Raw genomic sequence first — 202,538 nt, 5'->3', positions numbered from 1 at the left:
ATATGGGATACATCATCTGCTTGCAGCAAGCTTGAGAAATCCTCGTCTAATTGGGCGAAATTCTCTTTACTTCCACGCAACCAATAAACCAAGCATTTTGGATATTTCTGTATTAGCTCTTGAGGTCCAATGCCATTAATAAATTCATAGTCAATCGGTCGTAACTTCCAATTCAGATCTGGATAATCTAGGCTACCAATACTATCCCACCAGACATAAATTGCTAGCCTGTTTTTTAAAGTCCTCTCAGATAAATCCATCAAATCAGGGCGAAACTTAATTAAAAAATACAGCGCATTAGGCAGAGCCATGACTGCATCAGCCGATGGAATTTCGCAGTCCTCTAACCAACTAGTTACACTCATAAACGCATTTTAACGCTTATCAAACCCTAGCATACCATGCGACAGCAAAGTTCTCTGATTCGAGGGTAAGATTTGGAGAATAATAAGGGTCTTCAGAAAGACTATTGCCCCACCTATTTTTCATATAACTTACTTCACTATCAAAGCGCACCTTTTTCTCGGGGGTATCCTCATGACCTCTTGTTGCGGATTCATGATGATAGAGCTCCGCAAATGGTGTCCAGACATTGCGGTAGCCCATTTCACGAACCCGTAAGCAAAAATCAATATCATTAAATGCAATTTGCAAATTTTCATCTAAGCCACCAACTTCTTTAAAAATTGAAGCTCGTATTACAAGGCATGCTGCTGTAACCGCACTAAGAGTGTTACGTAAAATCGCCCTACTAAAGTATCCTGGTTCTGATCTAGGAAAAAATTTATGGGAATGTCCTGCTACTCCCCCAATGCCTAAAATAACCCCAGCATGCTGAAGTGTCTCATTTGGATAAAGAAGTTTCGCGCCAACCGCACCTACTTTAGGCTGCAAGGCTATTGAAACCATCTCAGTCAACCATTGAGGAGTAATCACTTCAATATCATTATTCAGTAGACAAATTAAATCAGCGCTGGTATTCAAGCCAATATTGTTATTAATTCTAGAGTAATTAAAAGGGGAGTCATCTCGGATTACGCTAACCCCATAATCGCTCTGAAGACTTTCAAAGTATTTTAGACTTTCATCCTCTACCGAGCCATTATCAATAAGGGTAATTCTGTAATTAGGGTATGTTGTATTTTCTAATATTGAATCAATACATTGCCTAACCAGATGAACAGAGTCGCGGGTCGGAATGATAATTTCAACACAGGGCTGAGGGAATTCGATCTCATAAGAAACTTGATGATAACCAGGCGCACCTTTTGGTCTGTCGATAGATGCGCGAATTGAATTTCTCTGTAAGTGATTTTTAATAGCATTTTCACCAGCATTTACGGCATAAGGCTTAGCCTCATGACTGGACGAGGTGCTCTGAGGAATTATCCGCCAGTGATAGAGAACCCTTGGTATATGTTTTATACCCTCTACTCCAACAGCATCCAAGACACGCAATGCAAGATCGTAATCTTGCGCCCCCTCTAAACCACATCTAAAACCACCAAGATCTCGAATCAGGGAGAGCCTATAGGCAGATAGATGGCAAATCATATTCTGAGAAAGAAATAAATCGTAATTAAAATCACATTTAAAGTATGGGTTTGACCTACAGCCATCCACAGATATTTTGTCTTCATCAGAGTAAAAAAGGCTGACCTCTGGAAACTCAATTACGCTTTTGGCAATATAAAATAATGCAAGTGGATGTAGCTCATCATCATGATCCAACAATGCTACAAAATCACCAGAGGCCATCCCAAGCGCTGAATTACTAGCCTCACATATGTGGCCGTTTTCATCGCGCATCAAAAATTTAATTCGATGATCCTTATTTTTATACTCATTTAAGACTTCTTTAATTTGCGGACTTTTTGAATAATCATCTGCAATACATAACTCCCAGTTCTCATAAACCTGATTGATTACCGAATCTATTGCAGCGCGAAGAAGATCAATGGGGGTTTCATATGTCGGCATTACAATACTTATCAGAGGAGAAGCGGTCAACTGATTAATCTCGTCACTCAACGCCTTGTATCTTGAGGATGGAATTTCATTTAAGTCAATCCATTTTTGATAATCAATCTCTGGAATTGATTGCTTCATATAAGCATCGACTTTTGCAGCCCTCTGATTCTCAATTAACCCTGCAATTTCTTTTGCATCATATGATAGGAAATGAATGTGCAAATCCAGCAAAGAAAACAGGCCGGATCGCGCAATAGGATCAAACCTGATTCCACATAATGAATCTGAAAAGGCGATATCCTGAGATATAAAACCCTGCTCATCAGCCTTGAGGCTAATTATGTTAGCTTCACTCATTCCAGCACCATCATCAAAATATATGACCGGCGCAGAAATTATTGGTGCATCTGACTTTATTTGCAAAGTTAATCGAACTGCCCTACCCTGTAGGGACTCCCAATTCAAAATCGAAAATTGAGGATCGTCATTTTTTGCTAGCCAAGTATAGCCATTTTTAGTTGTAGCAATTACATTTGCCAGTGGATGTAGTTCAAATTTCATTTATGTAAAAGAGATTGATAGATCGGAATTAAATCTCCTGCGATAACACCCCAGGAGTACTTATGAAATTTATCAATATTATCAGGTATTTTTTTACCCGCATTCAATATTTCAAGAATTTTATTGGCAATATCGTCGATATCCATAGGATTTAAGTACTTAGCAGATTCTGCAAAATATTCTGCCGTTGGTCCAACTTCAGTGATTGCAATTGGCACACCCACAGCATGAGCCTCCAAAGCGGCTAAGCCAGGGGTTTCAAGGGTACTTGGCAAACAAAAAATGGTGCAGGCAGAATAAGCTGACTTAAGTAAATCAGAATCATGAGGGAGTGGTCCTAAGTAAATAACCTGGTTACCACCCTCCTCTATACATAGATTTAGATAATTCTCGTCTCGTGCATGACCAATCAATACCAACTTCATATCTGGGACTAACTTCATGGCTCGTATTAGATTCAGCTGATTTTTTCTGGGTTCAATATTTCCAACATTTAGGACAAATTGAGTGCTTATATTGAAATGAATTCTAAAAAGCTCAGGAGTAACCCGCTCATAGAATTCATCGTCTACGCCATTAAGAACTGTAAAAAACTTCTCTCTGGGTAACTGAAGAACAGAGGCTAAACTATCGCACTCTAAATTGGAGTTAGCAATCACAGCATCAGCCAAGCTGAGTTGCTGAGCTATTTCAGAAATTGGGTAAAGATGTTTTGTATCCTCTGTAATCCATAAGCTAGAAGATATAACTAAAGGAAGTCCCAATTGCTTCACAAAATTACAAAAATGGACTGACCCCCCAACACAAGAGAAAAAATGGACTAAGTCAAATCTTTTAAATTGGGGATCCCACTGATTAAAGAGCTCTACGTTGACACCATGTACAGGGAGATGCTTTAAATATGCCTGAAGCTGAACCTCTCCGCCACCCGGAGTGTGAAAGGCCATTGGATATGTTGCAAATAAAATATTCATTTAAAAATATTTACTATAATAGTTAGAATAAATAAAAAACATATTACCTTCATAAATAATGATTATTTAATGCTCCATAGATCCATAAGATACATCAATTCATTCGGCACTAAAATATAATTTTGAGAAATTTGAATACCTATTTTTTTGTTCATACACCCAAAAGTGGTGGATCATCTTTTATTTCATTCATTGATTTAAATATTTTTCCTAATAGATTTATCATGCTTCATGATGCATGCGATGGATTTAATAAGGAGAAAATACTCTTATGTGACTCAGGTTTTGGGGGTGGGCATATAGGATTTGGCGCCCATCGCATGATTAAATACCCTCTAAAATATTTTACTCTGGTTCGAGACCCATTAACGCGGGCAATCTCTCACTTTAACTATGCACTTGAAGGGAAAAATTTTGCGGGCCTAGTAAGCGCCTCATTTTCAGAAACCGAATTCCTAGTTATGAGAAGAAAAATTTCACTGGATCAGTGGCTAGAGAAGTCCCTGGGAGGGAGAAATATTTTAAGCAATATGCTAACTTCAAGTGATCAAATTATTGATGGGGGAGTATATGAAGCGGCTGTCGAAAATTTAAAAAAATATTTTATATTTACAGGTCTATGTGAAGACATGAGTGCAACTATTTTAGTTTTTTGCAAAACTTTTAATATGTCTTTCCCTTTCTACATTAATACAAATAAAACACGAAATTCAATTGATAGGATCGAGCCAAGCGAAGGTGCTATTCAAAAATTTAGAGAGGACAATGCCATAGATTTTAAAATTTATGAATTTGTAAAAGATGATTTTGAAAAAAAATTAAATTAGAAGGGAATCTTTACTCTGACGCATTAAAAGATACAAAAAAAATTCAAGCCGCTTTAAATAGCATTGATTCACCTTACCTTTATTTGTCTGCTGTTGATGGTTTTAAGCCCGAGCACATTTTAGATATTAGAAACAAAGTTTCTAAATTTGACTTGACTCCTATAAATAGATACTTATCTTCAGCAGTAAAACATAATCATTCAACTATGGATTTATTTGTAGGTGTCGTTGATTCGGTTACCGAGAATAATATTTTTGGTTGGGCGATCAACCTCTCTAACCCCGCTGAAAAAGTTGAACTTATACTTGTCGTTGATAGCAAGATAGTTTCCTCAGCCACAACTGGTATATCTCGGCCAGATGTTGCATCCGCAGGTTATGCTAGTCAATATACTGGGTTTGTAATGAAGCTACCAAATCCAACCCCAAAGTCATTTGATGTAATTCTTGTCAAAACCGGGCTAAAACTTGACCGCTACCAATGGAAAAATGATTGGCACCCTACTAAATAAGTAAGCGTGGTTAATCTGTTTTACCTCCAATTTGACTAATTTTTGTGTCACAACCAATTGAAAAGTAATGGTCTTTATGCTGTCGTAAAAACTTCTACCTTTAATAGACAGTTAATATATTGTAAATCCATGCTCTTTTATTAAAGTTGCATAACTTTTATACTTTAATAAGGGTATTTAATGCAATTTACCTATTTGATTTATACGATCGATCATTTTTTCGAGTCGAGTTGCCCAAGTATTGTCACCAACAATATTTGCAGCCTCAAGTTCACTTAATTTTCCTCTATTAAGCTGCCACTCTATTCCATCCTTAAATGTCAGAGCATTATGTCCAACAACCACCCCTAAAGAACGCTCTTGTAAAAAATCTAAAGGGGTAGAAACGACAGGAAGGCCGGCGGATATATATTCGTAATATTTCATTGGAAACATCGATTTAGTGTAGGAGTTAACTAACGTGGGTAAGATCCCAACATCTATCCCTGCCAAATACATAGGCAAATCAGCATACTTAACATATCCAATAAAGTGAACATTGGGCTCAAGTTTTAATTTCTCAACAAAGGAATTTGATTGCCCCTCTCGTTCCTCACCAATAAATACAAAGCTCCAAAGAGGGGAGTGCTTAACCACTGCCAGCAACAACTCAAAATCAATTTTGAAGTCTGATAAAACGCCAACATAACCAATCCGCGGGCGAGGAATTGATTCAAGGTCTCGCGGGGAATTGGAAGGATTGGATTGTTGCGAAAAATGCTCAAAATCAACCACGTTTGGAAAGTTATATACTTTGCTATTAATAGCTTTGCATTTTTCAAACAAAGTGGTGCTGGTTGTAAAAACCATATCTACTCGCTTGAGAAAAGTCTTCTCCGCCACATTAAAAGTGTCACCATCAATTCCAGGAACCGATGATAAATCATCAACACAGTGATAAATAATCGGCCATTTACAATTTTTTGGAAGCGCATCAAGCGCGTATGGATGGTATGACCAAACAATTGGATTGCGCGCCCCACCTACTACTTGAATTCTTTTTACAAAAGCTTTAATAGCATGGCTCAATAAGAATCTGTTAAACCAACGCACCAAATGCCAGTGATGTTTAAGTGGAATAATTAAGGGCGACAAAACATAAATATTGTTATCAACCTCTTGAATTCCTCGAAAAGACCTAAATAATCTTCGGAAAATTCTTGAAATATCAATACCGCTGGTTAATTTAGGTCGACGCAAACCAATGCTTTCAATATAGAGTACTGTAATGCCTTTTAAGGCTAAATTTTTTGCGGTATGTTGCTTATTAGTCCAATAAGGAGCATCCCAATCAGCAGTTGAAAATAGAATGCAGAGATCGATTGGTGTCACCGGGAAAACTCTTCAATATTGCGATTAGCCAAAACATCAAGAATTCTTCTTGCGGCCAACCCATCACCATAAGGATTTAATGCACTTTCAAGATCTTTTTTAATTTGCGGATTATTTAAGTACTGCTTCACGGCTCCAACAATGCCCTCTCTCGTGGAGCCAGCTACTATTGCAAAGCCTTGTGCAACACCCTCGCCCCGTTCTGTGTGCTCGCGCATTACTACTACAGGAGTGCGGAAAGAGGCAGCCTCTTCTTGAATTCCACCAGAATCAGTCATGATTAAAATTGCATGGCTCTCCAAGTACAGCATGGTTGAAAAATCTACGGGCTCAATTAGAGTTATTTGGGAGTGATCACGAAGCTCCACATTAATTACCTGCTTTACATTCGGATTTAAATGAACGGGGAATATAAAATCTACACTAGGAAATTCTGCGGCTAATTCCTTGATAGCTTGACAAAGTGAATGGATGCCCTGGCCATGATTTTCACGACGATGAGCAGTTATTAGAATAAATTCTCGCTTAGGAGTAATACTTGTAACTTCTTTAAGGGCATCAACTTTTTTTTGATCACCCGCCAAAATATTAAGAGCATCTATAACTGTATTTCCTACTAGATATATTGAATTTGAATTAACGTTCTCTAGTATCAAATTGGCCTTAGCCCTGACTGTAGGAGCAAAATGCCATTTAGCAATTCGAGAAATAGTAATGCGATTAAATTCTTCAGGGAATGGACTATTTATATCGCCCGTGCGCAATCCTGCCTCAACATGAGCAACAGGAATCCCCACATAAAATGCCATCAAACTCGCTACAAATGCCGTAGTTGTGTCCCCCTGAACAACAACAATATCCGGCTGACTTTCAGCAATGCATTTTGAGATTTTGGTTGAAAGAATCGCAGTGAGGCTAGCGAGGGTTTGATTTTCCTCCATCACACCCAAATCAATGTCAGGCTTAATACCAAACACCATCAGGGCTTGGTCCAGCATTTCACGATGTTGACCCGTAGAGCAGGTAACCACCTCTATGTTAGGCTCTTGCTGAACCAACTTAATTAAAGGCGCTAATTTAATCACTTCTGGGCGAGTGCCGAATATGATCAAAAGCTTCATAAAACCATACCTTTAGAGTCCATACTATAAATATTTTCCCCATACTCAATTGCGACATTTAAGGCTTTTTTATTGGGGGCTGGAGGGGTAGATACTTTAAGGGCTCCATCCACATGCTGTATGTAAATATTAGATTTGTAGTGCATAAAATCTAGGGCATCATTTTCATTTAGGAATAAGACCCTATCAGACAATTTTCGAATATAGTCAATAAGTTGACCGTGAGCATTTATTCGCTCATCTTCATCATTCCAGCCATACTGATAGCGCTCTGAAAATGGGTGGTCCAAATATCCAAAAAAAGTTCTGGATAGAAAAGATTGCTCAAAAGCTTGTTTATAAACTGCAAGAGGATCACCCGTCTCTAGCAAACAATCCCCATGCAGCATGCATTGCTGGGTATGCCCAATGAAATCTGGCTCTGAATACGGTGGTCGCCCACCTCGAGCCATCACAAAATCTGGATCGTTTGCAATGATTCCACCAATACAGCCAGAATAAGAAGCCTGAGCCAAACCTAAACGTGCATATAGGGGAGTTTGATGAAATGGTGATACCGCATATTTTGGAATAATTTCGGTTGCTTGATTAATAATAGCCGCAGACTCAACACCTTCGCGCATTGCCTCCTCTTGACTTCCACCCCAATTAGGGGCGTGAGTAAGGGTGTGGGACAAAATGGCGCCGCCTGAAGCCATTACTTCGAGTGGTAACTGATGATGTCTGGGGTCGGCTAATACAGTAGCCTGTAAAGCCAATGAAAATGGAGCCTTCCATTCTTTATAGGCCATATATAGTGGCCGCGCAGATTCCACATCCTCATCGCAATCTAAGCGCATCGTAACTGCCCCCTCGTATCCATATGGAATTTCTGAAACTACCGGCCAAGCTGGTATTTCAGAAAAACGATACTGATAAATATAAATTTCAACTAATCGCCACTCATAAGAGTCGACCGGCCCAACTTGGCGATTAAACCAAAGCAAACTTGATTGAGGGTAATCCCAAAGCGCACAATAAGCTGACAACCGTTCATCGCAAGCGACTAGGTATGCCAAGGCATTCTCCTGCCTTACATTTGCACAGTTAGATAGCGACCAAATAGATCCATTCACAGTAATCGCGCCAAATCCCAAATTATTCCACTCGTCAGCGTAGTCATATCGACAAAGGGCACGAGAATAAGAAGAATAGTCACCTTCGCTGAGACCTTTAACATAACTTATAAAGCCCTCACTTTCAGAAAATTGATAAGTCGGCGCTGGGCTACATACTGATGCATTGATGACTGCCTCTGAAATAACGCTTACTTGCATTCCAAGAAATTGCGCAATGGACGGAGAAACCGCTCCAAAAACGATAACCTTAACTACCATTGTTTTTAGTGCAAGTATAAGTAAAGGGGCTAACTCCTCTGGAGGGTCAACCAAAACCCAAATAGTGTATTTTGAATTTGTCTGCAAATGCGCAAATTCATTTATAGCTAGTTCAGAATAAGATATGCTCCGAACACTACCTAAGCCACAGGCACGCTCAAATGCAGCGCAAACAATTTCGCGTAATTCGTCATTGCCACAGGGGCAAGCTACTTGAATCATGCTGTCACCACATGACGAAATTTAGCATGGCGCCCCACCCGAATTAAATCCTCATGCCCAATGAACTCAAGTTCAAAAGCATCCCCCCAAAACTGATTAATTTTCTGTGAAATATGATCCCTTACATCGCTAGATTCAGGGACAACTTTAAGTTTGGGTGGCGAAGTGCGCAAATCGATCTGAAACTCTTGAATACCGCCGACTCGGTGATCAAGCATATCTTGTATATGGTGAGTAGGATGATTAATGCCATTAATCGGCACTTGATCATGAATGCGCCCAACCACATTTTTTAGGAATACGCCCTCTTCATTCCTCTCAACCGTACCAAGATCACCAGTTCGATATCGAATTAAAGGCATGAGATGGTTATGAAAACCCGTAAAAATTAACTCTTCGACACGTTCAGACCCTTCACCTATGGTAGCTGATTCAGCCCACCCCTCAGATTCTAGAACCTGCAGCTTACCCTCACTTCCGCTAAGCTGGTATGCCATCACCCCCAGTTCAGCCAATCCATATCGATCAATTACCTCACAGCGTAATACCTTAGAGATTAAAGCACGCTGATGATTCTCCAACAACTCGCCACTTGATTCAAATATAGAAAATAATTTTAAGGAGCATCCTCTTGAATGAAGATAGCATGCTAATGCATACATTGTTGAAGGATGTGCATGAACCAAATAAGGTTTGCGCCGTTTTAAAAGCGCAATCACTTCCTCCAAACCGATTTCATCCAAGCGATCAAAAAAGATATTGGTGCGGTTCATTGCAAAGCATTTAAAATCTTCCCGAGTGAACCACTCCGTTACTACTGGCGAATCAGGAAAGCGACAAGCAAAATGGAGTTCAGACCGAGACTTTACTTTTCCAATTCTTTCCCTTGCGTAAAGCGTTACTGCTGCCGAGTAATCTGCTGCAGGTTGGTCATAGTAAATAACAGAAGATAAGCCAGTTGAACCCCCCGTCTTACAGACGTGGTGACGTATTTGATCTAAGGGTTTGGACAACATACGACCACTTTGTTCGCGTATGATCTCCTTTGTTAAGTAAGGAATATCGCTCAAATAGGCAATATCTTTCTTTATTTTTTGAGGGTTAATGTTGAGCTGAGAAAAAAGATCGCGATAATACGGGACCTGATGAGCTGCAAATTCAATCACATTGGCTAGTCGCTCTTTTTCAATCAAAGCACGCTGTGTTGCAGGCAATGTATAAAAACCTCGCAATTCCTTTACCTTTTGCCTCACCTGACGATTTTCTAATTTCTCGGCAATTGGGTAAGCTATGAAGGCGCTAGCTAAACCAGCCACCTTAGATAAGGGCCAAATCGACAGAGCTGATTCAATCAGTGGTGAAATGGTTGAACGCTTAAACACGGCCAATACCTCTGCGTTAGTTGACTAATTCTTTTATTACCGCTTCATCCGAAATTATTCGTCCATGCTCGAGTTGAATTTTACGATTACAAATTCTATTTATAAGCTTTTGGTCATGCGAAGCAACTACTAGGATGGATGTTTTGCCAATTAACTCCCCTAGGCGTTGAGAAGCTTTAACGCTAAAACTCTCATCACCCACACTAAGCCACTCATCCATAATTAAAATATCTGCTTCTACACTCGTAGAAATTGCAAATGCCAATCGCAACATCATGCCGCTTGAATAGGTTCTTACTGGCAAGTTTAAATACTCCCCGAGTTCAGTAAAGTCGGCGATTTCCTCAATTTTGCTACGGATGCGTGCTGGCTTCATACCATCCAATATGCCGCGCAAGTAAATATTTTCAAAACCTGTAGCATCAGGATCCAAACCCATAGACACATCCAATAAGGAGGCAATTCTTCCCCGAACAACTAGGTCACCTTTTACCGGCGCATAGATACCTGAAAGCACACGCAATAAAGTCGTTTTTCCCGACCCGTTATGCCCAAGAAGCCCAATCCTTGAACCTTCTTCAAATATAAAATTAATATCCTCAAGCGCGGCTACATATGGATGGTGGCCAACCGATTGGCCAATTCTCCCGCCCGTGGATACGTTTAAAACCACTTTTTTTAAAGACCTATGAGAGTTTTCGAATACAGGAAATTCGACCGTCACATTGTGTGCAGAAATTAATTTTTTCATCTTCTTAAAGCCAATAAGCTACACGATTTCTATATTGAGACATTAAATACTGGCCTAAGGCGAGTCCAGCTAAAACTAAGCCAATAGACCAATACCACGATTCCATGGGAATTTGCTTACCCAGTATTGGGGCTCGAACAATCTCTATCAAGTGATACAGGGGGTTATATTCTGCAATCCAGCCCCGATCTTTTAAAATTTCCGGAGACCACATAATAGGGGTAAAGAAAAAAGCAATTTGAAGAAAGTTAGAAACGATTGGAAGAACATCGCGGTAGCGAGTACATAAAATACCAAGAACCACGGTAATCCAGAGGGCATTAAATAAAAGCAAAATTAAGCCAAAAGGTAGCAAAAGAATTTCATAGGACGGCATATCCCCAAATATAATCAATGCCAAAACAACGATGGGTAAGCTGTGTAGCAAAATAATGAAGTTTCTCCACACCACTCGACAGACATGAACTGATAGAGGTAAATCAATCTGCTTAATAAGGGCACTGGACGCAATAAATACGGTACACCCTTCTAAAATTGAGCTTGATATAAATTGCCAAACAACCAAACCGGCTGCCAAAAACGGTAAATAATTAGCAATTTCTTGATTTAAAATTGAAGAGTACAGAGCTCCTAACACTCCAACCATAATGGCAGTACTCAAAGTAAACCAGAAAGGGCCTAAAACTGAACGTCGATAACGTTGTTTAATATCATGCCAGCCAAGAGTACCCCATATCCTAAATGCGTAAATCCCCTTAATAATGTCTGAGTTTGGCGTATGGTTCATACTTAATTTTAGTACATTTCAAGCCTCCACCTGCACATAAATGGCAGGCGCATCTAAAGCAATATGATTAACTATGCCAATTGATGTGATCAAACCCTATCGATACTGGTACGATCTAATACTGAGTCCAGGTCGGTTTTCTAGAAAACAATGGGAGTTTGTCTTTATTATGCAGTCCCTATATAAAAACGGGAAACTAAAACCCGGCATGAAGGGCTTGGGTTTTGGCTGTGGCAGAGAGCCCTTACCAGGTGTTTTTGCTAAATTTGGTTGCATAGTGACCGCTACGGACTTAGACCCAGAATCGGCGCATGAACAAGGTTGGGTTGAAACAATGCAACATGCAGCATCACTACAAGAGCTTTACACCTCATGTAACAGGGTTCTGCCTAAGTCTACTTTTTTGAGCGAGTATCTTTTTTGTCTGCAGATATGAATCAGATACCCAATAGCTTCTTCGATCAATATGATTTTGTCTGGTCAGCATGTGCCTTAGAGCATCTTGGCTCATTACAGCATGGGGCGGAGTTTATTAAAAACTCTTTAAAATACCTTAAGCCCGGTGGGGTCGCAGTGCGCACCACTGAATTTAACCTTTCCTCAAACGATGCTACTCTTGAAAGTCCAAGCTGCTCTATCTATCGGGAAAAAGACATTACTCAATTAGTCCAGGAATTGGAGCAAGAAGGCTACGATGTAAAGCCTCTCGACTTAAATACAGGTGGCTCATCCGTGGATAACTATATTGATACTCCCCCTTACGGATTCTCACCCCATCTAAAGCTTGAGCTTGCTAGTTTTGTTGTGACATCCATTGGTTTAATCATCTCCAAAAAGTGATTAAGTCACGATGCGAATATTACATATATACAGAACTTACTACCCCGACTCTCAAGGCGGCATTCAAGAAGCTATTCGGCAAATCTGCTTGGCTACACAAGCCCATGGCGTGCAATCGCGCATTCTTACCCTCTCCCCAAATCCAACCCCCCTTAAGCTACCATTTCCAGAAGGTGAAGTTATTCGCTCTCGATCATGGATGGCACCAGCGTCTTGCGATATGGGGGGTCTTAATAGCCTTATCGAGTACCAGAGATTAATAAAATGGGCAGATGTAATTCATTACCACTTCCCGTGGCCTTTTTTAGATATATTGCAACTATCCAACTTTTCAAAAAAGCCAAGTGTTCTAACTTATCACTCCGACATTGTTAAGCAAAGGTTTTTAAAAAGACTTTATAGTCCGCTAATGCATCACACCTTACGTGCGATGTCGATAATTATCGCCACCTCTCCAAACTATTTGGAGTCCAGTCCAGTCCTCAGAAAATACTTCTCCAAGGGAAAAGTTACAGTCATTCCGTTAGGCATATCAAGGCCCCAAGCCAATTTTGAGACTTCTAATGCATCTGATGAGGAGTATTTGAATCAGATTGGGGTTAAAAGCGGACACTATCTACTATTTCTAGGGGTTTTAAGGCACTACAAAGGAGTTCACTCCTTAGTTTCTGTAGCACAATCGGTCCAAGGAAAAATTGTCATTGCTGGCGATGGCCCTGAAATCAAAGCACTAATGCAACTCTCCAATCATTATCAACTTAAAAATGTAGTTTTTTTAGGGGAGGTGACAGAGCATCACAAGCATTTACTTTTACAACACTGCACCGCTCTTGTGTTACCCTCGCAATTACGGTCTGAAGCTTTTGGAATGGTGCTAATTGAGGCCTCAATGCATGCAAAAGCTATGATTTGCTGTGAATTGGGCTCTGGGACCTCTTATGTAAATATACATGGTCTGACAGGGCTAGTAGTCCCCCCCAAAAATCCTGCCGCATTATCTGAAGCTTGTAATCAGCTTTTAAATAATCCGACACTGGCAAAAAAAATGGGGCATGCAGCCCTTGAGCGTTATGAATCACTTTTTTCAGCTAATTCTCTTGGAAAATCCCATGTAGACGTTTACTCGCAAGTCATTGGAATTAGCCCTAAAAAACCCAGCTTTCGCTAATATGTATAGCCTCACATCAATCACTTAAGTGACAGCATGATTTTCTTAATCGCATGTTCTTTATCCACAATATTACTAGCGCTAATAACGATATCAGAATGTGATGGCTGCTCATACGGGCTTGAAATCCCTGAAAAATTAGACAACTTGCCTTCTCTTGCCTTTTTATAAAGACCTTTGGGATCGCGTTGCTCGCAAACAGCAATTGGTGTATCAACAAAGACTTCGATAAAGTTTTCTGGTCCAATCAACTTTCTAGCCATCACTAGCCCTCTTGCAAATGGCGAAATAAATGCCGTCATTACAACAGGACCTGCATCCATCATGAGCTTGGCCACCTCCGCAATGCGCCAAATATTTTCTACGCGGTCAGCCTCAGTAAACCCCAAGTCTCTATTCAGGCCCAGTCGAATATTATCGCCATCTAATAATTAGTTATGCTTTCCTTGCTTGTGTAACTCAACTTCTAAAGCATTAGCCAAAGTGGATTTTCCAGAGCCCGAGAGACCTGTAAACCAAACGACCTTTCCTTGATGCCCATGTAGTTTTTCTCGCTCAAGCTTGGTAATACTTAACGCTTGTGTATGAATGTTATCTGCGCGGCGTAAACTATGTCGAATGAGGCCAGCAGCTACTGTTGAATTAGAGAAATGATCCACTAAGATAAAGCCGCTCAACTCTTTTGAACTGGCCCACTCTTCATAGGCAATGGGTTTATTGAGTGCAATATTACAAAGCGCAATATTATTGAGATCCAATTGCGTACTAGCGTTTTTTTTCAATGTATTAACATCAATGGCTTAGTCCAATGGTAACATCGGGCGCCTTTTAACTAAGCGGTTCTCTAGCCGCAATTTGCAACTGCTATTGGGATGTATTTTGTTGCTGGTTGCTCTTAAACTCATTGCTTAGCCGCAAAACCAAGTCAATAGTCCATAAAGTCAGTCCATACTAACAATGAATACTTGAGATTGACTTCTAGGGCATTTAGAGATGATCACTAGAACCCTTCATTTACAGAACAGGATCGCTAATACCGTTTATCTCATCGCATATGCGGGCGGCAATTCAATATGCCCACTGAGATAATTTTAGAATTTATAATCAAGCAGATGATTTCCCTTTTAGCCTCCTTTTTCACCTCCTTTGTTGTCACTTTCTTGATTATTCATTATCAGAATTTGCATATGCCTCTCTCGGCTGATGAAGATATAAAAGGGATCCAAAAATTCCACGTCACTTCAGTACCCCGAATTGGGGGCATTAGTATTGTTGCCGGTATTTTTGCTGCAACTCTTTTTAACCTCAAATCCCATGCAGACACCAATTTTGCAACTACGCTACTGCTTTGTGCAGTCCCCGCTTTTGCTATCGGCTTAATGGAAGATTTGACCAAAAACGTAGGTGTCAAAAATCGACTTCTTTTAACCGCTATTTCAGCAGCAATGGCAAATATCTATTTAGACGCACAAATTATCCGACTAGATATCATTGGCGTAGATTATTTATTGGCATTGCCTGGAGTTGGACTCATTTTTACTATCTTCGCCATTACTGGTATGGCCAATGCATACAACATCATTGATGGCTTTAATGGACTCTCGAGTATGGTTGGAGTTATTACCTTAATGGGGCTTATTTATGTAAGTTATCTGCTGGGTGATCCACTCATGATGTACTTAAGCCTCATCATGGCAGGAGCCATTCTTGGATTTTTCATATGGAACTATCCAAGAGGACTGATCTTTCTGGGGGATGGCGGCGCCTATCTCATTGGTTTTTGGATTGCAGTCATTAGCGTCATGCTCGTAGCACGACAGCCTCAAGTATCGCCTTGGTTTGCATTGCTAATTAATGCCTACCCAATTTCAGAAACGCTCTTTACCATCTACAGAAGAACAATGCACCAGGGGAAAAATCCTCTCTTACCTGATGGCATTCACTTTCATACGCTCATTTTTAGGCGCATTCTGAATTCGATATCTAGAGGCCATCAAGGGGCTATCTTTACAGCCAATGCTAAGACATCACCCTATCTTTGGATGTTAACTTCAATGGCTGTCGTACCTGCTATTTTGTGGTGGAACTCCACACCTATTTTGATTACTTTCACAATCCTCTTTACGATAAGCTATATTTGGCTTTACAGTAGGATTGTGAACTTCAAGACCCCACGCTGGGCTAAACTTTTATAACTTAAAGCGTGATTAATATTGATTTCATTAAAGCATCCTATCGACTACTTATTTTGCACTCTCCAAATATCGAAAATACCAAGGTCTAAAATTTATAGCTCTTAACTACCTTTTGACTCACGGACCTCCAGCCGCTTATTTGAGCTTACAGCCGCAGCAAAGAGTGCAATCAGGAAAAAGTAGTGCTCTATGTACTCACGTTCGCTGACTTCCCCCACTATCCAAAACCCAAAAAGTCCTGCAATTAACCAGAGGGCTATGCAGGGGATGGGACTTCCCACCGCTACTACTTGCTCCGTAAAACCCGATCCCCGATCTTGATTTTGTGCTCTGATGCTTAGCCAAACTACCCCTAGAATAGAGCACCAGGTCAAGATTAGGCCAGGCAAACCTAGTCCGAGAGTAAAATCTACCCAAGCGCTGTGGGTCATCTGTACAGAGGATTGTGGATATTGAGCACGCATGTAGTAACCAAAGGCCATGTGAGAAACGCCGTTTCCTAGCGGATTTTCCCGTACAAGTCTTGTTCCCTTGATAAACCAGGAGACCCTCTCGTAGGTGCTTCCGTTAATGTGGCGCCCTTTATCATCCACAGGAAGTGTGGATGCCCCACCATCTTTTACCCAAGCCTGGTTTTGGTCTATTTGACTAGAGATGCGGATATCCCCAATTAGATTTGCTAATTTACCCTCTTGTTGACGATCATAAGTCCAAAATAGAAATAGCCCTGAACCCAAGATAGTCAAGGCTAACAATGCTACAGCTCCCAATTGAAGGTGTTTTTTGAGTGATCTCTTTTGCCCTTCTACATTGAGGCTTGAGTAAAGTAGAACAAGAATACACAGCAATAATGCTAATGTAGACACAATGATACCGTTTAAGGCCCTTGCAGCTATAAAATCAACGATGCCGCTGAACACTAAAATGGTGCCAAAAAGGAGTGGCAATAGCCTTGCTTTTTGCAAGCCATTTAGCGCAAAGTAAATGAAACCAAAACCAATCAATACCTGACATAGCACGAAGTAAACAGCAGAAAACTTGCCCTTATAGAAACCGTAAAACATGCCGCTAGGCAATATCCAGTGATGCTGGAGATGCACTTGATAAAGGTACTGAATAAAGGTAATCGTCGGCAGCAAGATCATTGCAAGAATGACCCACCAAACCATTTTGGGACGCCTATTGAGAATAAGACCGGTCGTCGACCCCAATAACAATGCTGCAAGCACTCTTAGCCACGTACTTTTGAGCTCTTGCCATTGCTGATCTTTCAGCTCAGATAAAAAATACCAGTGCAACATAACCCACAGCGGCACCAAAAGCAAACAAATAATTGGCCATAAAGCCTTCCAATTTAAGGAAGGTTTTGTAATCCATACCCATCCAAAGGCAGCAATCAATCCAGTGAAAAGCGCAATATTTCTGGCTGCAATGGTGTGCGGCAATGCCCAAACCACGAGCAATACTACTGTCGCCAGGAAAATCCAGCCACAAAAGAATTGCTCTAGCAGGCGAAGAAAAGAATATTTAGTCAAATTATCAAAAAGGGTGACCATTTAGTGATTTAGCCACTATAAATAGGTACTTTTATTATTTAATGCGAATAGCTTCCATTATCACTCAAACATGACCTAAATAATCAGCGCCGCCCGCTAACTGAAATCACCCCAAAGCTTAAAAAGGTCCCCCAAAATCTGGTTTATTCAAACGTCCTCTCAGAGACATGTCGATCTAATTTGCCGTAGACGCCATCATTTATTCTCACGTAAAAAAGACGATATATTTTGGAAGGGGATATGTGATCTTCCCGCGAGAGAGTGAGCAGCTAAGAGTTGGACATATTTGGATGACATATAAATCTCTCATATATGCTCAGAACACCATAATTATCCCCATATAAGAATTATTTCAATCATCCGAGACTATGAAGAATTGCCGATTTAAGCCCGCGATTAGAATGACGAAATTTTATTTTCACATATTGGCAAGCAATTGCTGACGATAATACTCAAGGGTTAGCATTTTTCGGTCAAAGTTACTGGTAGATCTTCGGACATAAGCTTCTTCCCAATTTAACTGCAAAAGATCCTCCCAAGCATCTATAAGTAAGATGGGCAAATTGGAGTAAGCCGAAGTCCAGTCTTGCTTCAGCAAGACTGGAATCGTATCAACATACTGGGCCTCCCAAAAACGATGGGTATCAATGCCGTTCCCCCTAGGGCACAAGCAAAAACGATGTTCGGCTACTTGAGCAATGTATTGTTCGAAACCCACTGATGATCCAACGGTGACTCCTGGGATATTGGATACAAGATCAATAATCGATTGCCGCCCGGGGTGAGTGCTTGCACTAAAGTTAACATAAAGGTTTTTTGTTTTTTGATACATATGTCCAGCATCAAAAACATCAGCCACGCGCGTTAGGCCCCATTGGCTATTTGCCAAACCAATTGGCAACGCATTCAACTTTGCATGGCTAGTTTCACAATTTTGTGCAAACCATGCGATCAAGGATGGATGATTCATTAAATCTAAATCCTCAAGACTCACGCTATGATCTGAATTATGCGTCAACAGCACATATGGCTCATGCAGCCGTGGGGCTATAAAGCTCTTAAAGTAAGGCAATAAATGGGTATAGACAAAAATAATCTTGGCACCCTGACAAACTCTCAAGAAATCCAAATTAGGGGGGAGTTCAAAGCGTTTTTTCTTAAACCACTTATTTTCTTCTTTTTCGGGAATTTCTAAAACGATAGGTGTCTGAATCTTTTCTCGCCCATGAAAAGCGGTAACTCCAGGAGAGCTAATCGTCAAATCAGCAAGCGCCTGAATTCTTTCCCCAGTCAATATCGAATCAGCATTGCTCGGAACCCCAGAATTAAAGGGGGATACTCCCAACAAGTCCTTGGAGTGTGCATGTAAGGCTAATACCTTAGTGCATGCTCCATGGAAACTGATGAATGGAGATCTATGAAATCCCTCATATTCCCAAGAAAAACGACAGTCTCTTAAATGAAAGTCACTGCTTTCATTTTCAAAAAATCTCGTATCAGAAGGATCATTCATCCAGTGGACGCCACCAACATATTGACCAATTGCCGCGCCATCAAAAATTCCACCAAATAAATCAATGCCCTGACAGTACCTAGCAAGATCTAGAGTATTTAACTTTGCGTATTCCAAAGGTATCGTGGGGAGCGGCTTCGCACCTAAATCACTTCGCATCGCAAAAGCGCCTAAAGAATCCATATCATTCGCATCAGAACGATCCGCAATAAATTGCACTAGCTCAGATGCAATCGATGCATCTTTTAACCAAACAATCCCGGGGATCGCCCTACCCCTATCCACTGGAACTGCAAACTTGGCAAAGCTGCTAAATTGTTCTATCTTTTCAGCGGGATCAAAATACAAGACAACATCATTTTCAAGATGAATGCAGTTCTCCAACCCCTTGAGTTGAATAAAGTCAGCCAATACAAAAAAACGGTATGAGGTAGAAAACCAGAATCCATTTCTAAAGCTACGGTCTAGGGTGGCATTTTTAGCGAAATGTTTAGTTACATCGCTTTGCGGAATATCCTCAATTGCCACAAAAGCAATATTTCCCAGGAGATCGTCGGGGCCCCCAAAATTACCCTGTAGACCTTTCTCCAAATCTCCAATATGAGATTTATTAACCAACACATAAACCTGGGATTGTGGAGCGACTTTTGCTGCAATCACAATCGCATTTGTTAAATATTCTGGAGGCGCACTCTCGCCTGAATGGACAAAAATAATGGAGGTATATTTTTTCTGCATGACTAAATTAGAAGCTTATCTTTGTTTTTTTGATTTAAACAATGAGGGCAGGTATACCCTAAAGAAATACGGAATTGCTACCCGCCGATAGTACGGCTTAGCCCGATCCCACTTTTCAAAGCTAACATAATCATAGCTGCTCAATTGTTCATCTATCACGCGATCATTTAAGAAAGCAATATGCCCCAATGTTGAATTACCCAATCTTAGCCATTTATTTTCAGAATAAGTGATTTGATCGGGATAGTGATGTGAAATGAAGGTGCCTAAAGTCTCATACTCAGAAAAACCATTCCCCTGTTCAAAATCAATGCTATCCAACAAGGCATTGAGCCAGCTAGTTTGATGTTTTTCCTCTATTGAATGACAAAAAGCATCAAACCAAGACGCCCTTAGAACAAAACACTGGGCAATGAAGGAAAAATCAACCTTTTTTCCTAAACCCAATAAGCGGGTAATCGTTTCAAAATAAGGGGGGTGATATTCATCGCTTTTGTAATAAACCAACTTACCTTGAGCATCAATAAAAGTTAAAGTGCGGATCGGCACTGTATCAGCATCCCAAATCAGAACAAGCTCATTTGGCTTGCAAGCACTAACTGCATACAGCTTGATCAACTGCTGTAAATACCATCCAAACTGATTTGCAATCCTAGCGGGCAATCGTCGTTTAATCTCTGCTGAAAAATGCTGGGTAAAAATAGACTCACCCAACACCTCAAAAACGCCAGGGGTAATTGATTTAAAAAAATCTACCTCACTGTCTGGTACATATACCTTATACCGTTTAGCTGAAATGAAGCGAGCGATATAGTGAGAGGCTACCCTCCAAGTTTGCGCATCACGTTTACAACATACGCAAACCAATTCATCCACCAAGGCTGGCGATAGATCGCTCACAGTCTATATACCAACAAAATCTCGATAGGCAATGGCAAGTCCATCTGCCAGACTCACTTGCGCAGTCCAACCCAGTTTATTTAAACGCTCAGAACTCATCCACTTTCTTGGCGATCCATCAGGTTTACTAGGATCAAAGCTAATCTTGCCTTGGTATCCTATTGCACTGGCTACTGCATGGGCTAATTCATTTATGGTCACATCACTGCCAAAGCCCACATTAATATGACTTTGCATGGGTTGGGTGTGCTGATCATAGATAGCTTTATCCAAGTCCATTACAAAAACCGAGGCAGCAGCCATATCATCAACATAGAGAAACTCACGCCTAGGTGTACCAGTTCCCCAGATGACTACCTCGGGTGCATTGGCGATCTTGGCCTCATGAAATCTTCTAATGAGGGCGGGGATCACATGGCTGTTCTCAGGATGGTAATTATCGCCAGGGCCGTAGAGGTTAGTCGGCATCACTGAGCGGTAATCCACTCCATGGCTTTGACCATATTGACGGTTGTAGCTCTCGCACATCTTGATACCAGCAATCTTGGCTACTGCGTAGGGCTCGTTAGTCGACTCTAACTTGCCTGTGAGTAAGGCATCCTCACTCATCGGCTGTGGAGCAAGCTTAGGATAAATACAGCTAGAACCTAAGAACAATAGCTTTTTAACCCCGGACAAAAAGGCCTGATGAATGACATTGTTTTGCACCATCAAATTGTCATAAATAAATTCAGCTGGAAAGGTATTGTTAGCATAAATACCGCCTACTCTAGCTGCCGCTAAATAGACTTGAACAGGCCTTTCAAGTTCAAAGAAAGATTGGACTGCAGCTTGATTAGTGAGGTCAAGCTCTGCATGAGTGCGGGTAACGATATTACTAAAACCCTTGGCCTGCAAATTTCGCAAAATGGCAGAGCCCACCATACCTCTGTGGCCTGCCACATAAATCTTTTGATTGAGATCTTTACTCATGCGGATACTTTTTATCTTATTTTATTTTTTAGTTTTCTTTGCCCACTGCCACTGAGTAGCCATGCTTAGTCAATAAGGCATGCTGTTTCGCCTTTTCTAAATCATTTGCCACCATCTCAACGATCATTTCATCGAGTGTGATTTCTGGAACCCAGCCCAGCTTTTCTTTTGCTTTCGTAGGATCACCCAAGAGGGTCTCTACTTCAGTAGGACGGTAGTAGCGTGGGTCGATTTGCATAATCACATCACCGACTTTTAAGGCTGGCGCTTTGTCACCCTCAATATTTTCTACAATGGCTTTTTCATTTTCAGCGGTGCCTTCAAACTTAAGGGTGATACCCAGTTGCTTAGCACTGCGAATGATAAATTCACGCACAGTGAACTGCACACCCGTAGCAATCACAAAGTCTTCTGGCTTATCTTGCTGCAGCATCAACCACTGCATGCGTACATAGTCTTTAGCATGACCCCAGTCACGCAAAGCATCGATATTACCCATGAATAAACACTTCTCCAGACCTTGAGCAATATTCGCTAAACCACGAGTGACTTTTCTTGTAACAAAAGTTTCGCCACGACGCTTGGATTCGTGGTTAAAGAGGATGCCATTACAGGCATACATGCCATAAGCCTCACGGTAGTTCACAGTAATCCAATAGGCATACATCTTGGCTACAGCATAAGGACTTCTGGGATAAAACGGTGTGGTCTCTTTTTGAGGAATCTCTTGCACTAAGCCGTAAAGCTCTGAAGTAGATGCTTGATAAAAGCGGGTCTTTTTCTCCAGACCCAAAATCCGAATCGCTTCAAGCATACGCAATGGACCCATGGCATCTACATCTGCCGTGTACTCTGGTGACTCAAACGAGACAGCCACATGAGACTGCGCGCCCAAGTTATAAATTTCATCAGGCTGACACTCTTTAATAATCCGAACCAAGTTACTAGTATCAGTTAAGTCACCATAGTGAAGAATCAGATCTGGATGGTTCACATGCGGATCTTGATAAATATGATCAATCCGCTCGGTATTAAATGAGGATGCGCGGCGTTTAATACCGTGAACAATATAGCCTTTTTCTAATAGGAACTCAGCTAGGTAAGAGCCATCCTGGCCAGTGATACCGGTGATGAGGGCGACCTTCTTATTGGCTATATTGCTAGAATTTGTCATATTGATGATATTTCTATTAAGTTCAACTAATGGACTGATACATTTCTTTTACCACCTCAACACCTTGGGTTGAAGCCTTCCAAGCCAGCGCCTGATTTGCTTTGTTCGGATCAGCCCGCCCAATTTCTAAATCTGTCGGGCGAAAAAGAGCAGCATCTTGAACTACAAAGTCTTTCCAATTAAGGTTTGCTTGCTCAAAGGCAGTCTTTACAAACTCTTCTAAAGTAATCGTCGTTCCCGTGGCAATCACAAAATCTTCTGGCTGATCTTGTTGCAACATTAACCACATTGCCTCTACATATTCAGGGGCCCAACCCCAGTCCCTGGCAATATCCAAGCGGCCTAGCTTTAACTGCTCTTTGCTACCCTCAGCAATCCGTTTTACTGCTCGGATGATTTTCTGGGTCACAAAGCGTTCAGGACGTAGAGGAGACTCATGATTAAACAAGATACCGGTGCAAGCAAATAAACCATAGGCATCACGATAGTTGTTTACCAACCAATAGGCGGAACTCTTAGCAACTGCATAAGGACTCATTGGGTAGAAGGGAGTTTTTTCATTGGCTGGCTCGCCTTTGGTGTCACCAAAGCACTCACCAGAACCGGCGTGATAAATCTTGATCGTTTTATCTGCCGTTTCTATCATGCGACAACCCTCTAAGATGTTGAGGGTGCCCAAGGTAATACTTTGAATGGTTTCAGCAGGCTGCTCAAAAGATAAGCCTACCGAAGATTGGCCAGCCAAGTAATAGATCTCATCGGGATTACTTTTGCGTAGTGCCACCAACACACTCCGAAAATCTTCGGGGACCATGGAGATATAACTGACTTGGCCTTCAACCCCCAGCTTTTTCAGGTTAGTAAAAGAAGAGCCTTGTGCATCACGTGAAGTACCAAAAACGGTATAGCCTTTTTGCAAAAGTAATTGTGCGAGGTAGCTGCCATCTTGGCCACTTACCCCACAAATTAAAGCCGTGCGCTTTTTTATACTATTGCTCATGATTTTGAGCGTCCATAGTTATCTTCAAATCGCACAATATCGTCCTCACCAAGATAACTACCCGATTGCACCTCAATAATCTCCAGAGCAGTTTTACCGGGATTAGCCAAGCGATGCGTTTGACCTTGGGGGATGTAGGTACTTTGGTTCTCAGTCAAGATGATGACCTTCTCGCCATTAGTAATCTCTGCAGTCCCCTTGACCACAATCCAATGCTCAGCGCGATGATGGTGCATTTGCAAAGACAAGCTCGCTCCAGGCTTTACCTGAATACGCTTTACCTTAAAGCGCTCACCCTCATCCACACTGTCATACCAGCCCCAAGGCCTTGCAACCTTACGATGGAGGTTTTTCTCTTCCCGCTGTTGCTGCTCTAGCTGATTGACGATACTTTTAACATCTTGACTATTCGCACGATCGGCAACCAAGACGGCATCAGCAGTTTCAATAATCACGAGATTATCAACGCCTACCGTGCTCACCAAGCGACTGCTAGCATGCACTATGGAGTTATTGGTATTACTTAGCAAAGTATCACCACTTGTGACATTGCCACGTTCATCTTTTTTACCCACTTGCCAGACTGCATCCCAAGCACCCAAATCATTCCATCCGGCATTAAGCTCAACCATCTTGATCTGGTATTGACTACCAGGGCATTTTTCAATCACAGCATAGTCAATCGATTCACTCGGAATGGATTGAAAGATTTCTTTTGCTGGGCGTATGAACTGGGCATCGGCAGATTGATCAATTGCTCTAGCAACCCATGCGGTCTCAGTGGCGCCAAATATATCAGGACGAAATTCTTTTAGGGCAGCCAGCCAAGTACTTGCACGCAAAACAAACATGCCGCTATTCCAGAAATAATGACCATTGTCTATGTAAGATTGGGCAGTCTTTGCATCGGGCTTTTCTACAAAGCGCTCAACAGTAAACTCACCATGAGCTCCTTGAGTGCCGCCCTTCTGAATGTAGCCATAACCAGTCTCTGGTGCGGTTGGCGTAATACCTAAAATGGCAATCGTTTTTTTATCTTTGTCAGATGCAACTACATTGATGCAATCTTGTAAGGCCTTGGTAAAAGCTGCGCCATTCTGAATAGTTTGATCTGCTGGTGTAATCACCAAAATAGGATCTACCGATGCGGAATTACTTTCAGCATCTTGCTCGCTGGCATACAGCGCAGCCAAGGTTAGTGCTGGCGCAGTATTACGACCAATAGGCTCAAGCAATAAGCTTGCTTTTACTTTAGGCAACTCGCGCAATTGATCTGTTACTAAAAAGCGATGCTCTTCATTAGTCACAATCAGCGTTTTACCAATGGCGATGGAAGAGTGAGAATTTTCGGTGTTTCCGGCGCTTCCATCAGCAAGGGTATTTAATCGCTCTACTGCCTGCTGAAAAAGACTCTTTGCTGAATCATCGCCCGACAACACCAAAAACTGCTTTGGAAAGCCCGAGCGAGACAAAGGCCACAGGCGAGTTCCAGAGCCACCACACAGAATGACGGGAATGGCCAGTAAAGCAGGAATATCAGAAATTGCTTTGGTCATGAGCTGTGTGACTAAGCCTTTATGCTTTTTGTAAATAAAACCTGATTTTATAGGCTTTATGGGTGCAAACTCAGCTTATTGGGATTTACACAATTTTTATGAATTTATTAGAATTTCACTAGCGGTCAAAAGTGTGCAAACATCGCATCTTTAGACCCAAAACCAATTAAAAACCACAGGAGTCAGATATGTCTACAGGCAACATCCCTAAAATCAACGTACGTAATTCTGTTATTGAATGCGCCCAATCCCTGAAAAAGGAAAATGCAGGCAAATATCACAACTATGGCATTAAAGACTGCATCGCCTCGATTGCTGCTACTAAGCGCAACTAAGCAGAATTTAGCGAAATTCATCGCAAGCTATTGTTTTTAAAGAATTAATTTGGTCTATTGGGGGAGTGTTTACCGGCCAGTATGCTGTAAACCACCCCAAGCAAGGCCAATAAAAAAGCTGCCGAAGCAGCTCTTTTATTACTTATTAAGCTAAATAAAGCATTAAGCCTTCTTAGCGTATGCAGAGCACCAGCCTGGACCAGCAACTTGCTTACCAGCAAACAATGAGCAACCACCAGCAGCAGAACCAGCCTTACCTTGGTACAAAGCACAGTTATCGCACTTTTGGCCAGCAGCATATTTAGGAAACTTTGCTTTATCTACCTTAGAGGCATCCGCTTTGTAACCCAAAGCAGAAGCTTGTGGATCAGTTTCAGCAACCATCGCTTGAGCTTGAACTGTACCGTTCAAAGCTAAAGTGCAAGCACCAGCAGCAGACAAAATCATAAATTGGCGACGACTATTTTTCATATGAACTCCAAAGGGTGAAATAGAACAAAAACTGCGTTGGAACGATCATAGAACAGAAGGAAATGCTCGACTACAGTCAACGTAAGCAATTGATTTTATTGGTTTATTTATTGAGAATTGTTCTCAATAAATAAAAAAGATTCAGGGTTAGCGCCAACCCTTGAGGTTCATGCAAGAAATCCGTTGCTTCACATGCGCACCAGAACCTGTCTCAGGATAGGACTTGGCACAATCTAATGCATCACGCTGAAAAGTGGCCTTATTGTTTTTGGCGGGGTCACTGTTCACATCAGGATACAAAGAACATCCAAATAGGAAAGCTCCCGCAATACATCCAAGAGTAATCCTAAATAAATATCTAAAATATCTATTGATTCCGAGAGTTGAAACACACATTCTGATATTTATCTCTTATCCAGTAAGGATAAAAATTCTCTGCGCAAATTGGAGTCTTTGAGAAAGGCGCCACGCATCACGCTATTGACCATCTTCGAGTCACGATCTTTTACCCCGCGCCATTGCATGCAGAAATGATCGGCATCCATCACGATGGCAACACCAACTGGCTTAATTTTTTTCTCGAGCATGTCTGCCAACTCAACCACAGCCTCTTCTTGAATCTGCGGACGACACATGACCCACTCAGTAAGACGTGAGTACTTTGACAGACCAATCAAAGCAGACTCTTTACTTGGTAGCACGCCAATCCAAATACGGCCCATGATCGGGCAAAGATGATGAGAGCAGGCACTGCGCACAGTGATGGGGCCAATAATCATCAACTCATTAAGGCGACTTACATTCGGAAATTTCGTTAGCGTAGGCTGCTCAACATAGCGCCCGTTGAAAACTTCTTTAACAAACATCTTGGCTACACGTTGACTCGTATTTTTAGTGTTGTGATCACTCTCGGTATCAATCACCAAACTCTCTAATACCGCCTGCATCTTTTCCGCAACCTCATCCACCAAGCCCTCTAGCTCACCGGGCTGAATAAATTGAGCGATATTGTCATTGGCATGAAAGCGTGCCTTTTGCGCCAAAATACGCCGACGAATCACTACTGATAAAGGTGTTCCGCTATCACTCTTTTTAGGGGCAGCTTTCTTTGCCGGCGTGACACTGGTCGATTTTTTGCTAGGGGCTTTGCTAGCTGTCTTAGTAGGAATTTTCTTAGTAGGCATAAATATGGGTTCGTTGAATTTTTTATAAACTAAATTTGGAAGAAAATGGCTACGACACAAGCTAAGCCAGCAAGCCACACGATAGATCGAGTAGTCGGCCAGTTAGCTACGTAGCAAACCAGGTAAGCAATTCGGGCAGCCACAAAGCCAAGAGCCAAAAGATCGATACGCTCTTGTGGCGCATTTGCAATAGTGGCAATGATCACTGCCGCAAAAAAGAAAGGGAGGGATTCAAAGAGGTTGGCTTGCGCAGCATTCGCTCGCGCCCGAAAGCCCGTCTGTTTGGCAAGCCACTCACGTGGCATACCATTGTCATAACCCTCAAATCCTTTTTTAGCAATGCCAGCCGCTACGATCGGAAATAATCCCATGAACAAAACACACCAATAGGCAATGGTCATAACTGGCCTTGTGAATTTAAAGTATCTGCAGGTTTGGCTTTTTTCTTTGAGCCAATACGAGACTCAGTGCCATTCATGAGATTGGTGATGTTAGTGCGATGACGCCAAATTAATAATAAGCACACCACCAAGAGTGCAATAGCCATCGGTTGCAAACCAAACAAGAAAACAAAATAGATTGGGCCAAATACTGCGGCTGCTAAAGCAGCTAAAGAGGAGTACCGCATGAACATCGCCACGATGATCCAGGTTGCCAAAGTAGCTGCACCCAAGATCCAATTAATGCCGAACAAAATTCCGCAAGCAGTAGCAACGCCTTTGCCACCTTTAAAGCCATGAAACACGGGAAACAAGTGGCCCAAGAAAACAGCAACTACAACCCCGCACAACAACCAAGAATTGAGCGTTGACGTTAAAGATGTATCACCTAGCAAAATTCGTCCGAGCATGACCGCCAAATACCCCTTCAGCGCATCGCCAATCAATGTGAGAACGGCTGCCAGCTTGTTACCTGTTCGCAGAACATTAGTGGCGCCTGGGTTACCTGATCCATAGGAATGGGGGTCAGGTAAACGCATGCACTTACTGACCACTACCGCAAATGAGATTGAACCAATCAAGTAGGCGGCCGGTATGAGCAAAAGATCTAAGGTTAAATTCATGACCCTATCTTAAACACTTCCCCGAACAAAGGTTTCTAACTGGTCAGGATGAAGTCTTTGCTATATACTATTGCTATATACATGAGGAGACACTATGGCAATTTCGATTACAACTGTGTTCACCAACAATAGAACCCAGGCAGTCAGACTGCCTGCAGAAGCCCGTTTGCCTGATGAAGTAAAAAAGGTCATTGTGCGCATTCGCGGTCGCGAGCGAATCATTAGCCCCCTTGAAAATACTTGGGATAACTTTTTCCTAAGCGGCCCGGTCGTATCCGACGACTTTATGAATGAGCGGGGGGAACAAAAACCTGTTGAGCGAGAAAGTCTGTAATGCTCAAGTATTTACTTGATACAAATATTGTCATTTACGTACTCAAACGCAGACCCATTGAAGTGTTGAAAATTTTCAACACTAACGCTAGTCGAATGGCGATTTCAAGCATCACACTCTCAGAATTAATCTATGGAGCTGAGAAAAGCGCAAATATAGATAAAAATTTAGAGGCGATTGAAGAATTCATTAGTCATCTTGAGGTACTTCCTTACGACGCGAAGGCATCACAACACTATGGACAAATTAAAGCGTCATTAGAGAAGAGGGGTGAAATCATTGGTGAAAATGATATTCATATTGCAGCTCATGCAATCAGCCAAGGGCTTATCTTAGTGACGAATAATGTGCGCGAATTTCAAAGAGTCTCAAACCTTGCTCTAGAGAATTGGATAGACTCTTAACTTTCCGAAAAAGCCAACCTTTACTGGGATGTAGAGGAATTAATGATCTCCGGCTATAGCTCATGCCGCCTGCAGCACATCAGAGACCCAAGCATTAATACTTTTTCCAGACGCCTGCGCAACTCTTGCCACTTTTGCATGAATTTCCGGTGTAATGCGCAACATCAACTTCCCAGAATATGGTTTTTGTGGCTTCACACCATGTGCCGCAGACATTGCGATGTAACCATCCACAGCCAATTCGAATGCATTAATTAACTCTGAAACAGACTCTCCATGAAACGAGACGATGTCAGTAATGCCAGTCAAGTGGCCAACAAAAATACGGTCATCACCATCAAATTCAATATTGGCGGAATAATTTTTATAACTTAGCGGTTTGTTCATGGCTTAACTCCTATTAGAACCAAAAAACTTTGAACATCTTTTACCTGATACCTCTTTGCTTCTTTGCCGGGATGGGGCCTATGTAAATCCAATCGATGATTATTCATTAAAAAACTTACCCTAGAACCCTCACCCTCGACGCATTGACTGCCGACTGCCAGTAACAATAATTCAATCCTTCTCCACTCTATTGTTGCTGAAGTGGGTTTGGCAAACACGGCTTGTAAGGTTTTTTGGTGTTTGCTATTCATAGATTAAATGATATCATAAAATGATACCATTTAGCAAGCTTAGCCCCTAGGATGATGCTGCTGATGAATCGACTTCAGACGCTCTCTAGCCACGTGGGTGTAGATCTGGGTTGTAGAGATGTCAGCATGGCCCAAAAGCAGTTGCACTACCCTTAAATCTGCCCCGTGGTTGAGCAAATGGGTGGCAAAAGCATGGCGCAAAGTGTGTGGCGATAATGCAACCGGAATGTTGGCAATCGTGGCATATCGCTTAATCAGCGCCCAAAAGGCCTGACGAGTGAGACCTGTGCCAGTGTGGCGCCCGACGAACACAGCATCCGTAGTCTTACCCTCAAGTAGTGGTGTTCTACCCTCCGTCAAATAACGTCGCAACCACTCCCCCGCTTCCCCACCAAATGGCACTAGACGTTCTTTGCCACCTTTACCGTTCACGATTCTGACAACGCCCTCGTTTAAGCCAAGTGCCACCGTCTTTAAAGAAACGATTTCTGAAACCCGCAAGCCGCTGGCATACATTAATTCCAGCATGGTGCGATCGCGCAAACCTAGTGATGTCTCTACATCTGGGGCATTCAGCAACGCAGTGACATGATCTTCACTCAGGGTCTTAGGAAAACGTAAAGCTTGTTTAGCAGCACGTAAGCCAATGCAAGGATCGCTCTTGACTAAATTGATTCGTAAAGCGTGACGGTAAAAACGCTTAAATACCGTCAGCCTACGATTGGCAGTAGTGGCCTTATCAGCGCGACGATGCGCGATATAGGCAGTCAAATCTTTTTCAGTAACACCGTAGAGATCGATTCCAGAATCTTTTTGAAGCCACTGAGCTAAGAGCAATAGATCTCGGCGATAAGCAGACAAACTATTTTTTGCCAAACCATCTTCCAACCAACAAGCATCACAGAAGCGCTCGATGGCTTCTTGGCTTGCTGGTGAAATCGATGGGGTTGTGTCTATTTCAGTCTTCATGGCGCTTTAAGTCGCGATAGAAATTCTCATGCGGACCAAAGGTCAGGAGCTTCACACTCTCTTCATCTAAGATCCGATACGCAAGCAAACATTGCTGCTGAGAAAGTCGAAACTTAAAAACTCGCACCCCAAAAAAATCTCCAACCTTAGCTTCGCCAATAGAGGGGTCTGAGCTAAGGACCCTAAGCGCATTATCTAAGTCGGTTTTTTGTAGTGGGTGTAATTTTTTGATTGCCCTAACAAACGAGGCGGTAAGGAGTAAACGCATTAACTAAAAACGTACTCACCAACAATCGGCTCTTGATCCGCAATCAAAATCTTACGGATCATTGAAAATGGTAGGTCTGGATTTTCCTGAGCAACTTTACCGATCTGAGACCAGTACTCGATCTGCTTGGGCACTGAACGATGCTCAATCTGCCCATAGGCCTTGGCCTGCTCCACTAAATTTTCAGATAACTTCACGTTTATAGACATACTCACCTCCTCAGAATTGGTCCATTATAATCCATTAGGTTCCATAATGGAACTTTTTAGGGTTATATAGATGGGTATTGAGCCAATACCCACCCACACTGAGAATGAGTTAGTCGCGGAAGTTGTTAAAGCCCAAAGGAGCCTCAGTAACTTCTTTCTTGAGCAAAGCCATGGTTTCTTGTAAGTCATCACGCTTAGCGCCAGTCACGCGCACTGCGTCACCTTGGATACTGGCCTGCACTTTAATCTTGCTATCTTTAATGATGCGGACTACTTTCTTAGAGAGCTCAGAAGTAATGCCCTTCTGAATTTTCATGGTTTGCTTACGCTTATCGCCACCAATCGTTTCAGTTTTGTCATCCTTGAGATAACGCACGTCTACGTTGCGCTTTGCCATCTTGCTAATTAAGACATCGCGCACTTGGCCTAATTTGAAATCATCATCGCCAAATAGAATGAGAGTCTCATCTTTTTGCTCTACACGGCTATCAGAGCCTTTGAAGTCAAAGCGATTGGTAATCTCTTTGTTGGATTGCTCGACTGCGTTTTTCAACTCAATCATGTCTGGTTCGCAAACTACGTCAAATGTTGGCATATCTACTCCTTAGGTCATATCTTGGTAATTTGGTTGGGCACTTTGCCTTGGCAAATGCGATTGCGAATAAGATTGTGGCATGAACTCCGCACAAAATGCGCCTCTCTTGCCAAAATTGACGTCCAATATGGGGCTTAAGCACCGCAATACCTTTGGCTTTGAGGCTTATGCAGAGCTCGCTTATGAGATTACTGCCGCAGAACAACTCCCCACTGTAGTTGCAGATATTCAGAGACAAAACTTATCTTGGCGAGTTCTGGGCGGGGGTAGCAACGTCATCCTCCCAAGCGCTCTACCTGGAGTAACTCTGCTGATGAATATCCCTGGGCAGGAAATCCTCGGCTCCGATGAGGGGAATACCTTTATTGCCGTTGGTGCAGGGATTAATTGGCATGAATTCGTAGCATGGACATTGGAACAAAATCTGCCTGGCCTAGAAAACTTAGCACTTATTCCAGGTACGGTAGGCGCAGCACCCATACAAAACATTGGAGCTTATGGCGTAGAAATTGCTGACTATATCGATAGCATTGAAGCTTTCGATACTGGAACTCATGCCTTTGTCACCCTGCCCAAAGAAGCATGCCGCTTTGCCTATCGCGATAGCTACTTTAAGCAACATCCCCAACAATATATCGTGACAAAGGTCGTTTTTAAAATCCCTAAAACTTGGGTGCCACGTATTCACTATGCCGATCTAGCAAAACAATTTATCGATAGTAAAGATAAACAAAATGTCAGCGCTCAGGATATCTTCAAAGCCGTCTGCGCCATTCGGACGCATAAATTACCAGACCCCAAAGTCATTGGTAATGCAGGAAGCTTTTTCCAAAACCCGGTAGTGGCTAATACCAAGTTTGAAGCGCTACGAGAACAGTTTCCAGAAATTGTTTCTTATCCAGACCGTGAAGGTATGCGTAAGCTTGCTGCCGGCTGGCTAATTGATCAGTGTGGGTTCAAAGGTAAAACTGTAGGGCCTGTCGGGGTCTATCAAAAACAAGCCTTAGTACTAGTCAATCATGGCGGTGGCACAGCCAAAGATATTTTGGCTCTGGCCCAATCTATTCAAGACAAAGTACTAAATGTATTTGGTGTTGAACTGGAGATTGAGCCCAATATTCTCTAAACTGTTGATTTAGAGAAATATCTTGTACCGTCTAGTGGTATTTCTGCAGTTTGAAAGACAGCTCTGCTATATCAAGGCTGTGTTGACCCACAAAGACTATGACAAAGATGGGTGGAAAAAATGAACTTAAATGACCTACAAAAAGCTTGGGAAGCGTTATCAAAAACCGTTGATCTCAGCCCCATTCACTCTGAAAAGCAATACCAAAAAATGGTTGGGTTTGCAGACATGTTGACCGATGTTATTGGCGGCTCAAAGAAGCACCCTCTATTAGACTTGCTGGAGATTGCTAGCGAATTAATACGAGCCTATGACTTGGAGCATTACGATGTTCCAGATGTACAACCTCAAGCCTTGCTATCTTTTTTAATGGAAGAACATAAGCTTAAGCAATCTGATTTACCTGAAGTAGGTAATCAAAGCGTTGTTTCTCAAATTCTTTCTGGAACGCGGCAGCTTAATGTGCGACAAATTAATTCTTTAGCAAAACGCTTCAAGATTCCAGCTGGAGTATTTTTTGAACGCGCTTATTAAGTAGAGTAATTAATCAATCTCAAGTTTAGAAAACTCCACCTCCACCTGACCTTCTGCCAAGCGCACCTGGAAAGCGTCTTTAGTATTGAGCTCATTGGGGTTGCGCACGGCTTGCATTGCCCCAGCTTCTTTACTCAAAATCACTGCATAGCCACGCTCTAGCGTTCTTTGCGGGTTGAGCATTTCTAGCTGCGATTGGTAATGTCCTTGATTGCGCCTCCAGTTTTCCATTCTGACAGTCCAAGCCTGATTGAGTCTTTGATGCCAACTATTTATTTGCTCGCGCATGCGATCAGGATTGGGTAAGGCATGACTTAATCTCAGCGCCAATTGATCTAAGGTTTGTGCTTCACGCTCAATTCGTTGATTCACTCTTTGTAAGAGTGCTTGCATGATGGCATCTAACTCTTGCAGCATTTGATCGCGACGTGGCGCAGCCAACTCTGCTGCTCCAGTAGGAGTGGGTGCACGCAAGTCAGCAACAAAGTCTGCAATCGTCACATCCGTCTCATGACCAACACCACTCACAATGGGGATTGGCGATTGTGAGATAGCGTATGCCAACTGCTCGTCATTGAACGCCCAAAGATCCTCAATACTTCCTCCGCCCCGAACCAGCAAAATGACATCGACTGCATTTTCTTTTTCAGCGGCTTTGAGAGCGGCGATGATTCCAGCAGGAGCTTCGGGTCCCTGCACTAGTGTTGGGTAAAGCACAATCGGAATATGCGGCGCTCTTCTCGCAAGGGTACTAAGCACATCTTTCAAAGCTGCAGCTTGAGGTGATGTAATGATGCCAATCGCTCTAGGATGGCTTGGGATCTCATGCTTACGATCCGAATCAAAGAGACCTTCTTTTGTTAGCTTGGCTTTTAACTTGAGAAAGGCCTCATAAAGACCACCCATGCCGGCACGGCGCATACTTTGTACCGTTAGCTGAATATCACCACGGGGTATATAAAACCCCAGATTGGCAGCAAGCTCCACCAAATCCCCGGATTGCGGCATAAATCCAACTTGGCCATTACGACCACGGAACATCACGCAGCGGATCTGACCTTCTTCATCCTTTAATGAGAAGTACCAGTGCCCACTGTCATAAGCCTTGAAATTGGAAATCTCCCCGCTAACCCAAACGGTATCGAAGCGCTCCTCCAGGGAGCTCGCAATGGCGCGGTTTAGGTCGCCAACAGTGAGGATTTCTCTTGATATTTCCGACATTTTTTCTCTTTTTATACGCACGCATCAGGTCTGGCGGTCAATAAATATCCACAGAAGCCTATTCGCTCTAGGTCTAAGCCCTTCAAGTAAGTAATTACTGACCCAGTACGTCTCATAAAACCAACAGGTAATTCCTATCTAATTGATTTATAACACAAATTATTGCAATCCATTTTGAGAGAATTCATCCAAAATGAATAGGTCTCACCATCAATCAAGGACTTACAAAGCATTTTCTAAAAAGTTTTGCACAGAGTTATCCACAGGCTCATTTTCAGAAACTCAATTATTAATTCAGCTAAAGTACTGAGCATATGTATTCAATCTTACTGTCTGCCGGCTGGCCCATTTGGCCCCTTCTCATCATCTCTATTATTGGACTTGCCATTCTGATTGAGCGGGCCTGGTATTTGCGCCAAATTCACCTATTTCCTAAGGACAGCCTTGAAAAGGTGTTTGGAGCGGCAAATGCCATTTCTGAGCAAAAAGCGGTTTCTGAGGCAGAAATTAGCGCTATTAGCCAATTTTCTCCAGTAGCCCCCCTCTTTGCGTGCATCCTTCGCGAAAAAATTGCAGGTAGCACTGCTGATTCCGCACTTGAAGAGCTACAAGCCAGCGCTCAATCGACTTGGTTAAAGCTAGATCGCTACTTGGGGGCTCTAGCCACGATAGCAACTGTTGCCCCCTTGCTTGGGCTCTTTGGCACTGTTGTTGGCATGATTGAAATCTTTGGCAGTCAGGGTGCTATTAACGGTGGCGCAGGCAGCCCACAGCAACTTGCCCATGGAATCTCAGTTGCTTTGTATAACACTGCCTTTGGATTACTGATTGCGATTCCTGCTTTAGCTGCATGGCGTGGTCTACGTGCCATGGCCAATCAACGCCAGCATGAGTGCGAAGAATTTACCCGTCAATTATTTAAAAAACTCTATCCGAACTCCGTAAATAGCAAATGAGTTGGCTAAATAATCAGCTTAGGCAGCGCAGGCAATTTTCACTGGGGGTGCACTCATCTCCAGTTGAGCCTGAGATCAATCTCATTCCCTTTATTGATGTGCTGCTAGTCGTATTGATTTTCTTAATGATCTCCACGACCTTTACCCGCTATCAAGAGCTGGCAATCACACTACCCACCGCCAATGGCGCAGCGAGCCAAGCAGAAGTAAAACAAATTCACATCGCAGTAAGCCGTGATGGACGCTTTGCCGTTAATGGCAAAGTGACTGATCGCAATCAGCTTAGTAATACACTGAACTTGCTCAATCAAAATAGTGCGAATAAAGACACTGGCGTACAAATTAATATTGATGCCGATGCTAGAGCGCCACACCAAGCGGTCATGAGCGCACTTGAAGCGGCACGTGATGCCAATTTATCGAATATCGTATTTAGTAGCCAGACGAAAAAGTAAGTCATAGGCAAACACGCATCCACAAAAAATTACTTTTGATGACATCCGCCAAAACCAATACCGCCTTTAAAAAAGCACCCAAATTTTGGGAGAGGCGTGGTCCGACTAGCCTTCTGCTTTGGCCGCTATCTAAGGTATATGACTGGATTAACAAGGCACTTGATCTCATTCATGAGCTTGGCTTAGGTGGTGGCAAGGCACAAAGAGTGCCCATCATTATTGTTGGTAATATTCGTGTGGGCGGGACTGGCAAGACGCCGATCGTCATTGCATTGGCGGAACGTCTTGCGGCGATGGGTTGGAGACCGGGGATTATTAGCCGAGGCTACGGCGCTTCTTCACTGAGCAGTCCATTACAAGTGAATAGTGATTCGAATCCTGCCGAAGTTGGGGATGAGCCAGTGTTGATTGCTAAACGTACACAGAATCAATTTCCAATTTGGGTACACCCCAAGCGCGTGAAAAGTATTCAATCCCTATTAAAAGATGACTCTTCTGTGAATGTCATCATTAGTGATGATGGTCTACAACATCGAGCATTAGTGCGTTGGCCAGCCCGTGAAGGTGGCCGCGATATTGAATTCGTAGTGAGAGATACACGTGCAGAAGGCAATGGTTTCTTGCTACCTGCAGGACCTCTTCGTGAACCGGCTACCCGTGAACGCGATGCCACTTTAATGACGGGTTCGAGCACATCCCCTGCTCACATCGATGAATATTTTCTTGGGCGTCGTGCTTTCACCTTAGACACTCAATTAGGCATGCCTTATCAGCTTATTGATCCTAGCAATACGCAATCTTTGGAAGCCATCGCAGACACTTACCTCCCAAATAAGATCACCGCTGTTGCAGCCATTGGCAATCCACAGCGTTTTTTTGACGATTTACTAAAACAAGGAATTGCTGGTAAATCCATTGGTTTAGGAGATCACGCCACATACACTCCAGCATTTTTCTCTGCAATTCATGCTGAATGCATTCTGATTACGGAAAAGGATGCCGTAAAATGCAGTGAAATACAGGATGAACGCATTTGGGTGGTTCCAATGACTTTAGAAATTCCCAATGCATTAGCTGACTGGTTGCAATCGATTTTGCAAAGACCCGATCCCAATCGATACACTTTATAAAAAATAGCAAAGATCAAAAATGGATAAGCGCTTACTAGAGATTTTGGTGTGTCCTTTATGCAAAAGTACTCTGCATTTGGATGCCGAAAAACAGGAGCTTATTTGCAAAGCGGATCGCCTAGCCTATCCGATTCGTAATGACATCCCCGTCATGCTAGTGGATGAAGCTCGCAATCTTTCTGCTGACGAGTGCAGCTAATTCGATCGACCTCGATTGAATTTCACTACACATGAGCAATAAACCTCCGGAGTTTTTAGTTGTTATACCTGCAAGACTAGGCTCCACTCGCTTGCCTCGTAAACCCCTTGCCGACATCGGTGGCAAGCCCATGGTCATTCGTGTAGCTGAGCGCGCCCAACAGTCATTGGCTCAAAGCGTTGTGGTGGCAACGGATTCACCAGAAGTCCAAGCCGCTTGTGACGAACACCGCATTGAATGTTTATTAACTAGTTCAGATCATCCTACTGGAACTGATCGTATTGCTGAGGTTGCGCAACTCCTAAAGCTTTCGGCGGATACCTTAGTAGTCAATGTCCAGGGAGATGAGCCCCTGATTCCACCTGAGTTGATCAATCAAGTTGCGCAAACTTTAGCTGACAATGCTGCATGTGCGATTTCAACTGTTGCAGTGCCCATTGTGGATGCTGCAGAAATTAGCAATCCTAATGTCGTTAAAGTAGTCCTCAATCGCTCTAACGAGGCACTCTACTTTTCCAGATCTGTCATCCCCTTTGTACGCGACGCTCAATTAGAGGTGCCTGCAACGCACTTGCGACATCTGGGCATTTACGCCTATCGAGCGGACTTTTTACAGGCCTATACCCGCCTTGAACCAGCCCCGCCGGAGCTTGCCGAGGCTCTAGAGCAACTTCGCGCCCTCTGGAATGGCTACCGAATTGCAGTGCACACTGCCAATAAAGCCCCGCCAGCAGGGGTTGACACGATCGAAGACCTCGAACGAGTCCGTCGCATCATGGCCAACTAGCCAAGAATCCAGTTTTTCCAAGGTTCTCGGGGATAATCCTAGGGATTAGTCACAAAGGATCCCGAGAAAATACGAGACAATAGGGGTCTTCTAAGGGGAAAACAATGCGGTTAATTCTGCTGGGTGCACCAGGTGCTGGCAAAGGAACTCAGGCTCAGTTCATTTGCGAAAAGTTTGCAATTCCACAAATCTCTACTGGCGATATGTTGCGCGCTGCGGTGAAAGCGGGAACCGAACTGGGCATTGCCGCCAAAAAAATTATGGATGCTGGTGGCCTGGTTTCTGATGACATCATTATCGGTTTAGTTAAAGACCGCTTAACCCAAGCAGATTGCAACAAGGGTTATTTGTTTGATGGCTTCCCAAGAACGATTCCACAAGCACAAGCCATGAAAGATGCTGGTGTACCAATCGATTATGTTTTAGAAATCGATGTACCGTTTGATGCCATCATTGATCGCATGAGCGGTCGTCGTGTTCACCCCGCCTCAGGTCGTACCTATCACGTGACTTTCAACCCACCAAAAGTTGAAGGTAAAGATGATGTGACTGGTGATGCCCTGATCCAGCGCGATGATGACAAGGAAGAAACTGTTCGTAAGCGCCTACAAGTCTATAACGATCAAACTCGTCCGCTAGTGGAGTACTACTCTAGCTGGGCAACCCAAACCAATACAACTGACAAAGTAAAAGCTCCAGCCTATCGCAAGGTAAGCGGTACTGGTAATGTTGATGACATCACTGCTTCTATTTTTGCAGCATTGAAATAAGCAAGTTAAACGCTAAGTTTTCTCAACTGGCGAATATTAAAAGGGACTGCAATGCAGTCCCTTTTTTATTAGGCATGAACACTCAATTTCATCCCCAAAGCATGTATCACTCTTGTAACAGTCTCAAATCGTGGGCGAGCCTCAATTTTCAAAGCTCTATACAGCGACTCTCTAGTAACCCCACTCTTTTTAGCAATCTCACTCATTCCTTTTGCTCTCGCAATATCACCAATTGCGGCAACAAATAAAGCAGGATCACCATCCTCCAAGACTGCCGTTAAATATCCGGCAATATCTTCTTCAGTCTTCAAGTAATCTACGACATCAAACCTTGGTAGCTCACTTATTTTTATCTTTTTCATTTTCGTCATTTAATCCTCCATTGTCAGGAGCAACTTTTTAACTCTCTTAATATCAGCCGCCTGAGTTGATTTACAACCACCACCCAACATTACGATAATTACTTTTCTGCGCTGAATGTAATACATCCTCCATCCGGCGCCAAAATGCTCTCGCATTTCAGATACACCTTCGGATATTGGTGCAACATCACCTAAATTACCTAAAGCCACTCTGCGAAGCCGTGCTATTAATCGACCTCGAGTTAAAGGATCGCGAATAGTGTTGAGCCACGTCTCAAATTCAGCTGTTTTATTGATTTCATACATACCTAAATTGTAATCAATCGGTTACAGTATACACAAAGACCATCCAAAGGAAATTGATATTTACTTGACTTAAGAGAGTGGCTTTTTCGATGCTAAATTTGCGCCATGGCAAACAAAAAATCAACCAGCAGAATAATTCATGAAATGAATCAAACTATGCGCGGACTTGATCGCTGTGAAGCACTAATAACAAGCAAGATGGGGAAATTTAAAAGGGGTGTTAAAGATGAAACTCGAGAGACCAAGAACGTCGATGACATCACACCTGAAAAATGCCACACCTCAAAATAACTATTTCAACTCTTTCAACGCACTCTCAAATGATTCGATATCCGCAAAGCTTCTGTATACGGATGCAAAGCGGATGTAGGCTACTTTATCCAAACGCTTGAGCTCTCGCATCACTAACTCACCCACGCGCTCACTCGGAATTTCTTTTTCACCCAGGCTGAGCAACTTCTCCTCAATTCGGGCAATAGCTTCATCAACAGAATCAGAGGAGACTGGGCGCTTGCGCAATGCGAGCTTAACTGAGCCGACTAACTTATCGTGGCTGTATTCAACACGGCTGCCGTTCTTCTTTACGATTGCTGGTAAGACTAGCTCTACACGTTCATAGGTAGTAAATCGTTTATCGCATTTGGCACAACGACGACGACGACGAATAGTATCGCCTTCATCCGATACCCGGGTATCCAAAACCTGGGTATCGTCGTTATGGCAAAAAGGGCAGCGCAATGAAGTTCTTCTCTCGTGTTAGCTGAGTGTTTACTTAACCGTAAACTGGGAAGCGCTTAGTCAACTCGGAAACTTGGGCACGAACCTTAGCGATATTGTCGGCATCATTTGGATTATCCAAAACATCCGCGATGAAATTGCCGACTTGACGCGCTTCAGCTTCTTTAAAGCCACGGGTTGTCATTGCAGGTGAGCCCAAACGAATACCACTAGTGACCATTGGTTTTTCTGGGTCATTCGGGATGCCGTTTTTGTTACAAGTAATATGCGCCTCGCCCAATACGCGCTCAGCCTCTTTACCAGTCATTTTCTTCGCACGCAAATCAACCAACATCACATGAGAGTCCGTACCGCCAGAAACAATGCGCAGGCCTCGAGAAATCAATGTCTCTGCCAAGGCTTTTGCGTTAGCAATTACTTGCTTTTGATAATCGATAAAAGCAGGCTCTTGCGCCTCTTTAAATGCCGTCGCCTTAGCGGCGATTACATGCATCAAAGGACCGCCTTGTAAGCCAGGAAATACCGCAGAGTTGATTGCCTTCTCATGCTCAGCCTTCATCAAGATGATGCCACCACGTGGACCGCGCAAACTCTTGTGCGTAGTAGAAGTAACAATGTCAGCATGAGGAACTGGGTTTGGATATACGCCAGCAGCAATCAGGCCAGAGTAATGGGCCATGTCCACCATAAAAATGGCGCCAACTTCTTTAGCTAATTTACCAATTCGCTCCCAATCGATCACCAAAGAATATGCAGATGCGCCAGCAATAATCAACTTTGGCTTGTGCTCACGAGCTAAACGCTCCATCTGCTCGTAATCGATCGCCTCGTTTTTATCGAGGCCATAGGAAATCGGGTTGAACCACTTACCACTCATATTCAAAGCCATGCCATGGGTCAAATGACCGCCCTCAGCCAAGCTCATCCCCATAAAGGTGTCGCCTGGCTTAAGAAATGCTAAAAATACCGCCTGGTTAGCAGATGCGCCGCAATGGGGCTGAACGTTCGCTGCTTCAGCGCCATATAAAGCCTTCACTCGGTCAATGGCCAGTTGCTCAGCCACATCGACAAACTCGCAACCACCGTAATAACGCTTACCAGGATAGCCTTCAGCGTACTTATTGGTTAACTGAGAGCCCTGTGCTTGCATCACTGCCGGGGAAGCATAGTTCTCAGAAGCGATGAGCTCAATATGGTCTTCCTGACGCTTATTCTCATTCTGAATTGCAGCCCACAGCTCTGGGTCGGTTTTGGTTAAGGTATTTTGGCGGTCAAACATGGTGATAATCCTGATGAAGTTGTATTGCTGAGTTAATTAACTTAGTAAAATCAACCTACATCATACAAAATCCACCATGACCACCACACAAGACCTCTCATTCCTCTCCCTAGTCCTGAATGCCAGCCTATTAGTACAGCTAGTAATGTTGTTATTACTGAGCATGTCGGTTGCCTCTTGGACCATCATTTTTAAGAAAACTGCCATTCTGCGAGGCGTAAGACGAGATACCGAGCGTTTTGAGCGGGACTTTTGGTCTGGCGGCGACCTCAATACCCTTTTGGATGCTGCACAGCGCAACACCCGTAGTGACGCCGTTTTAGAGCATATTTTTGAAGCCGGGATGCAGGAATTCATGAAGGTGCGTGAGATCGATGCCGCTCGCCGTGCCATGAAAGCGACCTACCAGCGCGAAATGGACATGCTAGAGGCCAACCTACCCTTCCTAGCATCCGTCGGCTCAGTCTCCCCTTATATCGGCCTCTTTGGCACCGTTTGGGGCATCATGCATGCCTTCCGAGGCTTAGCTAACGTACAAAATGCCACCTTAGCTGCAGTAGCCCCAGGTATTGCCGAGGCACTAGTTGCAACGGCGATCGGTCTATTTGCCGCGATTCCTGCGGTAGTGGCCTATAACCGGGCAGCTACAGATGTAGACCGCCTAGCGATTCGTTTTGAAACCTTCATTGAAGAATTCACCAACATCTTGCAACGTCAAGGTTCAGGCAAGTAAGCATGGCAGGCTCACTCCGAAAATCCTCTAAACGTCGGGCTATGGCCGACATCAATGTAGTGCCTTACATTGATGTGATGTTGGTATTGCTCGTCATCTTTATGGTGACAGCGCCAATGGTCAATCCAGGCGTTGTCAATTTACCCACAGTAGGCGGTGCAAAAGTTCAATCTTTGCCACCGGTCTTTTTGACAATTGATGCCAATGAAAATGTCATTGTTCGCAAAGATGGTGATCCAGTTCAAACTTTAAATAAATTTGAACTTGGGGCATTTGCTAGATCGCAAGCGGAGAAGTCCGCTGAGCAACCTGTAGTTCTTGCTGCAGATAAATCGATTAAATATGAAGTGGTGATGGAAGTCATGTCCAAGCTAAAAGAGAATGGCGTGAAACGGGTCGGTCTTGCAGTGAAGAGCCAATAAGCCTTTTTGTATTGCACACATGAATAGCGCGCAAACATTTCATTCCAGCTTCTCACGAGGCCGCCCTAGCAAAAACGAAAGCACTAAACGTGCTTTTAGTTTTTCACTTGCCGTGCATTTAGGATTAATTGCATTTTTGGTAATTGGCATCAGTTGGAATAACTCCACACCCTCGGGAGTGGAAGTGGAGTTGTGGGATGCTACCCCACAAGTAGAAGCCCCCCTAGTGCCTGAATTAAAAACAGAAATAAAAGAAGAGGCGGCTGATATTGCAATCAAGAAAAAGCAGGTCGTGAAAGAGCCGCCTAAAAAAGAAGTTATTAAAGAAATACCTAAACCCGTTAAGCCAACTCCTCCGAAAGAAAAGAAAAAGGAGGAGACCAAAAAGCCTGAGCCAGCGAAGAAAGTGGAAACTCCAAAACCGGCTGCATTGACTCCCGCCCAAATGAAAGCCAATGCAGAGTCCGATAAAAGGCGTGAAGCCAATATCGCCAGTCTGCGAGGATTGGCAGCAACGGATGGTGGGACTGGCGGCTCAGTGGGCAGTGGTGTTGGCGGTGGAGGCAATGCGCCGCCTGGCTGGAGCGATAAAGTGATTAAGAAGGTGCGCGCTAACATTACCTTTAATGCAGATTCCTTTAAGGGCAACAAACAAACCATTATTCAGGTTAAGCTTGCTCCAGATGGAGCCATCCTCAGCAGAGTAATGACTTCAAGCAGTGGTGATAACGCTTGGGATCAAGCGGTCTTAAGCGCAATTGATGCTACCCAGAGCCTACCAAAAGACGACAATGGTCAATTTCCAACTCTGACACCTGAACTTAAACTCAAACCCAAGTAAATTACTAGACATGATCAAAAACATCGCACGCTCTTTTATCAAGATCCTTTTGTGGATTTTGGCTCTCGGCTTTGGCGTAATCAGCCTTCCTAGTCATGCGCAGATGAGTATTGAAATTACTGGTGTGGGCCAATCTCTTTACCCAATCGCGGTAATGCGATTTAAAGATGAAAACAAATTGCCGATCAGCATTACCGACATTATTCGTCAAGACTTAGCTCGTAGCGGTTACTTTAAAAATACTGAAAATGGCAATGCCAGCGAAAGTGATGAAGGAACGCCAAACTACCCATCTTGGGCTGCCCGCGGTGCGGACGCTCTGGTGCTGGGTTCGGTAGTGCAGACTAGCGCAGGTCAGTTTGAGATTCGCTATAAACTTTTTGATGTTCGTAAATCTGAAGGTCTTGGCGGCTTGAATATCAATTCCAGCGCTGATAATTTACGCGCTGCAGCCCATAAAATTGCTGATGACATCATCTTTAAATTGCTAGGCGAGCGGGGCATCTTCTCTACGCGCCTCTCCTATGTCATTAAGGAGGGTAAACGCTATCGCTTAGTTATCTCCGATGCGGATGGTCAAAATATTCGCAATGCCATGAATAGTGGTGAGCCTATTATTTCTCCATCATGGTCACCCGATGGCAAAAAAGTGGCTTACGTTTCTTTTGAAGATCGCAAGCCAGTGATTTATGTTCATGAGCTAGCTACAGGTCGTCGCATTCCCCTTTCCAATCAAAAGGGTAATAACAGCGCCCCAGCCTGGTCTCCAGATGGCAAAAAATTAGCAATCTCCCTCTCCAAAGATGGTAATACTCAAATCTACAGCATCAATGCCGATGGTAGTAACTTACAGCGCCTGACTCGTGGTCGTACGATTGATACCGAACCGCAATATTCTGCGGATGGTCGCTACATTTACTTCACCAGCGATCGTGGCGGCAATCCACAGATTTACCGTATGAGTGCTGAGGGCGAACAGGCTGAGAGCGCAAAGCGCGTTACCTTCAAGCAAGGCTTCGTGACCTCTCCACGCATCTCGCCAGATGGAAAGTATTTAGCCTATATCGCCAATCTTGGCGGGGCTTTTCGTCTGCATATCCTTAATTTAGCCACTGGAGATTCCCAGGCACTAACGGATGGATCTAGCGATGAATCTCCCTCATTTGCAGCGAATGGTCGTTATGTTCTCTACTCCACTAAAGTGGGCGGCAAACGGGTTTTGGCGGCAGTGTCCGTTAGTGGTAATTCCAAGCAAATCTTGACTATTCCGGGGTCTGATGTACGTCAGCCATCCTGGGGTCCTTTTATGGACTAAAGCGAATCGCTTAAGGCAAACTCACCAGGCGTGGGTCATAAGAAAATTTCTCAATTTTCTTAGCCTTAATCAACTTGACATCCGGATGCAGGGGATTGATCAATACATTACTTGCTTGCGGAATGACAACTGAAGGCACTAACAATACAGCACTTGCATTCGATTGCAGCCATCTCTGACCTCTTTCAATGCTAGCGGTTCCCGCTGGCAATGCATCCCAAGCAATGCCGGCTGTTTTCGCATTAAACCTTTTAGCCAGGTCCCATACTTTTGTTGGAATATCAATCCGCACCAGATAGCGAGTTAGGGGTAGTCCTTGCGCATTAAGATGCACCAAAGTCTCCAGACAAGCAAGGGCAATCGACTCAGAGGTGTATACAACCGGAGTCCCTTTCTTATTCCACCTTCCGCCAGATTTTTTTGCGCCCTCCCCACCAAGGTCATCAGCTTTAAACGTGGGGGTATCAAGTGCAATTCTCCAAACAGCTTGAACACTCATGCGTATGCCCCAGTTTGAATTTTTGCCAAGAGATCTGAAATCATCTCCTGACCAGAGACTGTATCCAAATACGCGGATGGTTTCTCACCACCCAATGCTGGGGATGGTTTTTCAAGCCAACTAGCGACCCACTTAGCAGCGTCAAAGCCATCTGGATTGCCCGACTCGGAAACAATAGTCTCCACTTGCCCCACAAGTTTAGCCATACCAATCAATCGCTCACCCTGCTCGATAGGTAGCATTTGATTTGCGACAGATTTTTTATCAATAGTCGACTTTGGTAAATTCAAGAACTTGAATAATGTTTCTTTAGTAATACCCATGGAATCAGAAATAACATTGATATATCTGGCGGGCACACCGTTTCGGATCAACTTAATACGATCTATGGGCTCAACTCGGTAAATGGTGGAAAAAGATAAGTCCAGTTGGGGTTTATGAAGCACTTTTGTCGCAGCCTTTTTTGGGATCATGCTGGGCATATTAAATTCCTCATTTGAGGATTTATTTTATCTCAATTGAGGAAAAAAGGAAATAAGCGAAGTGTATATATGCGGCATTTCAATGCAATTTCCATTCAAATTTAGCAATCTTGGGGGCATAATATTAACTATTAGCTTATTTATTTACCTTGTTTGTAGAAAAAAGGATTGATCATGACAACTTCTATCGCACGCCGTGCCGCAACTCTCACCCTCGTTGGACTCACCACATTATTTTTAGCGGCTTGCTCAAGCGTTAAGCTGGATGACGTTAATAGCGCCAATAGTGGTAGCGGTACCGGTGGTGGTAGTAACTTTAGTTCACAGCCTTGGAATGATCCTAGCAGCCCCCTCTTCCAGCGCAGCGTGTATTTTGATCTCAATGAATACACTGTTCAAACTAAATATCAAAAACAGTTATCTGCACATGCTAGCTTCTTAAAAGCGAATCCCAAGCAGAAAGTCATCATTCAAGGCAATACCGATGAGCGTGGTACTGCAGAGTACAACTTGGCGTTGGGCCAACGCCGTTCGGATGCAGTTCGTCAATCCCTTAACTTGATGGGCGTTTCTGATGGTCAAATGGAAGCAGTCAGCTTTGGTAAAGAAAAGCCAAAAGCTGAGGGTGATAACGAAGCAGCTTGGGCAGAAAATCGTCGTGCTGACATCGTCTATATTACAAACTGATGCGCAGCCTGCCACACTCTTTTAAACAAACGCTCTCACGAGCGTTTTGTTTAAGTATCGCCACTCTTTTCTTGAGTGCCCCTAACAGTGCGTGGGCACTCTTTGCCGATGATGATGCACGTAAGGCGATCTTAGACTTACGCAAAACTCTAGCAACTACACAGCTTGAATTACAGAGTCAGATCGATAGGCTGAAAGTAGAAAATACTGAGCTCAGGGGCAAGATAGAGGTACTTCAGAAGCAGGGTGACGACATTGGCGCCAGCCAAAAAACCTATTACCAAGATCTCGATACTCGCATAGGTAACCTTGAACCTCGTACAGCCACTATTGAGGGCGTGAGCGGCACTGTCCAACCTGGCGAGAAACAAGCTTACGATGATGCATTAAAGACCTTCCAAGCTGGCAATCTAAAAAAGGCGGATAGCGACTTCTCTGCTTTTATTAAGAAGTATTCCGATAGCCCCTATACGCCATTAGCACTCTTTTGGAGTGGTAATAGCAAATATGCCACCAAAGACTATTCTGGCGCGATTGCCCAGCTACAAAGCTTAATTAAACGCTATCCAAGTCATCCGCGCATTCCATCAGCCATGTTGACCTTAGGTAACGCGCAGTTAGAGACTGGTAATAAAGCAGCTGCCAAGAAGACCTTTAGCGAAATTGTGAGCAAATATCCTGATACTGAAGCAGCCAAAGATGCGCAAAAACTACTTACTGCAACAAAGTAAGTGGTCGAGCAAAGTCTATTTACGTCATGTCTAAGCTATCAGCGGCATTTCAGAATATCGCGCCCCGTGAACCAAATGCACCTGCTGTCATTTTGTTTTCAGGCGGACTAGACTCCAGTACGATTCTCGCTCTAGCAAAAGATCTTGGTTATGCGCCTTATGTTCTATCTGTTGGCTATGGTCAACGTCACTCATCCGAACTGGCGGCTGCAAAACACATCGCCAAGAAGATGGGTGTCATTCGGCATGAGGTAGTCAATCTAGATCTCACGCGTTTTGGTGGTTCAGCTTTGACCGACTCCTCCATTGATATCCCAATTACTCCAGGTAAAGATCAAGAGATCCCCGTCACGTATGTGCCGGCTCGTAATACTATCCTGCTCTCGCTTGCATTAGGCTGGGCTGAATCATTGGGTGGACTGGATATTTTTTATGGCGCCAATGCTGTTGACTACTCAGGCTACCCTGACTGTCGCCCTGAATATGTTGCCTCATTTGAAGTAATGGCTAACTTAGCTACCAAGGCTGGTGTAGAAGCACTCAATAATGAAAATCGCTTTCGGGTTCATGCCCCCATCATCAACCTGAGCAAAGCAGAGATCATCCAACTTGGCACCACTCTCGGCGTTGATTACTCACAAACCGTTTCTTGCTATCAAGCAAATGATTTAGGTGAGGCTTGTGGAGAATGTGAATCTTGCCGCTTGAGGCAAGCAGGCTTTAAGCAAGCCAATTTGAGTGATCCTACGCGCTACCGCAGAAGTTAATCCAAAGCCGAGTTAACCCATGCCCAGAAAAAGGTTTGAATTTTTATAAAAAACACATAATAACGCACTAAATTATGGGCATTTTATTATGACAATCACACAAACCATTCATGCTAAAACTGGCGACAATAGACTATAGACTGGTTGATGAAGTTATAGACTACAGACTTGTCGTTCTCATTATTGCAATTGGCAAGCGAAATCAATCGGCTGTTTATAAAGAAGCTAGTAAAAGAAAATAGTTACTGTGGATGAACTTCCATCATCCGCGCTACATAACGTGCAATTAAATCCACTTCCAGATTAACCGCATCACCCTGCTTTAGCGTTCCTAGGGTTGTGTTCTCCAGCGTATGGGGAATGATGTTGATGTCTACTAGGCAAGCATCTTTAGTATCTTGCGTTTTGTTTACCGTTAATGAAACGCCATTAACCACAATGGATCCTTTGTAGGCCAAAAATTGTGCTAAGTTTTTTGGAGCCTCGATCTGTAATAGCCAGGAGCCATAAGCATCTTGTGCCACGGCTGCAAAGTACGACACCTTGCCAACCCCATCAACGTGCCCACTCACTAAGTGCCCACCTAAGCGATCATTTAATCGCAAAGCTTTTTCTAAATTCACCGGGCCAACTTTGTCCAAACCCATCGTCTTGTTTAAGGACTCACGGGAAATGTCTAAAGCAAAAGTATTGCTAGTCAATTCAGTGGCGGTCATACAGGCCCCCTGAATAGCAATACTGTCACCCAACACAACATCATCCAGATAGCCAGAAGGTACTTCGACTACTAAGTACATGCCATCACCCTTAGCTTGGGCGCTTTTGATTTGACCAACTGCAGTAATGATTCCAGTAAACATAGTGAGATCTTTAAAAGGTATTTTGTAATTTGATGAATTGTTACTTCTACTGCGTTATTTCTTACTCAGACGCAACCGCAGATCTGAACCAAACAGAGCTTGATCGATGATTTGCCAATCTTGACGTAGATCCAAAGCTGTCAATGGCGAGATGTTGGCCATACCAATGCCCTCACCCACAAAGAAAGGTGCGTAATAGAGTAATAACTCATCTACGCAATCCTCTCTCAGCAAGGACCCATTCAATTTAAATCCCGCCTCAACATGGATTTCATTCATATGCCGCTCTTGCGCTAAATAGGCAAAGAGTTTTGGTAAATCTACTTTGCTATTTGCATTGGCCATTGCAATGACTTCAACACCAAGAGCTTCAAATGCTTTTGCCTTGTCTTGGCTCTCACGAGAATCTAATGAAGCGCAAACTAAAATCACGCCGGATGCCTGGGGATTACTCAATACCTTAGCCTTAAGCGGCGTCTCTAGCTTGGAATCCACAACAATTCTCCAGGGCTGCCTGTCAGTCTTGACATCTCGGACATTCAGACTGGGATCATCCTCTTTAACGGTACCCACCCCACTCAATATCGCGCAGGCTTGAGCGCGCCAGTGATGACCATCTGCCCTAGCTAAAGGACCAGTGATCCATTGACTCTGGCCATTGGGCAAAGCTGTCTTGCCATCTAAGCTAGCAGCGATCTTGATGCGAACCCAGGGCAAGCCTCGAGTCATCCTTGAAATAAATCCTCGATTGAGTGCTTGAGCTTCAGACTCCAATAAGCCACACTGCACCTCAATCCCTGCGGCCTTTAATCGCTCAAGCCCCTTACCACCCACCAAGGGATTGGGATCTGACATCGCCACAATCACCGTGGCTGGCTTAGCCGCAATTAAGGCATCGACACAAGGCGGCGTTCTACCAGTGTGATTACAGGGCTCTAAGGTGACATATACCGTTGATCCAGTAGGATCAAAACCATGAGCCCTCGCATCCGCCAAGGCCTGCACCTCAGCATGAGGACCGCCCACCCGTTGAGTGCATCCGCGCCCAATAAGTGCTCCATTTTTAACAATGACACATCCCACCCGTGGATTGGGGTTGGATAAGTAAAGGGAATTTTGAGCCTCGGCGATTGCCTGGCCCATAAATTGATGGTCAGCTGCGGTGTACATGGGTCTATTAAAACCGATTGTGGCCAGATGCAGCAAATTTACGCAGACTACTTACAGGCTTTTGGGTCCTTACTAGGGTCACAAATTCTCCAGCGACCCCCGCTGCCCAATATCAGCTGCCTCTCAAGCCGAGAATCTCGGTCGTGACCCAAAATCAGGCGATTAGCCACAAAACCACCATATGTTGTTTTTGCAGCCCCAGCCGCATTAAACAAAATCCCCCTCTGAGATGTATGGGGGTCAATGAACTGTTTACCCCCACCCCTGAAGTACACCCTGCCAAGATCACCCTGAGAAATCCACTGTCGCTCAATGCAGTGAAAGTTTGCTTGAGCATCATTACAAACGCTTTGAACTACCCAACCCTCTTCCCACAGACCCCCATGCAATGGAGTAATACGCACAGGTATACCCAGACTAAATGCTTGAGCCCTAGCAAACTGAGCATGCGCAATAAAGCGTCTAGCAATAATGTCAATTTCTCGTGCGGCCATTTGCTCATGCAATAGAGGTAATGTAGATATTGCAATCATGGCGATGATAAGCACCACAGCCATTAACTCCAATAAGCTATAGCCTTCATCTTGCTTATTCAAATTTCTGCCGCCAATTAATTCGATAAGGGCTCTGTATTTTTTCATCCATGAACACCAAAATCTCTAAGCTAGGTTTTGAAGTGCTCGATATTAGCCAAAGATTTTTTCCAGCAGACTGTATATGGCAAGTAGAATTTGATAAGACTGCAGTATTTGAAAGATGTTTCTCGCACGCAAGAATTTCTTTTTCAGCCGTCATAAATCCTTGGTGAGATTGCGCGATAGTATTGACGCTTAATAGCTCAAGCGCAACTAAGCGCTCCAATTGAACGGCTAGCATGGAGAGTAGTGTCAGTAGGGATAAGACCCAAGCAATAATCACAATAGATTACGAGTGACAAAGGTGCGCTCAAACTCTCGATGAATGAATCCGCCATCAGTCATCACCAGCTTAATCCTGAAAGCCTTGCCAATACTTGCTGGGAGAGCCTCAAAGGAGAGATGATTAACGCCATTCATCAAGGTAGTGTTTTGAATGCGCCCTTGCCGATCAAGTGATTGACAGATTAACGAACCGCCATTGACCTTCATACCTTTTGATGCCGATGCTTGTCGTTCAACTAAAAATCCTTGATGGGCTAAATTATTTTTAGTTCGCTCCTTTGACAAAGCATTACCAATGCAATCAAAGTCCACTCCTCGAGAAATTTCATGTTTCACTAGAAGTGAATCTGATCCTTGATATCCACGGTGTCTCTCAATCTGAATATATTCATTTGCAGAGTAATCTTTTTTTGCAGACTTATTAAAAGATTGGGCATTTCGATAGCCCGCCATACGAATAGCACGTCCCATTAATTCTAGTGCACGATCTGCTTCAACAGAAAGCGATTGAGATTTCTCCTGCTGAATTTGCTTACTGATCAATTCACCACTATTTTTTATGAGTGGTGCGACTAACATCAGGGACAGGGCGAGTCCGACGAGACATTCCAGTAGGTTCATCTGCTAACTTTCGAGATATTTGGTTTGAATGACTTAACTGCGTAGCAGTCAATATCGCTAGCTCATGCTGATCCATGACCTTTCTTAACGCTACCCCTCTCTCCGCTACTTGACCTAAGCGCAAAATCATTCCCTGGTAGGTATTGCTCAAGACCATCCAACCGCTTGCGATCAGACCCATCGCCACCAAAACCTCCAATAAAATGAATCCATTCGCTTGCTTACTGAAATTAAATTCGCTGAGGGATTGTTGAGTTGAGGAAGGCACAGCTCATTTTCTCGAGATTAGTGACCTAAAAATAGGCCCTTCGTAGATGCTCCTCGTCAGAAAAGCTGGATATTGCACCAATATTTTCGGCAAGATCTGAGACCAAAGCCTAAAATCCCCTCCTCAGCTTAAAATAGAAGGCTATGCAAAATACCCTGGCCTCCACAGAAGAAATCGTTGCTGAGCTAAAAGCTGGCAACATGGTCATCCTGGTCGATGAAGAAGATCGTGAGAATGAAGGTGACTTGGTCCTAGCTGCCGACCATGTCACTGCTGAGGCTGTCAATTTCATGGCCAAGCATGGTCGCGGCTTAATTTGCCTTACCTTGACTCGTGAACGCTGCCAACAAATTAATCTACCTCTAATGGTCAGGGATAACGGTACCTCGATGGGTACTAATTTCACCGTCTCTATCGAGGCAGCAAGTGGCGTTACTACCGGGATCTCAGCAGCAGATCGTGCACACACTATCAAGACGGCAGTTGCCGCAAATGCAAAACCAAATGATCTAGTTCAGCCGGGTCACATCTTTCCATTGATGGCTCAGCCTGGTGGCGTCTTGATCCGCTCTGGCCATACAGAGGCTGGATGTGATTTAGCAGCTATGGCTGGTTGCTCACCCACTGCCGTGATTTGCGAAATCATGAAAGATGATGGCAGCATGGCACGATTGCCTGATTTACTAGAGTTTGCAAAAGAACATCAATTAAAAATTGGTAGCATCGCCGACCTCATTCAATACCGCAGCCAACATGAAAGCATTGTGGTTCGGGAGGGCGAACGTAAATTCAATACGCCATGGGGTCAGTTCCACGGGATCATCTACCGCGATACCCCTAGCTCCTGCATGCACTTAGCGCTGGTTCACGGCAAGCCTTTAGAGGCAGAAGAAACTCTCGTGCGCGTTCATGAGCCCGTGACAGTATTAGATTTCTTAGACGCTGATGTCAGCACGCATTCTTGGCCCTTAGCGCAAGCTTTGCAAAAGCTAGCCGCTGCGCCTTCTGGAGTAGCAGTACTTCTGAATGCATCTGGGATTGCTGCCCCAAATGATGCGGATTGGTTGGCACAGTTTCATAAATTGAATGGCACGCCTACTAAGACAGCAGAAAAACCATTAGCACGCAAAACTGATTTCCGAAGCTACGGTATTGGCGCACAAATTCTAAAAGATATCGGTGTTGGCAAAATGCGTTTGCTTGCCAACCCGAGTCCAGTTCCAAGCCTTTCGGGATATAAGCTTGAAGTAACTGGCTATACCCCATTCGAATCCAAGCAATAAGTAAGCTCAAAAAATATCATGAATACAAGCAATGAAGAATCTGCAGTAGGCGTTCTCGCAACCGATCTCAACGGACAAGATCTGCGCGTAGGTATTGTGCAGGCGCGCTTTAATGAAGAGCATTGCGTTGCCCTGACTACCGCCTGCATTGAGGAATTAATCAAACTTGGCGTATCTCAAGCAGACATTAAATTAGTTACCGTACCCGGCGCATTAGAGATTCCATTCGCACTGCAAAAACTTGCTGAAACGGGTGAATTTGATGGTCTGGTTGCACTGGGCGCCATTATTCGTGGTGAAACATATCACTTTGAATTGGTCTCTAATGAATCAGCTGCTGGGATCAACCGCATCTGCCTCGAATCTGGTTTACCTATCGCCAACGGTGTCCTCACCTGCGAAACGGATGAGCAAGCCCAAGTGCGAGCTCAGGTCAAAGGTGCCGATTGTGCAAGAGCAGTTGTTGAAATGGCCAATCTCGCTTTAGCGCTTACTCCCGATATTGATTTTGAAATCAAGTCTTCAGAAGAGTAATTCACCAAATGAATAAAAATACTCCCAGTGCTCAGGCAGCGCAAAATCCGCCGAGCCCACCAAAGCGCTCACTCACGCCACGTCGTCGCGCACGTGAATATGCTTTACAGGGGGTCTACCAAAGCCTAGTGATGCGTCGTGCTGGCAGTCTTCCTAACGCTGCAGCAATTGCTAAACAGCTTGCTGAAGACCCCGGGTTTCGTCGTTGCCAGCATGATTTATTCCAAGGTATTTTTACAGGCGTATTAGAGCGCACCGATGAATTAGAGGGCATTATCACTCCAGCCCTAGATCGCCCCATTAATGAACTCTCTCCAGTAGAGCATGCCGCTCTTCTGATTGGCACCTACGAACTTGCCATTGATTTAGCTGTTCCGTACAAGGTGGCTATCAATGAGGCCGTCGAATTAGCCAAAACCTTTGGTGGCACCGATGGGCATAAATATGTCAATGGCGTATTGGACCTCCTAGCTCAACAATTGCGAAGTACTGAGGTGCAGGCCGGCTAAAAGCCAAAACCACTAGCAAGTCTATAAATAGCTCAACTCGTAAATAAAGCCGCTTAAAGCGGCTTTATTTATATCCTATTTCTTCTTATAGACTAAATCCCATACCCCGTGACCCAGCTTCAGTCCCCGGTTCTCAAATTTAGTGATTGGCCTGTAAGCTGGTCTCTCTACATATGCTGGATGCTGGGTACTTAACTGCTCCAATGTTGGCCTAAATTCTTTTGACTCATTTGCATCTTTTAACTCTTGTGGGCTTGATGCATCTTCAATTGCAAAAGTAGTAAGCTCAATATGCTCAGTAGAGGTGTTGCTTAGTGCCGACTCTGCATTGAGTACCAAGAGCATTTGCTCTGCATAGTTGTGCCAATCTGTTGCAAGGTGCAAATAAGCCCCAGACTTTAAACGAGAAGCTAATAAATTTACGAACTGCGCCTGAATCAAGCGACGCTTATGATGACGCTTCTTATGCCAAGGATCCGCAAAATAAATATGAATACCATCCAAGGAATTGGGGGCAATCATCTTCTCCAATACCTCAACTGCATCATGACGAATTAATCGTAAATTGGTGAGGTTATTCTCGCCAATCAGCTTCAGTAAGGCACCCACGCCGGGCGGATGGACTTCAATCGCCAAGAAATCATCTGCGGAACGAAATGCAGCGATTTTGGCCGTAGTCTCTCCCATACCAAAACCAATTTCTAATATCTTGGGGTGTGATGAGCCATTGAATGCTTGCTGCAAATCTAAAACAGTTTCTTGAAATGGCAGTAAAAACTGAGGACCCAAATCATCGATAGCACGCTGCTGCCCAGCGGTTGTTCTACCAGCCCTTAAAACAAAAGAGCGAATACGATGAAAATGCTTTTCAGATTTATCTTGCATTAACCTAAGAAACCAATTCTCTAAAATAAGCAATAGTCTCTTTTAGGCCATCCTCAAGATTTACCTTTGGCTCCCAGCCAAGCTTAGCTTTTGCTAGCTCAATATTGGGTTGACGTTGCTTAGGATCATCTGAAGGTAAGGCTTCATAAATGATCTTTGATTGACTGCCCGAAAGCCTCAGAACAGTTTCGGCCAACTCGAGCATGGTGAACTCACCTGGGTTACCAATATTCACAGGACCAGTAAAACCTTGCTCTGAGTTCATCATCTTCACCATGACATCAATTAAGTCATCCACATAGCAAAAGCTTCGGGTCTGCTGCCCATCGCCATAAATGGTGATGTCTTTACCTTGCAATGCCTGGACAATGAAGTTGCTGACTACTCGCCCGTCATTCGGATGCATGCGAGGTCCGTAGGTATTAAAGATACGGACAACTTTAATATCTAAATGATGCTGACGGTGATAATCAAAAAAAAGTGTTTCCGCACAACGCTTGCCTTCGTCATAGCAGGAACGAATACCAATCGGGTTGACTCTGCCCCAATATTCCTCTGGTTGAGGGTGCACTTCCGGATCACCATATACCTCGCTGGTAGATGCTTGCAAAATACGAGCTCTGGTTCTTTTAGCAAGTCCGAGCATATTGATGGCGCCATGTACGCTCGTCTTAGTTGTTTGAACTGGATCGTATTGATAATGCACGGGTGAAGCGGGGCATGCTAAGTTATATATCTGATTCGTTTCCACATACAGCGGAAAAGTCACATCATGACGCATGACTTCTAAATGGGGATTACCCAAAAGATGGGCTAAGTTTTGCTTAGTACCAGTAAAAAAGTTATCAACCACTAAGACCTCATTATCCTCTTTAAGAAGTTTTTCAGTCAGATGTGACCCCAGGAAACCAGCGCCACCGGTAATGAGGATTTTTTTACGACGGTTATAGTTTTGCATATTTTTACTTTAGAAAAGGTGTATTCCAGCCCGCTGAACGGTAAGCGTATACCACCTCAGTTAGCACGATAGAGAGTGAAGTCATAAACGATATCAAGCCCAATACAAAAGTCCAAATGACATAGGTAGCCTGTAAGGATCGAACTGCACCAGCCTGAAAGAAAAATAATTCCAGCACTGTTAAGGAGATAAATACGCCGCTGAGTACGTCAAAGAAAATAGCGGCAGTACAAAGACGGCCCCTGATCTTTGCCTCATTCGCCTCTTTCATCATATACATTAGCACGCCTTGATTCTGAATACCGCCCTCCTGAATACGATGCTGAATAGCACGCATACGATCCACTGATCTTGCTAGACGGGCGGAGATTGCATTAATCAAAGTAGCGACTGCAGTTAATAAAAATACCGGGGCTAGCGCTAATTGAATATTGTTTGTTATTGCATCAATGGATACGTCCATACTCATTCTCAGTCAAATTTTTAGAAGGGGGCTTAGTGAGACCATGCTACTAAGCCGCTATAGGCACTCACCAAGACCAGGAGGCCAAAGACGATGCGATACCAGGCAAATGGAATGAAGTTATGGCCAGCAACATACTGAATTAGCCAGCGAACGCAAATAAAGGCAGAGATAAAGGCAGAGATAAACCCAATCACAATCGCCCAAGTAAAGTCGCCTGATAAAGATACGGGGCTTTTCCAAAGCTTGAGGATCTCGTATGCTGTTGCACCACCGATGACAGGTATCGCCAAGAAGAAAGAAAACTCGGTAGCGACTGTGCGGGGTAAGCCAAATAACATACCGCCAATAATGGTTGCACCCGAACGCGATGTCCCTGGAATCAGAGCAGCGCACTGTGCTAAGCCAACCTTTAAGGCATCTATAGACGTAAGGTCATCTACCGACTGAATATACGATTTACTCCCAGAGTGAGCTAATTTGGATTGCCGACTTTCAGCCCAAAAAATAATCAAGGCACCCACGATAAAAGCGCTGGCAACGGGAATAGGCGCAAAGAGTACAGCCTTAATATATTTTCCAAAGATGAAAGCTAGGCCCATAGCGGGAATGGACGCAATCAATAGATTCAGAATGAAACGTCGCGAGATTGCACTGGTTCGAACGGTAGAGGCAACCTTCCAAAGCTTTTCCCGAAATTCCCAACAAACCGCCAAAATTGCGCCAAACTGAATGATGACCTCAAAAGCTTTGCCACGCTCGTCATTAAAATCCAGCAAATCCCCGACCAAAATGAGATGCCCCGTACTAGAAATTGGCAAAAACTCGGTTAAGCCCTCGACTACCCCCAGTATTACCGCCTTGCCTAGCAAAATTAGATCCATGGGCACAATTTTATAGATAGATCAGGGAATCTGCGATATTTGGCACAATAAAGCCTAAATCGAGCACTTTGTACAAATAAGCCTTAAACTTCATCCCACATTGAACTGTATCCGAATGAGATGACCCCAACACGCTTTCGCCTCTCTCAGATCGCCATTTTTGGCTTAACCCTGAGTCAGGCCCTTGGTTTTTCAGCAATCGCACCCAGCGCCTTTGCGCAAAGTGCCGTTGGCGCAAAACCCTCACTCCCAACACCAGTGAGCGCTCAGTCTCTTATCGGGCTGGATATGCCTCCACAGATGGTCATTGCCCAAAAACAGGCAATATCCACGACTATTGCCCCCTCTTATCTCAATACCAACAACGGGGCCAATGTCGGGCAAGCGTCCGATCTCATTCGTCTTTATCAAGAAGCCGCCTTTAGCGACCCAGTATTAAATGCTGCACGCTTTAACTACCAGGCTAGCAAAGAACTATTTTGGCAAGGTTTATCACTGTTACTACCGCAGGCAACCGCTGTTCCAGGTGGCACACGTTACTTCCAACATACAGCAGGCAATCAGCCAGCAAGCTCCTACACTGGCTCTCGGGTGTATGACCAAAAAAACTATACGGTTACGCTTACTCAACCTGTTTTTAATATGGCAGCATTTGAGGCATTTAAACAAGGTGATTTAAATACCAAAATTGCGGACATGCGCTTTTTCTTAGCGCAGCAAGATCTCATCATTCGGGTTTCACAAGCTTACTTTGATACGCTTACTAGCCAAGATAATGTTGAACTGTATCGCAATAAAAAAGCATTAATCAAACAACAACTAGAAGTTGCTCAAGCTAAGTTTGATGCTGGCTTAGCAACCATTGTTGATGTCAATACCGCTCAAGCTGCATTCGATCTTGCCAATTCTCAAGAAATTGCCGCTCAAGCCGACCTCATCGTAAAACGGGGTGTCCTAGAACAATTAACGGGTCGCCCTGTAGGTAGCTTAAAGCCGCTAATTAAAGAGGCTAAGATCGATGGCGTACTTAAGGATCCCCGCTCTAAGTTTAAAGATGGCAATGTCATTCCAATTACTGACAGCGTAAATCCACAACTCCCTAAAGGTCAAACCTTGGATGACTGGATTCATCAGGCAGAGACAGCCAACTTTAATGTTTTAGCAGGTCAACTGTCAGTCAATTTGGCAGAAAGCACTTATCGGGCATCACAAGCATTGAACTACCCCTCACTCAATTTTGTCGGCACGGCAGGCTACAACACCTCGAACGGGACGGCTAATAGTCTTACCCCATCACAAACTAATATTTACAACAACACCATTGCATTACAAATGAATATACCTTTAGTCTCAGGGGGATATGCAAGTTCTGTGATTCGTCAAAATGCTGCTTTATTAGATGTGGCTAAATCTAACTATGACAATGCCCGCCGTACCGCTGCGCAAAACACCCGCGCTGCCTTTACCGGCTTCTACGGTGGACTAGCTAGCGTTAAAGCTTACGAGGCAGCAGAGCGCTCATCCACCTCAGCACTAGAGTCAAGCAAGCTTGGATTTCAGGTGGGAACTTTAATTAATCTTGATGTCTTAATTGCTCTCGATACCGTGATTACTACTCGCTCACAATTACAGCAGGCTCGTTACAACACTATTCTGAATGCAATTAAGTTAAAAGCGCATGTAGCAGCACTAACAGATGAAGATCTGATTTCAATCAACACCCTGCTTCGCTAAAAATAAAGAATTAATTTTGTAAAAGCTTGAGAGATGCTTCAAGAACTTCTTGAGCACTTGGTGGATTTTGTATATCACCCACATTAGCAATCTTCTGAGACCAATAGCCTTCGGTTTTCCATCTTGGCGAGTCGCAATATAGCTCTACAGTCGGTCTATCAAGCACTGCTGCCAAATGTGTCAGCCCTGTATCTACGCCTACCGTTAAAGCTGCCCCAGAAATTACTGAGAAAGCCTCTTCAATCGAAAATGCTGGGGGAACAAATGCTCCCGGAATCTGTCCTGCAAGAGCCATGCTGACAGTCTTTTCGGCAGGGTTACCCCAAGGGAAAATCACTTGATAGCCACGAGTAGCAAGGTCTTTACCCAAATTGATCCAATTCTCATTAGCCCAGCGCTTCGCTTCTCTAGCAGTTGAATGAAAGCATAAAACATAAGGGGTATTGAGACCCTCAAGAGAACTCTTTGGAATGCGCCGAATAAAGTCTGGCGGATAAAAATGAAGCGGCTTGGATCTGTCAATCAAAGACCAATCCAATGCAGAGGACATGACCCAGCGTGATCGATCTACTGCATGACACTGCGTAGGCACCTGTACTGATTGATTATAGAAAGATCGTACTAAGGGCTCGTAACCAGAAAATTCGGTAGCATTAGCAAGTCCAGCAATAACAACATTTGAACTTTTCTTTGCCATAGAGCAAACCATGGCGGATTTGATTAAACCCTGAGTTTCTATCAAGACATCATAAGTAGTAGATCGAAGCATTTTTCTGAATGCAAAAAATTCTTTCCAAGTGACCAAACTCAAGAGATTTCTTTTCCAGCGGCGTAAGGCAAAAGGAATGATCCGATCAATACCCTGAAAACCTTCTCGTGACAATAAGGGCTCTAGCAAATGTACATAAGCCTCTTCAACCACCCAATCCACTTGAGCATTTGGTAAGCGTGCACGTAAGTCCCACACGATTGGTAAGTTATGCAACACATCGCCAAGCGATGAGAGTTTCACCAATAGGATTTTGGGACTGACAACCGAGGAGGAATGGTTGAGGATATTGCTCATGTGAGCATTATCTTATCTTTTGAAAACCAAGCTAGATCTAGTTAAAACTTAGGTGCAGCATCCCAAGATAAACCACCCGCATCTTTAGCATTCATATTGGGCGCAATCCCTGAGGGTAATGGCCAATCGATACCAATAGTTGGGTCATTCCAAGCTAAACATGCTTCACTTTGAGGGTGATAGTAATCTGTAGTTTTATAGAGGAACTCAGCAGTTTCCGATAGCACCAAGAAACCATGTGCTAATCCTTCAGGAACCCATAGCTGCTTGTGATTTTGGGCGCTCAACTCAACACCTACCCACTTTCCATAGGTAGGCGAATCCTTGCGAATATCTACGGCCACATCAAATACACTGCCCGCAACTACTCGTACTAACTTTCCTTGGGTTTGCTCTAACTGATAATGCAAGCCCCGCAAAGTCCATTGCCGAGAAAAAGAATGGTTGTCTTGAACAAATTCAACCTCTAAGCCAGTAGCAAGTGCAAAGTCCTGGGCATTAAAAGATTCGGTGAACCAGCCTCTCTCATCACCAAAGACTTTTGGCTCCACCACAAGCACATCATGAATTGCTGTTGGTGTTACTTGCAACTTTGAGGAGCTATTCATCCAACAACCTTCTTATGAGAAAGAGAGACTGGCTGAGCTGAGGTATTGAGTTCATTCAAAATCTTGCTTAAGTATTGGCCATAACTATTCTTACTTAACTGGAAAGCCACCTTCTGAACGGTCTCCGCACTAATCCAACCTTGACGATAAGCAATCTCTTCAGGACAAGCTACCATCAATCCCTGGCGCTTTTGGAGGGTAGCAATAAAACCTGCTGCGTCTAGTAAAGAATCATGAGTCCCGGTATCTAGCCAAGCAAAACCGCGGCCCATGATCTCGACGCTCAATTCATTCTTTTCAAGGTAAACACGATTCACATCAGTAATCTCAAGCTCACCACGAGCGCTTGGCTTAATCGACGAGGCAATATCGCATACTTGATTGTCATAGAAATATAGGCCTGTTACAGCATAACTACTTCTCGGCTTGAGTGGCTTCTCTTCAATGGAGAGCGCTTTGTAGTCTTTATCAAACTCCACTACGCCATAGCGCTCAGGATCATTGACGTGATAAGCAAATACCGTTGCACCATCACTGCGAGCATTAGCACTATCGAGCTGATCAACTAACTCGTGACCATAAAAAATATTATCGCCCAGCACTAGCGCACTCGGATTGTTACCAACAAAGTTTTTGCCTAGAGTAAAAGCTTGCGCCAATCCATCTGGTGAAGGCTGAACACAATACTCAATATTTAAACCCCATTGAGAACCATCTCCGAGCAAGTCAGCAAAGCGCGGCGTGTCATGCGGTGTGGAGATTAATAAAATGTCGCGAATACCGGCGAGCATTAAAGTCGTTAATGGGTAATAGACCATCGGCTTGTCATAGACAGGCATGAGCTGTTTAGAAACGGCTTGAGTGACTGGATATAAACGAGTGCCAGAGCCTCCCGCCAAAATGATGCCTTTACGATTAGTCGCCATTGCAGTCCAAATATATTTAAATCAATTGATCGTGAGCCAGCCTAGATACATATTCCCGCACCATGCTTTCCCAAGCTGGAAACTCGAGAATTCCATCCACATCATTATAAGAGTTAGAATTGTTTGGGCCTCTCTGAGTCAAAGCAAAACGCAGCCTATCGGTAGACATCCTTGAATTCATAGGTCTGGGGGCAGGTAACGGATATTCAACGGCTAATATTGGCTTGATAGCCTCTGGCCTTGCCTTAATGGTAACGCCAGCATCTAGAGCTGCCTTCACGGCTAAACACGCCAGGCCATGCCAAGTTGTTTCTCCAGCAGGAACAGCGTGATAGATACCAGATAGAAATTGTCTAGGCTTTAAATTGTCATCCATCGCCAAATCTAGACTGACTTGTGCCAGCCACTGCGCACTCGTAGGTACGCCATATTGATCATTGATGATTTTGAGCTCTTCACGGTCTTTAGCCAAACGTAGAATGGTGCGAATGAAATTGCCACCATCACCATAAACCCAACTTGTTCTAAAGATGGCATATTGACCAGTACGCTTGCCGCTCAAAAAAGCCTTGGCGATTGCCTCTTCTCCTGCAGCTTTACTCTTGCCATAGACACCCAAAGGCTTACGTAGATCATCCTCTAAATAAAAACCATATTTCTCACCATCAAAGACATAGTCTGTTGAGTAATGTAAAAAAGTGGCGCTATGATTTGCGGCGTATTGCGCCATGATCTCGGGAGCCTTAGCATTAATTGCAAAAGCCAGATCTACTTCTGTCTCAGCCTTATCAACTGCAGTATAGGCAGAAGCATTGATGATTAAATCGGGTGAGAACTGATTTAAGAGAGAGTCTAATGCAGCACTATTAGAAAGATCGCACTCATGCCGACCCACACAAAGAATGGTAGGCTTCTCATCCAAAGCAGCCAATTGCGAAGCTAGCAAAGCCTGAAAAGCTTTACCCAGTTGACCATCTTTACCAAAGACGAGGATATTCATGTTGGCTTACTTAAATCGCTAACTAGCAAATCAGTTGTACTGCTTTGAAAGCCAGTCACGGTAAGAGCCGCTCACTACACCTTCAATCCAAACCGGGTTATCCAAATACCACTGCACCGTCTTGCGGATACCAGTATCAAAAGTCTCAGCAGGTCGCCAACCCAGTTCACGCTCAACCTTGCTCGCATCAATTGCATAACGACGATCATGACCGGGGCGATCTGTAACGTAAGTAATTTGCTCTACATAGGACTTGCCATCAGCACGGGGTTTTAACTCATCCAAAATAGCGCAGATAGTTTTCACAACATCGATATTGGCTTTTTCATTCCAACCACCGATGTTATAAGTTTCACCCAAGCGACCACCCGCCAATACCTCCCTAATTGCAGAACAATGATCGCCAACATACAGCCAATCCCGAATCTGCTGACCATCACCATAAATTGGCAATGGCTTGCTATTGAGTGCATTGAGAATCACTAATGGAATCAGCTTTTCTGGAAAGTGATACGGGCCATAGTTATTAGAACAATTGGTGGTGACGACCGGGAAGCCATAGGTATGGAACCAGGCACGCACTAAATGGTCGGAGGCAGCTTTAGAGGCGGAGTATGGGCTATTAGGCTCATAGGAATTGGTTTCTGTAAATGCAGGGTCAGTAGCAGAAAGTGATCCATAGACTTCATCAGTTGAAACATGATGGAAGCGAAACGCTTTCTTCGCAGCTTCATCCAAACCATTCCAGTACTCGCGGGCACACTCCAGTAAATTAAATGTACCAACGATATTAGTTGTGACGAACTCAGCGGGACCATGAATGGATCGGTCAACATGACTTTCAGCAGCAAAATTCACAATGGCACGGGGCTGATGTTCTTTCAGCAAGCGTGCGACCAACGCTTGATCACCAATATCTCCATGAACAAAAAGATGACGAGAATCTTCTTTCAAAGATACAAGAGTGGCTAAGTTACCCGCATAGGTCAGTTTATCCAGATTAATAACGCCCTCATTACCTGGTACTTTTAGCCAGTCGAGCACGAAATTACCACCAATAAAGCCAGCACCCCCAGTTACTAGTATCACAGCTAATCCAATATAAATTAAAGGTCAATTATAAAGAAATCCGCCAGTAACCACTTCTGGAAATGCGTGATAATTCACTTCAAAAAATAATTGCTGACAAACTTAAACCATCAATATTTGGTCGATAAGTATTGGATTAGGTGTGAATGAGGTCATTCTTGAATAGCCAAGATAACCTCATATTCCGTTGAAAGATTGCAGATAACAGCAATTTCAATGCTATATGCATTAGCTCACCCCTCAAATGCCGCTAATGCAATGCCATTCTCTAGACAGTGTTAGCTAACTAAGAGGATCGCCTACATTTGTGAAATATATCAAAGCTAGTTATTACAATGGGTATCTAATGTCAGCTTCCATAGGGTAGGGTTATGACCGTAATCAAAGTTTCTACAATAGGCGCCCCAGGGGACTATCAATCCAGTCTGATACCTGCTATTTGGAGAAGCTTGGGCCATCAAATCGAATGGGTAAAACCAAACCAGTGCGATCTTTTAATTCTTGGCCCATTTGAAAATTTCAGTAAAAAGAAATTGGGTTGGTGCCCAAAGCCCCTCAGGCCACTTGTCAGTAATTTTCAGCAAACACTAGAATCACAGCTCGGTCAAAGAAGCCTTCGCCCCCTAAGCCTATTTCAAACAGGCGAAAATGTACGCCCCGATCATGTTGAAGCTGACTATTCAATCACATTTGATCTTGGGATTTCAGATTCCAAGCACTTTCGAGCCCCCTACTGGATGGAGATGGTTGACTGGTCTGGAGAAGGGGTCATAGGTAATCAAAATCCCCGGTATGGTCGACTTTTAGACCTTGATCGACTCATGCAGCCTTTGGGAGATGACTTCCTAAAACGCCCTCAGATAGGGGCAATCTTTGCATCCCACCTACGTGAGCCCAGAGGAACTCTTCTCAAGGCCGTCAAAGAGCAAATTGAAGTCAAGGAGTTTGGGATGTCATTCAACCCCAATATTAAGAATCATCTAGAAAGTGGAATCATCAAATACGATGAGCTGCAGAATTTTGCATTCAATCTTTGTCCAGAAAATGGCATGTTTCCAGGCTATTACACTGAAAAAATTCCAGAGGCATTTATGGCTGGCTGTCTACCCATCACTTGGGCTGATGACAATGTACGAGTAGATTTCAACCCAAACGCTTTTATCAACCTAGCCCCCATGTCGGCCAATGGGTTTTCAGAGCTAGGCAATCTTTTACATTCAAAAGATGCTCTCTCCAGGTTCTCCAGTGAGGCGCTACTTACCAAACGTCCCACCCTGGAACCTCTAAAACATTTCCTTCAAAATCTCATTAAGACAGCCTTGAGTTAATGCTTAGGAAACCATGGGCTAGTGCTAAAGCACCTATCCAATGTCCGAGAAATTGATCTTACTAACTTGGTATAACCTTTTACTGGGGTGCGCTCAGGCCTGTCATCAATAGTCGATTGAACGCGCGTGATGTCTACTGGGTAGGGTCTTACAGCCAAGAAATCTAAACCATGTTTTTGATAATGCTCTAAGAAGTGGTCGACTGGCTCATAAATATCTGATGAAGCCTCTATCAAGGTCTGAGCCACCTCAGGTTTTAGTAAATAAGCGGTTGCTCCTACAGCATCGCCAATGTTTCTAACCAATTGGATGTTATTCAGAGTCTCTATTGGCCGAAATGGCACTTCATATAAGCCCTGAAGTCTTACAAATGACCATGCAGATGGAAAGTTCAGCAGCGCGGCAAGAGCGCTCTCGAAATCAGGACTTAGAATAAAATCATCCTCTAAAACTAAGGTTGGAATATTTTCTTTTACACAACGCTTCCATGCTTCTTTATGAGAAAGATAGCAACCAATTTCATTCGGAGTTAAAAAATATCCTTGCAGTCTTTTAACTTTTTTTGCCTTATATTCAACTGGCGGCTGCTTAAGACTCGATCCATCAATAGCATCTAAAAACTCCCAAGGTATGGATATTTTTTTCATCTCTTGTTGAACTTTGACTCGACGATCAAGCGAACGGGCAAGTGAAATCACTAGAATCTGAATGAGCGGTCGGGGAGAATTCATATGAAAAAATTATAAGCAACAAATTGATTAAAAATAGCTCTGTATAAAACGTCCTAAACGCTTTATCTTTTTCAATGCACGAGATAAAAACGATTTAGTTGAGCCGCCGTGATCCATACTTAAATCCCAGCTAGATTGATAAATTACCCCCAAATAATTTGCCGCTAACTTTTTGATTGTTTCACCATTTCGTCGTAATAAGAAATAGTGCCAATCGTAGTAATAAATCCGGAACAACTGCTCAATAGGGTGCAAGGGGATTGCCTTAAAGTTCAGTAAAGCCTCAAGATAGAGCAGTGTTTCTGGATGTTGAGCTGTATTGATATCCCATAAAGTCATCCCTTTGGATTTTAAAAACTCATCATCCAAAGATCTCCATACCTTGCTAGACCAAATAAAGGGTGGGCATGGGCAATAGTAGTTTGGCCCAGACCGCCCAAAAATAGCTTTAACGGTATCTGCTTCAAGGCTGAGTTCATTAAGCACTTTGGCCTGACCCCGATTAATCGCAAGCTGGTAATAGTCTTTATTTTGATACATGACCGTATATGGATTTCCATCACCCGCCATAAAGTCTGACACATGAAAATCTTTGATAAAAATACAGTCTGAATCTAAGCAAACATAATTTTCAGTCAAGCCTAAGCGCCAGAATTCCGACTTAATTGTTTGTTGCGATAGTCCACCAGATCGATTCTTTTCAATCCCAGCAGGCACGCGAGGATTTGAGGCAATAATTGATTCGTCTGATACCCATTCATATCCATCAATACCATCCAATATGGCAAGCATTTCTGGCTTCTGCTCATCTGGAGTAGAGATATAAAACGGTATTCCATCAACATTATGCCGATGAATTGACTCTACTAATTTTTTGAGCCGTAAAAAATCTTTTCGGTAAGATTTACAGTAAAGGGCAATTTGGTTCAAATGGTTTCCTCTTTGCAGCTCAATTAAGCATGACGTTTCTGCACTTCAGTGAGTATCGTATTGACTGCCTGATCGACTCCAATCGGATTCCATGCAGGCTCTATTAATTTCTGAGCCTTCCAATCCAGCCAAATTCTTTCTAGGCTTAGCTCAATTGCCTCAGGATCAAGTTGAGGGCTGAGATAAGCGCCACGATCAAGCAGCATCTGGTCTAGCTGCGGATTGCGGTGGGTAATCCCCCAAATCGGGCGACCAGTCCATAGGTAATCGTAAAACTTAGAGGGGATATATTCAGCACACCATTCGTCATTGCCATGCAATAAGATCAAAATATCAGCAGCTTGCATTTTTTCAGACACCCGTTCTCGACCAGATTTTCCGGTAAGGGGATCTCGCTCTAAACGACCATGTGCCAGTAAAACATCCTCAAAACCCAATTGCTTGATTGCATCTAGTGAAAGTGAATCTAGAGGAGCGCCATAAGCATGAACACGAATCTGTTCACGTGCTTCTGGGTATTTTTTTAACAATGGCACCAAGGCCTTGAGAATGGTGGCTAGTGAACGATCGTTTGCCAAAGAACCAAAATGACATAAATTAAGTTGCTCTGTATATTGGTGTGACTGATTGGCATCTAGACTTCCAGGCGGCTTGGCTCCCGGAGTCACCACAAACCCATGTGCATTATTAAGAGTATTTAGATTTGAATTACGCACCTTTGCATAATGCAAGGCGCCATCGGTAAACCACCATACCTTGTCAGAGAACCGAGTTAGTTGATTTTCTAAATAGTGCCGAAAACGCGCATCACGATTTTTAGGTCTATCAAAGCCCTGATCTTTGGGGCTCTTACGAATCACCAAAGGATCATGCACTTCGGATATCAACTCAATGCCAGTTACCTTTTTTAGCCACACTCCAGCCAAATGCGCAGACCATGCGCTTCCTACCGAGAAGACGACATCCACTTTCCCGGCACGTATTAAACGCCACCCATGAAAGAAAGCGGGTAATGCCCAAGACCACTGACTTGAGTAACCAAGTAATAACTTCTCAATTGCAATCAACGGGGAAAGTAATAATGAAACTGTTCTTGTGGAGAATTTATAAATTAAACCTCGACCATACTTATTCGCTACCCAGTGCCTAAAATCAAAACGGAATCCCGATGGGCCCCAAGCAATAAACTGATAGTGCGGAAAACGTTGATCTTGAATTCCGGTAATCGCGCTAAATACAATTGGCTCGACACCAGCCTCTAGTAGATAAGGAATCTTGTCGGTAATAGTCAGACTCGCAGCACGTCCATCCATATTGAAGGCATGGGTCAAAATAAGCCAACGCTTTTTATCATTCACAGTAACTAGTGGAATCGCGCTTTGAGTACTCAAGAATATACCCAGTCTAACTAGTTATTACCAGCAACAATGGACATCACAGCCATGCGCACCGCAATACCAAAGGTCACTTGATTGAGAATGACTGACTGAGGGCCATCTGCTACAGCGGAATCAATTTCTACGCCGCGATTCATAGGGCCTGGATGCATCACGATTGCATCGGGCTTAGCCAAGGCTAAACGTGTGGGAGTGAGGCCATACTGCTTAAAAAACGCATCGCCCTCAGGAACTTGACCTACCTCCATGCGCTCTTTTTGAATACGCAAAGTCATTACAACATCAACACCCTTTAGGCCCTCTTCAATACTATGGAATACCTTTACCCCGAGCATATCCAGGTCATTTGGCAAGAGGCTCTCGGGACCAATTACATGAATATCAGTACAGCCCAATGTTCTTAGTGCGCAAATATTTGATTTAGCAACTCGGCTGTGCACAATATCACCGATGATGGCAACCTTGAGACTACTGAAGTCTTTCTTGAAATGGCGTATCGTATACATATCCAACAGACCTTGGGTTGGATGCTGATGACTACCATCCCCCGCATTCACCACATGAACGTGGGCGGGAACATGTTGAGCAATTTCAATAGGCGCTCTGGAAACACCATGCCGCACAACAAATATATCCGCCTGCATTGCTACTAAATTATCAATCGTATCTAATAGACTTTCACCTTTCGCTGTTGAAGAGGTAGAAATATCTAAGTTAATGACATCAGCAGATAAACGCTTTGCAGCGATTTCAAAAGTAGTGCGTGTACGCGTGGAGTTTTCAAAAAACAGATTAAATACACTCTTACCTCGAAGTAGTGGAACTTTTTTTACTTCTCGCGCAGGATCCGTAATGCTGACAAACTGTTGTGCGGTATCGAGGATATGAATGATTTGCTCTTTTGGTAAGCCATCCAAAGTCAGTAGATGGGTTAACTCCCCAGCAGCATTAAATTGATTGACTCGGGCATTTTCTGAGGAATTCACTGAATTGTTTACTCCACTCATTCCGCACGCTCCTCTATCTGGAAGCTGAACTTACCAGCACCATCTTTTTCTAAAACCAAAATTTGATTATCGGGGATGCTCAGTTGCTCCCCTACAAAATCTGCTGAGATTGGTAATTCACGATTATCACGATTTGCTAAAACCATTAATTCCACTTGTGCCGGTCTACCAAAATCGAATAACTCATTGAGTGCTGCGCGCACTGTACGACCGGTCAGCAAAACATCATCAATCAAAATGATATTTGCACCATTCACCTCAAAAGGTAGGCTAGTAGGCATCGTGCTAGCGGTACGAAGGGCCGTCATACCCTTCTCAGCATAGTCGTCGCGATGAAAAGCTACATTAATTACACCAAAGTGAACTAGCTGTAAATCTGCAGCTAAACGCTCTGTAATCCAGGCGCCACCCATTGCAAGACCAGCTAACTCAAATGAATCACCTGCCTTTTTGCGCTGACTTAAAGTCTCTAATAATTTCAGATAGGACTGCTCTGCATTCATCTCAAATAATCCAATTCTTCTCAAGAAAATACTGCTCCAAAATCAAGACCGCAGACCTGGCATCCAAATTGTCTCGCATGTCTGGATTGGCCTCCAAAACTGCTGAGGTATATCGCTCATCCACCCACTCTACCGGCAACTGAAAGCGTCCATGCAGCTGGTTGCCAAAGCGACGGGCTTTAGCAGTCATTGCATGCTCAGTACCATCTGGATGACAAGGTAAGCCCACTACTAAGCGGTTTGGCTGCCACTCCTTCAAAAGACCTTCAATTACCTTGAAAACAGCATCACCAGAAGCTTCTGCAATGGTCTTAATTGGCTGTCCCATGCGGGTAAGCGTATTACCGACAGCCACACCAATACGCCGAGTGCCATAGTCAAAGGCCATAACCGTTAATTGTGTGTCTGGCTTGATGTCCTCAGGCATGGCCTGCCTCACCTGATAAATGAGAAGGATCAAATCCCAAATGATTCATAGTCCGCTCATATCGCTGGCTATAGGGAGTGTTAAAGATAATATCAATCATCTGCTCTTGAGATAGGGGAACATTCATCCAATCATTGAGGGTAATTTCCTCTTCTAACTGTCCGGCACTCCAACCCGCATAACCCAAGGTCATCAGAAATTGATTGGGGCCAGCTCCCACAGCAACTGCCTCCAAGATATCTTTGGAGGTAGTCATAGTTAAACCACCGGGAACGGCAAGGGAGGAGCTATACAGCACTTCGGCTGTGGGTTTATGCAAAACAAACCCTCGCTCTATTTGGACTGGACCGCCAAAATAGACTGGTTGACTAGAGATGGGCGCAGCCTCTAATTTGACCTCAATCTTTTCAAATAAAGCCCCCATATCCAGCTCGGTGGGTCTATTAATTACCAAGCCCATAGCACCACGCTCAGTATGCTCAAACAGATAGATGACTGAGCCAGCAAAATTAGGGTCAGCCAAGCCGGGCATAGCAATTAAGAACTGGTTGGCCAGATGATCGGCAGAATATGAAATTGAGGACCCAGTCGCAGAAGACTGTGAATTCTGGGTGGGTGCTGCATCTTGACCCACAGGGGCTTTTTTAGCCGATTTCATGTACGTCTATTTTACCGAATTTCTGCCCTAGCTAGATCTTTCTGGTAATCCAGTAGGCCAGAAGACCAATACCTTCATGCATCAATTTATTCCAATTTTGCATGCCATCCTCCAGATCAAATTTACCCCAACTCAAACTGTGACTAGTTTGATAGTCGACAGGGGCTGGGATCACTGCAATACCTTGTTTCTGGAAAATCTTCAACGATCTATACATATGCGATGCTGAAGTAATTAGTAGCCACGGTTTCAGAGCTTCATTAGCCCCCAATTCCAAGATCATTGGCTTCATCAATAAAACGTTCTCATAAGTATTGCGTGACTGCTTCTCATAGTGGGCGTTTTTCTCTGGCAAACCTTGCTCTTTAATCAACTGCTTAAATGCATCAGCCTCAGATATCCCTTTGGGGGAGAGGCGCCCAGAGAAACCGCTAAATATAAAAGGAAGATCTGGGTATTTGCGAATGAGTTCAAACGCTTTAGTAACCCGCTCAGCAGAAGAATAAATCGACACTTCGCCACGATCTATAGCAATTACCCCGCCCTCAATCGCACCCCCCAAAATAATAATGCCGCCAAAGTCCCTTTCCGACATCTGTGCAAGACTCACTTTAGGAACCGAATCTTCAAGAGCCCTTAAGAAGATCTCCGAAGTTGGCAACCATCCGACTATTAATAAATCGGTCAAAGCTAGCAGCAGGAATCGCTTACATAGCTGGGGTTTTCTGAGACTCATAAATAACAGACTCAGACATACAAAGACAATCACCCAATTTAAGGGCTCAATACAAAACTGCGCAAGCTTAGAAAAAACAAAAAATATAGTGTCCATACATTAGCAATCTATTAATTAGTAGGATATTACTAGGATGCCAAGCAAGTGAGCCCAATTAGCCCTAATATAGGGGCTATGCAAAAAGCGCTGGTTTGGCTCCGTCGTGACTTACGGCTTTATGACAATGCCGCGCTTCATCACGCCCTTAAAAATAATAAGCAGGTTTGGTTGGTATTTATTTTCGATACCGATATTTTGGATCCCCTAAAAACTGAAGATCTAAATGCAAACGGCCTTAAGCATGATCGCCGTGTAGACTTCATATGGCAAGGCCTTAAGCAAATCGACGAGCAGTTACGCAACCAAGGTGGTGGACTCATTGTGCAATTCGGTAGGCCTAGTATTTGCATTCCGAAGATAGCGGAGACCTTGGATGTTAATACCGTATACGCCAATCACGATTATGAACCGTCAGCAATTGCGCGTGATACTCAAGTTGATAGCTCATTGGAAAAGTTAGGTATTCAATTTGAGACTTTTAAAGATCAAGTCATTTTTGAGAAGAAAGAAATTCTCACCAATTCCAATACCGTGTTCTCAATTTTTACGCCTTATAAAAATAATTGGCTCAAGACTTTACAAGAAAAAGATATTGCTGCTTATGAATGCTCCCTCACCCAGGGTCAGCTAGCAGCCATTCCTAAGACCTTAAAGGCACCCTTCCCCCCGTTAGAGTCGATGGGTTTTTGCCCAACTGGCATTGAAACCTATCTTCCTCCAGGATCAGAAGGTGGCCAGAGTTTCCTGGAAGACTTTCTACACAGAATCGATCAGTATCAAATCGGTAGAGATTTTCCAGCCATCAAAGGTGTGAGCTATTTATCTACGCACCTTCGCTTTGGAATGCTTTCGATTCGAGGTTTAGTACGTGAAGCACATCGTCGCATGCTTGCTGGGAGTATGGGTGCCACGATTTGGTTAAGCGAACTCATCTGGCGTGATTTTTATTTCATGATTTTGGCCAATCATCCACGACTAGCTAAAGGCGAGGCCTTCAAGCCCGATTATGACAATATTGAATGGGAAAGTGGCTTGACTGCCAAAAAGCTATTTAAAGCATGGTGTGACGGCAAGACTGGCTACCCACTAGTTGATGCTGCCATGTGCCAACTCAACCAAAGTGGATATATGCATAACCGCCTTCGTATGGTGGTTGCCAGCTTTCTTACTAAAGATCTCGGGATTGATTGGCGCTGGGGTGAAAGTTATTTTGCAAAACATCTCAATGACTTTGAGCTGTCTTCTAATAATGGTGGCTGGCAATGGGCTTCCTCTTCGGGATGCGATGCACAACCGTATTTTAGGATCTTTAACCCCATCACCCAATCCCAGAAGTTTGATCCTGAGGGCAAGTTCATTAAACGGTATCTACCCCAGCTAGACAAACTTTCCAAAAAATCCATTCATGCACCTTGGGAGGCTGGTCATATTGAACTAGAGGCGGCAGGCCTCCTTCTGGGGCGAGACTACCCTATGCCGGTCGTTAACCATGACGAAGCTCGCAAGAAGACCTTAGTTCGCTATAGCGTAGTAAAAAAAGTTACTCCAGAGTCTTAGGCTGATTAATTTATTGAAGACTCTGATACTTTCGGATTTAAAATAGAGCATGAGCAAGATCTACGCCATTGGCGATATTCAGGGATGTGCACCTTCCTTAAAAACGCTCGTCAAAAAAATTCCAGCGAAGTCGAAGATGATTTTCTTAGGCGATCTTGTTAATCGAGGTCCTGACTCCTTGGGTACGCTGCGCTACCTGAAACGATTACAAGAAGAAAAGCGTATTGAGTGCATTCTTGGTAATCACGACCTACATCTTCTTGCAGTAGATGCTGGGATACGTAAAACCAAAGGCTTGGATACTGTTCAACCCATCCTAAATGCGCCCGATAAGGAAGAACTCATCGACTGGTTACGCCATCGACCAATGGCCCTCAGCAATGGAAGGGTGCTCACTGTTCATGCAGGCGTTCTACCGCAATGGGATCTGCAACAAGCAATTGAATGTGCGCAAGAAGTAGAAAAGGCGCTACGCAAAAAAAGCTATAAAGATTTTTTAGCGAATATGTATGGCAATACTCCAAAAAAATGGAGCAACTCCCTAAAGGGATATGAACGCTTACGTGTGATTACCAATGCACTAACCCGTATCCGCTTCTGCACACCAGCAGGAACAATGGAGTTTGATAGCAAAGAAGGTTTTGAAGAGGGCCCAAAGGGCTACATCCCTTGGTTTAAGACTCCCAAAAGAAAAACTCAAGATACCTTGATTTACTTTGGGCACTGGTCAACCCTTGGGCTCATGCGACATAAGAATGTGATTGGCCTTGATACTGGCTGTGTTTGGGGTGGCAAGCTGACTGCCATGGAAATTCCAGAATCCGGCAAGCCCAGCAAGGCACTTGAAATCATTCAAGTGGATGGGTATGACCATCCACTCAGAATGTAATTACTTTTCTCTCGACAACTTGAATCTATAACTGCTTGAATGAGGTTTTTGCTGCAGAAATAATCTCCTCTAAAACAGCATTGTCATGAGTAATTGAAGTAAATCCAGCCTCGTAAGCCGAGGGTGCTAGATACACCCCCTGATCTAACATCAAGTGAAAGAATTTCTTAAATGCCTCAATATCGGTTTTAGTCACGGCCTCGAAAGAGTTTGGCACTTCATTAGCAAAGTAAAAACCAAACATACCGCCAACACTATCAACCGTAAAGGGGATGCCAACTTCGTCTGCAGCAAGTTTTAATCCTGCCATCAGTTTTTCGGTCTGCCCAGTTAAACACTCATAGAAACCCTCGCGAGCAATAATCTCCAATGTTTTTAATCCTGCAGCCACTGCTACTGGGTTACCAGATAAAGTACCGGCTTGATAGACATTGCCCAGCGGGGCCAACTTAGACATGATTTCTTTTTTACCGCCAAAGGCAGCCATCGGCATACCGCCGCCCATGACTTTTCCAAGGCAGGTCAGATCTGGAGTGATGCCTTGCAAGGATTGCGCGCCACCCAGTGCAACCCTAAAGCCTGTCATGACTTCATCGTAGATTAATACGCTACCATACTGGCTAGTAAACTGACGCAGCGTTGTCAGAAATGCTTTTGATGGCTTAATCAGATTCATATTTCCAGCAAACGGCTCAATAATCACCGCGGCAACCTGATCACCCTGCTTCTCAAACACTTCCTTCAGAGCTGCCACATCGTTATATGGCAACACTAGGGTGTGTTTTACTAAATCATGTGGTACGCCCCCAGAAGAAGGTGCATTTTGAGTTGAGTCTGCAAAGGTTAATAGTCCGGAGCCTGCTTTAACTAAGAGGCTATCAGCATGCCCGTGATAGCAACCTTCAAATTTAATAATCAGGTCGCGACCGGTATAGCCACGAGCAAGGCGAAGTGCACTCATCGTAGCCTCGGTACCACTGGACACCATGCGTACTTGCTCAATACTGGGAACCAATTGGCAAATTCGTTCAGCTAATTCAATCTCGCCTTCAGTAGGCGCTCCATAACTAAAGCTTGTTTCAGCAGCCCGTTTTACCGCTTCAACTACCTCGGGGTTTGCATGGCCCGCAATCATCGGCCCCCAAGACATAATTAAATCGATATAACGTTTGCCTTCAGCATCCCAGAAATAAGGGCCCTTAGCCTTAGCTACGAAACGGGGTGTGCCCCCTACTTGCCTAAAAGCACGTACAGGCGAGTTTACGCCCCCAGGAATAGTCTTTTGCGCCCGCTCAAATAAGATGTCATTTTGTCCCAAAATGGTGCCCTGCCTTTGCTAAAGTATTTTTAGTAAATAGTTTTCTGAACGACTAGATCGCCATCATTTCAAAGTCTTCCTTACGCGCACCGCACTCAGGACAAGTCCAATTCATGGGCACATCTTTCCAAAGTGTGCCAGCTGCAATACCCTCTTCAGGCAAACCAGCAGCTTCGTCATAGACCCAACCGCAAATTAAACACATATAGGTTTTAAATTCCATTGCTGACTTTCTTATATATATTCTTTATTTTAAATCTGCTGGCACAGCGCGCTTTTCATGCATCTCAAATTTAAACAGTCTACATTCCAACGGACCATTAAATAAAGGGGTCCGCTTAGACTCCTTAATGCGTAACTGACCTGGCAATGCCATATCTGCCGTTAGTACAAAAACGTTCCAACCCCCAAAAGCATCCTTGAGGTGCTGGCCGAACTGTCTTAGGAACTCCACAAATTTCGGATCCTGTTGTTCTTGGGCTTGTAGCTTTTTAAGAGATTCACGGCTAGAACGCTTAGCGCTCTGACGCCCAGTCTCTAGATTAAAAGCAAAGCGATCTTCTGGCTCCTCATTTTGCTCATATGAGCCCTGCTCCGTGTCCCCGCCTGCAGAACGATCCTGGCCTCGTCCACCCTTGATTACTAGGCGCTCGCCATAGGGTGGGTTTAATAGCATCACACCATCCTTGGTATTTACTGGCGGCTTACTAGCCAAAGCATCAATTTGACGAGTTACTGGTAAGTCCGGCAATTGAGCACGCTGCCAATTGCCTTTAAACATTGCTACCAAGCGCTCATTAATATCGCCGCCACTAATGCCCAAAGATTCTGAGTCTGGGAATTGTTTTCGCTTCTCCATCATCTCAGTCTGTGCAGCCTCTTTTAGGGAAGTCCAGCGCTTTTGCTCTGCAGTCTCATTAAAAGGTTTCAGTCTTTGAAACCCAAATCCATGAGCAGAAGTTACTAATGGACGATAGGCCAAGCGATTAGGCTTTGCATCATCTCCATACATTCCCGCTCGGATCGCTCCTGGCGGAATAGCCAAAGCTATTTGTGCAGCCTCAATCAAAAAGGTTCCACTGCCGCACATGGGATCAAATAAGGTTTGCGAAGGACGCCACCCGGTAATTGACAAGATACCTGCCGCAAGATTTTCTTTTAAAGGTGCGTCACCTTTTTCATCTCGCCAACCACGTTTAAACAATGCTTCGCCTGAGGTATCTAAATAAATCGTAACATGTGTCGCAGTCAGATGAGCTTGGACACGCACGTCCGGAAAAGCAGTATCAATACTAGGACGATCGCCAGTGACATCACGCAAGCGATCAACAATTGCATCCTTAATCTTGAGAGTCGCAAAATTCAAACTCTTCAATGGTGAGCGATGTGCAGTTACATCAACCCGCAAGGTCTGTTTAGATGAAAACCACTCTTCCCACGCTAAGCCACTGGCTAATTTATAGAGGTCCTCTTCTTGGCGGTATGGTGATTCAGCCATCTGGAGTAAAACTCGACTTGCAATTCGTGAATGTAGGTTCAAAGCCATTGCAGCAGAAAGCGGGGCTGCTAAGCCTATTCCACCTGTAGGACTGGTAGGTGTGGGATCAAGCACCCAAGCACCCAATGCCTTACAGTCTGGGCGCTGCGCAATACTTGCTAGCTCTTTTGCAAGAGGCACTTCTAGTCCGCCTGGACAAACAACAAAAAATCTCATGAGGCTAGCAATCTAAAAAGATGAAATAAAAACATTAAATGAGGAAAAGCATTAGGGCTTGATCACCACTAAAGTAGTTACGATGAATAGAAGAAGGACGGGTGCCTCATTAAACCAGCGGTACCAAACCCCTGAATGAGTATTGACAGATTTACGAAATTTCTTCAGCAGACCCCAACAAGCATGGTGATAACCAATTACCAAAAGGACAAAGAACACTTTGGCATGCATCCAGCCCTCACCGGCGCCAATCTTAAAATGTAGCCACAGGGCCAAGCCCAGCAATACGGCGGGTATCGCCAATATTGTCATAAATCTAAATAAGCGATTGGCCATACCCAGCAGACGGGCATATGCTTCAGGATTTTTTTCATCAGCCAAGTTCACAAAAATTCGGGGAAGATAGAATAAGCCCGCGAACCAAGAGGCAATTAAGACAATATGAAGTGTCTTAGTCCATAAATATGCATTACCCATAATGAATTATTTCCGTTTTGTGCTTATTTGATTGAGTTAAATAGATTAAGTACGTATCTCGCCATGGCCCATGACGATATATTTAAGAGAAGTAAGCCCATCTAAACCGACAGGGCCACGAGCATGTAATTTGTCATTGGAGATACCAATCTCAGCGCCGAGGCCATATTCAAAGCCATCAGCAAAACGGGTGCTAGCATTGACCATCACACTCGCGCTATCGACTTCTCGCAAAAAACGATTTGCCTGCGCTTGATTGTTGGTAATGATGGCATCGGTATGCTTGCTACCGTACTGCTCGATATGACCCATTGCTTCGTCGATATCTGTAACAGTCTTAATTGACAAAATCGGTGCCAAATATTCTGTTTTCCAATCCTCCTCGGTCGCCATCACCAGACCCTGAAATCCAACAGCCTCTAAAGTCTTCCGGGTGATGGGATCGACACGTAATTCAACACCCTTATCTTGGTATATTTTGCAGAGAGCTGGCAATATTTGCGGGGCAATGTCTTTGTTGACCAAGAGGGTTTCCATCGCATTACAAGGTGCATAGCGTTGGGTTTTAGCGTTATCACATACCTTAATTGCCATTGCTATATCAGCATCCGCATCAATATAGGTATGACAAATGCCATCCAAATGCTTAATCATCGGTACGCGTGCCTCTGCCATCAAGCGGGCAATCAAACTTTTACCACCACGAGGCACAATCACATCGATATATTCAGTCATAGTGATCATTTCACCAACAGCAGTACGGTCGGTAGTAGTTACAACCTGAACTGCATCCTTAGGCAAATTCGCTGCGTCAAGCCCCTCCTGAATCCATTGCGCCAATAAAGAATTTGAATCAATTGCTTCTGATCCACCACGCAAAATAACGGCATTACCAGATTTGAGGCATAGTGCCGCAGCATCAATCGTCACATTAGGACGAGACTCATAAATAATACCAATCACACCTAACGGGACTCGCATCTGACCAAGCTCAATACCAGAAGCTTGTTTTTGTAGTGCTGTCATCTTTCCAATCGGATCCTCTAGGGAAACGATTTGTTCTAAGCCCAACGCCATTGACTCAATCGTCTTTGGGGTCATCGTCAGGCGATCAATAAATGCAGCATCTTGACCATTGGTTTTGGCGCGAGCAACATCGAATGCATTGACCCGCTGAATTTCATCAGAACGCTCACGAACTAACTTCGCAATATGTAATAGCGCTTGATTTTTCTGCTCACCAGATGCTCTCGCCATTGCACGCGAGGCCTGACGAGCACGTTGGCCAATATCTTGCATCATCTGCTGAATGGTATTCGTTGAATTACTCATATCTTGACTATGTCTAATGAAAATTGTTAACTAATATCTACTTCAAATATCCAAAAAACTTTTAACGCAATAGATTGCCTACTAAACGCAAACCATCCCAAGGATCTGCCGGCAACTCCGCTGCATGCAGTCCCTTGGCTTGACGATCCAAACCTGCAGCTACTTGCATAGCTCTACGCAACTTTAAAGGCTGCACCCGTTTTAGAGCCATAGGATATAAGCGCTCCTTATTCCCCCAGATACGATTGGCACGCATTAAGTTTTGCACAGACTCACCCGCATCACTTGCTGCCTTTAGTTTCGATAGTATCCGAAGCTCTTCAGTTACGCTCCACAGAATCAAGACCAAAGGCTCACCCTCGCCTTTGAGGCCATCCAACATCCGATTCAGACGAGCTAGATCGCCAGCCAGCATTGCCTCAGTCAATTCAAAGACGTTATAGCGCGCCACTTTCAGGATGGCAGACCGAATTTGCTCTTCCGTCAAAACACCAGCAGGATGTAATAGGCCCAACTTCTGGATCTCTTGGTGAGCAGCGATCAGATTTCCCTCTACCTGCTCAGCAATAAAGGCTAATGCTCTTTGTCCATCAGGGCCTGGCTGTACCTCTTGACCCTGCTTTTTTAGGCGCCCGGCAATCCATTGTGGCAATTGAGTGCGATCCAAGGAATCCAACTGAATTGCCATACCTGCCTCGTCAAGAGCGCTGAACCAAGCAGAGGCTTTGGTCTTGCCATCTAACTTGGGCAAGATAATGCAAAAAATCGTATCTGGCCCTTCTGAGCCGACTACCTGAGATTCGATTTGAGTAGAGAACTGCTTCAGCGCGTCAGCACCATCACGCCCAGGCTTGCCTGTTGGTATGCGCAACTCTACCCAGCGCTTATCTCCAAATAAGGACATGGTTTGACCGGCACTTAAGAGCGAGCTCCAATCAAAACCGCGCTCTTGCAATAAAACTTCTCGATCGGTGTAACCGAATTTTTTAGCAGTAGCACGCAGCTGATCCATTGCCTCCATCATTAAGAGAGGTTCATCACCACTAAATAAATAAAGGGGCTTTAATGAAGACGCTGAACTAAGCGACTTCAAATGAATCTGCAGGGCATCGCTCTTAACCATGCAATTTGACCATCATTCTTTAAAAGCCTCGGACCTGTGGGGCACGTGTAGAAGCGGAAACACGACGCAAGATCTGTATGGCAAGATCTTTACGCATTAAAGTCAAAAATTGTTGCACTTGAACATCGGTAGCCAAAACGGTGGATACCGAGAAGTCCATATCACGCGTCATGTAGATCTCAGCTTCAGGCAGCACATCTGCTCCAGCATTGTCATAAGCTCTAAATCCAACACGGATATTTAAACGGTAGGCGGATACTTGACCGCTCGAGTTATAGGCCAAAATTTCACGACCATTGATATCGCTAGTGATTTCCAATATGAGATCCGCATCCTTGGGATTGATGGCCACCTTCGCATCAGTGCCAGTAAGAATAGCCATTTGTATATCAGCACGTAAAGGCGGCGATGGGCTGCCAGTAATCGCAATGACTTTATATGGTAAATCAACCATCCCGCGTAAACGATAGCCACAGGCTATCAAACCACTGACAGGGGCCATGGCTAGAATGCCCAGCATGGTACGTCGAAGGTGATTTACGCTCATGTATTTAATTTCTATTCAAAATAATTCGCTGATGATCTAAGCAACAATATTAATTAAACGACCAGGCACCACAATCACTTTTTTAGGCGCACCCCCGTTTAATGCCTTCACTGCAGGCTCACTCTGCAAAGCCAAAGCTTCAATTTGCTCTTTAGTAGCATCTGCGGGAACTCGGATATCCCCACGTAACTTGCCGTTAATTTGCAGCATGATGGTCAGCTCAGTCTGAATGAGAGCGGCTTCATCAACTACAGGCCATGATGCATCCAATAGAGTGCCAAAAGATTGATCGCAACCCAATTCATACCAGAGAGCATGAGTCAAGTGAGGCACCACTGGGTAAAGTACGCGAATCAAAATACTCAAACACTCCCGTAATACGGCAGGCCTTACTGTAGTCTTGTCACCTAATTTCACAGGCTCTAAAACATTCAGCATTTTCATTGCCGCAGAAACTACAGTGTTGTATTGACGACGCTGATAATCAAAATTAGCCTGCTTCAAAATCGTATGCACTTCACGACGTAATTCTTTTTCAGCAGCATTTAAATCGCTTGGCAAGACCTCGCTGGCGGCACGAATAGGCTCAGCCTGACTACTGGCATACATCCACACGCGGCGTAAGAAGCGTGAAGCACCCTCTACACCAGCGCTAGACCATTCAAGTTGTTGCTCTGGAGGAGCTGCAAACATCACAAAGAGGCGCGCAGTATCAGCACCATATTGATCAATTAGGGCTTGAGGATCAACACCATTATTTTTGCTCTTAGACATCTTCTCAACGCCACCAATAATGACTGGTGCGCCAGAGGTATCGCCTTTCAATCTAGCGCTTTGAGGACGACCCTTATCATCCAACTCAAGCTCAACATCCAAAGGGTTCAACCAAGTCTTTTTACCAGAAGCCTCTTCAGAATAATAGGTCTCATTGAGTACCATTCCTTGCGTTAGCAAGTTTTGGAATGGCTCATCGAATTGAATGAGCTTGAGATCGCGCATAACCTTAGTCCAGAAGCGCGCATAAAGTAAATGCAAAATCGCATGCTCAATGCCGCCAATGTACTGGTCCATCGGCATCCAGTACTCATTACGCTCATCAACCATTGTCTTCGCATCTGAACCGGTATAGCGCATGAAGTACCAAGAAGAATCCACAAAGGTATCCATGGTATCGGTCTCACGGCGCGCAGGCTTACCGCATTTAGGACATTTCACATTTAGGAAGTCGACGCGCTTATTCAGTGGATTGCCGCTACCATCTGGCACGCAATCTTCAGGCAAGACAACTGGTAAATCTGCTTCAGGTACTGGTACCGCTCCACAGCCGGGAGTGTGCTCATCACCACAATGAATGATCGGAATCGGTGTACCCCAATAGCGCTGACGAGAAATACCCCAATCACGCAAACGGTATGTTGTCTTGATTTCACCAATACCCATTTGCTCTAAATCTTTGGCTACTGCATCAACCGCCTCTGCATGAGATAGGCCATCGTACTTACCGCTATTTAGACAGACAACATCATCCTTCTGGGCGTACCAATCTTGCCAATGACTAGTGTTGAACATATCTGATGTGGTAGATAAAGCAATCACCTGCTTAATCGGCAAGTCATATTTGAGGGCAAATGCAAAATCGCGCTCATCATGAGCAGGAACACCCATAACAGCGCCATCACCATAAGACATCAATACGTAATTACCAACCCAAACAGGTATCGGCTCATTAGTAAGCGGGTGTGTAACATACAAACCCGTGAACATGCCTTCTTTTTCTTGCGTGGCCAAATCTGCTTCAATCACACTACCTGTTTTGCATTTCTCAATAAAGGCAGCTAACTCTGGATGATTCGCAGCCGCCAAAGTTGCTAATGGATGTTCGGCCGCTACCGCGCAAAATGTAACGCCCATAATAGTGTCAGCACGCGTTGTAAATACATACAACTGACCATCCTGAACAAAATTACCATGTGCATCTTGAATCTCGTGCTTGAATGCAAAACGTACACCGCGGCTCTTCCCAATCCAATTTTGCTGCATCGTCTTGACGCGCTCAGGCCAACCTAAACTATCCAAGCCAGAAAGCAATTGCTCTGCATAAGCGGTGATATTAAAGTAGTATCCTGGTATCTCGCGTTTTTCAACCAAAGCACCAGAGCGCCAGCCCCGCCCATCAATCACCTGCTCATTTGCCAATACCGTTTGATCAATTGGATCCCAGTTGACCACTTGGGTCTTACGATAAGCAATACCTTTTTCAAGCATCTTTAAAAAAAGCCATTGGTTCCAGCGGTAGTAGTCAGGACTGCATGTGGCTATTTCACGCGACCAGTCAATTGCTAGACCCATAGCCGCCATTTGCTTTTTCATATAAGCAATATTGTCGTAAGTCCATTTAGCTGGCGGTACTTTGTTCTGAATCGCCGCATTTTCAGCAGGCATACCAAACGCATCCCAGCCCATTGGCATCAATACGTTATAGCCCTGCATGCGCAACTGTCTCGCCATCACATCATTGATGGTGTAGTTACGAACGTGACCCATATGTAACTTACCTGATGGATAAGGCAACATGGAGCAGGCATAATATTTTGGTCTTGGCTTACCTGAAGCGTCTGCTGCGTTCTCAGTTACCTTATAAGCTTGCGCAATTTCCCAGTCAGCGCGTGCTGCAGCTTCAATACTGCGGTGATCGTAATCCTTGCTCATTCAATACAACTCTTTTCTTCTATTCTGATTTACTAAACTGATTTACTTCGATTACCTGCGTAGGCCAAGAACATCTTGCATGTCATACAAACCGGAATTCTGACCTTGCAAAAAGCGTGCGGCACGCAAAGAACCTTGTGCGTATGACTGACGGCTAGAAGATTTATGGCTAATCTCAATACGCTCACCTTCACCCGCGAATAAAACGGTGTGGTCGCCAACAATATCTCCACCGCGAATAGTGGCGAAACCGATGGATCCCGCTTTGCGCTCGCCGGTATGACCCTCTCGGGCATATACCGCAACATCATCTAATTTTTCACCAAGGGCATCCGCTATTACTTCACCCATTCTGAGTGCAGTACCGGATGGGGCATCCACTTTGTGACGATGGTGAGCTTCGATAATTTCGATGTCGTAACCCTCATTCAACATCTTTGCAGCAATCTCTAGCAATTTAAATGTTGCGTTAACACCCACGCTCATATTTGGTGCAAATACGATGGCTAAACTTATGGAAGCTTTCTTCAGGCTATCAATTTGCTCTGGGCTCAAACCAGTGGTACCGATAATCATTTTGCTACCGGTCTTTTGCGCCACGGCCAAATGAGCCATAGTACCTTCTGGGCGAGTGAAATCGATTAAAAACTCAGCACTGCTCAAAGCCTTCTCAATATCCGATGTAATGGCCACACCTGTTTTTTTACCTAGGAAGGCGCCAGCATCCTCCCCAAGTAAAGGACAAGAGTTATGTTCGAGCGCGCCCACTAGCTCAGTATCTGAGCAATTAAGTACAGCCTCAATCAACATTTTTCCCATGCGGCCTGTAGCGCCAGCAATCGCAATTTTCATCATTTGATTCATCACTTCTTATAAAAACAATTTAGAAATTCATTTAACTTTTTGGGACAGCAACCAGAACCTCACCTCAAATACGCTATTTATTTGATGCTGACAGGCGTAGCAGCAGGTAAATTATTAGTTGGACTAGGGACTAGTAACTCGGGTTGCTGTAAAGGTGGCGTTACTGGAGGCTTATTAGATCCGGTCATCACATCCCAAAACGAGCGCTTTGATTTTGCATAGCCATCGATCTCAGCAACTAGTTCAACCTCAGTAGGCAGGGCATCACCTTGAAATTTAACCAATTTATCGCCATCAAAAAATACGGTTACGCGACGTTCCTTACTCATTTGCTGGCCAGCGCGCTTAAACTCAAAAACATAGTCCCAGCGATTGGCATGGAAATAACTCGCAAGCAATGGTGTGCCTAAAATTTGGCGAACTTGTTCGCGACTTTGGCCAAGTTGTAATTTGGTATATTGCTCGCTAGAAATAAAGTTTCCCTGAACAACATCTGGGACATAAGGCTGAAAGACTTTATTCATCCAAGCGCGCTGAGTATCATCTACAGCACTGGTGCAGCCGGCTGTAATCATGAAGACGCCGACAATAGCAATGATTAGACCCGAACAAAGAGGGCGAAGAACCTCAAAAATAGGGTTCAATAGACGGGTAAACAGTTGAAGGCAATTTTGCATGGCAGGCCGTATCATTAAGACATTGATTTTAGCTCCCAAACCCATGAATATGAACCAAAATCCGACACCAGCAGATTTACGCGACATTGGCCTCAAGGCGACCGGACCGCGCATGAAAATCTTGGACTTTTTTCATCAAAATGGTGGCACCCACTTTAGTGCCGAAGATGTCTTTATGGCCCTAGCAAAGGATGATAAGGAGATCGGCTTGGCCACGGTTTATAGGGTTTTAACCCAGTTTGAACAAGCGGGTTTATTGCTCCGTAGCCATTTTGAATCTAGCAAGGGTGATGGTAGAGCCATTTATGAACTCAATGAGGGCCAACACCATGATCACCTGGTATGCCTAGATTGCGGCCATGTTGAAGAGTTTGTTGATGAAGCGATTGAGAAAAGGCAGCGCGATATTGCCAAAAACCTAGGTTTTAAGCTTCAAGAGCATTCTTTAGCCATGTATGGCCACTGTCAAAAGAAGAATTGCCGCAATAAACCAAAGCCCTAATTTCAGAAAGATAGGCACAGTTAATGAAAAAAGACCTCAATTGAGGTCTTTTTTACATGTAAAACAAGAATTTAAGGGACTTAGCACTCAAACCCGATAATTCATTACCTTACAGCCATCAAGGCTTCAGCAGCATTGAGCATCTGGACTGAATAACCCCACTCATTGTCATACCAAGCCAAAACTTTGACCAACTTACCATCAGCCGACACTCGAGTCTGAGAAGCATCGTAAATACTTGGACGCGGGTCGTGATTGAAGTCGATGGAAACTAAGGGCAAAGTATTGAAACCCAGAATACCCTTCAACTCACCCTCGCTTGCTGTTTTGAGAATGGAATTTACCTCATCCACACTAGTAGCACGGCTGGCGGCAAAAGTTAAATCTACGACAGAAACGTTAATTACTGGCACACGCATTGCAAAACCGTCAAAGCGTCCCGCTAAAGCTGGCAACACTAAACCAACCGCTTTTGCAGCGCCTGTCTTGGTAGGGATCATGCTGGTCACAGCAGAGCGTGCTCGACGCATATCCTTGTGATAAACGTCAGTCAAAACCTGATCATTTGTAAAGGCATGGATCGTCGTCATCAAACCAGAATCGATACCAATCTTATCTAGCAAGGGTTTAACTAATGGAGCTAAACAGTTTGTTGTGCAACTTGCATTCGAAACTACTATGTCACTTGCCTTGAGTACTTGCTGGTTCACACCGTAAACGATTGTGGCATCCACATCTTTTTCACCCGGAGCGGAAATTAGGACTTTCTTCGCACCCTGAGAAATATGCACCATAGCTTTTTCTTTTGAAGTGAATTTACCTGAGCACTCAAGCACTAAATCGACACCCAATTCACCCCAAGGAGTTTCCAAAGGATTGCGGGTAGAAAACATCTTGATACGATCGCCGTTCACCACCATACAGTCACCATCTACTTTGACTTCAGCAGGAAAACGACCATGTGCAGAATCATATTGCGTCAGGTGTGCATTGATATCAATATCACCCATTGCGTTAATTGCAACAATTTTGATATCCCGCCTAGGCTTGCCGTTGACTTGATCTTCATACAAGGCGCGTAAGACCATGCGGCCAATACGACCATAACCGTTAATTGCGACACGAATTGTCATTCCATTCCCCTTGCTAATATTAAATTCTTAAAGAAAGATTCGGCTTCTTATCTTTTCTGTTTCTTTGCAATACATTGACTAACTGTTTTAGAAATTTGATTAACAGTCAAACCGAAATACTCATAAAGAGCTGGTGCAGGAGCTGATTCACCAAAGGTATCAACACCATGAACGGCTGCGCAACCATACTTCCACCAAAAATCAGTCACACCTGCCTCAACAGCAATACGCGGAATATCCGCAGGCAGTACTTTTGCTTTGTAAGTGGAATCCTGCTGGTCGAACACTGTAGTCGAAGGCATCGATACCACACGAATACCAAAACCTTCAGCCTCTAAACGCTCTGCTGTTTGCAATGCCAAAGCAATCTCGGAGCCAGTAGCAATAATGACTGCATCAATTTTGGATTGCTTGGGGTCACGCAACACATATCCCCCTCGAGCAATATCTTTAATTTGCTGACCATTACGTGGAACAAATGGGCAATTTTGACGACTAAAGATGAGGGCGCTAGGGCCGTTCTTACGCTGAATCGCAGAGCCCCAAGCCACTGCACTTTCAGTGGTATCGCATGGACGCCAAACCATCAAATTAGGTATCAAGCGTAAGCTGGCAATATGTTCAACGGATTGATGTGTGGGGCCATCCTCACCCAAACCAATAGAGTCATGCGTAAACACAAAGATGGTGCGCAGCTTCATCAATGCGGCCATACGCAATGCGTTGCGACTGTAATCAGAAAAGGTTAAGAACGTACCGCCAAATGGAATATATCCGCCATGCAAAGCAATGCCATTCATGATGGCGCTCATACCAAATTCACGAACACCATAATTAATATGATTACCCCATTGATTCGAACGTACAGCTTGACATGTCGACCAATTGGTCAAGTTGGAACCGGTTAAGTCTGCAGAGCCCCCCATAAACTCCGGCAAAGCAGGCGCTAATGCCTCAATCGCATTTTGACTAGCCTTACGAGTAGCAATGATTTCAGCTTTTGTTTGGCAGACCTTGAGATAGGATTCTAAGGTGGATGAAAAATCCTTAGACAAGTCACCTTGCATACGACGTTGTAATTCTGAAGCCAACTCTGGATATTTATTTCGATAAGCTTGAAATTTTTTATTCCATTCATGCTCAGCAGCTTGGCCGCGCTTCTTGAAGTCCCATGCTTCGTAGATATCTTTCGGAATTTCAAACGGTGCATATGGCCAGTTCATTGCTACCCGTGTTTCAGCTATTTCAGTCGCACCCAATGGGGAGCCATGCACCTTATCGCTACCAGCCATGTTTGGTGAGCCTTTACCAATCGCAGTCTCACAGCAAATCAATGTCGGCTTATCACTTTTCTTGGCTTTAGTAATGGCGTTTGATATCGCCTCCGCATCATGACCATCGACATCACGAATCACATTCCAACCATACGCCTCAAAACGCTTGGGCGTATCTTCATTAAACCAAGCAACTACTTTGCCATCAATTGAGATACCGTTGTCATCCCAAAGTGCAATTAACTTATTTAACTTCAGCGTGCCGGCCAATGAACAGACTTCATGGCTAATACCTTCCATCAAACAGCCATCACCTAAAAATACATAGGTGTAGTGATCAACAATGTCATGTCCAGGACGATTAAATTCTTCTGCTAATAATTTTTCTGCAAGCGCCATTCCAACCGCGTTTGAAATACCCTGACCGAGAGGGCCGGTAGTTGTTTCTACTCCAGGAGTAATTCCATACTCAGGATGTCCAGGAGTTTTACTATGTAATTGACGGAAATTTTTTAACTCACTTATTGGTAGGTCATATCCCGTGAGATGCAAAAGTGAATACAACAACATCGATCCATGGCCATTCGATAAAACAAAACGATCTCGATTCATCCAATGCGGATCAGTTGGGTTATGTTGCAAATGCTCATTCCAAAGACCGACAGCAATATCAGCCATGCCCATAGGCATTCCAGGGTGTCCAGAATTGGCTTGTTGAACTGCATCCATGGATAAAGCACGAATGGCGTTTGCCATACGAATTTGAAGGTTTGACATCGTAAATTAGGTCTCTAGGAAATTAATTAGCTATATTTCAGTAATGCCTCAATTTTATCTTCCCGGGCCATGGGAAAACCAAAAGCCAAATGCCCTCACCCCAGAGCTCGCCCATCATTTGCGCGTCCGTCGCATTCAGGTTGGCGAATTTTTCCCCATCTTTGATGGTAAGGGCCAAGTTGCCCAAGCAAAACTGCTTTCCCTGAGCAATAAATCTGGGGAAGCCTTGCTAAGTGACATTCGCCAAGATACCCATCGTGAGAGCCCCTATGCCATCACCCTGGCCCAAGGACTTGCTGGGGGAGATAAGATGGATTGGGTGATTGAAAAGGCCATAGAGACTGGTGCTCAGGTTATTGCCCCACTGCAATGTGAACGCTCAGTCATTAAATTGACGCGCTCCAGCGATGCTGAGCGGGCTCAAAAACGCCTTTTGCATTGGGAAGGGATTGTTCAGGCCGCATGTGAGCAATGTGATCGTACCGTCTTAGCGACAGTTGAGCCCATACAAAGTTTTGAAAGTTATCTACAGAAGCCACAAAAAGCCACACTTAAATTACTTTTAAGCCCAGATACCGATAAAAGCTTGTATTCAGTACTTATTAATACCCCGCCTCAAGATGTCGTCTTGATGATTGGACCTGAAGGTGGTCACTCCCCAGAAGAAGAGGCGCAGGCTCAAGCAACTGGCTATCAACTTGTTTCTTTGGGTGATCGTGTATTGCGTACCGAGACAGCTGGAATTGTGGCAATCACCGCTGTTCACAGCATTTGGGGCCCAGAAATGCAAAATCGCCTCAAATAGAGGCGATTTATACTGCTTTAAGTCTTTACCAGTTACTGCTAATTAGGCAAAAGAATAGAAGACGCGGTACGGGGTGCGACGCTCAGACCAGAAATCTACTGCATCTCGGAATACATCAAGCAGCGTCTCACGAGCTTCCTTGTCAAACTTCTGTGTGCAAGGCAAACCTTCAAGCACCACTACAAAACCTGGCTGAGGGCCAGACTTATCTACTGTTGTTGTCAAAGCATCCAGCAAAGGATCAAAATTCTTTGCCTGCTGCTTAGTAAATGTATAGGCAATTGCAATCGCCTCCAAAACTTCGCCTTTGGTCATTGCATTTGCACAATTAGCGTAAATGAAATGCTGGCCAAGCTCAGTAGCAGCTTCCTGGAGGTCAGGAGTGCGGAAAGCACGAATAGATTGAACAATATTAGGGCGCACACTGCGCAACATTGCCGGCGGTCCGGCATCACGAACGGCCAAAGCGGCGCGCCAAGAAGCTGTCACTTTTTTCCCCGAAACTTGATTTGCTGCATAGGTTTGTAAACGAGATAAACCACCCTCGGCATAGATATTGGCAGCAGATGACTCAGTTTCAAGTCGATCGTTGCTATCCCAACTTTCAGCTCGACTGTGTTCTTCAAAGCCTACTGTAGTGCCGTTTTCAGAGCGATTATTCATGATGGGTGCTAGGTTACCCTTAACACGCCATCAAATCAAGCCCAATTACAGCACATTTTATATAAACCATTGATTTATATAATAATTATTTATGTTAGTAATTACGAACTAACATAAAAAAGTCTAATTTACCTCTTAAGCCACGCCCCTGGCATTACTTGCTGCCTCAACTACCGCCAAAGTAGTCACATTAACAATACGACGCACGGTAGCTGCCGGCGTCAGAATATGAATAGGCTTAGCAACACCTAAGAGCAAAGGTCCGATTGCGATTCCATTTCCAGCAGCAGTCTTTAACAAGTTATAAGAGATATTAGCGGCGTCAATATTTGGCAGAACCAATAAATTGGCATCGCCTTTCAATGGGGACGAAGTCACTGCGCCAGCACGAATGCTTGCATCCAAAGCGCTATCACCATGCATCTCACCATCCACCTCTAATTCAGGATCAGCTTTTTGAATCAAAGCCAATACTTCACGCATTTTGACTGCAGATGGAGCGCTGCTTGAACCAAAGTTGGAATGGGACAGAAGTGCAACCTTAGGCTCTAAACCTAATTTACGCATCTCGCTCGCTGCCATCAATGTCAACTCAGCTAACTGTTCTGCAGTTGGATCGATGTTGACATGAGTATCCACTAAAAATACTTGGCGACCCGGCAAAATCAAACCAGACATTGCCCCGTAGACATTGGCACCAGGCTCGTGACCAATCACCTCATCAATATATTTCAAATGTGTTGCAGAGTTGCCGACCGTTCCACAGATCATGCCATCAGCCATGCCTTTGCTAATCATGACCGATCCAATCAAGGTATTGCGGCGACGCATTTCTAACTTGGCAAAAGAGGCAGTAACACCCTTACGCTCAGTCAGCGCTAAATAGGTTTGCCAGAAGTCTCGAAAGCGTGAATCACTCTCTGGATTCACGATCTCAAAGTCTTCACCAGCTTTAATACGCAAGCCAAATTTGCCAATACGATGCTCAATTACCGCCGGCCTACCAATTAAAATGGGTGAAGCTAGATGCTCATCAATAATAATTTGTACTGCACGTAATACGCGCTCATCTTCACCCTCAGCAAATACAATGCGTTTTTGAGCTGCAGGCACACGTTTAGCAATGCTAAATAGTGGCTTCATCAAAGTGCCAGAGTGGTACACAAACTGTTGTAATTGATTGCGGTAAGCATCAAAGTCTTTAATCGGACGCAGTGCAACACCATCATCCATCGCCGCCTTAGCAACCGCAGGTGCGACTACGGTAATCAAGCGTGGATCAAATGGTTTCGGAATTAAATAATCTGGGCCAAAAGAAAGGTTCTCAATACCATAAACAGAGGTGACTACTTCGCTCTGCTCGGCTTGCGCTAACTCCGCTACAGCTCTAACTGCTGCGACTTCCATGCCACGGGTAATAGTTGTGGCGCCGACGTCTAAAGCCCCACGAAAGATGAATGGGAAACACAGTACGTTGTTGACTTGGTTTGGATAATCAGTCCGACCTGTAGCCATCACAGCATCCGGTCGTACTTCTTTGACATCCTCAGGAAGAATCTCAGGTGTTGGATTTGCTAAGGCATAAACCAATGGCTTAGGCGCCATCTTCATCACCATGCTTTGCTTCAATACACCACCAGCAGAAAGACCTAAGAAAATATCTGCGCCTTCAATTGCTTGATCGAGCGTACGTAATTCTGTCTCCTGGCAGAATGGCTCCTTCTCAGGATCCATCAGTTCCTTGCGGCCTTTGTAAGCAACACCAGCCAGGTCGGTAACCCAAATATTTTTACGAGGAATGCCGAGGTCGACTAACAGGTCTAAGCAAGCTAGAGCAGCTGCACCAGCGCCTGAAGTAACTAGCTTCACATTCGCAACATCTTTGCCAACTACTTTCAAGCCATTAAGAATCGCAGCGGCAACCACAATCGCTGTTCCATGTTGATCATCATGAAAGACAGGAATTTTCATGCGCGCTTGTAGCTTACGCTCAACAACAAAACAATCTGGCGCTTTAATATCCTCTAAATTGATACCGCCAAAGGTTGGCTCCAGCGCAGCAATAATTTCCACTAATTTTTCTGGGTCGTTTTCATTGACTTCAATATCGAAAACATCGATGCCAGCAAATTTCTTAAAGAGAACTGCTTTACCCTCCATCACTGGCTTACTTGCCAATGGTCCAATATTTCCCAAACCTAATACTGCGGTACCGTTAGTAATCACACCGACTAAATTACCTCGCGCTGTATAACGGAATGCATTTGCAGGATCTTTTACGATTTCTTCACAAGCCGCTGCAACACCAGGGGTGTAGGCAAGCGCCAAGTCTCGCTGATTAGTCAACTGCTTTGTTGGAGCAATTTCAATTTTTCCTGGCACAGGAAATTCGTGATAGTGAAGGGCAGCCGCTCTTAAGTCCGCTATTTGTTGCTCTTTGCTGCTATTGCTTGGTTTGCTCATCGGTTCACTCATCAATCAGACGTATTCAAGCTTCTAATTCTATTCCTTCCGCATGAAAGATCCTAAGAGCCATAAAATGGGGTATGCAATCTCAAACTACCCCACTTGGCGAATTTGACCTGATCCAACGTTTCTTCAAAACGCAGTCAGAACTCATGCTTGCCAACAATCCAGGCGCAGTGAATTTGGGGATAGGCGATGACTGCGCCTTACTAGAATCTGGCCGCACTGAAGAAATTGCCGTTACGAGCGACATGTTGGTCTGCGGGCGGCACTTTTTTGCTGATGCCAACCCAGAGTGGCTGGGCTGGAAAGCGCTAGCCGTAAACCTCTCTGACCTAGCAGCCATGGGCGCCAAACCGATAGGTTTTACCCTGGCACTAGCGCTACCAGAGTCAAATCCACAATGGTTAGCAGCTTTTAGTAAGGGCTTATTTGCAATCGCACATGAATATGGCTGCCCTCTAATTGGCGGCGATACCACTGCCGGCCCTCTCAATATTTGTATCACCGCTTTGGGAGATATCCCGAAAGAAAAAGCCATTCGTAGATCAGGGGCATTGGCAGGAGATGATATTTGGGTTTCAGGAACGGTTGGTGATGCGAGACTTACTCTTGCTGCGCTGCGTCATGAAATTACCTTATCAAATGATGAGCTCGAGCATATTCAAGTTCGTATGCACCAACCCACGCCTAGAGTAAATTTAGGCATTGCCTTAAGGGGTGTTGCCAACTCCGCCTTGGACATCTCCGATGGTCTGTTAGGCGACTTGAGGCATATCCTTAAACAATCAGGAAAAGATGCTGAAATCTTTTTAGATCGGATTCCTAAATCAGCCACCCTAGCCAAGCAATCGCAAGCAATTCAAAGTCAATATGCAGCGAGTGGCGGGGATGATTATGAACTTTGCTTTACAGCATCAACTAGTAAGCGAGATGTGATTGCCAAAATTAGTGCAAGTTTGAATCTTCCGCTCACGAAAATTGGTAGCATCAAACCCATGCAATACCTTGCCCCTGAAATCCTCATTATTAATAGTGCAGGAAAGACTTTAAATACAGATGAGGCACATCAGCTGCTGAAATCTTTTGATCACTTTGCATGAACACTAAATCCAATAACCCATCTAAGGAAGCGAACCTTCCTAACTTTAGTTGGGTTTTTAAAAAACCGACCCGCGCCCTGGCCTTCGGCTTAGGCAGTGGTTTAGTGCCATTTGCTCCCGGTACCGCAGGAACATTATGGGCTTGGGCTGCATTCTTATTAGGCGATTATTTTCTACCCACCGAAGCATGGCTATGGATCATTGGCGTAGGAATCCCAATGGGTTGCTGGATCTGTGGACAAGTCAGCGAAGAGTTAGGGAAAAAAGATTTTGGCGGAATTGTGTGGGATGAGGTGATCGCCTTCTGGCTCGTGCTGGTTTTTATCATGCCAAGCAACTTATGGGTACAGATTTTGGCATTTGCGCTATTCCGATTTTTTGATGCCATAAAACCGGGGCCTATAGGAATGATTGATAGGCACTTTAAACATTTAGAAGGTGGTGAGGATGCCTCTCCATCAAGTAAGGGCTTAATATTCTGGCGTGGTTTCGGAATCATTGCCGATGATTTGGCTGCCGCATTTTTTACGCTTCTCACAATCGCACTTGTACAAATTGGACTGAGATATTTCTCATGAAAAATAATACTGATCCTCAACATGAAATCGCGAGGGCTGTTGCACAGACTCTGATGAACCGAGGCTGGAAAATTGCCTTGGCTGAATCCTGCACTGGTGGCCTTGTCTGTGCAACCCTGACGGACTTGGCAGGCTCAAGTAATTGGCTAGAGCGAGGCTATATTACCTATAGCAATGCGGCAAAATCGGAATGCTTAAACGTTCCAGCAGAAACAATCGAATCTTTTGGCGCAGTAAGCGAGCAAGTTGCCAAAGCAATGGCTGAGGGGGCGCTACGCAATGCCAATGTCAATGTCGCTATTTCTATAACTGGTATTGCTGGTCCAACAGGTGGTTCACCAGAAAAACCGGTTGGAACTGTCTGCTTCGGTTGGGCAGTTAAAGAGAGTGTTGGAGATGATATTGTTAATATTGTCACGCTAACAAAACACTTCAACGGTAACCGTCAAATAGTGCGGAATCAAGCGCGTGATTTTGCGCTCTCTCAATTTTTGGAATTGCTTAAACCCAAAAACACCTAGTGAATTAGCGGGAGCTTAACCAACCTTTGTGGCGGAAGTAGCCCAATGGAATCATTGCAGAAATCACCATGGAGATGATGGCAACTGGATAACCCCAAGTTTGCTCTAACTCCGGCATGTAGCGGAAGTTCATGCCCCATACGCTCGCCAACAAAGTTGGCGGCATTAAGGCAACCGATACCACCGAGAAGATCTTGATGATCTTACTTTGGTTCAAGTTAATAAAACCAACTGTCGCATCCATCAAGAAGTTGATCTTATCGAACAAGAAAGCGGTATGGTTTTCTAGTGAATCAATATCTCGCAAAATCTGACGAGCTTCTTCTTGCTGCTCATCAGACAATAATTTGCTACGCATTAGGAAAGACAATGCACGGCGGGTATCCATCACATTACGACGAATACGTCCGTTCGTATCTTCTTCCTTAGCAATTGTTTCGAGCACTTCTTCTGCATCGTTATCGGTAATTTCATCTTGCAAGACGCGCTTACCTGCTAGCTCGAGATTTTCATAAACCTCTTCCAAAGCATCTGCAGAATATTCAGCGTCGGTGGAATACAAGTCGAGTAAAACGTCTTTGGCGTTACTCACTGAGCCAGGGCGCAAACGGGCACGCAAACGTACCAAGCGGAACACCGGTAAATCCTCATCATGAATCGAGAATAAAACTTGCTTAGTCATCACGAAAGCGACTCGCACGTTACGAGAGGTTTCTTCTTCATCCAACAAGAAATCAGTACGAATATGCAGATGGCCGTCATCAGCCTCGAAATAACGGGCAGAAGCCTCTAAGTCGCCCAAATCATCCAATTCGGGCAAAAGTACGCCAAAGGCCTCTTTAATCCAGATAAGCTCTTCCTCTTCAGGGTCAACTACGTCGATCCAGATAGGGTTAGAGTATTGCAACAATTCATTGCGATCTTCCACTTGCTCTTGAGAGAGGCGGCCATTTTGCAGGACGAACAAGTTGATCATGGTGAACTCCTAAAGAATGGTTGCTAGTTTATCCTATGGCTCATGACAGTTTCACTAAAATAAGCTTAATCCCAATGAACCCCAGCCCAAACACCTTTACCCAGCAACTCCAGTCTGCATGGGCTTCCCAAGGCAGCATGTTGTGTGTGGGTTTTGATCCAGATCCGAAGCGCTTGCCCGCCGTATTTCAGGGCAAACCTGAGGGAATTTTTGAGTTCTGCCGTGAGATCGCTGATGCAACTGCGGATACGGCCTGCGCCTTTAAACCCCAGTTCGCCTACTTTGCCTCCCAACGAGCAGAAGCTCAGCTAGAAAAGCTCACTAGTTACCTTAAAGATAAATACCCTCATGTTCCCGTCATCTTAGACTCGAAGCGTGGGGATATCGGCAGTACGGCTGACCACTACGCCCTAGAGGCTTTTGAGCGTTATGGTGCAGATGCAGTGACTGTGAACCCCTATATGGGCTTTGACACTATCGAACCCTTCTTAAAGCATCCTGGCAAAGGTGTGATTGTTTTATGCCGCACCTCTAATCCAGGAGGCTCTGATCTTCAGTTTTTGAATGTATCGCCCAATGGCGAGCCACTTTACCTGCATCTCGCCAGGCTGGCAGCAGAACAGTGGAATTCCTCTGGACAGATCAGTCTAGTAGTCGGGGCAACCTTCCCAGAGGAAATTACTAAGGTAAGAGCAATTGTGGGCGAGATGCCATTGCTTATCCCAGGCATTGGCGCTCAAGGTGGCGATATTGATACAACCGTAAAAGCAGGGAGCATTCCAAATGAGCCCGGCAGAGGAATGGTGATTAACTCCTCTAGAGCAATCCTATACGCCAGCTCTGGTAATGATTTTGCTGAGGCAGCTAGAAAAGTAGCGATCGCCACTAGAGATGCATTAAGAGCTGCGGCAGATAAACAAAACTAACGGATTTTGGGTTTTGGGTCGGGTGCCAAAGCCACTCTATCCATATTTCCCAAAATAAAATCTTGTCGCGTAGGGAAATGAATATTAGCCTTACGGCAATACTTCACTTTATCGAAGCACTTCGGCGCTGGCAATGCTGAGGCTAGTGAAGCAGCCTGCTCTCGATTCAGCAATGCCGGCTTAACTCCATAGTAATGCTGAGAGGCAGCACCAATACCAAAGATGCCTTCTCCCCACTCTACTGAATTTAGATAAATCTCATAAAGACGCTGCTTGGATAACATCATCTCAAGTAGGCCAGTAATGATGAGCTCCTGAGCTTTTCGAAAATAATTTTGCTCAGAAGAAAGAAAAAGGTTTTTTGCTAACTGCTGCGTAATCGTAGAGCCGCCACGCAAAGCAGTTTTGGATTTAGCGCTACCCTGTTGCATGATTTGGGCGTTTTTAGTCCAAGCTTTCTTCATATCTTGAACCCGGACACCCATATGCTGAAAAAAGATGTCATCTTCACTTACCAAAACAGCACGCTTGAGATTGACCGAGATTTTGTCATACGGAACCCAGGATGATTGCACTGGACATGACCAATTTAAGCCACACAATCTCCAACGTTCAGCCCGCTGAAATGCAGTGCTGCTTGGATCAAGCGCTACCCACAATCCTATCTGAATAACAAAGTAAATTTGCATAGCAACAAAACCGCCTAGCAAACATTTCAGAAGGTAATAAAGCCAGCGCATCAAAGCTAAGCTAGAGACTAGAAATTACGAAGTTCTGCCAATACCGCGCGAGAATCAATCGTATCGGCAAGCTCACTGCCACGCCAAATAAGAAATGCATCTGCAGCTTGCTCTACCAACATACCTAAGCCATCACTTACCCGTGCGCCGCGATGTAAGGCTTGTTGCATGAATGGAGTAGCTTTGCCATAGACCATGTCATAAGCGAAAGATTTTGGAATAAAGATATTACTTGCTGCCACATCGCTAATCGGTGATACATCTGATAGGCCGGCAGCAGTAGCGTTAATAATGAGGTCAAAAGGGGATGTAGTCTTGACGACATCTTCCAGGTCGCCCAAAGTAAGTGCCTGTAGTGCAACATCAAGTGAAACAGCCAAGTCACTAAATAATTGAACTAATTCATCGGCCTTAGCATTAGATCGATTGGCGATGATTATTTCTTTAGGCGATTGCTCTAGCAAAGGCCCAAGCACTCCACGAGAAGCGCCACCCGCTCCCAGCAATAAAATTCGGGAGCCTTGAATCTGAATACCCTGTGCTAGTAGATCCCTGACTAAGCCAGCGCCGTCTGTGTTGTCACCAAAGATTTTTCCATCCTCAATGCGTAAAGTATTTACCGCGCCAGCAATTTTTGCACGGGGGGTCAATACATCTGCAAGAGCTTGAGCATCCAACTTAAATGGCACAGTGATGTTCATACCTTTTCCACCAGCAGCAAAGAAAGCTTGCGCAGCGATCTTGAATTCACCAAGTGCAGGCTGAAGACGTCCGTAGTACATTTTCTGATCAGATTGCGCAGCAAATCGCTTATGAATAGTAGGCGATTTACTATGTGAGATTGGATTGCCGGCAACCACATAGACATCTACACCAGAAAATTGAGTAGGATCGGTATGTAAATCAGGAGGTGTGACTTGGTTCATAGTGTCTACAGGATAAGCGAAATTTCGTAATACTTGTCTGAATTAAGGACGTAAATCCAATCGGTCAGATCCTTCTCGTGTGAAATCAAAAGTGGAAACCCAATCCAAGATATCAATCTGATTTCGCATCTCTGCTGGAAAGGCCCCAAAGGGGGCGGAGGCACGGACAATGGCGAGAGCCTGTCGATCTAATTCAGGATTACCAGAGCTGCGTCCAACACTCAAACCATCCTTACCTTGAGCATTATTAGCAATACGTCCTTGAGCATCTACGCTCACCACAATGACCAAACTGCCATACAAAGGCCTACCATTGGCGCGCGGGAAAAATGTGCTTCCATAGGCCTCTATCTTTTGACGCATGGCATCGTAATACTGCGCAAATACGACGGCCTTCGTGCTCGCTCCAGTCAAGACCTTACGGCGAGGCTCGCGTCCGTTTATCTGCAAACGTTTCGCTAACTCAGCCTCCAGAGAATTCAGTTGAGATATTGTATTTTTCTCATCCCCGCTTTTACGACCACCTGATAGCGCTCGATCTTCCTCAAGCTTTGCGAGCATTTGCTTTTGCTGCTTCTCTAATATCTCCAGTCGGGCATCTGAACCAAGTCTTGCCCGATGGAGTGCGCTAGCGTCTTGATTAGAGGTATTGCCACCTCCATTTAAATCTGCCTGCGCCAATTTATTCGCCTGCTTAGGTGCCACCGAATTACTGGCGTTGACCAAGACAACACTGAGAGGCGTATTTAAGCGGCGATTCTGAATTTCTCCAATCCCCCAGCGAAACGATAAGAAAATGAGGTGAGCCAGAATAGAGAGGCACAGCGCATAGCTAAATGGATGGCAGCGCCAAGCACTATCCAGGCGCTGGGCCAACTGAGTCAACTTAGGAGGGACTGGCATCACTCTCAGGAGCTTCTGGAGTTTCTATATGAACAACTCGAACTGCCGCGGTGAGTTGCAAGAGGTCCACTTCAGCAATATTCACTTCAGCTCGAGTCATACGCGGATGGGAAGCTAATTCAGGTATCGGCAAATGCAATGGGACAGGCTCTACTCTGGACATGCCTTCCTTGAGATGTCTCACAAAGACTTGTTTGGGGGTTGCATCTTGATTGATCCATCTCAAGCACCAATACTTTTCAAGACGATCTTGGTATTCGCCATAAGCTGAATAGCAAGCTTCAAAGTCAGCAGCGACCCCCATCAATGCAGCATCTCGTGGTGGAAATGGTGCCACCATTTTTGCGGTGATGCCATGCTTTGCTATGGCAATCAACTGCCATTGATTGACTAAATCGGAATAGCGACGCAAAGGCGAAGTACACCAAGCGTAATAATCTAAGCCTAAGCCCTCGTGAGGTCCTGGCGTTGTCTGCATACGTGTGCGCAATGGGCCCCAACCTTTTTGCGTACGAAATAGCCCGGGCAAACCATGGTCAGCCAACAAACGGCCTGAAGCACTATTGCAATAAATCATCCACTCAGCAACGATGGTATCGAGAATTGAGCCTCGTTGGCGAGGTGAAATCTCAACTCGCTGTTCGCCATCAACTGCTTTGATTTGAAAATGAAAATCTCTCGCCAAGGCATTCGGATCTAAGACCCCTAATTGCTCAGCACGCAATCCATTAGCTATGCGCTGTTCTTGACGACCTGCATGCAATAACTTCGCTGCAGCCCATAAAACACTGAGCTCTTGACGATAAGCATAGTCAGCAGATGCATCGGCCAAACTTTCTTCCGTTACTAAATGCTCTACATTTTCTAAGCGAAGATTTGCTACCATCGGAACCATTTCGGTGCGCAACTGGAGCGACTCTTTATCCACAACTCCAGTTGAATCAATATCCACATAAATCGATAGAGCTGGGCGAGCAGCACCTTCATCCAAGGAGAACTGCGCAATCACCGTATCAGGCAACATGGTAATTTTGTCACCAGGGAAATACACGGTGGACATGCGAGTGCGCGCGACCTTATCTAAGGCGTCATCCTTAGCGATCACCAGACCAGGCGCTGCGATATGGATACCAATACGGTGCCCACCTCCCTCAAGCGCAGTGACTGATAAAGCATCATCAATTTCAGTGGTACCTGAATCATCAATCGAAAATGCACTGACTTCAGCTAAAGGTAACTCCAAAATGGCGGCATCTAATGCAGATTGCTCAACCACCAAACTCTGATCATGTGCAGCACCGTGAGGAAAGTAGGATTTTAAGAACATGCCTTGGTGATACTGCAAAGGTGAATCAATTGCGCCACAGCGAATCATCAATTGCGCAGGTGACTCTCCAGACTGGGTACAAGCTGCGATCAATGCTTTATAGGCCAAGGTGTTTTTATCGGGAGAAAACAAGAGTTGATTTGCTTGAGACTTGAGCACTTCTGGAAATATGCCAGCCACCAACTCTTCCTGCCATCTAGCTTGCTGCTCTAATTCCTTTTGCTTGCGTTCCAGCGCTGCCAAACCAGCCTGTAACTGTTCTAGTGGCGCACGTTGGAAACGCCCCCGTCCCTTGCGGCGGAAAAATACTGGCGCCCCCTGCAAGGCAATCGCTAATGCAGTCTGTTGCGGGATACTTGCTTGTGCGCCAAAGTACTCTTTGGCAACATCCAGCAAACTAAATTCTTCATCAGGCGCGCAATCCCATAAGAATTGCAAATCAATCTCTTTAGATAAATTATTTGCTTCATCCATCAATGCATGCGGTTCTGGTTTTTCAAAACGAAGCCAGACTTCTTTTGCCTTTAACTTAATCTTCTTACCTGATAGGCTAGTCGCCTGCCATGACTCGGCTTCTCCAGCGCCCGAGGTAGACTGGACCGTAGCGACCTTAATGTCGCCACCCTCTTCATATAAAAGGTGCATTGTTAGAGAGAGATCCCGCCGCTAGCCTCAAGAGCAACGCCATTCACATAGCTCGCTTCATCGCTTGCTAAGAATAAGTAGACATTCGCCATTTCATCGGGAGTACCTAAGCGACCCAACCAACTCCGCCTTTCAATATCCTTCAATATATTTTCTGGCATGGCTTTAACCATCTCAGTGGCAATAAAGCCTGGGCATACTGCATTCACCCGAATACCTTTTGGACCCAATTCACGCGCCCAGGTTTTAGTGAAACCAATCACGCCAAATTTTGTGGCCGAATAATTTGTTTGGCCAAAGTTTCCATAAATTCCAACAACACTTGAGGCATTGACAACAGCGCCCTTACCGGCTTCTAGCATATGTGGCACTACAAGTTGAGTGCAATTAAAAACGCCCTTTAAGTTGACATCAATAACCGTATCAAATTGTGCCTCTGTCATTTTAACTAGGCGGGCATCTTGAGTAATGCCGGCGTTATTTATCAAGATGTCAATGCGCCCATGGCGTTGCATGATTTGATCAACAGCTGCTTCAACACTCGCACGATCAGTCACATTCATGAGATAGGCCTCTGAGCCTGGAATGAGGTCTGTAGCAGCTTTCACGGCCTCGGGATTCACATCGGTAATCATGACCTTCGCACCTTCTTGCGCAAAACGTTTTGCAGTTGCAAAACCGATGCCTTTTGCAGCACCAGTAATAATAGCTACTTTATCTTTTAGTCTCATAGTCATTACTTTGCCTTCTCTTTTATTGCAGTCAATATTTTTTGGTGTACTCCACCAAATCCGCCATTACTCATCACCAAAATATGATCTCCAGGTTTAGCCTCTTTTGCCACCGCATTGACTAAAGCACTTAAGTCATCAAAAGCCCAGGCACGCTCTTTTTCCTTAGTATTTAAGGGTGCCAAGACTTCGTTTAAATCCCAACCCAAAGAATCTTTGCCAGCACTAGCGCCATAAGCAAAAATCTTGTCGGCTGCTTCGAGGCTAGTTGGTAGTTGGGCCTTCATAACGCCGAGTTTCATCGTATTGGAACGAGGCTCTAGCACCGCCAGAATTCGCGACCGCCCTACCCTGCGACGCAAGCCGTCAAGTGTAGTAATAATCGCAGTGGGGTGGTGGGCAAAGTCATCATAAACCGTCACCTCATTTTCAACGCCAATGGTTTCTAAACGCCGTTTCACATTTTTGAACTCAGCTAAAGCACGTGCGGCATTAGTTGGTGAAATACCAATGTGATTTGCCGAAGCAATCGCGGCTAATGCATTGAGTTGATTATGACGACCCATGACACCTGAGTCTGGTGCCCAAGTCACTGTAGCGACCTCTTTACCATCTTGCAAAACAGTAAAGCCATCTGCTGCCTGAGAAATCAATGACCAGGCATTGCTTTTATCTTGCCCAAACTTTTCAACAGGTGCCCAAGCACCTCTTGCGATGACTCTTTCTAAAGCAGGCTCCTCACCATTTACGACTAACAAACCTTTGCCAGGCACCGTACGAACTAAATGATGAAACTGCGTTTCGATTGCAGCAAGATCAGTAAAAATATCAGCGTGATCAAACTCGAGATTATTTAACAAAGCAGTGCGTGGACGATAGTGAACAAACTTACTGCGTTTATCAAAAAACGCAGTGTCGTATTCATCCGCCTCAATCACAAAATATTTACTCTCGCCTAAGTGGGCTGATACCGTGAAATTTAATGGCACTCCACCAATTAAATAACCCGGCTTGTAATCGTTGAACTCTAAAATCCAAGCCAACATGGCAGAAGTGCTTGTTTTACCGTGCGTACCGGCAACAGCCAATACATGTCTTCCAAAAAGTACTTGTTCACCTAGCCATTGGGGGCCAGAGGTATAGGGGAGTCCTTGATTAAGAATGGCCTCCATCAATGGATTACCACGCGAGACAACATTGCCGATGACAAATAAATCTGGCATCGTCTCAAACTGTAATAATTGATCAGGCGAAAATCCCTCGATGAGCTCTATGCCCTGCGCTTCAAGCTGAGTGCTCATTGGTGGATACACGTTGGCATCACAGCCAGTTACACGATGTCCGGCTTGCCGAGCGATTGCGGCAATGCCGCCCATGAAAGTACCGCAAATGCCCAAGATATGAATATGCATTGGGGAATTTTAGCTAAGGAGTAGCAATGAACCGAAGACAGTGGATTAGCATCATTGGATTTAACCTCGTAGCCCTTGCTGCGGGAGTGCTGACTTCGCAATGGATCTTCAAAACAGAGCTAGCTGACGATCCCGCAATCAAAGCCTTTTTTGCCAATCCATGGCAAACACCCGATGGAAAATCGGTCGATACCAAAGAATGGCAGGGGAAAGTCTTGGTTGTGAACTTTTGGGCCTCCTGGTGCCCTCCCTGCGTTGAAGAAATGCCTACTTTGGATCAATTACAGACAGAGTTCAAGAGTCAAAATGTATTATTTGTCGGCATCGGCATCGATTCACCCTCTAATATTCGTGAATTCCTTGCAAATACCCCAGTTTCCTACCCCATTGTGATTGGTGGGCTTGAGGGTAGTAGTATTTCTAAGCAGATGGGCAACTCTCAAGGCGCACTCCCCTACACCATCATTATTGATGCCAAGGGGAAGTCGACTAGCAGCAAATTAGGCAAGATAAACGAAGAAGAACTCAGAAAAGCTATTAAATTAGCTTTATAGGCTATTTTAAGTACTATTAAAGATTTTTATTCTGACAAGAAATGCTTATTTTTAGCCAGAATTTTGCAATACCCCCTTTTAAATCAAAAAAATGGCGAATTTAACGCCTATTTTCCAGGCTTTCCATCGGGTTCTGGGGGTATACTTCCCGGTACCTAGTGAAGACTGCTCTTCACAAAGTAAGCAGTTTTAGAGAAAAGCTCTTTTAACGTAATTAAACCTAACTGCCTCTAAAAATATCGATCTATGTCGAAAAATACTTCAATTCTCGTTATCCAAGGTCCCAACCTCAATCTGTTGGGCACCCGTGAGCCAGAGGTTTATGGCAAAACTACCCTAGAAGATATTCATACAAAGCTTGGTGTGATCGCCAAGTCTCACTCAGTCGATTTATCCACTTTCCAAAGCAATCATGAAGGCGAGCTGATTGATCGAGTTCAAAAAGCTAAGCAAGACGGGGTTGATTTCATCATTATTAATCCGGGTGCCTTTACCCATACAAGCGTTGCCTTGAGAGATGCCTTGGCTGGAGTTGCCATACCGTTTACTGAAATACACCTGTCTAACATTCACCAACGTGAAGAGTTCCGCAAACACTCCTACCTGTCGGATATTGCTACTGGAGTGATCTGTGGATTAGGTGCGATTGGTTATGAATTAGCACTGCAAGCAGCAATTGCACGTTTACAAAAATAAAAATTAATTAAGAATTACAAGAGAGGAAGCCTTTCCATGGACTTGAGAAAACTAAAAACCCTGATTGACCTTGTTTCTGAATCAGGAATTTCTGAATTAGAGGTCAATGAAGGTGAAGATCGCGTTCGAATTGTGAATGCTGGATCTTCAGTACCTGCCGGTCAAGTGGTTTACACCAATCCAGCGCCAGCTCAAGCAATACAAGTCGCTCCTGCTGCTGCACCAACTGCCGCTCCAGTTGCCGAAGAAGCACCTGCCGAAACTGGCTTTATTGCTCGCTCGCCAATGGTCGGCACCTTTTATCGAGCTCCAAATCCAGAGTCCCCGGATTTCGTGAAGGTTGGCGATACGGTCACGGTTGGTCAAACACTCTGCATTATTGAAGCGATGAAGCTCCTCAACGAGATTGAATCGGAGCAAGCTGGTGTCATTAAGCAAATTCTGTGCCAAAACGGCCAAGGTGTTGAATTTGACCAGCCGCTATTCATCATCGCTTAATTCCACCCTCTTAGATCTATCCCAATCCACCGTTACTTAACTCAGAGCCGACATGTTCGATAAGATTCTGATTGCCAATCGCGGAGAAATTGCTCTCCGTATCCAGCGCGCATGTCGCGAGTTGGGAATAAAAACTGTGGTGGTCTACTCGACCGCAGATAAAGAGGCTAAATATGTGAAGCTTGCAGACGAAGCAGTCTGCATTGGGCCTGCCCCATCACCACTGAGCTATCTCAATATGCCAGCCATCATTTCAGCGGCGGAAGTGACCGATGCTGAAGCGATTCATCCAGGCTATGGCTTTCTCTCTGAGAATGCAGACTTTGCCGAGCGCGTAGAAAAATCTGGTTTTGCATTTATTGGACCTACTGCAGCTTCTATTCGTCTAATGGGCGACAAGGTTTCAGCTAAACGCGCCATGATTAAAGCGGGAGTTCCTTGCGTCCCTGGCTCTGAAGGCGCATTACCAGACAACCCAAAAGAAATTATTGCTACCGCAAAAAAGGTGGGGTATCCGGTCATCATCAAAGCAGCCGGTGGTGGTGGTGGTCGTGGCATGCGCGTAGTACATACCGAAGCAGCCCTTCTTAATGCAGTCAACATGACTAAAGAGGAAGCTGGTCGCGCTTTTGGTAATCCAGAAGTCTATATGGAGAAGTTTCTAGAGAAACCTCGACACGTAGAGATACAGATTTTGGCCGATACCCATGGCAGCGCCATTTGGCTGGGTGAGCGCGATTGCTCGATGCAACGTCGGCACCAAAAAGTCATTGAAGAAGCTCCAGCGCCTGGCATTGATCGTCGTTTGATCGCCAAGATTGGTGAGCGTTGCGCAGAAGCCTGCAGAAAAATTGGTTATCGTGGCGCTGGTACTTTCGAGTTTCTTTATGAAGGCGGCGAATTCTTCTTCATCGAGATGAATACCCGAGTTCAAGTAGAGCACCCAGTTACCGAAATGATTACTGGTGTCGATATTGTTCAAGAGCAAATTCGGATTGCAGCTGGCTTAAAACTGAGCTATCGCCAAAAAGATATCGTTTTCCGTGGTCACGCCATCGAATGCCGTCTTAATGCGGAAGATCCGTTTAAGTTCACCCCTAGCCCAGGCAAAATTGGCTCATTCCACATGCCGGGCGGCCCCGGCATACGCGTTGACTCTCATGCATACAGCGGTTATGTAGTGCCATCCAATTACGACTCAATGATTGGCAAACTCATTTCTTATGGCAATACTCGCGAACAAGCGATACGCCGCATGCAAATTGCACTCTCCGAGATAGTGATTGATGGCATTACAACTAATGTGCCGCTCCATCGTGAACTCATGCTCGATCCGAACTTCATGGAAGGTGGAACTAGCATTCACTACCTAGAGCACCGCCTCGAAGAACAAGCCGCTAGCCGCGGCAACCCGAAGTCTTAGGTTCATTGATGCTAATTTGGAGTAAGCATGTCCTATCGTGAACTCATTTTCACGGTACCAGCAGAAATCGCTGAGCCTTTAGGCGATGTATTGCTTGAATTAGGTGCACTCTCCGTTACCGTTGAGGATGCCGCCGCAGGTGGTTACGATGAAAACCCACTGTATGGCGAACCGGGGCTCTCGCCCGAAGTTCAAGCTTGGGATCGCTCTTCTGTAACCGCTTTATTTAATCCAGAAATGGATGATTCAGATGCGGTGAATTTCATCCCTGAGCTTCTTGCATCTCTGAAGGAAGCAGGATTTAATCTCCCAGCTCCACAAGAAAAGATTGTTGAAGAACAGGATTGGGTTCGCCTAACCCAAAGTCAATTTGCTCCGATTCAGATTGGTGAGCGTATTTGGGTGGTTCCCTCCTGGCATGAGGCACCTTCAGACCCCAATGCGATTTGCTTGGCGGTAGATCCAGGCCTAGCATTTGGTACTGGCAGTCATCCCACCACACACCTTTGCCTACTTTGGCTTGAAAAAAATACACCTCTCGCGAATCAAAGTTTGCTCGATTACGGTTGTGGATCTGGGATTTTGGCGATTGCAGCTGCAAAACTAGGATGTAATCCGGTCGTTGGTACCGATATTGATCCACAAGCCATGGTAGCAGCACGTAGCAATGCAGAAATCAATAACACGACCATTTGTTTTGTTCTGCCCAATGAAAATGCGCCAGAACTCGCAGCAGAATCCAAATACGACATCGTGATGGCCAATATTTTGGCCAATCCACTACAAGTTTTGGCGCCAGCCTTGGTAAACAAAATACGCCCAGGTGGAAAAATTGTTCTATCAGGTGTGCTTGCTCGCCAAGTCGAGGAAGTAATTGCAACCTATAGCCAATGGCTAACCCTTTCCGTCTGGAGAGAAAGTGAAGGCTGGGTCTGCTTGCACGGCACCCTCCCCGAAAAGGGCGGCAAAGCAAGTTTGATTGGTAAAACGATAGGCACTGCGGCACCGGCTCAAAAAAAAAGTCTTAAATTAATTCTTCTCAGTCTTTTTTTCATCCTGATCATCATTGTTGGCGAGCACCTCTCTAGAAATTCTTTACTGCCGACATTAGCAACACGTGTTGACGGTAGCTCCTCTGTGATTGCAACAAACAGTTTTTCTCTTTTGCAGAAGTTTGATGAACAATTGTGTCGTGCACTAGGGTGTGTAAATCGATCTGTGAGCGATTTTGCTGCTTGGAAAATAACCTCTGTCACCCTGTCACCTGAAAACGCGCGAGAGGGCCTTAAAAACCCTTCAAATCAATCTGTGTTGCAAGTTGAAATACAAAATCGTCTCGCCATTCCAGTTTTATTCCCCAATTTAGAAATTTCCCTTACCGATGCAGAAGAATCTGATATCAAAACAATTCGGTTTACTCCGCAAGAATGGCTACCAACATCTTGGCAAGGGTCACATCCTGAATTTTTACGTCAAGGCGCCCCTTCTGGTGAAATTTTTCATTCGGAATTGTCAATCTCTCTTCCGCAAAATGCTGCCGGCTATCGTGTCAGAATTTTTTATCCTGAAAAATAGGCCACAAACTCTATTTCATACTCAATCCAATCGATTTTTATTAGAAGGTAATCTTATTTATGGCTAGCTTAATCTGCGGTTCTATCGCTTACGACACCATCATGAACTTTGAAGGCAAATTTGCCGATCAAATCCTACCAGAGCAGATTCATATCCTCAATGTGGCTTTCTTAGTCCCTACGATGCGTCGTGAATTCGGTGGTTGTGCAGGCAATATTGCATACAACCTCAAGTTGCTTGGCGGCGACCCAATCATCATGGCAACGGTAGGTGGCGATGCCACCCCTTATCTTGACCGCCTTAATCAACTCCAAATTGATCCAACGCATATCCGTCAGATTGAGCATGCATTCACCGCTCAAGCGATGATCACCACCGATCAAGCTAACAATCAAATTACCGCCTTTCACCCTGGCGCAATGGGTGAATCTCATCTAAACCAAGTTTCCGCAGTCATTGCGGAGCGAAGCAAAAACACTAAAGCTAGCGCCAAGTTCGGAATTGTTGCTCCAGATGGCCGTCAAGGAATGTGGGAACACTGCCATCAGCTAGCTGAATCAGGTATTCCGTTTGTATTTGATCCAGGCCAAGGTTTGCCGATGTTCAACGGCCCAGAACTACTCGAGTTGGTAGATATTGCCAGTTATGTAGCTGTTAATGACTACGAAGGCGAAATGCTCTCTCAAAGAACTGGCCTAAGTCTAGATAAAGTAGCGCAAAGAGTAAAAGCTTTGATCGTAACCAAGGGGGCTGAGGGTGCAGATATCTACTTTGAGGGTAAATGTATTGCGATTCCGCCAGTACCAGCAGCTAAAGTAGTTGATCCAACTGGATGTGGTGACTCATTCCGAGCTGGCTTGCTGTTTGGATTGGAAAGCGGCATGGACTGGGAAACTACCGGTCGATTGGCCAGCTTGATGGGTTCAATCAAAATCACGCATCAAGGACCACAAAATCACCAAATGAGTAAAGATGAGATTGCTGCTCAGTTCAAATCTGCGTTTGGGTTTGCAATCTAAAGAGGATTATTCTCGAGCGCAGCAATAAAAAAGGGATCTCGTGAGAGATCCCTTTGAACTTCACATGCCTACAAGCAGAGCTTATGGGCGTGCGCCAGTTGGGAAGGGCCAAGCAGCAGCTGGATTCAACGGAGTTGAAGCGGCAGCTTTTTTAGCCACGGGCTTTTTTACAGCTTTGCCCGCTTTCTTCGCAGCAGGCTTACTTACTTTTTTTTTGCTACTTTGCGAGCTACTTTTTTAGCAGCAGGCTTTTTAGCAGCAGGACGCTTCTTAGCAGCAGCTTTTTTAGCAGCAGGCTTCTTAGCAGCAGCTTTTTTAGCAGCAGGACGCTTCTTAGCAGCTACTTTTTTAGCAGCAGGCTTCTTAGCAGCAGCTTTTTTAGCAGCAGGACGCTTCTTAGCAGCTACTTTTTTAGCAGCAGGCTTTTTAGCAGCAGCTTTTTTAGCAGCTGGTTTCTTTGCAGCAACTTTCTTCTTGGCGATTGCCATAGTAATGCTCCTTCACGTGAGGATTAGTACAAACTACCGATTAAGAAGACCCGACCATTCATTTCCGCCCGGTTTTGCAACCGATTGGAGCCGACGAGCGAGCCATTCATCGGCGCGCGGCTTGATACTAAGTGCTGCACGCTAATGAATCCTGGAAAAAAAGCCGCAGTCCCAAAGGACAACGGCTTCTTAAATTTGCTAGAAAAAATAGAGAGAGTAATCCAGATACCCTTAGATAAGGGTTTTCGGATTTGAGTCTGGTTTTGCTGACTTTTAAAACTATCCAACCGTCTAATCTCCTATTTAGCCGGCTATGCGCTTTCTAATTAATCACTTATTCCCAACTTAGCGCACCGCCAGTTTGATACTCAATAACGCGTGTCTCAAAAAAGTTTCTCTCTTTTTTCAGATCAATCATTTCTGACATCCATGGGAATGGATTCTCTTCATTTGGGAACATCGCGTCAAGTCCTATTTGCAAACATCTGCGATTACAGATATATCTTAGGTAACCTTTGAACATCGGCGCATTCAATCCAAGCACTCCGCGAGGCATCGTATCCTCTGCATAACGGTACTCTAATTCAACTGCTTTTTCGAAGATCGCTTTGATCTCATCTTTGAACGCAGAAGTCCATAACTGCGGGTTCTCCAGCTTGATTTGATTAATTAAATCAATGCCAAAATTGCAGTGCATAGACTCATCGCGAAGGATGTATTGATACTGCTCAGCAGCACCCGTCATTTTGTTTTGACGACCCATTGCAAGTATTTGCGTAAAACCAACATAAAAGAATAAACCTTCCATGACGCAGGCAAAAACGATCAAGGATTTGAGCAACATTTGATCGGTCTCTAACGTCCCGGTTTTGAAATTAGGGTCAGTTAATACATCGATAAATGGAATTAAGAACTGGTCCTTAGCGCGAATCGACTCAATCTCGTTATACGCATTAAAGATTTCGCTCTGATCTAAACCCAAAGATTCGACAATATATTGGTAAGCGTGAGTATGAATTGCCTCCTCAAACGCTTGGCGCAATAGATATTGACGGCATTCTGGGGCAGTAATATGGCGATAAGTACCCAAAACAATGTTGTTTGCCGCCAAAGAATCTGCTGTCGTAAAGAAACCTAGATTGCGCTTAATGATGCGGCGTTCATCTTCAGTTAAGCCGTTAGGATCCTTCCAAAGCGCGATATCGCGATTCATATTGATCTCTTGTGGCATCCAATGATTTGCACAACCAGCTAAATACTTTTCCCAAGCCCACTTATATTTGAATGGAACCAACTGATTCACGTCAGTCTTGGCATTAATGACGCGCTTATCAGCAGCATTGACACGCAAAGCTGCACCACTAGTTGCTGCAGGCGCCGCAACTTGAGGGGCAATCGCGACCTCATCTGCTTGTGGGCGCTGCGGCTCAGCCACAACTGGTTGCTGTGCAAGGCTAGCTTTCGCTAGCGCAGGAGCAACTTCTTCTTCCCAATTCAACATAACAATCTCCTAAATTCTCTTATAGATCAGTAAGAAATACTTACTGACAAGCTTCACATTCTTCAAATCCAGCATCGCCTGGGCGCATTGTGCATGCAGGACCATCTAACTCCTGCGCTGATGCCGCATCCGTACCATTCACACCACCGCCACTAGATACCGCATTTAACTGGCCGCTTGTAACCGTTGACTTCTCAACGTGCGTTGCAGCCATTGTGCGGAGGTAGTAAGTAGTTTTAAGGCCACGCAACCAAGCTAACTTGTACGTATCATCCAATTTCTTGCCTGATGCGCCAGCCATGTAGATATTGAGTGACTGTGCCTGGTCAATCCACTTCTGACGACGTGAAGCGGCTTCAACCAACCAGCTTGGCTCAACTTCAAATGCAGTGGCGTACAAATCACGCAAATCTTGTGGAACACGATCAATCTTGGATAAAGTGCCGTCAAAGTACTTCAAGTCAGCAATCATTACTTCATCCCAAAGACCACGATCCTTCAAGTCGCGTACCAAGTATTCGTTTACTACAGTGAACTCGCCCGATAGGTTAGATTTCACGAACAAGTTCTGGAATGTAGGCTCTATACAAGCAGACACACCAATGATGTTAGAAATTGTTGCCGTTGGTGCAATGGCTATGCAGTTGGAGTTGCGCATACCAAATTGCTTAATACGTGCACGTAAGCTGTCCCAATTCATAGTGGAAGAACCATCTACTTCAAGGTAACCGCCACGCTCTTGAGCCAACAACGCTACTGAGTCTTGTGGAAGAATGCCGCGATCCCACAAAGATCCTTTGTAAGTACTGTAAACGCCGCGCTCTTCAGCTAGCTCATTTGATGCTTGATAGGCGTAGTAACAAACCGCTTCCATTGAAGAATCTGCAAACTTCACCGCCTCATCACTAGCGTAAGGAATGCGCTGCATATGCAAACAATCCTGGAAGCCCATAATGCCCATGCCAACTGGGCGATGCTTCAGGTTAGAGTTACGTGCTTTAGCAACTGCGTAGTAATTGATGTCAATTACGTTGTCTAGCATGCGCATTGCGGTGCGAACTGTTTTCTGAAGTTTCTCGTGATCCAAAATCATCTTGCCAGATGCATCAGTAGTCATATGCGCTGTCAAATTCACAGAACCCAAGTTACATACTGCAATTTCGCTCTCGTTTGTATTGAGAGTGATTTCAGTGCACAAGTTAGAGGAGTGAACTACGCCAATGTGCTGTTGTGGGCTACGAATGTTGCAAGGATCTTTAAAGGTGATCCATGGGTGACCCGTTTCAAATAACATACCCAACATCTTGCGCCACAATTGTTGTGCAGGAATGCGGCGGAAGGGTTTTAATTCACCAGCATCTGCTTTTTTCTCGTAGGCAACATAGGCTTCTTCAAAAGCCTTGCCAAATTTGTCATGCAAGTCAGGCGTATTTGAAGGTGAGAATAATGTCCACTCACCACCCTCCATCACGCGCTTCATGAACAAGTCTGGAATCCAGTTAGAAGTATTCATATCATGTGTACGGCGACGATCATCACCTGTGTTCTTACGCAACTCAAGAAACTCTTCAATATCTAAGTGCCATGTTTCTAGGTAAGCACAAACTGCACCCTTACGCTTACCGCCTTGGTTCACAGCAACCGCTGTGTCGTTCACCACTTTTAAGAATGGCACTACACCCTGTGACTTACCGTTAGTACCTTTGATATGACTTCCCAAAGCGCGAACATTTGTCCAGTCATTACCTAGGCCTCCGGCAAACTTAGACAAGAGTGCATTTTCTTTCAAGGCTTCGTAGATACCATCCAGATCATCATCCACGGTTGTTAAGTAGCAGCTAGATAATTGAGGACGTGTTGTCGCTGAGTTAAATAAAGTTGGCGTACTGGACATGAAATCAAATGTAGAAAGGATTTCATAAAATTCAATTGCACGGCGCTCACGATCCAACTCGTTCAAAGACAAGCCCATTGCAACGCGCATAAAGAAAGCCTGCGGCATTTCAATACGACGGTCTTCAATGTGCAAGAAATAGCGGTCATATAAAGTTTGCAAGCCGAGATAATTGAACTGTAAGTCACGACTTGCATTTAAGGCGGCGGCCAATCTTGGTAGATCAAACTCACGCATGCGTGGATCCAACAATTCAGCAGAAATACCTTCGTTAATGTACTTGGCAAAATAGGTGCCGTACTCAGCCTGCATATCGCCTTGCAATACTTCACGCCCCAGGATTTCCTTGCGAATCACGTGCATCAAAATACGTGCAGTCACTTGACTGTATGCAGGATCTTTTTCAATCAGAGTGCGTGATGCCAAAATTGCAGAGTCATACACTTGCGCCATCGGCACACCATCGTACAAATTCTTGATAGTCTCAGTGATGATCGGGCTCGCATCAATATTGTTACCAAGGCCTTCGCATGCGGCCTCAATAATGGTACGCAAAGCAGCCATATCGAGCCACTTCTCTTGGCCATTGTCGGTAACCTTAAGACCGGATTCGCCCGCTTGAGTAGCTGCTTGAGTTTCTTGAGCGATACCCTGTTGTGTTGCACGCTCTTGGTTGCGCTTTTCACGATATAGAACATAAGCGCGAGCGACATTGTGCTCTCCACTACGCATCAAGGCCAACTCTACTTGGTCTTGAATATCTTCAATATGGAAAGTTCCCCCATTTGGACGACTACGCAACAAGGCGCGTACTACTGCATGAGTTAATTGCTCTACTTGTTCACGAACGCGTGCGGAAGCGGCGCCCTGGCCACCATTCACCGCTAAAAATGCTTTGGTAACCGCAATAGCAATTTTTGAAGGCTCAAATGCCACCACTGAGCCATTTCGGCGAATGATTTTGTAGTCAGACAATTGGGTTGTTTGGCCACCACCTACTCCACCAGCCACGAAGCCAGCAGATGGGGCTTGATTCATAGCTTCCGAAGGGTTCATCCCTGGATTATTTGTGCCAGCAGTCTGTCCTACTGTCTGGGGGTTGGCATATGTCATATTTTTCCTGCTTATATATAGTTATTTGGATAAAAATCGTTTGAAAACAATAGGGTATTGCTGTATTCAAACACTACATCTAGTGTCTTGAAGTGCATTTGGTACTAAGTATAGGGAAATATTCGGAATTTAGTAAGATATTTCTGGCGAATATTTATAAGTATTTTTCCCTATATTTTCAATAAATTAGGGCTCATTTTGGTGCAGTTTTTGTAGCCCTTTTTAGCCAAAGGGCAAGAAAGTGAGCGTGTGCTCACATACTAATTTAGAGACCTATCGCTGATCTAAACCAAAGGGGAATTTCTCAACAGGAATGTTGTTTTTACTCTGAAACTTTTTCCAATCAAACTGCATGCCTGGATCAAGCTTTCTTCCTGGAGCAATATCACTATGCCCGGCAAACTGAAGTTTGGGGTAAATCGCGTTTAGTTGGGCACTTAATTTAGTAAGTGTCGAATATTGAATATCTTCAAAAGGATGGTCGCTATCACCCTCTAACTCAATCCCGATCGAGAAATCATTACATTTTTCACGACCCAAGAAGGAGGAAACGCCTGCATGCCAAGCTTTGTTATGGGTAGAGACAAACTGAAAAACCTCACCACGACGAGAAATTAAGAAATGGCTAGAGACTTTCTGGTTGGCAATCTCTTCAAAATAAGGATGCAGCGAAGCATCTAGCTTATTTTGGAAAAAATCCACAATAAATTGAGTGGAGACACGATCTACAAAACCGCTAGGAGGTAGGCTGATGTGATGAATGACTACCAAATCTGGCACAAGGGCTGATGGTCGAATATCCTGATTGGGTGAGAGGCGCCAAGCAGCGGAGCCCAGCCAACCCTGATTATCAAGATTATCGCGATGCTCTTGGGAGCAATAGAAGCGATTCTCTTGCGTAAGTGCTTCAGATTGCGGGAGGTGCAAGGAACAATGATGGCATTGAACAATCACCTCTGGCTCAACAGCTTTAGTTCGCTCTGCTTTTATCTTGGCAGCTTCACTCGTATTGAGCTTAGTTTGTTTTTTGCCTTTTATCCAAAGGTACAAAGCACCTGCGCCAACAAATAATAGCAACCACTTAATCAAAATATCATGCTCTCTGAAGAATGACTTCCAAAACAAATCGGCTGCCAACATAGGCTAGGAGCAAGGCGATATATGCACTCAAAACCCAGCGGACAGCTACGCGCCCACGTAAGCCTACACGCCAACGCGCTATTAAGAGCCCAGTAAATAAGACCCAGGAGATCAAGGCAAAGATAGTCTTATGATCAAAAACAAGTGGCTTACCAAACAAGGTTTGAGAAAAGAGGAGTCCGGAAAATACAGTCAAACTCAGAAGCGCAACACCCACATAGAGCAAGTTAAACAGGAGGCTTTCCATAGTCATTAATGGAGGCAAATCCTCAAGCCAATGGGCTAAGCGGCTATTTGGAGTGATGACCAACTGACGATGTAGCGCACGATCTTGAATACTCATTAACGTAGCGTGAATCGCTGCTAGACTCAGCAAGCCAACTGAGATAGTCGCCACAATAAAGTGTCCTTTAAACCAAGGATCAGACACTGCTTTTGGAGAAATCAGGGTGCCAGAGAAAATTGCCGGTAGAACTGAGCAAACCAGTGCAAAACACAAAATGAGCCAGCGCAAACTCGAGATTGGCAAAAACCAAGACTGAAACCAATAAAAAGCGAGGCCTACCCAAGCGATCAGCGATAGATCCTGAGCGAAACCAAATACAAATCCCTCTGGCGTAAAGACTGAGTCATGTAACTGAATTCCATGTACTAGCAAAATCACCAAGATCAGCGCCTGAATTAAGCCCGCAAAAGCCGAGGACTCCACCTTTCCCTTGGGCCGAGAGCCCAAAAAGACCAAAAGAAGTAAATAAAGTACGGATGGGAGCCATCCCGAGCCTGAGTAACCTAAAATATCCATCTAGAAAGTCTAATCGATAAATGCTAGAGAATCTCACCGATCGCCTATCTCGTGTTGTTAAAACAATGCGGGGGCAGGCTCGCCTTACTGAGGCGAATACCGCAGAAATGCTTCGGGAGATCCGTCTGGCCTTGTTGGAGGCAGACGTCGCGCTTCCCGTTGTTAAATCTTTACTAGAGCAAATTAAATTTAAAGCCCTTGGTGAAGAAGTAGTCGGCAGTCTCAGCCCGGGCCAAGCGCTAGTAGGTGTTGTACAGCGTGAACTGGCTCAAGTCATGCGTGGCGACACCTCACAAAGTGGTGAGCTCAATCTGGCTACCCAACCCCCAGCAGTAATCCTCATGGCTGGCTTACAGGGTGCAGGTAAAACTACCTCCGTTGGTAAGCTAGCTAAATTTCTGCAAGAGAAGAAGAAAAAGAAAGTGCTGACTGTTTCTTGCGACGTATATCGTCCAGCTGCCATAGAGCAACTAGAAACCGTCAGTAAACAAGTTGGCGCTGAATTTTTCCCAAGCAATAGCAATCAAAAACCTAGTGAAATCGCCGCCGCAGCCCTAGATTGGGCGCGCCGTCATTATTTTGATGTGCTGCTAGTGGATACAGCTGGTCGTCTCGGTATAGATGAAGCGCTCATGCAAGAAATTAAAACTTTGCATGCTAATCTCAATCCAATTGAAACCTTATTCGTAGTCGATGCCATGCTGGGTCAGGATGCTGTCAATACAGCTAAAGCATTCCATGAGGCACTCCCACTCACTGGTGTCATACTCACTAAGTTAGATGGTGATTCACGTGGTGGTGCTGCGCTTTCAGTACGCCAAATCACTGGGGTACCGCTCAAGTTCATTGGTATTGCTGAGAAGATGGACGGTCTCGAAGCTTTTGATGCTGAGAGGATGGCGAGCCGTATTTTGGGTATGGGCGACATTCTTGCCTTGGTTGAACAAGCTCAACAAAACGTCGACGTTGCCAAAGCAGAAAAGCTCGCCAGCAAAATCTCAAAGGGTGGATTTGATCTAAGTGACTTCCGAGATCAACTCGCACAGATGCAACAAATGGGTGGCATGGCTAGCTTGATGGATAAGTTACCAAGTCATATGGCGCAAGCAGCCTCTAAAACGAATATGAGCGCTGCAGATAAACAAACAAAACGGATGCGCGGCATCATTGACAGCATGACACCAAAAGAGCGTGCCAAACCTGAGTTACTAAAAGCTACTCGCAAACGTCGTATTGCAGCCGGTGCGGGTGTCGAGGTTCAAGAAGTAAATCGTCTATTAGCGCAGTTTGAGCAAATGCAAACCATGATGAAGCAATTCAAGGGTGGCAAGATGGCACGCACCATGGCATCCATGGCTGCAAAAGGAGCCGCCAAGGGTATTGGCGGACTCTTTAAAAAATAATCGTTAGAAAAAATTTCTATCTTAAGAAACTAATTTCTTAGCTGCCTCGATTGCAGAAATTACTTTTGCTGTAATTTCTGGCAGCGGAATATTGATTGATTCAGCATCAGTACGGCCCTTGAACTCTACCTGAGTATCTGCTAAACCACGATCACCAATCACGACTCGGAATGGCACACCGATTAGCTCCCAATCAGCAAACATTGCCCCGGGTCTCTCGCCGCGATCATCAAGTACCACATCCACCTGAGCAGCAAGCAACTCATCATGCAATTGATCGGCAGCAGCTTTCACTGCTTCAGATTTATCATAGCCCATTGGGCAGATCACCACCTCAAATGGTGCCATCGAAATCGGCCAGATAATTCCACGCTCATCATTACCCTGCTCAATTGCTGCGCCCAATAAACGTGTTACGCCAATGCCATAACAACCCATTACCATCGGCTGTGCTTTGCCTTGCTGATCTAAGTAAGTGCAGCCCATTGCTTCAGAGTACCGCGTACCCAATTGGAATACATGGCCTACCTCAATACCTCGACAAATATCGACAACACCTTTACCGTCAGGGGACGGATCTCCCGCAACTGCATTGCGCAGATCCATTACCAAAGGCTCTGGCAAATCACGGCCCCAATTCACTCCGGTTAAGTGATAGCCTGCTTCATTAGCACCACATACAAAGTCTGCCATATTAGCAACAGTGCGATCTGCCACTATGGTTACAGCAGCATCAATTCCAACTGGGCCTAAATAGCCTGCTGGTGCATTACATGCTTGCTTGATCTCAGCCTCACTAGCAAAGCGTGACTCAGCCATACCGGGAATCTTGCTCGCTTTAATTTCATTGAGCTCATGATCGCCACGTACTAGCACCATAAATAGCTTAGTCGGACCTTCTCCTTGATCAGCAGCAAACAATAATGATTTCACGGTTTGCTCTAGTGGCAACTTTAAAAACTTCGCTACGTCAGCGCAATTAGTTTGGTTTGGTGTAGCAACTTTAGTCATTGCCTGAGTTTCAGGACTTCGTGACACAATCAAGGACACTGACTCAGCAGCCTCTAGATTGGCAGCGTAATCAGAGTTCGGACAATACACAATCGCATCTTCACCAGTATCAGCTATCACATGAAACTCTTGACTACCTGATCCACCAATGGCGCCGTTGTCTGCCGTTACCGCACGAAATTTCAAACCCATGCGTTTGAAAATTCGGGTGTAAGCATCGAACATGATTTGATAAGATTTTTTCAATCCATCGGCATCACGATCAAAGGAGTATGCATCCTTCATACTGAACTCGCGCCCACGCATGATCCCAAAACGAGGGCGACGCTCATCACGGAACTTAGTCTGAATTTGATAAAAATTCACTGGGAGCTGCTTGTAACTCTTAATTTCATTACGCGCTAAATCTGTCACAACCTCTTCAGATGTTGGTTGAATTAAAAAGTCGCGGTCATGGCGATCTTTAATGCGGAGTAACTCAGGCCCCATCTTCTCCCAACGACTCGTCTCTTGCCACAACTCTGCAGGCTGAATCATTGGCATTAGTAACTCGATTGCGCCTGCGCGATTCATTTCCTCGCGGATGATGTTCTCAACCTTGCGAATAGACTTCAAACCCAAGGGTAAATAGTTGTAAATACCTGCGCTGAGCTTACGAATTAAACCGGCACGCACCATGAGTTTGTGCGAAACCACCTCAGCGTCGGAAGGGGCTTCTTTTAACGTGGCTAGAAATGACTGAGAGGCTTTCATGTATGGATATAATCAAATCATTGATTTTAAAGGATTTGAGGCACGATCTCATGCTTGACCGTGAAGGGTATCGACCCAATGTCGGCATAGTCCTCCTCAATAGCCATAACGAGGTTTTCTGGGGAAAGCGCGTTGGGCAGCATTCGTGGCAGTTTCCACAGGGTGGGATTCAGCATGGCGAGAGCCCAGAGCAGGCCATGTACCGCGAATTGCATGAGGAAGTTGGCTTGCTGCCGGAACATGTCCAAATTATTGGACGGACCAGGGACTGGCTTCGTTATGACGTCCCTGAGGAGTTCTTGCGCCGCCAACATCCCTCCAAAACCCATAGAGCCAGCTATCGCGGTCAAAAACAAATTTGGTTTTTACTGCGTTTAGTTGGTCTGGACAGCGATATTCACCTTCGCGCCTCGGAGCACCCTGAATTTGATGCTTGGCGCTGGGTTCCATTTTGGATTCAACTAGATTCAGTGATTGATTTCAAGCGCGAAGTCTATCAGCTAGCCCTTTCTGAACTGGCACGCTACCTATCCCGCGGCATCCGTATGCAGCAACTTGCCTGGGGATCTCCTCTCGATTTACTTCAATCCCTCTATGGGGGCGAAGAAGATGAGCCTATAGAAGTAAAACCCACTGACAAGCCATGATGAAAACCTCCACTTGTATTCTGCGACCCTCAATCCTTGGTTTAGCGATCAGCTTGGCTCTAGCTGGATGTGCGGGCGATCCTCTAGAGAGTGGGGTCGATCCATTTGCACCGATGGTATTTAAGGAGGGCACTACGGCAATGCCACTAAACCCCCCCAATAAGACAGCTATTCAGCCTTTTTATGTGTCACAACAGACTATCTTTAAGTTTGCGGTTGACATTGACTCCATTTTGATTGGCAACGATGGTGTTACTAGATACACCGTTATTATTACTAGTCCCAATGCTAACAACCAAGTTCAATACGAAGGTATTCGTTGCGACTCTTTCCAATGGCGCTTATATGGTACTTTTGAGAGTGGAACATGGAGAGAAAACCCACTTTCCAGCTGGAACATGATTAAGGATAATGTTCCAAATCGCTACCAAGCTGCTTTAGCTCAAGGTGCTCTTTGCAATTTCACTTCCCAAGAAAAAAACATCAAGACTATTATTCAATCACTCAATCCAAATGGATTCATAGGCGGCATCAAACCCACCAACTCTTATGGAGTGATGGATTAAACCAAGATGCAGTTAAATCTTAGTGCTTGGTGATAGATAAGTACCCAGTTTTTCACCCTTGATTAGGCGCGTAAGCACATCTGACTCACGCCCACAAGCAATGATAGTAGAGGCTCCACTTTGGGCTGCAACCTTAGCAGCAAGTACCTTGGTTAGCATGCCTCCCTTGCTGAGCTCGCTTGCAGCTCCTCCAGCCATTTTTTCTAAAGCAGGATCACCAGCGATAACATCACTTAAAAGAGTGGCAGAAGCATCTTGACGTGGATCAGCGGTATACAAGCCACCCTGATCAGTCAGAATTACCAACAAATCTGCATGAACTAAATTAGTGACTAATGCGGCTAAGCTGTCGTTATCACCAAATTTAATTTCATCAGTAACAACAGTGTCGTTTTCATTGATGATTGGGATAACACCCAGTTTCAGCAAGGTATCTAAAGTCGCCTTAGCGTTAGCGTTACGCTCTGCATGCGCTAGATCAGCATTAGTTAATAATACTTGCGCGCTTCGTAAATTAAATCGCGCAAAACAACTTTCATAAACCTGAACCAATCCCATTTGACCAACGGCAGCTGCAGCTTGTAGTTGATGAATTTCTTTTGGGCGCTTAGCCCAACCAAGACGCTGCATGCCTTCAGCAATCGCACCGGAACTTACCATCAATACCTCATTGCCAGCGGCCAATAAGGCGGCCATTTGTTCGGCCCACATACCAATTGCAGCACGATCTAAGCCTTCACCATTGTTGGTGACTAGACTTGAGCCTACCTTAACTACGATGCGCTTCGCTTTTTGAGTGTTCATATCAATGACAACTGCTTAATCTGGAGTTTTATCTTCTGGCTGAGATTGCTCTTGGTAGCGGGGATCAGCAGCACGTTCATCTTCATCATCTCGATCCTTGCGAATAGAGTCTAAATAATCTTGCAATGAGTAGCACAGCTTATCGCAACCCAAGCCTGTTAAAGCAGAGATCTCAAACACAGGGCCCTTCCACTTAAACCGCTTAATAAAGTCCGCAACTACTTGCTTGCGATCTTCCTCGGGAATCATATCGACTTTGTTCAGCACCAACCAACGCGGCTTTTCAACTAGCGCTTCATCGTACTTACGCAATTCATTCACAATGGCTACAGCATCTGCAACCGGATCAATATTTTCATCAAATGGTGCAACATCGACTAAATGCAAAAGCACACCGGTACGCTGTAAATGCCTTAAGAAGCGATGGCCCAAGCCAGCACCCTCTGCCGCACCCTCAATCAAACCTGGAATATCAGCAATCACAAAGCTACGCTCAGCACCTACACGCACCACACCTAAATTGGGGTGTAGCGTAGTAAATGGATAGTCTGCAATCTTTGGACGGGCGTTAGATACAGCGGTAATCAAAGTGGATTTACCGGCATTCGGCATACCCAACAAACCCACATCAGCCAATACTTTTAACTCGAGCTTGAGCTTGCGACGCTCACCCTCTTTACCATTTGTCTTTTGTCGAGGAGCACGGTTAGTACTACTCTTAAAGTGAATATTTCCCCAGCCACCAACACCACCTTGCGCCAAACAAAGACGCTCGCCGTGGGTAGTTAAGTCAGCAATTGGCTCACCAGTTTCATAATCAGAAATGATGGTGCCAACTGGCATACGTAACTCAATATCGTCGCCTGCGCGACCATAGCAATCAGCACCACGGCCCGGCTCACCATTTTTTGCGGTATGCGTTTTAGCATAGCGATAGTCAATCAAGGTATTAATATTGCGATCCGCAGTAGCCCAAACACTTCCGCCTTTACCACCATCGCCACCATCGGGCCCACCGAATTCAATAAACTTTTCGCGGCGCATGGAGGCACTCCCGGCACCACCTTGGCCAGCTATGACTTCAATACGAGCTTCGTCAATAAATTTCATGAATAAAAAAGGCCTCGCTTAGCGAGGCCTGTTCCTAAGAGTTAAATTCGGAATAAATCTGAATCAAACGTGTCTCAGTCAGGCGCCTTATGAACGCGGAAGAACTGAAACCTGGGCCTTCTTCAAAGCACCCTTAACGCCAAATTCCACTTGTCCGTCGACCAGAGCAAACAAAGTGTGATCCTTACCAATGCCAACGTTCATGCCCGGATGAACTCGTGTACCACGTTGACGAATAATGATGCTGCCGGCGTTGATTTGCTCGCCGCCAAAAACCTTAACGCCTAAGCGTTTCGATTCTGAGTCGCGGCCATTTCGTGTCGAGCCGCCGCCTTTTTTCTGTGCCATATCTTTCTCCTGCTATTTAGCCGTTAGCCTTAATTAGGCTTTGATCGTGTTAATCAGAATTTCTGTGTAATTCTGACGATGGCCTTGGTGCTTTTGATAATGCTTGCGACGGCGCATCTTAAAGATTGTCACTTTATCGTGACGTCCCTGGGAGACGACAGTGGCCATCACAGCTGCACCATTAACCAATGGATCACCCAATTTGAGTGAAGCGCCTTCGCCTACGGCTAAGACTTGGTCAAGAGTGATTTCGCTGCCGATTTCCGCTGGTATCTGTTCTATTTTCAATTTTTCGCCTGCAGCAACTTTATACTGTTTGCCACCGGTTTTTATGACCGCGTACATGGTTTGAAACCTCAATTAATATCTACATTTAAGCTAATCCACCCTGGATGAGCTAAGCCCATTATTATATCTTGCATGTCGAGCACTGTCAAAACCAATCAATTAAGCCAAATTTTGGCCCCAATTGCCTTAGATTTCAAGGCCTTAGATGAAGTAATTCGTTTGCGACTAGCCTCAAAAGTCGCCTTAATCGACCAAATCTCGACTTATATCATCCAGGCGGGTGGAAAACGGGTTAGACCAGCTCTTTTACTTTTAGTCAGCAAGGCCTTGGCCAATGGTGAAGATGCACCCCATGCTTTGGAACTGGCAGCTGTGGTGGAATTTATTCATACCGCCACCCTATTACACGATGATGTTGTCGATGAATCTACCCTAAGAAGAGGTCGCGAGACTGCCAATGCCGCTTTTGGCAATGCGGCAAGCGTGTTAGTAGGCGATTTTCTCTATTCCAGAGCCTTTCAAATGATGGTGGGCCCAAATGACCTGCGGGTGATGGAAATCCTGTCTGATGCAACGAATACGATTGCCGAAGGTGAGGTTTTACAGCTCCTCAATATGAATGACCCTGAGGTGGATGAAGAAAGCTATTTACGGGTGATTCGCTATAAAACCGCTAAATTATTTGAAGCCTCCACAGAACTCGGAGCAATTCTAGCCGGCGCAAATGTAAAGCAAAGAGAGCAATCGGCTGCTTTTGGTCGCCACATCGGTACTGCCTTCCAATTAATGGATGATCTTTTAGATTACACCGCTGACGCAAGTCAAATGGGTAAAAATGCTGGGGACGATTTAAGAGAAGGTAAGCCCACCCTCCCACTTATTCATCTTCTTGAAAATGGCAATACTGAAGAGCGCTTACTGGTTCGCGCAGCAATCGAACAAAATCAAGACTTACCTGATGATGTCTTTCAGCAGATTCTAGATGCGGTTCAGAATTCTGGCGCCTTGGATTACACCCAATCTGCCGCAAAGCGAGAAGTTGATCTCGCACTTGAATGCCTCACAGACTTCCCTGAAAATGAGGCTACGAGAGCGCTGCATGCTCTGTGCAAATACTCATTGTCTAGGCAGACCTAAGCACCAAGACTTTTTACTCTGATGTCACGCGCAGTAATGCGCACCCTTTCAGCCTCCTCACGCAAACGCGATACCTCCTCTGGAGATAGTCGGTCAAGATTGGAATAGTCTAATTTCCAAGCAGGGTCTAAAGCCCAAACCAATGGAGACTGCACGGTTGTTCGAGCCCCTGGAGCGCCCTCTAGCAAGCGAAGTGCTAATTCAAAATTAGAGTCTTGCGATTCAGGATGATTGGGCAATGCTGCAGCATTGCCAAGCGGAAAGTCACTGAAGAGTAGGCGAGGCACTCCGCAATACTCCACAATATCTTTTGCCGCACCCATGATGACAGTAGGAATCCCAGCAGCCTCCAAATACCTTGCCAATAAACTTTGGCTTTGATGGCAAATAGGACAATTCGGAATCAGCACGGCCACATCAACATGATCATCGCGTAGCTTATTCAGTATCAAGGGCGCATCAATCTCTATAGTATGGCGTTGACTACGATTGGTCGGCAAGCCGTAAAAATGTTTTGATAAAGACTGAATACGTCTATTTGTAGCAGCTCGTTTTGCTGCGGCTAATGGAAACCAGCAATTACTGTCCTGCATATTCGCGTTCTGTCTATCAATGCCAACATGTGCAATACGTAAGTCGGCATCCTCATCAATCGAGCGGAAATAGGGGGCATAAAACTTAGCGGCGGCATTGTACGGTGCAGCAGGCCCTTGAGGGCCTTTGCTAGCATCAAAGGGCACAGCAGTGGTCACCAAACCCAGGATCGATTGATTGAGGGGCTTTTGCAGCGGCGTAAAAGGCACATCAATGTAATGCGCCCAAACATAGGGCGTTTCATATCCCAGGCCGAGATAATAACTACGGGTACGCTCAATATAGCGAACTGGCTGTTCCCATTCGGACGCAAATTGCAATTCAGAATACTTAGTCATCAATCTATCCCTGTAAGATATTGCTTATTAAATGTTCACTATCAGGAAAATTCATTATGGCTCAATGGCTTAGATTTCAGCATCAAGGAAAAACCGGTTTAGGACAAGTACAAGGTGATCAGATTGCCGTGTATAGCGGTGATTTATTTAGCAATCCTCAAGCAACCGGGGAGACATTAAAGCTATCCGATGTCACCATCGATATTCCATGCACGCCATCCAAAATGGTCGCCATGGTTGATAACTTTCATGCGCTGGTTACCAAACTGGAGCATGCAGTTCCAGCAGAGCCTCTATATTTTCTGAAAGGCAACAATTCTTTCTTGGCAGCCAATCAAGTGATTCGCACACCAAAGTCTTATTCCGGAAAAGTGGTATACGAAGGAGAGCTCGGGATTGTTATCGGAAAAGCCTGTCATGAAGCAGATGAGATGCAAGCAGCCAGCGCTATTTTTGGATACACCTGCATTAACGATGTCACTGCAATTGAGATTTTGAATCGTGATCCTGGATATGCCCAGTGGACACGCTCTAAGAGCTTTAATACTTTTGGCGTCTTCGGCCCTTACATTGCTACTGACATAGATCCCAGCAAACTCAGTATTAAAACGATCTTAAATGATCAAGAGCGTCAGAACTACCCAATCGCTGACATGATTTTCCCTCCAGCAAAACTGGTCAGCTTGATTTCTCAAGATGTCCCACTGCAAGCTGGCGATATTATTGCCTGCGGTACTTCTGTTGGGGTTGGCTCTATGAAGCCTGGCAGCAATGTCAGCATCATCATTGAAGGTGTTGGGCGCTTAGATAATCGCTTCGAATAATTCATCAAGACTACAGCCCCAAAAAAACCCTCATCATGTTTAGTGGTGAGGGTTTTTTAATACTCAAGTACTTTAAAAAGTTTTAGTAACCAGAAACAGAGGGTAATGCCAAACTACCTTTCGAGGCTTGAACATTCTCATCCAGATACTTCGTTAATGCAAAGACCGTATTGAGGCAAGGTGTTGGTGTTTCAGTAATCTTGCCAAGCTCAATCACCGATCCTAATAAAGCATCAATCTCCAAGCTACGGCCAGCCTCTAAATCTTGCAACATCGATGTTTTATGTTTACCGACTTTTTCTGCACCAGCAATACGGCGCTCAATATCAACACGGAAAGTAACGCCCAGCTTCTCAGCAATGGTTTGCGCTTCAGCCATCATGCTACGAGCCAACTCTTTGGTGAGCGGGTATTGGCAAATGCCTTCCAAGGTTCCATGAGTCAGAGAGCTGATTGGATTGAAAGTCATATTGCCCCATAACTTCAGCCAAATTTCAGAACGAATGTCTTCTAGGATCGGTGACTTAAATCCAGCAGCAGACATCATTTCAGACATCTTCTGAATACGCTCAGTCTGCTGGCCATCTAACTCACCCAATGGGAAGCGATTGCCTTCAACGTGACGAATCACGCCAGGAGCTTGAGTAAAGGTGGCTGGATATACAACGCAACCAATAATATTATTTGGATTGATTGCATTTTTCGCAACACCGCCAGCATCCACCGTTTCAACGGAGTGATCCTGGTAGTCGCCTCCCAACTTCTGGAAGTACCACCATGGAATTCCGTTTTGCATTGGGATCAATATGGTTTCTGGGCCCATGATTGCGGCAAGATCCTCAATGATGGGCTCCACTTGGTGGGCTTTTACTGCCAAAATCACAACGTCTGGAGTCTCAGCATCCCGAATTTTTTCAACTGCTTTGACCTGCGCCACGAGAGGCTCGGGCTGGTCATCCATGATTAATGCAAGGCCGCGCTCTTTAATTGCAGCCAATGTAGCGCCACGCGCAACAACCGTCACATCATTGCCAGCTCGAGCCAACATAACAGCAAGGTAGCCACCAATTGCGCCTCCTCCACCGATCACACAGATTTTCATAAGAACCCCATAAAGATAAAGAATGTCAAATTACTGTCATATTAGATTATATTGCAGTGCAACAAAATATTTTCGCACTAACTAGCCTTTACCTTTAAATAGGATTCAGGCACCAAGCCACCCAAAAGCATGCCTACGATACTAGCCAAAAGACCGGCTAATTGAGGAGGGAGAATAGCTGTAGGGACTAGAATTTCACAACCAATCCAAACAATCAGTCCGCCCAGCACAGCCAATAAACCACCAAGAGAATTGGCTTTAGGCCAATACACGCCAAAAGCTAATGGTACAAAAGCTGCAACCAAGGTCACTTTATAGGCATTCTCAACCATCTTAAAAATAGATAAATTGGAGTTAATAGCAAAGAAGGTCACTGCCACTGCAAAACAGAGTACGGTGATACGCATGACTTTTAGCGAATCCTGGTCGGATAACTGCTTAAGGAAGCCTTTCAGAATATTCTCAGTAAAGGTCACGGAAGGCGCCAGCAATGTTGCGCTAGCGCAACTCTTAATAGCCGAAAGCAATGCGCCAAAAAACATCACCTGCGCAATCAATGGCGCATGATTCAAAATCAGTTTCGGCAAAATCATTTGCGGATCTGTATGTAAGTACTGTTTCACCATATCCGGATCAATGATAGTTGCAGAGTAAGCTAAAAAAAGTGGGACAAAAGCAAATATGAAATACAAGACGCCTCCTAATAGGGCGGCTTGTACTGCGATGTTTACGTTCTTAGAGGATGTAATTCGCTGAAAGACATCTTGCTGTGGAATAGAGCCCAACATCATGGTGCACAGGGCAGCCAAAAAGCCCAATATGGATGCGAGATTCATATCTGGCCAGAAGTTTGAGAACTGGCCAGCAGCAGCAGCATGCTCAAACACTACGCTAACACCGCCAGTTTGGGCTGACATCTCACCACCAATGTAAAGCATACCCACCACAATAATGATCATCTGAATGAAGTCAGTAATTGCAACTGACCACATGCCGCCAAATAGTGTGTAAATTAGCACGCTACCCGCACCAATTAGCATGCCGCCTGTCTGCGAAATGCCACCATCAGATACGACGTTAAAGACAAGGCCTAAGGCCTTAATCTGTGCTGCAACCCAACCCAAGTAAGAAACCACAATACAGAGTGTCACCAAAACCTCTACGGTACGACCATACTTTTCTCTAAAGAAATCACCAATGGTTAGCATGCGGCGGTTGTAGAGGTGGCGGGCAAAAAAGAGTCCAACCAAAATCAGGCACATAGAGGACCCGAAAGGATCAGAAACGATTCCGCCAAGACCCTCTTTTAAGAAGGTGGCAGGGATACCTAATACTGTTTCCGAGCCAAACCAAGTAGCAAATACTGTGGCAGTAACAATAGGCAAAGGGAGGCTATGGCCCGCTGCGGCAAAGTCAGCAGTGTTTTTGACCCGTAGGGCAGCCCAAAGGCCTATCCCTACGGATATCACCCAATAGATGATGACAAACCAAAGCAACATCGCCTAATTTCTCCTTCAGGAATTTGGTCAAATTATATGGCCTTGTTACTTATGTTAATTAAACAATGAGGTCCAAATATGGGCCAGCAGGTCTGACATAATTCATGGGTGAATCCTGCCATGCACCCTAAAGAGAACCCCAATAGCGATCTGGCCTATCAAAAAGCGATTTTGGGTTCTGTATCACGTACTTTTGCGCTTACCATTCCCCTCCTTCCTCCAGCGATTGAGGTAGTGGTTAGCAACACTTACTTACTTTGTCGCATAGTCGATACCATCGAGGATGCAGCAGAACTGAGTCCACCAAATAAACAGTACTTATCTAAAGTATTTTTAGATGCAGTTCTCGGAGTTATTCCTGTAGATGCATTTGTAATTCCCTGCTTAGATGCACTGAAAGATTATTCCAATGCCGATGAACTAGATTTAATCGAGCACACCCCTACCGTTCTTCGAATTCTGCGCACCTTTCCCGATCGGGATCGGGCAGCTATTAGTCGTTGCGTTTCAATCATGTCGGATGGTATGTCTCATTTTCACGGCCGACAAACTCAAGATGGGCTAAAGGACCTTGCAGAATTTGAGGAGTATTGCTATGTGGTCGCTGGTGTAGTTGGAGAATTACTAACAACCATCTTTAGCAACTACTCCCCTGAGTTTGCAAGGCGAATTGAAGGGCATCAGCAACTAGCGATTGCCTTTGGTCAGGCACTGCAAATGACTAATATATTGAAAGACTCACCAGAGGATCGTTCTCGCGGGGTTTCCTGGAAACCAGCATCCATGAGTCAAGCCGAGCTTCTCAAGCTTGCCTATGAAAAACTGCAAGACTCTATGAACTACATTCTTCTAATTCCAGAAAATGAAATAGGTATTAGGCGCTTTTGCTTTCTGGCATTTGGGCTTGCAGTTATGACACTTGAAAAGATTGCTACCAGGAAAGAATTTAGCAAGCAATCGGGCTTGAAGCTATCTAGAAATACTGTTTGGATTTTTTACGCATTCACAAAGATAGCTACTAGTAGCAAACTGCTAATGACGTCCTTCTTTTACGCTGCGTCCAGCCAACTCAGAAAACTATCAACAAAGAATTCTTAAAGTACGCCCTCATGCTTTAGAAGCCAAACCTTGATCTGGCGATAAAAACCAGGGGTATCTTCTTTCATAAAACCACCAAGACCTTGTGCTGAAACTACTCTATGACATGGAGTCACCAAGGGATAAGGATTTGCACCGCAAGCGGTACCGACTGCACGAGGACCACTTTTAATCTTGCTTGCAATCTCACCATAGGTGCTTGTCTTTCCCACCTCAATATCTAGTGCGGCATTCCATACTTTTTGCTGATGAACTGTTCCTGCGGGCTTCAGTGGGACTTCAAATCTAAATGAAGCATCATTAAAGTATTGAGAGCACTGTTTTGAAAATGCTTTAGCCAAGGCATTTTTCGGGGAGATTAATGCGGTACTGAGAGGCAAATAATCGATTTTTGAGATCATCAAACTGCCATCCACCAACTCCGTTTGCACACCTAGGCACCCAAAAGGGGCGGATATCACGCAATACTCAGTTGATATAAGTGTGGTCATGCCGAAGATTCTGACACATATTGAAGTATAAATTTGGTCAGTATTCCGAAACAACTATAGCTAGTGAAATAGCACTTTGCTATATTGGTTGTTCCCTATTCTTTGCAGGCATAACTGATGGACACTTTTTTTGATGATTGGCCCTTTATTGGCCAAGTTGCATTAGTCCTATTTTTACTCGCACTATCCGGCTTCTTTTCCATGGCTGAGACAAGCATGCTTTCCTCTAATCGTCATCGCCTACGTGCAATGGCAAATGGTGGGAATGCTGGGGCTGCGCTTGCTGAAAAATTATTAAAGCGGATTGATTCACTACTTTCAGTGCTGCTGATCTCTAACAACCTCATCAACACCATTCTTCCAATTTTAGTTACCGGGATTGCCTTACATATTTTTGGCGATAGCGGCCTGGTGTTATCAATTGCTACATTGGTTGTTGCACTACTCATCATTATTTTTAGTGAGATCACGCCAAAAGTGATTGGCACAGCTTTTCCTGAAAAGATTGCCAGTAATGTTGGCTGGTTCATTCTCCCCCTTACCTTCATACTCAAGCCCTTGCTCTGGTTCATTAATAGCTTTGTATCTGGATTAATGAAGATCTTCGGATTACAAGCATCAACTGATAGCAGGGTGATGAGTAAAGAAGAATTGCGCAGCTTAGTTCTCGAATCGAATCGCTTTGTTTCTGCCCATCATCGCAATATTCTGCTCAACCTTTTTAATCTTGAAAATATCTTGGTTGATGATGTGATGACGCCCCGCTCAAAGATTGAAGTTTTAGATCTCTCAAGACCTATTAACGAGGTCATTGAGCAACTAGAGACTTGCTATCACAATAAGCTTCCCGTATGCGATGGTGACTCTGAGCGGATCGTTGGCATTCTTTCTGTAAAAAAAGTACTCTCATTGCTGGGTGATACAGAGCTTCATCACCAAGACTTTAGGTCTTTACTTAGTGAACCTTATTTCATACCTAGCGGGACACCTGTTTTGCAGCAGATGCAATTTTTCCAAGATAACCAACAACGCTTAAGCTTAGTGGTAAACGAATATGGGGAAGTGCTTGGTCTAGTCACTTTTGAGGACATCGTCGAAGAGCTCATCGGCGAGTTCACTACATCATTCTCTAATTTATCAAACGAACCGCATTGGCTTGCTGATGGCACTTACCTAGCCAGCGGAAGTACATCATTGCGGGACTTAAACCGTCTCTTAAAACTAGACCTTCCACTGGATGGGCCGCGCACCTTAAATGGCCTCATCCTTGAAAAGCTTGAGGCCATTCCTGATTACGATGTCAGCATTCGGATTTCTGACGTTGTTATGGAAATCGTTCAGTTTGATGAGCACGCCGTAAAAACAGTCAAGTTATACCGGCCCCTTACTCAGCTAAATCAGGATTGAGCGAGCTACTGCATGACTCTCACATTATCCGGACCTGGCATGACATCACTGTTGATGCATTAAATAATCGGGCTACGGATATTCATATTGAGGCAAGATCTCAAGAAACAGTGGTACGTATCAGAATAGATGGTCGCCTCACCTTACATCAGCAATACACCATTGATTTACATGAGCGCTTAATTACTCGTATCAAAATATTGGCGCGTCTCGATATCGCAGAAAAGCGTTTGCCTCAAGATGGGCGTCTGGTGATTGGACGCGACTTTAGCCACCCCAATATTGATTGCCGAGTATCTATTCTTCCCACTTTGCATGGTGAAAAAGCTGTTGTGCGTATCCTGCCAAGTCGCCTCGAGGAATTGGCTCTTAATCAAATTGGCCTGTTACCTGAGCAACTAGGAATATTTCAAGAAGCTATTAGGCAAACTAATGGATTGATTCTGGTTACAGGTCCAACTGGAAGCGGAAAGACGCGAACTTTGTACAGCTGCTTGAGTGCCCTTAACCAAGTACAGCGCAATATTTGCTCCGTCGAAGACCCTATTGAAATCCGACTTCCCGGAGTAAATCAAGTGGCCTACCACCCAAAAGCAGGGTTAGATTTTCCAACCATTATTCGTGCACTCCTACGTCAAGATCCGGATGTCATTATGATTGGTGAAATACGTGATACCGATAGCGCGCAGCTTGCCATTCAAGCGGCACAAACAGGGCATTTAGTTCTGAGTACTCTTCATACGCGCAATGCCATTGGTGCCTTAAGCCGACTCAAAAGTCTAGGCATAGATCAAGAGTCCATCGAATCTTGCCTGAGATGTGTAAGCTCTCAAAGATTGATTCGCAAGCTTTGCAAACAATGCACTCTAACTGCAAATAAAAACCCTTGCGAACTTTGTAAGGGGTCAGGCTATTTTGGTCGAGTGGGCGTCCATGAGGTCTTGGGGGGTAAGCAGTTATTTGCAGCACATCAAACCTTGGATATTTACTCGGCGGGCATGGAATTGCTGAGATCAGGATTAATAGATCAGATATCGCTAGATTCTGAGCTTGGTGCATGGCATTAGTCTGAATGCTTTTTAATAGAAAGCTCAGCAAGTCTGAGCAACTCCATTTTGCACAGCAAATGCTCACCCTTCTTCAGGCTGGACTTCCCCTACTGAATGCAATACAGCTATTGATTCAGTCTGCGCCAAAGCCTTGGCAAGCTTGGTTAGAGGATATTCGAGTTCAACTTCAAATGGGTAATAGTTTTTCTTTTTGCTTAAGCGCGCAAGATGGAAAATTTTCCCAGGAGTTTTCTAACCTAATTAGAGTCAGCGAGAGAACTGGTGATCTCAGTTTGGCACTGTGCACCATTTCACAGCAACTGGAAGCCCAAATTGAGTTACGAAGAAAAGTACAGCAGTCGCTAACCTATCCTGCAATTACCTTAGCCACCTCTTGCCTACTTATTCTGGTGATGATGATTTGGGTTGTACCTGTTTTTAAAGAGGTCTTTGGGCATTTTCAGGCAGAACTGCCGGCACCAACCAAAATTCTCATCTCCATCTCAACAGTTATCCAAAATTACTTTCTGGAAATAATGCTAAGTGCGCTCATGATGGTCGCTAGTTTTGTTTACTTATGGATCAAATCAAGCGCATTCCAAAAATACTGTGATTCACTCTTATTACGTATTCCATTTTTTGGCAATCTATTCAGACTGGCAACACTCTGTCATTGGTGCCGAACCTTGGGACACCTACTAGAAACCGGCTTACCCTTACCGGATGCCCTAAGAGTTACTGCACAATCCTCAAATCACTGGGTGAGTCACAACTTTAGTGCCGAAATTTTTAAACACATTACTCGCGGCTGGGCTTTGGGAGATTCTCTCAAAAGAGCGGATCCTTACTCATACCTGCTGGATGTTGAAACACTTTTACTGCTTCATATTGCTGCTGAAAGTGGATCATTGGCTGAGATGTTAAATAAACGGGCCAGCACCCTAGGATTTCAGTTGAGCAGTCAACTTAATACACTGAGTCAAAGCTTGGAGCCAGCACTAATTCTTTTGGTTGGCGCCATTATTGGCAGCTTAGTGATAATCCTCTATCTACCCATCTTTAATTTAGGACAAATCGTTTAGTGAACACCAACGAAAGTATCTGGATAGTTAAAGTACTTCTGATATTGGCTTTGATTTATTTAGCCTATATCGATTGGCGCACTTTTCGACTACCGAACACCATCACGCTTCCCATGATTTTTCTGGGCATTGCTTTTAATATCCTCTCGGACGCACCCTTTACCAACCTAAGCTCTGCGCTACTTGGGGCATGCCTTGGATTTGGGGCGCTGTGGATATTAAACTATGGCTATCGCCTCCTAAAAGGCCATAATGGTATTGGCATGGGTGATGCTAAGCTCTTGGCGGCGCTGGGCGCCTGGTTGGGCTGGAGCGCCCTACCCAGCGTCCTACTCATTGCCTCTTTGACCGGCCTAGTGGGAGGCATTATCTGGCTTAAATGGCGTAACTTTCAATTACAGCAAGCTTTCCCTTTTGGACCCTTTATAGTGATTGCTGGCATCATTGAGTTGCTATGGCCTCAATTCATTCCAACCTTAATCCTACCCAAGCTGATCTAGCGGCCCTGAAGGAGCAGATCCCTTTAATTGGCTTAACAGGCGGCATTGGGTCCGGGAAAACAGCAGTAAGCAAGCTACTTGGTGAGTTTGGGGCCGGGGTGATTGATACAGACCTGATTTCCCATCAAATTACCGCCCCCGGAGGAAAAGCAATTCCCCTGATTGCCAGCGCATTTGGGGATGACTTCATCAATCCTGAAGGCGCCCTCAACAGACCCAAAATGCGGACTTTAGTATTTAAGGATTCTGGGGCTCGTCAAATCCTAGAACAGATTACCCACCCCCTGATTCAACAGGAAACCATCAAGCAAGCCTGTGAATTGGCGAAATCTAAAGTACCCTACCTTGTTTTTGTGGTCCCATTGCTGATTGAGTCTGGAAGGTGGCTAAAGCTAATTGACTACCTAGCGGTGGTAGATTGCCCAGAAGAAACCCAAATCCTAAGAGTGATGCGCCGCAACAATATGACGCGCCCAGAAGTTGAAAATATACTCAAAGCACAAACTAAGCGAAACACTCGTCTAGCAGCAGCAAATGCCGTGATTGAAAATCAGGGTAGCTTAGAGGATCTCAAATTAGAGGTTTTAAAGCTCCATCAAGATTTACTGAAAATTTAGAGCTTCCCCTGAGTTCGTCATAGAATATAGACTTGTGATTGTCTACGAATACCCCTTCAATGAATTAGTTCGAAGCATGCTTCGGCTGGAGTATTTATTCGCCCGCTTTAATCACTTTGCAAGATCTGACGATCCCGAGCTGCACCATAATGCTATTGCAATGCTATTTGACTTAGGTGATATTGGCTCACGAGGTGATATCAAATCCCTACTGCTCAAAGAATTTGAGCGTCAAAAATATGCCTTAAATGGTTTAAAGTCTTCTCAAAAAGTAGATCAAGAGGCGCTCACAAAAACGCTATCTGAAATTGATAAGGCTGCTCTGAATATTAATCAGTCTATGGGCAAACCAAATTCTGCCATCACTGAGAGTGAATGGCTTAATGCTATTCGTACACGATTAAATATTCCAGGCGGAACAAGCCCGATTGATTTGCCGAGTTATCACGCCTGGAAAAATACTCCCTCAACTCAACGTAGGGAGTTACTTGAAAAATACGTTGCACCATTGCTACCATGGCATGAAGCTTGCCAAATTTTCCTGAGATTACTTCGCCAATCCGGTGAAGCCAAAGATGTCGTTGCGCACCAAGGTTCTTATCAGCAGGCTCCATCGGGCAAGGTTTATCAACTCATGCGAATTGCAGTGGAGGATGACACCCTCTTCTCTGAAATTAGTGCAAATAAATATTTACTATCTATTCGATTTTTAAGGGCAAGTGGGGATAAAAAACCCCAGATCATGAATGAAGATGTGCCATTTAGACTCACCCTCTGCCAACTTTAAGTCTTAAGTAACTTCAGTTTTTCTAGCATTGGCCATGCCGCTGGCAGTAAAGGCTCCACAGTTGGAAGTGCATCACCAAGCAATTGCCAAGATAGCGCTTGCCCCTCACATCCTTTTGGTGTTCCAGTCCATTTTCTAATAATGCTGACATGCAAACGAACATAAGCATGTGGATAGTCATGCTCTAAAACGACCAACTTTTCACTGGATTCAATGTCAATTCCAAGCTCTTCTTGCAATTCACGTTTTAGTGCTGCAAACACAGATTCACCACGCTCAATTTTTCCGCCAGGAATCTCCCAATAACCAGCATAGGGCTTGCCCTCTGGGCGCTGACCTAAAAGATAGTACCCCTCTGCATCCAACAAGATTCCGGCCGCAACTTCCGTGACAGGACGATTAGGGTCACTCATAAGCGATCAGCAATTAAACGGCATGTGATCCAGCCCAGTGCTTAGCAAACTGCCAAGCTACACGGCCAGATCGTGAACCACGCTCTAAGGCCCAAACTAATGCTTCGGCCCTAGCGCTCTCAACCTGCTCATCACTCAAACCAAAATGACGCAACCAATGCGTAACCATCTCCAGGTACTCATCTTGTTTTGGTGGGTAGAAAGAGAGCCACAAACCAAAACGTTCTGAAAGAGAGATTTTTTCCTCAACCACTTCACCTGGATGAATTTCTCCAACATCGCCATGTACATAGCCTTCGTTGTCCTTCATATACTCAGGTAAGAGATGGCGTCGGTTAGAAGTGGCATAAATCAAAATATTGTCGACCTGAGCTGATACTGAGCCATCCAATGCTGACTTCATGGCTTTATATCCAGATTCACCCTCTTCAAATGAAAGATCATCACAAAAAATAATGAAGCGCTCTGGCCGATCAGCCAATACATCAGTGATATCAGCCAAGTCAGCTAAATGCTCTTTTTCTACCTCAATTAAACGCAAACCCTGACCAGCGAACTCGTGCAAGCTTGCTTTTATAAGCGAAGACTTTCCAGTACCACGCGCACCCGTCAATAAAATATTATTGGCAGGCCTCTTATGAATAAAGTTTTTTGTATTGTCACGAATGGCATCACGCTGATGATCGATGTTTTTTAAGTCTTCAAAAGTAATATCTGCAACATGTTTGACTGGCTGTAAAAATCCAATACTCCCAAAAATACTGTCGCGACGTCGCCACCTAAAAGCAGTCGAAGATTTCCATTGCTCTTCAGTTAACTGCTTTGGTAAAAAAGTTTCAAGATGATTGAGTAATTGCTCTAATTTTTCATTCATATAACAAATTCCTATGAGCGATAATCTGCATTAATCGAAACGTAGTCATGCGATAAGTCACAAGTCCACATCTTCTGCCGTGCTGATCCGCGACCCAAGTCGATTTTGACTGTAATTTCTGAGGCTTGCATCACCCTTTGACCATCAGCCTCCTGATAATCAGGATTACGACCACCATTTTTAGCTACCCACACATCTCCAAGCCACATTTGTACTTGGTTTACGTCAAGGTCCATGATTCCAGCATAGCCAATTGCTGCGAGGATGCGGCCTAAATTAGGATCACTAGCGAAGAAAGCGGTTTTTACTAAAGGCGAATGGGCGATTGCCTCTGCGACTAAGCGACACTCATCTTCACTCTTACCACCCTGTACATCAATCGTAATAAATTTAGTCGCCCCTTCACCGTCTCTCACAATCATTTGAGCAAGCTTGCATGCGAGATCAATCAATGCGGTTCGAACTAAAGCATAGCCAGCATCATCGGCTGATTGAATATGTAGTGCTGACTGCCCCGTCGCCATAATGATGAATGAGTCATTAGTTGATGTATCACCATCAATCGTAATGGCATTAAATGAAAGATCAGCAACCTCACGAGTCAAGTGCCCCAGTAAACCTGGCGCAAAACCAGCATCGGTTGCAATGAAACCCAACATAGTTGCCATGTTTGGATGAATCATGCCTGCGCCCTTACAAATACCCGTCATGGTCACTGGACCGGCTGGAGTCTGCACTATCATCGACGTAGCCTTAGGCTGAGTATCAGTTGTCATGATGGCTTCTGCAGCTTCAAACCAATGATCTTCGCCTAAATTGGCAACCGCTTTAGGTAAAGCAGAAATCAATTTATCAATCGGGAGCGGTTCGAGAATCACGCCAGTTGAAAACGGCAGAATTTGCTCTGGGTTGAGCCTAAGTTCTTTAGCCAACTCAGCACATGTTGCTAAGGCATCTTTCATACCCCTCTCGCCAGTTCCAGCATTCGCGTTTCCAGTATTGACTACCAAAGCACGGATCTCGCCTTTGGCCCCGTCTAGGGCTAAATGCTCTTGGCAAATCTGAACTGGGGCAGCACAGAAGCGGTTCAAGGTAAAAACACCGGCAACCTGTGAATTGGGAGTCAAGGTCATCACCAATAAATCCTTGCGGTTGGCTTTTTTGATTCCAGCTTCTGCGATGCCCATCTGAAAACCTTTAACAGACTTCAGTTGATCTTTTTGGGGGAGTGGTAAGTTAACTGTCATGATCTGACAATTGTAGATGAGGCCTTACAGAGCTGCCAGATCTGACAGCTCTTTTTAAATCTAGTCGACTTAGCTCAATGCACCGCAGCAGTTCTTATACTTCTTACCACTGCCACAGGTGCACGGATCATTACGACCGACTTTAGGGCCGGAGCGCATAGGTGCAGGAACTGCTTCAATTGCTGCATCACGATTCACAACAGATCTAGCCATCTCGATATCCGCATCTGCATGCTGATATTGCACATCTGAAAGTTTGGCCAAATCCTCATTCATTGTCTCGGATACTTCATTTAGCTCATCTGCACTACGAATCTTTACCGTCATGATACTTTTGACGACATCATTTTTGATGACGTTGAGCAACTCGCCATACAGCTCAAATGCTTCGCGACGGTACTCTTGTTTAGGATCCTTCTGAGCATAGCCACGCAAATGAATACCTTGGCGCAAATGATCTAAAGCAGCTAAATGCTCCCGCCAATGGGTATCTAGGCTAAAAAGTAAAACAGAGCGCTCAAACCCAGCAAAGGATGGGCGTCCAGAAAGCTCTACTTTTGCATCATAAGTTTCTTTGGCTGCCTCCAGTACGCGGTCGACAATTTGCTCATCGTCCATGGATTCAGCATTTTCCACCCAATTTTTAAGATCAACCGTTAAACCCCAGTCGCTTAGCAATACATTCTCTAGACCAACTAAGTCCCATTGCTCTTCCATTGACTCTAAAGGAATATAAGGGGCACAAATGCCACGCAATACATCTTCACGCAAGTTGGCAATTAAATCTCCAACATCACTACTTTCCAATACTTCATTTCTGAGACGATAAGTCTCTTTACGCTGATCATTGGCAACATCGTCATACTCTAGCAATTGCTTGCGAATATCAAAGTTGCGGCCCTCAACCTTACGCTGAGCAGACTCAATTGAACGAGTGACCATGCCGGCTTCGATTGGCTCACCATCTGGCATTTTGAGGCGATCCATGACCGCACGCAAACGATCTCCAGCAAAAATGCGCAAGAGCGAATCATCCAAGGAAAGGTAAAAACGGGAAGAACCAGGATCGCCCTGACGACCAGCGCGACCACGAAGCTGATTATCAATACGGCGGCTTTCATGGCGCTCTGTACCAATAATATGTAAACCACCAGCAGCTAATACTTGATCATGCAAGCTTTGCCACTCGTCCTGCAAGATCTTAATCTTGGCTGTTTTTTCTGCATCAGAAAAGCTGGAATCCGCCTCAATCAAGGAAGATTGCTTACCAACATTACCACCCAAAACAATGTCTGTTCCACGACCTGCCATATTGGTGGCAATGGTGATCATCTTCGGTCTACCGGCTTGAGCAATAATCTCCGCTTCGCGAGCATGCTGCTTCGCATTCAGGACTTGATGAGGCAGTTGACACTTATCTAGCAAGCCTGCAATTAACTCTGAATTCTCGATCGAGGTTGTACCAACCAAGACAGGTTGGCCACGTTTGTAGCAGTCCTCAATATCTTTAATTACAGCATCGTAGCGCTCACGTGACGTCTTATAAATCTGATCTTGGCGATCTTTTCTTTGGCTGATACGATTTGGTGGGATGACTACGGTCTCAAGGTTATAAATTTCCTTGAACTCATACGCTTCAGTATCAGCAGTCCCGGTCATACCAGACAACTTGCCGTACATGCGGAAGTAATTCTGGAATGTAATTGTGGCTAAGGTTTGATTCTCATTCTGAATCTGTACACCCTCTTTTGCCTCAACAGCTTGATGTAAACCATCAGACCAACGACGGCCCTGCATTAGACGACCTGTGAACTCATCAACAATAATGACTTCATTATTTTGAACGACGTAATGCTGGTCTCGGTTGTATAGAGTGTGTGCACGCAATGCTGCGTAAACGTGGTGCATCAAAGTAATATTTTGTGGAGCATACAAAGAGTCACCATCATTTAAAGCACCAAGCTCTACTAAGACCGTCTCAGCCTTATCATGACCGCGCTCTGTTAAATAGACTTGCTGCGACTTTTCATCCACCCAGTAATCACCTGGCTTTTCAACGCCAGTGCCATCCGATTTCTCTTCGCCGATTTGACGTTCTAGATAAGCAGGCAATGCATTAAGCTTGATATACAAATCAGTATGGTCTTCAGCCTGCCCAGAAATAATCAATGGGGTGCGAGCTTCATCAATCAAGATGGAATCGACCTCGTCAACAATCGCATAGGCAAGGCCGCGCTGAACACGCTGACCCAAGTCTTGAACCATGTTATCGCGCAGATAATCAAAACCAAACTCATTATTAGTGCCGTATGTAATATCCGCAGCGTAAGCTTCTTGCTTGGTCGTGTGATCCATCTGAGAAAGATTCACGCCAACCTTCATGCCTAAAAAGGTATAAAGCGTTGACATCCACTCAGCATCTCGCTGAGCTAAGTAATCATTGACGGTAATGACGTGAACACCCTTACCAGTAAGTGCATTTAAATACACAGGAAGAGTAGCAGTTAGAGTTTTACCTTCACCCGTTCCCATTTCAGCAATCTTGCCTTGATGCAATGCAAGACCACCCATCATCTGCGCATCAAAATGGCGCATCTTCATGACCCGTGAGCTCGCCTCACGAACTACTGCAAAAGCCTCTGGAGTAATATCATCTAATGACTCACCGGCAGCCAAACGCGACCTAAACTCAGCAGTTTTTGCTTGCAGTGCGGCATCATCCAAAGCTTGCAGGCTAGGCTCTAAAGCGCTAACTTTAGCAACCAGTTTGCGATACTGTTTTAAGAGGCGGTCGTTACGACTACCGACCAGAGTTTTGAGAAGACCGATTACCATGGGATATTGAAGTAAATTAAGACCTTGAGTTTATCACCCGTACTTTTTCAACATGAACTTTGCCCCCAAACCTATCCGTACTAAAGCTGCTCATGAGTGGTTGGAGTATTTGCGCGACTCTCAGGGCTTGGGCGGAATTCTGGCTAAAACAGAAGATCTTGCCAAACTTAAAATTGCTCTCAAAGCAGCCCTTTTTAAGCTGGATTTGGATAATTTAGCGCCTAAAATTGAGATTGGGTGGCGTTCTGGCAGCCAGAATGAGCTATTTTTATTAGTGAATGGGGCAAGCGTTGCCAGTCGTCTTCAACAAGTTTTACCCAGTTTAATCAATGAGTTAACTAAAAAAGGGGTAATTTGCACCAGCATCAAGGTGCGCCTAAAGCCAGCGCCAACCACCTGGGAAATTAAACCCCGCGAGGGGCTCCAGGCTAGCCAAAAGCCAGTGGGTTTTAATGCCGTTGCCAGAGCTTCTTGGGAATCTTTATTGGAGAAGCTAGCGCCGGATTCTGACCTTCATAAGGCGGTTGAACGGCTACTGCAGAGTAAGTCTAAATAAACCTAGAAAAATAGGGGCTGACTCTCTTTGGAATAGGCTGAAGGAGCCTTATTTTCTAGAAAACTAGCAATTTCGTAGGAGCTTGGATCCTCTAAAAGTTTACGCAGGAGTGCGTTATTTAACGCATGTCCGGATTTTTCAGCAACATAAGAACCCACAATTGGATGTCCAACTAAATATAGGTCGCCAATAGCATCCAAGATTTTATGACGGACAAACTCATCTTCATAGCGCAACTCTTCGTTATTCAGGATTCGATGCTCATCAAGCACAATCGCGTTATCTAAACTTCCGCCACGCGCCAATCCCATTTCGCGCAATGCTTCCACTTCATGAGCAAAACCAAAAGTGCGAGCACGGCCAATCTCACTTCGATAAGCATGCTCTGCAAAGTCGACTATAAAGCGCTGACCAGTCTTGTCTACTGCTGGATGCTTAAAATCAATTGTGAAATCTAACTTAAAACCAAAGAAAGGCTCTAGGCGCGCAAGCTTGTCGCCCTCATTTACTTCTACGGATTTTTTAATGATCACAAACTGTCTGGGAGCTGCTTGCTCAGCAATGCCAGCTGATTCCATTAAAAATAAAAAGGAGGCGGCACTACCATCCATGATGGGCACTTCTTCACCATCAAGTTCTATCAACAGATTATCGAGTCCAAGGCCCGCACAAGCTGAGAGCAGATGCTCTACGGTAGAAACACGTACTCCATCCTTTTGAATCACCGAGGCCAAGCGGGTATCGCAGACCGCCAGAGCAGTAGCGGGTACAACCGATTGCTCTGGGGTATCTATACGTACAAATAAGATTCCTGAATTTATCGGGGCAGGCTTAATAGACAAGGTCACCTTACGCCCAGAGTGCAAGCCAATCCCCACGGTTTTAATTGGGGTAGCGATTGTGCGTTGCTTAAGCATGGTTATATCTAAACTCAGGAATAATTTTTTAAAGCTTCTTCAAAATTGAAGCAGCATCGCTTACTTCAAATTTCCCAGGCGCTTCACGGTCTAAAGTTTTTACAACTCCGTCTTCAATAATCATGGCGTAACGGTCAGAACGAACACCGAAACCACGGGTAGTTAGATCTAACTCCAAACCAAGCTTCTTGGTGAACTCAGCACTACCATCGCCCAACATACGAATCTTTTTACCAACTTTTTGATCTCGACCCCAGGCTCCCATTACAAATGGATCGTTTACAGAAATACACCAAATCTCATCAACACCCTTTGCTTTGATTGCATCAAAGTGTTCAACATAACTAGGAACATGCTTTGCTGAACAGGTCGGTGTAAATGCACCAGGCAATGCAAAGATCACTATCTTTTTACCAGCAGTAAGTTTTTCAACCTCAAATGCGTTTGGTCCAATTGCGCAACCTTCACTTGCCTCATCTAAAAACTCATAAAGAGTAGCGTTTGGTAACTTTTGTCCGATTGCAATCATAAAATCTCCAATTAAATAGTTGTCATGAGTATGCCAACGCTAGCGCGGGATTCGTCGTCCGGAGGGGCGCCGCGCTGGCATTCTGCAAAACCTATTGTATTGAGCAGTGATTTAATCTGCTTGCTTACGTAAAAAAGCTGGGATTTCGTAATAATCAGCCCCTTTGTCCAACATGGTTTTTGCCTGCGGTGAGCTATCAGCCCCCAGTGTAGGAGCTGGTGAGGCATCCCGCGAACTACGGAATACACGTGGCAAATCATATTGACTGTAATCAACACCGTTGTTAGCTGGTTGAGAAGCTACAGAAGGTACGGCACCTGAACCCGTCATCGCCAAACCAGCGCTTGTGCCCAAAGCTGAATCAATACTTACTTTGCTCATTGCCGCAGAAGCACTTGCTGGTGCAAAGCTATTTAAGTCAGCCATTGTTGGCATTGCATCATGTGTACCTGTAGCCTGCCTCCAAACCACCTCTGGTTGATGGCTTTGACGTGCTTGTGGATTATTCAAGCCTGTAGCCACGACAGTAACGCGCAAGGCATCACCCAAACTCTCGTCATACACAGTTCCGAAGATCACAGTAGCATCATCTGCAGCATAGCCACGAATTGCAGCCATTACTTCGCGAGTCTCGGATAATTTCAATGAACGGCTTGCAGTAATGTTGACCAAGACGCCACGTGCACCAGAAAGATCTACACCTTCGAGCAATGGTGAAGCAACTGCAGCTTCAGCAGCTAAGCGAGCACGATCCATGCCAGAAACTGTTGCAGTTCCCATCATGGCCTTACCTTGTTCGCCCATCACTGTTTTCACGTCCTCAAAGTCGACGTTGATCAAACCCTGTACGTTAATAATTTCTGCGATACCTGAAACGGCATTATGAAGAACATCATCAGCACATGCGAATGCCTTATCAAACTCGGCATCTTCACCCATCACTTCAAAGAGCTTCTCATTGAGAACTACAATCAACGAATCCACATAAGACTCGAGTTCGGCTGCGCCATTCTCAGCAACCTTGAGGCGCTTAACACCCTCAAAGTCAAATGGCTTACTAATAACACCAACAGTCAAAATACCCATCTCTTTGGCAACTTGAGCAACAACTGGCGCTGCACCAGTACCGGTTCCACCACCCATACCGGCAGTGATGAACACCATGTGCGCACCTTGCAATGCGTCTGCAATAAGTGCACGCGCTTCTTCAGCAGAAGCTGCACCGATTTCAGGTTTTGCACCAGCACCGAGTCCGCTAGAGCCTAGTTGCAAATTCACAGATGCCTCAGAGCGCTGTAAAGCGCCAGCATCGGTGTTCATGCAAATAAACTCTACGCCGTTAACACCGCGACGAATCATGTGCTGAACTGCATTACCACCTGCACCACCAACTCCAACCACTTTAATAATGGTTTTGCCAGCTGTTTCTTGATCTAACATTTCAAATTCCATATACCCTCCTAGGTAATAAGTACTACATTGACGACGACGAAAAACTTAAAAATTTCCTGCGAACCATTCCTTCATGCGAGAAATCACACTTTGCAATGCTCCTGATTGTGAAACTCGACGGCCACGCAATAATTGCGCCTGGCCTTCCATCAATAAACCAATGCTGGTTGCAAAACGTGGACTACGCAAAACTTCATGCAGATGGCCGCGATACTCAGGCGTACCAATACGTGCTGGACGTAAGAACACCTGCTCAGCAAGCTCAACCATTCCCGGCATTAAAGTAGTGCCGCCAGTCAGCACAATTCCCGAAGAAACCATATCTTCGTAGCCAGAATCACGCACAACTCCTCGAACCAATGTAAATAACTCTTCAACCCGTGGTTCAATCACGGCAGCTAATGCTTGTTTTGACATTGGGCGTGGTTCACGATCACCAACTCCGGGTACATCAATCATCGTGGTTGGATCAGCCATATCTTGGCGAGCGATACCATATTGAATTTTTAAATCTTCCGCATCAATAGTCGGCGTGCGTAATGCCATTGCAATGTCATTGGTAATTTGATCACCAGCAATTGGAATTACAGCAGTGTGTCGAATAGAGCCCTGACAATAAATAGCAATATCAGTTGTGCCACCGCCAATATCAACCAAGACGACACCTAATTCTTTTTCATCTTCAGTCAGTACGGCTAAACTCGAAGCCAAGGGTTGCAAAATTAAATCATTCACTTCAAGGCCACAACGACGTACACACTTCACAATATTTTGTGCGGCACTAACAGCACCAGTAACGATGTGCACCTTCACTTCTAAACGTAAACCACTCATACCAATTGGCTCGCGCACATCTTCCTGTCCATCAATAATGAATTCTTGAACGAGGATGTGAAGAATTTGCTGATCTGTTGGAATATTGATTGCCTTAGCAGTTTCTAGGACGCGCTCAACATCTCCAGCACTCACTTCTTTGTCGCGAATAGCCACCATACCGCTTGAGTTAAAGCTCACAATGTGATTTCCAGCAATACCAGTAAAGACCTGCACGATCTGGCGATCCGCCATCACCTCAGCTTCTTCAAGTGCCTTTTGAATAGACTGGACAGTAGCTTCAATATTGACAACCACCCCTTTCTTCAAGCCTTTAGAAGCAGTTTGACCGACACCGACCACATTAAATTGGCCATCAACCCCCAATTCAGCTACCAAAGCAACCACCTTGGAGGTTCCAATATCTAATCCGACCAATAAATCGCGGTTATCTTTACTCATTCTGATTCCTCATTGCTTCTGCTCGCTTTTTTTGCCATCTGCTTCATTTTTTTTCAAACTTGCCGTAGCAAGATGAACTGCAAAACCATTTGCATAACGTAGATCAATTGCATCGACACGATTTGCCAACTTTTCCTGAACCTGTGGCCAATACTTAAAGAGACGCGCCACACGATCCTCGGTTAATGTTTTGTCCGAATTTTCTTCATCTCTACCAAACTCCACCTTCATACCGTTAGATAACTTCACATGCCATGCATAGCGCTCCGAGAGGGTTAAGCTTTTCACTTCTGCACTCCAAGGCTTAAACCACGTATTGGCTTTCTCATACAAGCGCATCACTTCTTTGCTGGCATCTGCTGGTCCAGAGAAATCAATCAACTGAATACCATCTCCCACATCAGAAACACGACCAGCAAAGAGTTCACCATAGGCATTCATTAAGGTATGACTATCAGCTCCACCCCATGTTCCAAAAGGCTTTTGCTCTTCAATACTCACAATCAATCCGTTAGGCCAGACCCTGCGAACGTTGGCATGACGTACCCAAGGCATCGACTCAAAGCCACGCTTCACGTCCTCCAATCTCACACTAAAGAAATTTCCTTGGACTGTTTCTAAGACCTGCTGCTTCACGATAGGCTTATTAATATGTTTGAGCGTTTGTCCAGCCACTGGCTCAATGACGATTTGACGCAAGGCAAAGACTGGGCGCTGACTTAGCCAAATGAGAATTCCAATGGAAACTCCGACCGCAAAACAGCGCATCAAGAAACGGGTCAGCTTTTGCATCCGCTCGGGATAGTTCCAAAGTGGAGATGCCAATGAGGTGAATACTTCACCGCAACCATTGAAGAAGGTGCTTAGCCAACTCATGCTTGCGCAGCCCCTTTGCGTTTTAAGGTTTGACTAATGACCCAGAGAACTAATTCTGCGTAATCAACACCGGCCGCTTTTGCAGCCATCGGAACTAACGAATGCGAAGTCATACCTGGAGATGTATTCATCTCTAAGAGATAGGGTTTACCAGTTTTTTGGTCTAGCATCACATCGGCACGGCCCCAAGTTTTACAACCAAGCGCACGATAAGCAGTCAAGGCTAATTCTTGAACTACTTTATTGACTTCTGGCGCAAGACCAGTTGGGCATAGGTATTTGGTCTCATTAGAGAAGTACTTGTTATGAAAATCATAATTAGCTTCTGGTGGAATGATCTTGATCACAGGCAAAGCTTCTGCATCAACCCCAAATCCAACCAGCGGACATGTCAACTCATCGCCAACAATGCAGGTCTCAGCAATTACCTTTTTGTCCATGGCAGCAGCCAACTCATAAGCTGCGGGCAATTCTTCTATAGATTTCACTTTAGTTAAACCAAGTGAAGAGCCTTCATGTGCAGGTTTCACAATCAATGGCAGACCTAAGTGCTTCACTACTGCACTCCAGTCACTATCAGCCTTCAATTCCTCAAATTCTGGGGTTGAAAGCCCACTACTTAGCCAAACCAGCTTAGTCGCAATTTTGTCGATTGAAAGTGCGGAAGCTAGAACACCGCTACCGGTATATGGCAAACCTAAGAGCTCGAGTAAGCCCTGGATCGTGCCATCTTCACCATAACGTCCATGCAAAGAAATAAAGATACGATCAAATTTTTCATTTACCAGTTCAGTTGGGCAACGCAATCCTGGATCAAATGGGTACGCATCAACTCCTTTCGAGAGTAGCGCTTCTAATACACCGTTACCCGACATCAAGGAAATCTCACGTTCGCCAGATCGACCACCAAGCAATACACCGACTCGACCAAGAGATTTAACATCTAAGTTTGCGAGCTCTTGCTTCACTCGCTCACCCCAAGAAAGTAGTTTTTGGTTTAGCTTAGCCATGTTTAGCCTCAGCTAATATATGAGGTAGGCTAGAGATAGAGCCCGCTCCCATCGTGATTAAGACATCGCCATCACGCAACAAGGTGATGAGTCTTGCTGGCATATCTGCAACGCTTGGCGCAAAGGCTACAGCAGACCCATCCAAGGAATCATTTGCCGTCTTATCAGTTGTAAGAGCCGCCTTCATCAGGCTTTGACCATCTGCGCCAGGAATCTTGGCTTCGCCAGCGGGATATACCTCAGTTAATACAAGTGCATCAAAGTTTTTAAGTACTTGAACAAATTCACCAAAGCAATCGCGCGTTCTTGTAAAACGATGAGGTTGGAAAGCCAATACCAAGCGACGGTCTGGGTAAGCACCACGCGCTGCAGATAAAGTAGCCGCCATTTCAACGGGATGATGTCCGTAATCATCGATCAATGTAAAACTTCCACCAGATGCCAAAGGAATTTCTCCATATCTTTGGAAGCGGCGGCCAACACCACTAAATTCTGATAAAGCCTTCACGATTGCATCGTCTCCAACACCTAATTCCGTTGCAATACCAATTGCCGCCAAGGCATTACGAACGTTATGTAAGCCTGGTAAATTTAATTGCACTTCAAGACGTCCCGGTTTATTACCGTGACGACGTACAGTTTTACGATCTACTGTAAAGTGCATGCGTGTACCCTCAGCACGGACATTACTTGCGCGAATATCTGCATCTTCAGATAAGCCATAGCGCAATACTGGCTGGGAGACAAACGGCATAATATCTCTAACGTTGGCATCATCGATACAGAGCACCGCAACACCATAAAAAGGCATGCGTTGAATAAATTGAACGAAAGCCTGCTTCAATCTTGCCATGTCATGCTGATATGTATCCATATGATCAGCATCGATATTAGTAACGACTTCCATGGCTGGAAATAATTGCAAAAAAGAGGCGTCAGACTCGTCTGCCTCAACCACAATAAAGTCACCCTGACCTAAACGCGCATTTGCACCCGCAGAATTTAACTTTCCACCAATCACAAAAGTAGGATCTAGACCCCCTTCGGCTAGGACTGATGCAACTAAGCTGGTCGTAGTAGTTTTGCCATGAGTACCCGCAATTGCAATACCCTGCTTTAGGCGCATGAGTTCACCGAGCATGACAGCACGCTGAATAACAGGAACTTTAGCTGCGCGAGCAGCTAGTACTTCAGGGTTGTTACCTGTAACTGCAGTAGAAATTACAACTGCCTCTGCAGTACCGATATTTTTAGGATCATGTCCAATATGAATGACGGCACCCAAATCTTTTAGGCGCTTGGTTGCAGGGCCCTCAGCCAAGTCTGATCCAGATACCTGATAACCCAGATTCAGCAAGACTTCGGCAATGCCGCTCATGCCCGCACCACCGATACCAACAAAATGTATTTGCTGAACGATATGTTTCATATACCTACTCCTACACAGTCTGCACAAACTTCAGCCACACGCTGAGTTGCCTGTGGCTTAGCTAAAGCATGAGCACGCTCAGCCATCGCCTGCAGATCTTGGCGGCTAAGGTTTTGAATCATCGACGCCAGATCTTGCGGAGCGAGGTCTTCTTGTGGCAAGAGAATAGCTGCATCAGCATCTGATAAAAATCGCGCATTCGCAGTCTGATGATCATCAATTGCATATGGAAATGGAATTAAGCAAGATGCCACACCACACGCCGCTATTTCTGAAACTGTCATTGCGCCAGAGCGGCAGATCACGAGATCTGCTTGAGCATAGGCACTTGGCATGTCATCAATAAAAGCACGAATGTCAGCAGCAACACCAAAGTTGGCATAACGCTGTTGAAGATCTACAAGATGTTTATCGCCGGCTTGGTGAATTACGTTTGGTCGTGCATCTTTATCCATCAGCGCCAAAGCTGCTGGGATTGCTTCATTTAAGGCGGCAGCACCCAAGCTTCCGCCCACAACCAGAATTGACAGGGGGCCAGTGCGCTCCTCGTAACGTTTTGCTGGAGCGCTTACAGCGTCGAATTCTGCTCGGATGGGATTTCCAACCCACTCAGCATCCGACATCGTGCCTGGAAAACCAGTCAAGGTACGCATAGCAATCTTAGTTAGAGCACGATTAGCACTTCCTGCCACGGAATTTGCCTCATGAAGAACTAATGGCATCTTCAAAAACTTTGTCATCAAGCCACCAGGAAATGTGATGTATCCACCCATGCCTAAAACTACGTTTGGATTGATGCGACGCATGATCTTTAAACTCTGCAGACTTGCTCTTGCAAGATTCAAAGGGAGCATCAACTTTGCCTTTAAACCTTTACCGCGCAATCCACCAAACTCAACCGCCTCAAATGGGAAGTCACATGCTTTTACTAAGCGATACTCCATGCCACTTTGATTGCCAAGCCAAAAAACTTTCCAACCGCAGATGCGCAGGTATTCGGCAACAGCCAGGCCTGGAAAAATATGTCCGCCAGTACCACCAGCCATAATCAAGATGGATGGCTTAGTCATAACTTACCGCCTCGCATCAAGATACGGTTTTCGTAATCAATGCGCAGGAGCATTGCCAATGCAACGGCATTCATCAAAATTCCTGAGCCGCCATAGCTAACTAGCGGAAGAGTCAAACCTTTAGTGGGAAGCAAGCCTAAGTTCACACCCATATTGATAAATGCCTGCCAACCAATCCATATCGCTACACCCTTAGCAGCAAGGCCTGCAAAACTTCGATCCAATTGCAATGCAGTGCGGCCGATCAGGAATGCGCGACGTACGATCCAATAGAATAAGAAAATCATTACCACTACACCAACAAATCCAAGCTCCTCACCAATCACCGCCATGATGAAATCGGTATGCGCTTCAGGAAGGTAATGTAATTTCTCGACACTGCCACCCAGTCCAACACCAAACCACTCCCCACGACCAAATGCCATCAGAGAATGGGTAAGCTGATAGCCCTTATTTGCTGCGTTATCAACCTGCCAGGGATCAATAAAAGCCATAATTCGCTTTTGGCGGAAAGGAGATAAGGCGATGATTGTTACCGCACTTAAAATCCCGACAACCAATAATCCACCAAATAATTTTGCGTTGATACCGCCTAAAAATAAAATTCCGAATGCGATTAGTGATATCACTACAAGAGCACCCATGTCCGGTTCAGCCATGAGCAAGCCTCCAACTAAGGCGACCGCAATACCCATTGGTAACATACCCTTCACAAATGAGTGGAGATATTCTTGGCGCTTTACTGTGTAGCTTGCAGCAAAAATCACAGCAGCAAACTTCATTAATTCAGATGGTTGGAAATTCATCAGACCCAACGGAATCCAACGCTTTGCACCATTTACACCCTTCCCCAAACCTGGAATGAGGACCATAATTAGTAGCAAGACAGTAAAGCCAAAAATGATAGCTGAGTAGCGGTCCCAAACTGTTGTGGGAATCTTAAAGACCCAGATAGCAACTCCGATAGCGATTGCCAATGAAATGCAATGGCGAATTAAGAAGAAATTACTGCTGTAATTTGCATACTTAGGGCCATCAGCCAAAGTAATTGATGCGGAGTAGACCATCACCAAACCAATTAAGGCTAATGACAGTACTGCCCATACCAATAACTGGTCATAGTCCATCATACGTGAGCGAGTTTGCTCAACGCCAGAAACTGCATCTCTCAAACCACTCCGGAAATTATCTATCCCACCTCTAGAGAAATTCCAGAAGCGGCCAAGACCCAAACGATTCTCAGGAAAAAGTTTTTCCCTCAAATTCATACATCAACTCCTTCGAATTGCATGCCCAATTCTTGAACTTCAGCAACGAAAGCTGCTGCACGCGCTTCGTAATCACTAAACTGATCAAAACTAGCGCAAGCTGGGGACAATAAAACGATGTCACCAGACTGAGCTTGTTTTGCAGCTTCGACCACTGCATTTTTTAGAGTGTCACTCATGAAGCACGGCACCGAATTAGCCAAAGCCCCTGCAATAATCGGGGCATCTTTGCCTATCAGGAAAACACCTTTTACAAAGCGAAATACTGGATCGCGCAAGGGGCTAAAGTCTTGGCCCTTGCCTTCACCGCCAGCAATTAACCAAATTCGCTTGCCAGATTCATTAGCACTTAGACCATTCAAAGCGGCTACTGTTGCCCCCACATTAGTGCCTTTGCTGTCATCCACATACTCAACATTCGACACAATCGAAACACTTTGAACACGATGAGGCTCACCATGGTAGTCGCGTAAACCATGCAAGAGCATGTTCATTGGTAAGCCAGCTGCTCGCGCCAAAGCTAGTGCGGCTAATGCATTCAAGGCATTGTGGCGACCACGGATACGCAAAGCATCAGCAGGTATTAAGCGCTTCAGTCTTAATGGCTCATCCTCGACGATAGTTGCTTTACGACGACGCTTAGGTTGGGGCTCAAGATCTTCGTCTATTTCGGCCCAGACTAGCCAATCTATTCCACCAGCTCGTAGATCATGCTCAATACCAAAAGCACCCTGCTCATCGGGTCGACTTGCACCAAAAGTAATGACTGATTTATTTACTTTTTGCTCATCAGTCAGCAAATTCATGACTATTGAATCATCTCGATTCAAAATGCAAATAGTGTCCTTACCGAAGATGTTGGCTTTTGCATCAATGTAGGCTTGCATATCACCATGCCAATCCAAATGATCTTGCGTAATATTTAATACGGTTGCCGCTGTCGCATTGAAAGTACTGGTGTAAACCAATTGAAAGCTAGATAACTCAAGCACCCAGATCTCAGGCATATCAGTAACTTGATCAGATCCATCCAAGCAAGACATCAACTTGTCTAATGCTGCCGGGCTGATATTTCCAGCAACAGCTACTCTCTTCCCAGCACGCTCACATAACTGCCCCGTTAGAGCAGTGGTGGTTGTTTTTCCATTTGTTCCAGTAATAGCCAATACTGCAGGTCGATATTGAGACTGATCTACCTGAGCCATACGATCTAGCGCGGCAATAGCTCTAGCAAAGAATTCCAACTCTCCCCAGATATCGATATCAGCCGCCTGGGCTTTAGATAATAAAAGGGATATTGACTCATGAAGTGGCGATATCCCAGGGCTAATACCGATGACATCAATATTCTTTAAATTAAGCTCATCAAGAGGGCCAAAGTAAGCTTCTTTGAGTCCCGCAAATTCAAGCTCAGCTAACCAGGCTTTTTGTCGCTCATTTAACTTTTCACGGTCACGTGTATCAGCTAAGCTGACCTTTGCAGCATTCCGTAAACACCACTTTGCCATGGCGTAGCCAGACTCACCTAATCCCAATATCAAGAAATGTTGAGGTGCTTGGTAGCCCTCATCTGCGAAGAGTGCTGGATTAGCAAAGGCTTGATCTAAGTTATGCATATGCTTTGGCTTACCGTAATTTCAGACTGGAGAGGCCAATGAGAACCAATAAAATAGTGATGATCCAGAAGCGAACTACTACTTGCGTTTCGCGCCAGCCACCCAATTCAAAATGGTGATGTAGTGGTGCCATTCTAAAAATACGACGGCCTTCACCAAAACGCTTCTTGGTAAATTTGAACCAGAAGACTTGCAGCATCACTGAAAGTGTTTCTGCAACGAAGATCCCGCCCATGACAAAGAGCACAATTTCTTGACGAACAATTACGGCAATAGTTCCGAGCGCGCCTCCTAAGGCGAGTGCGCCGACATCACCCATAAATACCTGAGCAGGATGCGTGTTGTACCAAAGAAATGCGAGGCCTGCGCCACCCATAGCCCCACAGAAAATCATGAGCTCACCAGCCCCGGGAATATAAGGAAATAACAAATACTTTGCGTAAATCGCATTACCCATCACATAGGCAAATGCGCCTAAGGCTGCCCCAACTAAAATCACCGGCATGATTACCAAGCCGTCAAGACCGTCAGTCAAGTTCACCGCATTACTACTACCCACAATTACCAAATAACTCAAAATGATGAAGCCCATTACGCCTAGCGGGTAGCTAATCTCCTTCATGAAAGGAATCAGTAAATTTGATTTTGCAGGCAAGTCCAAAGCGAATCCGCTTTGAAGCCAATCGAAGAATAACTTTAAGACTTTGAGATTATTCACCTCTGATACAGAGAAGGCTAAATAGATAGCAGCAAATAAGCCAATCAAGGTCTGCCAAAAGAATTTTTCTTTGGAGGCCATTCCCTTTGGATCCTTGTGAGCTACTTTTCGGTAATCATCTACCCAGCCAACTAAGCCGAATCCAAAAGTCACAATCATGACGATCCAGATAAAACGATTGCTCAGATCAGCCCACAACATGCAAGAAATAAAAATACCTAAAAGAATTAATACACCCCCCATCGTAGGGGTGCCTGATTTGACTAAATGGGTTTGTGGGCCATCCGTGCGAACTGCTTGACCCATCTTCAATGCAGTGAGCTTACGAATAACCCATGGGCCAGCTGCTAAGCCAATCAGTAGAGCAGTTACTGTTGCCATCACTGCTCTAAAAGTAATGTAGTTAAAGACTCTGAAAAATCCAAAATCATCTTGCAACCATTGCGCCAATATTAAGAGCATGTTTTAGCCTCCTCTAATAAGGCTTGTACAACACGCTCCATGCGCATAAAACGGGATCCCTTAACTAAAATATCTAAATGCACTTGCTTGCTCGACTCTTGATCTGCTAGCGCCATGTTGAGCTCTTCGAGCAATTGATCCAATGTAGTGAAATGTCCAGCAGTACTAGTAAGCCGTGCTTTCTGTGAATCATTAAATCCCTGCACTGCAAATTTGCACTGGTCTCCAAGGGCAAATAATTTACTAATACCTTGCTCAGCAGCATAGGCACCGACTTCCTGATGAAACGCAGGCCCTTGATCGCCCACTTCACCCATATCACCCAACACTAACCAGGAGGCATTTCCAGATTGTTTCAGCGCATCAATAGCAGCCCTTACAGAATCTGGGTTCGCGTTATAGCTATCATCAATCAAAGTGCGGCCCACATTCAGAGGCTTTGATTGCATACGCCCATTTACCGGCACAAAAGACTCTAGACCTGCTTTGATTTTCTCCAAATCTAAACCGGCAGCTAAAGCAACTGCACTAGCTGCTAAGGCATTGCGTACGTTGTGATTTCCTAAGGTATTGAGCTGCACTTCAATTTTGCCGAGTTCCGTTGCAATCTCAACTCTTCCGCTAGCCAATAATTTGCCAGTTACAGAAGGCTTAGATACAACCGATTCAGTAGATAAAGCAAAATCAATTATTTTGCGCTTTGCAGCCACTTGATACCAAAGATTTGAAAATTCAGAATCTGCTGGAAATACTGCGATACCTTCTGGGGGAAGTGCGTTCAAGGCTGCTGCATGTTCTGCTGCAACCGCTTCAACAGTCGCCATAAACTCTTGATGCTCACGCTGCGCATTGTTAATTAGAGCAATATTAGCTTGAGCTATGGCTGCTAATTCCGCGGTTTCACCAGGATGATTCATTCCTAACTCAATTACTGCTAAACGATCGGTTGATCGCATACGCAGCAAGGTTAAGGGTAAGCCAATATCGTTATTGAGATTACCTTTAGTAACTAAGGTGTGGTCTTCACCAACAGCTGCCTTGAAGATTGATGCAATCATCTCTTTTACAGTGGTCTTCCCATTGGAACCAGTCACCAAAGCCACCGGAATAGAAAACTGTGCACGCCATGCTTTTGCTAACTCACCCAAGCCCTGTTTAACATCCCGAACACAAATTGCGGCTAAATTATTTGGGCAAGCCTCTTTATCGCTAATGAGAGCGGCACTAGCGCCTGCTTTAGCGACATCATCTAAGAAGTCATGTGCATTAAAACGCTCACCCGCTAAGGCAATAAATAGTTCACCAGATTGAATCTGACGGCTATCACTACCTACACAAGAAATGGCGGTTACTTGTGTAGACTCGTTATCAGCATGAATTAACTCACTTCCGGGTAGCATCGCATGTACCTGAGCGAGAGTAGTCATGGGCTTACTCATGCACTACCTCCTGCCGCCAAAAGAATATGCTCTTGATCAGAAAAATCAAATTTCTTGCCTTTAATTTCTTGAGTAGACTCATGCCCTTTGCCGGCAACTAGAACAATATCCTTGATATCAGCATGTCGTACCGCGGCCATAATGGCAGCAGCTCTATCGGGTAACACTTGTACATTTGACAGATCACCTGTCATACCAGATTGAATCATGGCAATAATCGACGCCGGCTCTTCAGATCTGGGGTTATCGCTCGTAATCACAATATGATCAGCAAACTCTTGGGCTAGCTTACCCATTTGAGGGCGCTTAGCTAAATCTCGATCACCACCACAACCAAAGACACACCATAGTTTTCCATCACGTTGATTTGCAATTGGACGTAATGTATTCAATGCTTTAGCAAGCGCATCTGGTGTGTGTGCATAATCCACCACAATGAGTGGGCCTTCGGCTTTCTGCACTTTGTTTAGGCGAATTAGTTCCATGCGACCAGAAACAGCAGTTAGCTTACTCATTCGCTTAGATGCCTCATCTAGGCTCATACCCTGAGCAAGTAAGGTCGCCCAAACAGCAAGGCAATTACTGAGATTAAATTCGCCCAATACTGAGAGTTGGACAGTGCTTGAACCTAAGTCATCACAATAAAATTGAGATTCATAACCCGAAGTTGTAAATAGGGTATTTTCAGCATGGGCACGTTTTAAACGATCGCGAAACTTTTCGAATCCAGTAAATGCATTGCTTCTTAATGCAAATCCCCATACTTGAGGGCCATCGATAGCAAGAAGCTTCATCGCTAATTCACGTCCAAATGTATCGTCAAAATTGATGATGGCATTTTCAAGTTGGGGGAACTGAAATAACTTTGCTTTTGCCGCGGCGTACTCCCCCATCGTGCCGTGATAATCCAGGTGATCTTGCGTTAAATTGGTAAATACCGCAGTGCGTACATCCAGCCCAGCAATGCGATCTTGTTCCAGCGCATGAGAAGAAATTTCTATGGCCACCTGCTGAGCACCTGCTTCAAGCAGCTCGTTTAATTGGGTTTGTAAGCGGGGCGCATCGGGAGTGGTGTAACCAGTTTGAATTAATGCGCCTGGGAAACCAGTACCTAAGGTACCCATTACTGCAGTTCGGTGGTGAGATGCATCTAATGCTTGTGCTAGCCACTGGGTAATGCTTGTTTTACCATTAGTACCAGTAACACCAATGATATTTAATTTATTGCTTGGATAGCCATACCACTCAGAGCAAAGCTCCCCTGCCAAGCTTGATAAATTCTCCACAGCAAAACATTCTGGGCGATCCAAGTATTCGTTTGCAACGCCATCAGCAGGATCAAATACAACCGCTGCGGCGCCATTTGCCAATGCTGCTGCAATGTAATCACGCCCATCCCGTAAGGCACTGCCATGACCAACGGAGTATGCAAAGAAAATGTCACCAGATTCAATCTGGCGACTATCAGCAGATACTTTTGCATCCGCCGATGTGAGATCATGCAAATGGGAAATCAAGAGATGGGGTTCAATATTTAGCATTGCCATCATCTTTTTAAAACCGCTGTATTTGTTTTGACTGCGGCACTCTTAATCTCTGTGAGGTTATTGTCCTGCAGCGCTATCTTTCTTGAATTGCTGTCTGGCAACACATTCAAAGTACGTAGAGTCTCACTCACGATTGTAGAAAACACTGGCGCGGCAACATCGCCACCGTAATGACTACCACTAGTTGGCTCATCAATCATTACAGCAACCACAATACGAGGCGCACTGATTGGTGCAAGACCCGCAAAGTAAGCGCGGTATTTATTACCGTAACCCTTACCAACTAATTTATGCGCTGTGCCCGTTTTTCCACCAACGCGATAACCTTCAGCTTGTGCCTTGATTGCAGTGCCACCCGGCTCCGTTACCGACTCCATCATGTTACGCATTTCAATCGCAGTCTTAGCAGAAATAACGTGTGTGCCGGGCTTAAATGCTGGGCTGCGCTCAATTGTGAGTGGCACTAATTCACCATCACGTGCAAAGATGGTGTAAGCGCGAGCCACCTGAAAGAGTGAACCTGAAATACCATAACCGAATGCAATCCTAGCCTGATCGGTTGGCATCCATTTTTTATAGGGGTGGACCGTACCAGCGACTGCGCCAGGGAAGCCAATCTTAGGTGCCTGACCCAAGCCAACCGACGTATAGAAATTCCACATCTCTTCTGCGGTTAAATCATTCATCGCAATTTTAGCTGTACCAATGTTGCTTGATTTTTGAATAATTTGAGAAACAGTCAAGCTGCCATATGGATGAGTGTCCGTAATTGGTTTTGGGCCAACCAAATATTTAGCCCCAATCACCATATTGGTGTTGGGAGTAATAACTCCTTTTTCTAATGCAATTGCCACTGTCAATGGCTTCATCGTTGAGCCAGGCTCAAAGGTATCCGTTAGGACGCGATTTCGTAACTGCTCACCTGTTAACTTCTTACGATCATTAGGGTTATAGCTTGGGTAGTTTGCCAAAGCCAAGATTTCACCAGTATGAGTATCTAGAACCACTGCACCACCGGCACTGGCGCGGTGTTGCTCAACTGCACTCTTGACAGCGTTATAAGCAAGAAACTGAATCTTACTATCAATAGAAAGTTGTAAATCCTTACCATTTTGTGGCAACTGCAAAATGGCAACATCCTCAACAACGCGGCCGAGACGATCTACAACTACGCGACGCGCACCTGGATGTCCAGCCAATTCTTTTTCTCGAGAGAGCTCCATGCCCTCTTGCCCGCGATCCTCGACATTGGTGAAACCAACCACATGCGCCATTGCTTCACCTTCTGGGTAAAAGCGACGGTATTCATTATTTAGACCAATGCCCGGAATTTCTAATTGCTTAATCTTTTGGGCCACTTCTGGATCGACTTGGCGCTTTAAGAAAATCTGTTTTCGCTCTTCTTTTAGCTTTTTACGTAAATCAGATTCGCTAATCTGCAAAAGGCTTGCTAAATTTCGCACCTTATCTGCAGACAAATCATCGGGCACAGTATCGTTATAGGCGATCACCGACTTTGCTTCCAGGCTGGTGGCAATAACCTGCCCATTGCGATCCAAAATTTTTCCACGGGATGCAGGTAACTCCAACTCACGCTGCGTACCACGCACACCCTTCGCTTCATAAAAAGCATTTCCTGGACCCTGAATCCAGAAGGCTCGGATTAACAGCAGCATGAAAACAAAAAATAGCATGAACAGCATGAGGCGTGAGCGCCACATTGGTAGACGCAATACTAAATTGGGCGTAGTTGAAAAACCTACCGTCCTCATCTAGTCTCCTTCAAGTACAAAGTACGTTCTGGAGATATAGGAACCATCCGCAACTGATTGCGAGCAACATCACGAATGCGTGCGGACTTCGAAAGATTGCGCTGCTCATACTCCAAGCGTAACCAGTCTTGATTTAATTTACGCTCTTCAATTTGTGCGCGATCTAAAGAGATAAACAATTTACGCGCACGTTGCTGTGCCGCCACCAAAGAAAGTGCACAGACTAATAACAATACGAGCAGGGTAAGCGTAGCGCGATTCAAGCCAACACTCCTGAGCGTTTTTCAGCAACGCGCATGATCGCTGAACGAGCACGAGGGTTCTCTCTAATCTCAGAATCACTTGGTTTAATACGACCAATAATTTCTAGGGCGCTTTGCGGCAAATCCCTATCGCGAACAGGTAATCCACGTGGCACTTCAACCTTGGCATGTGACTGCAGGAACTGCTTCACAATGCGATCTTCCAGAGAATGAAAACTAATCACTGCTAAGCGCGCACCTGGCTTTAATAAATTAAGTGCCGCTTTTAATCCGAGCTCTAGGTCCTCCAACTCACGATTAATAAAAATACGTAGCGCCTGGAAAGTTCTTGTGGCCGGGTCTTGCCCTACTTCTCTTGTGCGAACCACGCTGGCTACCAAGCCTGCTAATTGCAAGGTTGTTTTTGGAGCCAAGCCTTCTTCTCGCTTTGCCACAATAGCCTTAGCAATCTGAAATGCAAAACGCTCCTCACCATAAGTCTTAATCACGCGTGTGATGTCCTCTTGTGATGCTTGCTCCAACCATTCTGCTGCCGTCAAACCATGATCCGTGTTCATTCGCATATCTAGCGGACCATCCTTGCGAAACGAAAATCCACGGTGTGCTTCGTCCACCTGTGGAGAGCTGATTCCAAGATCTAACAAAATGCCGTCGACGGATTCCGACTCTGCATACTGATCCATCTGCGCAAAACTGTCGTGCACGATTCGTAAACGGGAATCGTTGATTTTTTCTGCCACTGCGATCGCATCCAAATCCTTGTCGAAGGAAATCATGCGTGCGCTCGGAGGCAATTGCGAGAGCAGCCCTTGCGTATGGCCGCCACGACCAAAGGTTCCATCGATCAAAACTAGATTTTTGGATGCCTCGGGAGAGGTGATGCGTGGGCCACTGATCAGCGCCGTCACCGCCTCGGCCAGTAATACTGGGCGATGAGTTATGTTCATGGCACCCTGTCATCAAAAATTAAATTGCTTCAGGGCGTCAGGCATACCCTGTGAGATCGCAGCCTGTTCTTTTGCAGCGTAAGTAGCGGCGTCCCACAACTCCAGATGGCTTCCCATTCCGAGCAACATCACTTCTTTTTCAATACCAGCAGTTGATCGCAACTCCGGGCTTACCAAAATTCTTCCGGCGCTATCCAAATCTACTTCTGCGGCATTGCCAAGGAAGATGCGACGCCACCAATGAGCATCCATCGGCAATTGCGCGACACGAGAGCGGAAGGTTTCCCACTCAGGACGTGGGAACAAAAGGAGGCATCCATCAGGGTGTTTTGTGAGCGTAATTCGACCCTCACCTTGAACCAACAAGGCGTCACGATGCCTTGCCGGCACAGACATGCGGCTTTTTGCATCTAAATTGAGAGCTGACGCACCTTGAAACACCATTTACCCCACTTTTTCACACTTCCTCCCACTTTAGAGGATCGTTATAAGAGGGTCAAGTGTTTTTGGGTAATTTTTTAGGAAATTTCCTAGTGATTACAAACACTTAGCGTCATGTGTTAATGAAATAGTGGCTATAAAAATGCTACTTGAAACAATGGCTTGGAAAATATACTTAAGAACAGGTCTTAGCTATTTAAACTAATAATATATAAATATACTGTTTTAATAAACAGTATCCCAAATCAAAATAGGTCAATTAATTAATTTAGGACTAGATTTTGTAGGCCGTTGCTGTCATCACTTTTGACATCGTCTGCATTACCCTCTGAATCGAGTCCGGTAAGACTTCGCCGCCCGCAACAATTGCAGCCTGCCCATGCTCAATTTCGTCAATACGCATTTGCTCAACAATTGCGCGAGAACGCTCATCTTCTATAGGTAATTTTTGGAGATGACTCTCGAGATGATTTTCAACCTGCTTTTCTGTTTCCGCGACAAATCCTAAGCTCCACTTATCACCCGCCAAGCCAGCAGCCAAGCCGATTACAAAGGATCCTGCATACCAAATTGGGTTCAGATAACTTGCGTGTGAACCCAGCTCTTGGAGGCGTGTTTCACACCAAGCCAAATGATCCATTTCCTCTTGGCCAGAGTGGTCCAACATCTGCCGAATTTCAGGATTACGAGCTACTAATTTTTGGGATTGGTAGAGGGCTTGAGCACAGACTTCACCCACATGGTTGACGCGCATTAATCCAGCCGCATGCTCCCGTTGTTTAGCATCTAATGATGGGGTAGATTGCTTATCTAAACCAGGCATTGAACGATGGGCATGCGCGCCCCCGACTACCGAGCGCAAGGCTGTATCAAACTCAGAAATGACTCGATCTATTAGCGACATGGAGGGCTTAAAAACTAGACTAAAACCTCTGCTTTGCAGCTTTGCTTAGTCTTTAAACCAAGCTCAGCCAATAATTGCCGGTCTTGTTCTGCCTCGGGATTACCGGTAGTGAGTAGTTGCTCACCATAGAAAATGGAGTTAGCTCCAGCCTGGAAGCACATAGCCTGCACGGCTCTTCCAAGCTCTTGACGGCCAGCTGACAAGCGCACTCGTGCACTCGGCATTGTGATGCGCGCTACTGCTATAGTTCGGACAAATTCCAGTGGATCCAATGGCTTTTGATCTTCCAATGGGGTACCCGCTACAGGAACCAAATGGTTGATGGGCACCGACTCTGGATAGGGGCTTAAATTTGCCAAACGCGCCAAGAAGGCTGCACGTTGCTCTCGGGACTCGCCCATACCTACGATACCGCCACAACAAACTGACATGCCTGCAGCACGCACATTAGAAATAGTGTCTAAACGGTCTTGATAGCCTCGGGTAGAGATAACCGAGCTATAGAAGTCCTCGCTAGTGTCCAAGTTGTGATTGTAGAAATCTAAGCCTGCCTCCTGAAGGGCTAGAGCCTGATTAGCCTCCAGCATCCCCAAAGTGGCACAGGTTTCGAGGCCTAAAGCCTTCACACCCTTAATCATGGCTGTCACTTTTTCAATATCGCGATCTTTGGGCTCGCGCCAAGCTGCACCCATACAGAAACGGTTCGAGCCAGCCGCTTTGGCAGCTCTAGCAGCCTCAAGCACCTCATCCAGATCCATCAACTTATTAGCCTTTACATCAGTGTCGTAGCGAGCAGCCTGGGGACAATAACTGCAATCCTCAGGGCAACCACCCGTCTTGATTGACAAAAGCGTGGCTAATTCCACATCACCATCAGGAAAGTTAGCACGATGAGTCTCTTGCGCCTTAAACATTAATTCATTAAATGGGAGGGCAAATAGGGCTTCAATTTGGGAAACCGACCAAGCCGCAGATGCATCAACCTCTTTATGCAAATCTTTTTGAGACTTGACTTGGGTAAGGGGTTTTTCAATAGTTTGGGTAGCCTGCATGGTCGAATTCCAGAAAATAGATCAATTCAAGGCATAAACATAACAGATACAAGCCTAAATTAGGAAAAACTAGTGGTCAAATACCAAAGATGAAGCTTATTTCTGATCCAAATCAAACCTCCCTGGTTGATCGCAGCCTGGATGCCGTTTGGCATCCCTGTACTCAGATGAAACATCATGAGTCATTGCCATTAATTGCCATTACTAAAGGTAAGGGTGCTTGGCTGTTTGATGACAGGGGTAATGCCCTTCTCGATTGCATCAGCTCTTGGTGGACTAATCTTTTTGGACACTCCAATCCGCGTATCAACCAAGCAATTAACAATCAGCTAGAGCAAATTGAGCATGTGATGCTCGCCGGATTTACCCATCCACCTGTTGTGGATCTATCGGAGAAGCTATCCGCTCTGACTCAAGGCCATTTGGGTCACGTTTTTTTTGCATCTGATGGCGCATCTGCGGTAGAGATTGCTTTAAAGATGAGTCACCACTTTTGGCATATAAATAATCAGCCACAAAAGAAAAAATTTGTTTGCCTAGAAAATGGTTACCACGGTGAAACTTTAGGCGCGCTAGCCGTCACTGATGTTGCGATCTTTCGCGCAGCATATGGATCGCTATTGCAAGATGTTTTTACCGTGCCTTCACCTGATGCACGAAAAGCACAGCCTGGTGAAAGCTCTGACGATGTCGCTATGCAGGCAGCAGAAAAATTAGAAGAGTTACTGAAGATAGAGCATCACAATATCGCCGCAATCATTGTTGAACCACTCGTTCAATGCGCTGGACAAATGGCAATGTACTCTCCTAAATATTTACGCCTTGTAAGATCGCTCTGTGATCGTTACAACATTCATCTAATCGCCGATGAAATCGCAGTAGGCTGTGGTCGATCAGGAAAGTTTTTTGCTTGTGAGCATGCTGGAATTTGGCCAGACTTCTTAACGCTGTCCAAAGGGATTAGTGGTGGTTATCTTCCACTATCTCTCTCTATGACAACTGACAAAATTTATCGCACTTTTTATGGCGATCAAATGCAGCAAGGTTTCTTACACTCACATTCCTACACCGGCAATCCATTGGCATGCGCCGCAGCCCTAGCCTGTTTAGCAATTTTTGAAACTGAATCTGTTCTTGAAAAAAATCTTGAGCGTAGCAAAGATCTTGGTAGTGCATTTGCATGGGCAAAAGTAGATTCTCGTATCGAACATTGGCGTCAGCAGGGCATGATTTTGGCTTTTGATGTCAAACCTACTGCGCTCAAAAATTCGACTACCTTTTCACGCGAGATGTTTTCAAAAAGCATGGTGGAAGGCATTCTCATCAGGCCGATTGGCAATACAGTCTATGTCATGCCGCCATACATTCTCTCTACTGAAGAAACTATGAAAATGGGTGCTGCCGTACAACGCGCCCTCAATCAGGTACTAGCATGAGTTCAAAATTTCAAGCTCTCGATATGGCTGAACATCAGATTGCTGACCTCGATGAGCAGCTACTGAGACGTCAGCTGCGCACCACTGAGTCCCCTTGTGATACCAAGGCCCGCGTTAATCAGCGAGAGTTGAAGGCGTTTTGTAGTAATGACTATTTAGGGTTAGCCAACCACCCTGAATTAGTTACTGCACTTGCGGAAGGCGCAAAGCTATATGGTGTTGGTAGTGGTGCATCGCACTTGATTAGCGGTCACAGCATTGCCCATGACCTCCTAGAAAAAAAACTGGCGGCATGCGAAAGCAAGCATATTCCAAATGCAAGAGCGCTGTTCTTTAGCACCGGTTATCTCGCCAATATGAATGCCATTACGGGACTTGCTAGACTTGCTCAGCAGGGTGAAGTCAGCATTTATTCAGCCAAACTCAATCACGCCTCTTTGATTGATGGTGTGCGTCTAGCAAGCGCACAAACTAAAGCTAAAGTAAGTTTGTTTGACCACCAAAATCTTGATTCGCTAGAGGAGGCACTTAAACAAGATACTCACCTACTCAAATTGATTGTGGTCGATGGAGTCTTCAGTATGGATGGAGATATCGCACCCGTAGAGAAGCTACTACGTATTGCTGAACAATATGATGCACTTCTAATGGTGGATGACGCCCACGGATTTGGTGTTCTCGGTGAACATGGCCATGGCATATTGGAGCAGACAGATGTGCACTCCGAAAGAGTTATTTATGTAGGTACGCTTGGTAAAGCAGCTGGCGTGAGCGGTGCATTTATTTGTGCAGCAGCACCCTTCATTGAGTGGCTCATTCAAAAAGGGCGCCCCTATATTTACAGTACGGCAACGCCTCCAGCCATTGCGCACACCCTTCTTAAAAGTCTTGACCTTATCGAAGGAAATGAAGGTATTGCACGTCGCAAACAACTCAACCAACTAATCCAGGTTTGGAATGAAGAGATGACGTTCTCAAGCTGGGGTAAAGTTTCCTCATTAACACCGATTCAGCCAGTGATTCTCGGTAGCAATGCAAACGCCTTAGCGGCAGCCAAGTTGTTAGATGATGCGGGCTATTGGATTCCCGCAATACGCCCACCTACCGTTCCCGTTGGAAGCTCTCGTCTACGCATCACTTTTTCTGCAAACCATCGTGTTGATGACTTACGCGAGCTGATCAAAACATTGCAGGTAATTGAGCAAGAAATAAAAAACAATTCATGACAGTGGATACAGCTACCGGTTTTTTTGTTACAGGCACTGATACTGAAGTTGGCAAAACTTTAGTCAGCGGCGCACTCATTCTTAAACTGAGAGAAGTTGGGATTTGTACAATAGGCTTCAAACCCGTGGTTGCTGGCACCTATGTTGATGCTAGCGGCCAAAAACTCAATGAAGACTTAGAGACATTGCGTATTGCTTCAGGATTAAATTCTCATGAGCACAGTCTCTGTTCCTTTGTTTTAGATGAAGCGGCGGCACCACATCTCGCCGCCCAGAGCAATGGTATTCATCTTGATGCCACCATCATCCTGGATGAATTCAATGTGTTGGCCTCAGAGTTTGATTCAGTGGTGGTGGAAGGTGCGGGCGGATTTTTAGTCCCCCTGAACGAACAGGAGGATTTGGGAGATGTAGCCCAGGCTATGGATTTACCAGTGATTCTCGTAGTGGGTATGCGCTTGGGATGCATTAATCATGCCCTACTCACCTGCGAAGCAATCCAGTCACGACAATTAACTATTGCCGGTTGGGTGGCCAATACACTTTCAGATGAAATGCCCTTTCTGAGGGAAAATATTCAAACCTTAAAAGATCGAATTTTTGCGCCATTCTTGGGCGTCATCCCCGCACTTCCATTGCAGCTTCAAAAATCAGAAAATACCCCCTACTCCATCGAGGCCTTAAGATTTGTTGCGGGGCATATAAAACTGCCAGAGTAAATTCAGATAAGATGAAGTTATGCGATTACTTCCAGAAATCATCGACTCCGCATCAGTTATTCAAGAGATCCGCCGCAATATTCATGCGCATCCAGAATTGCGGTTTGAAGAAAACCACACCTCCGATCTCGTGGCTGAAGCACTTTCAAGCTGGGGGGTTTCCGTATATCGCGGAATGGGTAAAACTGGCGTAGTCGGCAAGCTTGATGGGGAACTGGGTCCCGGTAAGATGGTCGGCCTTCGTGCTGATATGGATGCCCTACCACTACAAGAACACAATACCTTTGAACACGCTTCGAAGAACCCAGGAAAGATGCATGCCTGCGGCCACGATGGCCATACAGCAATGCTCTTAGGTGCTGCTCAATACCTTTCCAATCATCGCGACTTTAAAGGTTCAGTTATCTTTATTTTCCAGCCGGCTGAAGAGGGTGGTGCTGGGGCGCAAGAAATGATTAACGATGGGCTGTTTAAGCAATTTCCTTGCGATGCTGTTTTTGGTCTGCATAATTGGCCAGGTCTTGCCGAAGGTCATTTTGGCGTGACATCTGGCCCGATGATGGCTTCCAGCAATACTTTTGAAATCACTATCCGAGGTAAAGGTGGGCATGCAGCTTTGCCACATAACAGTGCTGACCCCGTTCTAACAGGTGCTCAAGTTGTCCTAGCACTACAAAGCATCATTACCCGTAATAAGCGACCGGTGGATGCGGCGGTACTATCTGTCACCCAGTTCCATGCGGGTGAGACGAGTAACGTTATTCCGGATAGTGCATTTATCGGCGGAACCGTTCGCACATTCACGATAGAAGTACTGGATTTAATTGAGCAACGTTTGCGAGAAATCTCACACAACGTCTCGAGTGCATTTGATTGTCAAGCTGAAGTGAGTTTTACCCGTAACTATCCGCCACTGATCAATCATGCCAAAGAAGTGGAATTTGCAAGCCAGGTAATGGGTGAGTTAGTCGGGGCGCAAAACGTTAATACCTCTATCGATCCAACGATGGGTGCGGAAGACTTTGCATTTATGCTACTAGAGAAGCCTGGGTGCTATGTGTTTCTGGGCAATGGTGACGGTGACCACCGCGCATTAGGTCATGGCATGGGCCCATGCCACCTTCATAACCCTTCCTATGACTTCAATGACGCATTAATTCCTGTTGGTGTGAGCTATTGGGTCAAACTAGCTCAGCGCTACTTAGAAAAATAATTGCTTTGAGTGCTACGGTTTTATGAGTTCGTAAATTGAGCTGGGCGCTTTTCCATAAAAGCTGCCATACCTTCTTTTTGATCGTTGGTCGCAAAGCAAGCATGGAATAAACGACGTTCGAAATGAATACCTTCTGAGAGCGTAGTTTCATAAGCAGCATTAATTGCTTCCTTCACCATCATTGCAGTCAGTAGTGGCATGTCAGCAATCGTTTTAGCAATCACTTTTACTTCTTTAAGTAAATCTGCTTGTGGAAAAATTCTGGAAACTAAACCGGAGCGCTCTGCTTCAGTCGCATCCATCATCCGACCGGTTAGCGCTAAGTCCATTGCCTTTGCTTTCGAAACTGCACGCGGCAAACGTTGCGTGCCACCAGCACCAGGAATAATTCCTAACTTCACTTCTGGCTGTGCAAACTTAGCGCTGTCAGCTGCCATGATGGTGTCGCACATCATCGCTAACTCGCAACCACCGCCAAGCGCATAGCCTGAAACTGCAGCAATCACTGGCTTGCGCACTTTTTTAATCTCCTCCCAATTACGCGAGATAAAGTCACCCCGGTAGACATCGGCGAAGCCATACTTCGCCATAGTGGCAATGTCTGCACCTGCCGCAAAGGCCTTTTCACTACCGGTGACGATAATGCAGCCAATATTGTCGTCAGCATCAAAACCTAAGAGTGCTGCACCCAGCTCATCCATTAACTCATCATTCAGGGCATTTAATACTTGAGGGCGATTGAGGGTAATAACGGCAACTTTGCCATCCACTTCAGTCAATATGGTGTTGTAGGTCATCGATCTCTTTCCAAAAATATATTCGTTCAGCGCGGCAGTAATAACCACATCTTGCCATCCTGCTTCATGCGTCCCGCCAATTCACCTGCAGAATCCCCTGATCCCCAATAGTAATCTGCTCGCACACCACCGACAATGGCCTTACCCGTATCTTGAGCCATCACCAATTTTTGTAAGATTTGGCTGCTCAAGGGTTTGGTTGTACTTAAAAATACCGGGGCGCCTAAAGGCATTGCTTTCAGATCAATTGCAATGCTGCGCTCAGTTGTCAAAGGTACTCCTAAAGCGCCAATAGGTCCCAAATCAGCACTGACATTGCCCGGTAACTCTTTGAAGAATACAAAGCGTGGATTGGCATTGAGCATCTCTTCTACACGCCCTGGATTACGCTTGGCCCATGCAGAAATACCTTGCATTGTGGCTTCGCCACGGGTAATTTCCTTGCGATCAAGCAGCCACTGCGCAAAAGACTTAAAGGGTTGGTCATTGGTACCAGCATAGCCAAGTCTCAATACGCGCCCATCTTCTAAACGAATTTTTCCAGAACCTTGAATTTGCATGAAGGCAGCAGCCACAGGATCTTGCACCCAGGCAATTTCTGAACCGCGCAGCACCCCAGAGCTCATAAGCTCTGCTCGGGTTGGCGCAGGGCTGGGTTTAGTGACCTTCCAGGCTCTAGGTAGGCCATATAAGGGCACGGAATAGGTTGCAGTGCGGGTCTGGGAGCCAGCCATCACCGGCTCGTAGTAGCCTGTAATCAGTCCAGATTCTTTACCAGTAGCACTATTGCGCACTTCATATGCCTGAAAGTTCCCCTCAAAATACTGGCGAATCGCTTGCTTATCGCGGGCTGAAATCTCTGAAGCCTGGAAGCACACCTGGCGCCAGTTAATCTCACCATTGCGCTTTCGCAAGGCTTCACAACTCTTAAGCCAAGCAGACCAAGCCTGCGTTAAATCATCCTCTTGCCAGCCAGGTAAATCCTGCCATGAGACTAATCGAAAGCCTGCAATCGAAGAGCTGTAGGAAGATGGAGCAGAACCGCTGGAGCGGTAACTAGGCCCCTTAGTGGAAGGAGTGGAGCAAGCAGCCAATATGCTGGTAATGCCAATAGCGAATACACTGCGAAGAAGAATTCGTGAAAAATTCTCGCGACTTATTAATGTGGATATAGAAATCATGATTGCCAATTTACTCGATGAATACCCCATGATCCTATTTGTCGTCGAGGGAGGCATTGCTTTAGCACTCCTACTGTTTATTGTCCTTTGGACTGGTAAGGGTAAAAAATAGCCCTTTGAGAACCTAGTGCAGGGTTCTTGGCATTACCAAGGCAAATTCTGGGATTGGGGCTTGGAAAAGCTGGGCCTCCTCGGTCACACAGAAATACTCCCCACGCATCGTTCCCGCTGGGGTCGGCAAGGTAGCCCAGCTGGTGTACTCAAATTGCTCGCCCGCCCTTAACAGGGGTTGTTGGCCTACAACCCCCAAACCACGTACTTCCTGGACATCATTGTCACCGTCGGTAATGAACCAATGGCGGGCAATGAGCTGAATGCTGGCCGTACCGGTATTTCGAATGGTGACGGTATAGGCAAACGCAAACTGGCGGTTATCGGGGTCAGACTGGTCGGGCAAATACTGGGTTTTGACAGTAATGCTAATTTCATGAGGATTCATCCCCCGAATTCTGCTCTATCCTAAGGCCAACTGCAAGCTAGAATCTAGGGATGGATAGCCAGAAATCACACTCAAATAGCCAATTTGTCATCGCCCCCTCCATTTTGTCGGCTGACTTTGCCTGCCTAGGCAAAGAAGTTCAAGATGTTCTCTTAGCGGGTGCAGACTGGATTCACTTTGATGTGATGGATAACCATTACGTCCCCAACCTGACTATTGGCCCACTTGTATGCGAGGCGATTCGCCCCCACGCGACAAAAGATGGCAAGCCCGCCATGATCGATGTGCATTTAATGGTTGAGCCGGTAGACCGCCTGATTCCGGATTTTGCAAAAGCAGGTGCAAACCTCATTAGCTTCCATCCAGAGGCAAGTCCTCATGTGGATCGCACAATTAACTTGATTCGTGATCAAGGCTGTCAAGTGGGCTTAGTGCTTAATCCTGCGACACCACTACATCACTTAGACCACACCCTCGAGTTGCTCGACCTAGTCTTACTGATGTCTGTAAACCCAGGCTTTGGTGGACAGTCATTCATTCCAAGTACCCTAAATAAGATTGCCCAAGTGCGAGCGCGTCTAGATCGTCATCAACAAGAAACTGGTCGCCAGATTCGCCTTGAGGTGGATGGAGGCATTAAAGTTGACAATATTGCAGAAGTAGCCAAAGCTGGCGCAGATACCTTTGTGGCTGGTTCCGCAATCTTTGGTGAAGAAAATTACGTCGACGTGATTAAGGCGATGCGCGCAGAACTAGCGACATCAGGAAAAGCGTAATGCAGCACGCAGAATTTCTTGCCCTAGCAAAACAGGGTTTCAATCGCGTTCCATTGGTAAAGGAAGTGTTGGCTGATTTAGAAACGCCGCTCTCTCTTTACGTTAAGCTTACTCAAGCCTTTGGACACAAAAATACTTACCTACTTGAATCTGTTTTAGGTGGCGAGCGCTTTGGTCGCTTCTCTTTCATAGGCTTACCTGCAAAAACTGTTTTAAGAACAGTGGGTACACCAGATATGCCACTGACCGAAGTGCTTTTCAATGATGCAGTGATTGAAACCAATCACGATAACCCATTAGATTTTGTAGATGCTTATTTCAAACGCTTCAGAGTCGCTGTACAGCCTGGTCTCCCACGCTTCTGTGGTGGACTTGCAGGGTACTTTGGCTATGACACGGTTCGCTATATTGAATCGCGTTTAGCAAAACACAATCTACCTGATGAATTAGGCGTGCCTGATATTCAATTGATGCTCACTGAGGAATTAGCAGTGGTTGATAATGTTGCAGGGCGTATTTATTTAATCGTTTACGCAGACCCTAGCATTACAGATAGCTTTGAAAAAGGTCAGGCTCGATTAAAAGAATTGCTTGCTTGCTTGAGTAAACCTGTGAGCATGCCAGAGTCATTACCAAGTACTAATACAGAGTTAGTGCGCAAGTTCAAAGCTGTTGATTTTGAAAATGCTGTTCTGAAAACTAAAGAATATATTTTAGCTGGTGATTGTATGCAGGTCGTCATTGGCCAACGTATTAGCAAGCCATTTACAGATTCACCGCTAGCCCTTTACCGTGCATTGCGCTCTTTGAATCCATCGCCTTATATGTACTTCTATGACTTTGGTGATTTACAAGTAGTGGGCTCATCTCCAGAGATCTTAGTGCGTCAAGAGCAACGCGAGAGTCAGAAGATTGTGACGATTCGCCCGCTAGCTGGCACGCGCCCTCGTGGTGCGACACCCGAAGAAGATGAACGTCTTGCTACTGAATTACTTGCCGATCCAAAAGAAATTGCCGAACATGTCATGTTGATTGATCTGGCACGTAACGATGTAGGACGTATTGCAAAGACTGGTACTGTCAAAGTAACCGACTCGATGTCAATTGAAAAGTATTCCCATGTGCAACACATTGTGAGCTCTGTTGAAGGTGAGTTACTAGACAATATGAGCAATATGGATGTTCTTCGTGCAACCTTCCCAGCCGGCACCTTATCGGGCGCCCCAAAAATCCGGGCAATGGAAATTATTGATGAGATGGAAATTGTGAAACGTGGTGTTTATGGAGGTGCGGTAGGCTACCTTTCTTTCTCTGGGGATATGGATGTAGCAATTGCCATTCGCACTGGCGTAATTCGTAATGGCATCCTACATTCTCAGGCGGGTGCCGGTGTAGTTGCAGATTCTGATCCCACTGCGGAATGGAAAGAAACGGAAGCCAAGGCTCGAGCGGTATTAATGGCAGCTGATTTAGTGCAAGGGGGACTCGATGCTCCTCATGATTGATAACTACGATTCTTTTACCTACAATCTGGTTCAGTATTTTGCAGAACTGGGTGAGGAAGTAAAAGTTTTTCGTAATGATGAAATTTCCGTTGAAGAGATTGCCAAACTAAACCCTGCACGTATTTGTATTTCACCAGGGCCCTGCAGCCCCACTGAAGCAGGGATTTCAGTAGCTACGATTCAACGATATGCCGGAAAAATCCCAATTCTTGGTGTTTGTCTTGGCCACCAAGCAATTGGCGAGGCATTCGGCGGCAAGATTATTCGCGCCCAAAAAGTCATGCATGGCAAAACGGATGATATTCACCATACTGGTGTTGGCGTTTTCAAAAATCTGCCAAACCCTTTTAAAGTAACTCGTTATCACTCTCTTGCAATTGAGAAGAATTCCTTACCAGACATGCTCGAAGTGACTGCCACCTCTTCCGATGGCGAAATTATGGGTGTGCGTCATAAAGAACTGGCGGTAGAGGGCGTGCAATTTCATCCAGAGTCAATTCTCTCAGAGCATGGTCATGCACTACTCAAGAATTTCCTCCAAGCCAAATAACCAAGAGTATTCATCCGCCCCCTATGTCTATTACCCCTCAACAAGCATTGCAACGATGCATTGAACACCGTGAACTCTTTCATGATGAAATGACCGCAATGATGCGTCTGATCATGAGCGGAGAGATGCCGCCAACGTTAGTTGCTGGCCTACTAGTTGCCTTACGCACTAAAAAAGAGACCGTTGGCGAGATCGCTGCAGCTGCCCAAGTGATGCGTGAGTTTGCAACGCCAGTTATTGTGGAAGATAGAAAAAATTTAGTCGATGTAGTGGGCACTGGTGGTGATGGTGCCCATACCTTCAATATTTCTACTGCAGCAATGTTTGTGGCAGCAGCAGCTGGTGCAAAAATTGCTAAGCATGGTAATCGCAGCGTGAGTAGCAAATCTGGTAGCGCTGATATTCTGGAGTCCCTGGGTGTCAAGCTGTCACTTTCACCAGAGCAAGTCGCGAAATGTATATCTGAAGTAGGCGCAGGCTTTATGTTTGCCCCAAACCACCACCCAGCGATGAAGAATGTCGTGCCCATTCGTAAAGATTTAGGGGTGCGCACGATTTTTAATATTCTGGGTCCCCTAACAAATCCGGCGGATGCCAAGCGCATTCTAATGGGCGTATTCCATGCTGACTTGGTCGGCATTCAGGCGCGTGTGTTACAGGCGATGGGAATGGACCATGCATTAGTGGTTTATGGCCGAGATGGTTTAGATGAGATCTCTCTTGAAGGCCCTACCCTCGTAGGCGAACTAAAGGATGGCCAAGTTCGTGAATATGAAATTCATCCACAAGACTTTGGTTTGAGTACAGCCCCAAGCAATAGTTTTAAAGTGGGCGATGCTGAGGAATCTAAAGCCATTGTGATGAATGTGCTCAATAAAACACCTGGCCCTGCGAGCGACATTGTTTGCCTCAATGCTGGAGCAGTTCTGTATGTGGCTGATGTAGCACCAAGCATAGCTAGCGGTATTCAGATGGCACAAGCAGCTATTGCATCTGGCGCTGCCCGTCAAAAGTTAGATCAATTTGTAGCAGCAACCCAAAACTAATTAAGAGCCTCATGAGTGATATCCTCGATAAAATTGTTGCGACTAAAAAAATTGAGGTTGCCGCAGATTCCAAAAAAATCTCTTTAGCTAATCACCGTGATCAGGCCGAAGACAATAATCGCAATGCACTACTAAAGCCACGAGGCTTTATTCGCTCTATCGAGCAAAAGATTGCAGCCGGTAAAGCTGGCGTTATTACTGAGATTAAAAAGGCTAGTCCTAGCAAAGGAATTTTGCGAGAAAATTTTCAGCCAGCTGAAATTGCACAGTCCTATGAAAAAAATGGCGCAGCCTGCTTATCTGTTCTTACGGATAAAGATTATTTTCAAGGTGCCAATGCTTATCTTCAGTCCGCAAGAGCGGCATGTGGCATTCCAGTGCTTCGCAAAGACTTTACGATTGATCCATACCAAGTTTATGAAGCGCGAGCGATTGGCGCCGACGCCATTTTATTAATTGTGGCCTGCCTAGAGCTCAATCAAATGAAAGAGTTAGAAGCCTGTGCGCATGAACTTGGTCTTGATGTATTGGTTGAGGTTCACAATGCCCCTGAATTAGAGCAAGCGCTTGAGTTAAAGACATCATTACTCGGAATTAATAATCGCAATTTGAAAACGTTTGAAGTGACTCTGCAAACAACCCTATCCCTAATGTCCATGGTTCCACCAGGAAAAACGCTGGTGACTGAATCCGGAATTATGAGTCGTGCTGATGTGCAGCTCATGCGTGATCATCAGATTAATGCATTCTTAGTGGGCGAGGCATTCATGCGTGCCAGTGATCCCGGAGTGGCTTTAAACGAATTATTTAACTAAGTTGCTTTAGGTGGTTTTAACAAGTCTAGACCGTACTTAACAAGGCCAATTAGCGCCACTGCCCCTAGAACATCACCAATGAACATCACTAGGAAGTGATTGAAGCTTCCGGCATCATCTAGACCTCGAACTGCAAACCACCATTGATGCAATCCTGCGCTAAGCGCTGAATATATCAAGATGCAGATGATTAATTTAGGCAAACTCAAATTACTGAGATCGCTTGAGATGTTTACATTACTCATTACAAAGATCCTGGCTAAATAAGGGGCAAAGCCAGAAATTAAACCCACTCCTAGACAGGTCATTAGCTCTTGTGGGAATTCACCTAAATAGCTAATTAGAAATGATGCGAGCGCAATTCCAAGCGCCCCAGGCAATCCAAATATCAATGTCAAAAATAGACGCAGGCCAGCTGGAAGGTATATCCAGTTCACGCCCAAACCATAACTTAAGTTAGCTGTAAGCCATGCATTTAAATAAAACAGGGACGCATAAGCCAAAACGCTGATTAATAAACCAAGCGTCCAGTCGTGTAAAAATTTATTCATTACCGCGAGTATGGTTGATTTTTAGTTTGCGTACAAGTTACAAACAAGTCAAATAGGCCTACAATAGAATTAGCCTTTAAGCTAACAACTTTTGATTACATAATTAAATATGTCGACCGCTAAATCTGCTTGCTACATTCGATTCTTAAACCTGATTGATGTTCTCGACCGCATCAACCCAGGGAAAAAACTCGACTCTACTGAAGAGAAGCTGCTTGATAAAATCATTTTGAGCTTTCATGCAAAGCAAGCCATTTTGGTTGGCGATTTGATCTGTATGTCAGAGCTAGGCTCCCAAGCAACTCTTCATGGTCGACTGAAGAACCTGAGTGCAATGGGTTATATCCAGATGGCGGCAAATGAAGATGGCCGAAAGAAAGAGGTGGTGCCTACAAAGGCTGCCATTAAGCGCTATGAAGAAATTTCCAAGTGCCTGGAAAAGGCTGTCAAAGTAAATTAATTCAATCTCTATGAATTAAAAAAGCCCTTACTAGTTAAGGGCTTTTTTAATTATGGGGTAAATTTAAACATTAAATAGGAAGTTCAAAACATCACCATCTTTGACAACATATTCCTTACCTTCAGCACGCATCTTGCCAGCCTCTTTGGCACCAGATTCACCTTTGAATTGAATGTAGTCTTCATAGGCAATGGTCTGTGCACGAATAAAACCGCGCTCAAAATCAGTATGAATCACCCCAGCAGCTTGGGGGGCAGTATCGCCTTGGTGAATTGTCCAGGCGCGAACCTCTTTAACACCAGCAGTAAAGTAGGTCTGCAGGCCTAATAACTTATAGCCAGCACGAATGACACGATCTAAGCCAGACTCTTCCATGCCTAGATCGGCCAAAAACTCAACTTTGTCAGCGTCATCTAAATCAGCGATCTCGGCTTCGATTGCTGCACATACTGCAACTACTGGTGCACCCTCTTTGGCTGCATGCTGCATCACCGCCTCTAAATAAGGATTATTGGCAAAGCCATCTTCTTTGACGTTTGCAATATACATTGCTGGCTTTGCAGTGATTAAGCAAAGCGGCTTTAAAAGTAAGTTCTCTTCTTCCGTCAGCTTTAAGCTACGCACCGGCTGAGCTTGATCCAAGTGGGCCTGCACCTTCGTTAAAACAGCTACCAGAGCAGCAGCCTCTTTATCATTGCCTGATTTAGCGGCCTTGCTTGAACGCTGGAGTGTTTTTTCAACTGTTGTTAGATCGGATAAGGCTAGTTCGGTATCAATCACGGCAATATCAGAAATCGGATCAATCTTTCCAGCCACGTGAATCACGTTGGCATCCTCAAAACAGCGCACCACATGGGTAATCGCATCAGTTTCGCGAATATTCGCTAAAAACTGATTGCCCAGACCCTCACCCTTGGAAGCTCCAGCCACCAAGCCAGCAATATCGACAAATTCAACTGCTGCGGGCAGGATACGCTCGGGCTTCACGATCTCAGCCAAAGCGGCAAGACGGGGGTCAGGAACCTCGACCACACCCACATTAGGCTCGATCGTGCAGAAGGGATAGTTTTCCGCCGCGATTCCAGCCTTGGTAAGCGCGTTAAAGAGGGTAGATTTGCCGACGTTAGGCAGGCCGACGATGCCACATTTCAAAGACATAGCCGTATTGTAAAGGGCTAGTTTCGATATCATCGAGATATGTCAGAAGTTCACCAGAATATCTCCACTAAATTGTCTAAAAATACCCCCCAAATGCGTACGGCCGATGTCGTCGTCGTAGGCGGAGGTATAGCAGGCAAGGCTTGCGCCCTAGGGCTAGCTCAACTTGGCCTACAAACCATTCAAATCGCTCCTGACTTGGGGCAAGCTATTGCCGCCCCTCAAGGTGATCAATGGGGGCAACGGATTTACGCTTTTTCTCCTAGCACCCAAAAATTATTAGCTAAGCTACAGGTTTGGGACGCCATTGATCACAGTCGCTTGCAGCCTGTCCGAGATATGCGGATTTTTGGTGATCGCGGAGAAAAACAAGATCAACTACATCTGTCTGCTTTTGAAGCGGGAACACCCCAATTAGCCTGGATTGGCGAATCGAATGTCATCGAATACACCTTGGATCAAGCCTCCCGTTTTCAAAATAAATTGGAGCGCGTCAGTGATGCAGTGGAAAACATTCAGATGGATTCTGATGGGGCAACTCTGTATCTGAAAAATGGATCCGCCTTGCGAGCCCAATTGCTAATTGCTGCTGATGGTGCCAACTCGCCCATTCGTGCTGAGCTAGGTATTTCTATGCAAGAAGAAAGTTATTCACAGAGTGCGGTGGTAGCTAATTGGATTTGCAGCAACGCCCATTTGGAAACAGCATATCAATGGTTTTTACCAGGCGGTGATATTGTGGCCATGCTGCCATTGCCTAATAAGCAGGTTTCTATGGTGTGGTCTACCTCACCAGAAAACGCTGCGGAACTTTTAAAGCTAGACTCGTCAGCATGGAATGAGATGTTTTCCTCAATTGCTCATGGTGCAATAGTTGCTGAGCTTGGAAGGCTAACGCTACATTCAACACCAGCAGCTTTCCCACTTAGACGAATTCGGGCAAATCGATTTATTGGTCCTGCCGAAAATCCGAAAGCACTTCTTATTGGGGACGCGGCCCATGTCATGCACCCACTAGCTGGGCAAGGTCTCAACCTGGGATTAAGAGATGTTGCAACATTGCTCAATATTTTGAGTAAACGCGAATCTTTCCGATCATTACATGACATCGTGTTACTGCGTCGTTACGAGCGTCAACGGCAAGGCGATACCAGTGCACTGCTCTGGGTAACAGATAGACTTAAAAAACTATTTTCAGCAAGCAGTAGCACTGAAAAGCAATTACGTAATTGGGGATTGGGCTTAGTGAATCGCAGTCACTTTATTAAACGGCGCCTGATTGAGCGCGCCCTCGGAGATATTGATTTTGAATAAATTATTTTCTACTTTGGCCTTAATTTGCTCACTCACTCTGTTAACAGGCCTAGCCAATGCACAATCAGACCAGCAGGTCAGATCTGAGTTACAAAAGAAGTTAGGTGCTAACACCAAAGTTAAAAGTGTTTCTGCCTCACCCATTCCTGGAATTTATGAAGTACTTATTGGTAATGAGATTTTTTATACTGATGCCAACAGTAAATATTTAATCCAAGGTGAAGTCGTTGAGCTTGCTACAGGCAAAAATATTACCGAACAGCGACAGTTAGATCTCAACCGTATTAAATGGTCTGAGCTCAATCCATCAAACGCCTTAAAGTTTGTGCGTGGTAACGGTAGTCGTCAGATGGCTGTTTTCTCCGACCCGAACTGTGGCTACTGCAAGCGTCTGGATAAATCACTTCAGCAATTAGACAACGTCACAATCTATACCTATTTGATTCCCATCCTATCACCCGACTCTGCACAGAAGTCCAAGCAAATATGGTGCTCTGCCGATCCCCAGAAAAGCTATGTTGACTGGATGATTAATGGCATCACACCGAGCGGCAAAAGTGACTGCAGCACACCTCTAGATAAAAACATGGCTTTTGCGAAAACCTATGGCATTACAGGCACCCCTACCATCTTCTTTACTGATGGCAGCCGCTTTCCAGGCGCTGTTCAAATTACTGACATTGAAAAGAAATTTAATAGCCTGAAGTAATGGGTCATGCTGATGAATAAACTGAACACCTCTGATCTGCCTTTAATCCAATACACCATTTGGTCGGAAGACCTTCACGGCCATCGCTTTCATGTGAAATTGCACATTGAAAATCCATTGCCTAATGGACAAATTCTACAAATGCCAGCATGGATTCCAGGCAGTTATTTGATTCGGGATTTCAGTAAGCAAATTGAAACCATTGAAGCCTTTGCTCTTGCCAACCCCAATGAATCTCTGCCGCTAGAGCGTATTGATAATGATCAGTGGTGGCTACCTAAAGTAGCTGGTCCAGTAGAGATTTTGACAACGGTATATGCATTTGATTCTTCAGTACGTGCAGCCTATCTTGATACTGAGCGTGCATTTATCAATCCCAGTAGTCTATGCTTAGCAGTCAAAGGGCAAGAGTCTTTGCCATGCGCCCTAGTGCTTATTCCCCCTAAAGATGCATGCGCAAATCACTGGACTGTGCAGACAGGATTACAGCTCGCGAAAGCAGATACCCAAGGCTATGGATTTTATTTGGCTAAAAACTATGATGATCTGCTTGATCATCCTGTGGCTATGGGTGAGTTTCAAATTACTCACTGGAAATCGAATGGTGTATCACATAGCATGGCGATTCAAGGCTGCGTTCATGAAATTGATTTAGAGCGTTTAGCAATAGATCTTCAGGCTATCTGTACCTCCACAATTAATCTCTTTGAACCAAAGACTAAAAGAGCGCCCTTCCAAAATTATTTATTTTTAGTTAATGCCGTTCTCTCCGGATATGGAGGACTTGAGCATCGCAACAGCACTGCTCTACTATGTCGTCGCGATCAGATTCCTCAAGTGAATTCTCCTTTGGATGAAGCGTCCTATCGTGAGTTTTTAGGTCTCTGCAGTCATGAGTATTTTCATGCTTGGCTGGTAAAGCGTATTCAACCTAAAGCATTTCAACCATACCAACTTGATCGCAGAAACCATACGCACCTACTCTGGTTATTTGAAGGCTTTACCAGCTATTACGATGACTTACAGCTATTCCGCAGTAATCGCATTGATCTCACAACCTATCTTCAGCTGGTTGCCAATAACTGGAATGGCATTCTGCGTGGGCCAGGACGACTCAAGCAAAGCCTAGCAGATAGCTCTTTTGATGCCTGGACTAAATACTATCAAGCTGATGAGAACACTCCAAATGCGGTAGTAAGCTATTACGGCAAAGGTGCATTACTAGCCCTAGGTTTAGATTTAAAAATTCGCGCTTTCACTAACAATCATCAATCTCTAGATGATTTGATGCGTCTCATTTGGCAAACCCATGGAGTCACACTAGAGGGGATTGCGGAAGATGGTTTGGATGAGTTGATACACCAATTGTTTGGTAAAGGATTCTTGAAAACCTGGTCTGAATTTAAATCTCGCTATATTTTTGGCGCAGAAGATATTCCAATTAAAAAATGGATTGATTCGAAAACAATTCTGGTTAAACATAAAACTCACTCCAAGCTTGAAAAAATTAAATTACAACTGGGATTACGCCATGCCGAGATTGCTGGCTGGCTTAAGGTAACTCATGTGCTTGATGGGGGAGCTGCTCAATTAGCCGGCCTAGCGGCTGGAGACCTTCTGGCAAGCATCAATGGTGAACGTATTACTGCAGCGCGCTGGGATAAAGTTTTATCTAGCCTAATGACGGGACAGTCAATTCAAATTTGCTTTTACCGAGATGACTTAGAGCACGAATGCATGACTGTTCTTAAGGATGATCAAATTCCAGCTCAATACACCATCACCCCTTCTAACTAATGTATTCGTTTTCTGCGGCCGATATTCCGGAAGATTGGCGCGCCCTGCTCGGAGATTATTTTGAGTCTTTGGGGTGGGAAACACTACAAACCAATCTTAGGGCCGAGCTCAATAAAGAAGAGGGGAAGATTTGCCCTGAACCGCAGAACTTCTTCAAGGCGCTTAAGCTGACTTCGCTTGCCAAGGTAAAAGTTGTGATCCTTGGTCAGGATCCTTATCACTCTCCGGGACTTGCTCAAGGACTAGCTTTTTCAATTCCTGGCAGTATCCCAAGAAATTCACGTCAATTTCCTAGCTCTTTACGTAATATCAGCAAAGCGCTAGCCCTAGAGGGTTTTGGGATCCTTCCGAATGGTGATCTTCACGCTTGGGCTGAGCAAGGTGTATTGCTGCTCAATACCGCCCTCAGCGTCAAATTAGGTGACGCCGGCAGCCATACCAATTTAGGCTGGAAATCCCTTATTGATAAGCTTATTAGCGCCCTAGCACTACAAAAACCCCATTTGGTGTGGATGCTATGGGGTGGTCATGCCCAATCAAAGCTGCCCCTGATTGAAGCAGCATCAGAGCAATTGATTCTTCAATCCTCACATCCCTCTGGTCTGGGGGTCTACAAAACAGATCGACCCTTTCTGGAGCCCGGCGCAAAGACAAGTTGCGGGCATTTCACTAAAGCCAATGAATGGCTAGCAAAACATCAAGAAAGTCCCATTAGCTGGGTTGCACCAACGGGGAAAAATAGCTACGCCACCCCTCAGGCCAACTTATTCAACTAATGACTCATTGCGGCATAAAGGCTGCCTACAAGGCAAGAGGCCCCTATAGCACTTAGCCATTCCAGCATCTGGCCTGACTGAAATAAGCCTGTAAATTGCCCTGCATACGAGCTAGTCAGGGCAGCTATGAAGCCAATCAAGGCAGCCATCAATAATTTCTTGGCTCTAGACTTAGATTGACGCCCTCCAGGGTAGAACACCCAAGCAAATACGCCAGTTAAGCCGCCAATCACCAGAAAAGCCAAAAACCCCATTGTTGCCCCCAATATTGCCGCCATCAAATCTATAATCACCATTATGAAGTTGTTGACACTCGGCATCAATCATCACACAGCGCCGGTCGCCATTCGGGAAAAGGTCGCCTTTGATCCTGAATTTCTTCAAGAAGCGTTGCACGATCTTCGCCAACATCTCGTTGGCACGAATCAGGCCGGGCTGCCCGAGGCCACCATTCTGTCAACTTGTAATCGCACTGAAGTCTATTGCGCTGCAAATGATGCAGATGCAGCTAGCCTATTACATGAAGCTACTTTTGACTGGCTTGCAAAAACTCAACAGCTAGCTCCTAGTAGCTTACAACCTCATATTTATTCACTACCGCAGTCTGATGCGGTACGTCATGCATTCAGAGTTGCTTGTGGATTAGATTCCATGGTGATTGGTGAAACCCAAATTTTGGGGCAAATGAAAGATGCTGTTCGCACTGCAAATGATGCAGGTGTTCTTGGCACTTACCTCAATCAACTCTTTCAGAAAACCTTTGCCGTTGCAAAAGAGGTGCGTGGCTCTACAGAAATAGGCGCGCATTCGATTTCGATGGCAGCCGCCTCAGTTCGTTTGGCTGAACGTATTTTTGAAAGCATTGCAGATCAACGTGTTTTGTTTATTGGCGCTGGCGATATGATCACCTTATGTGCCACGCATTTCGTTGCGCGTAAACCAAAAACAGTAGCCATTGCTAATCGAACTATTGAACGTGGGCAAGAATTGGCAGACTCGATTTCGATTCAAGATGTTGAAGCGGAATCTTTCAAATTGTCTGAGCTTCCCTCGCGACTGCATGAATTTGACATCATCATCTCAAGCACTGCATCCTCACTTCCTATTATTGGCTTAGGCATGGTGGAAAGCGCGCTAAAGCAGCGTCGCTATAAGCCGATCGTGATGATTGATTTAGCTGTACCCCGTGACTTTGAGCCTGAAATATCGAGACTAAATGATGTATATCTTTATACGGTAGATGATTTAGGTGTCATGATTCAAACGGGAACCTCCTTACGTCAAGCTGCAGTGAGTCAGGCTGAAGCAATAATTGAAGATCGTGTTGGTAACTTCATGCACTGGATGCAAGGTCGCAAAACGGTTCCTCTGATTCAAGATATTCAACAGCAAGGTGAACATCTTAGACAGCTCGAATTGGATCGCGCGATGAAAAGGTTGATGCGTGGTGAAGACCCCCAAGAAGTTCTTAACGCAATGGCCCAAGGCTTAACGAATAAGTTCCTGCATGGCTCTTTACATGCTTTACAACACTCTAATGGTGCCGAGCGTGATGTCCTGATTAAGTTGCTCCCTAAATTATTCACCTCGCACTCCAAGCCAGAAGACCATTAGATGAAGCCCAGCATGCGGGCTAAGCTAGACCACCTAGATACACGCTTAGCCGAACTCAACTCCCTATTAACCACTGAAGAGTCCACGAAAGACATGGATAACTATCGGAAGCTCACACGCGAGCATTCTGATATCGCAGCGGTAGTGGAGCAATTTGGTTTTTACAAACAGGCTGAGGCAGATGCACAAGCTGCCGAAGAGATGCGTAAAGATCCTGAAATGAAGGACTTTGCCGATGAAGAGCAAAAAGAAGCTGAGGCAAAAATGCTTGGGCTCGAAAGCGTTCTTCAAAAACTGCTTCTACCTAAAGACGTAAATGACGAGCGTAATGTTTTCTTAGAGATTCGGGCGGGTACTGGTGGTGATGAGAGCGCACTTTTTGCAGGCGACTTACTCAGAATGTACACGCGCTTTGCAGAACGCCAAGGCTGGAAGGTGGAAGTTGTCAATGCTGCTGAATCCGATCTGGGTGGCTATAAAGAAGTTGTCCTGCGCTTAGTAGGTCAATCAGTCTACTCGCGCCTCAAATTTGAATCGGGTGGTCACCGGGTTCAACGCGTACCTCAAACAGAAACTCAGGGACGCATTCATACATCAGCCTGTACAGTAGCAGTCATGCCGGAGGCCGACGAGTTAGAAGCCGTGAAAATCAATCCCGCCGAACTGCGCATTGATACATTTAGGGCTTCAGGTGCTGGAGGGCAGCATATTAATAAAACAGACTCTGCTGTCCGCATTACCCATTTACCAACGGGTACGGTGGTTGAGTGTCAGGATGATCGCAGTCAGCATCGTAATCGCGAGCAAGCCATGAAAGTTCTTGTCTCACGCATCATGGATGCACGTGAACGTGAAAAACACCAGCTCGAAGCGCAAACTAGAAAGTCTTTAATTGGATCCGGGGATCGTAGTGATCGTATCCGGACATATAACTTTCCGCAGGGTCGCATTACTGATCACCGCATCAATCTCACGCTCTACAAAATCGATGCCATGATGGATGGCGATCTAGATGATCTTTGCAATGCCTTAGCATCGGAGCATCAGGCAGAGCTACTTGCAGCACTTGGCGATACTTAATGCAACCAGAATGAGTGAAAGCCAGTCTTTACGTGCTTTGCTGAGTAATTGCGCATTGCCAGCGAATGAGGCGAGGATACTGCTAGCTCTCGTGCTAGAGAAACACTATCAACTCCCTCGCTCAGCTTTGTTATCCCGTGACGATATGAGCTTAAATACAAGCGCCTCTCAAGAGTGGGATAGCCTAGTCTCCAGGAGATTACAAGGCGAACCCATTGCCTATATCCTGGGTAAGAAAGGGTTTCATCATATTGAGCTGAAGGTAGGGCCCGGGGTACTGATTCCACGTCCCGAGACTGAGCTCTTGGTAGATATTGGCCTAGTTGAAATCGCCAAACACAATACGCCCACCAAAGTATTAGACCTGGGCACAGGTTCTGGGGCGATTGCGTTGGCTATAGCAAGCGCATCTCCACTTGCATCGCTCATCGCAACTGATCAATCGCTGGAGGCTTTAACTATTGCGAGACAAAATGCCAAATTACTTCATCTGACAAATCAGGTCGATTTTTTTCAAGGCAGTTGGTATGAGGCGATAAGCCCACAAAGCCAGTTTGACCTCATTTTGAGCAATCCACCATATATTGCTAATCAAGACCCCCATCTCACTCAAGGGGATTTACGGTTTGAGCCTGCGTCAGCATTGACCGATTTTGGGAGCGGATTGAGCTGTTTAGAGCTAATTATTATCGGCGCCCTTAATCACCTCAAGCCCGGTGGCATGCTAGCCCTTGAGCATGGCTTTGATCAATCGGGGGCGGTCGCCCAACTGATGCAAGCCACAGGTTTGGTGGATATACAGGTACACCCAGATTTAGCAGGACACCTCCGAGTAAGCTCTGGGCGAAATAGACTGTAAAAACCAAACATCGGGAGTAACCTTTTTCCCAAGATAGCCTTAAAATTACTCCGATTGCTCCTTGCAAATCAAGAGCGCCTTACAGCATAAATTTAGGAAAAAAATTATGGATACCAAAGCAAAAATTCAAGAAATTGTTAGCAGCCATCCCGTTGTTTTATTTATGAAGGGTAACGCCCAATTTCCTCAGTGTGGTTTCTCTGGAAATGCAGTTAATATCCTGCGCTCATGTGGCGTAGAAACACTACATACAGTGAATGTTTTAGACGATGCAGATATTCGTCAGGGGATTAAAGAATTTTCTAACTGGCCAACTATTCCTCAGCTCTACATCAATGGTGAATTCATTGGTGGATCAGACATCATGACTGAGATGCATCAAAGTGGTGAGTTACAGCAATTAGTTAAAGCCTAATACCCAACTGATTTTGGGTCTGCTTCATCAGTGACTTTTGACTTAGGCTCCCTTCTTCTATTTGGCCTGCCATTGGGTATGTGCGCAGGCCTTTTAGTCTATGCACTCAATTTACGCTCAGCCCTCACTAGAGTTGAGCAGCAAATTCAAACTGATGCTGCACTTTCTGCCAGTTTACGAGTAGAGCGTGATCAGGCATTACAAAATGCGATTCGACTTGAGGCGGCGCTGGATTCTGAGCGTAAGCAAGGCTTGGGCAGAATTGAATCCCTCAATGAGGCTAAAGAAGCGCTTACAAATCAATTCAAAAATCTAGCCAATGAAATCCTGGAGGATAAATCGAAGCGCTTCACCGAGCAGAATGTTGCCAATCTAGATGCATTACTCAAACCACTGCAAACCAAGCTTGCTGAATTTAAAGAGCAGGTAAATACCTCCTATGGCAATGAAGCACGAGAACGCTTTGCGCTGAAGAATGAGATCGAGCGTCTAGCCAATCTGAATTTACGTATGTCAGATGAGACACGTTCGCTGACCCAAGCGCTGAAGGGCGACTCGAAGGTGCAAGGTAATTGGGGTGAATTGGTTTTAGAGTCCATTCTTGAATCTTCAGGGCTTCGTAAGGGCGAAGAATACCTCGTTCAAGATAGCCACACTCAGACTGATGGCTCACGTCTTCAGCCGGACGTTGTAGTTAAGCTGCCAGAAGGTAGAAGTCTTGTAGTCGATAGCAAGGTTTCTATTACCGCGTACTCACGCCATGCAGAGGCAACCGATCCGGCCATCTCAGAACAAGAACTGACGGCACATATTCAGTCTCTTCGACAACACATTCAAGGGCTTTCAAGTAAGAACTACAGCTCCTTATACGGCATTGGCTCAGTAGACTTTGTGTTGATGTTTGTGCCAATTGAACCCGCATTTCTGCTAGCCTTGAAGACGGCTCCTAACTTGTACCAAGAGGCACTAGCAAAAAATATTGTGCTGGTATGCCCAAGTACCTTGATGGCTACGCTCAGAACCGTTGCGCATCTCTGGCGTCAAGATCATCAAAATCGCAACGCTCTAGAAATTGCAAAACAATGTGGCACGCTCTATGACAAGTTTGTTGGATTTGTAGATGATCTTGAAAAACTCGGTCAACGCCTAGATCAAGCCCAAACGAGTTATCACGATGCATTTAATAAACTGAAATCTGGCAAAGGTAATCTGATTCGTACTGCAGAAAAAGTGCGTGAGCTCGGTGTTAAGCCAAGTAAAAATTTATCTGCCCCCTTAATTGAATCGTCAACCGACTTTGAATAAAAATTGACTGCTACGCACGCATCAGAAACACCGGCTTCAAAGCACTCCTATAGAAAAGTAGCTATTGCAGCCTGCTTTGGAACCTTTCTAGAGTGGTACGATTTTCTTACTTTTGCTACTCTGGCTGTAGCTTTTGGCCCCCTCTTTTTCCCATCAAGCGACCCTAGTACAGCCCTCTTAGCGAGCCTTGCGACATTCGGAGTAGGTATGGTCGTGAGACCTATAGGAGCAGCCATTTTTGGAAGTATTGGCGATCGCATTGGGCGGCGCCCCGTCTTTATGATCACCATTGCCCTCATGGGCATTGCTACAGTCTGCGTTGGTTTTTTGCCGACCTATGCTCAAGTCGGGATCTGGGCACCCATTCTGCTAGTTAGCCTCAGACTACTTCAGGGTCTTTCAGCAGGAGGAGAAATTGGGGGAAGCGCAGTCTATCTAACCGAGCATGCCGGTGAATCCAATCGCGGTTTTAAAACCAGCTTCCTACAGCTAATGGGGCCGCTGGGTATCTTGGTGTCAACTCTACAAATTGCCCTACTTCAGAGCTACCTCACTCCAGAAGAATTTCTATCCTGGGGCTGGCGAGTGCCATTTTGGATTTCGCTACTTTTGCTATTAATTGCATTTAAAGCAAGAATGGCTTTAGAAGAGACGCCAATATATTTACAGCTAAGCAATAAAGAGGCTCAATCAAAGAGTCCATTACGAGATAACCTCAAAGATCCCGAAACCAGAAAAAGAATGTTTCTACTTTTCTTCTGCATCTCTGCTGGGGGTGCAGTACTCTTTTTCTGCGTACAGGTTTATACATCTATCTTTCTGAAGACTTCTGTCAAGCTAGCTCCTCAATTAGTAGATCAGTTGAGTGTTTATGCCACGATTGCCCTATTACCCCTCACCGTATTCGCAGGATGGCTCTCAGACAAGATTGGCAGAAAGCCTGTGGTTGTCAGTGGCCTGATCTTAGGTGCCACAGTAATTCTGCCAGCGTTTTATTTACTACAAAGTAATAACGGATCTATCTTATTGATAACAGGCGTCTTGATTGGCCTATCGACAATCCTTGCACTAGTAGTTGGCCCACAAACAGCCCTACTTGCAGAACTTTTCCCAGCTAAAACCAGAAATAGCGCAGCCACTCTGCCCCATAACCTCGCTGCAGGCTGGATTGGGGGACTTCTTCCACTTATTGTGACCTGGTTGAATCAATCCTGGGAAAGTAGCATTGTAGGACTTTGGTATCCGACTATTTTTTTAGCTAGTGGCGCAATAGTGGCAATACTCTATTTACCGGAGACTAGAAAAATTAATCTAGCTAGCTAGCGTACCAGAATTATTTCTAGGTCGTACAACAATCCAAATCCCATCTCCCATCATGTGGTGGGATTGCAAGTGCAAAATTTCAAAATACTTTGTTAATCTTGGGAGCCACCAAGAGCTAGGCTCTTGAATTAAATGGGCATTTCGTCCATCTGATAATATTTTGGCTGCAGGACCCATGTGTATAGAGAAAAATCCAAAATTCAATGTTATCTTTGATAATTCTAAAAGCACATGCTCAAGCCTCTCAGGCTCAATATGCTCCAAAACATCAATACAGCAAACTAAGTCTGCACTACGGGGCTCTCCATAATCCTCAAATGCAGGATCATAGGGATAATATTCAATAGGATCAACCCCTGCATTTTTTAGCCCTACTAATAAATTTTTCTTGCCAGCACCATAATCAGAAATCGTTCGAACGCCAGTCTGACGAATAAAGTCAGCTACTATTGGGGCGAAAGAAAGGGATGCAACGCCATAATTTGGGTTCTGGTGAAGCGCCTTCTGCTCCAAAAGGTATTCATAAGAAATTGTAGCTCTATCCATTATCAATCAAACCCTTCAGCACTTCTGTCATAAACCTTTTTCCAATGATGGGACATAGATTCCATAGCATAATCTTTAAAGCATGGTGTTCCAAGAGTGTAATGAATTAGCTTTGCGCCAGGATTTTCAGGGTACTCAATAGCAAGCCAATTCCACTCGATTGGGAGTTCGCCAATTAAATCATCAGTAAGCCATGAGAATCTATGGAGATAGGAGCCGGGTTGATTCTGAATAAACTCCGGTGATAACAGCTTGTTAGACGGGTGCGCACAGTTCCACAAAATTAGGCTAGACCAATTTTTCCTTGGATAGTTTTCATTCTTATTGCCTAGATATTTTTTACTAGCTTTTGTTTTATAGTCATGCTTAACAACCATCACAGCCTTAGATTCATCACGCAAAGCCCACAACTCAGAAATATCTGTCTGACAAACCATATCCCCATCGGCAAAAATTGCCCAGCCTAAATAATTCATTAAAAATGGAGTTAGGAATCGAGAATAAATGAATTTATTACTTCCATCAGTGTGTACTTCTTTATATTCACGTAAGTTATTTTCCGCTAAAGGCAAGAATTGAATTGGAGTGCTCGATTTCTCAATAACGCTTTGACAAAAGACATGGTAAGCGACTGCCTCGCGCTGATCAAACCCAACAACAACTGATATCTTAGATTGCAAATCTACTCTCCAAGTATGTCTTTAATTCCCCAATTGGCTTGGACCAATCCCCATACCTCTCTTGCTTAAATACCCTTATAGATGGGTACCATAGACTTATCCCATCTATATCATGCCAGTACCAAAACCTACTATTTCCACAAGGGAGCAATAACAAGGTTTCCTTGCCCAGAGCGCCGGCAAAATGGGCGGTCGAATTGCTCGTTGTCAGAACTATATTGCATGCATCCAAAATATATATCAGGCCATCAATGTCGTCATAAAGATTAATATCTTCAATGATTTGGATATGCGCCCCAAGATCATTCCTAGCTAAATCGACTTCATCCCCGACATTTCCATACTGGAGATTGACAAAATTAATCCCCTTAAGGCTTAGTAATGGCGCCAACGATAGGATTGGAATACTTTTATTCACTCCAAGCTTGGCACGACCGCTCTTCCAAGATAATCCGCACTGAATATTACCCTCTGATGGCTTGTTCAAGTTAAGGCCATCGGTCTGAGGTAATTTTGGAAGGAGATATGGAAACTTTGCACTCTTAAAAGACTCTATAGAAGATCTCAGAATCTGTCCAAGACTTCCCATGGGAATTTGCTCGTCATAATCCTCCTCTGGTAAATCAATATCTTTATCCACGATCTTTATGCTTGGAAAAGACCTCTGAAAAATAGGGATTAATTTTTTATCAACTGAGACAATCTTGGTTTGCGGATACTGGTCTAAATTTTTCAGCATTGATGCATATAGAATTTGGTCACCAATTCCCTGCTCAGCCCAAATAAACAAACGACCATCTCTTGGAAGACCGTCCCACCGTGGCCTAGATGAATTTATTGCTATGGGCCTATCCTGCTCAGTTATAAACCATCGAGCCTCATGCCGATCCCAGCCTTCAGAAAAATTAAATTCGCGCAAGTCTAAATGGGCCAAATTATGCAATGAATTCACATGGCTTGGCGCCAGCTCAATCGACCTCCCATAACTTTTCCTTGCATCCCCCAGCATATCTAGCTTCCAATAAGCGTTGCCTAAATTACAAAAAACTTCAGGGTTATTTGAATCAATTGAAATTGCCCTCTTATATAAATCAATGGCTTTTGTATTTTCACCAAGCTCTTGATAGGCATTGCCTAGGTTGCTATATACCTCTGCATATGAAGGGCTCTGCTTGATTGCCACCTCATAAGATGCAATCGCTTCTGATAGCATTCCCAGGCTGAGTTGAATATTCCCTCGATTGCTATAAGCAATCCCGTTTCTTTTATCGGCAAGAATGGCTTTTTCGATCATCTCTAACGCGAGATTATTATGACCTTCTTGGGCAGAAATGACTGCAGATAATCTGAGTGCCTCAGAATGATTTGGCCTCACTTTGATGATTTGCTTCAAAAGCAATTTAGCGCTGCTAAAGTTACTGCTTTGAATATAAAGTAATGCTTGATTAAGAAGAAAGTTAAGTTGGTTGCTCATTCTTTTCTTCCCAAATGCTTATGGCAATAATCAACCTATAGAATCTCTAAACTCTTTTTATCTTGAGATTAAATTGATTAGGAGATGGTGGTGCCCCTTGTCCGACTCGAACAGACCACCTACTGATTACAAATCAGTTGCTCTACCAGATGAGCTAAAGGGGCAACGGATAATATTTTAACCTATTTCACAATTGTAAAGATGGGTCTACTAGCTTTTGGCTTTTCAGCATTCTCAGGGCTTATGTCTTTGGACTTTTTCGACTCGCTAGCATCAAAAGGAAAGGACATCCCCTGACCATTTTCTCGCGCATAGATTGCCAAAACGTGGCTTACCGGAACCATGATTTTTCTTGGGACCCCACCAAATCTTGCCTGAAAACTGATCCAGTCATTCTCTAGCTGTAGCTGATGGCATGCCTCAATCGATAGATTTAAAACAATTTCATCCTTTTTCACAAACTCCATGGGGACTTCAACACTAGAGTCTACAAATACCGCCATAAAGGGTGTAAAACCAAAATCCGTGCACCACTGATGTAGGGCACGGATTAGGTAGGGTTTATTGCTTGGGATATCAGACATGCCTATTTTGCTAGCCTGAATAATGAGCCGCTTAGCGGCGCATTACCTTCTCTGAAGGAGTTAAGGCTTCAATGTAAGCAGGCCTACTGAAAATACGCTCCGCGTACTTCAAGAGAGGGGCTGCATTACGCGAGAGGTCTATACCGTAATGCTCTAAACGCCACAGCAAAGGGGCGATAGCTACATCAAGCATAGAGAACTCTTCGCCCAACATGTACTTGTTCTTCACAAAAATCGGGGCAAGCTGAGTTAAGCGATCACGAATAGCTAAACGCGCTTTTTCATGAGACTTCTCTGCTGGTTTGCCTTTTTCGTTCTCCAGGGCTGAGACATGAACAAATAATTCTTTCTCAAAATTGAAAAGGAAGAGACGTGCGCGTGCGCGTGCAACAGGGTCAGGCGGCATCAATTGGGGATGAGGGAAGCGCTCATCAATGTATTCATTGATGATGTTTGACTCATACAAGATCAAGTCACGCTCAACCAAGATTGGAACTTGGCCATAAGGGTTCATCACCGAGATGTCTTCTGGCTTGTTAAACAAGTCCACATCACGGATCTCAAAGTCCATGCCTTTTTCAAAAAGCACCAAACGGCAGCGTTGCGAGAATGGGCAGTTTGTGCCCGAGTACAACACCATCATAAATTGATTTCCTTAAATATCTACTTCAATACAACAAACGCATAACCTGCTGCGGCTTAAATCCGTTAAAGCTTAAACTTAATGGATATCTTTCCAGTAAGCTTTATTCAAACGCCATGCTAACAAAGTAAAGATCGCCAAAAAGATCAGCACAACAACGCCAAGGCGCTTACGCTCGAGCTGTACAGGCTCTGCCATCCAGGACATGAAAGCAACCAAGTCAGCAATATTATCGTCATACTCTTGTGGCTTCATAGTTCCGGGTGTTAGTTGCTCAAAGCCCACGAACACTTTTTCCATACGACTCGCATCATGTGGATCTTTGCGCTCTTCAAACTTTGCGGCACGTTCACCCTGCAACTCCCAAAGAACATGCGGCATACCGACGTTCGGGTAGACCAAGTTATTCCAACCAGTTTGAGTGGTGTCGTCTTTATAGAAAGTGCGGAAATACGTGTAGAGCCAATCATTACCGCGTGCACGAGCCTCAACAGATAAATCAGGAGGCGTCTTACCAAAGAATGCCTTGCCTTCTTTTGGTGTCATGGATATCGTCATCAGGTCGCCAACCTTAGCATCAGTCAAAATCAAGTTATCTTTGATTTGCTGATCAGTCAAACCAATGTCACGCAAGCGGTTGTAACGCATGCTTGTGGCCGAATGGCAGTTCAAGCAATAGTTGACAAATATCTTGGCTCCGTTTTGCAAAGAAGCATTATTGCTAACGCGATTTGGGGCAGTCTCTAATGGGAAACCACCCTCGCTTGCATTTGCAGTTAAACCAAAACCAAGGGCAACAGCCAAAACTGTAACCTGACAGATGCCCATCAATGTGTGCAGAATTCGTTTCATACTAGTTCCTAATTTCTCGGATATCTGAATTAATGGGACTTAAAAGTAACGCGAGTTGGAACTGGCTTGAATGTACCAAGCTTGCTCCAAAAAGGCATTGCCAAGAAGAAGCCCAGATAGTAAATCGTACAAATCTGAGAAATCTTTTCAAATACGGGTGATGGCGGCTCGATACCCAAGTAGCCCAAGATGACAAAGCTCACAATAAATACTCCGTAGATATATTTATGGAACTGTGGACGATAACGAATCGACTTCACTGGGGAGTGGTCTAACCAGGGCAAGAAGAACAGTATGACAACTGAACCGCCCATGATGACAACACCCCAAAACTTCGCATCAAACGCATAGAAGCCTGCAGCCAACACAATTGCAATTGCTGCACAAGCACCCTTGACCTTAATATTGTTGGACTTGAGTGCAAACATTCCCAAAATCACGGCCAAGAAAATCCACAGTGGTAATAAGAAATTCGAAGTAGTTGCACGCAGCATTGAATAGAACGGTGTGAAATACCAAACCGGTGCAATATGCGTTGGAGTTACAAATGGATTTGCAGGAATAAAGTTATTCGCTTCCAAGAAATATCCGCCCATTTCTGGCGCAAAAAACACTATTGCCGCAAAAATAATCAGGAAACCACCTAAGTACATTATGTCATGCACGCTGTAGAACGGATGAAATGGAATGCCATCAACTGGATGACCATTCGCATCAAGCGTATCTTTAATCTCTATTCCGTCAGGATTATTTGAGCCTACTTCGTGCAAAGCAAGAATATGAGCCGCAACTAATCCAATCAATACCAGTGGAATAGCAATCACGTGAAATGCAAAAAAGCGATTCAGTGTTGCGTCACCAACGACATAATCTCCGCGCAACCATAAAGAAAGGTCTGGCCCAATCAATGGGATAGCAGAGAACAAGTTCACGATCACTTGAGCACCCCAATAGGACATTTGACCCCATGGAAGCAAGTAACCAAAGAAGGCTTCGCCCATCAAGCACAAGAAGATTGCACAACCGAAGATCCAAATAAGCTCACGAGGTTTGCGATATGAACCATAAATTAAGCCACGGAACATGTGCATGTAAACCACAACGAAGAACATAGAAGCGCCAGTAGAGTGCATATAGCGAATCAACCAACCCCATGGCACTTCGCGCATGATGTACTCAACGGATTCAAACGCTTTAGCAGCATCTGGCTTGTAGTTCATTACCAAAAAAATACCGGTAATAATCTGTATGGCCAATACAACAATGGCTAATGCGCCAAAGATGTAGAAAAAGTTTAGGTTTTTTGGAGCGTAATACTCGCTCATGTGACGTTTAAAAGCTTCTGTTACAGGCAGGCGTGAATCCACCCAAGCCATTAACTTTTGGGCTCCGGATGCGTCCGCTGGGACTTCTTTTTCGTGAAATGCCATTTATCTCTCCTTAGGCCTTCTTATCTTCGCCAACCAGAATCTTGGTATCGCTCAAATACATATGTGGCGGTACTTCCATATTGTCTGGGGCTGGTTTGTTTTTAAATACACGGCCTGCCATATCAAAGGTTGAGCCATGACATGGGCATAGGAAACCACCCTGCCAGGTGTTAGGCAAAGAAGGCTGGGCACCAGCCTCAAACTTAGGTGTAGGGGAGCAACCCAAATGCGTACAAATACCCACTACCACCATATATTCGGGCTTGATGGAGCGCCATTGATTTTGGGCATAAGGTGGGGTGAATTGAGCTGGATCTCTTAATGAATCTGGATCTGCAAGCTCTGAGTCAATTTTAGAGAGCTCAGCAACCTGCTCAGGGGTACGGCGTACCACCCAAACAGGCTTTCCACGCCACTCAACCATCCGCATCTCGTCGGGCTTCATATCGGAAATATCAATCTCAACTGCAGCTCCAGCCGCCTTAGCTCTCTCTGAGGGCTCAAAACTATCTACAAAAGGATAAAGGGCTGCTGCAGCACCAACGCCGCCAACCGCTGACGTAGCGATCAACCAATTACGGCGATCCTTGTCCATACAGGGCTTGTCACTCATTTACAAAATTCCTCGGAAGAGCATTTATAGGTCGAAATTGCTTAAAGCTAAGATTTTAAAGTAAAAAGTGGGGTATGCAAGTAAGTTATGGGGTTAATCTTGAGTTAATCTCAATCTAATAGGAAAGAAAGGTATTTATGGCGGTTTTAAAAGAGTTTCGGGACTTTGCAGTCAAAGGCAATGTGATTGATTTAGCAGTTGGCGTAATCATCGGAGGGGCTTTTGGGAAAATCGTCGACTCCCTAGTAAATGACATTGTCATGCCCATCATTTCAACCCTACTTGGGGGGCATATTGACTTTACCAACCTATTTTTAGTGCTTGGCAAGATCCCAGAAGGTGTACCTCGCACATTTGATGCTCTCAAGAAGGCTGGAGTCCCCATTTTTGCATATGGCAACTTCATCACCATCTCCATCAACTTTATTTTGCTGGCATTTGTGATTTTTCAGATGGTCAAGATTGTGAACAAGGTACGGGCTATGGATGCCCCTCCAGCCTCACCAACCCCAGAAGATATTATTCTTCTAAGAGAGATTAGGGATAGCTTAAAAAAGTAGATTAAATCAGGGTGCTTGCACCCTTTCAAACTTGTAGACCCGCATCGTACGGCCAGCTAATTCATTAGCGGCCTTGGCATACCACAGGCATTTGCCATAGCGGAGTGTTCTGATCATATTCACAGTTTACGCCGACAGGTGAAGTGGTGCTTGCAAGGCAGCCGCTCAATATGAGTGTTAGTAGAACTAAAAAAGCTGTTGAGAAAAATTTCATATCTTGATGGCTTAATTAAAAATTGATGTGGGCATTGCTTCGATATGGCTAAGCAATAAAAAACCCATCGCGTTTCCACGATGGGTTCAAATTTACAACTAATTTCTTAGTCTAAAACTAGCTTAAGCTAGCTTTAAATTAGAAAGTGTGACGTACGCCAACTGCGAACTGGCTAGCAGCAGCACCGCCAACTGTATTAGTTGTGCTTGATGTCAAACTTTGACCATAGATACCGTACAGATTTGTACGCTTGCTGAGGTAGTAGTTTGAACCCAACTGCCATGCATTGAAGTTAGCTGTTGGTTTGTTTGCACCATAAGCAGAGTAACGGCCAGTACCAATAGAGGCCCAACCTTCGATTGTTGGAGTGATGTAGCTACGAACACCAATCTGCTGACCAGAACGCTTGAGGTACTGGCTGCTATCGACGTTACTAGTTATCTTACGGCTGATGTAGTTAGCATATGCTTTGAGGATGCCAAAGTCATAAGTAGCCGCGCCGTAGAAACCATTATCTGTTGTATTGCTTGAAGTGCTAACAGTGTTGTCGGTTGACCAGCTAGTTGGAATGGCTGCAGTTGCAGAGCTAGTTTGCTCCTGCTTAAATGACTGGTATGCAACTGTTGCATACAATTTTTTCCATGAATAATCGCCAGTTACACCCCAACCTGAGTAGTTAGTGGTACCACCAGTATTTGTAGCAGTCTGAGTTGCATTCTTACCATTTTGTACATACATTGCATTCAGACCAAAACCAGCAAACTTTTCGGTGTTGAACTTCAAGTTGTTGGTAGAAGCAACTACTTCAGCAGTAGAAGCATTGTATTGACCAGATTCCTGGTTAGTGGAGCTACCAGCTGGACGAATGATAGAGCCAACCACGTTATTGCTTCCGCCTGGATCAGTTGCTGATACTTGATCATGCAGAACAGTGTACTGAGTACCTAAGGAAGTTTTACCCAAACCTTTTTTAGCTAAACCAACGAATGTCTGGCGGTTATCCATGCTAGACGCGGTTGTAGATTGTGGAGTTAAACCAAACTCAGCAGTGAAGAATGCTGAAGTGCCGCCACCCAAATCTTCAGTACCTTTGAAACCTAAACGGCTTGAAGTTTCACGTGATTGATCGAACAGGCTTGTGTTTTGTTTAGTAGCTGCATTACGTGTTGATGTATTGGAATAGCCAACGTCCAAAATACCATAAACAGTCACTGATGACTGAGCTTGAGCTGCACCAGCAATAGCTGATAACGCTGCAACTGCGAATAGCGATTTTTTCATTCTTTAAATCTCCATAAATTGAAAGTAATGCCCAAATAAAACTGGGACTTACGAATTTTGCTTGTTTTGCCCAGCTAGACTGGGGGTAAGGGTAATTAGGAGCTCTTTTTGCTTGTCAAAAGGCAGTTTTTTGGCTTTCTTCGTTGTATCAGGGCAACAAGGGCTTTGATTTCTGTCTTTTTGAGGCCATGAATGCCAAAATTGTCATATGGCAAGCCGAGAATTCTTAAAAATCCTGCAATCCGCCCGAATAGGTGATGTATCCGCACAACAAAGTTTGGCGTCAGCCTATTTGACGGGAGCCTTTAAAACCCCTATCCAACCCGCTAACGCCCTGATTTGGCTGGAGAAATCTTATTTATCCATTCAGAATCAACTAGCTAACCAACTAAGTCCAGACGATACTCAGCCCCCTGAATTTGACAGTACTTCTCCTGAGTTTTTGAGGGTGCTCCAGCAAATCTCAGCAGTGCCTTTGGTAAAAACCTTAGATTCACCAGCCTTTTCATTTGGCTGGAAATCATTTTGGGCGCTGGCTGAATCTCATATTCCTGAAAGCCATGCGGCACAGTGGCAACTTGCTGAACTACTTTTACATCCCGATAAAAAAGATCTTCAAGCGGAGATTGCGAATTGGCTTTCTAAACAAGAGGGGGATAAAGATCTTGCATCACTGATAAAAATCGCCAAGCAATTTTTATCCAAGTTAGCTGAATCAGAAAATGCTTTCACTAATTTCGCAAAAGAGCTATCGATCAAGCTTCAACCAAAAGATGAAGCGCTCACCTCTCTCTGGAATAGCTGGCTTATCGATCAAAACGAAGACGCGCTTTTACAAGCAGCTGAACTAGGTCTAACAGTGGCGAGATTAACCTTAGGCTTAAGACTAGCTCAGCTCCATGAGTCTAGTAGCAAGTCAATCGGTAAATCGAATGCCTCCCTCAAGAAGGCGGCCTACTGGTTAGAGTTAGCAGCCAAAGATGGTGATCGTGCTGCATGGTTTGCATTGGGAGAAATTTATCGTCGCCCACAATTTTCTGGATATAACGCTGCGGAAAGTGATCGATGCTTTGATCGTGCGGCAGACTTAGGTCATGCGGAAGCCCAGTTGAGAAGGGGCGCTAACTTATGGCGCAAGCGCGAAAAAATTGAAGAGAAAGTTCGTGGCTTGCAAGCCTCGTATTGGATATGGCAAGCCCACCAACAAGGCGTACCTGAAGCAAAAGAGCTACTAGGGAAAATTCTTGAAAACGTTTCGAACCCAAAACAGAATGATTGGCATGAGCTTGCTACTTTTGCTGAAGAAGCGCTAAACCATCATGCCGAACATAAATTGGATGAAGAATGGATCTTGCTATGTCATCGCATCATCATTGCTAATCAATTTAATTTCAGCAAGGCAGAATTACTTTTATGTGATGTCGGGCAGCTGCAACATGAGCACTGTGTAGTTGTGGATATTCGTCATGAGCTTCCGAAAATCCTACCTAGATTAATTCAGATAGATAGCACTCAACAGCGTCGCACTCTATTAGCCGCTGGCAAAGCATTTGTCGGTATTGAAACGGAGCAGGAGGGCAACCTACGACAAAGGCGCTATCGTTTTGACCGAGTTACAGAATGGCTTAAGGCCACATTCTCACAAGATCAGGCGCTAGCTTGAGTATCCGGAGTTGTTGTGTCCTCATCATCCGAAGGTTTAGGGACATAGAAACGCGCAATTAAGAGGCCCAACTCATAGAGCAAGCTCATTGGTATTGCCAGGAGCAGTTGTGAAAGTACATCTGGCGGTGTCACTATCGCTGAAATAACAAATGCGCCAACAATCACATAGGGACGAATCTCTCTGAGCTTTTCCAGGGGAACCATACCCATTCGAACCAACACAACGACAACAACCGGAACTTCAAAAGTAAGTCCAAATGCTAGGAAAGTATTCATAGCAAAACTCAGGTACTTATCAATATCAGTAGACATCTCCGCACCCAAGGGCGCGTTATAGCTGGCCATAAATTCAAATACAGTAGGAAATACCAAAAAGTAGGCGAATGCCATACCAAATATAAACAAGCTATAGCTACTCAAAATGAGTGGCACGATCAACTTACGCTCATGTTGATATAAGCCAGGTGCAATAAATGCCCAAAGTTGATACATCACCACTGGTAATGCAATTAAGAAGGCAACCAGCATGGTGACCTTCATGGGCACAAAGAATGATCCCGTGATGTCAGTTACGATCATCTTGCCACCAGAAGGTAATGAGTCCAGGAGCGGCTGCGCAAAGAAATGAAAAATGTCAGGCGCCCAATATACGAGAGAAACAAAAACCACAATAATGGCTAATGCTGCCTTAATAATACGATCGCGCAACTCAAACAAATGAGATAGAAAAGATTCTTGTAGGCCTGAATCTTCTGTTGAGTTATTTTGCGTCATTTATAAGATTTTTTACTTGGCTATAAGCGTATTTATTTGCCGGCGCTGTGATGAAAGCGTTTCATTCTTGCAGCGCCGGATTGAACGCGTGTTCGCATGCCTGTAGTGTGCTTAAACCAAATTGGTCTGGCAGCACGCTTAACGCCCCAGCTTTTACGACCCTGGCGTATCGATTTTTGCAAAACTTCTTTTTCATCCAGCGGCGCTCTGGTGTAGTTATTTTCAAAGATATCCGCCTGATCACTCAGATTTACGCCAGCTTCTTGAACGGTGGACTGAAGACTGCTTTCCACATCCTTAAATGCAGATACACTCTCCTCCCGCAGCTTCTTAAACTCCTCGACTTCCATCTGGCGACTGACTTCAGATTTCACATCCGCCATATAGCGTTGAGCGCGTCCGAACAAATTACCCGCCATACGGGCTATCTTAGGAAGACGTTCTGGACCAACCACCACCAATGCAACTACTGCAATGAGTGCAAGCTTTGAAACTCCGAGATCAATCATTGCAGGCGCGCATTATTTCAATCTAAATTATTTATTCAGATCTTTTGCCTGCACATCTACAGTTTTTTCTGTTGATGCGGCAGCACTCTGAATCTGCTCTTTTTTCTCTTCAGCCTCTTCAGGGGTTTTCATACCATCTTTAAAACCCTTAACAGCGCCGCCTAGGTCTGTACCGATATTGCGCAATTTCTTGGTACCAAATACCAACATCACGATTACCAAAACAATTAACCAATGCCAAATGCTAAATGAACCCATTTTTAATCTCCTCGGACTATTTTTTCCAGGGGCGGGGACCGCCCATCACATGCAAGTGCAAGTGATATACCTCTTGCCCACCATCTGCACCATTGTTCACTACCAATCTAAAGCCACCATCTTTACCGGGACGGCAACCCTGCTCTTTGGCGAGACGTGGTGCTAATTCCATCATTCTACCTAGCAATGGCGCATCTGCCACATCCGCAGACTCCAGCATGGGAATATGCTTTTTGGGAATCATCAAAAAATGAACGGGGGCGGCTGGATTAATATCCTTAAAGGCATAAATCTCATCATCCTCATACACTTTTTGGGACGGGATTTCACCCATGGAGATCTTGCAAAACAAGCAATTCGGATCGTGGCTCACGCTTTCGCCTCTAGTTTTGATGAATTTATAAGGTTTTTTACTTACTCTTGACCAGCAGCTTTTCTAGCAGCCTTCTCTTCAATGCCAGAAGTACCCAAACGACGATTGAGCTCCGCGACAACGTCTTCAGGGCGTAAACCAAACTGTGACAAGGCAATCAGGCAGTGAAACCAAAGGTCAGCCATCTCACCCACCAAGAGTTTTAGCTGCTCGGGGTCCAGATTGGAGCTGCGCACATCTTTAGCTGCCATCACCGTCTCGGTAGCTTCTTCACCAATCTTCTTTAAGATCCCATCGTCGCCCTTTGAGAAAAGCAAGGCAGTGTACGAAGTCTTTGGATCAGCTTGACCAGCTTTAAATGCATCACGTCGCTGATCGACCACATCAGCCAAATGAGCCAAAGCGAAATCTAAATTAGAGGGTTTTTGTACTGGACTAGTCATAAAACGATTTTATGTCTTTTATTGCCGAAAAGGACAAGACAGCATTATTTATGGTCCTTAGACTCATCAACCCAAGCGGATGTACCAGAATCCCATCTCAGAAAAAAGCAGCTGTGCTCACCAGTATGGCAAGCAATACCGTCTTTTTGCTCAACCATAAGCAAAATCGTATCGCCGTCACAGTCAAGGCGAATTTCGCTCACCTTTTGAGTATGACCAGACTCTTCACCCTTGTGCCACAGTTTTTGCCTTGAGCGTGTCCAGTAAACAGCTTCGCCCAAACGCAAAGTAGCCAATAGGGCGTCGCGGTTCATCCAGGCCATCATCAAGACATCTTTACTACCCACCTCTTGAGCGATCACCGGTACTAAACCCTGCTCATTCCAAGTAACAGCATCTAGCCATGTTCCTGCCTGTAAAGATTCAATGGGGGTGAATGCGCTCATGTAGATTTTCTCTGAATTTATTTTGTTGAGCTTTAAATGCGAACCGGGATACCTTGGCTCGCCATATATTCTTTTGCCTGGCTAACAGTGTATTCGCCATAGTGAAAAATACTTGCTGCAAGTACTGCATCAGCATGACCTCTAGTAATGCCATCGACCAAATGCTGTAGATTACCCACACCACCAGAGGCAATCACAGGGACAGTCACTGCATCACTTACTGCGGCAGTCAGCTCTAGATCGAAACCATCTTTGCTACCGTCACGGTTCATGCTGGTGAGTAGAATTTCTCCAGCGCCACGTTTGGCAACTTCACAGGCCCAGGTAACTACATCCATACCTGTCGCAGTTCTTCCACCATGGGTAAATACTTCCCAGTTACCGGCTACAGTTTTTTTAGCGTCTATAGCAACGACGATACACTGCGAACCGTAATAAGCTGCTGCATCTGAAACTAAATCTGGGTTTGCTACAGCCGAAGAGTTCATGCTGACCTTATCAGCACCGGCATTAAGTAAGCGACGTACATCAGCTACTGCACGTACACCGCCACCAACAGTCAAAGGAATAAATACCTGGGATGCAACATCTTCAATGATGTGCAATATCAGATCGCGTCCATCGGAAGTCGCAGTGATATCTAAGAAAGTAAGCTCATCCGCACCCTGAGTATCGTAACGTTTTGCAATCTCTACTGGATCACCTGCATCACGCAGGCCAATAAAGTTCACACCCTTAACTACGCGCCCTGCTGTGACATCAAGGCAAGGAATGATTCTCTTAGTTAGCACTGATAAGCACTCTAGGTAATTTTCTTAGCGAACTTCAGCGTTAACTCATCAGCATATTTTTGCGCTGAAGTTAAATCTAAATCACCAGCGTAAATTGAACGCCCGGCAATTACACCCATAACACCTTCAGATTCAGCTTCGCAGAGCGCTTCAATGTCTTGATTGTTAGATAAGCCACCACTAGCAATCACCGGAATTCGAATAGCTTGTGCTAACTTAATAGTGGCATCCATATTGATGCCCTTCATCATGCCGTCTCGGCCAATGTCGGTATAGATGATTGCCTCAACACCGTAATCTTCAAATTTCTTTGCAAGGTCAATCACTTCGTGTCCAGTAATCTTGCTCCAGCCATCTGTTGCTACCTTGCCATCACGTGCATCTAACCCTACCATGATTTGACCAGGAAAAGCTGTGCAGGCATCTTGTACAAAGCCGGGGCTCTTGACTGCGGCAGTACCAATAATCACAGTACTAATACCATCATCCAATAAACGCTCGATGGTTTCAAGATCTCGAATACCGCCACCTAACTGAACTGGAATCTCATCTCCTACTGCTTTCAAAATAGATTTGATTGCAGACTCATTCTTCAGTTTGCCAGCGAAAGCTCCGTTTAAATCTACGAGATGTAAACGGCGCGCGCCCTTACCAATCCAATGGGCAGCCATCGCCCCTGGATCCTCAGAAAACACAGTGGCTTTATCCATGTCACCTTGCTC

General features: G+C 44.8%; 212 protein-coding genes, 1 tRNA gene and 6 pseudogenes (1 of these 219 only partly in view). 79 read left to right on the top strand and 140 right to left on the bottom strand.

The genetic code is table 11. From position 1 onward, the window contains the following. From ICN43_RS02930 to ICN43_RS02920, 3 genes and pseudogenes are all read right to left on the bottom strand, one after another. A pseudogene (locus tag ICN43_RS02930) lies at positions 1-365 on the bottom strand (hypothetical protein); the annotation flags it as partial. Between the two features lie 19 nt (positions 366-384). After that, positions 385-2,532: a glycosyltransferase family 2 protein gene (locus ICN43_RS02925; RefSeq protein WP_216197115.1), complete on the bottom strand. Its 2,148-nt coding sequence runs from the start codon at positions 2,530-2,532 to the stop codon at positions 385-387. After that, positions 2,529-3,506 (bottom strand): glycosyltransferase, encoded by a 978-nt coding sequence (locus tag ICN43_RS02920; RefSeq protein WP_216197114.1) that lies wholly within the window; start codon positions 3,504-3,506, stop codon positions 2,529-2,531. Before ICN43_RS02920 ends, ICN43_RS02925 begins: the two co-directional genes overlap by 4 nt. Positions 3,507-3,628: 122 nt before the next feature. On the opposite strand from ICN43_RS02920, the gene ICN43_RS02915 reads away from it, so the two are divergent. Further along, a complete protein-coding gene (locus ICN43_RS02915; RefSeq protein ID WP_216197113.1) occupies positions 3,629-4,333 on the top strand; it encodes a sulfotransferase family 2 domain-containing protein in 705 nt (234 codons plus the stop codon). An 83-nt stretch (positions 4,334-4,416) separates the two neighbouring features. Then, positions 4,417-4,845, top strand: coding sequence for a hypothetical protein (locus ICN43_RS02910; protein ID WP_216197112.1), 429 nt, complete (start codon positions 4,417-4,419; stop codon positions 4,843-4,845). A 177-nt stretch (positions 4,846-5,022) separates the two neighbouring features. Here the strand turns inward: ICN43_RS02910 and ICN43_RS02905 are convergent, their stop codons facing one another. The 6 genes from ICN43_RS02905 to ICN43_RS02880 are packed head-to-tail and all read right to left on the bottom strand — an operon-like array spanning position 5,023 to position 11,855. After that, a complete protein-coding gene (locus ICN43_RS02905) occupies positions 5,023-6,216 on the bottom strand; it encodes a glycosyltransferase (RefSeq protein WP_216197111.1) in 1,194 nt (397 codons plus the stop codon). Continuing rightward, on the bottom strand, positions 6,213-7,337 hold the full coding sequence (gene wecB / locus ICN43_RS02900) for a non-hydrolyzing UDP-N-acetylglucosamine 2-epimerase (RefSeq protein WP_216197110.1): 1,125 nt from the start codon (positions 7,335-7,337) through the stop codon (positions 6,213-6,215). The genes ICN43_RS02905 and wecB overlap by 4 nt, the downstream gene beginning before the upstream one ends. Beyond that, the gene (locus ICN43_RS02895; protein WP_216197109.1) at positions 7,334-8,935 is read right to left on the bottom strand and encodes a polysaccharide deacetylase; all 1,602 of its coding nucleotides are present in this window, start codon (positions 8,933-8,935) and stop codon (positions 7,334-7,336) included. The genes wecB and ICN43_RS02895 overlap by 4 nt, the downstream gene beginning before the upstream one ends. After that, the gene (locus tag ICN43_RS02890) at positions 8,932-10,317 is read right to left on the bottom strand and encodes a phenylacetate--CoA ligase family protein (protein ID WP_370623144.1); all 1,386 of its coding nucleotides are present in this window, start codon (positions 10,315-10,317) and stop codon (positions 8,932-8,934) included. The genes ICN43_RS02895 and ICN43_RS02890 overlap by 4 nt, the downstream gene beginning before the upstream one ends. 16 nt (positions 10,318-10,333) lie before the next feature. After that, positions 10,334-11,068, bottom strand: a complete 735-nt coding sequence (locus tag ICN43_RS02885) for an ABC transporter ATP-binding protein (protein ID WP_216197108.1) — start codon at positions 11,066-11,068, stop codon at positions 10,334-10,336. A 4-nt stretch (positions 11,069-11,072) separates the two neighbouring features. Next, positions 11,073-11,855: an ABC transporter permease gene (locus ICN43_RS02880; RefSeq protein ID WP_216197107.1), complete on the bottom strand. Its 783-nt coding sequence runs from the start codon at positions 11,853-11,855 to the stop codon at positions 11,073-11,075. Between the two features lie 420 nt (positions 11,856-12,275). Between ICN43_RS02880 and ICN43_RS02875 the strand changes: the two genes are divergently transcribed. Together ICN43_RS02875 and ICN43_RS02870 are read left to right on the top strand one after the other, a co-directional pair. Then, positions 12,276-12,695, top strand: a complete 420-nt coding sequence (locus ICN43_RS02875; RefSeq protein ID WP_255533397.1) for a class I SAM-dependent methyltransferase — start codon at positions 12,276-12,278, stop codon at positions 12,693-12,695. Positions 12,696-12,705: 10 nt separating this feature from the next. Beyond that, entirely contained in the window at positions 12,706-13,863 is a 1,158-nt protein-coding gene (locus ICN43_RS02870; protein ID WP_216197105.1) for a glycosyltransferase, read from the top strand. A gap of 20 nt (positions 13,864-13,883) precedes the next feature. Here the strand turns inward: ICN43_RS02870 and cysC are convergent. Next, positions 13,884-14,522: pseudogene (gene cysC, locus ICN43_RS02865) on the bottom strand (adenylyl-sulfate kinase). A gap of 453 nt (positions 14,523-14,975) precedes the next feature. Here cysC and ICN43_RS02860 point away from each other — a divergent pair. Continuing rightward, positions 14,976-16,058 (top strand): glycosyltransferase, encoded by a 1,083-nt coding sequence (locus ICN43_RS02860; RefSeq protein ID WP_216197104.1) that lies wholly within the window; start codon positions 14,976-14,978, stop codon positions 16,056-16,058. Positions 16,059-16,159: 101 nt separating this feature from the next. Here ICN43_RS02860 and ICN43_RS02855 read toward each other — a convergent pair whose 3' ends face one another. The 7 genes from ICN43_RS02855 to ICN43_RS02825 all read right to left on the bottom strand — a co-directional run bounded on the left by ICN43_RS02855 (position 16,160) and on the right by ICN43_RS02825 (position 25,467). Continuing rightward, a complete protein-coding gene (locus ICN43_RS02855) occupies positions 16,160-17,614 on the bottom strand; it encodes an O-antigen ligase family protein (protein WP_216197103.1) in 1,455 nt (484 codons plus the stop codon). Positions 17,615-18,032: 418 nt separating this feature from the next. Beyond that, entirely contained in the window at positions 18,033-19,865 is a 1,833-nt protein-coding gene (locus tag ICN43_RS02850; RefSeq protein WP_216197102.1) for a glycosyltransferase family 47 protein, read from the bottom strand. Positions 19,866-19,880: 15 nt separating this feature from the next. Next, complete coding sequence (locus ICN43_RS02845; protein WP_216197101.1) at positions 19,881-20,765, bottom strand: DUF6492 family protein; 885 nt, start codon at positions 20,763-20,765, stop codon at positions 19,881-19,883. Between the two features lie 3 nt (positions 20,766-20,768). Next, positions 20,769-21,737, bottom strand: a complete 969-nt coding sequence (locus ICN43_RS02840) for a GDP-L-fucose synthase (protein WP_216197100.1) — start codon at positions 21,735-21,737, stop codon at positions 20,769-20,771. Positions 21,738-21,765: 28 nt separating this feature from the next. Beyond that, complete coding sequence (gene gmd / locus ICN43_RS02835) at positions 21,766-22,911, bottom strand: GDP-mannose 4,6-dehydratase (protein WP_216197099.1); 1,146 nt, start codon at positions 22,909-22,911, stop codon at positions 21,766-21,768. A gap of 22 nt (positions 22,912-22,933) precedes the next feature. After that, a complete protein-coding gene (locus ICN43_RS02830) occupies positions 22,934-23,911 on the bottom strand; it encodes a GDP-mannose 4,6-dehydratase (protein ID WP_216197098.1) in 978 nt (325 codons plus the stop codon). Then, positions 23,908-25,467, bottom strand: coding sequence for a mannose-1-phosphate guanylyltransferase/mannose-6-phosphate isomerase (locus ICN43_RS02825; RefSeq protein ID WP_216197097.1), 1,560 nt, complete (start codon positions 25,465-25,467; stop codon positions 23,908-23,910). Before ICN43_RS02825 ends, ICN43_RS02830 begins: the two co-directional genes overlap by 4 nt. A gap of 188 nt (positions 25,468-25,655) precedes the next feature. Between ICN43_RS02825 and ICN43_RS02820 the strand changes: the two genes are divergently transcribed. Beyond that, on the top strand, positions 25,656-25,802 hold the full coding sequence (locus ICN43_RS02820) for a hypothetical protein (protein ID WP_216197096.1): 147 nt from the start codon (positions 25,656-25,658) through the stop codon (positions 25,800-25,802). A gap of 162 nt (positions 25,803-25,964) precedes the next feature. Here ICN43_RS02820 and ICN43_RS02815 read toward each other — a convergent pair whose 3' ends face one another. The 5 genes from ICN43_RS02815 to plsY form a co-directional block, all read right to left on the bottom strand. Beyond that, positions 25,965-26,273, bottom strand: a complete 309-nt coding sequence (locus ICN43_RS02815) for a high-potential iron-sulfur protein (RefSeq protein WP_216197095.1) — start codon at positions 26,271-26,273, stop codon at positions 25,965-25,967. 147 nt (positions 26,274-26,420) lie between these two features. Beyond that, complete coding sequence (locus tag ICN43_RS02810; protein ID WP_216197094.1) at positions 26,421-26,561, bottom strand: hypothetical protein; 141 nt, start codon at positions 26,559-26,561, stop codon at positions 26,421-26,423. 116 nt (positions 26,562-26,677) lie between these two features. After that, positions 26,678-27,457, bottom strand: coding sequence for a GTP cyclohydrolase I (locus ICN43_RS02805; RefSeq protein WP_216197093.1), 780 nt, complete (start codon positions 27,455-27,457; stop codon positions 26,678-26,680). 29 nt (positions 27,458-27,486) lie between these two features. Beyond that, a complete protein-coding gene (locus ICN43_RS02800) occupies positions 27,487-27,858 on the bottom strand; it encodes an MAPEG family protein (protein ID WP_216197092.1) in 372 nt (123 codons plus the stop codon). Beyond that, positions 27,855-28,520 (bottom strand): glycerol-3-phosphate 1-O-acyltransferase PlsY, encoded by a 666-nt coding sequence (gene plsY / locus ICN43_RS02795; protein ID WP_216197091.1) that lies wholly within the window; start codon positions 28,518-28,520, stop codon positions 27,855-27,857. Before plsY ends, ICN43_RS02800 begins: the two co-directional genes overlap by 4 nt. 94 nt (positions 28,521-28,614) lie before the next feature. Between plsY and vapB the strand changes: the two genes are divergently transcribed. Together vapB and vapC are read left to right on the top strand one after the other, a co-directional pair. After that, entirely contained in the window at positions 28,615-28,854 is a 240-nt protein-coding gene (gene vapB, locus ICN43_RS02790; protein WP_216859723.1) for a type II toxin-antitoxin system VapB family antitoxin, read from the top strand. After that, entirely contained in the window at positions 28,854-29,258 is a 405-nt protein-coding gene (gene vapC / locus ICN43_RS02785) for a tRNA(fMet)-specific endonuclease VapC (RefSeq protein WP_216197090.1), read from the top strand. The genes vapB and vapC overlap by 1 nt, the downstream gene beginning before the upstream one ends. Positions 29,259-29,318: 60 nt before the next feature. Here vapC and ICN43_RS02780 read toward each other — a convergent pair whose 3' ends face one another. From ICN43_RS02780 to ICN43_RS02755, 6 genes are all read right to left on the bottom strand, one after another. After that, entirely contained in the window at positions 29,319-29,645 is a 327-nt protein-coding gene (locus tag ICN43_RS02780) for a type II toxin-antitoxin system HicB family antitoxin (RefSeq protein WP_216197089.1), read from the bottom strand. Next, complete coding sequence (locus ICN43_RS02775; protein WP_216197088.1) at positions 29,642-29,896, bottom strand: type II toxin-antitoxin system HicA family toxin; 255 nt, start codon at positions 29,894-29,896, stop codon at positions 29,642-29,644. The genes ICN43_RS02780 and ICN43_RS02775 overlap by 4 nt, the downstream gene beginning before the upstream one ends. 39 nt (positions 29,897-29,935) lie before the next feature. Further along, positions 29,936-30,865 carry a site-specific tyrosine recombinase XerD gene (gene xerD / locus ICN43_RS02770; protein WP_216197087.1) on the bottom strand — a complete coding sequence of 310 codons (930 nt, stop codon included), beginning with the start codon at positions 30,863-30,865 and terminating at the stop codon, positions 29,936-29,938. Next, on the bottom strand, positions 30,855-31,133 hold the full coding sequence (locus ICN43_RS02765; RefSeq protein ID WP_216197086.1) for a type II toxin-antitoxin system RelE/ParE family toxin: 279 nt from the start codon (positions 31,131-31,133) through the stop codon (positions 30,855-30,857). The genes xerD and ICN43_RS02765 overlap by 11 nt, the downstream gene beginning before the upstream one ends. Further along, positions 31,133-31,342 carry a ParD-like family protein gene (locus ICN43_RS02760; RefSeq protein ID WP_216197085.1) on the bottom strand — a complete coding sequence of 70 codons (210 nt, stop codon included), beginning with the start codon at positions 31,340-31,342 and terminating at the stop codon, positions 31,133-31,135. Before ICN43_RS02760 ends, ICN43_RS02765 begins: the two co-directional genes overlap by 1 nt. 109 nt (positions 31,343-31,451) lie before the next feature. Next, positions 31,452-31,937: a YajQ family cyclic di-GMP-binding protein gene (locus tag ICN43_RS02755; protein ID WP_216197084.1), complete on the bottom strand. Its 486-nt coding sequence runs from the start codon at positions 31,935-31,937 to the stop codon at positions 31,452-31,454. A 79-nt stretch (positions 31,938-32,016) separates the two neighbouring features. Between ICN43_RS02755 and murB the strand changes: the two genes are divergently transcribed. The 3 genes from murB to ICN43_RS02740 are packed head-to-tail and all read left to right on the top strand — an operon-like array spanning position 32,017 to position 33,597. Next, the gene (gene murB, locus ICN43_RS02750) at positions 32,017-33,063 is read left to right on the top strand and encodes a UDP-N-acetylmuramate dehydrogenase (RefSeq protein ID WP_216197083.1); all 1,047 of its coding nucleotides are present in this window, start codon (positions 32,017-32,019) and stop codon (positions 33,061-33,063) included. A gap of 34 nt (positions 33,064-33,097) precedes the next feature. Next, positions 33,098-33,187, top strand: a complete 90-nt coding sequence (locus tag ICN43_RS11245) for a type II toxin-antitoxin system HigB family toxin (RefSeq protein WP_370623192.1) — start codon at positions 33,098-33,100, stop codon at positions 33,185-33,187. Beyond that, the gene (locus ICN43_RS02740) at positions 33,184-33,597 is read left to right on the top strand and encodes a type II toxin-antitoxin system HigA family antitoxin (protein ID WP_216197081.1); all 414 of its coding nucleotides are present in this window, start codon (positions 33,184-33,186) and stop codon (positions 33,595-33,597) included. Before ICN43_RS11245 ends, ICN43_RS02740 begins: the two co-directional genes overlap by 4 nt. Positions 33,598-33,606: 9 nt before the next feature. Here the strand turns inward: ICN43_RS02740 and xseA are convergent, their stop codons facing one another. Next, positions 33,607-34,818, bottom strand: a complete 1,212-nt coding sequence (gene xseA / locus ICN43_RS02735) for an exodeoxyribonuclease VII large subunit (protein ID WP_216197080.1) — start codon at positions 34,816-34,818, stop codon at positions 33,607-33,609. 314 nt (positions 34,819-35,132) lie between these two features. Here xseA and ICN43_RS02730 point away from each other — a divergent pair, with 314 nt between their 5' ends. The 6 genes from ICN43_RS02730 (at position 35,133) to adk (ending at position 39,115) form a co-directional block, all read left to right on the top strand. Then, entirely contained in the window at positions 35,133-35,774 is a 642-nt protein-coding gene (locus tag ICN43_RS02730) for a MotA/TolQ/ExbB proton channel family protein (protein WP_216197079.1), read from the top strand. After that, positions 35,771-36,229 (top strand): biopolymer transporter ExbD, encoded by a 459-nt coding sequence (locus ICN43_RS02725; protein WP_216197078.1) that lies wholly within the window; start codon positions 35,771-35,773, stop codon positions 36,227-36,229. The genes ICN43_RS02730 and ICN43_RS02725 overlap by 4 nt, the downstream gene beginning before the upstream one ends. 38 nt (positions 36,230-36,267) lie before the next feature. Beyond that, entirely contained in the window at positions 36,268-37,359 is a 1,092-nt protein-coding gene (lpxK, locus tag ICN43_RS02720; RefSeq protein WP_216197077.1) for a tetraacyldisaccharide 4'-kinase, read from the top strand. 19 nt (positions 37,360-37,378) lie between these two features. Beyond that, positions 37,379-37,558, top strand: a complete 180-nt coding sequence (locus ICN43_RS02715; protein ID WP_216197076.1) for a Trm112 family protein — start codon at positions 37,379-37,381, stop codon at positions 37,556-37,558. 31 nt (positions 37,559-37,589) lie between these two features. Beyond that, positions 37,590-38,345 (top strand): 3-deoxy-manno-octulosonate cytidylyltransferase, encoded by a 756-nt coding sequence (gene kdsB / locus ICN43_RS02710; protein ID WP_216197075.1) that lies wholly within the window; start codon positions 37,590-37,592, stop codon positions 38,343-38,345. A gap of 104 nt (positions 38,346-38,449) precedes the next feature. Then, positions 38,450-39,115, top strand: a complete 666-nt coding sequence (adk, locus tag ICN43_RS02705; protein WP_216197074.1) for an adenylate kinase — start codon at positions 38,450-38,452, stop codon at positions 39,113-39,115. Between the two features lie 68 nt (positions 39,116-39,183). On the opposite strand, the gene ICN43_RS02700 is transcribed toward adk, so the two are convergent. The 4 genes from ICN43_RS02700 to glyA all read right to left on the bottom strand — a co-directional run bounded on the left by ICN43_RS02700 (position 39,184) and on the right by glyA (position 41,800). Continuing rightward, positions 39,184-39,486: an addiction module antidote protein gene (locus ICN43_RS02700; protein WP_216197073.1), complete on the bottom strand. Its 303-nt coding sequence runs from the start codon at positions 39,484-39,486 to the stop codon at positions 39,184-39,186. Further along, positions 39,487-39,783, bottom strand: coding sequence for a type II toxin-antitoxin system RelE/ParE family toxin (locus ICN43_RS02695; RefSeq protein ID WP_216197072.1), 297 nt, complete (start codon positions 39,781-39,783; stop codon positions 39,487-39,489). A 291-nt stretch (positions 39,784-40,074) separates the two neighbouring features. Beyond that, positions 40,075-40,521: a transcriptional regulator NrdR gene (gene nrdR, locus ICN43_RS02690; RefSeq protein WP_216197071.1), complete on the bottom strand. Its 447-nt coding sequence runs from the start codon at positions 40,519-40,521 to the stop codon at positions 40,075-40,077. 34 nt (positions 40,522-40,555) lie between these two features. Beyond that, complete coding sequence (gene glyA / locus ICN43_RS02685; protein ID WP_216197070.1) at positions 40,556-41,800, bottom strand: serine hydroxymethyltransferase; 1,245 nt, start codon at positions 41,798-41,800, stop codon at positions 40,556-40,558. A 76-nt stretch (positions 41,801-41,876) separates the two neighbouring features. Between glyA and tolQ the strand changes: the two genes are divergently transcribed. From tolQ to tolB, 4 genes are read left to right on the top strand one after another with little or no spacing between them, the layout of a single operon-like run. Continuing rightward, positions 41,877-42,533 carry a protein TolQ gene (tolQ, locus tag ICN43_RS02680; protein WP_216197069.1) on the top strand — a complete coding sequence of 219 codons (657 nt, stop codon included), beginning with the start codon at positions 41,877-41,879 and terminating at the stop codon, positions 42,531-42,533. A gap of 2 nt (positions 42,534-42,535) precedes the next feature. Further along, entirely contained in the window at positions 42,536-42,955 is a 420-nt protein-coding gene (locus ICN43_RS02675; protein WP_015420456.1) for an ExbD/TolR family protein, read from the top strand. Between the two features lie 19 nt (positions 42,956-42,974). After that, the gene (tolA, locus tag ICN43_RS02670; protein ID WP_216197068.1) at positions 42,975-43,796 is read left to right on the top strand and encodes a cell envelope integrity protein TolA; all 822 of its coding nucleotides are present in this window, start codon (positions 42,975-42,977) and stop codon (positions 43,794-43,796) included. A 10-nt stretch (positions 43,797-43,806) separates the two neighbouring features. Beyond that, positions 43,807-45,111, top strand: coding sequence for a Tol-Pal system beta propeller repeat protein TolB (gene tolB, locus ICN43_RS02665; RefSeq protein WP_216197067.1), 1,305 nt, complete (start codon positions 43,807-43,809; stop codon positions 45,109-45,111). 10 nt (positions 45,112-45,121) lie between these two features. On the opposite strand, the gene ICN43_RS02660 is transcribed toward tolB, so the two are convergent. Continuing rightward, complete coding sequence (locus ICN43_RS02660) at positions 45,122-45,610, bottom strand: RES family NAD+ phosphorylase (protein ID WP_216197066.1); 489 nt, start codon at positions 45,608-45,610, stop codon at positions 45,122-45,124. After that, entirely contained in the window at positions 45,607-46,092 is a 486-nt protein-coding gene (locus tag ICN43_RS02655) for an antitoxin Xre-like helix-turn-helix domain-containing protein (RefSeq protein ID WP_216197065.1), read from the bottom strand. Before ICN43_RS02655 ends, ICN43_RS02660 begins: the two co-directional genes overlap by 4 nt. 174 nt (positions 46,093-46,266) lie before the next feature. Here ICN43_RS02655 and pal point away from each other — a divergent pair, with 174 nt between their 5' ends. From pal to queC, 3 genes are all read left to right on the top strand, one after another. Beyond that, a complete protein-coding gene (pal, locus tag ICN43_RS02650) occupies positions 46,267-46,779 on the top strand; it encodes a peptidoglycan-associated lipoprotein Pal (RefSeq protein WP_216197064.1) in 513 nt (170 codons plus the stop codon). Positions 46,780-46,850: 71 nt separating this feature from the next. Then, positions 46,851-47,510, top strand: coding sequence for a tol-pal system protein YbgF (gene ybgF / locus ICN43_RS02645; protein WP_255533396.1), 660 nt, complete (start codon positions 46,851-46,853; stop codon positions 47,508-47,510). 26 nt (positions 47,511-47,536) lie between these two features. Next, positions 47,537-48,277 (top strand): 7-cyano-7-deazaguanine synthase QueC, encoded by a 741-nt coding sequence (gene queC, locus ICN43_RS02640; protein ID WP_216197062.1) that lies wholly within the window; start codon positions 47,537-47,539, stop codon positions 48,275-48,277. A gap of 242 nt (positions 48,278-48,519) precedes the next feature. On the opposite strand, the gene ICN43_RS02635 is transcribed toward queC, so the two are convergent. From ICN43_RS02635 to ICN43_RS02610, 6 genes are read right to left on the bottom strand one after another with little or no spacing between them, the layout of a single operon-like run. Then, on the bottom strand, positions 48,520-49,137 hold the full coding sequence (locus tag ICN43_RS02635) for a riboflavin synthase (protein ID WP_216197061.1): 618 nt from the start codon (positions 49,135-49,137) through the stop codon (positions 48,520-48,522). 54 nt (positions 49,138-49,191) lie between these two features. Further along, positions 49,192-50,307, bottom strand: a complete 1,116-nt coding sequence (ribD, locus tag ICN43_RS02630) for a bifunctional diaminohydroxyphosphoribosylaminopyrimidine deaminase/5-amino-6-(5-phosphoribosylamino)uracil reductase RibD (RefSeq protein ID WP_216197060.1) — start codon at positions 50,305-50,307, stop codon at positions 49,192-49,194. A 47-nt stretch (positions 50,308-50,354) separates the two neighbouring features. After that, positions 50,355-50,903, bottom strand: a complete 549-nt coding sequence (locus ICN43_RS02625) for a GspH/FimT family pseudopilin (RefSeq protein ID WP_255533395.1) — start codon at positions 50,901-50,903, stop codon at positions 50,355-50,357. Continuing rightward, positions 50,896-51,225 (bottom strand): hypothetical protein, encoded by a 330-nt coding sequence (locus tag ICN43_RS02620; RefSeq protein ID WP_216197059.1) that lies wholly within the window; start codon positions 51,223-51,225, stop codon positions 50,896-50,898. The genes ICN43_RS02625 and ICN43_RS02620 overlap by 8 nt, the downstream gene beginning before the upstream one ends. Next, positions 51,222-51,848, bottom strand: coding sequence for a hypothetical protein (locus tag ICN43_RS02615; protein ID WP_216197058.1), 627 nt, complete (start codon positions 51,846-51,848; stop codon positions 51,222-51,224). The genes ICN43_RS02620 and ICN43_RS02615 overlap by 4 nt, the downstream gene beginning before the upstream one ends. Then, positions 51,778-52,116, bottom strand: coding sequence for a type II secretion system protein (locus ICN43_RS02610; protein ID WP_216197057.1), 339 nt, complete (start codon positions 52,114-52,116; stop codon positions 51,778-51,780). Before ICN43_RS02610 ends, ICN43_RS02615 begins: the two co-directional genes overlap by 71 nt. A gap of 143 nt (positions 52,117-52,259) precedes the next feature. On the opposite strand from ICN43_RS02610, the gene ribBA reads away from it, so the two are divergent. From ribBA to nusB, 3 genes are read left to right on the top strand one after another with little or no spacing between them, the layout of a single operon-like run. Beyond that, a complete protein-coding gene (ribBA, locus tag ICN43_RS02605; protein ID WP_216197056.1) occupies positions 52,260-53,399 on the top strand; it encodes a bifunctional 3,4-dihydroxy-2-butanone-4-phosphate synthase/GTP cyclohydrolase II in 1,140 nt (379 codons plus the stop codon). Positions 53,400-53,417: 18 nt separating this feature from the next. Then, positions 53,418-53,933, top strand: coding sequence for a 6,7-dimethyl-8-ribityllumazine synthase (gene ribH / locus ICN43_RS02600; protein WP_216197055.1), 516 nt, complete (start codon positions 53,418-53,420; stop codon positions 53,931-53,933). An 8-nt stretch (positions 53,934-53,941) separates the two neighbouring features. After that, complete coding sequence (gene nusB, locus ICN43_RS02595) at positions 53,942-54,442, top strand: transcription antitermination factor NusB (RefSeq protein WP_216197054.1); 501 nt, start codon at positions 53,942-53,944, stop codon at positions 54,440-54,442. A 75-nt stretch (positions 54,443-54,517) separates the two neighbouring features. Here nusB and trmB read toward each other — a convergent pair whose 3' ends face one another. Genes trmB through ICN43_RS02575 form a run of 4 tightly spaced genes read right to left on the bottom strand, consistent with a single transcriptional unit; the run spans position 54,518 to position 57,632 of the window. Then, complete coding sequence (gene trmB, locus ICN43_RS02590; RefSeq protein WP_216197053.1) at positions 54,518-55,327, bottom strand: tRNA (guanosine(46)-N7)-methyltransferase TrmB; 810 nt, start codon at positions 55,325-55,327, stop codon at positions 54,518-54,520. Between the two features lie 4 nt (positions 55,328-55,331). Further along, positions 55,332-56,285 (bottom strand): UDP-glucuronic acid decarboxylase family protein, encoded by a 954-nt coding sequence (locus ICN43_RS02585; protein ID WP_216197052.1) that lies wholly within the window; start codon positions 56,283-56,285, stop codon positions 55,332-55,334. A gap of 4 nt (positions 56,286-56,289) precedes the next feature. Beyond that, positions 56,290-56,748, bottom strand: a complete 459-nt coding sequence (locus ICN43_RS02580; protein WP_216197051.1) for a DUF2721 domain-containing protein — start codon at positions 56,746-56,748, stop codon at positions 56,290-56,292. A gap of 32 nt (positions 56,749-56,780) precedes the next feature. Then, positions 56,781-57,632: an undecaprenyl-diphosphate phosphatase gene (locus ICN43_RS02575; RefSeq protein ID WP_216197050.1), complete on the bottom strand. Its 852-nt coding sequence runs from the start codon at positions 57,630-57,632 to the stop codon at positions 56,781-56,783. 120 nt (positions 57,633-57,752) lie between these two features. Between ICN43_RS02575 and ICN43_RS02570 the strand changes: the two genes are divergently transcribed. Beyond that, positions 57,753-59,366 carry a TolC family protein gene (locus ICN43_RS02570; RefSeq protein ID WP_216197049.1) on the top strand — a complete coding sequence of 538 codons (1,614 nt, stop codon included), beginning with the start codon at positions 57,753-57,755 and terminating at the stop codon, positions 59,364-59,366. Between the two features lie 10 nt (positions 59,367-59,376). Here the strand turns inward: ICN43_RS02570 and waaC are convergent, their stop codons facing one another. From waaC to rfbB, 5 genes are read right to left on the bottom strand one after another with little or no spacing between them, the layout of a single operon-like run. Then, positions 59,377-60,432 (bottom strand): lipopolysaccharide heptosyltransferase I, encoded by a 1,056-nt coding sequence (gene waaC / locus ICN43_RS02565; RefSeq protein WP_216197048.1) that lies wholly within the window; start codon positions 60,430-60,432, stop codon positions 59,377-59,379. A 41-nt stretch (positions 60,433-60,473) separates the two neighbouring features. After that, positions 60,474-61,040, bottom strand: coding sequence for a dTDP-4-dehydrorhamnose 3,5-epimerase (gene rfbC / locus ICN43_RS02560; RefSeq protein WP_216197047.1), 567 nt, complete (start codon positions 61,038-61,040; stop codon positions 60,474-60,476). Next, positions 61,037-61,966: a glucose-1-phosphate thymidylyltransferase RfbA gene (gene rfbA / locus ICN43_RS02555; RefSeq protein WP_216197046.1), complete on the bottom strand. Its 930-nt coding sequence runs from the start codon at positions 61,964-61,966 to the stop codon at positions 61,037-61,039. Before rfbA ends, rfbC begins: the two co-directional genes overlap by 4 nt. Before the next feature lie 16 nt (positions 61,967-61,982). After that, the gene (rfbD, locus tag ICN43_RS02550) at positions 61,983-62,966 is read right to left on the bottom strand and encodes a dTDP-4-dehydrorhamnose reductase (protein WP_216197045.1); all 984 of its coding nucleotides are present in this window, start codon (positions 62,964-62,966) and stop codon (positions 61,983-61,985) included. A 30-nt stretch (positions 62,967-62,996) separates the two neighbouring features. Then, a complete protein-coding gene (gene rfbB / locus ICN43_RS02545; RefSeq protein WP_216197044.1) occupies positions 62,997-64,055 on the bottom strand; it encodes a dTDP-glucose 4,6-dehydratase in 1,059 nt (352 codons plus the stop codon). Positions 64,056-64,426: 371 nt separating this feature from the next. On the opposite strand from rfbB, the gene ICN43_RS02540 reads away from it, so the two are divergent. Continuing rightward, positions 64,427-65,383 (top strand): glycosyltransferase family 10 domain-containing protein, encoded by a 957-nt coding sequence (locus ICN43_RS02540; protein ID WP_216197043.1) that lies wholly within the window; start codon positions 64,427-64,429, stop codon positions 65,381-65,383. On the opposite strand, the gene ICN43_RS02535 is transcribed toward ICN43_RS02540, so the two are convergent. The 8 genes from ICN43_RS02535 to ICN43_RS02500 all read right to left on the bottom strand — a co-directional run bounded on the left by ICN43_RS02535 (position 65,380) and on the right by ICN43_RS02500 (position 71,724). Continuing rightward, on the bottom strand, positions 65,380-66,114 hold the full coding sequence (locus ICN43_RS02535; protein WP_216197042.1) for a glycosyltransferase family 25 protein: 735 nt from the start codon (positions 66,112-66,114) through the stop codon (positions 65,380-65,382). The two genes, ICN43_RS02540 and ICN43_RS02535, sit on opposite strands and share 4 nt — an antisense overlap. A 27-nt stretch (positions 66,115-66,141) precedes the next feature. Next, entirely contained in the window at positions 66,142-67,044 is a 903-nt protein-coding gene (locus ICN43_RS02530) for a DUF6492 family protein (protein WP_255533394.1), read from the bottom strand. 23 nt (positions 67,045-67,067) lie between these two features. Further along, positions 67,068-68,435, bottom strand: a complete 1,368-nt coding sequence (locus tag ICN43_RS02525; protein WP_255533393.1) for a hypothetical protein — start codon at positions 68,433-68,435, stop codon at positions 67,068-67,070. 17 nt (positions 68,436-68,452) lie between these two features. Then, complete coding sequence (locus ICN43_RS02520) at positions 68,453-69,448, bottom strand: aspartate carbamoyltransferase catalytic subunit (RefSeq protein ID WP_255533392.1); 996 nt, start codon at positions 69,446-69,448, stop codon at positions 68,453-68,455. Further along, a complete protein-coding gene (gene pyrR / locus ICN43_RS02515; RefSeq protein ID WP_216199852.1) occupies positions 69,445-69,951 on the bottom strand; it encodes a bifunctional pyr operon transcriptional regulator/uracil phosphoribosyltransferase PyrR in 507 nt (168 codons plus the stop codon). Before pyrR ends, ICN43_RS02520 begins: the two co-directional genes overlap by 4 nt. Position 69,952: 1 nt before the next feature. Further along, on the bottom strand, positions 69,953-70,378 hold the full coding sequence (gene ruvX, locus ICN43_RS02510; RefSeq protein ID WP_216197041.1) for a Holliday junction resolvase RuvX: 426 nt from the start codon (positions 70,376-70,378) through the stop codon (positions 69,953-69,955). Further along, entirely contained in the window at positions 70,371-70,910 is a 540-nt protein-coding gene (locus ICN43_RS02505; RefSeq protein WP_255533501.1) for a YqgE/AlgH family protein, read from the bottom strand. Before ICN43_RS02505 ends, ruvX begins: the two co-directional genes overlap by 8 nt. 157 nt (positions 70,911-71,067) lie before the next feature. Then, positions 71,068-71,724 carry a YdcF family protein gene (locus ICN43_RS02500; RefSeq protein WP_255533390.1) on the bottom strand — a complete coding sequence of 219 codons (657 nt, stop codon included), beginning with the start codon at positions 71,722-71,724 and terminating at the stop codon, positions 71,068-71,070. A gap of 222 nt (positions 71,725-71,946) precedes the next feature. Between ICN43_RS02500 and ICN43_RS02495 the strand changes: the two genes are divergently transcribed. Then, complete coding sequence (locus ICN43_RS02495; RefSeq protein WP_216197038.1) at positions 71,947-73,428, top strand: deoxyribodipyrimidine photo-lyase; 1,482 nt, start codon at positions 71,947-71,949, stop codon at positions 73,426-73,428. Between the two features lie 49 nt (positions 73,429-73,477). After that, entirely contained in the window at positions 73,478-74,317 is an 840-nt protein-coding gene (locus ICN43_RS02490) for a symmetrical bis(5'-nucleosyl)-tetraphosphatase (protein ID WP_216197037.1), read from the top strand. Between the two features lie 25 nt (positions 74,318-74,342). Here ICN43_RS02490 and hemL read toward each other — a convergent pair whose 3' ends face one another. From hemL to ICN43_RS02440, 10 genes are all read right to left on the bottom strand, one after another. Next, positions 74,343-75,635: a glutamate-1-semialdehyde 2,1-aminomutase gene (gene hemL, locus ICN43_RS02485; RefSeq protein WP_216197036.1), complete on the bottom strand. Its 1,293-nt coding sequence runs from the start codon at positions 75,633-75,635 to the stop codon at positions 74,343-74,345. A 52-nt stretch (positions 75,636-75,687) separates the two neighbouring features. Beyond that, complete coding sequence (locus ICN43_RS02480) at positions 75,688-75,858, bottom strand: rubredoxin (protein ID WP_216197035.1); 171 nt, start codon at positions 75,856-75,858, stop codon at positions 75,688-75,690. A gap of 24 nt (positions 75,859-75,882) precedes the next feature. Beyond that, positions 75,883-77,349 (bottom strand): class I SAM-dependent RNA methyltransferase, encoded by a 1,467-nt coding sequence (locus ICN43_RS02475; RefSeq protein WP_216197034.1) that lies wholly within the window; start codon positions 77,347-77,349, stop codon positions 75,883-75,885. 51 nt (positions 77,350-77,400) lie between these two features. Continuing rightward, entirely contained in the window at positions 77,401-77,826 is a 426-nt protein-coding gene (locus ICN43_RS02470; protein ID WP_216197033.1) for a CopD family protein, read from the bottom strand. A 45-nt stretch (positions 77,827-77,871) separates the two neighbouring features. Continuing rightward, the gene (locus tag ICN43_RS02465) at positions 77,872-79,158 is read right to left on the bottom strand and encodes a glutamate-5-semialdehyde dehydrogenase (protein WP_216197032.1); all 1,287 of its coding nucleotides are present in this window, start codon (positions 79,156-79,158) and stop codon (positions 77,872-77,874) included. Between the two features lie 61 nt (positions 79,159-79,219). Beyond that, complete coding sequence (holA, locus tag ICN43_RS02460; protein ID WP_216197031.1) at positions 79,220-80,281, bottom strand: DNA polymerase III subunit delta; 1,062 nt, start codon at positions 80,279-80,281, stop codon at positions 79,220-79,222. A gap of 19 nt (positions 80,282-80,300) precedes the next feature. Continuing rightward, positions 80,301-80,828, bottom strand: a complete 528-nt coding sequence (gene lptE / locus ICN43_RS02455; RefSeq protein ID WP_216197030.1) for an LPS assembly lipoprotein LptE — start codon at positions 80,826-80,828, stop codon at positions 80,301-80,303. A gap of 36 nt (positions 80,829-80,864) precedes the next feature. Then, complete coding sequence (leuS, locus tag ICN43_RS02450; protein WP_216197029.1) at positions 80,865-83,537, bottom strand: leucine--tRNA ligase; 2,673 nt, start codon at positions 83,535-83,537, stop codon at positions 80,865-80,867. Positions 83,538-83,588: 51 nt separating this feature from the next. Beyond that, positions 83,589-84,389 (bottom strand): 4-hydroxy-tetrahydrodipicolinate reductase, encoded by an 801-nt coding sequence (dapB, locus tag ICN43_RS02445; RefSeq protein ID WP_216199850.1) that lies wholly within the window; start codon positions 84,387-84,389, stop codon positions 83,589-83,591. Between the two features lie 89 nt (positions 84,390-84,478). Beyond that, complete coding sequence (locus ICN43_RS02440) at positions 84,479-85,078, bottom strand: outer membrane protein assembly factor BamE (protein ID WP_255533388.1); 600 nt, start codon at positions 85,076-85,078, stop codon at positions 84,479-84,481. A gap of 43 nt (positions 85,079-85,121) precedes the next feature. On the opposite strand from ICN43_RS02440, the gene fur reads away from it, so the two are divergent. After that, complete coding sequence (fur, locus tag ICN43_RS02435; protein WP_216199846.1) at positions 85,122-85,580, top strand: ferric iron uptake transcriptional regulator; 459 nt, start codon at positions 85,122-85,124, stop codon at positions 85,578-85,580. A gap of 104 nt (positions 85,581-85,684) precedes the next feature. On the opposite strand, the gene gap is transcribed toward fur, so the two are convergent. Beyond that, on the bottom strand, positions 85,685-86,713 hold the full coding sequence (gene gap, locus ICN43_RS02430) for a type I glyceraldehyde-3-phosphate dehydrogenase (RefSeq protein ID WP_216197028.1): 1,029 nt from the start codon (positions 86,711-86,713) through the stop codon (positions 85,685-85,687). 47 nt (positions 86,714-86,760) lie between these two features. Continuing rightward, positions 86,761-88,764 carry a transketolase gene (tkt, locus tag ICN43_RS02425; protein WP_223146564.1) on the bottom strand — a complete coding sequence of 668 codons (2,004 nt, stop codon included), beginning with the start codon at positions 88,762-88,764 and terminating at the stop codon, positions 86,761-86,763. 43 nt (positions 88,765-88,807) lie between these two features. On the opposite strand from tkt, the gene ICN43_RS02420 reads away from it, so the two are divergent. Next, positions 88,808-89,569: a 16S rRNA (uracil(1498)-N(3))-methyltransferase gene (locus tag ICN43_RS02420; RefSeq protein WP_216197026.1), complete on the top strand. Its 762-nt coding sequence runs from the start codon at positions 88,808-88,810 to the stop codon at positions 89,567-89,569. A gap of 42 nt (positions 89,570-89,611) precedes the next feature. Here ICN43_RS02420 and ICN43_RS02415 read toward each other — a convergent pair whose 3' ends face one another. Both ICN43_RS02415 and ICN43_RS02410 read right to left on the bottom strand, forming a co-directional pair. Continuing rightward, positions 89,612-90,232, bottom strand: a complete 621-nt coding sequence (locus ICN43_RS02415; protein ID WP_216197025.1) for a barstar family protein — start codon at positions 90,230-90,232, stop codon at positions 89,612-89,614. Positions 90,233-90,367: 135 nt separating this feature from the next. Further along, positions 90,368-92,707, bottom strand: coding sequence for an NADP-dependent malic enzyme (locus ICN43_RS02410; protein WP_255533387.1), 2,340 nt, complete (start codon positions 92,705-92,707; stop codon positions 90,368-90,370). Between the two features lie 71 nt (positions 92,708-92,778). Here ICN43_RS02410 and thiL point away from each other — a divergent pair, with 71 nt between their 5' ends. The 3 genes from thiL to ICN43_RS02395 are packed head-to-tail and all read left to right on the top strand — an operon-like array spanning position 92,779 to position 94,900. Beyond that, positions 92,779-93,801, top strand: a complete 1,023-nt coding sequence (gene thiL / locus ICN43_RS02405; protein WP_216197024.1) for a thiamine-phosphate kinase — start codon at positions 92,779-92,781, stop codon at positions 93,799-93,801. Then, positions 93,798-94,379 (top strand): phosphatidylglycerophosphatase A, encoded by a 582-nt coding sequence (locus ICN43_RS02400; RefSeq protein ID WP_216197023.1) that lies wholly within the window; start codon positions 93,798-93,800, stop codon positions 94,377-94,379. The genes thiL and ICN43_RS02400 overlap by 4 nt, the downstream gene beginning before the upstream one ends. Next, on the top strand, positions 94,376-94,900 hold the full coding sequence (locus tag ICN43_RS02395) for a CinA family protein (RefSeq protein ID WP_216197022.1): 525 nt from the start codon (positions 94,376-94,378) through the stop codon (positions 94,898-94,900). Before ICN43_RS02400 ends, ICN43_RS02395 begins: the two co-directional genes overlap by 4 nt. A 4-nt stretch (positions 94,901-94,904) precedes the next feature. Here the strand turns inward: ICN43_RS02395 and corA are convergent, their stop codons facing one another. Next, positions 94,905-95,876: a magnesium/cobalt transporter CorA gene (corA, locus tag ICN43_RS02390; RefSeq protein ID WP_216197021.1), complete on the bottom strand. Its 972-nt coding sequence runs from the start codon at positions 95,874-95,876 to the stop codon at positions 94,905-94,907. Positions 95,877-95,950: 74 nt separating this feature from the next. Here corA and pyrF point away from each other — a divergent pair, with 74 nt between their 5' ends. After that, positions 95,951-96,802, top strand: coding sequence for an orotidine-5'-phosphate decarboxylase (pyrF, locus tag ICN43_RS02385; protein ID WP_216197020.1), 852 nt, complete (start codon positions 95,951-95,953; stop codon positions 96,800-96,802). Here the strand turns inward: pyrF and mtgA are convergent. The 6 genes from mtgA to mpl are packed head-to-tail and all read right to left on the bottom strand — an operon-like array spanning position 96,799 to position 103,486. Then, a complete protein-coding gene (gene mtgA / locus ICN43_RS02380; protein WP_216197019.1) occupies positions 96,799-97,542 on the bottom strand; it encodes a monofunctional biosynthetic peptidoglycan transglycosylase in 744 nt (247 codons plus the stop codon). The two genes, pyrF and mtgA, sit on opposite strands and share 4 nt — an antisense overlap. A 17-nt stretch (positions 97,543-97,559) precedes the next feature. After that, on the bottom strand, positions 97,560-98,468 hold the full coding sequence (aroE, locus tag ICN43_RS02375; protein WP_216197018.1) for a shikimate dehydrogenase: 909 nt from the start codon (positions 98,466-98,468) through the stop codon (positions 97,560-97,562). 42 nt (positions 98,469-98,510) lie between these two features. Further along, positions 98,511-99,371, bottom strand: a complete 861-nt coding sequence (locus tag ICN43_RS02370) for an energy transducer TonB (RefSeq protein ID WP_216197017.1) — start codon at positions 99,369-99,371, stop codon at positions 98,511-98,513. Further along, on the bottom strand, positions 99,355-101,343 hold the full coding sequence (locus tag ICN43_RS02365; protein WP_216197016.1) for a ribonuclease catalytic domain-containing protein: 1,989 nt from the start codon (positions 101,341-101,343) through the stop codon (positions 99,355-99,357). The genes ICN43_RS02370 and ICN43_RS02365 overlap by 17 nt, the downstream gene beginning before the upstream one ends. Positions 101,344-101,345: 2 nt before the next feature. Then, positions 101,346-102,074 carry a 3-oxoacyl-ACP reductase FabG gene (gene fabG / locus ICN43_RS02360; RefSeq protein WP_216199843.1) on the bottom strand — a complete coding sequence of 243 codons (729 nt, stop codon included), beginning with the start codon at positions 102,072-102,074 and terminating at the stop codon, positions 101,346-101,348. 5 nt (positions 102,075-102,079) lie between these two features. Beyond that, on the bottom strand, positions 102,080-103,486 hold the full coding sequence (gene mpl / locus ICN43_RS02355; RefSeq protein WP_216197015.1) for a UDP-N-acetylmuramate:L-alanyl-gamma-D-glutamyl-meso-diaminopimelate ligase: 1,407 nt from the start codon (positions 103,484-103,486) through the stop codon (positions 102,080-102,082). A gap of 26 nt (positions 103,487-103,512) precedes the next feature. Here mpl and ICN43_RS02350 point away from each other — a divergent pair, with 26 nt between their 5' ends. The 7 genes and pseudogenes from ICN43_RS02350 to ICN43_RS02325 all read left to right on the top strand — a co-directional run bounded on the left by ICN43_RS02350 (position 103,513) and on the right by ICN43_RS02325 (position 109,251). After that, positions 103,513-104,040, top strand: a complete 528-nt coding sequence (locus ICN43_RS02350; protein ID WP_216197014.1) for a TlpA disulfide reductase family protein — start codon at positions 103,513-103,515, stop codon at positions 104,038-104,040. Between the two features lie 246 nt (positions 104,041-104,286). After that, on the top strand, positions 104,287-104,736 hold the full coding sequence (aroQ, locus tag ICN43_RS02345; protein WP_216197013.1) for a type II 3-dehydroquinate dehydratase: 450 nt from the start codon (positions 104,287-104,289) through the stop codon (positions 104,734-104,736). Between the two features lie 36 nt (positions 104,737-104,772). After that, on the top strand, positions 104,773-105,234 hold the full coding sequence (gene accB, locus ICN43_RS02340) for an acetyl-CoA carboxylase biotin carboxyl carrier protein (RefSeq protein WP_216197012.1): 462 nt from the start codon (positions 104,773-104,775) through the stop codon (positions 105,232-105,234). 52 nt (positions 105,235-105,286) lie between these two features. Then, positions 105,287-106,657 (top strand): acetyl-CoA carboxylase biotin carboxylase subunit, encoded by a 1,371-nt coding sequence (accC, locus tag ICN43_RS02335; RefSeq protein WP_216197011.1) that lies wholly within the window; start codon positions 105,287-105,289, stop codon positions 106,655-106,657. 27 nt (positions 106,658-106,684) lie between these two features. Beyond that, a pseudogene (gene prmA / locus ICN43_RS11145) lies at positions 106,685-107,614 on the top strand (50S ribosomal protein L11 methyltransferase); the annotation flags it as partial. A gap of 180 nt (positions 107,615-107,794) precedes the next feature. Then, positions 107,795-108,232: a DUF3426 domain-containing protein gene (locus tag ICN43_RS11140; RefSeq protein ID WP_370623191.1), complete on the top strand. Its 438-nt coding sequence runs from the start codon at positions 107,795-107,797 to the stop codon at positions 108,230-108,232. A gap of 59 nt (positions 108,233-108,291) precedes the next feature. Continuing rightward, complete coding sequence (locus tag ICN43_RS02325; RefSeq protein WP_216197009.1) at positions 108,292-109,251, top strand: carbohydrate kinase family protein; 960 nt, start codon at positions 108,292-108,294, stop codon at positions 109,249-109,251. A gap of 81 nt (positions 109,252-109,332) precedes the next feature. Here the strand turns inward: ICN43_RS02325 and ICN43_RS02320 are convergent. The 5 genes and pseudogenes from ICN43_RS02320 to ICN43_RS02300 all read right to left on the bottom strand — a co-directional run. After that, positions 109,333-109,724 (bottom strand): annotated as a pseudogene (locus ICN43_RS02320) (histone); the annotation flags it as partial. A 349-nt stretch (positions 109,725-110,073) separates the two neighbouring features. Further along, complete coding sequence (locus tag ICN43_RS02315; protein WP_216197008.1) at positions 110,074-111,240, bottom strand: ribonucleotide-diphosphate reductase subunit beta; 1,167 nt, start codon at positions 111,238-111,240, stop codon at positions 110,074-110,076. Between the two features lie 40 nt (positions 111,241-111,280). After that, positions 111,281-114,247: a ribonucleoside-diphosphate reductase subunit alpha gene (locus ICN43_RS02310; RefSeq protein WP_216197007.1), complete on the bottom strand. Its 2,967-nt coding sequence runs from the start codon at positions 114,245-114,247 to the stop codon at positions 111,281-111,283. Positions 114,248-114,520: 273 nt separating this feature from the next. Then, positions 114,521-115,387: a 1,6-anhydro-N-acetylmuramyl-L-alanine amidase AmpD gene (gene ampD, locus ICN43_RS02305; RefSeq protein ID WP_216197006.1), complete on the bottom strand. Its 867-nt coding sequence runs from the start codon at positions 115,385-115,387 to the stop codon at positions 114,521-114,523. Beyond that, positions 115,341-116,189: an inner membrane protein YpjD gene (locus tag ICN43_RS02300; RefSeq protein WP_216197005.1), complete on the bottom strand. Its 849-nt coding sequence runs from the start codon at positions 116,187-116,189 to the stop codon at positions 115,341-115,343. The genes ampD and ICN43_RS02300 overlap by 47 nt, the downstream gene beginning before the upstream one ends. A 20-nt stretch (positions 116,190-116,209) precedes the next feature. On the opposite strand from ICN43_RS02300, the gene ffh reads away from it, so the two are divergent. Next, positions 116,210-117,592: a signal recognition particle protein gene (gene ffh, locus ICN43_RS02295; protein WP_216197004.1), complete on the top strand. Its 1,383-nt coding sequence runs from the start codon at positions 116,210-116,212 to the stop codon at positions 117,590-117,592. Between the two features lie 21 nt (positions 117,593-117,613). On the opposite strand, the gene ICN43_RS02290 is transcribed toward ffh, so the two are convergent. Then, entirely contained in the window at positions 117,614-119,356 is a 1,743-nt protein-coding gene (locus tag ICN43_RS02290) for a proline--tRNA ligase (RefSeq protein WP_216197003.1), read from the bottom strand. 50 nt (positions 119,357-119,406) lie between these two features. Here ICN43_RS02290 and ICN43_RS02285 point away from each other — a divergent pair, with 50 nt between their 5' ends. Further along, on the top strand, positions 119,407-120,003 hold the full coding sequence (locus ICN43_RS02285) for an RNA pyrophosphohydrolase (RefSeq protein ID WP_216199841.1): 597 nt from the start codon (positions 119,407-119,409) through the stop codon (positions 120,001-120,003). Further along, on the top strand, positions 120,000-120,569 hold the full coding sequence (locus ICN43_RS02280; protein WP_255533385.1) for a CNP1-like family protein: 570 nt from the start codon (positions 120,000-120,002) through the stop codon (positions 120,567-120,569). Before ICN43_RS02285 ends, ICN43_RS02280 begins: the two co-directional genes overlap by 4 nt. Positions 120,570-120,590: 21 nt before the next feature. On the opposite strand, the pseudogene proB reads toward ICN43_RS02280, so the two are convergent. The 4 genes and pseudogenes from proB to rplU form a co-directional block, all read right to left on the bottom strand. Continuing rightward, positions 120,591-121,373, bottom strand: a pseudogene (proB, locus tag ICN43_RS02275) (glutamate 5-kinase); the annotation flags it as partial. A gap of 15 nt (positions 121,374-121,388) precedes the next feature. After that, a complete protein-coding gene (obgE, locus tag ICN43_RS02270) occupies positions 121,389-122,483 on the bottom strand; it encodes a GTPase ObgE (protein ID WP_216197001.1) in 1,095 nt (364 codons plus the stop codon). Positions 122,484-122,570: 87 nt separating this feature from the next. After that, positions 122,571-122,831 (bottom strand): 50S ribosomal protein L27, encoded by a 261-nt coding sequence (gene rpmA / locus ICN43_RS02265; protein WP_015420374.1) that lies wholly within the window; start codon positions 122,829-122,831, stop codon positions 122,571-122,573. 33 nt (positions 122,832-122,864) lie between these two features. Further along, positions 122,865-123,176 carry a 50S ribosomal protein L21 gene (gene rplU / locus ICN43_RS02260; RefSeq protein WP_041484800.1) on the bottom strand — a complete coding sequence of 104 codons (312 nt, stop codon included), beginning with the start codon at positions 123,174-123,176 and terminating at the stop codon, positions 122,865-122,867. 75 nt (positions 123,177-123,251) lie between these two features. On the opposite strand from rplU, the gene ICN43_RS02255 reads away from it, so the two are divergent. Further along, a complete protein-coding gene (locus ICN43_RS02255) occupies positions 123,252-124,256 on the top strand; it encodes a polyprenyl synthetase family protein (protein WP_216197000.1) in 1,005 nt (334 codons plus the stop codon). On the opposite strand, the gene ICN43_RS02250 is transcribed toward ICN43_RS02255, so the two are convergent. Beyond that, positions 124,253-125,188: a reductase gene (locus ICN43_RS02250; protein WP_216196999.1), complete on the bottom strand. Its 936-nt coding sequence runs from the start codon at positions 125,186-125,188 to the stop codon at positions 124,253-124,255. The genes ICN43_RS02255 and ICN43_RS02250 overlap by 4 nt on opposite strands. Before the next feature lie 56 nt (positions 125,189-125,244). Between ICN43_RS02250 and ICN43_RS02245 the strand changes: the two genes are divergently transcribed. Then, a complete protein-coding gene (locus ICN43_RS02245) occupies positions 125,245-126,012 on the top strand; it encodes a fumarylacetoacetate hydrolase family protein (RefSeq protein ID WP_216196998.1) in 768 nt (255 codons plus the stop codon). Between the two features lie 82 nt (positions 126,013-126,094). On the opposite strand, the gene ICN43_RS02240 is transcribed toward ICN43_RS02245, so the two are convergent. Further along, complete coding sequence (locus ICN43_RS02240; RefSeq protein ID WP_216196997.1) at positions 126,095-127,114, bottom strand: 2-dehydropantoate 2-reductase; 1,020 nt, start codon at positions 127,112-127,114, stop codon at positions 126,095-126,097. Positions 127,115-127,191: 77 nt separating this feature from the next. Continuing rightward, positions 127,192-128,613 carry a sodium:solute symporter family protein gene (locus tag ICN43_RS02235; protein WP_216196996.1) on the bottom strand — a complete coding sequence of 474 codons (1,422 nt, stop codon included), beginning with the start codon at positions 128,611-128,613 and terminating at the stop codon, positions 127,192-127,194. Positions 128,614-128,733: 120 nt separating this feature from the next. On the opposite strand from ICN43_RS02235, the gene ICN43_RS02230 reads away from it, so the two are divergent. After that, positions 128,734-129,711 carry a squalene/phytoene synthase family protein gene (locus tag ICN43_RS02230; protein ID WP_216196995.1) on the top strand — a complete coding sequence of 326 codons (978 nt, stop codon included), beginning with the start codon at positions 128,734-128,736 and terminating at the stop codon, positions 129,709-129,711. Here ICN43_RS02230 and ICN43_RS02225 read toward each other — a convergent pair. Next, positions 129,708-130,202 carry a methylated-DNA--[protein]-cysteine S-methyltransferase gene (locus ICN43_RS02225; RefSeq protein WP_216196994.1) on the bottom strand — a complete coding sequence of 165 codons (495 nt, stop codon included), beginning with the start codon at positions 130,200-130,202 and terminating at the stop codon, positions 129,708-129,710. The genes ICN43_RS02230 and ICN43_RS02225 overlap by 4 nt on opposite strands. A gap of 117 nt (positions 130,203-130,319) precedes the next feature. On the opposite strand from ICN43_RS02225, the gene ICN43_RS02220 reads away from it, so the two are divergent. Genes ICN43_RS02220 through zapD form a run of 6 tightly spaced genes read left to right on the top strand, consistent with a single transcriptional unit; the run spans position 130,320 to position 135,644 of the window. Continuing rightward, on the top strand, positions 130,320-131,609 hold the full coding sequence (locus ICN43_RS02220) for an HlyC/CorC family transporter (RefSeq protein WP_216196993.1): 1,290 nt from the start codon (positions 130,320-130,322) through the stop codon (positions 131,607-131,609). Continuing rightward, positions 131,606-132,676: a GspE/PulE family protein gene (locus ICN43_RS02215; protein WP_216196992.1), complete on the top strand. Its 1,071-nt coding sequence runs from the start codon at positions 131,606-131,608 to the stop codon at positions 132,674-132,676. Before ICN43_RS02220 ends, ICN43_RS02215 begins: the two co-directional genes overlap by 4 nt. A gap of 5 nt (positions 132,677-132,681) precedes the next feature. Then, a complete protein-coding gene (locus tag ICN43_RS02210) occupies positions 132,682-133,740 on the top strand; it encodes a type II secretion system F family protein (protein ID WP_216196991.1) in 1,059 nt (352 codons plus the stop codon). Further along, a complete protein-coding gene (locus ICN43_RS02205; protein WP_216196990.1) occupies positions 133,740-134,240 on the top strand; it encodes a prepilin peptidase in 501 nt (166 codons plus the stop codon). Before ICN43_RS02210 ends, ICN43_RS02205 begins: the two co-directional genes overlap by 1 nt. After that, complete coding sequence (coaE, locus tag ICN43_RS02200; protein WP_216859722.1) at positions 134,195-134,857, top strand: dephospho-CoA kinase; 663 nt, start codon at positions 134,195-134,197, stop codon at positions 134,855-134,857. The genes ICN43_RS02205 and coaE overlap by 46 nt, the downstream gene beginning before the upstream one ends. Positions 134,858-134,891: 34 nt before the next feature. After that, positions 134,892-135,644 (top strand): cell division protein ZapD, encoded by a 753-nt coding sequence (gene zapD, locus ICN43_RS02195; protein WP_216196989.1) that lies wholly within the window; start codon positions 134,892-134,894, stop codon positions 135,642-135,644. Here zapD and ICN43_RS02190 read toward each other — a convergent pair. The 4 genes from ICN43_RS02190 to secA all read right to left on the bottom strand — a co-directional run bounded on the left by ICN43_RS02190 (position 135,641) and on the right by secA (position 141,013). Next, positions 135,641-136,057: an NUDIX domain-containing protein gene (locus tag ICN43_RS02190; RefSeq protein ID WP_216196988.1), complete on the bottom strand. Its 417-nt coding sequence runs from the start codon at positions 136,055-136,057 to the stop codon at positions 135,641-135,643. The genes zapD and ICN43_RS02190 overlap by 4 nt on opposite strands. Before the next feature lie 13 nt (positions 136,058-136,070). After that, the gene (locus tag ICN43_RS02185) at positions 136,071-136,931 is read right to left on the bottom strand and encodes an ATP-binding protein (RefSeq protein WP_216196987.1); all 861 of its coding nucleotides are present in this window, start codon (positions 136,929-136,931) and stop codon (positions 136,071-136,073) included. A gap of 11 nt (positions 136,932-136,942) precedes the next feature. Then, the gene (gene argJ, locus ICN43_RS02180; RefSeq protein WP_216196986.1) at positions 136,943-138,178 is read right to left on the bottom strand and encodes a bifunctional glutamate N-acetyltransferase/amino-acid acetyltransferase ArgJ; all 1,236 of its coding nucleotides are present in this window, start codon (positions 138,176-138,178) and stop codon (positions 136,943-136,945) included. A gap of 69 nt (positions 138,179-138,247) precedes the next feature. Then, positions 138,248-141,013 (bottom strand): preprotein translocase subunit SecA, encoded by a 2,766-nt coding sequence (secA, locus tag ICN43_RS02175; RefSeq protein ID WP_216196985.1) that lies wholly within the window; start codon positions 141,011-141,013, stop codon positions 138,248-138,250. A gap of 52 nt (positions 141,014-141,065) precedes the next feature. Between secA and ICN43_RS02170 the strand changes: the two genes are divergently transcribed. Then, positions 141,066-141,569 (top strand): hypothetical protein, encoded by a 504-nt coding sequence (locus ICN43_RS02170; protein WP_216196984.1) that lies wholly within the window; start codon positions 141,066-141,068, stop codon positions 141,567-141,569. A gap of 2 nt (positions 141,570-141,571) precedes the next feature. On the opposite strand, the gene lpxC is transcribed toward ICN43_RS02170, so the two are convergent. The 19 genes from lpxC to bioB form a co-directional block, all read right to left on the bottom strand. After that, positions 141,572-142,486 carry a UDP-3-O-acyl-N-acetylglucosamine deacetylase gene (gene lpxC / locus ICN43_RS02165; protein ID WP_216196983.1) on the bottom strand — a complete coding sequence of 305 codons (915 nt, stop codon included), beginning with the start codon at positions 142,484-142,486 and terminating at the stop codon, positions 141,572-141,574. 28 nt (positions 142,487-142,514) lie between these two features. Further along, complete coding sequence (locus tag ICN43_RS02160) at positions 142,515-143,015, bottom strand: peroxiredoxin (RefSeq protein WP_216196982.1); 501 nt, start codon at positions 143,013-143,015, stop codon at positions 142,515-142,517. 111 nt (positions 143,016-143,126) lie between these two features. Continuing rightward, the gene (ftsZ, locus tag ICN43_RS02155) at positions 143,127-144,467 is read right to left on the bottom strand and encodes a cell division protein FtsZ (protein WP_216196981.1); all 1,341 of its coding nucleotides are present in this window, start codon (positions 144,465-144,467) and stop codon (positions 143,127-143,129) included. Between the two features lie 45 nt (positions 144,468-144,512). Then, positions 144,513-145,742, bottom strand: coding sequence for a cell division protein FtsA (gene ftsA / locus ICN43_RS02150; protein ID WP_216196980.1), 1,230 nt, complete (start codon positions 145,740-145,742; stop codon positions 144,513-144,515). 9 nt (positions 145,743-145,751) lie between these two features. After that, complete coding sequence (locus ICN43_RS02145) at positions 145,752-146,618, bottom strand: cell division protein FtsQ/DivIB (RefSeq protein WP_216196979.1); 867 nt, start codon at positions 146,616-146,618, stop codon at positions 145,752-145,754. Then, positions 146,615-147,628, bottom strand: coding sequence for a D-alanine--D-alanine ligase (locus ICN43_RS02140; protein ID WP_216196978.1), 1,014 nt, complete (start codon positions 147,626-147,628; stop codon positions 146,615-146,617). The genes ICN43_RS02145 and ICN43_RS02140 overlap by 4 nt, the downstream gene beginning before the upstream one ends. Then, positions 147,621-149,057: a UDP-N-acetylmuramate--L-alanine ligase gene (gene murC, locus ICN43_RS02135; protein ID WP_216196977.1), complete on the bottom strand. Its 1,437-nt coding sequence runs from the start codon at positions 149,055-149,057 to the stop codon at positions 147,621-147,623. The genes ICN43_RS02140 and murC overlap by 8 nt, the downstream gene beginning before the upstream one ends. Continuing rightward, positions 149,054-150,127 (bottom strand): undecaprenyldiphospho-muramoylpentapeptide beta-N-acetylglucosaminyltransferase, encoded by a 1,074-nt coding sequence (gene murG / locus ICN43_RS02130; protein ID WP_216196976.1) that lies wholly within the window; start codon positions 150,125-150,127, stop codon positions 149,054-149,056. The genes murC and murG overlap by 4 nt, the downstream gene beginning before the upstream one ends. Continuing rightward, positions 150,124-151,395, bottom strand: coding sequence for a putative lipid II flippase FtsW (gene ftsW / locus ICN43_RS02125; protein WP_216196975.1), 1,272 nt, complete (start codon positions 151,393-151,395; stop codon positions 150,124-150,126). The genes murG and ftsW overlap by 4 nt, the downstream gene beginning before the upstream one ends. Then, the gene (gene murD, locus ICN43_RS02120; RefSeq protein ID WP_216196974.1) at positions 151,392-153,011 is read right to left on the bottom strand and encodes a UDP-N-acetylmuramoyl-L-alanine--D-glutamate ligase; all 1,620 of its coding nucleotides are present in this window, start codon (positions 153,009-153,011) and stop codon (positions 151,392-151,394) included. The genes ftsW and murD overlap by 4 nt, the downstream gene beginning before the upstream one ends. Positions 153,012-153,021: 10 nt before the next feature. After that, positions 153,022-154,191, bottom strand: a complete 1,170-nt coding sequence (mraY, locus tag ICN43_RS02115) for a phospho-N-acetylmuramoyl-pentapeptide-transferase (protein WP_216196973.1) — start codon at positions 154,189-154,191, stop codon at positions 153,022-153,024. Beyond that, complete coding sequence (murF, locus tag ICN43_RS02110; protein ID WP_255533384.1) at positions 154,182-155,630, bottom strand: UDP-N-acetylmuramoyl-tripeptide--D-alanyl-D-alanine ligase; 1,449 nt, start codon at positions 155,628-155,630, stop codon at positions 154,182-154,184. The genes mraY and murF overlap by 10 nt, the downstream gene beginning before the upstream one ends. Then, positions 155,627-157,171 (bottom strand): UDP-N-acetylmuramoyl-L-alanyl-D-glutamate--2,6-diaminopimelate ligase, encoded by a 1,545-nt coding sequence (locus tag ICN43_RS02105; protein ID WP_255533383.1) that lies wholly within the window; start codon positions 157,169-157,171, stop codon positions 155,627-155,629. The genes murF and ICN43_RS02105 overlap by 4 nt, the downstream gene beginning before the upstream one ends. Positions 157,172-157,176: 5 nt before the next feature. Next, a complete protein-coding gene (locus tag ICN43_RS02100) occupies positions 157,177-158,949 on the bottom strand; it encodes a penicillin-binding protein 2 (RefSeq protein WP_255533382.1) in 1,773 nt (590 codons plus the stop codon). Continuing rightward, complete coding sequence (gene ftsL / locus ICN43_RS02095) at positions 158,946-159,212, bottom strand: cell division protein FtsL (RefSeq protein WP_216196971.1); 267 nt, start codon at positions 159,210-159,212, stop codon at positions 158,946-158,948. The genes ICN43_RS02100 and ftsL overlap by 4 nt, the downstream gene beginning before the upstream one ends. Further along, entirely contained in the window at positions 159,209-160,159 is a 951-nt protein-coding gene (gene rsmH / locus ICN43_RS02090; RefSeq protein ID WP_216196970.1) for a 16S rRNA (cytosine(1402)-N(4))-methyltransferase RsmH, read from the bottom strand. The genes ftsL and rsmH overlap by 4 nt, the downstream gene beginning before the upstream one ends. 12 nt (positions 160,160-160,171) lie before the next feature. Then, positions 160,172-160,600 carry a division/cell wall cluster transcriptional repressor MraZ gene (gene mraZ, locus ICN43_RS02085; RefSeq protein ID WP_216199832.1) on the bottom strand — a complete coding sequence of 143 codons (429 nt, stop codon included), beginning with the start codon at positions 160,598-160,600 and terminating at the stop codon, positions 160,172-160,174. A 274-nt stretch (positions 160,601-160,874) separates the two neighbouring features. Then, positions 160,875-161,495 carry a 2-polyprenyl-3-methyl-6-methoxy-1,4-benzoquinone monooxygenase gene (coq7, locus tag ICN43_RS02080; RefSeq protein ID WP_216199830.1) on the bottom strand — a complete coding sequence of 207 codons (621 nt, stop codon included), beginning with the start codon at positions 161,493-161,495 and terminating at the stop codon, positions 160,875-160,877. A gap of 23 nt (positions 161,496-161,518) precedes the next feature. Further along, on the bottom strand, positions 161,519-162,556 hold the full coding sequence (gene bioB, locus ICN43_RS02075) for a biotin synthase BioB (protein ID WP_216196969.1): 1,038 nt from the start codon (positions 162,554-162,556) through the stop codon (positions 161,519-161,521). A gap of 89 nt (positions 162,557-162,645) precedes the next feature. Here bioB and bioA point away from each other — a divergent pair, with 89 nt between their 5' ends. From bioA to ICN43_RS02055, 4 genes are read left to right on the top strand one after another with little or no spacing between them, the layout of a single operon-like run. After that, a complete protein-coding gene (gene bioA, locus ICN43_RS02070) occupies positions 162,646-163,992 on the top strand; it encodes an adenosylmethionine--8-amino-7-oxononanoate transaminase (protein ID WP_216196968.1) in 1,347 nt (448 codons plus the stop codon). Next, a complete protein-coding gene (locus ICN43_RS02065; protein WP_216196967.1) occupies positions 163,989-165,218 on the top strand; it encodes an 8-amino-7-oxononanoate synthase in 1,230 nt (409 codons plus the stop codon). The genes bioA and ICN43_RS02065 overlap by 4 nt, the downstream gene beginning before the upstream one ends. Further along, positions 165,215-165,937, top strand: coding sequence for a dethiobiotin synthase (bioD, locus tag ICN43_RS02060; RefSeq protein ID WP_216859719.1), 723 nt, complete (start codon positions 165,215-165,217; stop codon positions 165,935-165,937). Before ICN43_RS02065 ends, bioD begins: the two co-directional genes overlap by 4 nt. Positions 165,938-165,956: 19 nt before the next feature. Beyond that, the gene (locus tag ICN43_RS02055; RefSeq protein ID WP_216196966.1) at positions 165,957-167,150 is read left to right on the top strand and encodes a M20 aminoacylase family protein; all 1,194 of its coding nucleotides are present in this window, start codon (positions 165,957-165,959) and stop codon (positions 167,148-167,150) included. 20 nt (positions 167,151-167,170) lie between these two features. Here the strand turns inward: ICN43_RS02055 and ICN43_RS02050 are convergent, their stop codons facing one another. The 3 genes from ICN43_RS02050 to apaG form a co-directional block, all read right to left on the bottom strand. Next, positions 167,171-167,947: an enoyl-CoA hydratase gene (locus ICN43_RS02050; protein WP_216199825.1), complete on the bottom strand. Its 777-nt coding sequence runs from the start codon at positions 167,945-167,947 to the stop codon at positions 167,171-167,173. A 26-nt stretch (positions 167,948-167,973) separates the two neighbouring features. Beyond that, the gene (locus ICN43_RS02045; RefSeq protein ID WP_216196965.1) at positions 167,974-169,128 is read right to left on the bottom strand and encodes a murein transglycosylase A; all 1,155 of its coding nucleotides are present in this window, start codon (positions 169,126-169,128) and stop codon (positions 167,974-167,976) included. A gap of 124 nt (positions 169,129-169,252) precedes the next feature. After that, on the bottom strand, positions 169,253-169,627 hold the full coding sequence (gene apaG, locus ICN43_RS02040; protein ID WP_216196964.1) for a Co2+/Mg2+ efflux protein ApaG: 375 nt from the start codon (positions 169,625-169,627) through the stop codon (positions 169,253-169,255). A gap of 50 nt (positions 169,628-169,677) precedes the next feature. On the opposite strand from apaG, the gene rpe reads away from it, so the two are divergent. Genes rpe through trpC form a run of 5 tightly spaced genes read left to right on the top strand, consistent with a single transcriptional unit; the run spans position 169,678 to position 174,319 of the window. Further along, positions 169,678-170,403, top strand: coding sequence for a ribulose-phosphate 3-epimerase (gene rpe, locus ICN43_RS02035; protein ID WP_216196963.1), 726 nt, complete (start codon positions 169,678-169,680; stop codon positions 170,401-170,403). Continuing rightward, positions 170,403-171,908 (top strand): anthranilate synthase component I, encoded by a 1,506-nt coding sequence (gene trpE, locus ICN43_RS02030; protein WP_216196962.1) that lies wholly within the window; start codon positions 170,403-170,405, stop codon positions 171,906-171,908. Before rpe ends, trpE begins: the two co-directional genes overlap by 1 nt. Further along, a complete protein-coding gene (locus ICN43_RS02025) occupies positions 171,892-172,458 on the top strand; it encodes an aminodeoxychorismate/anthranilate synthase component II (protein ID WP_216196961.1) in 567 nt (188 codons plus the stop codon). Before trpE ends, ICN43_RS02025 begins: the two co-directional genes overlap by 17 nt. 23 nt (positions 172,459-172,481) lie before the next feature. Next, positions 172,482-173,504 carry an anthranilate phosphoribosyltransferase gene (gene trpD, locus ICN43_RS02020; protein WP_216196960.1) on the top strand — a complete coding sequence of 341 codons (1,023 nt, stop codon included), beginning with the start codon at positions 172,482-172,484 and terminating at the stop codon, positions 173,502-173,504. Between the two features lie 11 nt (positions 173,505-173,515). Further along, a complete protein-coding gene (gene trpC, locus ICN43_RS02015; RefSeq protein WP_216196959.1) occupies positions 173,516-174,319 on the top strand; it encodes an indole-3-glycerol phosphate synthase TrpC in 804 nt (267 codons plus the stop codon). On the opposite strand, the gene ICN43_RS02010 is transcribed toward trpC, so the two are convergent. Continuing rightward, positions 174,316-174,870 carry a hypothetical protein gene (locus ICN43_RS02010; protein ID WP_216196958.1) on the bottom strand — a complete coding sequence of 185 codons (555 nt, stop codon included), beginning with the start codon at positions 174,868-174,870 and terminating at the stop codon, positions 174,316-174,318. The two genes, trpC and ICN43_RS02010, sit on opposite strands and share 4 nt — an antisense overlap. Positions 174,871-174,979: 109 nt before the next feature. On the opposite strand from ICN43_RS02010, the gene ICN43_RS02005 reads away from it, so the two are divergent. After that, positions 174,980-175,330, top strand: a complete 351-nt coding sequence (locus tag ICN43_RS02005; protein ID WP_216196957.1) for a hypothetical protein — start codon at positions 174,980-174,982, stop codon at positions 175,328-175,330. 63 nt (positions 175,331-175,393) lie between these two features. On the opposite strand, the gene ychF is transcribed toward ICN43_RS02005, so the two are convergent. Continuing rightward, a complete protein-coding gene (ychF, locus tag ICN43_RS02000) occupies positions 175,394-176,488 on the bottom strand; it encodes a redox-regulated ATPase YchF (protein ID WP_216196956.1) in 1,095 nt (364 codons plus the stop codon). Positions 176,489-176,527: 39 nt separating this feature from the next. Between ychF and ICN43_RS01995 the strand changes: the two genes are divergently transcribed. From ICN43_RS01995 to ICN43_RS01980, 4 genes are read left to right on the top strand one after another with little or no spacing between them, the layout of a single operon-like run. After that, positions 176,528-177,802 (top strand): FAD-dependent monooxygenase, encoded by a 1,275-nt coding sequence (locus tag ICN43_RS01995; protein WP_216196955.1) that lies wholly within the window; start codon positions 176,528-176,530, stop codon positions 177,800-177,802. Then, positions 177,795-178,511 carry a DsbC family protein gene (locus ICN43_RS01990; RefSeq protein WP_216196954.1) on the top strand — a complete coding sequence of 239 codons (717 nt, stop codon included), beginning with the start codon at positions 177,795-177,797 and terminating at the stop codon, positions 178,509-178,511. The genes ICN43_RS01995 and ICN43_RS01990 overlap by 8 nt, the downstream gene beginning before the upstream one ends. A gap of 12 nt (positions 178,512-178,523) precedes the next feature. After that, on the top strand, positions 178,524-180,308 hold the full coding sequence (locus tag ICN43_RS01985) for a M61 family metallopeptidase (protein WP_216196953.1): 1,785 nt from the start codon (positions 178,524-178,526) through the stop codon (positions 180,306-180,308). Beyond that, entirely contained in the window at positions 180,308-181,084 is a 777-nt protein-coding gene (locus ICN43_RS01980) for a uracil-DNA glycosylase (RefSeq protein ID WP_216196952.1), read from the top strand. The genes ICN43_RS01985 and ICN43_RS01980 overlap by 1 nt, the downstream gene beginning before the upstream one ends. On the opposite strand, the gene ICN43_RS01975 is transcribed toward ICN43_RS01980, so the two are convergent. Then, a complete protein-coding gene (locus tag ICN43_RS01975; protein ID WP_255533381.1) occupies positions 181,081-181,362 on the bottom strand; it encodes a hypothetical protein in 282 nt (93 codons plus the stop codon). The two genes, ICN43_RS01980 and ICN43_RS01975, sit on opposite strands and share 4 nt — an antisense overlap. 19 nt (positions 181,363-181,381) lie before the next feature. On the opposite strand from ICN43_RS01975, the gene hemA reads away from it, so the two are divergent. The 6 genes from hemA (at position 181,382) to ICN43_RS01945 (ending at position 187,680) form a co-directional block, all read left to right on the top strand. Continuing rightward, complete coding sequence (gene hemA, locus ICN43_RS01970; RefSeq protein ID WP_216196951.1) at positions 181,382-182,698, top strand: glutamyl-tRNA reductase; 1,317 nt, start codon at positions 181,382-181,384, stop codon at positions 182,696-182,698. Continuing rightward, entirely contained in the window at positions 182,699-183,778 is a 1,080-nt protein-coding gene (prfA, locus tag ICN43_RS01965; RefSeq protein WP_216196950.1) for a peptide chain release factor 1, read from the top strand. A gap of 10 nt (positions 183,779-183,788) precedes the next feature. Beyond that, the gene (gene prmC, locus ICN43_RS01960) at positions 183,789-184,637 is read left to right on the top strand and encodes a peptide chain release factor N(5)-glutamine methyltransferase (protein ID WP_216196949.1); all 849 of its coding nucleotides are present in this window, start codon (positions 183,789-183,791) and stop codon (positions 184,635-184,637) included. Between the two features lie 106 nt (positions 184,638-184,743). Then, positions 184,744-185,052, top strand: a complete 309-nt coding sequence (gene grxD / locus ICN43_RS01955) for a Grx4 family monothiol glutaredoxin (RefSeq protein WP_216196948.1) — start codon at positions 184,744-184,746, stop codon at positions 185,050-185,052. Positions 185,053-185,082: 30 nt separating this feature from the next. Then, positions 185,083-186,357, top strand: coding sequence for a DNA recombination protein RmuC (gene rmuC / locus ICN43_RS01950; protein ID WP_216196947.1), 1,275 nt, complete (start codon positions 185,083-185,085; stop codon positions 186,355-186,357). A gap of 3 nt (positions 186,358-186,360) precedes the next feature. Further along, positions 186,361-187,680, top strand: a complete 1,320-nt coding sequence (locus ICN43_RS01945) for an MFS transporter (RefSeq protein WP_216196946.1) — start codon at positions 186,361-186,363, stop codon at positions 187,678-187,680. Here ICN43_RS01945 and ICN43_RS01940 read toward each other — a convergent pair. The 9 genes and pseudogenes from ICN43_RS01940 to petA form a co-directional block, all read right to left on the bottom strand. Next, a complete protein-coding gene (locus ICN43_RS01940) occupies positions 187,669-188,226 on the bottom strand; it encodes a hypothetical protein (RefSeq protein WP_216196945.1) in 558 nt (185 codons plus the stop codon). The genes ICN43_RS01945 and ICN43_RS01940 overlap by 12 nt on opposite strands. A gap of 2 nt (positions 188,227-188,228) precedes the next feature. Continuing rightward, positions 188,229-188,906, bottom strand: coding sequence for a glycosyltransferase (locus ICN43_RS01935; protein ID WP_216859718.1), 678 nt, complete (start codon positions 188,904-188,906; stop codon positions 188,229-188,231). Next, entirely contained in the window at positions 188,896-190,380 is a 1,485-nt protein-coding gene (locus tag ICN43_RS01930) for a tetratricopeptide repeat protein (protein WP_216196944.1), read from the bottom strand. Before ICN43_RS01930 ends, ICN43_RS01935 begins: the two co-directional genes overlap by 11 nt. Positions 190,381-190,468: 88 nt before the next feature. Continuing rightward, positions 190,469-190,544: transfer RNA gene (locus ICN43_RS01925), tRNA-Thr, on the bottom strand. 51 nt (positions 190,545-190,595) lie between these two features. Continuing rightward, positions 190,596-190,964: pseudogene (locus ICN43_RS01920) on the bottom strand (ClpXP protease specificity-enhancing factor); the annotation flags it as partial. Positions 190,965-190,995: 31 nt separating this feature from the next. Beyond that, a complete protein-coding gene (locus ICN43_RS01915) occupies positions 190,996-191,607 on the bottom strand; it encodes a glutathione S-transferase N-terminal domain-containing protein (RefSeq protein WP_216196942.1) in 612 nt (203 codons plus the stop codon). 78 nt (positions 191,608-191,685) lie between these two features. Beyond that, the gene (locus ICN43_RS01910; protein ID WP_216196941.1) at positions 191,686-192,459 is read right to left on the bottom strand and encodes a cytochrome c1; all 774 of its coding nucleotides are present in this window, start codon (positions 192,457-192,459) and stop codon (positions 191,686-191,688) included. Between the two features lie 29 nt (positions 192,460-192,488). After that, positions 192,489-193,889, bottom strand: a complete 1,401-nt coding sequence (locus tag ICN43_RS01905; protein WP_216196940.1) for a cytochrome bc complex cytochrome b subunit — start codon at positions 193,887-193,889, stop codon at positions 192,489-192,491. 10 nt (positions 193,890-193,899) lie between these two features. Then, entirely contained in the window at positions 193,900-194,502 is a 603-nt protein-coding gene (gene petA / locus ICN43_RS01900; RefSeq protein WP_216196939.1) for a ubiquinol-cytochrome c reductase iron-sulfur subunit, read from the bottom strand. A gap of 137 nt (positions 194,503-194,639) precedes the next feature. On the opposite strand from petA, the gene mscL reads away from it, so the two are divergent. Then, entirely contained in the window at positions 194,640-195,062 is a 423-nt protein-coding gene (mscL, locus tag ICN43_RS01895; protein WP_216196938.1) for a large conductance mechanosensitive channel protein MscL, read from the top strand. A gap of 352 nt (positions 195,063-195,414) precedes the next feature. Here the strand turns inward: mscL and ICN43_RS01890 are convergent, their stop codons facing one another. After that, complete coding sequence (locus tag ICN43_RS01890; RefSeq protein ID WP_216196937.1) at positions 195,415-196,557, bottom strand: porin; 1,143 nt, start codon at positions 196,555-196,557, stop codon at positions 195,415-195,417. A gap of 208 nt (positions 196,558-196,765) precedes the next feature. On the opposite strand from ICN43_RS01890, the gene ICN43_RS01885 reads away from it, so the two are divergent. Then, a complete protein-coding gene (locus tag ICN43_RS01885; protein WP_216196936.1) occupies positions 196,766-198,220 on the top strand; it encodes a tetratricopeptide repeat protein in 1,455 nt (484 codons plus the stop codon). Here ICN43_RS01885 and tatC read toward each other — a convergent pair. The 8 genes in view from tatC to hisA are tightly spaced (at most 44 nt apart) and all read right to left on the bottom strand, a layout consistent with a single transcriptional unit that may run on beyond the window. Further along, positions 198,205-198,996: a twin-arginine translocase subunit TatC gene (gene tatC / locus ICN43_RS01880; RefSeq protein ID WP_216196935.1), complete on the bottom strand. Its 792-nt coding sequence runs from the start codon at positions 198,994-198,996 to the stop codon at positions 198,205-198,207. The genes ICN43_RS01885 and tatC overlap by 16 nt on opposite strands. Before the next feature lie 32 nt (positions 198,997-199,028). Next, on the bottom strand, positions 199,029-199,505 hold the full coding sequence (tatB, locus tag ICN43_RS01875; protein ID WP_216196934.1) for a Sec-independent protein translocase protein TatB: 477 nt from the start codon (positions 199,503-199,505) through the stop codon (positions 199,029-199,031). A gap of 27 nt (positions 199,506-199,532) precedes the next feature. After that, entirely contained in the window at positions 199,533-199,763 is a 231-nt protein-coding gene (tatA, locus tag ICN43_RS01870; protein ID WP_216196933.1) for a Sec-independent protein translocase subunit TatA, read from the bottom strand. Between the two features lie 16 nt (positions 199,764-199,779). After that, on the bottom strand, positions 199,780-200,136 hold the full coding sequence (locus ICN43_RS01865) for an HIT domain-containing protein (RefSeq protein WP_216196932.1): 357 nt from the start codon (positions 200,134-200,136) through the stop codon (positions 199,780-199,782). 41 nt (positions 200,137-200,177) lie between these two features. After that, entirely contained in the window at positions 200,178-200,579 is a 402-nt protein-coding gene (locus tag ICN43_RS01860; RefSeq protein WP_216196931.1) for a phosphoribosyl-ATP diphosphatase, read from the bottom strand. A 44-nt stretch (positions 200,580-200,623) separates the two neighbouring features. Then, positions 200,624-201,025 carry a phosphoribosyl-AMP cyclohydrolase gene (gene hisI / locus ICN43_RS01855; RefSeq protein ID WP_216196930.1) on the bottom strand — a complete coding sequence of 134 codons (402 nt, stop codon included), beginning with the start codon at positions 201,023-201,025 and terminating at the stop codon, positions 200,624-200,626. 32 nt (positions 201,026-201,057) lie between these two features. Continuing rightward, the gene (gene hisF, locus ICN43_RS01850) at positions 201,058-201,816 is read right to left on the bottom strand and encodes an imidazole glycerol phosphate synthase subunit HisF (RefSeq protein WP_216196929.1); all 759 of its coding nucleotides are present in this window, start codon (positions 201,814-201,816) and stop codon (positions 201,058-201,060) included. Between the two features lie 11 nt (positions 201,817-201,827). Next, positions 201,828-202,538, bottom strand: partial view of a 1-(5-phosphoribosyl)-5-[(5-phosphoribosylamino)methylideneamino]imidazole-4-carboxamide isomerase gene (gene hisA / locus ICN43_RS01845; RefSeq protein WP_216196928.1) — the 3' portion only. The gene runs 51 nt beyond the window's last position; only the last 711 of its 762 coding nucleotides appear in the window; its start codon lies off the right edge, out of view; its stop codon occupies positions 201,828-201,830.

Origin of the sequence: Polynucleobacter sp. UK-Mo-2m-Kol15 (assembly GCF_018881505.1) — a bacterium.
Taxonomy (GTDB): domain Bacteria; phylum Pseudomonadota; class Gammaproteobacteria; order Burkholderiales; family Burkholderiaceae; genus Polynucleobacter.
This window is presented reverse-complemented; position numbering and strand designations above follow the sequence as displayed.

What these genes read in the sequence shown, in the direction of transcription:
- ICN43_RS02925 (WP_216197115.1), bottom strand. Translation starts at nt 2,532, where the DNA reads ATGAAATTTGAACTACATCCACTGGCAAATGTAATTGCTACAACTAAA.
- ICN43_RS02920 (WP_216197114.1), bottom strand. Translation starts at nt 3,506, where the DNA reads ATGAATATTTTATTTGCAACATATCCAATGGCCTTTCACACTCCGGGT.
- wecB (WP_216197110.1), bottom strand. Translation starts at nt 7,337, where the DNA reads ATGAAGCTTTTGATCATATTCGGCACTCGCCCAGAAGTGATTAAATTA.
- ICN43_RS02895 (WP_216197109.1), bottom strand. Translation starts at nt 8,935, where the DNA reads ATGATTCAAGTAGCTTGCCCCTGTGGCAATGACGAATTACGCGAAATT.
- ICN43_RS02885 (WP_216197108.1), bottom strand. Translation starts at nt 11,068, where the DNA reads ATGAAAAAATTAATTTCTGCACACAATGTGACGGTCGAATTTCCTGTA.
- ICN43_RS02880 (WP_216197107.1), bottom strand. Translation starts at nt 11,855, where the DNA reads ATGAACCATACGCCAAACTCAGACATTATTAAGGGGATTTACGCATTT.
- ICN43_RS02870 (WP_216197105.1), top strand. Translation starts at nt 12,706, where the DNA reads ATGCGAATATTACATATATACAGAACTTACTACCCCGACTCTCAAGGC.
- ICN43_RS02860 (WP_216197104.1), top strand. Translation starts at nt 14,976, where the DNA reads ATGATTTCCCTTTTAGCCTCCTTTTTCACCTCCTTTGTTGTCACTTTC.
- ICN43_RS02855 (WP_216197103.1), bottom strand. Translation starts at nt 17,614, where the DNA reads ATGGTCACCCTTTTTGATAATTTGACTAAATATTCTTTTCTTCGCCTG.
- ICN43_RS02850 (WP_216197102.1), bottom strand. Translation starts at nt 19,865, where the DNA reads ATGCAGAAAAAATATACCTCCATTATTTTTGTCCATTCAGGCGAGAGT.
- ICN43_RS02840 (WP_216197100.1), bottom strand. Translation starts at nt 21,737, where the DNA reads ATGAGTAAAGATCTCAATCAAAAGATTTATGTGGCAGGCCACAGAGGT.
- gmd (WP_216197099.1), bottom strand. Translation starts at nt 22,911, where the DNA reads ATGACAAATTCTAGCAATATAGCCAATAAGAAGGTCGCCCTCATCACC.
- ICN43_RS02830 (WP_216197098.1), bottom strand. Translation starts at nt 23,911, where the DNA reads ATGAGCAATAGTATAAAAAAGCGCACGGCTTTAATTTGTGGGGTAAGT.
- ICN43_RS02825 (WP_216197097.1), bottom strand. Translation starts at nt 25,467, where the DNA reads ATGACCAAAGCAATTTCTGATATTCCTGCTTTACTGGCCATTCCCGTC.
- ICN43_RS02820 (WP_216197096.1), top strand. Translation starts at nt 25,656, where the DNA reads ATGTCTACAGGCAACATCCCTAAAATCAACGTACGTAATTCTGTTATT.
- ICN43_RS02815 (WP_216197095.1), bottom strand. Translation starts at nt 26,273, where the DNA reads ATGAAAAATAGTCGTCGCCAATTTATGATTTTGTCTGCTGCTGGTGCT.
- ICN43_RS02805 (WP_216197093.1), bottom strand. Translation starts at nt 27,457, where the DNA reads ATGCCTACTAAGAAAATTCCTACTAAGACAGCTAGCAAAGCCCCTAGC.
- ICN43_RS02800 (WP_216197092.1), bottom strand. Translation starts at nt 27,858, where the DNA reads ATGACCATTGCCTATTGGTGTGTTTTGTTCATGGGATTATTTCCGATC.
- plsY (WP_216197091.1), bottom strand. Translation starts at nt 28,520, where the DNA reads ATGAATTTAACCTTAGATCTTTTGCTCATACCGGCCGCCTACTTGATT.
- vapB (WP_216859723.1), top strand. Translation starts at nt 28,615, where the DNA reads ATGGCAATTTCGATTACAACTGTGTTCACCAACAATAGAACCCAGGCA.
- vapC (WP_216197090.1), top strand. Translation starts at nt 28,854, where the DNA reads ATGCTCAAGTATTTACTTGATACAAATATTGTCATTTACGTACTCAAA.
- ICN43_RS02780 (WP_216197089.1), bottom strand. Translation starts at nt 29,645, where the DNA reads ATGAACAAACCGCTAAGTTATAAAAATTATTCCGCCAATATTGAATTT.
- ICN43_RS02775 (WP_216197088.1), bottom strand. Translation starts at nt 29,896, where the DNA reads ATGAATAGCAAACACCAAAAAACCTTACAAGCCGTGTTTGCCAAACCC.
- xerD (WP_216197087.1), bottom strand. Translation starts at nt 30,865, where the DNA reads ATGAAGACTGAAATAGACACAACCCCATCGATTTCACCAGCAAGCCAA.
- ICN43_RS02765 (WP_216197086.1), bottom strand. Translation starts at nt 31,133, where the DNA reads ATGCGTTTACTCCTTACCGCCTCGTTTGTTAGGGCAATCAAAAAATTA.
- ICN43_RS02760 (WP_216197085.1), bottom strand. Translation starts at nt 31,342, where the DNA reads ATGTCTATAAACGTGAAGTTATCTGAAAATTTAGTGGAGCAGGCCAAG.
- ICN43_RS02755 (WP_216197084.1), bottom strand. Translation starts at nt 31,937, where the DNA reads ATGCCAACATTTGACGTAGTTTGCGAACCAGACATGATTGAGTTGAAA.
- murB (WP_216197083.1), top strand. Translation starts at nt 32,017, where the DNA reads ATGAACTCCGCACAAAATGCGCCTCTCTTGCCAAAATTGACGTCCAAT.
- ICN43_RS02740 (WP_216197081.1), top strand. Translation starts at nt 33,184, where the DNA reads ATGAACTTAAATGACCTACAAAAAGCTTGGGAAGCGTTATCAAAAACC.
- xseA (WP_216197080.1), bottom strand. Translation starts at nt 34,818, where the DNA reads ATGTCGGAAATATCAAGAGAAATCCTCACTGTTGGCGACCTAAACCGC.
- ICN43_RS02730 (WP_216197079.1), top strand. Translation starts at nt 35,133, where the DNA reads ATGTATTCAATCTTACTGTCTGCCGGCTGGCCCATTTGGCCCCTTCTC.
- ICN43_RS02725 (WP_216197078.1), top strand. Translation starts at nt 35,771, where the DNA reads ATGAGTTGGCTAAATAATCAGCTTAGGCAGCGCAGGCAATTTTCACTG.
- lpxK (WP_216197077.1), top strand. Translation starts at nt 36,268, where the DNA reads ATGACATCCGCCAAAACCAATACCGCCTTTAAAAAAGCACCCAAATTT.
- ICN43_RS02715 (WP_216197076.1), top strand. Translation starts at nt 37,379, where the DNA reads ATGGATAAGCGCTTACTAGAGATTTTGGTGTGTCCTTTATGCAAAAGT.
- kdsB (WP_216197075.1), top strand. Translation starts at nt 37,590, where the DNA reads ATGAGCAATAAACCTCCGGAGTTTTTAGTTGTTATACCTGCAAGACTA.
- adk (WP_216197074.1), top strand. Translation starts at nt 38,450, where the DNA reads ATGCGGTTAATTCTGCTGGGTGCACCAGGTGCTGGCAAAGGAACTCAG.
- ICN43_RS02700 (WP_216197073.1), bottom strand. Translation starts at nt 39,486, where the DNA reads ATGACGAAAATGAAAAAGATAAAAATAAGTGAGCTACCAAGGTTTGAT.
- ICN43_RS02695 (WP_216197072.1), bottom strand. Translation starts at nt 39,783, where the DNA reads ATGTATGAAATCAATAAAACAGCTGAATTTGAGACGTGGCTCAACACT.
- glyA (WP_216197070.1), bottom strand. Translation starts at nt 41,800, where the DNA reads ATGTTTGACCGCCAAAATACCTTAACCAAAACCGACCCAGAGCTGTGG.
- tolQ (WP_216197069.1), top strand. Translation starts at nt 41,877, where the DNA reads ATGACCACCACACAAGACCTCTCATTCCTCTCCCTAGTCCTGAATGCC.
- ICN43_RS02675 (WP_015420456.1), top strand. Translation starts at nt 42,536, where the DNA reads ATGGCAGGCTCACTCCGAAAATCCTCTAAACGTCGGGCTATGGCCGAC.
- tolA (WP_216197068.1), top strand. Translation starts at nt 42,975, where the DNA reads ATGAATAGCGCGCAAACATTTCATTCCAGCTTCTCACGAGGCCGCCCT.
- tolB (WP_216197067.1), top strand. Translation starts at nt 43,807, where the DNA reads ATGATCAAAAACATCGCACGCTCTTTTATCAAGATCCTTTTGTGGATT.
- ICN43_RS02660 (WP_216197066.1), bottom strand. Translation starts at nt 45,610, where the DNA reads ATGAGTGTTCAAGCTGTTTGGAGAATTGCACTTGATACCCCCACGTTT.
- ICN43_RS02655 (WP_216197065.1), bottom strand. Translation starts at nt 46,092, where the DNA reads ATGCCCAGCATGATCCCAAAAAAGGCTGCGACAAAAGTGCTTCATAAA.
- pal (WP_216197064.1), top strand. Translation starts at nt 46,267, where the DNA reads ATGACAACTTCTATCGCACGCCGTGCCGCAACTCTCACCCTCGTTGGA.
- queC (WP_216197062.1), top strand. Translation starts at nt 47,537, where the DNA reads ATGTCTAAGCTATCAGCGGCATTTCAGAATATCGCGCCCCGTGAACCA.
- ICN43_RS02635 (WP_216197061.1), bottom strand. Translation starts at nt 49,137, where the DNA reads ATGTTTACTGGAATCATTACTGCAGTTGGTCAAATCAAAAGCGCCCAA.
- ribD (WP_216197060.1), bottom strand. Translation starts at nt 50,307, where the DNA reads ATGTACACCGCAGCTGACCATCAATTTATGGGCCAGGCAATCGCCGAG.
- ICN43_RS02615 (WP_216197058.1), bottom strand. Translation starts at nt 51,848, where the DNA reads ATGAACCTACTGGAATGTCTCGTCGGACTCGCCCTGTCCCTGATGTTA.
- ribBA (WP_216197056.1), top strand. Translation starts at nt 52,260, where the DNA reads ATGCAAAATACCCTGGCCTCCACAGAAGAAATCGTTGCTGAGCTAAAA.
- ribH (WP_216197055.1), top strand. Translation starts at nt 53,418, where the DNA reads ATGAATACAAGCAATGAAGAATCTGCAGTAGGCGTTCTCGCAACCGAT.
- nusB (WP_216197054.1), top strand. Translation starts at nt 53,942, where the DNA reads ATGAATAAAAATACTCCCAGTGCTCAGGCAGCGCAAAATCCGCCGAGC.
- trmB (WP_216197053.1), bottom strand. Translation starts at nt 55,327, where the DNA reads ATGCAAGATAAATCTGAAAAGCATTTTCATCGTATTCGCTCTTTTGTT.
- ICN43_RS02585 (WP_216197052.1), bottom strand. Translation starts at nt 56,285, where the DNA reads ATGCAAAACTATAACCGTCGTAAAAAAATCCTCATTACCGGTGGCGCT.
- ICN43_RS02580 (WP_216197051.1), bottom strand. Translation starts at nt 56,748, where the DNA reads ATGGACGTATCCATTGATGCAATAACAAACAATATTCAATTAGCGCTA.
- ICN43_RS02575 (WP_216197050.1), bottom strand. Translation starts at nt 57,632, where the DNA reads ATGGATCTAATTTTGCTAGGCAAGGCGGTAATACTGGGGGTAGTCGAG.
- ICN43_RS02570 (WP_216197049.1), top strand. Translation starts at nt 57,753, where the DNA reads ATGACCCCAACACGCTTTCGCCTCTCTCAGATCGCCATTTTTGGCTTA.
- waaC (WP_216197048.1), bottom strand. Translation starts at nt 60,432, where the DNA reads ATGAGCAATATCCTCAACCATTCCTCCTCGGTTGTCAGTCCCAAAATC.
- rfbC (WP_216197047.1), bottom strand. Translation starts at nt 61,040, where the DNA reads ATGAATAGCTCCTCAAAGTTGCAAGTAACACCAACAGCAATTCATGAT.
- rfbA (WP_216197046.1), bottom strand. Translation starts at nt 61,966, where the DNA reads ATGGCGACTAATCGTAAAGGCATCATTTTGGCGGGAGGCTCTGGCACT.
- rfbD (WP_216197045.1), bottom strand. Translation starts at nt 62,966, where the DNA reads ATGAATATCCTCGTCTTTGGTAAAGATGGTCAACTGGGTAAAGCTTTT.
- ICN43_RS02540 (WP_216197043.1), top strand. Translation starts at nt 64,427, where the DNA reads ATGACCGTAATCAAAGTTTCTACAATAGGCGCCCCAGGGGACTATCAA.
- ICN43_RS02535 (WP_216197042.1), bottom strand. Translation starts at nt 66,114, where the DNA reads ATGAATTCTCCCCGACCGCTCATTCAGATTCTAGTGATTTCACTTGCC.
- ICN43_RS02520 (WP_255533392.1), bottom strand. Translation starts at nt 69,448, where the DNA reads ATGAGTGGAGTAAACAATTCAGTGAATTCCTCAGAAAATGCCCGAGTC.
- pyrR (WP_216199852.1), bottom strand. Translation starts at nt 69,951, where the DNA reads ATGAATGCAGAGCAGTCCTATCTGAAATTATTAGAGACTTTAAGTCAG.
- ruvX (WP_216197041.1), bottom strand. Translation starts at nt 70,378, where the DNA reads ATGCCTGAGGACATCAAGCCAGACACACAATTAACGGTTATGGCCTTT.
- ICN43_RS02505 (WP_255533501.1), bottom strand. Translation starts at nt 70,910, where the DNA reads ATGCCCGGCTTGGCTGACCCTAATTTTGCTGGCTCAGTCATCTATCTG.
- ICN43_RS02495 (WP_216197038.1), top strand. Translation starts at nt 71,947, where the DNA reads ATGCAAAAAGCGCTGGTTTGGCTCCGTCGTGACTTACGGCTTTATGAC.
- ICN43_RS02490 (WP_216197037.1), top strand. Translation starts at nt 73,478, where the DNA reads ATGAGCAAGATCTACGCCATTGGCGATATTCAGGGATGTGCACCTTCC.
- ICN43_RS02480 (WP_216197035.1), bottom strand. Translation starts at nt 75,858, where the DNA reads ATGGAATTTAAAACCTATATGTGTTTAATTTGCGGTTGGGTCTATGAC.
- ICN43_RS02475 (WP_216197034.1), bottom strand. Translation starts at nt 77,349, where the DNA reads ATGAGATTTTTTGTTGTTTGTCCAGGCGGACTAGAAGTGCCTCTTGCA.
- ICN43_RS02470 (WP_216197033.1), bottom strand. Translation starts at nt 77,826, where the DNA reads ATGGGTAATGCATATTTATGGACTAAGACACTTCATATTGTCTTAATT.
- ICN43_RS02465 (WP_216197032.1), bottom strand. Translation starts at nt 79,158, where the DNA reads ATGAGTAATTCAACGAATACCATTCAGCAGATGATGCAAGATATTGGC.
- holA (WP_216197031.1), bottom strand. Translation starts at nt 80,281, where the DNA reads ATGGTTAAGAGCGATGCCCTGCAGATTCATTTGAAGTCGCTTAGTTCA.
- lptE (WP_216197030.1), bottom strand. Translation starts at nt 80,828, where the DNA reads ATGAGCGTAAATCACCTTCGACGTACCATGCTGGGCATTCTAGCCATG.
- leuS (WP_216197029.1), bottom strand. Translation starts at nt 83,537, where the DNA reads ATGAGCAAGGATTACGATCACCGCAGTATTGAAGCTGCAGCACGCGCT.
- dapB (WP_216199850.1), bottom strand. Translation starts at nt 84,389, where the DNA reads ATGAAAATTGCGATTGCTGGCGCTACAGGCCGCATGGGAAAAATGTTG.
- ICN43_RS02440 (WP_255533388.1), bottom strand. Translation starts at nt 85,078, where the DNA reads ATGCAAAATTGCCTTCAACTGTTTACCCGTCTATTGAACCCTATTTTT.
- fur (WP_216199846.1), top strand. Translation starts at nt 85,122, where the DNA reads ATGAATATGAACCAAAATCCGACACCAGCAGATTTACGCGACATTGGC.
- gap (WP_216197028.1), bottom strand. Translation starts at nt 86,713, where the DNA reads ATGACAATTCGTGTCGCAATTAACGGTTATGGTCGTATTGGCCGCATG.
- tkt (WP_223146564.1), bottom strand. Translation starts at nt 88,764, where the DNA reads ATGTCAAACCTTCAAATTCGTATGGCAAACGCCATTCGTGCTTTATCC.
- ICN43_RS02420 (WP_216197026.1), top strand. Translation starts at nt 88,808, where the DNA reads ATGCCTCAATTTTATCTTCCCGGGCCATGGGAAAACCAAAAGCCAAAT.
- ICN43_RS02415 (WP_216197025.1), bottom strand. Translation starts at nt 90,232, where the DNA reads ATGAATAATCGCTCTGAAAACGGCACTACAGTAGGCTTTGAAGAACAC.
- ICN43_RS02410 (WP_255533387.1), bottom strand. Translation starts at nt 92,707, where the DNA reads ATGAGTGAACCGATGAGCAAACCAAGCAATAGCAGCAAAGAGCAACAA.
- thiL (WP_216197024.1), top strand. Translation starts at nt 92,779, where the DNA reads ATGCAATCTCAAACTACCCCACTTGGCGAATTTGACCTGATCCAACGT.
- ICN43_RS02400 (WP_216197023.1), top strand. Translation starts at nt 93,798, where the DNA reads ATGAACACTAAATCCAATAACCCATCTAAGGAAGCGAACCTTCCTAAC.
- ICN43_RS02395 (WP_216197022.1), top strand. Translation starts at nt 94,376, where the DNA reads ATGAAAAATAATACTGATCCTCAACATGAAATCGCGAGGGCTGTTGCA.
- corA (WP_216197021.1), bottom strand. Translation starts at nt 95,876, where the DNA reads ATGATCAACTTGTTCGTCCTGCAAAATGGCCGCCTCTCTCAAGAGCAA.
- pyrF (WP_216197020.1), top strand. Translation starts at nt 95,951, where the DNA reads ATGAACCCCAGCCCAAACACCTTTACCCAGCAACTCCAGTCTGCATGG.
- mtgA (WP_216197019.1), bottom strand. Translation starts at nt 97,542, where the DNA reads ATGCGCTGGCTTTATTACCTTCTGAAATGTTTGCTAGGCGGTTTTGTT.
- aroE (WP_216197018.1), bottom strand. Translation starts at nt 98,468, where the DNA reads ATGAACCAAGTCACACCTCCTGATTTACATACCGATCCTACTCAATTT.
- ICN43_RS02370 (WP_216197017.1), bottom strand. Translation starts at nt 99,371, where the DNA reads ATGCCAGTCCCTCCTAAGTTGACTCAGTTGGCCCAGCGCCTGGATAGT.
- ICN43_RS02365 (WP_216197016.1), bottom strand. Translation starts at nt 101,343, where the DNA reads ATGCACCTTTTATATGAAGAGGGTGGCGACATTAAGGTCGCTACGGTC.
- fabG (WP_216199843.1), bottom strand. Translation starts at nt 102,074, where the DNA reads ATGAGACTAAAAGATAAAGTAGCTATTATTACTGGTGCTGCAAAAGGC.
- mpl (WP_216197015.1), bottom strand. Translation starts at nt 103,486, where the DNA reads ATGCATATTCATATCTTGGGCATTTGCGGTACTTTCATGGGCGGCATT.
- ICN43_RS02350 (WP_216197014.1), top strand. Translation starts at nt 103,513, where the DNA reads ATGAACCGAAGACAGTGGATTAGCATCATTGGATTTAACCTCGTAGCC.
- aroQ (WP_216197013.1), top strand. Translation starts at nt 104,287, where the DNA reads ATGTCGAAAAATACTTCAATTCTCGTTATCCAAGGTCCCAACCTCAAT.
- accB (WP_216197012.1), top strand. Translation starts at nt 104,773, where the DNA reads ATGGACTTGAGAAAACTAAAAACCCTGATTGACCTTGTTTCTGAATCA.
- accC (WP_216197011.1), top strand. Translation starts at nt 105,287, where the DNA reads ATGTTCGATAAGATTCTGATTGCCAATCGCGGAGAAATTGCTCTCCGT.
- ICN43_RS02325 (WP_216197009.1), top strand. Translation starts at nt 108,292, where the DNA reads ATGGCTAGCTTAATCTGCGGTTCTATCGCTTACGACACCATCATGAAC.
- ICN43_RS02315 (WP_216197008.1), bottom strand. Translation starts at nt 111,240, where the DNA reads ATGTTGAATTGGGAAGAAGAAGTTGCTCCTGCGCTAGCGAAAGCTAGC.
- ICN43_RS02310 (WP_216197007.1), bottom strand. Translation starts at nt 114,247, where the DNA reads ATGACATATGCCAACCCCCAGACAGTAGGACAGACTGCTGGCACAAAT.
- ampD (WP_216197006.1), bottom strand. Translation starts at nt 115,387, where the DNA reads ATGTTGGCAGCCGATTTGTTTTGGAAGTCATTCTTCAGAGAGCATGAT.
- ICN43_RS02300 (WP_216197005.1), bottom strand. Translation starts at nt 116,189, where the DNA reads ATGGATATTTTAGGTTACTCAGGCTCGGGATGGCTCCCATCCGTACTT.
- ffh (WP_216197004.1), top strand. Translation starts at nt 116,210, where the DNA reads ATGCTAGAGAATCTCACCGATCGCCTATCTCGTGTTGTTAAAACAATG.
- ICN43_RS02290 (WP_216197003.1), bottom strand. Translation starts at nt 119,356, where the DNA reads ATGAAAGCCTCTCAGTCATTTCTAGCCACGTTAAAAGAAGCCCCTTCC.
- ICN43_RS02285 (WP_216199841.1), top strand. Translation starts at nt 119,407, where the DNA reads ATGCTTGACCGTGAAGGGTATCGACCCAATGTCGGCATAGTCCTCCTC.
- ICN43_RS02280 (WP_255533385.1), top strand. Translation starts at nt 120,000, where the DNA reads ATGATGAAAACCTCCACTTGTATTCTGCGACCCTCAATCCTTGGTTTA.
- obgE (WP_216197001.1), bottom strand. Translation starts at nt 122,483, where the DNA reads ATGAAATTTATTGACGAAGCTCGTATTGAAGTCATAGCTGGCCAAGGT.
- rpmA (WP_015420374.1), bottom strand. Translation starts at nt 122,831, where the DNA reads ATGGCACAGAAAAAAGGCGGCGGCTCGACACGAAATGGCCGCGACTCA.
- rplU (WP_041484800.1), bottom strand. Translation starts at nt 123,176, where the DNA reads ATGTACGCGGTCATAAAAACCGGTGGCAAACAGTATAAAGTTGCTGCA.
- ICN43_RS02255 (WP_216197000.1), top strand. Translation starts at nt 123,252, where the DNA reads ATGTCGAGCACTGTCAAAACCAATCAATTAAGCCAAATTTTGGCCCCA.
- ICN43_RS02250 (WP_216196999.1), bottom strand. Translation starts at nt 125,188, where the DNA reads ATGACTAAGTATTCTGAATTGCAATTTGCGTCCGAATGGGAACAGCCA.
- ICN43_RS02245 (WP_216196998.1), top strand. Translation starts at nt 125,245, where the DNA reads ATGGCTCAATGGCTTAGATTTCAGCATCAAGGAAAAACCGGTTTAGGA.
- ICN43_RS02240 (WP_216196997.1), bottom strand. Translation starts at nt 127,114, where the DNA reads ATGAAAATCTGTGTGATCGGTGGAGGAGGCGCAATTGGTGGCTACCTT.
- ICN43_RS02235 (WP_216196996.1), bottom strand. Translation starts at nt 128,613, where the DNA reads ATGTTGCTTTGGTTTGTCATCATCTATTGGGTGATATCCGTAGGGATA.
- ICN43_RS02230 (WP_216196995.1), top strand. Translation starts at nt 128,734, where the DNA reads ATGCACCCTAAAGAGAACCCCAATAGCGATCTGGCCTATCAAAAAGCG.
- ICN43_RS02225 (WP_216196994.1), bottom strand. Translation starts at nt 130,202, where the DNA reads ATGACCACACTTATATCAACTGAGTATTGCGTGATATCCGCCCCTTTT.
- ICN43_RS02220 (WP_216196993.1), top strand. Translation starts at nt 130,320, where the DNA reads ATGGACACTTTTTTTGATGATTGGCCCTTTATTGGCCAAGTTGCATTA.
- ICN43_RS02210 (WP_216196991.1), top strand. Translation starts at nt 132,682, where the DNA reads ATGCTTTTTAATAGAAAGCTCAGCAAGTCTGAGCAACTCCATTTTGCA.
- coaE (WP_216859722.1), top strand. Translation starts at nt 134,195, where the DNA reads ATGGCCTCAATTCATTCCAACCTTAATCCTACCCAAGCTGATCTAGCG.
- ICN43_RS02190 (WP_216196988.1), bottom strand. Translation starts at nt 136,057, where the DNA reads ATGAGTGACCCTAATCGTCCTGTCACGGAAGTTGCGGCCGGAATCTTG.
- ICN43_RS02185 (WP_216196987.1), bottom strand. Translation starts at nt 136,931, where the DNA reads ATGAATGAAAAATTAGAGCAATTACTCAATCATCTTGAAACTTTTTTA.
- argJ (WP_216196986.1), bottom strand. Translation starts at nt 138,178, where the DNA reads ATGACAGTTAACTTACCACTCCCCCAAAAAGATCAACTGAAGTCTGTT.
- secA (WP_216196985.1), bottom strand. Translation starts at nt 141,013, where the DNA reads ATGGTAATCGGTCTTCTCAAAACTCTGGTCGGTAGTCGTAACGACCGC.
- ICN43_RS02170 (WP_216196984.1), top strand. Translation starts at nt 141,066, where the DNA reads ATGAACTTTGCCCCCAAACCTATCCGTACTAAAGCTGCTCATGAGTGG.
- lpxC (WP_216196983.1), bottom strand. Translation starts at nt 142,486, where the DNA reads ATGCTTAAGCAACGCACAATCGCTACCCCAATTAAAACCGTGGGGATT.
- ICN43_RS02160 (WP_216196982.1), bottom strand. Translation starts at nt 143,015, where the DNA reads ATGATTGCAATCGGACAAAAGTTACCAAACGCTACTCTTTATGAGTTT.
- ftsZ (WP_216196981.1), bottom strand. Translation starts at nt 144,467, where the DNA reads ATGGAATTTGAAATGTTAGATCAAGAAACAGCTGGCAAAACCATTATT.
- ftsA (WP_216196980.1), bottom strand. Translation starts at nt 145,742, where the DNA reads ATGAGTAAAGATAACCGCGATTTATTGGTCGGATTAGATATTGGAACC.
- ICN43_RS02145 (WP_216196979.1), bottom strand. Translation starts at nt 146,618, where the DNA reads ATGAGTTGGCTAAGCACCTTCTTCAATGGTTGCGGTGAAGTATTCACC.
- ICN43_RS02140 (WP_216196978.1), bottom strand. Translation starts at nt 147,628, where the DNA reads ATGGCTAAGCTAAACCAAAAACTACTTTCTTGGGGTGAGCGAGTGAAG.
- murC (WP_216196977.1), bottom strand. Translation starts at nt 149,057, where the DNA reads ATGAAACATATCGTTCAGCAAATACATTTTGTTGGTATCGGTGGTGCG.
- murG (WP_216196976.1), bottom strand. Translation starts at nt 150,127, where the DNA reads ATGACTAAGCCATCCATCTTGATTATGGCTGGTGGTACTGGCGGACAT.
- ftsW (WP_216196975.1), bottom strand. Translation starts at nt 151,395, where the DNA reads ATGAATTTGAGGGAAAAACTTTTTCCTGAGAATCGTTTGGGTCTTGGC.
- murD (WP_216196974.1), bottom strand. Translation starts at nt 153,011, where the DNA reads ATGCATAACTTAGATCAAGCCTTTGCTAATCCAGCACTCTTCGCAGAT.
- mraY (WP_216196973.1), bottom strand. Translation starts at nt 154,191, where the DNA reads ATGCTCTTAATATTGGCGCAATGGTTGCAAGATGATTTTGGATTTTTC.
- murF (WP_255533384.1), bottom strand. Translation starts at nt 155,630, where the DNA reads ATGAGTAAGCCCATGACTACTCTCGCTCAGGTACATGCGATGCTACCC.
- ICN43_RS02105 (WP_255533383.1), bottom strand. Translation starts at nt 157,171, where the DNA reads ATGCTAAATATTGAACCCCATCTCTTGATTTCCCATTTGCATGATCTC.
- ICN43_RS02100 (WP_255533382.1), bottom strand. Translation starts at nt 158,949, where the DNA reads ATGAGGACGGTAGGTTTTTCAACTACGCCCAATTTAGTATTGCGTCTA.
- rsmH (WP_216196970.1), bottom strand. Translation starts at nt 160,159, where the DNA reads ATGAACATAACTCATCGCCCAGTATTACTGGCCGAGGCGGTGACGGCG.
- bioB (WP_216196969.1), bottom strand. Translation starts at nt 162,556, where the DNA reads ATGCAGGCTACCCAAACTATTGAAAAACCCCTTACCCAAGTCAAGTCT.
- bioA (WP_216196968.1), top strand. Translation starts at nt 162,646, where the DNA reads ATGAAGCTTATTTCTGATCCAAATCAAACCTCCCTGGTTGATCGCAGC.
- ICN43_RS02065 (WP_216196967.1), top strand. Translation starts at nt 163,989, where the DNA reads ATGAGTTCAAAATTTCAAGCTCTCGATATGGCTGAACATCAGATTGCT.
- bioD (WP_216859719.1), top strand. Translation starts at nt 165,215, where the DNA reads ATGACAGTGGATACAGCTACCGGTTTTTTTGTTACAGGCACTGATACT.
- ICN43_RS02055 (WP_216196966.1), top strand. Translation starts at nt 165,957, where the DNA reads ATGCGATTACTTCCAGAAATCATCGACTCCGCATCAGTTATTCAAGAG.
- ICN43_RS02050 (WP_216199825.1), bottom strand. Translation starts at nt 167,947, where the DNA reads ATGACCTACAACACCATATTGACTGAAGTGGATGGCAAAGTTGCCGTT.
- ICN43_RS02045 (WP_216196965.1), bottom strand. Translation starts at nt 169,128, where the DNA reads ATGATTTCTATATCCACATTAATAAGTCGCGAGAATTTTTCACGAATT.
- apaG (WP_216196964.1), bottom strand. Translation starts at nt 169,627, where the DNA reads ATGAATCCTCATGAAATTAGCATTACTGTCAAAACCCAGTATTTGCCC.
- rpe (WP_216196963.1), top strand. Translation starts at nt 169,678, where the DNA reads ATGGATAGCCAGAAATCACACTCAAATAGCCAATTTGTCATCGCCCCC.
- trpE (WP_216196962.1), top strand. Translation starts at nt 170,403, where the DNA reads ATGCAGCACGCAGAATTTCTTGCCCTAGCAAAACAGGGTTTCAATCGC.
- ICN43_RS02025 (WP_216196961.1), top strand. Translation starts at nt 171,892, where the DNA reads ATGCTCCTCATGATTGATAACTACGATTCTTTTACCTACAATCTGGTT.
- trpD (WP_216196960.1), top strand. Translation starts at nt 172,482, where the DNA reads ATGTCTATTACCCCTCAACAAGCATTGCAACGATGCATTGAACACCGT.
- trpC (WP_216196959.1), top strand. Translation starts at nt 173,516, where the DNA reads ATGAGTGATATCCTCGATAAAATTGTTGCGACTAAAAAAATTGAGGTT.
- ICN43_RS02010 (WP_216196958.1), bottom strand. Translation starts at nt 174,870, where the DNA reads ATGAATAAATTTTTACACGACTGGACGCTTGGTTTATTAATCAGCGTT.
- ICN43_RS02005 (WP_216196957.1), top strand. Translation starts at nt 174,980, where the DNA reads ATGTCGACCGCTAAATCTGCTTGCTACATTCGATTCTTAAACCTGATT.
- ychF (WP_216196956.1), bottom strand. Translation starts at nt 176,488, where the DNA reads ATGTCTTTGAAATGTGGCATCGTCGGCCTGCCTAACGTCGGCAAATCT.
- ICN43_RS01995 (WP_216196955.1), top strand. Translation starts at nt 176,528, where the DNA reads ATGTCAGAAGTTCACCAGAATATCTCCACTAAATTGTCTAAAAATACC.
- ICN43_RS01985 (WP_216196953.1), top strand. Translation starts at nt 178,524, where the DNA reads ATGAATAAACTGAACACCTCTGATCTGCCTTTAATCCAATACACCATT.
- ICN43_RS01980 (WP_216196952.1), top strand. Translation starts at nt 180,308, where the DNA reads ATGTATTCGTTTTCTGCGGCCGATATTCCGGAAGATTGGCGCGCCCTG.
- ICN43_RS01975 (WP_255533381.1), bottom strand. Translation starts at nt 181,362, where the DNA reads ATGGCGGCAATATTGGGGGCAACAATGGGGTTTTTGGCTTTTCTGGTG.
- hemA (WP_216196951.1), top strand. Translation starts at nt 181,382, where the DNA reads ATGAAGTTGTTGACACTCGGCATCAATCATCACACAGCGCCGGTCGCC.
- prfA (WP_216196950.1), top strand. Translation starts at nt 182,699, where the DNA reads ATGAAGCCCAGCATGCGGGCTAAGCTAGACCACCTAGATACACGCTTA.
- prmC (WP_216196949.1), top strand. Translation starts at nt 183,789, where the DNA reads ATGAGTGAAAGCCAGTCTTTACGTGCTTTGCTGAGTAATTGCGCATTG.
- grxD (WP_216196948.1), top strand. Translation starts at nt 184,744, where the DNA reads ATGGATACCAAAGCAAAAATTCAAGAAATTGTTAGCAGCCATCCCGTT.
- ICN43_RS01940 (WP_216196945.1), bottom strand. Translation starts at nt 188,226, where the DNA reads ATGGATAGAGCTACAATTTCTTATGAATACCTTTTGGAGCAGAAGGCG.
- ICN43_RS01930 (WP_216196944.1), bottom strand. Translation starts at nt 190,380, where the DNA reads ATGAGCAACCAACTTAACTTTCTTCTTAATCAAGCATTACTTTATATT.
- ICN43_RS01915 (WP_216196942.1), bottom strand. Translation starts at nt 191,607, where the DNA reads ATGATGGTGTTGTACTCGGGCACAAACTGCCCATTCTCGCAACGCTGC.
- ICN43_RS01910 (WP_216196941.1), bottom strand. Translation starts at nt 192,459, where the DNA reads ATGAAACGAATTCTGCACACATTGATGGGCATCTGTCAGGTTACAGTT.
- ICN43_RS01905 (WP_216196940.1), bottom strand. Translation starts at nt 193,889, where the DNA reads ATGGCATTTCACGAAAAAGAAGTCCCAGCGGACGCATCCGGAGCCCAA.
- petA (WP_216196939.1), bottom strand. Translation starts at nt 194,502, where the DNA reads ATGAGTGACAAGCCCTGTATGGACAAGGATCGCCGTAATTGGTTGATC.
- mscL (WP_216196938.1), top strand. Translation starts at nt 194,640, where the DNA reads ATGGCGGTTTTAAAAGAGTTTCGGGACTTTGCAGTCAAAGGCAATGTG.
- ICN43_RS01890 (WP_216196937.1), bottom strand. Translation starts at nt 196,557, where the DNA reads ATGAAAAAATCGCTATTCGCAGTTGCAGCGTTATCAGCTATTGCTGGT.
- ICN43_RS01885 (WP_216196936.1), top strand. Translation starts at nt 196,766, where the DNA reads ATGGCAAGCCGAGAATTCTTAAAAATCCTGCAATCCGCCCGAATAGGT.
- tatC (WP_216196935.1), bottom strand. Translation starts at nt 198,996, where the DNA reads ATGACGCAAAATAACTCAACAGAAGATTCAGGCCTACAAGAATCTTTT.
- tatB (WP_216196934.1), bottom strand. Translation starts at nt 199,505, where the DNA reads ATGATTGATCTCGGAGTTTCAAAGCTTGCACTCATTGCAGTAGTTGCA.
- tatA (WP_216196933.1), bottom strand. Translation starts at nt 199,763, where the DNA reads ATGGGTTCATTTAGCATTTGGCATTGGTTAATTGTTTTGGTAATCGTG.
- ICN43_RS01860 (WP_216196931.1), bottom strand. Translation starts at nt 200,579, where the DNA reads ATGACTAGTCCAGTACAAAAACCCTCTAATTTAGATTTCGCTTTGGCT.
- hisI (WP_216196930.1), bottom strand. Translation starts at nt 201,025, where the DNA reads ATGAGCGCATTCACCCCCATTGAATCTTTACAGGCAGGAACATGGCTA.